The 172,622-nt window shown below is 71.5% G+C and carries 154 protein-coding genes, 2 tRNA genes and 2 pseudogenes (1 of these 158 only partly in view); 62 read left to right on the plus strand and 96 right to left on the minus strand.

The window, feature by feature from the left end:
* Positions 1–168, minus strand: partial view of a TetR/AcrR family transcriptional regulator gene (locus tag ACZ7HQ_RS22890; RefSeq protein ID WP_470992831.1) — the 5' end (the start) only. Its footprint begins 432 nt before the window's first position; only the first 168 of its 600 coding nucleotides appear in the window; its start codon is at positions 166–168; its stop codon lies off the left edge, out of view.
* Between the two features lie 167 nt (positions 169–335).
* Between ACZ7HQ_RS22890 and hisN the strand changes: the two genes are divergently transcribed.
* Both hisN and ACZ7HQ_RS22900 read left to right on the plus strand, forming a co-directional pair.
* A complete protein-coding gene (gene hisN, locus ACZ7HQ_RS22895; protein ID WP_470992834.1) occupies positions 336–1,136 on the plus strand; it encodes a histidinol-phosphatase in 801 nt (266 codons plus the stop codon).
* 149 nt (positions 1,137–1,285) lie between these two features.
* Positions 1,286–1,681, plus strand: coding sequence for a CBS domain-containing protein (locus ACZ7HQ_RS22900; RefSeq protein ID WP_470992837.1), 396 nt, complete (start codon positions 1,286–1,288; stop codon positions 1,679–1,681).
* 77 nt (positions 1,682–1,758) lie between these two features.
* Here the strand turns inward: ACZ7HQ_RS22900 and ACZ7HQ_RS22905 are convergent, their stop codons facing one another.
* Positions 1,759–3,210: a catalase gene (locus ACZ7HQ_RS22905; protein ID WP_470992840.1), complete on the minus strand. Its 1,452-nt coding sequence runs from the start codon at positions 3,208–3,210 to the stop codon at positions 1,759–1,761.
* 156 nt (positions 3,211–3,366) lie between these two features.
* Between ACZ7HQ_RS22905 and ACZ7HQ_RS22910 the strand changes: the two genes are divergently transcribed.
* Complete coding sequence (locus tag ACZ7HQ_RS22910) at positions 3,367–3,783, plus strand: Fur family transcriptional regulator (protein ID WP_470992843.1); 417 nt, start codon at positions 3,367–3,369, stop codon at positions 3,781–3,783.
* A gap of 104 nt (positions 3,784–3,887) precedes the next feature.
* Here ACZ7HQ_RS22910 and ACZ7HQ_RS22915 read toward each other — a convergent pair.
* From ACZ7HQ_RS22915 to ACZ7HQ_RS22930, 4 genes are all read right to left on the minus strand, one after another.
* A tRNA-Met gene (locus ACZ7HQ_RS22915) sits at positions 3,888–3,961 on the minus strand.
* A gap of 68 nt (positions 3,962–4,029) precedes the next feature.
* A complete protein-coding gene (locus tag ACZ7HQ_RS22920) occupies positions 4,030–5,841 on the minus strand; it encodes a tetratricopeptide repeat protein (RefSeq protein ID WP_470992846.1) in 1,812 nt (603 codons plus the stop codon).
* Between the two features lie 204 nt (positions 5,842–6,045).
* A tRNA-Met gene (locus ACZ7HQ_RS22925) sits at positions 6,046–6,119 on the minus strand.
* Positions 6,120–6,160: 41 nt separating this feature from the next.
* Complete coding sequence (locus ACZ7HQ_RS22930; RefSeq protein WP_470993572.1) at positions 6,161–9,076, minus strand: UPF0182 family membrane protein; 2,916 nt, start codon at positions 9,074–9,076, stop codon at positions 6,161–6,163.
* A 164-nt stretch (positions 9,077–9,240) separates the two neighbouring features.
* On the opposite strand from ACZ7HQ_RS22930, the gene ACZ7HQ_RS22935 reads away from it, so the two are divergent.
* On the plus strand, positions 9,241–9,783 hold the full coding sequence (locus ACZ7HQ_RS22935) for a PPA1309 family protein (RefSeq protein WP_470992849.1): 543 nt from the start codon (positions 9,241–9,243) through the stop codon (positions 9,781–9,783).
* Positions 9,784–9,866: 83 nt separating this feature from the next.
* On the opposite strand, the gene ACZ7HQ_RS22940 is transcribed toward ACZ7HQ_RS22935, so the two are convergent.
* From ACZ7HQ_RS22940 to ACZ7HQ_RS22955, 4 genes are all read right to left on the minus strand, one after another.
* Positions 9,867–10,964, minus strand: coding sequence for a YlbL family protein (locus ACZ7HQ_RS22940; protein ID WP_470992852.1), 1,098 nt, complete (start codon positions 10,962–10,964; stop codon positions 9,867–9,869).
* Between the two features lie 50 nt (positions 10,965–11,014).
* Positions 11,015–11,188, minus strand: a complete 174-nt coding sequence (locus ACZ7HQ_RS22945) for a hypothetical protein (RefSeq protein WP_470992855.1) — start codon at positions 11,186–11,188, stop codon at positions 11,015–11,017.
* Between the two features lie 128 nt (positions 11,189–11,316).
* Positions 11,317–11,778, minus strand: a complete 462-nt coding sequence (locus ACZ7HQ_RS22950) for a molybdenum cofactor biosynthesis protein MoaE (protein ID WP_470992858.1) — start codon at positions 11,776–11,778, stop codon at positions 11,317–11,319.
* Positions 11,779–11,895: 117 nt separating this feature from the next.
* Positions 11,896–13,008: an SDR family oxidoreductase gene (locus ACZ7HQ_RS22955; protein WP_470992861.1), complete on the minus strand. Its 1,113-nt coding sequence runs from the start codon at positions 13,006–13,008 to the stop codon at positions 11,896–11,898.
* A 192-nt stretch (positions 13,009–13,200) separates the two neighbouring features.
* Between ACZ7HQ_RS22955 and ACZ7HQ_RS22960 the strand changes: the two genes are divergently transcribed.
* Together ACZ7HQ_RS22960 and ACZ7HQ_RS22965 are read left to right on the plus strand one after the other, a co-directional pair.
* On the plus strand, positions 13,201–14,619 hold the full coding sequence (locus ACZ7HQ_RS22960) for a zinc-dependent metalloprotease (protein WP_470992864.1): 1,419 nt from the start codon (positions 13,201–13,203) through the stop codon (positions 14,617–14,619).
* Positions 14,616–15,131 carry an NUDIX hydrolase gene (locus ACZ7HQ_RS22965; protein ID WP_470992867.1) on the plus strand — a complete coding sequence of 172 codons (516 nt, stop codon included), beginning with the start codon at positions 14,616–14,618 and terminating at the stop codon, positions 15,129–15,131. The genes ACZ7HQ_RS22960 and ACZ7HQ_RS22965 overlap by 4 nt, the downstream gene beginning before the upstream one ends.
* A 55-nt stretch (positions 15,132–15,186) precedes the next feature.
* Here the strand turns inward: ACZ7HQ_RS22965 and ACZ7HQ_RS22970 are convergent, their stop codons facing one another.
* From ACZ7HQ_RS22970 to ACZ7HQ_RS22985, 4 genes are all read right to left on the minus strand, one after another.
* Complete coding sequence (locus ACZ7HQ_RS22970) at positions 15,187–15,942, minus strand: AIM24 family protein (RefSeq protein ID WP_470992870.1); 756 nt, start codon at positions 15,940–15,942, stop codon at positions 15,187–15,189.
* A 17-nt stretch (positions 15,943–15,959) separates the two neighbouring features.
* A complete protein-coding gene (locus ACZ7HQ_RS22975; protein ID WP_451351858.1) occupies positions 15,960–16,640 on the minus strand; it encodes an AIM24 family protein in 681 nt (226 codons plus the stop codon).
* Positions 16,641–16,651: 11 nt separating this feature from the next.
* The gene (locus tag ACZ7HQ_RS22980) at positions 16,652–18,352 is read right to left on the minus strand and encodes a TerD family protein (RefSeq protein WP_470992873.1); all 1,701 of its coding nucleotides are present in this window, start codon (positions 18,350–18,352) and stop codon (positions 16,652–16,654) included.
* A 129-nt stretch (positions 18,353–18,481) separates the two neighbouring features.
* Positions 18,482–19,078 carry a M48 metallopeptidase family protein gene (locus ACZ7HQ_RS22985; protein WP_470992876.1) on the minus strand — a complete coding sequence of 199 codons (597 nt, stop codon included), beginning with the start codon at positions 19,076–19,078 and terminating at the stop codon, positions 18,482–18,484.
* Between the two features lie 384 nt (positions 19,079–19,462).
* Here ACZ7HQ_RS22985 and ACZ7HQ_RS22990 point away from each other — a divergent pair, with 384 nt between their 5' ends.
* Together ACZ7HQ_RS22990 and ACZ7HQ_RS22995 are read left to right on the plus strand one after the other, a co-directional pair.
* The gene (locus tag ACZ7HQ_RS22990; protein ID WP_470992879.1) at positions 19,463–20,680 is read left to right on the plus strand and encodes a ThiF family adenylyltransferase; all 1,218 of its coding nucleotides are present in this window, start codon (positions 19,463–19,465) and stop codon (positions 20,678–20,680) included.
* The gene (locus ACZ7HQ_RS22995; RefSeq protein WP_470992882.1) at positions 20,673–22,043 is read left to right on the plus strand and encodes an ABC1 kinase family protein; all 1,371 of its coding nucleotides are present in this window, start codon (positions 20,673–20,675) and stop codon (positions 22,041–22,043) included. Before ACZ7HQ_RS22990 ends, ACZ7HQ_RS22995 begins: the two co-directional genes overlap by 8 nt.
* A 79-nt stretch (positions 22,044–22,122) precedes the next feature.
* On the opposite strand, the gene ACZ7HQ_RS23000 is transcribed toward ACZ7HQ_RS22995, so the two are convergent.
* The 5 genes from ACZ7HQ_RS23000 to ACZ7HQ_RS23020 form a co-directional block, all read right to left on the minus strand.
* Positions 22,123–22,335, minus strand: coding sequence for a hypothetical protein (locus ACZ7HQ_RS23000; protein ID WP_470992885.1), 213 nt, complete (start codon positions 22,333–22,335; stop codon positions 22,123–22,125).
* A gap of 143 nt (positions 22,336–22,478) precedes the next feature.
* Positions 22,479–22,802 (minus strand): hypothetical protein, encoded by a 324-nt coding sequence (locus tag ACZ7HQ_RS23005; RefSeq protein ID WP_470992888.1) that lies wholly within the window; start codon positions 22,800–22,802, stop codon positions 22,479–22,481.
* Complete coding sequence (locus tag ACZ7HQ_RS23010; protein WP_023546912.1) at positions 22,799–23,167, minus strand: WhiB family transcriptional regulator; 369 nt, start codon at positions 23,165–23,167, stop codon at positions 22,799–22,801. The genes ACZ7HQ_RS23005 and ACZ7HQ_RS23010 overlap by 4 nt, the downstream gene beginning before the upstream one ends.
* A gap of 173 nt (positions 23,168–23,340) precedes the next feature.
* Entirely contained in the window at positions 23,341–23,661 is a 321-nt protein-coding gene (locus ACZ7HQ_RS23015; RefSeq protein WP_470992891.1) for a hypothetical protein, read from the minus strand.
* A 164-nt stretch (positions 23,662–23,825) separates the two neighbouring features.
* The gene (locus ACZ7HQ_RS23020; RefSeq protein ID WP_470992894.1) at positions 23,826–26,021 is read right to left on the minus strand and encodes an ATP-dependent DNA helicase UvrD2; all 2,196 of its coding nucleotides are present in this window, start codon (positions 26,019–26,021) and stop codon (positions 23,826–23,828) included.
* Positions 26,022–26,201: 180 nt separating this feature from the next.
* On the opposite strand from ACZ7HQ_RS23020, the gene ACZ7HQ_RS23025 reads away from it, so the two are divergent.
* Positions 26,202–26,459, plus strand: coding sequence for a mycoredoxin (locus tag ACZ7HQ_RS23025; protein WP_470992897.1), 258 nt, complete (start codon positions 26,202–26,204; stop codon positions 26,457–26,459).
* A gap of 167 nt (positions 26,460–26,626) precedes the next feature.
* Here ACZ7HQ_RS23025 and nudC read toward each other — a convergent pair whose 3' ends face one another.
* The 5 genes from nudC to ACZ7HQ_RS23050 all read right to left on the minus strand — a co-directional run bounded on the left by nudC (position 26,627) and on the right by ACZ7HQ_RS23050 (position 37,187).
* A complete protein-coding gene (gene nudC, locus ACZ7HQ_RS23030) occupies positions 26,627–27,586 on the minus strand; it encodes an NAD(+) diphosphatase (RefSeq protein ID WP_470992900.1) in 960 nt (319 codons plus the stop codon).
* 139 nt (positions 27,587–27,725) lie between these two features.
* Complete coding sequence (locus tag ACZ7HQ_RS23035) at positions 27,726–29,129, minus strand: dipeptidase (protein WP_470992903.1); 1,404 nt, start codon at positions 29,127–29,129, stop codon at positions 27,726–27,728.
* A 53-nt stretch (positions 29,130–29,182) separates the two neighbouring features.
* Entirely contained in the window at positions 29,183–32,857 is a 3,675-nt protein-coding gene (locus ACZ7HQ_RS23040) for a UvrD-helicase domain-containing protein (protein ID WP_470992906.1), read from the minus strand.
* Positions 32,858–32,973: 116 nt separating this feature from the next.
* Positions 32,974–36,543, minus strand: coding sequence for an ATP-dependent helicase (locus tag ACZ7HQ_RS23045; protein ID WP_470992909.1), 3,570 nt, complete (start codon positions 36,541–36,543; stop codon positions 32,974–32,976).
* 257 nt (positions 36,544–36,800) lie between these two features.
* Positions 36,801–37,187: an MGMT family protein gene (locus tag ACZ7HQ_RS23050; RefSeq protein WP_470992914.1), complete on the minus strand. Its 387-nt coding sequence runs from the start codon at positions 37,185–37,187 to the stop codon at positions 36,801–36,803.
* A gap of 186 nt (positions 37,188–37,373) precedes the next feature.
* Between ACZ7HQ_RS23050 and ACZ7HQ_RS23055 the strand changes: the two genes are divergently transcribed.
* From ACZ7HQ_RS23055 to ACZ7HQ_RS23065, 3 genes are all read left to right on the plus strand, one after another.
* A complete protein-coding gene (locus tag ACZ7HQ_RS23055; RefSeq protein ID WP_470992917.1) occupies positions 37,374–40,376 on the plus strand; it encodes a lysylphosphatidylglycerol synthase domain-containing protein in 3,003 nt (1,000 codons plus the stop codon).
* Positions 40,377–40,553: 177 nt separating this feature from the next.
* Entirely contained in the window at positions 40,554–42,101 is a 1,548-nt protein-coding gene (locus ACZ7HQ_RS23060; protein WP_470992920.1) for an alpha/beta hydrolase, read from the plus strand.
* A 139-nt stretch (positions 42,102–42,240) separates the two neighbouring features.
* Positions 42,241–42,747 carry a hypothetical protein gene (locus tag ACZ7HQ_RS23065; protein ID WP_470992923.1) on the plus strand — a complete coding sequence of 169 codons (507 nt, stop codon included), beginning with the start codon at positions 42,241–42,243 and terminating at the stop codon, positions 42,745–42,747.
* A 113-nt stretch (positions 42,748–42,860) separates the two neighbouring features.
* Here ACZ7HQ_RS23065 and moeZ read toward each other — a convergent pair whose 3' ends face one another.
* The 12 genes from moeZ to ACZ7HQ_RS23125 form a co-directional block, all read right to left on the minus strand.
* Positions 42,861–44,039 (minus strand): adenylyltransferase/sulfurtransferase MoeZ, encoded by a 1,179-nt coding sequence (gene moeZ, locus ACZ7HQ_RS23070; protein ID WP_470992926.1) that lies wholly within the window; start codon positions 44,037–44,039, stop codon positions 42,861–42,863.
* Between the two features lie 63 nt (positions 44,040–44,102).
* Positions 44,103–44,852 (minus strand): spherulation-specific family 4 protein, encoded by a 750-nt coding sequence (locus ACZ7HQ_RS23075; protein WP_470992929.1) that lies wholly within the window; start codon positions 44,850–44,852, stop codon positions 44,103–44,105.
* The gene (locus ACZ7HQ_RS23080; RefSeq protein ID WP_470992932.1) at positions 44,840–45,799 is read right to left on the minus strand and encodes an NAD-dependent epimerase/dehydratase family protein; all 960 of its coding nucleotides are present in this window, start codon (positions 45,797–45,799) and stop codon (positions 44,840–44,842) included. The genes ACZ7HQ_RS23075 and ACZ7HQ_RS23080 overlap by 13 nt, the downstream gene beginning before the upstream one ends.
* Before the next feature lie 411 nt (positions 45,800–46,210).
* Positions 46,211–47,518, minus strand: a complete 1,308-nt coding sequence (locus ACZ7HQ_RS23085) for a hypothetical protein (RefSeq protein ID WP_470992935.1) — start codon at positions 47,516–47,518, stop codon at positions 46,211–46,213.
* Between the two features lie 32 nt (positions 47,519–47,550).
* On the minus strand, positions 47,551–49,251 hold the full coding sequence (locus tag ACZ7HQ_RS23090) for a DUF3492 domain-containing protein (protein ID WP_470992937.1): 1,701 nt from the start codon (positions 49,249–49,251) through the stop codon (positions 47,551–47,553).
* A 201-nt stretch (positions 49,252–49,452) separates the two neighbouring features.
* The gene (locus tag ACZ7HQ_RS23095) at positions 49,453–51,045 is read right to left on the minus strand and encodes a dipeptide ABC transporter ATP-binding protein (RefSeq protein ID WP_470992940.1); all 1,593 of its coding nucleotides are present in this window, start codon (positions 51,043–51,045) and stop codon (positions 49,453–49,455) included.
* On the minus strand, positions 51,042–52,040 hold the full coding sequence (locus tag ACZ7HQ_RS23100; RefSeq protein WP_470992943.1) for an ABC transporter permease: 999 nt from the start codon (positions 52,038–52,040) through the stop codon (positions 51,042–51,044). The genes ACZ7HQ_RS23095 and ACZ7HQ_RS23100 overlap by 4 nt, the downstream gene beginning before the upstream one ends.
* Complete coding sequence (locus tag ACZ7HQ_RS23105) at positions 52,037–53,056, minus strand: ABC transporter permease (protein WP_470992946.1); 1,020 nt, start codon at positions 53,054–53,056, stop codon at positions 52,037–52,039. The genes ACZ7HQ_RS23100 and ACZ7HQ_RS23105 overlap by 4 nt, the downstream gene beginning before the upstream one ends.
* A gap of 4 nt (positions 53,057–53,060) precedes the next feature.
* Positions 53,061–54,779, minus strand: a complete 1,719-nt coding sequence (locus tag ACZ7HQ_RS23110) for an ABC transporter substrate-binding protein (RefSeq protein WP_470992949.1) — start codon at positions 54,777–54,779, stop codon at positions 53,061–53,063.
* 191 nt (positions 54,780–54,970) lie between these two features.
* Positions 54,971–55,066, minus strand: a complete 96-nt coding sequence (locus tag ACZ7HQ_RS23115; protein ID WP_470992952.1) for an Ms4533A family Cys-rich leader peptide — start codon at positions 55,064–55,066, stop codon at positions 54,971–54,973.
* Between the two features lie 56 nt (positions 55,067–55,122).
* Positions 55,123–56,880, minus strand: a complete 1,758-nt coding sequence (locus tag ACZ7HQ_RS23120; protein ID WP_470992955.1) for a DUF3152 domain-containing protein — start codon at positions 56,878–56,880, stop codon at positions 55,123–55,125.
* 7 nt (positions 56,881–56,887) lie between these two features.
* On the minus strand, positions 56,888–57,880 hold the full coding sequence (locus ACZ7HQ_RS23125) for an alpha/beta fold hydrolase (protein WP_470992958.1): 993 nt from the start codon (positions 57,878–57,880) through the stop codon (positions 56,888–56,890).
* 258 nt (positions 57,881–58,138) lie between these two features.
* Between ACZ7HQ_RS23125 and ACZ7HQ_RS23130 the strand changes: the two genes are divergently transcribed.
* The 4 genes from ACZ7HQ_RS23130 to ACZ7HQ_RS23145 all read left to right on the plus strand — a co-directional run bounded on the left by ACZ7HQ_RS23130 (position 58,139) and on the right by ACZ7HQ_RS23145 (position 59,995).
* Positions 58,139–58,363: a hypothetical protein gene (locus tag ACZ7HQ_RS23130; protein ID WP_470992961.1), complete on the plus strand. Its 225-nt coding sequence runs from the start codon at positions 58,139–58,141 to the stop codon at positions 58,361–58,363.
* Positions 58,364–58,520: 157 nt separating this feature from the next.
* Complete coding sequence (locus ACZ7HQ_RS23135) at positions 58,521–59,162, plus strand: TetR/AcrR family transcriptional regulator (RefSeq protein ID WP_470992964.1); 642 nt, start codon at positions 58,521–58,523, stop codon at positions 59,160–59,162.
* Positions 59,163–59,314: 152 nt separating this feature from the next.
* Positions 59,315–59,542 carry a DUF3107 domain-containing protein gene (locus tag ACZ7HQ_RS23140; RefSeq protein ID WP_031163497.1) on the plus strand — a complete coding sequence of 76 codons (228 nt, stop codon included), beginning with the start codon at positions 59,315–59,317 and terminating at the stop codon, positions 59,540–59,542.
* A gap of 183 nt (positions 59,543–59,725) precedes the next feature.
* The gene (locus ACZ7HQ_RS23145) at positions 59,726–59,995 is read left to right on the plus strand and encodes a hypothetical protein (protein ID WP_470992967.1); all 270 of its coding nucleotides are present in this window, start codon (positions 59,726–59,728) and stop codon (positions 59,993–59,995) included.
* An 86-nt stretch (positions 59,996–60,081) separates the two neighbouring features.
* Here the strand turns inward: ACZ7HQ_RS23145 and ACZ7HQ_RS23150 are convergent, their stop codons facing one another.
* Positions 60,082–60,819 (minus strand): ferritin-like fold-containing protein, encoded by a 738-nt coding sequence (locus ACZ7HQ_RS23150; RefSeq protein WP_470992970.1) that lies wholly within the window; start codon positions 60,817–60,819, stop codon positions 60,082–60,084.
* Positions 60,820–61,321: 502 nt separating this feature from the next.
* Between ACZ7HQ_RS23150 and ACZ7HQ_RS23155 the strand changes: the two genes are divergently transcribed.
* Positions 61,322–63,943 carry a DEAD/DEAH box helicase gene (locus ACZ7HQ_RS23155; protein WP_470993575.1) on the plus strand — a complete coding sequence of 874 codons (2,622 nt, stop codon included), beginning with the start codon at positions 61,322–61,324 and terminating at the stop codon, positions 63,941–63,943.
* Positions 63,944–64,063: 120 nt separating this feature from the next.
* Positions 64,064–64,954, plus strand: a complete 891-nt coding sequence (locus tag ACZ7HQ_RS23160) for an alpha/beta fold hydrolase (protein WP_470992973.1) — start codon at positions 64,064–64,066, stop codon at positions 64,952–64,954.
* On the opposite strand, the gene ACZ7HQ_RS23165 is transcribed toward ACZ7HQ_RS23160, so the two are convergent.
* Complete coding sequence (locus tag ACZ7HQ_RS23165; RefSeq protein WP_470992976.1) at positions 64,951–65,847, minus strand: NYN domain-containing protein; 897 nt, start codon at positions 65,845–65,847, stop codon at positions 64,951–64,953. The genes ACZ7HQ_RS23160 and ACZ7HQ_RS23165 overlap by 4 nt on opposite strands.
* Positions 65,848–66,040: 193 nt before the next feature.
* Here ACZ7HQ_RS23165 and ACZ7HQ_RS23170 point away from each other — a divergent pair, with 193 nt between their 5' ends.
* Positions 66,041–66,217, plus strand: a complete 177-nt coding sequence (locus ACZ7HQ_RS23170) for a hypothetical protein (RefSeq protein ID WP_470993602.1) — start codon at positions 66,041–66,043, stop codon at positions 66,215–66,217.
* A 55-nt stretch (positions 66,218–66,272) separates the two neighbouring features.
* Here ACZ7HQ_RS23170 and ACZ7HQ_RS23175 read toward each other — a convergent pair whose 3' ends face one another.
* The 3 genes from ACZ7HQ_RS23175 to ACZ7HQ_RS23185 all read right to left on the minus strand — a co-directional run bounded on the left by ACZ7HQ_RS23175 (position 66,273) and on the right by ACZ7HQ_RS23185 (position 68,631).
* The gene (locus ACZ7HQ_RS23175; RefSeq protein ID WP_470992979.1) at positions 66,273–66,878 is read right to left on the minus strand and encodes a MarC family protein; all 606 of its coding nucleotides are present in this window, start codon (positions 66,876–66,878) and stop codon (positions 66,273–66,275) included.
* 63 nt (positions 66,879–66,941) lie between these two features.
* Positions 66,942–67,799, minus strand: coding sequence for a PHP domain-containing protein (locus ACZ7HQ_RS23180; RefSeq protein WP_470992982.1), 858 nt, complete (start codon positions 67,797–67,799; stop codon positions 66,942–66,944).
* A 190-nt stretch (positions 67,800–67,989) separates the two neighbouring features.
* Entirely contained in the window at positions 67,990–68,631 is a 642-nt protein-coding gene (locus tag ACZ7HQ_RS23185; protein WP_470992985.1) for a DUF6758 family protein, read from the minus strand.
* Positions 68,632–68,768: 137 nt separating this feature from the next.
* Here ACZ7HQ_RS23185 and ACZ7HQ_RS23190 point away from each other — a divergent pair, with 137 nt between their 5' ends.
* Positions 68,769–69,968, plus strand: coding sequence for an MFS transporter (locus ACZ7HQ_RS23190; protein ID WP_470992988.1), 1,200 nt, complete (start codon positions 68,769–68,771; stop codon positions 69,966–69,968).
* A gap of 30 nt (positions 69,969–69,998) precedes the next feature.
* On the opposite strand, the gene ACZ7HQ_RS23195 is transcribed toward ACZ7HQ_RS23190, so the two are convergent.
* Positions 69,999–70,583 (minus strand): suppressor of fused domain protein, encoded by a 585-nt coding sequence (locus tag ACZ7HQ_RS23195; protein WP_470992991.1) that lies wholly within the window; start codon positions 70,581–70,583, stop codon positions 69,999–70,001.
* A gap of 489 nt (positions 70,584–71,072) precedes the next feature.
* On the opposite strand from ACZ7HQ_RS23195, the gene ACZ7HQ_RS23200 reads away from it, so the two are divergent.
* Together ACZ7HQ_RS23200 and ACZ7HQ_RS23205 are read left to right on the plus strand one after the other, a co-directional pair.
* A complete protein-coding gene (locus ACZ7HQ_RS23200) occupies positions 71,073–72,203 on the plus strand; it encodes a magnesium and cobalt transport protein CorA (protein WP_470992994.1) in 1,131 nt (376 codons plus the stop codon).
* Between the two features lie 24 nt (positions 72,204–72,227).
* Positions 72,228–72,752 (plus strand): hypothetical protein, encoded by a 525-nt coding sequence (locus tag ACZ7HQ_RS23205; protein ID WP_470992997.1) that lies wholly within the window; start codon positions 72,228–72,230, stop codon positions 72,750–72,752.
* 72 nt (positions 72,753–72,824) lie between these two features.
* Here the strand turns inward: ACZ7HQ_RS23205 and ACZ7HQ_RS23210 are convergent, their stop codons facing one another.
* Positions 72,825–73,568 carry a hypothetical protein gene (locus ACZ7HQ_RS23210; RefSeq protein WP_470993000.1) on the minus strand — a complete coding sequence of 248 codons (744 nt, stop codon included), beginning with the start codon at positions 73,566–73,568 and terminating at the stop codon, positions 72,825–72,827.
* 226 nt (positions 73,569–73,794) lie between these two features.
* Here ACZ7HQ_RS23210 and ACZ7HQ_RS23215 point away from each other — a divergent pair, with 226 nt between their 5' ends.
* Genes ACZ7HQ_RS23215 through ACZ7HQ_RS23225 form a run of 3 tightly spaced genes read left to right on the plus strand, consistent with a single transcriptional unit; the run spans position 73,795 to position 76,865 of the window.
* On the plus strand, positions 73,795–75,084 hold the full coding sequence (locus tag ACZ7HQ_RS23215) for a magnesium transporter MgtE N-terminal domain-containing protein (protein WP_470993003.1): 1,290 nt from the start codon (positions 73,795–73,797) through the stop codon (positions 75,082–75,084).
* Positions 75,074–75,688 carry a DUF1003 domain-containing protein gene (locus ACZ7HQ_RS23220; RefSeq protein WP_470993006.1) on the plus strand — a complete coding sequence of 205 codons (615 nt, stop codon included), beginning with the start codon at positions 75,074–75,076 and terminating at the stop codon, positions 75,686–75,688. Before ACZ7HQ_RS23215 ends, ACZ7HQ_RS23220 begins: the two co-directional genes overlap by 11 nt.
* Positions 75,689–75,731: 43 nt before the next feature.
* On the plus strand, positions 75,732–76,865 hold the full coding sequence (locus ACZ7HQ_RS23225; RefSeq protein WP_470993008.1) for an Mrp/NBP35 family ATP-binding protein: 1,134 nt from the start codon (positions 75,732–75,734) through the stop codon (positions 76,863–76,865).
* Positions 76,866–76,922: 57 nt separating this feature from the next.
* On the opposite strand, the gene ACZ7HQ_RS23230 is transcribed toward ACZ7HQ_RS23225, so the two are convergent.
* The 5 genes from ACZ7HQ_RS23230 to sigE all read right to left on the minus strand — a co-directional run bounded on the left by ACZ7HQ_RS23230 (position 76,923) and on the right by sigE (position 82,026).
* Entirely contained in the window at positions 76,923–77,588 is a 666-nt protein-coding gene (locus ACZ7HQ_RS23230) for a hypothetical protein (protein ID WP_470993010.1), read from the minus strand.
* Positions 77,589–77,847: 259 nt separating this feature from the next.
* A complete protein-coding gene (locus ACZ7HQ_RS23235; RefSeq protein ID WP_470993013.1) occupies positions 77,848–78,285 on the minus strand; it encodes a sec-independent translocase in 438 nt (145 codons plus the stop codon).
* 104 nt (positions 78,286–78,389) lie between these two features.
* Positions 78,390–80,126 carry a S1C family serine protease gene (locus tag ACZ7HQ_RS23240; RefSeq protein ID WP_470993016.1) on the minus strand — a complete coding sequence of 579 codons (1,737 nt, stop codon included), beginning with the start codon at positions 80,124–80,126 and terminating at the stop codon, positions 78,390–78,392.
* A gap of 134 nt (positions 80,127–80,260) precedes the next feature.
* On the minus strand, positions 80,261–81,319 hold the full coding sequence (locus ACZ7HQ_RS23245) for a zf-HC2 domain-containing protein (protein WP_470993018.1): 1,059 nt from the start codon (positions 81,317–81,319) through the stop codon (positions 80,261–80,263).
* Positions 81,316–82,026 carry an RNA polymerase sigma factor SigE gene (sigE, locus tag ACZ7HQ_RS23250; RefSeq protein ID WP_470993020.1) on the minus strand — a complete coding sequence of 237 codons (711 nt, stop codon included), beginning with the start codon at positions 82,024–82,026 and terminating at the stop codon, positions 81,316–81,318. The genes ACZ7HQ_RS23245 and sigE overlap by 4 nt, the downstream gene beginning before the upstream one ends.
* Before the next feature lie 234 nt (positions 82,027–82,260).
* Between sigE and ACZ7HQ_RS23255 the strand changes: the two genes are divergently transcribed.
* Entirely contained in the window at positions 82,261–82,959 is a 699-nt protein-coding gene (locus tag ACZ7HQ_RS23255; RefSeq protein ID WP_470993577.1) for an O-methyltransferase, read from the plus strand.
* A gap of 87 nt (positions 82,960–83,046) precedes the next feature.
* Here the strand turns inward: ACZ7HQ_RS23255 and ACZ7HQ_RS23260 are convergent, their stop codons facing one another.
* Both ACZ7HQ_RS23260 and ACZ7HQ_RS23265 read right to left on the minus strand, forming a co-directional pair.
* Positions 83,047–83,214, minus strand: coding sequence for a DUF3117 domain-containing protein (locus ACZ7HQ_RS23260; protein WP_018544333.1), 168 nt, complete (start codon positions 83,212–83,214; stop codon positions 83,047–83,049).
* A gap of 144 nt (positions 83,215–83,358) precedes the next feature.
* On the minus strand, positions 83,359–83,523 hold the full coding sequence (locus tag ACZ7HQ_RS23265) for a hypothetical protein (RefSeq protein ID WP_470993023.1): 165 nt from the start codon (positions 83,521–83,523) through the stop codon (positions 83,359–83,361).
* A 63-nt stretch (positions 83,524–83,586) separates the two neighbouring features.
* Here ACZ7HQ_RS23265 and chcB point away from each other — a divergent pair, with 63 nt between their 5' ends.
* Positions 83,587–84,390, plus strand: coding sequence for a 2-cyclohexenylcarbonyl CoA isomerase (gene chcB, locus ACZ7HQ_RS23270; RefSeq protein ID WP_470993026.1), 804 nt, complete (start codon positions 83,587–83,589; stop codon positions 84,388–84,390).
* 91 nt (positions 84,391–84,481) lie between these two features.
* Here the strand turns inward: chcB and ACZ7HQ_RS23275 are convergent, their stop codons facing one another.
* Positions 84,482–85,072 (minus strand): DNA-3-methyladenine glycosylase I, encoded by a 591-nt coding sequence (locus tag ACZ7HQ_RS23275; protein WP_470993029.1) that lies wholly within the window; start codon positions 85,070–85,072, stop codon positions 84,482–84,484.
* Entirely contained in the window at positions 85,069–85,425 is a 357-nt protein-coding gene (locus ACZ7HQ_RS23280) for a DivIVA domain-containing protein (RefSeq protein ID WP_470993032.1), read from the minus strand. The genes ACZ7HQ_RS23275 and ACZ7HQ_RS23280 overlap by 4 nt, the downstream gene beginning before the upstream one ends.
* A 137-nt stretch (positions 85,426–85,562) precedes the next feature.
* On the opposite strand from ACZ7HQ_RS23280, the gene folP reads away from it, so the two are divergent.
* Positions 85,563–86,423 (plus strand): dihydropteroate synthase, encoded by an 861-nt coding sequence (folP, locus tag ACZ7HQ_RS23285; RefSeq protein WP_470993035.1) that lies wholly within the window; start codon positions 85,563–85,565, stop codon positions 86,421–86,423.
* 45 nt (positions 86,424–86,468) lie between these two features.
* Here folP and ACZ7HQ_RS23290 read toward each other — a convergent pair whose 3' ends face one another.
* Both ACZ7HQ_RS23290 and dapE read right to left on the minus strand, forming a co-directional pair.
* Complete coding sequence (locus tag ACZ7HQ_RS23290; protein WP_470993038.1) at positions 86,469–87,227, minus strand: LOG family protein; 759 nt, start codon at positions 87,225–87,227, stop codon at positions 86,469–86,471.
* Positions 87,228–87,332: 105 nt separating this feature from the next.
* Complete coding sequence (gene dapE / locus ACZ7HQ_RS23295; RefSeq protein ID WP_470993041.1) at positions 87,333–88,412, minus strand: succinyl-diaminopimelate desuccinylase; 1,080 nt, start codon at positions 88,410–88,412, stop codon at positions 87,333–87,335.
* A 96-nt stretch (positions 88,413–88,508) separates the two neighbouring features.
* On the opposite strand from dapE, the gene ACZ7HQ_RS23300 reads away from it, so the two are divergent.
* Complete coding sequence (locus tag ACZ7HQ_RS23300) at positions 88,509–89,501, plus strand: heavy metal transporter (RefSeq protein ID WP_470993044.1); 993 nt, start codon at positions 88,509–88,511, stop codon at positions 89,499–89,501.
* A gap of 286 nt (positions 89,502–89,787) precedes the next feature.
* Positions 89,788–90,189 carry an ATP-binding protein gene (locus ACZ7HQ_RS23305; protein ID WP_470993047.1) on the plus strand — a complete coding sequence of 134 codons (402 nt, stop codon included), beginning with the start codon at positions 89,788–89,790 and terminating at the stop codon, positions 90,187–90,189.
* 65 nt (positions 90,190–90,254) lie between these two features.
* Here the strand turns inward: ACZ7HQ_RS23305 and ACZ7HQ_RS23310 are convergent, their stop codons facing one another.
* A complete protein-coding gene (locus ACZ7HQ_RS23310) occupies positions 90,255–91,346 on the minus strand; it encodes a bifunctional succinyldiaminopimelate transaminase/glutamate-prephenate aminotransferase (protein WP_470993050.1) in 1,092 nt (363 codons plus the stop codon).
* Between the two features lie 126 nt (positions 91,347–91,472).
* The gene (fdxA, locus tag ACZ7HQ_RS23315) at positions 91,473–91,793 is read right to left on the minus strand and encodes a ferredoxin (RefSeq protein WP_023546973.1); all 321 of its coding nucleotides are present in this window, start codon (positions 91,791–91,793) and stop codon (positions 91,473–91,475) included.
* A gap of 140 nt (positions 91,794–91,933) precedes the next feature.
* Between fdxA and ACZ7HQ_RS23320 the strand changes: the two genes are divergently transcribed.
* Positions 91,934–93,010 (plus strand): GNAT family N-acetyltransferase, encoded by a 1,077-nt coding sequence (locus tag ACZ7HQ_RS23320; RefSeq protein WP_470993053.1) that lies wholly within the window; start codon positions 91,934–91,936, stop codon positions 93,008–93,010.
* 7 nt (positions 93,011–93,017) lie between these two features.
* On the plus strand, positions 93,018–93,884 hold the full coding sequence (locus tag ACZ7HQ_RS23325; protein WP_470993056.1) for a transglutaminase family protein: 867 nt from the start codon (positions 93,018–93,020) through the stop codon (positions 93,882–93,884).
* A 4-nt stretch (positions 93,885–93,888) separates the two neighbouring features.
* On the opposite strand, the gene ACZ7HQ_RS23330 is transcribed toward ACZ7HQ_RS23325, so the two are convergent.
* From ACZ7HQ_RS23330 to ACZ7HQ_RS23365, 8 genes are all read right to left on the minus strand, one after another.
* Positions 93,889–94,503 carry a response regulator gene (locus ACZ7HQ_RS23330; protein ID WP_470993059.1) on the minus strand — a complete coding sequence of 205 codons (615 nt, stop codon included), beginning with the start codon at positions 94,501–94,503 and terminating at the stop codon, positions 93,889–93,891.
* Positions 94,500–95,690, minus strand: a complete 1,191-nt coding sequence (locus ACZ7HQ_RS23335) for a sensor histidine kinase (RefSeq protein WP_470993578.1) — start codon at positions 95,688–95,690, stop codon at positions 94,500–94,502. Before ACZ7HQ_RS23335 ends, ACZ7HQ_RS23330 begins: the two co-directional genes overlap by 4 nt.
* A 5-nt stretch (positions 95,691–95,695) precedes the next feature.
* Positions 95,696–96,436 (minus strand): ABC transporter permease, encoded by a 741-nt coding sequence (locus ACZ7HQ_RS23340; RefSeq protein WP_470993062.1) that lies wholly within the window; start codon positions 96,434–96,436, stop codon positions 95,696–95,698.
* Positions 96,433–97,362 (minus strand): ABC transporter ATP-binding protein, encoded by a 930-nt coding sequence (locus tag ACZ7HQ_RS23345; protein WP_470993065.1) that lies wholly within the window; start codon positions 97,360–97,362, stop codon positions 96,433–96,435. The genes ACZ7HQ_RS23340 and ACZ7HQ_RS23345 overlap by 4 nt, the downstream gene beginning before the upstream one ends.
* Positions 97,363–97,499: 137 nt before the next feature.
* On the minus strand, positions 97,500–99,860 hold the full coding sequence (locus tag ACZ7HQ_RS23350) for a hypothetical protein (RefSeq protein WP_470993068.1): 2,361 nt from the start codon (positions 99,858–99,860) through the stop codon (positions 97,500–97,502).
* A gap of 155 nt (positions 99,861–100,015) precedes the next feature.
* Positions 100,016–100,432, minus strand: coding sequence for a DUF6113 family protein (locus ACZ7HQ_RS23355; protein ID WP_470993071.1), 417 nt, complete (start codon positions 100,430–100,432; stop codon positions 100,016–100,018).
* The gene (gene mshB, locus ACZ7HQ_RS23360) at positions 100,429–101,289 is read right to left on the minus strand and encodes an N-acetyl-1-D-myo-inositol-2-amino-2-deoxy-alpha-D-glucopyranoside deacetylase (protein ID WP_470993074.1); all 861 of its coding nucleotides are present in this window, start codon (positions 101,287–101,289) and stop codon (positions 100,429–100,431) included. The genes ACZ7HQ_RS23355 and mshB overlap by 4 nt, the downstream gene beginning before the upstream one ends.
* A 33-nt stretch (positions 101,290–101,322) precedes the next feature.
* Entirely contained in the window at positions 101,323–101,517 is a 195-nt protein-coding gene (locus ACZ7HQ_RS23365) for a hypothetical protein (RefSeq protein ID WP_030649813.1), read from the minus strand.
* A 201-nt stretch (positions 101,518–101,718) separates the two neighbouring features.
* Between ACZ7HQ_RS23365 and ACZ7HQ_RS23370 the strand changes: the two genes are divergently transcribed.
* Positions 101,719–103,857 (plus strand): S9 family peptidase, encoded by a 2,139-nt coding sequence (locus ACZ7HQ_RS23370; RefSeq protein ID WP_470993077.1) that lies wholly within the window; start codon positions 101,719–101,721, stop codon positions 103,855–103,857.
* 116 nt (positions 103,858–103,973) lie between these two features.
* Here ACZ7HQ_RS23370 and ACZ7HQ_RS23375 read toward each other — a convergent pair whose 3' ends face one another.
* Genes ACZ7HQ_RS23375 through ACZ7HQ_RS23395 form a run of 5 tightly spaced genes read right to left on the minus strand, consistent with a single transcriptional unit; the run spans position 103,974 to position 109,539 of the window.
* Positions 103,974–105,047: an ABC transporter ATP-binding protein gene (locus tag ACZ7HQ_RS23375; protein ID WP_470993080.1), complete on the minus strand. Its 1,074-nt coding sequence runs from the start codon at positions 105,045–105,047 to the stop codon at positions 103,974–103,976.
* On the minus strand, positions 105,031–106,014 hold the full coding sequence (locus ACZ7HQ_RS23380; protein WP_470993083.1) for an ABC transporter ATP-binding protein: 984 nt from the start codon (positions 106,012–106,014) through the stop codon (positions 105,031–105,033). Before ACZ7HQ_RS23380 ends, ACZ7HQ_RS23375 begins: the two co-directional genes overlap by 17 nt.
* A 6-nt stretch (positions 106,015–106,020) precedes the next feature.
* Complete coding sequence (locus ACZ7HQ_RS23385) at positions 106,021–107,001, minus strand: ABC transporter permease (protein ID WP_470993086.1); 981 nt, start codon at positions 106,999–107,001, stop codon at positions 106,021–106,023.
* Entirely contained in the window at positions 106,994–107,914 is a 921-nt protein-coding gene (locus tag ACZ7HQ_RS23390; RefSeq protein WP_470993089.1) for an ABC transporter permease, read from the minus strand. The genes ACZ7HQ_RS23385 and ACZ7HQ_RS23390 overlap by 8 nt, the downstream gene beginning before the upstream one ends.
* Positions 107,915–107,919: 5 nt before the next feature.
* Positions 107,920–109,539, minus strand: coding sequence for a peptide ABC transporter substrate-binding protein (locus ACZ7HQ_RS23395; protein WP_470993091.1), 1,620 nt, complete (start codon positions 109,537–109,539; stop codon positions 107,920–107,922).
* A gap of 187 nt (positions 109,540–109,726) precedes the next feature.
* On the opposite strand from ACZ7HQ_RS23395, the gene ACZ7HQ_RS23400 reads away from it, so the two are divergent.
* From ACZ7HQ_RS23400 to ACZ7HQ_RS23425, 6 genes are all read left to right on the plus strand, one after another.
* Positions 109,727–110,467: a class I SAM-dependent methyltransferase gene (locus ACZ7HQ_RS23400; protein WP_470993093.1), complete on the plus strand. Its 741-nt coding sequence runs from the start codon at positions 109,727–109,729 to the stop codon at positions 110,465–110,467.
* 231 nt (positions 110,468–110,698) lie between these two features.
* Entirely contained in the window at positions 110,699–112,573 is a 1,875-nt protein-coding gene (locus ACZ7HQ_RS23405) for an ABC transporter substrate-binding protein (RefSeq protein WP_470993095.1), read from the plus strand.
* Positions 112,574–112,597: 24 nt separating this feature from the next.
* On the plus strand, positions 112,598–113,623 hold the full coding sequence (locus tag ACZ7HQ_RS23410; protein ID WP_470993579.1) for an ABC transporter permease: 1,026 nt from the start codon (positions 112,598–112,600) through the stop codon (positions 113,621–113,623).
* Positions 113,620–114,534, plus strand: coding sequence for an ABC transporter permease (locus ACZ7HQ_RS23415; RefSeq protein WP_470993098.1), 915 nt, complete (start codon positions 113,620–113,622; stop codon positions 114,532–114,534). Before ACZ7HQ_RS23410 ends, ACZ7HQ_RS23415 begins: the two co-directional genes overlap by 4 nt.
* Positions 114,531–115,529, plus strand: coding sequence for an ABC transporter ATP-binding protein (locus tag ACZ7HQ_RS23420; protein WP_470993101.1), 999 nt, complete (start codon positions 114,531–114,533; stop codon positions 115,527–115,529). Before ACZ7HQ_RS23415 ends, ACZ7HQ_RS23420 begins: the two co-directional genes overlap by 4 nt.
* Positions 115,526–116,572 (plus strand): ABC transporter ATP-binding protein, encoded by a 1,047-nt coding sequence (locus tag ACZ7HQ_RS23425; protein WP_470993104.1) that lies wholly within the window; start codon positions 115,526–115,528, stop codon positions 116,570–116,572. The genes ACZ7HQ_RS23420 and ACZ7HQ_RS23425 overlap by 4 nt, the downstream gene beginning before the upstream one ends.
* Positions 116,573–116,641: 69 nt before the next feature.
* Here the strand turns inward: ACZ7HQ_RS23425 and ACZ7HQ_RS23430 are convergent, their stop codons facing one another.
* The 7 genes from ACZ7HQ_RS23430 to ACZ7HQ_RS23460 form a co-directional block, all read right to left on the minus strand.
* The gene (locus ACZ7HQ_RS23430; protein WP_470993106.1) at positions 116,642–117,784 is read right to left on the minus strand and encodes an ABC transporter ATP-binding protein; all 1,143 of its coding nucleotides are present in this window, start codon (positions 117,782–117,784) and stop codon (positions 116,642–116,644) included.
* The gene (locus ACZ7HQ_RS23435) at positions 117,777–118,829 is read right to left on the minus strand and encodes an ABC transporter ATP-binding protein (RefSeq protein ID WP_470993108.1); all 1,053 of its coding nucleotides are present in this window, start codon (positions 118,827–118,829) and stop codon (positions 117,777–117,779) included. The genes ACZ7HQ_RS23430 and ACZ7HQ_RS23435 overlap by 8 nt, the downstream gene beginning before the upstream one ends.
* A gap of 14 nt (positions 118,830–118,843) precedes the next feature.
* Positions 118,844–119,779 (minus strand): ABC transporter permease, encoded by a 936-nt coding sequence (locus ACZ7HQ_RS23440; RefSeq protein WP_470993111.1) that lies wholly within the window; start codon positions 119,777–119,779, stop codon positions 118,844–118,846.
* Positions 119,772–120,695, minus strand: coding sequence for an ABC transporter permease (locus tag ACZ7HQ_RS23445; protein WP_470993113.1), 924 nt, complete (start codon positions 120,693–120,695; stop codon positions 119,772–119,774). The genes ACZ7HQ_RS23440 and ACZ7HQ_RS23445 overlap by 8 nt, the downstream gene beginning before the upstream one ends.
* 167 nt (positions 120,696–120,862) lie before the next feature.
* A complete protein-coding gene (locus ACZ7HQ_RS23450; RefSeq protein ID WP_470993116.1) occupies positions 120,863–122,488 on the minus strand; it encodes a peptide ABC transporter substrate-binding protein in 1,626 nt (541 codons plus the stop codon).
* A 659-nt stretch (positions 122,489–123,147) separates the two neighbouring features.
* Positions 123,148–125,055 carry a translational GTPase TypA gene (typA, locus tag ACZ7HQ_RS23455; RefSeq protein ID WP_470993119.1) on the minus strand — a complete coding sequence of 636 codons (1,908 nt, stop codon included), beginning with the start codon at positions 125,053–125,055 and terminating at the stop codon, positions 123,148–123,150.
* Positions 125,056–125,209: 154 nt separating this feature from the next.
* Positions 125,210–127,405 (minus strand): ABC transporter family substrate-binding protein, encoded by a 2,196-nt coding sequence (locus ACZ7HQ_RS23460; RefSeq protein WP_470993122.1) that lies wholly within the window; start codon positions 127,403–127,405, stop codon positions 125,210–125,212.
* Positions 127,406–127,720: 315 nt separating this feature from the next.
* Between ACZ7HQ_RS23460 and ACZ7HQ_RS23465 the strand changes: the two genes are divergently transcribed.
* The 4 genes from ACZ7HQ_RS23465 to ACZ7HQ_RS23480 are packed head-to-tail and all read left to right on the plus strand — an operon-like array spanning position 127,721 to position 131,581.
* Entirely contained in the window at positions 127,721–128,011 is a 291-nt protein-coding gene (locus tag ACZ7HQ_RS23465) for a hypothetical protein (RefSeq protein ID WP_470993126.1), read from the plus strand.
* 27 nt (positions 128,012–128,038) lie between these two features.
* Positions 128,039–128,860 (plus strand): hypothetical protein, encoded by an 822-nt coding sequence (locus ACZ7HQ_RS23470; RefSeq protein ID WP_470993129.1) that lies wholly within the window; start codon positions 128,039–128,041, stop codon positions 128,858–128,860.
* A gap of 22 nt (positions 128,861–128,882) precedes the next feature.
* Positions 128,883–130,814: a fumarate reductase/succinate dehydrogenase flavoprotein subunit gene (locus ACZ7HQ_RS23475; RefSeq protein WP_470993131.1), complete on the plus strand. Its 1,932-nt coding sequence runs from the start codon at positions 128,883–128,885 to the stop codon at positions 130,812–130,814.
* Complete coding sequence (locus ACZ7HQ_RS23480) at positions 130,811–131,581, plus strand: succinate dehydrogenase/fumarate reductase iron-sulfur subunit (protein WP_470993134.1); 771 nt, start codon at positions 130,811–130,813, stop codon at positions 131,579–131,581. Before ACZ7HQ_RS23475 ends, ACZ7HQ_RS23480 begins: the two co-directional genes overlap by 4 nt.
* On the opposite strand, the gene ACZ7HQ_RS23485 is transcribed toward ACZ7HQ_RS23480, so the two are convergent.
* Both ACZ7HQ_RS23485 and ACZ7HQ_RS23490 read right to left on the minus strand, forming a co-directional pair.
* A complete protein-coding gene (locus tag ACZ7HQ_RS23485) occupies positions 131,562–131,876 on the minus strand; it encodes a hypothetical protein (protein WP_470993137.1) in 315 nt (104 codons plus the stop codon). The genes ACZ7HQ_RS23480 and ACZ7HQ_RS23485 overlap by 20 nt on opposite strands.
* 22 nt (positions 131,877–131,898) lie before the next feature.
* Complete coding sequence (locus ACZ7HQ_RS23490; RefSeq protein WP_470993140.1) at positions 131,899–133,041, minus strand: glycoside hydrolase family 18 protein; 1,143 nt, start codon at positions 133,039–133,041, stop codon at positions 131,899–131,901.
* Between the two features lie 95 nt (positions 133,042–133,136).
* On the opposite strand from ACZ7HQ_RS23490, the gene ACZ7HQ_RS23495 reads away from it, so the two are divergent.
* A complete protein-coding gene (locus ACZ7HQ_RS23495; protein WP_470993143.1) occupies positions 133,137–134,711 on the plus strand; it encodes a hypothetical protein in 1,575 nt (524 codons plus the stop codon).
* A gap of 240 nt (positions 134,712–134,951) precedes the next feature.
* Here ACZ7HQ_RS23495 and ACZ7HQ_RS23500 read toward each other — a convergent pair whose 3' ends face one another.
* The 5 genes from ACZ7HQ_RS23500 to ACZ7HQ_RS23520 form a co-directional block, all read right to left on the minus strand.
* A complete protein-coding gene (locus tag ACZ7HQ_RS23500; protein WP_470993146.1) occupies positions 134,952–137,540 on the minus strand; it encodes a SpoIIE family protein phosphatase in 2,589 nt (862 codons plus the stop codon).
* A gap of 271 nt (positions 137,541–137,811) precedes the next feature.
* Positions 137,812–138,240, minus strand: a complete 429-nt coding sequence (locus ACZ7HQ_RS23505; RefSeq protein WP_470993149.1) for an ATP-binding protein — start codon at positions 138,238–138,240, stop codon at positions 137,812–137,814.
* Positions 138,241–138,361: 121 nt separating this feature from the next.
* Positions 138,362–138,865, minus strand: coding sequence for a (deoxy)nucleoside triphosphate pyrophosphohydrolase (locus tag ACZ7HQ_RS23510; RefSeq protein ID WP_470993152.1), 504 nt, complete (start codon positions 138,863–138,865; stop codon positions 138,362–138,364).
* A 30-nt stretch (positions 138,866–138,895) separates the two neighbouring features.
* Positions 138,896–139,087 carry an SPOR domain-containing protein gene (locus ACZ7HQ_RS23515; protein ID WP_470993155.1) on the minus strand — a complete coding sequence of 64 codons (192 nt, stop codon included), beginning with the start codon at positions 139,085–139,087 and terminating at the stop codon, positions 138,896–138,898.
* A gap of 426 nt (positions 139,088–139,513) precedes the next feature.
* A complete protein-coding gene (locus ACZ7HQ_RS23520) occupies positions 139,514–140,266 on the minus strand; it encodes a GntR family transcriptional regulator (protein ID WP_470993158.1) in 753 nt (250 codons plus the stop codon).
* Positions 140,267–140,505: 239 nt separating this feature from the next.
* On the opposite strand from ACZ7HQ_RS23520, the gene ACZ7HQ_RS23525 reads away from it, so the two are divergent.
* Positions 140,506–141,747 carry a serpin family protein gene (locus tag ACZ7HQ_RS23525; protein WP_470993162.1) on the plus strand — a complete coding sequence of 414 codons (1,242 nt, stop codon included), beginning with the start codon at positions 140,506–140,508 and terminating at the stop codon, positions 141,745–141,747.
* On the opposite strand, the gene ACZ7HQ_RS23530 is transcribed toward ACZ7HQ_RS23525, so the two are convergent.
* Positions 141,710–142,150: a MarR family winged helix-turn-helix transcriptional regulator gene (locus tag ACZ7HQ_RS23530; protein ID WP_470993581.1), complete on the minus strand. Its 441-nt coding sequence runs from the start codon at positions 142,148–142,150 to the stop codon at positions 141,710–141,712. The genes ACZ7HQ_RS23525 and ACZ7HQ_RS23530 overlap by 38 nt on opposite strands.
* Before the next feature lie 117 nt (positions 142,151–142,267).
* Between ACZ7HQ_RS23530 and ACZ7HQ_RS23535 the strand changes: the two genes are divergently transcribed.
* Positions 142,268–143,254 carry an SMP-30/gluconolactonase/LRE family protein gene (locus ACZ7HQ_RS23535; RefSeq protein ID WP_470993165.1) on the plus strand — a complete coding sequence of 329 codons (987 nt, stop codon included), beginning with the start codon at positions 142,268–142,270 and terminating at the stop codon, positions 143,252–143,254.
* A gap of 22 nt (positions 143,255–143,276) precedes the next feature.
* Here the strand turns inward: ACZ7HQ_RS23535 and ACZ7HQ_RS23540 are convergent, their stop codons facing one another.
* The 3 genes from ACZ7HQ_RS23540 to ACZ7HQ_RS23550 form a co-directional block, all read right to left on the minus strand.
* A complete protein-coding gene (locus ACZ7HQ_RS23540; protein WP_470993168.1) occupies positions 143,277–144,674 on the minus strand; it encodes a DUF1266 domain-containing protein in 1,398 nt (465 codons plus the stop codon).
* 91 nt (positions 144,675–144,765) lie between these two features.
* On the minus strand, positions 144,766–146,010 hold the full coding sequence (locus tag ACZ7HQ_RS23545; RefSeq protein WP_470993170.1) for a hypothetical protein: 1,245 nt from the start codon (positions 146,008–146,010) through the stop codon (positions 144,766–144,768).
* Complete coding sequence (locus tag ACZ7HQ_RS23550; RefSeq protein ID WP_470993172.1) at positions 146,007–147,191, minus strand: HesA/MoeB/ThiF family protein; 1,185 nt, start codon at positions 147,189–147,191, stop codon at positions 146,007–146,009. The genes ACZ7HQ_RS23545 and ACZ7HQ_RS23550 overlap by 4 nt, the downstream gene beginning before the upstream one ends.
* A gap of 220 nt (positions 147,192–147,411) precedes the next feature.
* On the opposite strand from ACZ7HQ_RS23550, the gene ACZ7HQ_RS23555 reads away from it, so the two are divergent.
* The 4 genes from ACZ7HQ_RS23555 (at position 147,412) to ACZ7HQ_RS23570 (ending at position 151,801) form a co-directional block, all read left to right on the plus strand.
* Positions 147,412–148,722 carry a M14 family zinc carboxypeptidase gene (locus ACZ7HQ_RS23555; RefSeq protein WP_470993583.1) on the plus strand — a complete coding sequence of 437 codons (1,311 nt, stop codon included), beginning with the start codon at positions 147,412–147,414 and terminating at the stop codon, positions 148,720–148,722.
* A 124-nt stretch (positions 148,723–148,846) separates the two neighbouring features.
* Complete coding sequence (locus ACZ7HQ_RS23560; protein WP_470993174.1) at positions 148,847–150,016, plus strand: hypothetical protein; 1,170 nt, start codon at positions 148,847–148,849, stop codon at positions 150,014–150,016.
* Between the two features lie 168 nt (positions 150,017–150,184).
* Positions 150,185–150,565, plus strand: coding sequence for a CPCC family cysteine-rich protein (locus tag ACZ7HQ_RS23565; RefSeq protein WP_470993177.1), 381 nt, complete (start codon positions 150,185–150,187; stop codon positions 150,563–150,565).
* A gap of 654 nt (positions 150,566–151,219) precedes the next feature.
* Positions 151,220–151,801: a Uma2 family endonuclease gene (locus ACZ7HQ_RS23570; protein ID WP_470993180.1), complete on the plus strand. Its 582-nt coding sequence runs from the start codon at positions 151,220–151,222 to the stop codon at positions 151,799–151,801.
* 227 nt (positions 151,802–152,028) lie between these two features.
* Here the strand turns inward: ACZ7HQ_RS23570 and ACZ7HQ_RS23575 are convergent, their stop codons facing one another.
* Positions 152,029–152,733: a tyrosine-type recombinase/integrase gene (locus ACZ7HQ_RS23575; protein ID WP_470993585.1), complete on the minus strand. Its 705-nt coding sequence runs from the start codon at positions 152,731–152,733 to the stop codon at positions 152,029–152,031.
* A gap of 211 nt (positions 152,734–152,944) precedes the next feature.
* Positions 152,945–153,133: pseudogene (locus tag ACZ7HQ_RS23580) on the minus strand (tyrosine-type recombinase/integrase); the annotation flags it as partial.
* Positions 153,134–153,519: 386 nt separating this feature from the next.
* Between ACZ7HQ_RS23580 and ACZ7HQ_RS23585 the strand changes: the two are divergent.
* Positions 153,520–153,786 carry a hypothetical protein gene (locus tag ACZ7HQ_RS23585; RefSeq protein ID WP_093779986.1) on the plus strand — a complete coding sequence of 89 codons (267 nt, stop codon included), beginning with the start codon at positions 153,520–153,522 and terminating at the stop codon, positions 153,784–153,786.
* The gene (locus ACZ7HQ_RS23590; RefSeq protein ID WP_470993183.1) at positions 153,783–154,175 is read left to right on the plus strand and encodes a PIN domain-containing protein; all 393 of its coding nucleotides are present in this window, start codon (positions 153,783–153,785) and stop codon (positions 154,173–154,175) included. Before ACZ7HQ_RS23585 ends, ACZ7HQ_RS23590 begins: the two co-directional genes overlap by 4 nt.
* A 320-nt stretch (positions 154,176–154,495) precedes the next feature.
* Here the strand turns inward: ACZ7HQ_RS23590 and ACZ7HQ_RS23595 are convergent, their stop codons facing one another.
* Positions 154,496–154,993 carry a helix-turn-helix transcriptional regulator gene (locus ACZ7HQ_RS23595; RefSeq protein ID WP_470993185.1) on the minus strand — a complete coding sequence of 166 codons (498 nt, stop codon included), beginning with the start codon at positions 154,991–154,993 and terminating at the stop codon, positions 154,496–154,498.
* Between the two features lie 1,020 nt (positions 154,994–156,013).
* Positions 156,014–157,102: a redox-regulated ATPase YchF gene (gene ychF / locus ACZ7HQ_RS23600; protein ID WP_470993188.1), complete on the minus strand. Its 1,089-nt coding sequence runs from the start codon at positions 157,100–157,102 to the stop codon at positions 156,014–156,016.
* A 185-nt stretch (positions 157,103–157,287) separates the two neighbouring features.
* Here ychF and ACZ7HQ_RS23605 point away from each other — a divergent pair, with 185 nt between their 5' ends.
* Positions 157,288–157,854: a DUF6542 domain-containing protein gene (locus ACZ7HQ_RS23605; RefSeq protein WP_470993191.1), complete on the plus strand. Its 567-nt coding sequence runs from the start codon at positions 157,288–157,290 to the stop codon at positions 157,852–157,854.
* 47 nt (positions 157,855–157,901) lie between these two features.
* Here the strand turns inward: ACZ7HQ_RS23605 and ppgK are convergent, their stop codons facing one another.
* Positions 157,902–158,648: a polyphosphate--glucose phosphotransferase gene (ppgK, locus tag ACZ7HQ_RS23610; protein ID WP_470993194.1), complete on the minus strand. Its 747-nt coding sequence runs from the start codon at positions 158,646–158,648 to the stop codon at positions 157,902–157,904.
* 29 nt (positions 158,649–158,677) lie between these two features.
* Positions 158,678–159,694 carry a 4-hydroxy-3-methylbut-2-enyl diphosphate reductase gene (locus ACZ7HQ_RS23615; RefSeq protein ID WP_470993198.1) on the minus strand — a complete coding sequence of 339 codons (1,017 nt, stop codon included), beginning with the start codon at positions 159,692–159,694 and terminating at the stop codon, positions 158,678–158,680.
* Between ACZ7HQ_RS23615 and ACZ7HQ_RS23620 the strand changes: the two are divergent.
* From ACZ7HQ_RS23620 to ACZ7HQ_RS23635, 4 genes and pseudogenes are all read left to right on the plus strand, one after another.
* Positions 159,584–159,875, plus strand: a pseudogene (locus tag ACZ7HQ_RS23620) (hypothetical protein); the annotation flags it as partial. The gene ACZ7HQ_RS23615 and the pseudogene ACZ7HQ_RS23620 overlap by 111 nt on opposite strands.
* A gap of 265 nt (positions 159,876–160,140) precedes the next feature.
* Positions 160,141–161,349 carry an exodeoxyribonuclease VII large subunit gene (gene xseA, locus ACZ7HQ_RS23625; RefSeq protein WP_470993201.1) on the plus strand — a complete coding sequence of 403 codons (1,209 nt, stop codon included), beginning with the start codon at positions 160,141–160,143 and terminating at the stop codon, positions 161,347–161,349.
* Entirely contained in the window at positions 161,346–161,576 is a 231-nt protein-coding gene (locus tag ACZ7HQ_RS23630; RefSeq protein WP_470993204.1) for an exodeoxyribonuclease VII small subunit, read from the plus strand. Before xseA ends, ACZ7HQ_RS23630 begins: the two co-directional genes overlap by 4 nt.
* Before the next feature lie 171 nt (positions 161,577–161,747).
* Positions 161,748–162,338 carry a malonic semialdehyde reductase gene (locus ACZ7HQ_RS23635; RefSeq protein WP_470993207.1) on the plus strand — a complete coding sequence of 197 codons (591 nt, stop codon included), beginning with the start codon at positions 161,748–161,750 and terminating at the stop codon, positions 162,336–162,338.
* Between the two features lie 65 nt (positions 162,339–162,403).
* Here ACZ7HQ_RS23635 and ACZ7HQ_RS23640 read toward each other — a convergent pair whose 3' ends face one another.
* The gene (locus tag ACZ7HQ_RS23640; RefSeq protein WP_470993210.1) at positions 162,404–162,931 is read right to left on the minus strand and encodes a DUF4245 domain-containing protein; all 528 of its coding nucleotides are present in this window, start codon (positions 162,929–162,931) and stop codon (positions 162,404–162,406) included.
* Positions 162,932–163,058: 127 nt separating this feature from the next.
* Here ACZ7HQ_RS23640 and glpX point away from each other — a divergent pair, with 127 nt between their 5' ends.
* The gene (glpX, locus tag ACZ7HQ_RS23645) at positions 163,059–164,093 is read left to right on the plus strand and encodes a class II fructose-bisphosphatase (protein WP_470993212.1); all 1,035 of its coding nucleotides are present in this window, start codon (positions 163,059–163,061) and stop codon (positions 164,091–164,093) included.
* A gap of 81 nt (positions 164,094–164,174) precedes the next feature.
* Here glpX and ACZ7HQ_RS23650 read toward each other — a convergent pair whose 3' ends face one another.
* Both ACZ7HQ_RS23650 and ACZ7HQ_RS23655 read right to left on the minus strand, forming a co-directional pair.
* Positions 164,175–164,552, minus strand: coding sequence for a WhiB family transcriptional regulator (locus ACZ7HQ_RS23650; protein ID WP_470993215.1), 378 nt, complete (start codon positions 164,550–164,552; stop codon positions 164,175–164,177).
* A gap of 174 nt (positions 164,553–164,726) precedes the next feature.
* The gene (locus tag ACZ7HQ_RS23655; RefSeq protein ID WP_470993218.1) at positions 164,727–165,461 is read right to left on the minus strand and encodes a DUF1707 SHOCT-like domain-containing protein; all 735 of its coding nucleotides are present in this window, start codon (positions 165,459–165,461) and stop codon (positions 164,727–164,729) included.
* Positions 165,462–165,652: 191 nt separating this feature from the next.
* Between ACZ7HQ_RS23655 and ACZ7HQ_RS23660 the strand changes: the two genes are divergently transcribed.
* The 4 genes from ACZ7HQ_RS23660 (at position 165,653) to ACZ7HQ_RS23675 (ending at position 172,524) form a co-directional block, all read left to right on the plus strand.
* Positions 165,653–167,323 (plus strand): fumarate hydratase, encoded by a 1,671-nt coding sequence (locus tag ACZ7HQ_RS23660; protein ID WP_470993221.1) that lies wholly within the window; start codon positions 165,653–165,655, stop codon positions 167,321–167,323.
* 659 nt (positions 167,324–167,982) lie between these two features.
* Positions 167,983–169,368, plus strand: a complete 1,386-nt coding sequence (locus ACZ7HQ_RS23665) for a class II fumarate hydratase (protein WP_470993587.1) — start codon at positions 167,983–167,985, stop codon at positions 169,366–169,368.
* 95 nt (positions 169,369–169,463) lie between these two features.
* Complete coding sequence (gene fomD / locus ACZ7HQ_RS23670) at positions 169,464–170,153, plus strand: cytidylyl-2-hydroxypropylphosphonate hydrolase (protein ID WP_470993224.1); 690 nt, start codon at positions 169,464–169,466, stop codon at positions 170,151–170,153.
* Between the two features lie 283 nt (positions 170,154–170,436).
* Positions 170,437–172,524 (plus strand): SpoIIE family protein phosphatase, encoded by a 2,088-nt coding sequence (locus tag ACZ7HQ_RS23675; protein WP_470993228.1) that lies wholly within the window; start codon positions 170,437–170,439, stop codon positions 172,522–172,524.
* The last annotated feature ends 98 nt before the right edge of the window (positions 172,525–172,622 follow it).

Raw genomic sequence — 172,622 nt, forward strand, 5'->3', positions numbered from 1 at the left:
CACCAGCGCCCGGGCCAGCCCGTCCTTGCTGCCGAACTCGTTGTACAGGGTCTGCCGCGACACCCCGGCCGCCGCGGCCACGTCGACCATCCGCACCGCGGACCACGGCCGGCGCGCGAGCGCCGTGTACGCGGCGTCCAGCAGCGACTCCCGGGCTGCAGGCATCATCGCCTCCCTGGGCCGGACCAACCCTGCGCCCAGATTTGACGGACTTGTATGCACTGTCAAGGGTTCGCGGGGTTCGGGGGCCCTGTACGCCGAGCGAGCCGGACAGCGGCCCGACACCCCGGCCCCTTGGTAGCCCCGTACCAGCGACGGCGGATACCGTTCGTTCCATGCCGGACTACCACGACGACCTGCGCCTCGCCCTCGTTCTCGCGGACGCCGCCGACGCCGCCACCATGGACCGCTTCAAGGCCCTCGACCTGAAGGTGGAGACGAAGCCGGACATGACGCCGGTGAGCGAGGCGGACAAGGCTGCGGAAGAACTCATCCGCGGCCAGCTGCAGCGTGCCCGCCCGAGGGACGCGGTCCTCGGCGAGGAGTACGGCATCGAGGGCACCGGCCCCCGCCGCTGGGTGATCGACCCGATCGACGGCACCAAGAACTACGTACGCGGCGTCCCGGTCTGGGCCACCCTGATCGCCCTGATGGAAGCGGGCGAGGGCGGCTACCAGCCCGTCGTCGGCGTCGTCTCCGCCCCCGCCCTCGGCCGGCGCTGGTGGGCCGCGAAGGGCCACGGCGCCTTCACCGGCCGCAGCCTGACCTCCGCGACCCGCATCCACGTCTCCAGCGTCGGCAAGCTCGCGGACGCGTCCTTCGCGTACTCCTCCCTCTCCGGCTGGGAGGAGCGGGGCAGCCTGGACGGTTTCCTGGACCTGAGCCGCGAGGTGTGGCGCACGCGCGCGTACGGCGACTTCTGGCCCTACATGATGGTCGCCGAGGGTTCCGTGGACATCTGCGCGGAGCCGGAGCTGTCGCTGTGGGACATGGCCGCCACCGCGATCGTCGTCACCGAGGCCGGCGGCACCTTCACCGGCCTCGACGGCCGCCCGGGTCCGCACAGCGGGAACGCGGCCGCGTCCAACGGCCTGCTGCACGACGAGTTGCTGGGGTATCTCAACCAGCGCCAGTGAGGCCCAGGAGAAACCCGCGCACGCCCCCAACTGGCGTCGCGCGCCCTCTTGTTGACTCGCCCTTTACCTGGCACTCTGATCCCACCCCCACTTGTGAATTTGTGAATCCATGCACCGACTCCATGGATTCCGAGGAGGTGGCCCCATCCATGCTCGTTCGTGACGCCATGAGCACGGTGATCCTCACCGTCGGCCCCGCCCACACCCTGCGCCAAGCAGCCGCCCTGATGTCCGCCCGCCGTGTCGGCGCCGCCGTGGTCCTCGACCCGGACGCCGGCGGCATCGGCATCCTCACCGAACGCGACATCCTCAACTCCGTAGGCCTCGGACAGGACCCGGACACCGAACCCACCCACGCCCACACCACCACCGACGTCGTCTTCGCCGCCCCGACCTGGACCCTGGAGCAGGCGGCCCGCGCCATGGCGCACGGCGGCTTCCGGCACCTGGTCGTCCTGGACCGCGGCGAGGTCGCCGGCATCGTCTCGGTCCGCGACATCATCCGCTGCTGGGCCCCGGCCCTCGAACCCGCACCGGCGTACTGACCTCCCCCGGACATACGGAACGGGCCGGACCCGAGCACCGTGGGGTCCGGCCCGTCCAGCCGCGGAAGGCGGCCGGCTCAGCCGCGCAGCGCCTGCACCGCCGCCTCCAGCCGCTTGCCGAAGCCGGCGTCGGCGTTGCGGAAGTTGCCGATGGCGCGCTCGGCGATGTCCTCGCGCGAGACCTTGGCGATGAAGCCCGCCAGGTTCGCGATCAGCCGCTCCTTCTCCCCCTCCGACATCAGCCGGTAGAGGTTGCCCGCCTGCACGAAGTCGTCGTCCTCGGCGTGCACGGGCGTCGGGTGGTTGCCCGTGTGCCCGTCGACGGAGGTGGCCTGCCACAGCGGAAGGCCGGTCTGCTGCGGGCCGCCGAAGCTGTTCGGCTCGTAGTTCTTCGCCCCACCGTGCCGGCCGTCGTACAGGAAGCCGTCACGGGAGTTCGTACGGGCCTCGGTGGCGTGCGGACGGTTCACCGGCAGGTGGTCGGCGTTGATGCCGACGCGGTAGCGGTGCGCGTCGCCGTAGGCGAAGAGACGGCCCTGGAGCATCTTGTCGGGCGAGGGGCCGATGCCCGGCACGAAGTGGGCGGGGCTGAAGACCGACTGCTCGACCTCGGCGAAGATGTTCCGCGGGTTGCGGTTCAGCTCCAGCCTGCCGATCTCGATGACCGGGTAGTCCGCGTGCGGCCACACCTTGGTCAGGTCGAACGGGTTGAAGCGGTACGTCGCCGCGTCCGCCGCCGGCATGATCTGCACACCCACGGTCCAGCTCGGGAACTCGCCCCGCTCGATCGCCTCGCGCAGGTCGCGCTGGTGGGAGTCGGGGTCCTTGCCCGCGAGGACCTCGGCCTCCTCGGCGGTGAGGTTCTTGATCCCCTGGTCGGTCTTGAAGTGGTACTTGACCCAGAAGGCCTCGCCCGCCGCGTTGTTCCACTGGAAGGTGTGCGAGCCGAAGCCGTCCATGTGCCGGTACGACGCCGGGATGCCACGGTCACCGAACAGCCAGGTCACCTGGTGCGTCGACTCGGGGCTGAGCCCCCAGAAGTCCCACACGTTGTCGGCTTCCTGGCTGCCGGTGTACGGGTCGCGCTTCTGGGTGTGGATGAAGTCCGGGAACTTGATCGCGTCCCGGATGAAGAAGACCGGGGTGTTGTTGCCGACGAGGTCGTAGTTGCCGTCCTCGGTGTAGAACTTCACCGCGAAGCCCCGCGGATCACGGACGGCGTCCGCCGCGCCCAGGTTGCCGGCCACCGTCGAGAAGCGCAGGAAGACCTCGGTCTCCTTGCCGACCTCGGAGAGGAAGGCGGCCCGGGTGTACGGCGTGACGTCGGCGGTCACCGTGAAGGTGCCGTAGGCGCCCGCGCCCCGGGCGTGCACGACCCGCTCCGGGATCCGCTCCCGGTTGAAGCGGGCCAGCTTCTCCAGCAGCAGCTGGTCCTGGACGAGGACCGGCCCGCCGACGCCCGCCGTCTCGCTGTTCTGGTTGTCGGCTACCGGAGCACCGGCCTCGGTGGTGAGCGGTCCCTGCGTCACGTGCGCCTCCTGCGTCGTCACTGACTAGTCCTGTCCCAGTCCTGTCCTGTGGCCAAAGCCGTTCTCGATCCTACCTTGGACTAAATCCAAGTCAATCAGTGTTCCAAAGTCACACCTATTCCCGACCTGGTACGTCTTCCTGTTAGGCTGGTGGCCATGAGCGACCTTCTGGAACGGCTGCGTGGACGCGGATGGCGGATGACCGCGCAGCGGCGCGTCGTGGCCGAGGTCCTCGACGGCGAGCATGTGCACCTGACGGCCGACGAGGTCCACGCGCGGGCTGTCGCGAAGCTGCCCGAGATCTCCCGGGCCACCGTCTACAACACGCTGGGTGAGCTGGTCACCCTCGGCGAGGTGCTGGAAGTCTCGACGGACAGACGCGCCAAGCGCTACGACCCGAACGCGCACCGTCCGCACCACCACCTGGTCTGCGCCCGGTGCGGCGCGATCCGCGACGTCCACCCGACGGGCAACCCGCTCGCCGACCTCCCCGACACGGAGCGCTTCGGCTTCACGGTGTCGGACGTCGAGGTGACGTACCGGGGGCTGTGCCCGGACTGCACGAGGGCGTAACGCGGTCTCCCCCAGGCCCCGGCGTCCGCCGGGGCTTTCTTTGTGCACCCGCACAACGACCGAGGGCCGGAATCCATCTCTGGATTCCGGCCCTCGGCCTTCAGTAGCGGGGACAGGATTTGAACCTGCGACCTCTGGGTTATGAGCCCAGCGAGCTACCGAGCTGCTCCACCCCGCGTCGGTGAACACGACATTACGTGAGGGGGGTCGCCGGAAGCAAATCAGTTCCCGGTGACGTGGCAGGGCTCACGCCGACAGTTCCTCCCGCAGGGCGTCCCGCAGCCGCCCCGCCCGCTCCGAAACCTCCGCCGGCCCCAGCCGAACCGCCCGGTCCGCCCACTTCTGCCCCTCCGCGAGCTCGCCCCGACGCGCGTAGACCAGAGCCAGCCGCAGCGCCGCCCGGCCGTGCCCGGCGTCGGCGGCCCGCGTCCACCACACCGCCGCCTCCGGCTCGCTGCCCTCCCGCGCCAGCAGCAGTCCCAGGTTGAAGGCACCGTTGCGCGACCCGGCCTCCGCCGCCGCCCGGTACCACCGCGCCGCCTCGACCACGTCCCCGCGCGCGGCCGCGAGCATGCCGACCCGGACCTGCGCCCGCCGGTGCCCCTGGGTCGCCGCCCGTTGGTACCACTCCTCGCACTCGGTCTTCTCGTGCACGATCTCGCCCAGCTCGTGCGCCGGCTCCGGCGGCCGGCGCGCGTCGAGCAGCGTGGCCAGCCGGTACGCCGCCTCCGCGCTGCCCCCGCCCGCCGCGCACCGCAGATGCCGTTCGGCCTCCTGCTCGTCGCCGTCGCGCAGCCGGGCGATGCCGACCTGGAGCGCGGCCTCGGTGTGCCCGGCGGCCGCCGCCCGCTCGTACCAGCGCAGGGCCATCGTCTCCTCCCCGCGCCCGGCGTAGAGGATCCCGAGGTTGAACGCGGCGTCCACGCTCCCGGCCTCGGCGGCCTTGGAGAACCACGGCTCGGCCCCGGTCGCGTCGCTCCCCCGCAGCAGCAGGATGGCGAGCGCGTTGGCGGCCTCCCGGTGCCCGGCGTAGGCGGCCCGCCGGTACCACTGCTCGGCCTGCGCGGTGCGTCCCTGCTCGGCGCAGAGCAGTCCGAGGTTGTACGCGCCGTTGTCGTCACCGGCGTCCAGGGCGGCCCGGTACCAGCGCTCGGCGGTCTGCGTCTCGCCGCGCTCGGCGTGCAGTGCGCCGAGCGCGTTGGCCGCGTTGCCGTCGCCGTCCTGGGCGGCGCGCAGCCACCACACCGCCGCGCTCTCGGTGTCCCCGGCGTCGCGCAGCAGGAAGCCCAGCGCGCAGGCCGCCCGGGGTTCGCCGTCCTTGGCCGAGGTCAGGTACCAGCGTCCGGCCTCCTTCAGCTCTCCGCGCTTCTCCAGGATCGCGCCGAGGTGCAGCGCGGCGCGCCGGTGTCCGCGCGCGGCGGCCTGCCGGTACCACTGCTCGGCCTCGGCGACAGCGTTGTCAGCCCCGCTCTCGTCCTCGCGCCCGGCTCGCTGGTCGAGCGCGCGGGCGAGCCGGTAGGCGGCCTCCCGGTGTCCGCGCTCGGCCGCGGCCCGCATCCAGTGCTCGGCTCCGACGTCCCCGCGGTGCTCCAGCAGGTCGGCGAGCGCGTAGGCGCCGAGGGCGTGGCCCTGCTCGGCGGACTGGCGCAGCCAGTACTCGGCCGCCGGCTCGTCCCCGCGCTCGCGGTGGTGGCGGCCCAGGGCGTGCGCGGCGGCGGCGGAACCGGCGACGGCGGCGACGCGCCACCAGCCGGCGGCCTCCTCGGGGTAGCCGCGCTGGTGCAGCAGGACACCCAGGTTGTTGGCCGCGGCCCGGTCACCGGCAGCGGTGGCGGCCCGCAGATGGGCCTCGGCTCCGTCGAGGTCGCCGCGGCGCAGCAGCATGGCTCCGAGGACGCTCGCCGCCTCGGCGTCGCCGCTCTGCGCCGCCAGCCCGAGGCGTACCTCTTCCGCGGCGTCCCCCATGTCGCTCAACTCGTCCCGGGACGGCGCCTCATCGGAAGGCTGCACAAATCGCCCTGACTCGAACAGAGTTGCCTTGTCCCCCATAACGTCCATCGTCGCACCACCTGCAACCTTGGTACACCCGGTATACCGCAGCCCGTGAGGTCACTTCAGCGTTTTGTCGACATGCCCACAGGGAGACAAGTCAAACACACACCGCTCAACTCCCCATGGCGGCGCGGCCCTCCCTCCCCCCAGTACATGAGTTCGCACACCACGAAGGCCCGGATCCCTGGGGATCCGGGCCTTCGACTGCAGTAGCGGGGACAGGATTTGAACCTGCGACCTCTGGGTTATGAGCCCAGCGAGCTACCGAGCTGCTCCACCCCGCGCCGTTGCCTGGTAACCGTACCACGGCGCGGAACGGTGCTGATCACCCCTTTTTCCCGCTCCCGTTCTTGTCGCTGCCGTTCTTGTCGCTGCCGGACCGGCCGGCATTGGCCTGCGCGTCCTGGGCCCGCTTCAGCGCGTCCTTGAGGTCCTTCTGCGCCTTGTCGTACGCGGTCCAGTCCGGGCCGCCCTGCGCCTGCAGGGCCTTCTGCCCGGCGTCGAAGGCCTTCTGGGCGTCGCTCAGGGCCTGTTGGACGGTCGGGTTGGTGGACGTGGGCGGGCTGGTGGTGCCGGTGTTCGGTGGTGCGGTCGGACTCGCCACCCCGAACACGGCGTCGAGTGCCTCGTCCAGGGTGTCCTTGAAGGCGGTCTTGCCTCCGTAGGTGACCAGAACCTTCCTCAGCAACGGGTACTTCAGGGAGCCGCCACGGACGTAGACCGGCTCCACGTACAGCAGTCCGCCGTCGAGCGGCACCGTCAGCAGATTGCCGTACTCGACCTTCGAGTGCCCGCGGCTGAGCAGGCTGATGGTCTCGGCGATGTCCGACTCGGAGTTGAACTTGCTCTGTACCTGCTTGGGGCCGTCGACCGTCGTGCTCGTCGGCAGTTTCAGAACTCTGATCCTGCCGTAGTCACTGGTGCGCGGATCGGAGTCGACCGCCATGAACGCGCTGAGGTTGTCGCGGCCGTTCGGCGTGTACGTCGACGTCAGCGAGAACGCCTCCGTGCTCTGGTCCGGCATCTTCATGCTCAGGTAGTACGGCGGCACCGCGCTGCCCGAGTCGTTGGTCGGGTCGTCGGGCACCTGCCAGACCTCGCTGCCGGTGAGGAACGTCTGCGCGTCCGTCACGTGGTAGCGGGTGAGCAGCTCGCGCTGGACCTTGAACAGGTCCTGCGGATAGCGCAGATGGGCCATCAGGTTCTTGGAGATGGCCGTGCGCGGCTGCACCGTTCCGGGAAAGGCCTTCATCCAGGTCTTCAGCACCGGGTCCTTGGTGTCCCACTGGTAGAGCTTGACCTCGCCGGTGTACGCGTCGACGGTCGCCTTCACCGAGTTGCGGATGTAGTTGACCTGGTTCTGCTGGGCCACCACGGTGCGCGAGGTGTTGGTGGCGGTCAGCGAGTCGGCCGTCGTGTCGCCGAGGGTCGTACGGGAGGAGTACGGGTAGCCGTTGGACGTCGTGTACGCGTCGACGATCCACTGGATGTGGCCGTCCACGACCGCCGGGTAGGCGTCCCCGTCGATCGTCAGCCAGGGGGCGACCGCTTCGACGCGCTCCTTGGGCGTGCGGTTGTACAGGATCCGCGAACCCTTGCCGATCGCGCCCGAGTACAGGATCTGCGGTTCGTTGAACGCCACCGCGTAGGCGGCCCGGTTGATCGGGTTGTCGAGGTTGACCCCGCTCCTGCCGGTGTAACTGGTGGTCTTCTCACCCTTGTCGTCGGAGTAGTCGATCTCCTTCTGGGGACCGCCGACGATGGAGTAGGTGGTGGTCTTCTCGCCGTAGTAGATCTGCTGCTGGTACCTGGGCAGGTCGCCCTCGGACGGCAGGTCCTTCTCGGTGAAGACCGGCTGGCCGTCGGCGGCCTCGGTGCCCTTGGCGGCGACCACGCCGTAGCCGTGGGTGTAGCGGAAGTGGTCGTTGATCCAGTTGTTCTTCGGGACGCCGTCCAGGTTCAGCTCGCGCAGGCCGATGACCGTGTCCTGCTCCTTGCCGTCCTTGCCGGGGTACCGGTCGACGTCGAGGTTGGTCGGGAAGCCGTAGTAGTTGCGGATCTGCTGGAGCTGCTGGAACGTCGGCGAGACGACGTTCGGGTCCATGATGCGGATGCCGGCCGCGTCGCCGACCTGGTCGCGCAGCTTGGTCTTGTCCGCCGTGCCGGACGTGCCCGGGTACTCGGTGACCTTGGTGTCGTCGATGCCGTACGCCTCGCGGGTCGCCTTGAGGTTCTTCTGGACGTACGGGGCTTCCTTGGCCTGTTCGTTGGGCTGGACCTGGAACTTCTGCACGATCGCCGGGTACAGGCCGCCGATCAGGATCGCCGAGAGGACCATCAGGCCGAAGCCGATGACGGGCAGCTGCCAGGTGCGCCGCCACAGCGTGGCGAAGAACAGCAGCGCGCAGATGACGGCGATGCAGAACAGGATCGTCTTCGCCGGCAGATAGGCGTTGGCGTCGACGTAGCGCAGGCCGGCCCAGTTGTCCGTCGCCTTGAAGTCGCTGGACTTGACGGCGAGGCCGTACCGGTCGAGCCAGTAGGCGACGGCCTTCAGGGCGACGAAGATCCCGAGCAGCACCGACAGGTGCCCGGTCGCCGCGGCGGTGGCCCGGGCGCCGGGGCTGGTGACGCGCAGCCCGCCGTACAGGTAGTGCGTGAGCGCGGCGGCGATCAGGCACAGGATGGCGGCGGCGAATCCGAAGCCGAGCAGAAAGCGGTACCAGGGCAGATCGAAGGCGTAGAAGGACACGTCGAGGTGGAACTGGGGGTCCTTCTGGTGGAAGGGCACGCCGTTGACCCACATCAGCCAGGTCCGCCACTGGCCGGCCGCGGAGGCGCCGGCGATCAGCCCGACGAGCGCGGTGACGGCGAGCAGCAGCCACGTCTTGTACGGCGCGATGCCCATCCGGTAGCGGTCGAGGCTCTGCTGCTCCATGGACATGGCGCTCAGCGGGGGCCGCAACCGGTGCGCCAGCCAGATGTTGACCCCGACCGCGACCGCCATCAGCAGACCGAAGACGAAGAAGAGGCCGATCTTGGTCCAGAGGGTGATCGTGAACACCGACGAGTAGTGCACCGACCGGTACCACAGCCAGTCCGTCCAGAAGCCCGCGAACATGGTGAACGCCATGCCGAGGACGGCCAGCACGCCCAGTGTCATGAGCAGGGTCCTCGCCCGCCGGGACGGACGGCCCGCTCTGATCCGCGGCCCCGTCGGGCCTCCACCGCGGTCCGGCATCTGGAAAGCCAAGGTGCGCACCTCGAAGTTCGCTGTCGATCCGTCAGGCCCTCGTGTTCGCGGACCCTCGGTTGCCCCCCGTGATCGCGGGCCAACACCTATGCAACTTACTCAGGCACTGCTCGGTTCCCGATTCCGGCGGGGAACGAGGCAGGATTGTGACCATGTCCAACACTCCCATGGCAGCGAGCCCGCTCACCCGGGCCGTACTCGAGATCGACGAGTACGTCTCCGGCCTCGGCTGGGACCAGCCCGCTCGCCTCTTCGCCCTCGTCGACACCGCACGGCTGCGGGCCCAGGAACCCGCGCTCGCGGCCCAGCTGGGCCTTGAGGACGAGTCCGCCTCCGCCGGTCTCACCCCGATCGAGCAGGACGAGGTCCCGTCCGGCAAACCGCTGGACGAGTTCCTCGCCACCATCGCCTGGCCCGACGCGGTGGCCGGCTGCGCGCTCTCGGTGGAACGCCTCATGCTCCCGCCGTCCGCCGAGGCGCAGGTCCCGCAGAACCTGAGCGAGGCCAAGCTGGCCAGGTGGGTGGCCGAGCACCCCGAGCGCCAGGAGGTGCGCATGACGGTCGCGGTGCTGCGTGACGGTGGCCGTGAGTCGGCGCTGCGGCTGCGCGAGAAGGACTCCGCGACGGAGGTCCTGACGGGTCCGGAACTGGTGCCCGGCCTCGCGGAGGCCCTGGCGGCGACCTTCGAGGACTGATCCGGCCGCGTTCGGCACGGCGATGGGGGCGCCCCTGCCTCGGGGGCGCCCCCAGCCGTGTCACCGACGCGCGCGCGTGCCGCTCAGCCCTTGGTGGTGCACTTGGGCAGCGCCGCGGTGTTCCCGCTGCGGATGTCCTTCAGCGCGCCGAGGGCGTCCCCGATCGTCTTGACCTTCACCAGCCTGAGCCCGCCCGGGGTGTCCTTGGCGGCGGCCGCACAGTTGTCGGCGGGCGTCAGGAAGTACTGGGCGCCCTTCTCGCGTGCGCCGACGGTCTTCATCTCGATGCCGCCGATCGGCCCGACGGTGCCGTTGTCGTCGATGGTGCCGGTGCCGGCGACGAACTTTCCGCCGGTGAGGTTGCCCGGGGTGAGCTTGTCGTAAATGCCGAGGGCGAACATCAGGCCGGCGCTCGGCCCGCCCACGTCGGCGAGCTTGATGTCGATGCTGAACGGGAAGGTGTGGTCGGTCCCGGCGGAGATCCCGACGATGGCCCGCTTGGCCCCGCTGTCGTCGGAGGTGGTCGAGGTGATGGTGACGTCCTGGGTCTTCGTCGCCGTCCTGTGCACCTTCTCGGCGGCGGCCTGGTCCCTGGCGGGGACGACGGTGAAGACGACCTTCTGACCGGGCTTGTGCCTGGTGACGAGCTTGGCGACGTCGGAGGGCTGCTTCACGGCCGTACCGTCGACGGCCTTGATCACGTCGCCCGCGTGCAGCCTGCCCTCGGCCGGCGCGCCCTTGACCACGGTGGAGACGATCACCCAGGACTTCACCGAAATGCCCAGTTCCTTGAGGGCGGCCACCTTGGCGCTCTCCTGGGACTGGCTGAACTCCTCGGCGTTCTCCTGGGTGGACTGCTGCTCGGTCTTGCCGTCCGGGTAGAGCGTGTCGTGCGGCACGATCTTGCTGTCGTGCGCCAGCCAGCCGTAGACCGCCTCCACCAGGTTCATGCGGAAGTCCGCGCTGGTCACCCGGACGGTCGTCATGTTCAGGTTGCCGTCGGCCGGGTACGTCTTGTGTCCGGTGATCTGCAGCACCGGCTCGCCGTCGTGGTCGCCCAGCGTGTTCACGGTCGGGCCGGGGGACATCTCCGAGTACGGCACGGGGATGAGCACTCCCGCGCACAGGAGCGCGATCAGCATCAGGGTGGAGGCGAGCATCGTCGCGGTGCGGCGTGGCATGCCACGACAGTACGGGACGGCTCTGTCAGCGGACCGTCAGGGCACCCCGGTCAGGCGCCGCCGGTGCCTGTGTGTGACTTCTCCATGGCCTCACGGAACCGGGCGTAGCCGTCCAGTTCGGGGCCGTCGGCGCGCACCTTGCGGGTGCGGTTGGCCCAACTGCCCCACAGCCCGCCGCCGATCGCAGCCAAGAGCGGAATCAGCAGCCAGACAAGCGCCCCCATGCCGACCTCCCAACGCGACGAGCGTCCGCAACTGACTGATCAGCAGATTAACCATCCGTACTGACAACGCTCACGGGAGGGGGCCGGTTACGCAACTCGGATGGCGCAGATGCCACGAGTGACGGACGTCAGCAGGCGCCGACCCACTCCTCGGTGCCGTCCGAGAACGTCTGGTGCTTCCAGATGGGCACCTCGTGCTTGAGGTCGTCGATCAGCTTGCGGCAGGCGTCGAAGGCCTCGGCCCGGTGCGGACAGGCCACGCCGACGACCACGGCGAGATCACCGACCCGCAGGTCCCCCACGCGGTGCACCGCGGCCAGCGCCCGCACCGGGTACTCGGCCACGACCTTCTCGGCGATCCGCCGCATCTCGGCCTCGGCGCTGGGGTGGCTGGAGTACCCGAGGGCGTCCACGTCGGCGCCTCCGTCGTGGTTCCGCACCGTCCCCACGAACAGCGCGACGCCTCCGGCCGCGTCGTCCCCGACGGCCTGGAAGACCTCGTCCAGGGAGAGCGCGGTCTCCCGGACACCGATCAGCCTGATGGGGTCCTGCGCCGCCTGCTCACCGGGGTGCTCGTTCGCGTGTGCCATGCCATCCATCGTGCCGCACGCGTGTGACGCGCGGAAATACGAGATTCACCAGGCACGCGCGTGGGTCCCTTTGGATGCTCGTACGACGCGGCCGCCTCACCCGCCCAGGGGGCACCCTCACACGCGCCGACGAGCCTTCCGGGCCCGCCGGACCACAGCGGCGGCGCCCAGCAGGGCCACCGTCGCCCCCGCGGCCCCCGCGGCGGTGGCGTCCTTGCGCCCCAGCCGCCGCCCGGCGACCGTGTGCCGCCCGGAGACCTCCCCCAGCAGCTCCGCGAGCACCTCCTCGTTGGTCCACCCCGGCCGCCACCCGGCGTCGTGCAGCCGGCTCCCGCTGACCACCCAGGGGTACATCGTGTACGCCAGGTCCCCCGCCGGAGACGGGGTGAGCCCGATCCGGTGCAGCCGCGCGGCGGCGCCGAGCGCCACCGCCGACGGCAGCTCCATCCGCCGGATCCCGCTCAGCTCCTCGACCTCCTCCTGCTCCAGCCACCCGTCGCAGCCGACGGCCAGTTCCCCGTCGACCTTCTCCAGGACGGCGTACTCCAGAGCACTGCACAGGTCCTCGACGTGGCAGAACTGCCACGCGGGCCGCGACCCGGCGACGACGAGCAGCCGCGGCGACTCGAAGTACCGGGTCAGCGCGGTGTCCGTGCCGCCGACCAGCACCGCGGGCCGTACGACGGTGACGTTCAGCCCGGGATGCGCGCGCGGCGCGCGCCGCGCCAGCCGCTCGATCTCCAGCAGGTCCCCGACCCCGGTGGCCTCGGCGGTCGCGCGCAGCTCGGCGTCCTCCGAAAGGGGCAGCTCGTTGTCCGGCAGCGCGCCGTAGACCATCGCCGAGGTGCACAGCACGACCCGGTGCACGCCGGCCGCCGCGGCGGCGGTGAGGACGGTCTGTGTCCCCCGGACGTTGTAAGCGGTGCGAGCCGCCGGATCCGTTTCCAGGTCGAGGTCGAGCGCCAGGTGGACGACCACGTCGGCGCCCCGCAGCTTGTCCGCGATCGCGGGGTCGCGCACGTCGAGGATGTGCCACTGCGCGTCGGCGCACTCGCCGCGCCGCTCGTCGATGGCGACGACCTGCCTGATCTCCTCACAGGCGGCGAGCCGCTCGGTGAGCAGGGCACCGACCCCGGCCGCGGCGCCGGTGACCGCGACGACGGGTCCGCGCACGGTGGAGGGGCCTGAGGGGTTTCGCGCTGCGCGAACCTGTGGATCTGGGGAACTCACCGGGCGTCTCCAGTGGTTGTCTTCAGTACGGGCGCGAGTGACGCGTACGTACCAGGTGCATCCATCCTGCCGCAGGCCTTCCGTGGGCGAAGCACCGAGGCCCGATCGGGTCGGGGTGTCTACGCTGGGTGGTGTTGTCGGGCAGCCGCGCCGCCGGAGCGAAACCGGTGGCCTTACCAGCCGAGGAATCCCGTGAGTGACACCCCATTCGGTTTCGGCCTTCCGCCGGAGGAGCCGGAAGACGGCGACGAGGGCAAGAAGAAGGACCAGCAGAGCGGTGGTGGGCAGGGACCGGCCAACCCGTTCGGTTTCGGCGGCCTGCCCGGAGCCGGAGGCTTTGGCGGCCCCGGCGCCGACAATCCGCTCGCTGCCATGTTCGGGTCCCTGAACCCCACCGACCTGGGCGCAGCGTTCCAGCAGCTGGGCCAGATGCTGTCGTACGAGGGCGGCCCGGTGAACTGGGACATGGCCAAGCAGATCGCCCGCCAGACGGTCGCCCAGGGCACTTCGGACGGCACGAAGGACGCCAGCGTCGGTCCGGCCGAGCGCAGGGCGGTCGAGGAGGCCGTCCGCCTGGCCGACCTGTGGCTGGACGACGCCACGTCCCTGCCGTCGGGCTCCGCCTCGGCGGTGGCCTGGTCCCGCGCGGAGTGGGTCGAGGCGACCCTGCCCGCCTGGCAGGAGCTGGTCGACCCGGTCGCCGAGCGGGTCGGCGCGGCCATGGGTGACGTCCTGCCGGAGGAGATGCAGGCCATGGCGGGCCCGCTGATCGGCATGATGCGCTCGATGGGCGGCGCCATGTTCGGCACGCAGATCGGGCAGGCCGTCGGCGTGCTCGCGGGCGAGGTCGTCGGCTCCACCGACATCGGCCTGCCGCTCGGCCCGGCCGGCAGGGCGGCGCTCCTCCCGGCCAACGTGGAGGCCTTCGGCAAGGACCTCGGCGTGCCACAGGAGGAGGTGCGGCTGTACCTGGCGCTGCGCGAGGCGGCCCACCAGCGCCTGTTCGCGCACGTGCCGTGGCTGCGCTCGCACCTGTTCGGCGCGGTCGACGGGTACGCGCGCGGGATCAAGGTCGACACGGCCAAGCTGGAGGACGTGGTCGGCCAGTTCGACCCGCAGAACCCCGAGCAGCTGCAGGACGCGCTGCAGCAGGGCATGTTCCAGCCGGAGGACACCCCCGAACAGAAGGCCGCCCTGGCCCGTCTGGAGACCGCTCTGGCGCTCGTCGAGGGCTGGGTGGACGCGGTGGTCCACGCGGCCGCGAAGCCGCGCCTGGCGTCCGCGGACGCCCTGCGCGAGACCCTGCGCCGCCGCCGCGCCACGGGCGGCCCCGCGGAGCAGACGTTCGCCACGCTGATCGGTCTGGAGCTGCGCCCGCGCCGGCTGCGCGACGCCTCCCGCCTGTGGGCCTCGCTCACGGACGCGCGCGGGGTCGACGGCCGGGACGGCCTGTGGGCCCACCCGGACATGCTGCCGACGGCGAGCGACCTGGACGACCCGGACGGCTTCGTGCACCGCGAGCAGCTGGACTTCTCCGAGCTGGACAAGATGCTGGGCGAGGCGGCGGACGGCTCCGCCGGGAAGCCGGAAAAGGACGACGACTCCGAGTGACTCTGCACGGTGACGCGGTCCAGGTGCTGGAGAAGTACCAGGACCAGCAAGATCTTCGTCAGGTCTATCTGGACCACCTGGACGCTCATCCCGGCGGGATGTGGAAGGGCTGCAAGGACGGGCACATCACAGCCAGCGCTCTGGTGATCGACCCGGAGCGTGAGCGGGTCCTGCTCACGCTCCACCGGAAGCTGCGCATGTGGCTCCAGATGGGCGGGCACTGCGAGCAGAGCGACAGCACGCTCGCGGATGCCGCGCTCCGCGAGGCCACGGAGGAGTCCGGCATCTCCTCGCTGCGCCTGCTGCAGACCGCCCCGGTCCGTCTGGACCGGCACCTCACCCCCTGCGCCTGGCACCTGGACGTGCAGTATGCCGCCGTCGCCCCGCCCGGAGCCGTGGCGGCGATCAGCGACGAGTCACTGGACCTGCGCTGGTTCGCCTACGACGAGGTGGGGGACGTAGCCGACGAATCGGTTGTACGGCTGCTGGACGCGACACGCGCAATGCTCTGAACGTGTAAGGGGCGACCGCCCATACGGTCGCCCCTTACCTGTGCCTTCCGGACGGTCAGCTCCAGACGTTGCCCTGGTTCTGCCCGCGCGCCCCGTGCTGCCCCATGCCGAACTGGGCGGCGAGGCCCTGGCCGATCACCGCGTTCTGCGGCGGCAGCAGCTCGCTGGGCTGGACGAGCGCGAACCCGGAGCCCATGAAGCTCAGCTCCCAGCCCTCACCGGTGGTGCCGCGTCGGCGCCACACCCCGGAGGAGTGCGTCTGGGCCTGCATCTGCACACGCAGCCCGGTGGACCAGGCGACGATCGCGTCCGCGTCGCAGTTGACGTACCGGTCGGGCGTGACCTGCATCAGCAGCGGCGACCCGGAGGTCATCAGGGCGACCTTGCCACGCCCGGTGATGTTCAGCTGGTACTTCCCGGAGCCGGAGATGCCGTAGAGGCTGTCCACGGCGATGACCTCGTGGTGCAGCGAGGAGTCCATGGCGAGGACGTAGGAGCTGTCGACGGTCAGCCCGTCCTGCTCGACGTCCATGACGTGCACGTGCTGGCCGAGGTTGGCGAGGTACACCGTGCCCTGTCCGTGACAGCGCATCAGGTCCAGGCCCTCACCGGTGTACGCACGCGCGCGTGCCTGGCTGTTGCTGCGGTACTCGGCGTCGAACTCGACGAGTCCCTGGTAGGCGACCATGGTGCCCTTACGGGCCAGGATGTCGTCGTGGCCCTCCAGGGTGACGCGGAGCATCTGCTTGTTCTGCAGGCTCCAGCGCTCCTGCGTCTGGACGTCGTTGTGCGCGAAAAGCGGGCTCTGCATGACTTCCTGACTCCCCCTCAGCCCCGGATCCGGAGGCGGTCGGTGCTGTCCTCGCTGGGCTGGACGACGACGATGCCCTGGCCGGAGAAGGCCATCTGGTAGGCCTCGCCGCTGCCCCGGCCGATCAGCGACTGCGCCTTGAAGCTGCGCTTGCCCTTCACCTTCAGGTTCGGCGACCAGGCGACGAGCGCGTCCGGGTCGACGTAGGTCTCGTCCTCGCCGCCGCCGCAGTCGACGACGATCGGCTTGCCCCGGGAGGTCAGCGCCACCCAGCCCTGCCCGGAGATCTTCGTGTTCCACAGGCCCTGCCCGGCGAACTTCGCGAGGCCCTTGACCCGCTCCACGCCCCAGCTGAGATGGGCGTCGAAGGCGAGGAGGTTGGTGGCGTTGACGGAGATGCCGTCGCCGTTGAGATTGATCACCACCACGTTGGCGCCGTAGTCGGCAAGGTAGAGCAGGCCGTCGCCGGAGCACTTCATCAGGGGCGCGCCTTCGCCGGTGATCCAGTCACGGGCGATCTGGCGCACGGCGGGCGGGTTGGGCTCGTACGTGACGAACCCTTCGTAGGCGACCATCGAGCCCACGCGCGCGAGGAGGTCGTTTCCTGTCTGCATGGCGACCTTCAGCATGTGGTTGCCGTGGTTCTCCATGCGGGCGGTGACGGGTGCGGGGGCATAGCCCGCGAGCGGCTGGTTCATGACGGGCTCCCTCAGACCTCGTACGGCTGGACGACGATGAAGTTGCCGGGCGCGCCCCGGAACTGGAGGTTCACGCTCTCGCCGGTGTCGCCCGGGTAGGCGTTGCGGCGCATGCGGACCTGGCTGGAGACGATCACCTGGGAGGCGGCCGACCAGGCGACCACGGCGTTGCAGTCGGCGAAGGTGGTCGGCGTGACCGGCAGGACCACGGGCGTGCCGTGCGTCTTGACGACGATGGTTCCGGTGCCCTGGAACTGCATCGTGAACAGGGCGCCGCCGGGGATGCCGTGGCCCTCGATGCGGCGCACCTCGTACTGCAGGCTCTCGTCGAAGGCGAGGACGTTCTCGGCGGAGACGCAGATCGCGTCGCCCTGGAGCTCGACGGGGTGCAGGTGGGTGGAGTTCTCGGCGAGGAACACCTGCCCGTTGCCGGTGCAGCGCATCAGCTGCATCTCCTGGCCGGTGGCGTTGCCGACGATCCGTCCGGCGAAACCGGCGCCCTTGTAGCTGAAGTCGACCTTGCCCTGGTAGAGCACCATGCTGCCCTGCTTGGCCAGCACGGGCTGGCCGCCGATGCCGAGGTCGACGCGGATGAGTTTCTTGTTCTGCTGCGTCCAGCGCTGCCCGGTCGGCGTCTCCTTGAACGCCTGCAGCGCGGCCGTCACCCCGGCGCCGCCCTGCGGGGCGCCCTGCGGCACGCCGTAGCCGGCGGGCTGCTGGCCGGGGACCTGGCCGTAGCCCGGCGGCATGGGCGGGGTGGGCCCGCCGCCGTAGGAGGGCGGCTGCTGGCCGTAGCCCGGGGGCATCGACGCGGGCGGCTGACCGCCGTAGGACGGCTGCTGGGGCGGCTGGCCGTACGGCTGCTGCGGCGGCTGGCCGTAGGGCGCGGGGGCCGGGGCCGGTGGATGGACGGTGCCGCCGGCGGGCGGGGTCAGGGGGGCGATGACCGTGGGCGCGCCGTGCACGTCGGGCGCGGCGGGCGGCGGTGTGAAGGCCTGCGGCGGCGTGCCACCGGCGGGCGGGGCGAAGCCCTGTGCGGCGGGCTGCGGGGCGGGGGCCGGGGCGGGCGCCGGGGCCGGGGCGGGCGGGGCGGCGAACGTCGGCGGGGCCGTGGTCTGGGCGGGCGGGGCGAAACCGGGGGCGGCACCGGTCGAAGGCTGCGGCGGGGCGGCGGGCGCCTCCTCCTCCAGCACCTCGCCGCCGAAGTTCTTCAACAGCGCCTCCAGGCCGCCGTCGAAGCCCTGCCCGACCGCAGCGAACCGCCAGCCGTCCTTGAAGTACAAGTCACCGAGCATCACAGCCCGCTCGGTGGAGAACTCGGCGCCGGTGAAGGAATACCGCGCGACCTCCTCGCCACCCGCCACGATGCGCAGATAGCCGGGAGCGATCTGCGACATCTGCCCGGCGCCGTCGACGGTCGCCGTGAAGGACAGCTTGCGGATGTGCGACGGGATCCCGTCGAGCGTGACCCGGAACGACTCCGTGTCGCCCGCCTGGGCACCCAGCAGCTGGATGGACTCCTCGGGGGACTTCGGCTGGTTGAAGAAGATGAAATACCGGTCGTCCGAGAGGCGCTCGTCCGCGTCCAGACCGAAGCAGCTGATGTCGAAGGTGAGCCCGGGGGCGGTGATCTGCACACCTACGTACAGATCCGTGCCCGCCGTGAGGTCACTGATTCTGGCCTTGTGGCCGCGTTGGAATTCCCTGGCCATGCGTAACGACCGTCCCCCATCCCGAATGTGAGTGCGTCGCGCCAGGCTAACGGCAAAGTCCGACAGCGGACGCAGCCGGTACAGACCCGGTACACAACCGCGCCGAGAGGCGAGCGGACCGCGCTCGGCTCACTCCCCGCGCGCCCCCGGCACGTACGGCAGCCGCTCGGCGGCGACGACCCCCTCAAGGTAGCCCCGGGCCCGCTCGGTGCGCGGATACGCCTCCAGCAGCCGCCAGAAGTCTGGCCCGTGACCGGGGACCAGCAGATGGGCCAGCTCATGGCACAGGACGTAGTCGATGACGTACTCGGGCATGCCCTGCAGCCGGTGCGAGAGCCTGATGCTGCCCTCGGCCGGAGTGCACGAGCCCCAGCGGGTGTTCTGGTTGGTGACCCAGCGCACGGTGAGGGGACGCGCCCTGCCGTCGAAGTACTGCGCCGACAGCCGCTCGGCACGCTCGGCCAGCTCGGCGTCGCCGAGCACCCGCTTGCTCTCCTGGGCGGCGAGTTTGTCGAGCATCACGGTGATCCAGCGCTGCTCCTCCGCCTTCGACATCCGGGCGGGGATCAGTACGACGGTGCGATCGCCCTCGCGGTACGCGGAGACCGTCCGGCGGCGCCGGGAACTCCTGCGGACCTCGATCGCGCTCGCCCCCGAGCCGCCGGGCGGCTGGCTCGTCGTGCTGCGCTGTGGCTTTCCGGCGCGGTGCAGTGGGTCGGCGGGCACGCCCCGACGTTACCCGCTGGGCATGTCCAAAGTCCCGGCTCCGGAACGGTTCCGTGCCGATCCCCCACCATGCGTTTGATTCGTATGACTCCTACGACTGATCCGCACATCCGATTTGTGACTTTCCAGAAGAAATGAAGGACTTCGTCCAGCCGACTTGTATGACAAACATGCCCAGCCTGTGGATAACTCCCGGCACCCGATGGACGGACACGGCATGCTGACAGACGTCGGCGGAGCGTGACCGGCTTCACCGGCGGGGCGAGGTCCGTGGCGCTTTCCACGCACACGACGGATACAACCGAAAACGACGGATACGACGGATACGACGGATACAACGGACACGACAGGCACGACAGGCACAACGGATACGGGGGACAAGTCATGCATCCGGTGATGAAGCCCGCGCTGCGGCGCGGCTGGCGCGATCGCGAAACCGTGCAGTTCGGAATGACACCGGCACACGCCCTGACACTGGGACCGATGGACCCGGCAACGGCCGGCTTCCTGGACCTGCTCAACGGCACCCGCGGACTGCCGCTGCTGCGCGAGGAGGGCCACCGCATCGATCTGCCGGCCGACCGGGTCGACGCCCTGCTGGCACGGCTGACCCGCGCGGGCCTGGTCGACGACGCGCGCGGCGGCGGACCGGCCGCGGACGCCCTGCGCGCCAAGGAGAACGTCCTGCGGCGCCTGCGCCCCGACCTCGCCGCGCTGTCCCTGACCACGACCGAGCCGGGCGGCGCGCTCACCCGGCTCGCCGCCCGGCGCGCACTGCGCGTGCAGGTGCGAGGCGCGGGGCGGGTCGGCGCCGTCCTGGCGTCGGTGCTGTCGGGCGCCGGAGTCGGCGAGGTCGACGTGCGCGACGCGGGAAGCGTGGAACCGTGGGACATCGCCCCGGGCGGGCTGACCCCCGAGTCGCTCGGCGAGCGCCGCGACACGGCGGCGCGGGCCGCCGTACGCCGCGCGGCACCCGGCCGCCCACCCCGCCACCCCCACTCCCCCGGATCCGGCGCCCGGGACGCCGGACTCTCCCTGGTGATCCTCGCGCCCCGGGACGACGTGGCCGTGCACGCACCCGACCCGGCCGACGCCGAGCCGCTCATGGCCTCCGGAACGCCGCACCTGTACGCCGGCGTCGTCGAGGGCACCGGGGTCGTCGGACCGCTCGTCCTGCCCGGCGAGTCGGGCTGCGCCGGCTGCCTGCACCTCGACCGCGGCGACCGGGACCCGGCCTGGCCCCGGCTGACCGCCCAGTGGCGGTCCCCGAAGGCCCGCCGGGTCGGAGCCTGCGATCTGACACTGGCCACCGCGGTCGCCGGACTGGCCGCGGCGCACGCTCTGGCCTTCCTCGACGGGCAGTCACCGGGCAGCATGGGTACCCGCTGGGAAGCGTCCCTGCCCGGGCTGGACTGGTGCAGCCGACCGGTCCCGCCGCATCCGGCGTGCGGGTGTGGCGCGACGGAGAGAGGTAAGAAGGGGGAGCACTCCTCAACCGACGGCGCACCACGCGCGACAACGGCGGTGCAACGGCCGTCGGCGGAGCGACGACGCGAGCCAGGCGAGGCGCGGCCGACTGGGACTTGGAGGGCGCATGTCTGATCTTCCCCGGAAGGCGGTCACCCGGACCGCCAAGCTCGCCGCGCTCCCGCTCGGCTTCGCCGGCCGGGCGACCTGGGGGCTGGGCAAACGGATCGTGGGCGAGTCCGCGGAGATCGTCGGCCGGGAACTGCAACAGCGCACGGCGGAGCAGTTGTTCAAGGTGCTCGGCGAGCTGAAAGGCGGTGCGATGAAGTTCGGGCAGGCCCTGTCCGTCTTCGAGTCGGCACTGCCCGAGGAGATCGCCGGCCCCTACCGCACGGCCCTGACCAAGCTCCAGGAAGCGGCACCCCCCATGCCGACCCGCACGGTGCACGCGGTGCTCGATGAGCGGCTGGGCCCGGACTGGCGCGATCTGTTCGAGGAGTTCGAGGACAAACCGGCCGCGGCGGCCTCGATCGGACAGGTGCACCGGGCCGTGTGGCACGACGGCCGTGAGGTGGCGGTCAAGGTGCAGTACCCGGGCGCCGGCGAGGCACTCCTCTCCGACCTAGGACAACTGAGCCGCTTCGCCCGGCTGTTGGGGCCACTGATCCCCGGCATGGACATCAAGCCGCTCATCGCGGAGCTGAAGGACCGCGTCTCCGAGGAACTCGACTACGCCCTGGAGGCCCAGGCCCAGTCCGCCCACGCGGAGGAGTTCGCGGACGACCCGGACGTGGTGGTCCCGGCGGTGGTGCACCAGTGCGAGCAGGTCCTGGTGACCGAGTGGATCGACGGCATCCCGCTGTCGGAGGTGATCTCGGACGGCACCCAGGAGCAGCGCGACCGCGCCGGTCAGCTCCTGGCCCGCTTCCTCTTCTCGGGACCGGCTCGCACCGGCCTGCTCCACGCCGATCCGCATCCGGGCAACTTCCGGCTGCTGCCCGGCGGCCCGGCCGGCGAGGACGACTGGCGCCTGGGAGTCCTGGATTTCGGCACGGTCGACCGGCTGCCCGGAGGACTGCCTCTCCCGATCGGCACCTCCCTCCGCATGACGCTGGACGGCGAAGCCGAGTCGGTCTACGACATGCTCTGCACCGAAGGGTTCGTGAAGGAGTCCATAGAGCTGGACCCCGACGCGGTCCTCGACTACCTGCTGCCGATCATCGAACCGGCCCGGGTCGAGGCGTTCACCTTCACCCGCAGCTGGATGCGCAGCCAGGCGGCCCGCATCGCCGACCCCCGCTCCCCCGCCTACCAGCTGGGCAAGCGGCTCAACCTGCCGCCGGCCTATCTGCTGATCCACCGGGTGACCCTGAGCACGATCGGCGTCCTGTGCCAGCTGAGCGCCACGGTGCGCCTGCGGGAGGAACTGGAGGAGTGGCTGCCGGGGTTCACGCCTGACGAAGCCCTGGGCGAGGAGGAGCCGGCGGCGGAGGCTTGATCTGGGGTGCCTTGAGGTCGGGGGGGGGGTGGGGAGGGGGGAGGGGGGAGACCCCCAGGGAAAGCCCCCGAGGAAAGACTCACCACCACGCCGAATCCAGACGCCCCTCGATCGCCCGTAGGTTCTCCCTGGAGCAGGTGTCGCAGAAGTACTGGCGGATGCCGTTCTCCACGGAGCAGGTCCAGGTGGCCGGCGGGGCTCCGCCGGCGGGAGTGCCGCAGCGGGCGCACACGAGCACACGGCGCTCCGGAGTGGAGCCGCCCTGATCACTTCCTCCGGGAAGACTCGTCACCCGGCGACGATAACTCGGCCGGCGGCGGATCGCCGTGCACAACGCACCGCGGGGGCCGGTCCGTTCGGCCGGACCGGCCCCCGCGCAGAATGTTCCGCCTCCCGGACGGGCCGGGCGGCCACCGCTTCTGTCAGGTGTGATCGTTACTGCATGACCGCCATGGCGAGCGCGCGCCGGGCGCGCCGCGAGGCGCGCTCGGCCCGGCGCTGCATCCGCTGGGCGACCGCCAGGCGCACGGCCTGGCGTTGCCGCTCGGCCTCATGGAGTCGCTCGTGCATATGCGCACGAGCCAGGGCTTCTTGCATGAGTTGCATCTCTCGGGTCCTGTCCTGGCGCGCTTCGGTCGCGCCGGTGGTGGTGACGTCTTCGGTCGCGGAGCCTGCGGGCTCGCTGGTGGACGGCTTCATCGGGGCCTGCTTCTTGGGGTCGTGCGTGAGGGGGCGATCGATCGTTCCTGCGGTGTTCATGCCGTGACCGGGTTCTTCCGCGGGCGACCACGCGGCCGCTTCCGGGCGACGACGACACCCTGGACGAACAGCTCGCCGCCCCAGACGCCCCAGGGCTCGCGCCGCTCCTTGGCGCCGGCGAGGCAGGCCTCGATCAGCGGGCAGGTGCGGCAGAGGGACTTGGCGTACTCGACGTCCGCCGGCGACTCGGCGAAGAAGACCTCCGGGTCGTAGGAGCGGCAGGGGACGGGTACGCCGAGGTTCTCGATGGCGTCGTCGAGCGCGGTGAGCGCGGTGAGGGGGGTCAAGGTGGAGTCCTCCGTGAGGCCGGGCGGGGGGATCGTTTGCGAAGGCGGTACGGACGGGGCGTGCGCTTCGAGTTGCACGATTGGTCTTCCTCGTCTGGTCGTTCCGGCCGGTGGACCGGGTGTCGGCTTGGTACCGGGTTCTTTTCTTGTCCCGAGGCCCCTTCGCTCCGTCGTCCCCGTTTTGGGGAAAACAGAAGGGCCGCGGATCCCGGATGGGGTTCCGCGGCCCTGAAGGCGCCGGCCTGATCGGATCAGGCTGGATCACTCCAGGGTTTTGGCCCACGGAAGGCCCACATCAGGTGGTGCTGCGTCGTCTGCTTCCGGAATCCGGCACCGGCCACCGCAAAGGCATAGGCCTGCGCCTGTGCCTCTACCGCTTCCAGTGCCTTGGTCGGTCGCTCATTGCGCTCACGGACGGGAAGGCCCGCGGGAGCGAGGAAGGACGCCGGACGGTCGGCACGAATGCCGGACAGACCGGTGCCCTGGGAAGAGGCGCCGAGCATGCACAGGGAGACGGCCGAGCGATCGGTCAGTTTGGCCGTGCTGGTGGTGCTGGTGTTGATGCTGATCACTGGACTCGCCTCCTCTCGGCGTCTCAAGGACTGGGGTGAGCCAGTCCGTTCGGATATGCAAGTACAACACGGAATCGGGGCCTTCGAGAAGGCCGCTGCTTCCGTGCCTAGAACCTATGGGGATTGCTGGGGCATGCGCAAACTATTTTTTCGACGAGTTCGTATCAGTCGTCCTCGTCGGCTTCCCCAACGTCGTGACCTGCGCAGATGGCCAGGACGTCGGTGCCGTGGCTGCGCAGCTTGCGGTTGAGGACACCGGGGATGCGGGAGAGATCGGCCAGGCTCTCGGGGCGTGCCTCGGCGATGGCCATCAAGGTGCGGTCGGTGAAGACGCAGAAGTCCGGCTGTCCGCTGCGCTCGGCCTGGACGGCCCGCCACTGCCGCAGCCGTTCGTAGAGCCCTTCGTCCATGTCGGACGGGCAGTCCTCGCAGCGCATCAGCTTCATCTCGCCCGCCTCGGTGAGGGTGCGGCCGCAGACCCGGCAGCGGGCGGGGGTGCGCTGGGCGCGCCGGGGAACGGCGCCGCCGCCCCGGGTGGTCCCGCGCTCGACGCCTCCGGTGGTGCCGGTGCCGGTGTGGCCGACGGTGGCGGTGGTGCCGGGGCGCAGCCCGTCGAGGAAGCGGCTCGGTCTGCGGCTGGGGCGGCCGCCGGGTGAGCGGGACAGGGCCCAGGAGACATGGAGCCGTTCCCGCGCACGGGTGACGCCGACGTAGAGGAGCCGGCGTTCCTCCTCGATCTGCTCGTCGGTCCTGGCGTAGGTGATGGGCAGCATCCCTTCGGCGACGCCGACCAGGAAGACGACGTCCCACTCCAGGCCCTTGGCGGCGTGCAGGGAGGCGAGGGTGACGCCCTGGACGGTCGGGGCGTGCTGGGCGTTCGCGCGCTCGTCGAGTTCCGCCACGAAGTCGCCGAGGGTGGCGCCGGGCCGGGCGGCGGCGAGGTCATGGGCGAGGTTGACCAGGGCGGCGAGGGATTCCCAGCGTTCTCTGACGGCGCCGGAGCCGGCCGGGGGCTCGGTGGTCCAGCCTTCTCCGGACAGGACGGCTCGCACCTGGGAGGGCAGGTCCACCGCGTCGTCCAGCAGTGAGTCGTTGCCGCCAAAGCGGGCCGCGCCGCGCAGGGCGACGCCGGCCTTGCGCACCTCGGGCCGGTCGAAGAAGCGCTCGGCGCCGCGCAGCTGGTAGGGGACGCCGGCGTCGGCGAGGGCCCGCTCATAGGTCTCGGACTGGGCGTTCGTACGGAACAGGACGGCGATCTCGGCGGCCGGGACGCCCGCGTCGATCAGCTCGCGGATGCGGCGGGCGGCTCCTTCGGCCTCGGCGGGCTCGTCGGTGTACTCGGTGTGGACCGGCTCGGGGCCGGGGGCGCGCTGCGAGACGAGTTCCAGCCGGTGGTCGGCGGCGCGGCCACGGGCCTGGGCGAGCAGGCCGTTCGCGAGGCGGACCACCTGGGGGGTGGAGCGGTAGTCGCGGACGAGTTTGACGACGGTGGCGCCGGGGTGGCGGGTGCGGAAGTCGAGGAGATGGTCGGGCGTTGCGCCGGTGAACGAGTAGATGGTCTGGCTGGCGTCGCCGACGACGCACAGGTCGTCGCGGTCGCCGAGCCACAGGTCCAGCAGCCGCTGCTGCAGGGGGCTGACGTCCTGGTACTCGTCGACGACAAAGTGCTGGTACTGGGCGCGGACCTGTTCGGCGATGTCGTGCCGGTCCTGGAGGACGGCGACGGTCAGCAGCAGGACGTCTTCGAAGTCGATCACCGAGCGGTCGCGCTTGATGTCTTCGTAGGCGGCGTAGAGGTGGGCGATCTCGGCGGGGTCGCGTGGGGCCTCGCGGCCGGCCTTCGCGGCCGCGTACGCGTAGTCGGCGGGGACGGTCTGGGTGACCTTGGACCATTCGATCTCGGCGGTGACGTCCCGCAGCTCGCCCCGGTCGAGCCGGGTGCCGAGGCTCGCGGCCGCGTCGGCGACGAGCTGGATCTTGCGGTCGACCAGCCGGGGCATGCCGCCACCGATCGCTTTCGGCCAGAAGTACTGGAGCTGGCGCAGGGCGGCGGAGTGGAAGGTGCGGGCCTGGACGCCGTGGGCGCCGAGCTGGCGCAGCCGGCCGCGCATCTCTCCGGCGGCGCGGTTGGTGAAGGTGACGGCGAGCACGCTGGACGGCTGGAGGATGCCGGCCCGCACTCCGTAGGCGATGCGGTGGGTGATCGCCCGGGTCTTGCCCGTGCCCGCTCCGGCCAGGACGCACACCGGGCCGCGCAGGGCCGTGGCCACCGCGCGCTGCTCGGGGTCGAGCCCTTCGAGCACCGCGTCGGCCGAGTCCGGTGTCTGCGGGAAGAGGGTGGAGTGCGTTGCTGCTGTCACACCGCCATGCTGCCAGGTCGCCAGGGACTGCTGTGTCGGTTGTCCACAGGCGGACCCCTGCAGTCGTACTAATGCGGCAGGCGTCACAGCCGCCTGTGGATACCCGGGCGGGAATGACGTACGGCTCGCGTACGTTCTTCCCCCGGACGATTTTTCCACAGCCTGAGGAGCGCGAGAGACATGCAGGGGACTGTGACGATGTACAGCACGACTTGGTGCGGCTACTGCCGGCGGCTGAAGAGCCAGCTGGACCGGGAGGGCATCGCCTACACCGAGATCAACATCGAGCAGGACCCCGAGTCCGCCGCCTTCGTGGAGAAGGCGAATGGCGGAAACCAGACGGTTCCGACCGTCCGGGTGGTTCCCGCCGCTGGTGGCGGTGAAGTCGTGATGACGAACCCGAGCCTCGCCCAGGTGAAGCAGGCTCTCGCGGTCTGACGCTCCCCAGTGCTTCGGCCCTCTCTGGTCAAGGTCACCAGAGAGGGCCGCTCTGTATGGCGGGGTGGTGGGCAGCGGACCTCGCTGCCGTGCCGGCAGGCTTCGCCCTGCGGTCTCCCACAGCAGGGCGGTCCCTGATCGGATCAGGGGCCGCGCCCTGCTGTGGGTCAGACGAAGCTGCGCGTCGGCAGCGGCTTGCCGTACCACATCTCGATCAGGCGGGCCGCGATGGAGATGCCGTAGGGCGGCAGCACCGCACCGGACTCGAAGGCGTCGTGGAGTTCCTCGCGGGAGAACCAGCGGGCCTCGTGGATCTCGTCGCCGTCGACGTCGATCTCGGTCGAGGTGGCGTGGGCGATGAAGCCGAGCATCAGGCTGGACGGGAAGGGCCAGGGCTGGCTGGCCACGTACTCCACGGGGCCGACGGTCACGCCGACCTCCTCGGACACCTCGCGGCGCACGGCCTGCTCGATGGACTCCCCGGGTTCGACGAACCCGGCGAGCGTGGAGAAGCGGCCCTCGGGCCAGTGGACCTGGCGGCCGAGCAGGATGCGGTCGTCCTCGTCGGTGACGGCCATGATCACGGCCGGGTCGGTGCGCGGGTAGTGCTCGGCACCGCAGGCCGGGCAGCGGCGGATGTGGCCGGCGGCGGCGATGACCGTGCGCTCGCCGCAGCGGGAGCAGAAGCGGTGGGTGCGCTGCCAGTTCTCCAGGCCGACCGCGTGCACCATCAGTCCGGTGTCGCGCGGCGAGAGCAGCAGGCCCGCCTCCCGCAGCCCGGCGGGGCGCGCGGACTGGTCGATACGGCCGGGCAGCGAGTCCTTCTGGAGTGCGAAGTAGCTCACACCGTCCTCGTCGATACCGAGGAAGTAGCGGTGCGCCTCGGTGAGCGGGGCCTCGAAGGAGGGTGTCATGACGAGTTCGGTCCGGCCGTCGGGGGTCTCGTCGATGAGCACCTGGCCGCCGGAGACCACGAAGCAGCGGGTCGTGGGGTGGCTCCACGCCGCCGCGAGCCAGGCCTCGTCGAGGCGGTGGTGGGCGGCGCGGTCGATGCCGCTCGGCGCGGTCAGCGAGATGGGTCGATCGGCTGTTTCGTCGGTCCAGGTGGTGGTCACGGGTGCTTCCAACTCCCCCAGTGCAGCGGTTCGTTCGGCGGGCGGTTCGGCGGGACGTACGGCGGCGGGACACCGGGCGGGGTGCGGGCGGGGCGGCGGGCGGTCCTTCCAGTGTGCCCGCCCGCGGTGCCCTCCCTGCGGCGCCTGCCGGTCAGGGCGTGGGACGCCAGTGCTCGGCCAGGTCACCCCATAGGTAGGCGCTGGTCTCGACGCCCTTGAGGAGGAGGTCGAGCTCGACCTTTTCGTCGGGGGCGTGCCAGCCGTCGGAGGGTACGGAGATGCCCAGGAAGAGCACGGGGGCGCCGAGGACCTCCTGCAGGTCGGCGGCGGGTCCCGAGCCGCCCTCGCGGGTGAAGCGGACCGGCTTCTCGAAGGCGCGGCCCATGGCGCGGACCACGGACTGCAGTGCTGGGTGGTCGAGCGGGGTCAGGCACGGGCGCGTGGCGGCGCCGAAGTCGATCTCGCAGCGGATACCGGCGGGCACCTGCTCGGCGGCCCAGGCGCGGACGGCCTTCTCGACATGGTCGGGGTCCTGGCCCGCGACCAGCCGGAACGACAGCTTCACCATGGCCGAGGACGGGATGATGGTCTTGCTGCCGGGGCCCTGGTACCCGCCGCCGATGCCGTTGACCTCGGCGGTCGGGCGGGCCCAGATGCGTTCGAGGGTGCTGTGGCCGGCTTCGCCGTGGGTGGCGCGGGACTTGGCGGTGCCGAGCCAGCGCTCCTCGTCGAACGGCAGCTCGGCGAACAACTCGCGCTCGCGGTCGGTCAGTTCCACGATGCCGTCGTAGAAGCCGGGGACCGCCACGCGCGCGTGGTCGTCGTGCAGGGCGGCGACCAGGCGGGCGGCCGCGGTGGCCGGGTTGGGTACGGCACCGCCGAAGGAACCGGAGTGGATGTCCTGGTCGGGGCCGTACAGCCGGATCTCGCACTCGGCGAGGCCGCGCATGCCGGTGCAGACGGTCGGGGTGTCCTCGGACCACATGCCGGTGTCGGAGACGATCACGGCGTCGGCGGCGAGCCGCCCGGCGTGTTCCTCGACCAGGGCACGGAAGTGCGGGGAGCCGGACTCCTCCTCGCCCTCGATCAGCAGCTTCAGGTTGACCGCGGGGGCGGTGCGGCCGGTGGCGGCGAGGTGGGCGCGGACGCCGAGTGTGTGGAAGAACACCTGGCCCTTGTCGTCGGCCGCCCCGCGCGCGTAGAGCCGGTTTCCGCGGACGACCGGCTCGAACGGGTCGCTGTTCCAGCCGTCCTCGCGGGCGGCGGGCTGTACGTCGTGGTGGCCGTAGACGAGGACGGTGGGCGCCGAGGGGTCACCGGAGGGCCACTCGGCGAAGACGGCCGGGGCGCCGGGCGTCTGCCAGACCTCGGCGGTCGGGAAGCCGGTCTCCTTGAGCTTGGCGGCGAGCCAGTCGGCGCTGCGCCGTACGTCGGGCGCGTGATCGGGCCGGGCCGACACGGAGGGGATGCGCAGCCATGCGGCGAGGTCGTCGAGGAAGGCGGCGCGGTGCTGCTCGATGTACGTGCGGACGGCGCTGTCCGGGGTCTGGCTCATGCTCACGAGCCTATCGGCCCGCACCGACATCCTCGGCGGGCGGTTCGTCACACTCAGGTTGTCGGCTGTGCCACTTCGGAGTCTTCCGTGAGGAGCCGCTCCAGGGCGGCCCGGTCCGGCAGGTCCCGCGGTCGTACGACCTCGCCGCTGCGCACGTACAGGAAGGCCGCCGTGACGGACTGCAGCGGGACGCCCTGCTGCTCGGCCCAGGCCAGCCGGTACACGGCGAGCTGGAGCGGGTCGGCGGTGCGGGCGCGGCTGGTCTTCCAGTCGACGATCTCGTACGTCGTGCCCTCGCCGGCGCCGTCGCCGTTTCTGTAGACGGCGTCGATGCGGCCCCGTACGACGCGGCCGGCGAGGGTGAGCTGGAAGGGCGCCTCGATCCGGTAGGGGGTGCGCCGGGCGTACTCGCTGCGTTCGAAGGCTTCCTTCAGGGCTTCCAGATCGTGTTCGTCGGCGATCTCGGCGTCGCTGCCGGGCAGCTCGTCCGGCTCCAGCAGGGGCAGCGTCAGCTCCTCGAAGCGGGCTTCGACCCAGGCGTGGAACCGGGTGCCACGGCGCGCGGCCGGTTGCGGGGGGCGCGGCATGGGGCGCGCGAGCTCCTGCGCGAGCCCGTCCGGGTCCTCGGCCAGGCGCAGCAGCTGGGAGGCGGTGAGCGTGGCGGGCAGCGGGACGTCGGTGACCGCCTGCCGGGCCCGCAGCAGCTCTCCGCTGAGCGCGTCCAGGTCACGGTCCCAGGAGGCGATGGTGCGGGCCTCCTCCGGGGTGAGTCCGGGGTGGCGCAGCGGCTCGGCTGGACGGGGGCGGTGCGCAGGGGCGGGCGCCTGGTGCGGGACGGTCGGCCGGGCCGCGCTCGGGGCGTCCCGGCGGGCAGGGCCGTGAGGGACGGGAGCGTCCTCGTCGTACGGCGGCTCCTCGTCACCGAGCGCGTCCGCACCGTACGGCGGCTCCCCGTCACCAAGGGCGTCCGCACCGTACGGCGGCTCCTCGTCACCAAGGGCGTCCGCGCCGTACGGCGGCTCCTCGCTACCGAGCGCGTCCCCGTCGTACGGGAAGTCCTCGCCCTGTTCCTCGTAAGGAAAGCCGTCCCCGTCGTGAGGGAAGCCCCCACCGTGCTCGTCGTACGGCCCCTCGGCGTAAAGGTCGTCGTCCGGGGGCGGGGGCCAGTCCGGGTCGTCGAGGGCGGCGGGGTCGTGGGCGGCCGGCGGGTGGCCGGTGTCCTGGGCGGCGAGGGCGTCCAGGTGGGCGAGGACGGTGTCGGCGGCCGCCCGGCGGCGGGCCAGGGCGGCGTCGTCCAGCGGGAGCGGCCACACCTGGTCGGCGCCGGCCGTGTGCAGGGCGGGGTTCTCCTCGTCCTCGGCGGGCTCCTCGGCCCACGCCTCGATCTCGCCGTAGCCGGCGGCGCAGTGGTCGTACAGGGCCTGGAGGAAGTCGGAGGGACCGCGCGGTTTCTTCTGGCTGGGTCCCCACCAGTGCCCGGAGCCGAGCAGGAGGGAGCGGGGGCGCGTGAAGGTGACGTAGCCGAGGCGCAGCTCCTCGGTGTGCTGGTGCTCCTTCATGGCCTCGTGGAACGCCTTCATGCCGCGCGCGTCCCAGTCGGCGACGTCGGGCAGGGTGTCGGTGTCGCCGCGCAGCGCGTGCGGCACCACCTTGGCCTGTGCCGTCCACTTCTCACGGCCCTGTGCGCTGGGGAAGGTGCCCTTGACCAGGCCGGGAACGGCCACGACGTCCCACTCCAGGCCCTTGGACCTGTGGGCGGTGAGCACCTTGACGGTGTTCTCGCCGCCGGGCAGGGCGTTGTCGAGGCCCTTCCCGTACTGCGCGGCGGTGCGCAGGAAGCCGAGGAAGGCGAGCAGGGAGGCTTCCGCGTCGCTCGCCGCGAAGGAGGCGGCGATGTCCAGGAAGTTGGAGAGGGTCTCGCGGCGGCGGGCGGCCAGGGCGTGCGGGGACGCCGACAGCTCCACCTCCAGGCCGGTGACGGCGAGGACGCGGTGCAGGACGTCCATCAGCGGGTCGGACAGCGAGCGGCGCAGGTCGCGCAGTTCGGTTGCCAGGCGTGCGAAGCGCACGCGCGCGTCGGGCGAGAACGGCAGCCCGTCGTCGTCCCTGTCGTCCTCCAGGGGGCCTTCGAGGAAGGTGTCGAGGGCGTCGGCGAGCGATATCACCTCCGCCGGGTCGACCCCTTCGACGGCCGCGGCGAGCCGGCGGTCGGCGTCGTCGGGGTCGTCCACGCGCGCGTGCGCGACCAGGAGGCGGGCCCGGCGGCCCAGCAGGGCGAGGTCTCGGGGGCCGATGCGCCAGCGCGGGCCGGTCAGCAGGCGCACCAGGGAGGCGTTGGCGCCGGGGTCCTGCAGGACTTCGCAGACGGCGACGAGGTCGGCGACCTCGGGCAGGTGCAGCAGCCCGGACAGTCCGACCACCTCGACGGGGATGTCGCGGGCGACGAGGGCGCCCTGGATCTGAGCGAAGTCGGTCGCGGTGCGACACAGTACGGCGATCTCGCCGGGGGCCGTGCCGGTGTGCACGAGGTGGGCGATCGAGTCGGCGATCCAGTCGGTCTCCTCGGCGTGGGTGGGCAACAGGGCGCAGCGGACCGTGCCGTCGTGTTCGGCGCCGGGGGCCGGGCGCAGGGCCTCCACGCCCGCGTGCATGGCGCGCAGCGGCTCGGCGAGGCCGTTGGCGAGGGCGAGGAGACGGCCGCCGCTGCGGCGGTTCTCGCCGAGCGCCTGCCGGGTGGCGGGCCGGCCGTCGGGGTGCGCGAAGTGTGCCGGGAAGTCGTCCAGGTTGGCGACGGACGCGCCGCGCCAGCCGTAGATGGCCTGGCAGGGGTCGCCGACCGCGGTGACCGGATGGCCCGTACCGCCGCCGAAAAGGCCGGCGAGCAGGACGCGTTGGGCCACGGAGGTGTCCTGGTACTCGTCCAGGAGCACCACGCGGAACTCCTCGCGCAGGAGCCGGCCCACCTCGGGGATGCGGGCGAGGCGGGCGGACAGCGCGATCTGGTCGCCGAAGTCGAGCAGGTCGCGCTCGCGTTTGGCGGTCCGGTAGCGCCGGACGAGATCGGCCAGTTCTCGGCGGGCGGCGGCCGTCTCGGGGACCTTGCGCAGGTCGGCGTTGCTGAGCTTGGCGCTCTGGAGGGTCCGCAGCAGGTCCGCGTCCCAGGAGCGCAGTTCCTCGGGGTCGACGAGGTGCTCGGCGAGTTCGGAGTCGAGGGCGAGCAGGTCGCTGACGAGGTCGGCGAAGGAGCGGGTCAGCGCCGGGTAGGGGCCGGGGGCCTCGCGCAGCACGCGCGCGGCGAGCTGGTAGCGGGTGGCGTCGGCGAGCAGCCGGGAGGTGGGTTCCAGGCCGAGGCGAAGGCCGTGGTCGGTGAGGAGGCGGCCGGCGAAGGAGTGGTACGTCGAGATGAGCGGCTCGCCCGGCGGGTTGTCCGGGTCGATGACGTCGGGGTCGGTCACACCGGCCTTGATCAGCGCCTTGCGGACGCGTTCGGCCAGCTCACCGGCGGCCTTGTTGGTGAAGGTCAGGCCGAGGACCTGTTCGGGGGCGACCTGGCCGGTGCCGACCAGCCAGACCACGCGGGCGGCCATCACGGTGGTCTTGCCCGATCCGGCTCCGGCCACGATCACCTGCGGGGCGGGCGGCGCGGTGATGCAGGCCGTCTGCTCCGGGGTGAACGGGATGCCGAGGAGCTCTTTGAGCTGCTCGGGGTCGGTGATACGGGCGGGCATGTCGAAAGAGGCTAGCGGCGGGGACTGACAGTCGAGCACGGATCAGCCGCCCGGAGAGGAAGAAGCGCAGGTCAGCGCGTGTGGTGCTGTCCGTCACTCCCGCACCGGCGGTCGGCTCACTCGACCACGTGCCGTCCCTCCGGCCGGGCGCTGCACGAGGCGCGGAACGCGCAGTGGGTGCAGTGCTGGCCGGTGTTCGGTGCGAACCGCTCGTCGAGCACCTTGCCCGCGGCGGTGGCCAGCAGGTCGCCGACCCACTCCCCGGACAGCGGCTCCTGGTTCTGCACCTTGGGCAGGTCGTCGCCTCCGTCGCGCTTGGCGGCACCCTGCCTGAGGTGCACCAGTTCCGCGCCGCCGGGCTCGGGACGCGCGCCGTCGAAGGCCTCGTCGACGGCGCCTTCCCGGACGGCGAGCTGGTAGACGGCGAGCTGGGGGTGGCGGGCCACCTCGGCGGCGCTGGGCGCCTGTTTGCCGGTCTTGAAGTCGACCACGTAGGCGCGGCCCTCGGCGTCCGTCTCCACGCGGTCCATCTGGCCTCGGATGCGGACCTGGTAGTCGCCCGCTTCGAGGGTGACGTCGAAGTCCTGCTCGCTCGCCACCGGGGTGCGCCCGGCGCGGTCCAGCACATGCCAGTTCAGGAACCGTTCGAGCGCCACGCGCGCGTTGTCCTTCTCCTGCCGCGACTTCCAGGGCGCGTCGAAGGCGAGCGCGTTCCACACCGAGTCCAGGCGTTCCATCAGGACGTCGAGGTCGGCCGGACTGCGGCCGGAGGCGACCTCGTCGGCGAGGACGTGGACGACGTTGCCGAAGCCCTGCGCGGCGGTGGCCGGGGCGTCGGCCTTCACCTCGCGGCCCAGGAACCACTGGAGCGCACAGGTGTTGGCGAGCTGGTCGAGGGCGCTTCCGGACAGCACGACCGGCCGGTCGCGGTGGCGCAGCGGCACCTTGCTCTCGGTCGGGTCGTACATGCCCCACCAGCGGTAGGGGTGCGCGGACGGCACCAGCGGACGGCCGTCCTCGTCGGCGAGGGCGGCGAGCCGGGCCAGGCGGCGGGCGGCGGCCTCCCGCAGGGGCTCGGACGCGCGCAGGTCGACCGTGGTGGCGCGCAGCTCGGCGACGAGCGCGGCCACGGACAGCGGGCGCCGGGGACGGCCGGTGACGTCGCGGGGCTCCACCCCGAGCTCGGTCAGGAAGCGGGACGGCTGGTCGCCGTCGTCGGCCGGTGCCTTCACCGCGGTCACGACGAGGCGTTCACGCGCGCGCGTGGCGGCGACGTAGAAAAGGCGGCGCTCCTCGGCGAGCAGCGCTCCGGGGGTGAGCGGTTCGGCGAGGCCGTCCCGGCCGATACGGTCGGCCTCCAGGAGGGAGCCGCGACGGCGCAGGTCGGGCCACAGGCCCTCCTGGACGCCGGCGACGACGACCAGCCGCCACTCCAGTCCCTTGGACCGGTGCGCGGTCATCAGACGGACGGCGTCCGGGCGCACCGCGCGGCGGGTGAGCGTGTCGGCGGCGATGTCCTCGGCCTCGATCTCCTCCAGGAAGTTCAGCGCACCCCGGCCTCCCGTGCGCTCCTCCGCGCGCGCGGCGGTGGCGAACAGCCCGCACACGGCGTCCAGGTCCCGGTCGGCGTTGCGGCCGGCCGCGCCGCCGCGCCGGGCGGCCCGCTCCAGGCGCGCGGGCCACGGCGTGCCCTCCCACAGGTCCCACAGCGCCTCCTCGGCCGTACCACCGCCGGCCAGGCGTTCGCGGGCCTTGCGGAGCAGCGCGCCGAGTCGCTGTGCCCCGCGCGCGTACGCCGGGTCGTGCACGGCGAGGCGCTCGGGTTCGGCGAGCGCCCGCGCCAGCAGTACGTCGGAGGGGGGCGGCACCGGGTTGCCGGCCGCGCGCTCCTCCTCACGCAGGGCACGCCCGAGACGCCGCAGGTCCGCGGGGTCCATGCCGGCGAGCGGCGAGGCGAGCAGGGTGAGCGCGGTCTCGGTGTCGAGCCATGAGGGGACGTCCGGGGGCTGCTCGGCCACACCTTCAGCGGCGGCTTCGTCGGCTGCGGCCTCTTCGGCAGCGGCTGCGTCAACGGCGGCCTCTTCGACCACAGCCTCTTCGACCACAGCCTCTTCGCCGACGGCCTCTTCGGCTGCGGTTTGGTCAGCGACTGCTGCTCCGGCGGCCGCCGGTGCTTCAGCTGCTGCCGGTGCTTCGGCGGCCGTCGCTGCTCCGGCGGCTGCCTCTTCGGCCTCTTCACCGGCCTCGGCGGGCCGTTCGCTCTCCGCCGCGGGATGCTCCGCGTGGGCCCGGGCCTCCGCCGTGGCCACCGCGCGCAGGGCCGTCAGCAGCGGGGTCACCGCCGGCTCATGGCGCAGCGGCAGGTCGTCGCCGTCGATGTCCAGCGGGACGCCGGCCGCGGTGAGGGCGCGGCGCAGCGTCGGCAGGGTGCGGGATCCGGCCCGGACCAGGACGGCCATGTCGCTCCAGGCGACCCCGTCCTCCAGGTGCGCGCGGCGCAGGAGGTCCGCGACGTTGTCCAGTTCTGTACCTGCCGTCGGGTACGTGTAGACCTCCACGCGGCCCCCCTCCCGTACGGCGGCCGGCTCCCGGTGCGCGCGGACCTTCTCGGCGGGCAGCCGGGGCAGCGGCATGCGCCGGGTGATCAGGCGGGTGGCGGCCAGCAGGGCGGCACCGGAGCGGCGCGAGGTGCGCAGCACCTCGACGGGGGCGGGGCGGCCGTCCACGCGCGGGAAGGCCGCCGGGAAGTCGAGGATGCCGTTCACGTCGGCGCCCCGGAAGGCGTAGATCGACTGGTCCGGGTCGCCGAGGGCGACCAGGGTGCGTCCGCCGCCGGCCAGCGCGTGCAGGAGCCGCACCTGGGCGGGGTCGGTGTCCTGGTACTCGTCGACGTACACGGCGTCGTACTGCGCGGCGAGCCGTGCGGCGGTCTCGGGGCGGCGGGCGAGCAGGACCGCACGGTGGACCAGTTCCGCGTAGTCGATCACGCCCTGCAGGTCGAGCACGTCGAGGTACTCGGCGAGGAACCCGGCGGCCGCGCGCCAGTCGGGGCGGCCGATACGGCGGGCGAAGGCGTCCAGCGCGTGGGGACCGAGGCCCAGCTCGCGGCTGCGGGCGAGGACCGCGCGGACCTCGTCGGCGAAACCGCGCGTGGTCAGGCAGGCGCGCAGTTCGTCGGGCCAGCGCACGTGGGTGAGCCCGAGCCGCTCCAGCTCCGGCTGCCCGGCGAGCAGCTCGCGGACGGTGACGTCCTGCTCGGGGCCGGAGAGCAGGCGCAGCGGGTCGGCGAACAGGCCGCTGTCCTGGTGGGCGCGGACCAGGGCGTAGCAGTACGAGTGGAACGTGGTCGCCCGGGGCGCGCGGGCGGCGCCGATCCGCAGGGCCATGCGGTCGCGCAGGTCGACGGCGGCCTTGCGGCTGAACGTCAGCACGAGGATGCGCTCGGGGTCGGCGCCCTGGGCGATCCGCGCGGCCACGGACTCGACGAGGGTGGTGGTCTTGCCGGTGCCGGGTCCGGCGAGGACGAGCAGGGGTCCGCCGCGGTGATCAACCACGGCGCGCTGTGCCGCGTCCAGACGAGGGGGGTCGACGGTGGCCGGCGGGGTACGGACCAGTCGGTAAGCGCCACGGCCTCCCTGCCGCACCTGGAGGTGCGGCAGACGCCTGGTGGAGGAAGAGGAGCTCACGTGATCGGCCGGTCCTGGTGGTTGTGCTGGTGGGCGGGCGGTCACGCGTGCGAGGCGGTGGCCGCGGGGTGAGAGGGACGCGTGCAGCCGACGCTACGCCGCCGCACCGGACGGAATCAGGGCTTCGGCTCCTTCCCTCATGGCTCCGGCGTCACGGGCGTCCCTCACCTCACGAACGTACGTCATGCCACGGATGTCCCCGCTGTCACCCATACGAGCCACAGGCTCTCCCCCGGGGCATCCGATGGCGGAAGCTGTCAGGTGTGACCCCCCGCGTCCGCCCCGCCGTCCCAACGGGCCCGCCGCATGTCGAGTCGCGGCAGATGCCCCTCGGCGCTTCTGGCCGCCTCCTTCAGCGGCGTGCCCTCCGCGCGGTAGTGGGCGAGCGCGCGCAGTTCGTGGCCGGGCAGCAGCGTCCCGTCGGCACGGACGACCCGCCACCACGGCACGGCGCCGCCGTAGAGGGACATCACCCGGCCGACCTGGCGCGGGCCACCTTCCTCGAGCCACTCGGCGACATCGCCGTACGTCATGACCCGTCCCGGCGGAATCCGCTCGGCGACCTCGAGGACGCGCTCGGCGTACTCCGGCAGGGCGTCCGCGTACTCCCCGGGGAGGTCCTCGGCAGGGCTCTGCTCGCTCATTCGTCCCATCCTGCCGCACCCCACCGACATCGCGGCGCGGGCCGCGGGGAGCGGCCCCCTCGCCCCTGGACGCCGCTTCCGGCAGACTGTGCGCCCGCGCATCCGCACCCTGATGCCCGCGAGTGTCGGTGGGGCATGCCACCATCGTGCGGGCGGTGACTGGTGATACGAGACCAAGAAGAGACCATGAAGCAGCAGGGCGTGCACCCCGAGGGCGGGGCGGGCACCCCTGGCGCCACCGCACGCCCCGGCACCGCCGGCGAGGCGGGCAAGGGCAGCGGCGAGGGACTCCGGGACGACACCGGTCCGCGTGACCACGAGGGCACGACGGACGCCGGTCCGGCCAAGGACGACGGCGCCCGGGCGCGTGGCACGCACGCCGGGGCCGGCGAAGGCGAAGACGCCGTCACGCGCGCGCGTGACGGCGGCGAGCGCACACATGACGACGGCGACGACGCCGCCGACAAGGACACCGCTGACAAGGACGCCGCTGACAAGGAGACCGCGGCCTACGACACCGCGGACAACGACACCGAGGGGGCGCACGTCCCGGAGAACTCGCCCCGCGACCACGGACCGGACGCAGACGACGATCCGCACGCCGAAGCCGTGGAGGGCGACGAACCGCTGCTCCCCGCGCGCGTGCACCGCCCCTCCGACCTGATGCGGCTTCTGGTGGGCGTGCTCGCCATCGTCGTGCTGCTCGCGATCGCCGCTTTCGCGCACGGCACCACCTCGGGCCTCGAACAGGACATCAACAAGGGCACCGGGCAGGCCCCCGACCTGCTCATCAAGTTCGCGGGACTGGCGTCCAGCATCGCGATCCTCCTCGTACCGGTCGCCTTCGCGATCGAACGGCTGATCAAACGCGACGGGCTGCGCATCGCCGACGGCGTCCTCGCGGCCGTCCTCGCCCACGGAGTGACCCTCGCGACCGACCTGTGGGTCGCCCGGGCCGCCCCGGACTCGATCCAGGAGGCGCTCACCCAGCCCTCGCCGGGCGACATCCACGCCCTGACCGACCCGGTGCACGGCTATCTGGCACCCGTCATCGCCTACATGACGGCCGTCGGCATGTCCCGCAGACCCCGATGGCGCGCGGTGCTGTGGATCGTGCTGCTGCTCGACGCGTTCTCGATGCTGGTCACGGGCTACACGACCCCGTTCTCGATCATCCTGACCGTGCTGATCGGCTGGACCATCGCGTACGGCACCCTGTACGCGGTCGGCTCCCCCAACGTCCGCCCCACGGGGCAGACCCTCATGGCGGGCCTGCGGCACGTCGGCTTCCACCCCGTCAGCGCAGCTCGCGAGGAGGTCGTGGAGACGGAGAACGGCGACCGCGGCCGGCGCTACTTCGTCACCCTGGAGGACGGCCTGCCGCTGGACGTCACGGTCGTCGACCGCGAGCAGCAGGCGCAGGGCTTCTTCTACCGCGCGTGGCGCAACCTCACCCTGCGCGGCTTCGCCACCCGCTCCAGCCTGCAGTCGCTGCGGCAGGCGCTGGAGCAGGAGGCGCTGCTGGCGTACGCGGCGATCGCGGCCGGCGCCAACGCGCCCAAACTCATCGCCACCTCCGAACTCGGCCCGGACGCCGTCATGCTCGTCTACGAGCACAGCGGCGGGCGCACCCTGGACTCACTGGCCGACGCGGAGATCACGGACGAGCTGCTGCGCAACACCTGGCACCAGGTGCGGGCGCTGCAGTCGCGGCGCATCGCGCACCGCAGACTCGCGGGTGACGCGATCCTGGTGGATCGTTCCGGCAAGGTGATCCTCACCGAGCTGCGCGGCGGCGAGATCGCGGCCGGCGAGCTGTTGCTGCGCATGGACGTGGCCCAGTTGGTCACGACGCTCGGCCTGCGGGTGGGGGCGGAGCGTGCGGTGGCCTCGGCGGTCGGGGTGCTCGGACCCGACGCGGTCGCCGACTGCCTGCCGATGCTGCAGCCGATCGCGCTGACGCGCTCCACGCGCGCGACGCTGCGCCGACTGGCCCGGGAACGCGCCCAGCGCGAACGGGAAGCGGTCCTGGAGGCGTCCCGGCAGGCCAAGCAGGTCCGCCTGGAGGAGGAGTCCGAGACGGACCGGGTCGCCCTCGAAAAGCCCGACAAGAAGACGGTCCGCGCCGAGCAGCGCGCGGAACGGCGGGCGATCGACGAGGCACTCGAAGAGGCCCGCGAGGAGGACCTGCTCAGCCAGATCCGGCACGAGGTGCTGCGGATCAGGCCGCAGGCCCCTGTGGAGCCGGCCCGGCTCGAGCGCGTGCGGCCGCGCACGCTCATCAGCTTCATCGCGGGCGCGATCGGCGCGTACTACCTGCTGACGCAGCTCACCCACATCGAGTTCGGCACGCTGTTCGCGCAGGCCCAGTGGGGCTGGGTGATCGCCGCGGTGGCGTTCTCCGCGCTCAGCTATGTCGCCGCGGCGATGGCGCTGCTGGGCTTCGTGCCCGAGCGGGTGCCGTTCCTGAGGACGGTGGCGGCGCAGGTCGCCGGGTCCTTCGTGAAGATCGTGGCGCCGGCGGCGGTCGGCGGTGTCGCCCTCAACACGCGTTTCCTGCAGCGCGCCGGCGTACGCGCCGGTCTCGCGGTGGCGAGTGTCGGTGCCTCGCAGTTGTTCGGGCTCGGCTGCCACATCCTGATGCTGCTGTCCTTCGGCTATCTGACCGGTACCGAGAAGACGCCGTCGCTGTCGCCTTCCCGGACGGTCATCGCGGGTCTGCTGACCGTGGCGGTGCTGGTGCTCGTGGTGACCTCGGTGCCGTTCCTGCGGAAATTCGTCGTCACGCGCGTGCGGTCGCTGTTCGCCGGTGTCGTACCGCGCATGCTCGACGTGCTCCAGCGTCCGCAGAAGCTCGTCACCGGTATCGGCGGCATGCTCCTGCTGACGGCCTGTTTCGTGATGTGCCTGGACGCCTCCGTCCGGGCCTTCGGGGGCGGCTCGGCCTCCCTGAGCATCGCCAGCGTCGCCGTCGTCTTCCTCGCCGGCAACGCGCTCGGGTCCGCGGCTCCCACCCCGGGCGGCGTGGGAGCGGTGGAGGCGAGCCTCACCCTCGGCCTCATCGCCTTCGGCCTGCCCAAGGAGGTCGCCGCCCCGGCCGTCCTGCTGTACCGCCTGCTGACCCTGTGGCTGCCGGTGCTGCCGGGCTGGCTGGCCTTCAACCAGCTCACCCGCAAGGGGGCCCTGTAAGGGGGTGTTCTGGGGATGCTCTGAGGGGGCTCTGAGGGGGCGCTCTAAGGGGATGCTCCAAGAGGGCGAGCGCGGACAGGACGTGCGCGTGGGGCGTGTGAAGCGCGGGGCGAGTGCGTACCTCATACGGCCCGCGCCCCGCGCGCGCCTCCGGGTGTGCGCCCCCAGGATGGGTCCATGGCGAACCCCTCCCGGCTGCGCGCCGCCGCCCTGACCACGACGGCCGTGCTGCTGTCCGCCCTGCTGGCCGGATGCGGCGCCGGCACCCCCAAGGACGGCGACCTCACGGCGCAGAAGCTGGACTGGAAGGACTGCCCGGCTCCGTCCGAGGCGGAGGGCGGCGGCAGCGCTCCCTCTCCGCTGCCGAACGGCACCACCTGGCAGTGCGCCACCATGAAGGCGCCCCTCGACTGGGGCAAACCGAAGGGCGACACCATCGGCATCGCCCTGATCCGCGCCAAGGCCACCGGCCCCGCGAACAAGCGGATCGGCTCGCTCGTGTTCAACTTCGGCGGCCCCGGCGGCAGCGGCGTCAGCACACTGCCCGCGTTCGGCTCGGACTACGCCGTTCTGGGCACCCGCTACGACCTCGTCAGTTTCGATCCGCGCGGGGTCGGACGCAGCGCGCCGGTGGAATGCGAGAGCGACGCCCAGCTGGACGAGTACTTCCAGCAGGACGCGACCCCCGACAACAGCGCCGAGCGCACCGCGCTCCTGAACCGCACCAAGCAGTTCAACGCGGCCTGCGAGAAGAACTCCAAGAAGATCCTGCCGCACGTGGCGACCACGGACGCGGCCCGTGACATGGATCTGATGCGCCAGGTCCTCGGGGACGCCCAGCTGCACTACTTCGGCATCTCCTACGGCACCGAACTCGGCGGCGTGTACGCCCACCTGTTCCCGAGGAAGGTGGGCCGGGCCGTGCTCGACGCCGTCGTCGATCCCACGCAGGACCCCGAACAGAGCGCGCTCGGACAGGCCAAGGGCTTCCAGCTGGCGCTGGACAACTTCGCCGAGGACTGCACCTCGAAAACCACGGAATGCCCGATCGGCGACACCGCGCAGGACGTGAAGAACCGCATCGCGAAACTCCTGAACGACCTGGAGAAGAAGCCGCTCCCCGGCATCACGCCACGCCAGCTGACCCAGACCGCCGCGACGAACGGCATCGCGCAGGCCCTGTACTCCAAGGACTTCTGGGAGTACCTCACCGAGGGCCTCGAGCAGGCCTACGACGGCGACGGCAAGATCCTGATGCTGCTGTCCGACTCGCTGAACGGCCGCAGCGAGAACGGCGAGTACAGCAACATCACCGCGGCGAACATCGCCATCAACTGCGCGGACCAGAAACCCCGTTACACCGCCGACTTCGTCCAGCAGAAGCTGCCCGAGTTCCGCACCGCCTCCCCGTTGTTCGGGGACTACCTGGCCTGGGGGATGGTCAGCTGCACCGACTGGGCCGTGCCGGGCGCAGCCGACCATCCCGAGGTCAGCGCGCCCGGCTCCGCGCCCATCCTCGTCGTCGGCAACACGGGCGACCCGGCCACACCGTACGAGGGCGCGAAGAAGATGGTGGACGCGCTCGGCAAGGGCGTCGCCGTCGAGCTGACGTACAAGGGCCAGGGGCACGGGGCGTACGACAGCAAGAACAAGTGCGTGCAGAGCGCGGTGAACAGCTACCTGCTCGACGGCAAGGAACCGGCGGCCGGCACGGTCTGTTCCTGACACGGCCGGGGGCTCGGACCCGCCGCGCGGTCGACCCGGTGGTTCGGGCTCCCCTGCCTGTGGGGCCCTGCGGGCACAACGGGTGACCCGTTCGGCGTGGAACGCGATACGACCTGCCACAGCCCGTTCACTGGGAGGTGTGATCAGGCTCGATACGGTGCTCGCAGGCCTCGGCGGAACCCTTGGGGGTGGGCTTCTCGGAGCCACAGCCCACTACACGATCAGAACCCTGGGACAGCGCCGCAGGGACGAGCAATCGGGCCTACAAGCTCAGCGGCACGCCGTGCACAAGCAGTTCATGCAGGTGTGCGCGGCCAGGGACTGGGTGGCCGGGCTGCCGCAGTCGATCAGTGCCTCGGACTCACCTGAGCACCGGCAACGGATCCAGGACGAAGCGGTCAAGCAGAGCGCTGAGTGCCACACCACCTGGGACATTGCCCAGACGGACATCGACAGTGACGAGGTTCGCTCGGCCATGGCCAGGCTTGATCAGGAAGTCGCCACAGTCTTGAGCAAGGTGGCGAAGGGGGACGTCTCCCCGGACCTGAACCTGCTTCTGAAGCGTCTCGACGAGCTGACAGCGGCCGCGAAGCATCGCCTCACCACCCGCCTGAGCCCACGCTCCTCCCCCGTGACACGTCATTGAAGGAGCGGCGGGACCAGAGGCCGCCACGAACCACGGCAACGACCGAAGCCCACGGCATCCGAGCAGCTCAGAGCCGTGGGCTTCGTCAGGTCCGCTGGTCGGCGGGACCCGTGTCAGTAGACCGGCTTGTGCGGTTCGATCTGGTTGACCCAGCCGATGACGCCGCCGCCGACGTGGACGGCGTCGGAGAAGCCCGCGGACTTCAGGACGGCGAGGACTTCCGCACTGCGGACACCCGTCTTGCAGTGCAGGACGATCTTCTTGTCCTGCGGGAGGCCCTCCAGGGCGGTGCCCATGAGGAACTCGTTCTTCGGGATCAGCCTGGCGCCCGGGATGGAGACGATCTCGTACTCGTTCGGCTCGCGGACGTCGATGATCTCGATGTTCTCGCCCTCGTCGATCCACTCCTTGAGCTGCTTCGGAGTGATCGTGGAGTCGGCGGCCGCCGCCTGGGCCTCCTCGGAGACGACGCCGCAGAAGGCCTCGTAGTCGATGAGCTCGGTGACGGTCGGGTTCTCGCCGCAGACCGCGCAGTTCGGGTCCTTGCGGACCTTGACCTGGCGGTACGTCATCTCGAGGGCGTCGTAGATCATCAGGCGGCCGACCAGCGGCTCGCCGATGCCCGCGAGGAGCTTGATGGCCTCGTTGACCTGGATGGAGCCGATCGACGCGCACAGCACGCCCAGGACGCCGCCCTCGGCGCAGGAGGGGACCATGCCGGGGGGCGGGGGCTCCGGGTAGAGGCAGCGGTAGCAGGGGCCGTGCTCGGACCAGAAGACGGAGGCCTGGCCGTCGAAGCGGTAGATCGAACCCCAGACGTACGGCTTGTTCAGCAGCACGCACGCGTCGTTGACCAGGTAGCGGGTCGCGAAGTTGTCCGTGCCGTCGACGATCAGGTCGTACTGGCTGAAGATGTCCATCACGTTGTCGGCCTCGAGCCGCTCCTCGTGAAGGATCACGTTCACGTACGGGTTGATGCCCTTGACGGTGTCACGGGCGGACTCCGCCTTGGAGCGGCCGATGTCGGACTGGCTGTGGATGATCTGGCGCTGCAGGTTCGACTCGTCGACCTCGTCGAACTCCACGATGCCGAGGGTGCCCACGCCCGCGGCGGCCAGATACATCAGCGCCGGCGAGCCCAGGCCGCCGGCGCCCACACAGAGCACCTTGGCGTTCTTCAGCCGCTTCTGCCCGTCCATGCCCACGTCGGGGATGATCAGGTGGCGGGAGTACCTGCGGACCTCGTCTACGGTGAGCTCAGGAGCTGGCTCGACCAGGGGTGGCAGCGACACGGGGACTCCGTTGGTCGGTCAAACAGTACGGTTGTTCTTCCCGTAACACTGCCACGGCCTTTTTCATTCCGAGACACCTGTCCCGATACGCGAGACGATGTCGTCCCAGTAGCCGGGCATCGTCTCCCAGGGGTCGGCGCGGCCACCGTGGCCCGTGCGGTCGGTGAAGTAGATGGTCGCCGCTCCCTGCCAGCGGGCGATGCGCAGCGCCTCCTCCAGGTGGCCGCGGGGCACGCCGTGCACGAAGTGGCAGAAGCGGTCCGGCGGGTAGTCGGCGGTCCACTCGGCGACCTGCGACCAGCGGTAGTCGGACCAGGAGCCGGAGAAGGTCACGAGCTGGTCGGCGGCCTCCGCGTACCCGGGGTGCGGGTGGCTGCCGTGGCCCAGGACGATGTGGGCGGTGCCACTGATCGTCCGGAGTGCGGTGACCGCACGGCGGACCTCGGGGAGCGCCGTGCGGTCGGTGGGGCAGCGGTCCAGCAGGAAGCCGTCGACGCGGTACCAGTCGAGGTGGCGGCGGGCGTCGGAGAGCAGGTCGGTGAAGGCGCGGGAGCCGTGGGTGAGGTCCAGGTGACCGAGGACCCGTACGCCCGCGCCGCGCAGTCTCCCCGCCGCTTCCAGGCAGTGCGGGTCGGGGCGGCTGCCCGGCCCGGCGGCCACATTGAGGACCACCCAGTCCAGCGGGGTGCCGGGGCGGGCGAGTTCGGCCCACTGGGCGGGGGCGACCAGCGGGTGGGCGTAGCCGGGGATGCCGAGGGCGGTGCGCAGGCCGGTGCTCGTGGGGCCTGCTGTGGTGCTGGTCAGATGCGGCATGCCGCCTCCATCCAGATGTCTGCCAGGGACTCTTCGAGGTTGATGCGGGGCCGCCAGCCGAGCCGGTCGCGTGCGGTGCGCACGTCGGCCTGCTGCCAGGTGCCGCAGCCGTCCGGGTACGGGTAGGCGACCGGGGCCACGTGGTCGGAGTCGGGCCGGGGGTGGCCGATGGCGGCGCGCAGCGGTCCGGGCGGTGCGTCGAGTTCGTGCAGGGCGCCGCCGTATCCGGCCACGCGCGCGAGGACGGCTGCGGCGTCGCGGAGGCGCACGGCGCGGCCGGAGCCGATGTTGATGACGCCCTGCGCGGCGGAGAGCGAGGCGGCGTGCACGGCGCGGGCGACGTCGCGTACGTCGATGAAGTCGCGCTGGGCGCCGAGGCCGCCGAGCTTGAGTTCGCCGTCGCCGGACTGCATGGCGCGCCGCATGGCCTCGGCGAGCCGGCCCAGCGGGGAGCCGGCCGGGGTGCCGGGGCCGGCCGGCGAGAAGACCCGCAGGACGACGGCGTCCAGACCGGAGCCGAGGACCAGTTCGGTCGCGGCGAGCTTGCTGACGCCGTACGGGCCGCCGGGGCGCGGTACGGCGTCCTCGGCGGTGGAGGAACCGGGCTGGCTCGGCCCGTACTCGGCGCTGCAGCCGATCTGCACCAGACGGGCGCCGCAGCCGCTGCGGCGCAGGGCTTCGCAGACGGTGGCGACGGCGACGGTGTTGTGCCGGGTGAGTTCGCGGGCGCCGCCGCGGATGGCGCCGGCGCAGTTGATGACGACCCCGGGGTGCACCGCGTCGAGGAAGCGGGTGAGGGCGCCCGGGCTGCCGGTGGCCAGGTCGAAGCGGACGTCGGCGTCGTCGCCGCGGCCGAGCGCGGTGAGCTGGACGGCCGGGTCGGCGAGCAGGCGGTCGGCGACGAACCGGCCGAGGTATCCATTGGCTCCAATCAGCAGGACCCTCATCGCGCGGCCTCCGGGGTGTGCGCGCCGGCCTGAGCGGCGTGACCGACGGGACTCCTGTGACTCAGGGGGTCGGACGCGAGGCTGCCTGGTCCCCGGTGGCGGATGGGGCCAACCGTGGGCTCCCTGGTCCCAAAGGGCTCACTGGGTCCAATGGGCTCAGTGATTCCGATGGGCCCAATGAGCCAGGAACGGTTGGCGGGTCCGCTCGCTCTCACGGTGCCGGCGGATCCGGTGGTCCCCCGGACTCCGGCTCCGGCGGTCCCGGCGACTCCTGCGCCCGCGGCTGCGGCGGACACGCCGGCGGTTCCGGGGGCTCCGGACGCTCCGGGTCGGGAGGTGGTCATCTGGCGTTCTCCTTCAAAAGGGGTGGTGCGGTCGCCTCCGGCGGCGGTCCGGGCCGCGGCGGAAGGTTCACTCGGGGACTCCCGTCGGCGCGTGCGCCGAGGCCTGGGTGAGCGTGCGGCCCGCGTGGAACAGCAGGGCCAGCGCCGCGGTGCCGCAGGCGAGAGCCGGGACGGCGGCCTCGCCCCAGACGTGCACGAGGGTCCGGACGGGTGCCGCCAGGACCGCGCACCCCGGCAGCCTTCCGGCCAGCGGCAGGGCGAGGGCCACCGCCTCCGTGGCCGCCGCGGCCCCGAGCACCACGGCCGGGGCGTGCCGGCGGTGGTGCACGGTGAGCAGACGGGCGAGCAGGAGCAGCGCGCCGAGGGTGAGGGCCTGCGGGAAGGGCGCTGATGCGTGCAGGGCGGCCCCGCACAGCATGAGCAGCGCGGTGAGCGCGCCCAGGAACAGGGCGAACGTGCCGAACAGCAACGGCCTCGCGGCGGCTCTGAAGTCCTCCAGACCCCGGCTGCCGGCGAGCCTGCGGCGGGCGCCTGCGGTGAGCAGGTGGGCACACCAGGCGGCCGGGGCGCAGGCCAGGGTGAGGGCGAGGGCGGGCGCGGTGGCCGTGGGCCAGGGGGCGTCCGGGGCGCCGGTCGGCAGGGCGTCGGGGCCGCCCGTCAGGACGGCGTGGAGCAGGCCGTCGCCGAGGAGGGCGTAGGCGAGGAGCCAGAGCGTCCACGCGCGCGTGGCGTTCGCCGGGTGCCACGCGTGTGTGCCGGACGGGCCGGCGAGCGGGCCGCGGCGCAGTGCGGCCCGCGTGGCGAGGGCGACGGCGAGGATGCCGGCGACGGCGGCCATGAGGCGGCTGTGGCCGTGGGTGAGGCGCAGTCCCGCCACGGTGGCCGTGCCGAGGGCGCCGGGCAGGAGGGTGAGCAGGACCCAGTCGGCGCGGATCCGGGGGGCGGGCGGGGGCTCGGTCTCGGGGCCCTGCTCACCGGTACGCGGCACGCGCGCGTAGAGCTCCTCGGCGAGTGAGAAGACGTCACGGTGGCGGAAGCGGGCGGCGGTCCGGTCGGTGACGCCGTGCGCCTCCAGCCCGGCGGCGATCTCCAGCGGGTCCACGGCCCGCTCGCACAGCTCACGGTGCCGGTGCAGCAGGGTCTTCACGGGATCGGCGGCACCGCGCCGGGGCGCGGCGACGCGTCGCTCGCCCGGCTCGTGGCTGCCCGGATTGCCGTCACGGGCGGGCGGGTTGGTCCGGTCGGTCCGGTTGGTCTTGGTCTGGTCGGTCTGGTCGGTCCACTCTCCCGACCGCGCGTCCCAGGGCTCGGCACCACCGGGTGCCCCGGGCCGGTCCAGCCCGACCGGGGTACCCCCCTCGCTCGGCTCGTCCACCGCGCCTCTCCCGTCTCCGTCCCGTACGCCCATCACGCCCCCTCGGCCAGCGGTGTCGCGCGTACGGGAGGAGCCGTGGCCCATCCGGGGACGCTCCGGGGCAGGACGCGGGCGGTGGGACCGGTCCAGCGGCCGGGGACGTGCGACTCGGCGGGGGCGGCGAACGGCCGTGGCTCGCCGGCCTCGTCGAGGACGACCCGGCGGACCGGGCAGTGCGAGACGATCTGCAGGTAGATGCCGTGGAACGCCGCGATGTTCTGCTCGACGGTGAACAACTCGAGCGCGCGGGCGCGCGCGGCGGCGCCGAGGCGCTCGCGGCGCTCGGGGTCGCGCAGCAGTGCCACGCACGCCTCGGCGAGCGCACGCGGGTTGCGCGGGGGGACGACGAGTCCCGTGCCCCCGATGACCTCGACCACGGCGCCGACGTCGGTGGACACCGTGGCGCGTCCGCAGAACATGGCCTCGATGAGCCCGACCGGGAAGCCCTCGACCACGCTGGACAGCACGACGACCGCGCCGGCGGCGTACGCGTCGGGCAGCGTCGGGGCCTCCGGTCCGCCGATCTCCTCGAAGGAGACCGGGTTGTCGCCGACGGCGTGCACGCCCTCCGCCTCGTCCGGGAAGAGCTGCGCGGCGAGCGCGCGGCACTGGCCGAGGTAGGCCGTGCCCTCGGGCCCGCAGGGCGCGCCGACGATCCTGAGGCGGGCCTTGGGTTCCGCCTTGCGGACCTCGGCGAAGGCGTGCAGCAGCGAGATCAGGTCCTTGGCGGGTTCGACGCGTCCGACCCAGACCAGCGTGTCCGGGTCGGCGCGGTCCGGGGCCTCGCCGACCTCCGCGAAGCGGGCGGCGTCCATGCCCGGGTGGACCGTGCGGATCCTGGCCCGGTCGGCGCCGCAGCGTTGCTGCCAGCGGCGGGCGTGGGCGTTGCCGGGGGTGAGGATCTCGGCCCGCCGGTAGACCTCGGTGGCGAGCCGGCCGTGGAATGCGCCGAGCAGCGCGCGTACGGCGGGAGCGGCGGTGTCGGGGGCAAGGGTGAGGTAGTGCGAGCGGAGCGGGACGCCGTACTCGGTGACGAGCAGCGGTACGTCGCAGAAGTGCCGGGCGAGCAGCCCGGGAAGGGCGGTGGTGCCGCCGGCGGTGGCGTGGGTGAGGTCGGCCGCGCCCAGGCCGTCGTCGCCGTACCAGTCGAGGGTGAGGGGGAGCAGGGCGCGTTCGAGGTGCGCGGTGACGGCGAGCAGGTCGGGTACGCGCGCCTCGCGCGCGGTGCGCAGTGCGCCGGGGGCGCGACAGGCGCGTTCGAGGGTGCGTACGGCGGCGTCCGAGCGCAGGGCGCCGACCAGTCCGCCCTTGTCGCGGGCGAGTTCGGCGAGCCCGTACAGCGCGCTGCCGAAACGGTCCGCCAGAGAGGCGGCCTCGTCGTCGGAGCCGGCGTCGGCCCTGCTCCCGGTACACACCGCGGCGACCAGTTCGCCGTAGCACTCGATGAAGCGCCGGCGTGCGCGCCGTCCGTGGACGACACCGTCGTCCACGGCCGTCCACAGCGGGGCCGTACGCACCCCGCAGACGTGCGGCGGGAGCGCGACCCAGCCGTCGTCCTCCTGGCGTCTGCTGCGGCTGAGCGCGTAGATGTCGAACTCGTGCCGCTCGAGCCCGCGCACGAGGCGCTCGCACCAGGGTCCGGCGTCACCGCCCACAAACGGGTAGCCACCCTCCGTAAGCAGTCCGATGCGCACGTGTGCACCCCCGATCTCCCGTCCGGTGAGCCGCCGTGGTCCGGGCGGCTCGCAGCGGGACGAAGGTAAGGGGACAAGGCGGTGGCGCGACGGACGGTTGTCCATCACGCCACCAAAAGGGGTGAACGGTCGTAACTTTCGCGTGCGGGTCGCGTTCGCCCACGCTAGGGATTCACACCGCGATCAACCAAGCACGAAACGTTACGCCACGGCCGGTTCGCGGCGGGCCGCGCGCCGCTGGGCCGCCAGCTGCGGGTCGAGCGCCGGTACGGCCGCCAGGAGCTGCCTGGTGTAGGGCTCACGCGGGCTGTCGTACACCTCGTCCGCCGGCCCGTACTCGACGACCCGGCCCTGGCGCATCACCACGACGCGGTCGCTCACCTGCCGCACGACGGCGAGGTCGTGCGCGATGAAGACGAGCGCGAGGCCGAGTTCCCGCTGGAGTTCGCCGAGCAGCGCGACCACCTGCGCCTGCGTGGTGACGTCGAGCGCGGAGACGGGCTCGTCGCAGACGATGACGCGCGGCCCGGCGGCGAGCGCCCGGGCGATGCCGATGCGCTGGCGCTGGCCGCCGCTGAACTCGTGCGGGTAGCGGTCGTAGTGCGCCCGGTCGAGCCCCACGCGCTCCAGCAGGTCCCGCACGCGCCCCAGGACGCGCTCCTCGTCGCGCTCGCCACGCGCGCGGAGCGGATCGGCGATCGATTCGCCGACGCTGCGGCGGGGGTTGAGGGAGGAGGCGGGGTCCTGGAAGACCATCTGGACGGCCGGGTTCACGCCGGTGTGGGGGCGGTCCTCGTAGCGGATCGCGCCGGCGGTCGGCTCCAGCAGCCCCACGAGCATCCGGCCGAGCGTGGTCTTGCCGCTGCCGCTCTCGCCGACCACCCCGAGGGTCTCGCCACGCCGTACGGTCAGCGAGACGTCGTCCACGGCCGCGAAGGCCCGCTTGCCGCGCCCGAATTCGCGCCGCAGACCGGTGGCCTCCAGCACGGCTTCCTCGGTGGCCCGGGAGCCGGTGCGGCGGACGTCCAGGCGCGGGACGGCGTCGAGGAGTCCGCGGGTGTACGCCTCCGCGGGGGCTGCCAGGACCTCTGCGACGGGACCGTGCTCGACGGCCCTGCCGTGCCGCATGACCAGCACCTGATCGACGCTCTCGGCGGCCACCCCCACGTCGTGGGTGACGAGCAGCAGGCCCATGCCGGTCTCCTCGCGCAGCGTGTGCAGCAGGTCGAGGATCTGGGCCTGGACGGTGACGTCGAGGGCGGTGGTCGGCTCGTCGGCGATCAGCAGGTCCGGCTCGCAGGCGAGGGCCATGGCGATCAGCGCGCGCTGGCGCATGCCGCCGCTGAACTCGTGCGGACGGGACCGGGACCGGCGCCGTGCGTCCGGGATTCCGACCCGGTCCAGAACCTCCACGGCACGCGCGCGTGCGCTACGCCGCCCCGCGCGCGTGTGCACGCGGTAGACCTCGGCGATCTGGTCGCCGATCGCGTAGTACGGGTCCAGGGAGGACAGCGGGTCCTGGAAGACCATGGCGGCCTTGGCACCGCGCAGCCGCCGCAGCTCCTCGTCGGAGGCGTCCTGCACGTCGGTACCGGCGACGCGCACCGAGCCGCCGACCCGCGCCCCGGTGCCCCGGTGCAGGCCCAGCAGGGCGCCCGCCACCGTCGACTTGCCGGAGCCGGACTCGCCGACGAGGGCCAGCGCGGCGCCCTCGGCCAGGCTGAAGGAGAGGCCGTCCACGGCCCGCAGGGAGCCGAACTCGACGGTCAGGTCCGTCACTTCCACCAAGCTCATACGAGCACCACCCGTCGGTCGGCCACCGCGTACAGAACGTCCGCGACGGCGTTGGCGAGGACCACGAAGAAACCGATGACCAGGACCATGCCGACGACCACCGGCAGGTCGACGACCTGCACCGCGCGCACCAGCTCCTGGCCGATGCCGGGCAGGCCGAAGAGGGTCTCGGTGAGGACGGCGCCGCCGACCGAGGAACCCACGTGGTTGGCGTTCAGGGCGATGACGGGCGCCAGCGCGCCGCGCAGGGCGTGCCGTGACACGATCGCCCGCTCGCCGACGCCGTAGGCGCGGAAGGTGCGGATGTGGTCCTCGGCGAGGGTCTCCAGCATCGCGGCGCGGGTGAGGCGGGCGAAGGCGGCCGCCTCGATCACGGCCAGGGACAGCCAGGGCAGCAGCAGGTTCCACGCCCACTGTTCGGGGTCGTCGGTGAGGTTCACGTACTGCGGGAAGGGCAGCAGCTGCAGTTCACCGCAGACGACGATCAGCAGCACCAGGCCGATGACGAAGACGGGCGTGGCGGTGCCGGCGAGGGTGATCGCGGTCAGCACGCGCTCGGAGATGCGGCCGCGCCGCCACGCGGACAGCACTCCGGTGCCGACGCCGAGGACGAGCCACACGACCATGGCGCCGAGGACCAGCGACAGGCTGACGGGCAGCTTGTTCAGGATGATGTCCAGGACGGGCTGGTCGGACCGGTAGGACTGCCCCAGGCAGGGCGCCGCGCAGTGCGTGACCGAGGTGCCCGTGGAGTAGTCCTGGCCGGCGAAGAGGCCCTCCAGGAAGTGCCAGTAGCGCAGGTACAGCGGGTCCCCGAGCCTGAGCTGCTCGGCGACCTGGTGCACCTGTTCCGGCGAGCAGCGCGGGCCGCAGGTGATCTGGGCGACGTTGCCGGGGGTGACGTAGAAGACGACGTAGACGATCACCGAGATGGCGAGCAGGGTGACCAGGGTGCCGACGGCGCGGCGCAGCAGGAATCCGCCGAAGCCGTTCATGCGGAGGCCTCCTTGTCGCTGCCGGTTTCCTCGGCGGCCCTGCGGCCGGTGCCCACGCGCAGGCGGGAGGCCGCGCGCGGGTCGAGTGCCGTGCGCACGCCGTCGCCGAGGACGGTGAGGGCGAGGACCGTGACGAACAGGGCACCGGCCGGCAGCAGCAGGTACTGCGGCGCGGCCTGGTACCAGACGTCGGCGTCGGTCAGCATCTGTCCCCAGGACGGGGTGGGCGGCTGCACGCCGACGCCGAGGAAGGACAGTGCCGCCTCGACGGAGATGTTGGTGGGCACCAGCAGGGCGGCGTACGTGATGACGGGCGCCGCGAGGCCGGGCAGCAGTTCACGGCGGGCGACCCGCCAGACGCCCCAGCCGCTCAGCCGGGCGGCGGAGACGTAGTCGAGCCCCTTCAGGGTGAGCGTCTGGGCCCGCACGATCTTCGCGACGTTGCCCCAGGCGATCAGGCCGATGACGAGGGTGACGAGGACGGGCCGGGGGAAGCTGGACGGCACGATCGCCAGCAGCGCCAACGACATGATCATCAACGGCATCGCAACGATGACGTCCGTGGTCCGGCTCAACAGTTGATCAACCCATCGGTTGCCGAGCGCGGCGCCTACACCGACCGCGACCCCGATGGCGACCTGCACCACTGTGGCTGCCAGCGCCACGCCCAGCGACACCCGCGCCCCGTGGACCAGCCGGGCGAACAGGTCGCGGCCGGTCTGGGGTTCCACGCCCAGCCAGTGCTCGGCGCTCATGCCGCCGAAGGAGCCGACCGGCACGCCACCGCGCGCGGAGTCGATCAGGGACGGGTGGTACGTGGTGGGGTCCTGGCCCTCCAGCGCGGTGAGCAGCGGCGCGGCGAGCGCGACCAGGACGAGCAGCGCGACGACGGCCGCGGCGACCAGGGCGGCGCGCTGCGCGCGCAGCCGCCGCCAGAACTGACGGGCCCCCGAGGCCCCCGGGGCGGGCTCGATGCCCGCCCCGGGGGTGTCGGTGGCGACAAGTGCCTCGCTCACGGTGCTACTTCACCGCGACCTGGGAGATGTCGAGGACGCCGGTCCAGTCGCTGATGACGATGTTCCTGACGTCCTTGCCGTACAGGCGCTTGTAGACCGGGTGGAACAGCGGCACGACGAGGGCCTGCTCGCCGATCTTCTTGTCCAGTGCACCCCATCGCTTGGCGGCCGCGTCAAGGTCGGTCAACTTGTTGATCGAGTCAATCTCATCATTGACCGACGTGTCGTTGAGCAGGCCCGTGTTGAAGTTCGCACCGTCCTTGACGATCTGCCGGCCGTCGAAGATCGGGGCGAGGAAGGGACCGCCGGAGGGCCAGTCGGCACCCCAGTGCGCGAGGAAGAAGCCGGGCTCGGTCTTCACGCTGTGGATCTTGTCCCGGTAGTCGTTGTACTCCAAGCCCTGCAGCCTGACCGTGATGCCGGCCTTCTTGAGGGCGTCCTGGACGGCGGTCGCGATCTCCGGGCTGGTCTCGAAGTCCTTGGCGTTGGAATGGGTCAGCGTCACCGTGAGACCGTTCTTGTGACCGGCCTGCGCGAGCAGTTCCCTGGCCTTGGCCGGGTTGCCGGACGCGCCGGCCGGGAACGGGTCGTACGGCGTGTGGCCGAAGGACTTCTGGTCGGGCAGGAAGGTGGTCGCGGACTCGGCGAGCGCGCTGCCGCCGGCCGCGTTGACCACGGAGGACCGGTCGATCGCGTAGGCGATGGCCTGCCGCACCTTCGGGTTGTCGAACGGCTTCACGGACGGGTTGAACGCGAGGTAGTTCGTGTAGCCGAAGTGGCCGGTGCCCACGCGCGCGGCCAGTTCCCCGTCCCCGCCGACCTTGGCGAGTTCGGCGGGACCGAGGTTGGTGTCCGTGGTGACCGCGGCCGCGTCCGCACCCTGGGACGCGGACAGCCGCTGGTTGATCACGGAGGAGTCGAGGCCGGAGCGGACGTCGATGCTGTCCGGGTACGCCTTGCGCTCGTCATCGGTCGCCGCGGACCAGTACGTGTTGCGCGCAAGGACGAGGTGCTCGCCGTCGTTCTCGTTCTTGACGACCTTGTAGGGGCCGGACGAGACCGGGTGCTCCTCGTACTTGGTGCCGTCGTCCTTGCTCCTGGGCACCGGGGCGAACTGCGTCTGCGTGGCGAGGTACGGGAACTCGCCCTCGGGCTTGTTCAGGTGGAAGACGATGGTCCGCGCGTCCGGCGTCCCGATCGCCGGGAGCCCCTTCTTGTCCTTGTAGGGGCCCTGGTAGCCGGCCGCGCCGGCCAGCCAGTCCCGCAGGTAGGGCGCGCCGCCGGAGAGTTCGGGGGCGAAGGAGCGCTCGATGCCGTACTTGATGTCGCCGGAGGTGATCGGCGTGCCGTCCTCGTACTTCAGGCCCTTCTTCAGGGTGTACGTCCACACGGTCGCGTCCTTGCTGGGACGTCCGGTGTCGGTGGCGAGGTCGGGGACGACCTTGGCGCCGGCCGCGCCGTTCTCGCGGTTGCGCGTGGTGAGGGTGCGGAAGACCAGCGAAGGGACGTTTCCGCCGCCGGAGGTGTAGAGACGCGCGGGGTCGAAGTCGGTCTGCGGCTGGGAGTTCAGCACCGTCAGGGTGCCGCCCCTGTGCGGCGTGGAGTCGCCACCGGAGCCCTTGGCATCGTTGTCCTTCGGGCCGCAGGCGGCGGCGCCCGCTGCCACGACCAGGGCGAGCGAAACGGTCGCCACGCGGGCTCTGTTCACGGACGGTTGACGCATCGGAATGACGACCTCTCGGGGTGACGTGACGGGGTTGATCGAGGGTTTCTCGAAAAGTGAGACACGTGGACAAGGAGTGAGACGGCTGAGGACAGACGTCGGCCCCGGCGTCGGGTCGTCGAAAACGCCGTGACGCGGTCACGGACGAGGAGAAGGAGAAAGATCGCGACGCGAACGCCGGGGAGGCGGCGTCAGCGACAGCGGACGTCGGCCACGCAGAGTGCGGTCACACCGATGAGCGCCAGCTCGATGGCGGCGCTCTCGCAGGCGGCATGACTAGACCACATGCCCAGAAATATGAACGACCCTGTGGCTCATGTCAATGTGACATGAGCGGCGCGTGTCAACTCCTGGGGAACGGCCACGGGTTGGGCAGACAGTGGATTCCGTCATGGTCCAGGAACTTGGTCTGCTGCTGCATGACGGGGGCGAGTTCGCCGTTCTTCTGGCACGTCACATGGCCGTGACCGAGCCGGTGGCCGACCTCATGGTTGATCAGCATCTGCCGGTAGGCGTACATCTTGTCCCCGTATGTCTGGCTGCCCTGGGCCCATCTGTACGCATTGATCATCACGCGTTCGGTGGCGGCGGAGTCGCAGGAGACGTTGTCCTCCGTGGTGTCCAGCCCTGACTTGGCGCACCACTTGGCGGTCGTACCGGGGCTGGCCAGCGTGATCACGAAGTCGGGTTTGCCGGAGGAGATCCGCTCGAAGGTACGGGCACCGCCGTGGGCCCAACTGCGGTCGTCGTTCAGGGTCTTCTGCACGGCCTCGGCGAACAGCTCGCCGTCCAGCCCGAGACCCTGCTCGACGTCCACACGGTAGGTGTACTTCTGTCCCTCGCCGGGCGCCTTGGCGAAACCGGGCACCGCGTCGAACCTGCCCGGACCCTTCAGCGTGGCGCTGAGCGGGTACTTCCGGTCCATCTTCTGCTCGTACGACAGCGTGACCGTGCCGGGAGAGGCCGACGAGGTCCGTCCGTCAGGGGTACGGGCGTCACGGGCCTGGTCGGTGGCGGAGCGCGACTGTACGGCGCCGCTGTCCCGCGACCCGGTCACCTGCCCGGCGACGACCACCGCGAGCACCGTGGTGACGGCGGCCGCCGCGATGCCGGTGAAGGTCCGGCCGCGCGTCGCTCCGCCGGGAGTGGTGCCGTCGTCTCGCGACTGCGGGTGCGTGGTGGCTGCGCGCGCCCCCGCGGCGGTGACCGCATGCCGGACACCTCCTGGCGCTCCTTCCGGGGCGGCGGCGCCGGTGCGCTGCGCCGGCAGGCCGGTGGGGGGCGCGCCGCCGTCCGCCTCCGGCGCGTCGGCCGGGTGCTCGTCGGCGGGGCGGGGCTTTCCCCTGCGGGGTGCGAAGACGTCGGCATCCTCGTCGCCACGCCCGTCGGCAAAGGCGTCGAGATAGTCCTGCCGCGGCCCGGCGCCGGGCCCGCCTCCCGCCTGCCGCTGCCGCTGCCGCTGCCGCTGCCGCGGAAGCGTGCCACCGGTCCCGGCCGCCCCCACGAACTCCCCCCAGCCACCGCCGGCTTCCCGCTGCTCGGGGTGGGCACCCCGAGCAGCGGGAGCACCCTCGTGCAACCGGGGCACACCGTGCGCGGGCGTCCCGTCGGAGAAGCGGGGCACGCCGTCCGCGGGGGCGCCGCCGGGAGGCCCCGGCACACCGCGCGCAGGCGTCCCGTCGAGGAAGCGGGGGACGCCGTGCACCGGCGTGCCATCAGGAAGACGCGGCACGCCGCGCGTGGGCGTGCCGTCGGGAAGCCTCGGAATGCCGTGGACCGGAGTGCCGTCCGGAAGCCTCGGCACACCCCGGCCAGGCATGCCGTCGGTGAGCCATGGGGCCCCAGGAGGCGGTGCCCCGTGAGCGGGCGTGCCGTGCGGGAACGGCTGTGGTGCCTGCGGGCCGCGTGGCGGGTGCCCGGCGGCGGTGCCGGCCCCGTCGGTCGGCGCCTGTCGCTGTCCCGGCAGCAGCGGCTGGGCGCCGCCCCGGACCGGTGTGTCCCGGGCGTCGTCCGAGCGGGTGCCCCGCTGTTCCCGGCGGCTGGCGGTTATGTCCGCGGAGGCGTCCTTGGGGGCCGGACCGCGGCGGCTGTGACGTCCCACGCGGGCCTCAGCTCCCCGCGCCCGAAGCGGTGTCCGCGGTGTCCGACTCCCCCGTCTCCGCGAGGAGTTCCCGGAACGCGGTGGCCACCACGTCCGGGTACTCCATCATCGCCACGTGCCCGGCGTCCGGCATGGACAGCAGGCGGGAGTCACGGAAGGCGCGGGCGGCCCGGTGGGCCATGCGGAAGCCGACGAGCTGGTCGCGGCCGCCGTAGATGAGCAGGGTCGGCGCGAGCACCCGCTCGGCCTGGCGCCACAGCCCGTGCTGTCCGCCGAGCGTGTAGGCGTTGACGATCCCGCGCGCGGAACGGGCCATCGCGTCCCAGAAGTACGGCAGCTGCAGCCGCCGCTCCAGCTCCTCCACGGCGTGCCGGAACGCGTCCGGCGACACGCGCCCGGGGTCGCCGTAACAGAGCGCCAGGACCCCGCGCACCCGCTGTTCGGCGGTCCACGCCTTGGTGAGCCGGGTGAACAGGGCCGCGACACCGGGCACGCCGAGCAGGGCGGTCGGCGCCGCGGTGCGCTGGATGCGCAGCTCGGGCAGGGCGGGCGAGACGAGGGTGAGCGTACGGACGAGGTCGGGCCGTACGGCGGCCACGCGTGTGGTGACCGCGCCGCCGAGTGAGTTGCCGAACAGGTGGACCGGGCCGCGGCCGGCGGCGTCGAGGTAGCGGATCACCGCGCGCGCGTGCCCGGTGACGGAGTAGTTCCCGTCGTCGGGGGGCGGGGAGTCGCCGAAGCCCGGCAGGTCGACCGCCTCGCTGTCGACGACGCCGTCCAGCTCGGCCATCAGTGCCGACCAGTTCTGCGAGGAGCCGCCGAGCCCGTGGACGTACAGCGCGGGCGGCAGGCCCTCGCGCGTGGGACGGCGGGAACGGATCGACAGGGTGACGCCGGGCAGCCCGACAGACCGCAGCCGTTCGCCCTCACCGACCCGGACGGGCGCCACCCTCGGAAGCACACTGGCGGCCGGCACGGACGGCGACTCGGTCGAAGACATGCGGCAATGTTACGAGGTGATCACGCCGAGGTTCATGTGGTGGCCGTCACAGAGTGAACCGTGGGTGACGGGTGAACCGGATGGGGCGCGGACCGCACGCGGATCGTCCGCGACCGGTGAACACGACCGGTGGACGGAGGCCGACGAACGGCCGAGACGGCATGGCGTCCGGATCAGCTGTCTCCTAGGCTCGTACAGAGGGCACCCGCATGTGGCCCCCTGCTTCTTCCGGGGACGTTCGTAGGAAGGGAGCCCACCATGGCCTATGACCCGACCGAGCCCGACGCCATCGAGGACCTGGAGGCCGACACGGCCCCCGAGATCGACGTCGAGGCCCCCGAGGTGGACGCCGCCGAGCAGCACGCGGACGTCACGCCCGACCGTGACGACCCCCTGACGGGAGTGGATCCGGCCCGCGCGAACGAGGCCGATCTGGTCGAACAGGCGCGCGTGGTCTCACTCGACGAGGACGACTACCGCTGACGTCGGCGTCCGGCGGCGGCCGTACCCGGGGCCCGCTGCCGCTTTCGCCGCCGTCCGGTACGTGAAATTCTGCGCTCGCAGCGCGCACACCACGGTTACCGAAAAGTACGATGGCGGCGCGGCTGACACCGCGATATGGACGACTCTGGGAGGCGGCGTGACAGCCATCGAGCAAACTGAGGCAGCACGCCCACGTGGCACCCGTCTGCCGCGCCGAGCCCGACGGAACCAGCTGCTGGGCGCCGCCCAGGAGGTTTTCGTCGCGCAGGGCTATCACGCGGCGGCGATGGACGACATCGCCGAGCGCGCCGGCGTGAGCAAGCCGGTGCTCTACCAGCACTTCCCCGGCAAGCTCGACCTGTACCTCGCCCTGCTGGACCAGCACTGCGAGTCGTTGATCCAGTCCGTGCGCGGCGCGCTGGCGTCGACGACCGACAACAAGCAGCGCGTCCGGGCCACCATGGACGCCTACTTCGCGTACGTCGAGGACGACGGCGGCGCCTTCCGCCTGGTCTTCGAGTCGGACCTGACGAACGAGCCGGCCGTGCGCGAGCGCGTCGACAAGGTCACCAACGAGTGTGCCGAGGCGATCTGCGACGTCATCGCCGAGGACACCGGCCTCTCGCGCGCGGAGTCGATGCTGCTCGCCTCCGGCCTCGGCGGGCTCGCCCAGGTGGTGGCCCGCTCCTGGCTGCACAGCGACCGCAGTGTGCCGCGCGACCAGGCGGTGCAGCTGCTGACCTCGCTGGCCTGGCGGGGCATCGCCGGCTTCCCGCTGCACGGCAACGAGCACCACTGACAGCCCTGAGCGCCCCGGCGGCCGTGTGTTCCCGCACGCTGTTCGCTGTCGGCGTTCGGGCCCACAGCGTGTACGTCCCCTCACCGGACTAATGTGTGCTGGGTACGGCGCGGAAGATCGCGCACATCACTGGCCGTCGGAGGGACATAGCCGTGGAGGTCAAGATCGGCGTGCAGTACGCGCCCCGCGAGATCGTTCTGGAGAGCGGTCAGAGCGTCGAGGAGGTCGAGCGTCTGGTGAGCGACGCGCTGGCCGGCAAGACGCAGCTGCTGAGCCTCCAGGACGAGAAGGGCCGCAAGGTCCTGGTACCGACGGACCGCCTGGCGTACGTGGAGATCGGCGAGCCGACCGTGCGCAAGGTGGGCTTCGGCACGCTGTAGGCCGATGTCGTGAGAAGGGCCCGGCGGCCTGTGCCGCCGGGCCCTTCTCCATGGGTCCTTCTCCATGGTTCGCGCACACACTTGGCGCACAACTTCTCCACAGCGGAGGATTGTGCTCCGCAGGTCACGGGTATGACGGGCTACGACCGTTCAAGGCAGACCGGCCGTGGGAGGGACCCCGACATGATCCTGGAAGCACTCGGCTCCGCAGTGCTCGGTCTGGCCCTCGCCCTGATCGCCGCGTACCGCCTGTCCCACCGGCTGCCGGCCCGCCCGCTGGTCCTCTCGACGGGCATCGCCGGCGCGCTCTTCGGTGACTTCGTCACGCACACCGCCCTCGGCTCCGCCGCCACCTGGCCGAGCCTGCTGGGCGCCGCGATCATCTCGGCGGCGTCCTTGTCCCTTCTGCTGCGCCCGGCGGGCCGCCTGCGCCGACGATCATTGACGGCTTAGCCGAAGCCGAGCCGTCACGGGCGCGGGGAACCGCGCGAGCAGCCACCCCGCACCCGCCGGCGCCGGGAACCCGGCCCCCGTGGGCGTTACGCCGCCAAGCCCAGCGCAGCCATCCGCTTGGTGTGCGCCTCGGTGATCCGCGAGAACATCCTCCCGACCTCCGCGAGATCGAACCCGTCGGCCACCCCTCCGACGAGCATCGTCGACAGCGCGTCCCGGTCGGCGACCACCCGCTGGGACTGCGACAGCGCCTCGCCCATCAGCCGCCGCGCCCACAGCGCCAGCCGGCCGCCCACCCGCGGGTCGACGTCGATGGCGGCCCGCACCTTCTCCACCGCGAACCCGGCGTGCCCGGTGTCGTCGAGGACGGCGAGGACGAGCTCGCGGGTGTCGGAGTCGAGCCGCGCCGCGACCTCCCGGTAGAAGTCGCTCGCGATCGAGTCGCCGACGTACGCCTTGACCAGGCCCTCCAGCCAGTCCGAGGGCGCGGTCTGCTTGTGGAAGCCGTCCAGGGCCGCGACGAACGGGTCCATCGCGGCGGTCGGCTCCTCGCCGATCTCGGTGAGCCGGTCCCGCAGCCGCTCGAAGTGGTGGAACTCGGCCGAGGCCATCTTCGCCAGCTCGGCCTTGTCCGCGAGGGTCGGAGCGAGCTTCGCGTCCTCCGCGAGCCGCTCGAACGCCGCCAGCTCCCCGTACGCGAGCGCGCCGAGCAGGTCCACGACGGCGGCGCGGTACTGCGGGTCGGCGGAGGCCTGCGCCCAGTCCTGGGCAGCGACACCCGTGGGCGCCGCGGAGTCGTTCTCAGGCTTGTCAGAGCTAGTCATGAGCCGCACAATAGCCCGCTCGGCTCCGCTCGGAGCCCCTGGTCAACCACTGTGACGACCATGACGTGACCAAATCGGCCATCGCATGTGCGCGAATCCGGGGTATGGTGGTAATGCGCCTGCCCGAGTGCGTCGACGGTGTTCGACGTCTCCCGACAGGGCGCACGCATGAGGATGCCCGGTCGGTGGCCCGATCGGCTCCGACCCGACAGCCCTCCCTGGCCGACGTGAGAGTACGTACGACGACCGGAGGGACACCTCAGCGGTACGAGCGCTAGAGCGTCGGCAGAGGTCCCGTGTCATACGGCTTGCCCGAGTGGTTCGCCCGTACGGCAGCCGACGTCCCCGGCACGGTCAGACATGACCCCCCGCGCTCGCCTCGCACCGCGCACACAGAAGAGGCATGACCCTGACTACGACGTTTCGAGACCTCGGAATCCTTCCCGAGACGGCCGAGGCCCTGGAGGCCGTCGGCATCATCACCCCCTTCCCCATCCAGGAGATGACGCTCCCCGTCGCCCTTTCCGGCACGGACGTCATCGGCCAGGCCAAGACCGGCACCGGCAAGACGCTGGGCTTCGGTCTTCCGCTCCTCGAGCGCGTCACCGTCCCCGCCGACGTCGAGGCCGGACGCGCCGCCCCCGAGGACCTCACCGACGCCCCGCAGGCCCTCGTCGTCGTCCCCACGCGCGAGCTGTGCACCCAGGTCACCAACGACCTGCTGACGGCGGGCAAGGTCCGTAACGTCCGCGTGCTGGCGATCTACGGCGGCCGGGCGTACGAGCCGCAGGTCGAGGCCCTGAAGAAGGGCGTCGACGTGGTCGTCGGCACCCCCGGCCGGCTGCTGGACCTCGCGGGCCAGAAGAAGCTGAACCTGAAGCACGTCAAGTGCCTGGTCCTCGACGAGGCCGACGAGATGCTCGACCTGGGCTTCCTGCCCGACGTCGAGAAGATCATCGACATGCTGCCGGCCAAGCGCCAGACGATGCTGTTCTCGGCGACCATGCCGGGCGCGGTCATCGGCCTCGCCCGCCGGTACATGTCCCGGCCCACGCACATCCGCGCCACCGCGCCGGACGACGAGGGCGCGACGGTCGCGAACATCAAGCAGTTCGTGTACCGCGGTCACTCCATGGACAAGCCGGAGATGGTCGCCCGCATCCTGCAGGCCGAGGGCCGCGGACTGGCGATGATCTTCTGCCGTACCAAGCGCACGGCCGCCGACATCGCCGAGCAGCTCCAGCGCCGCGGGTTCGCCTCCGGCGCGGTCCACGGCGACCTCGGCCAGGGCGCCCGCGAGCAGGCGCTGCGGGCCTTCCGCAACGGCAAGGTCGACGTGCTGGTCTGCACCGACGTCGCCGCGCGCGGCATCGACGTCGAGGGCGTGACCCACGTCATCAACTACCAGTCCCCCGAGGACGAGAAGACGTACCTGCACCGCGTCGGCCGTACGGGCCGTGCGGGCGCCAAGGGTACGGCGATCACGTTCGTCGACTGGGACGACATCCCGCGCTGGCAGCTGATCAACAAGGCGCTGGAGCTGGACTTCAACGACCCGGTGGAGACGTACTCGACGTCCCCGCACCTGTACTCGGACCTCGGCATCCCCGCGGGCACCAAGGGCATCCTGCCGCGCTCGGAGCGGACCCGTGCCGGGCTCGACGCGGAGGAGCTGGAGGACCTGGGCGAGACCGGCGGACGTGGAGCCCGCGGCCGTGGTGGCCGGGGCGAGCGTGCCGGCCGTCCCGAGTCCGGCACCGCCGAGCGCGAGCGTACGGCCCGCACCCCGCGCAGCCGCCGCCGTACCCGCGGCGGAGCGCCGCTCGACGCGGCCACGACCGCCGCGGCGCCGGCCGCCGAGGCCGCCACCGCGGAGGCCACCGGTGTGGAGGAGCCCCGGGCTTCCCGCGCCCTGCGCCGCCGTCGCCGTACGCGCGCCGGTGCCCCGGCACAGCCGGCCGCGGCCGAGGCCGCCGTCGAGTCGGTGGACACGGCGGAGGGCGCACCGGCGCCGGCCGCGCCGGAGCAGGAGGCCGCGGCCAAGCCGCGCCGCCGCCGCACCCGCAGGAACGCGGACGCCCAGGCGCCGCAGACCACGGTGACGGCCGAGTCCGTGCTCACGGAGGCGCCGGCTCAGCCCGAGCCCGTGGTGGAGGACAGCCCTGCGGCGCCGGAGCCGACGGCCGAGACCATCGAGGCCACCGAGACCACGCCGCGCCGTCGCACCCGCAAGACGGCTGCTGCCGCCGAAGCGGCGACGGACACCGCTGAAGCCGCTGAGGCCAAGCCGCGTCGAACCCGGAAGACGGCCGCTGCCGCCGCCGAAGCGGCCGTGGACACGGCCGAGGGCACGGAGGCCAAGCCCCGCCGCACGCGGAAGACCGCCGCTGCCGCGCCGGAGACGACCGAGGCCCCCGAGGCCGAGGCCAAGCCGCGCCGGACCCGGAAGACCGCCGCAGCCGCCGAAGCCGCCGTGGACACGGCCGAGGCCGCCGAGGCCAAGCCGCGTCGCCGTACGCGCAAGGCCGCGGAGCCCACCGCCGAGGCCGCGTCCGTCGCGACCGAGGTCACGGCGGAGGAGCCCGCTCCGGCGACCAAGCCGCGCCGCACGCGGAAGACCGCCGCAGCCGCGCCGGAGACGACCGAGGCCCCCGAGGCCGAGGCCAAGCCGCGCCGGACCCGGAAGACGGCAGCTGCCGCCGCCGTGGACACGGCCGAGGGCACGGAGGCCAAGCCCCGCCGCACGCGGAAGACCGCCGCAGCCGCGCCGGAGACGACCGAGGCCCCCGAGGCCGAGGCCAAGCCGCGCCGGACCCGGAAGACGGCAGCTGCCGCCGCCGTGGACACGGCCGAGGGCACGGAGGCCAAGCCCCGCCGCACGCGGAAGACCGCTGCCGCTGCCGCCGACACCGCCGAAGGCACGGAGGCCAAGCCCCGCCGCACGCGGAAGACCGCCGCAGCCGCGCCGGAGACGACCGAGGCCCCCGAGGCCGAGGTCAAGCCGCGCCGTACGCGCAAGGCCGTCGTCGCGGAGATCCCGGCGCAGGCCACCGAGGAGCCGGAGGCCAAGCCGCGTCGCCGTACCCGTAAGGCCGCGGCGGCCGTCGAGGCCACCGAAGGCTGATCCGGCACCCGTTCACCGACGGCCAGGCCCTCCACCGCGAGGGCCTGGCCGTCGCATTTCCAGGCCCCGGCGCTTGTGGGTGCCCCGTCCCCCGCCGGCCCCGCCCGATAGCCTCTCCCCATGAGCAGGCCCGCCACCTTCGTCCCGCCGCCCGGTGCCCGTGCGTACGCCCTGCGGACCGCGCGGGGTGAGTTCGCCGTCGTCGACGCGCCCGTGGCCCGTGGGGTCGAGCCCCGCGGGGTCGCGCTGATGCTGCCGGGGTTCACCGGGAGCAAGGAGGACTTCAATCCGCTGCTCGTACCGCTGGCCGAGCGCGGGTACCGCACCGTGGCCGTGGACGGGCGCGGGCAGTACGAGTCGGACGGGCCCGAGAGCGATCAAACGGCCTACGCCCAGCAGGAGTTGGCGCGCGACGTGCTGGCCCAGGCCGAGGCACTCGGACAGCCGGTGCACCTGCTGGGGCACTCCCTCGGCGGGCAGATCTCACGTGCCGCCGTGCTGCTCGACCACTCCCCCTTCCGGTCGCTCACCCTCATGGCCTCCGGCCCGGCGCAGATCTCGGAGCCCCAGCAGCAGCGCGTGAAGCTGCTGCGGGACGCGCTCGCGGTGATGACGATGGCGCAGGTGTGGGAGGCGATGCGGGCGATGGAGACCCCCGAGGAGACCGAGACCGCGGCGCTCGACGGCGGTCTCGACGACCGGGACGACCTGCGGCGCCGCTGGCTGGCCACCAAGCCCGCCCAACTCCTCGCCACCGGACGCCAGTTGTGCACGGAACCTGACCGCATCGCGGAACTGGCCGCCGTACCGCTGCCGTTCCACGTCCTGTCCGGTTCACGGGACGACACCTGGCCCCTGCCGCTGCTGGACGACATGGCGGTGCGGCTGAACGCGCGGCGGACCGTGATCGAGGACGCCGAGCACTCCCCCAACACCGACCAGCCCCAGGCCACGGCGCACGCCCTCGCCGACTTCTGGGACACCGCGGACGGACAGGGCGGACAGCGTTAGTACTGCGCCTGCAGATGGTCCCAGAAGCCGTCCCTGAGGGCGCGCCGCAGGTCCGCCTGGCCGCGCAGGGAGTACTGGAGCAGGCTCTCGGCCTCGACCAGCAGGTCCTGGTCGACGGAGCCGGGAAGATAAGGGTGACCGGGGAGCAGCTCGACCAGGGCTTCGCGGCCCCGGGAGGCCAGCCATTTCGCCGCGATCTGGGCGCCGACGAAGCGGACGTCCTCGCGGGTGGGGCGGGTGCCCGAGGTGGCCTCGTAGGCGGCGGCCGTCCGGCGGGAGACGTACGGCTTGAAGAACTCGAGGTCGAGGGTGCGCTGGCTGTCCACCTCCCAGAGGAGGGGTTCGGCCTGGTTACGGCCCTCGGGGGCCTCGATGCCCCAGAGGTGGACCCGCGCGCCGTACCCCTGCGCCGCCTCGACGGCCGAGACCAGGTCCTCGTCGCCGCCGAGGAGCGCCGCGTCACTGATGGCGCGGTGGCGGGCGAGGGACTCCAGATCCGTGCGGATCAGTGAGTCGACGCCCTTCTGCTGGTTGTTGGCGTTGAGGTTGCCCAGGCGGACCTTGACGTCGGGCAGTTCCGCGATGGCCTGCTGCTCGCCGGTGTGGATGCGGCGGCGGGCGCCGTCGTACCAGTAGACGCGCAGCAGACGGCTGTCCGCGAAGACCGAGCGGGCGCGGTCGATGAGGGCCTCGATCAGACCCTCGGCGTCGAGGTCGAAGGCCCGGCGGTCCTCGGTCCCCGCGACCAGCCGGCCGGCGGCCGCGTACAGATACCCCGCGTCGACGAAGATCGCGTGGGTGGAGGGCGTCTTCGCCACCTCGGCGAGCATGCGTTCCAGCAGCTCGTTCGTGCGGTCGATGCGGGCGCCCAGGGCCGCCAGGTCGTCGTTCATCGCCTCCCATTGTCCCGGTGGTCACAGTGCGGACACAACCGGTCCCGGTCGGTCTCGGGCAGCCTGCTTACCCGTCGGTAATTAGCTGTTCGAAAAATTTCTTTAGCGTAGGGAATGTTTGTAACAAGCGGCGCGTTCACTACTACGAACGCCGGATACACATCCGGCGTATCGAGTAGTTCTCCTCAGGAGGATGACCAGACGAAGGGAGAAGCCCGTGCGCTTCGAGATCATGCGACTCGACGAGGTCGACGGCACCACCGTGGACAGCACCGTCGTGGACGCCGCCTCCGTCAACCGGATCGTTCAGCAGGCCGCCGCCATCGGACAGCGCCTGTGGATCCGCCCGGCCGAGACCAAGGCCTCGTAACGCTCACGCGTTCCGCGCCACTCAAGCTTTCCGGGGGAGCCGAGCCGACGAGGGCTCAGCTCCCCCGGATCACCTGAGTGACGCCGTTGATGATCTGCTGTACGGCGATCGCGGAGAGCATCATGCCCGCGAGCCGCGTCACCAGCACCACACCGCCGTCCTTGATCACCCGGATGATCAGCAGCGAGTAGCGCATCACCAGCCACAGCACGACATGGATCGCGAGGATCGCGGACCACACCGAGATCTGCGTGGCCACACTGCCGGCCTTCTGCACGGCCAGGATCACGGACACGATCGCACCGGGCCCCGCGAGCAGCGGCATGCCGAGCGGTACGAGCGCCACGTTCACGTCCTTGGTCTGCTTCGGCTCGTCGGTCTTGCCGGTGAGCAGGTCCAGCGCGATCAGCAGGAGCAGCAGACCGCCCGCGATCATCAGCGCGGGGACGGAGACGTGCAGGTAGTTCAGGATCTGGTGGCCCAGGACGCCGAAGGTGGCGATGACCCCGGCCGCCACGCACACCGCCTGGAAGGCCATGCGCTTCTGCACCTTGGCCGGACGGCCGGCGGTGAGGGCGAGGAAAATCGGGGTGATCCCGGGGGGATCCATGATGACAAAAAGGGTCAGGAACAGAGAGCCGAAGACGGCGATGTCGAACATGCGGAGGTACTGGCCTTGCTGGAAAAGGGATGAACTGGGGGCGCGTGAGGGCCGCTGACGGCCTCAGGCTCCGCCGGTGCCCGGCACCGGGAACGCGCCGGTAGCCCGCCGCGTGATCTCCCCGTACACCTCGGGGTCGGTCGTGTACGCGCCGAGCGTGACGGTCTTGCGGCTGCCGTGGTAGTCCGAGGAGCCGGTGACCAGCAGGTCCAGGTCCTTCGCCAGGCCCCGCAGCCGATCGCGCGCGTCGGCGTCGTGGTCCATGTGATCGACCTCGATGCCGTCCAGACCGGCCTCGGCCATCTCCGCGATCCGCGCCTCGGGGACCGTACGACCGCGCTTGGCGGCGGCCGGGTGCGCGAACACGCAGACCCCGCCCGCGTTCTTGACCAGCCGGATCGCCTCGAAGGGGTCGGTCTCGTGCTTCTCCACGAAGGCCCGGCCGCCGTCGGCCAGCCACTCCTCGGTGAACGCGTCGCTCACCGTCGGTACGACACCGAGCTCGACCAGCGCCGTCGCGACGTGCGGGCGCCCCACGGAACCGCCGGCGGCGATCCGCTCAACCTGCTCCCAGGTGACCGGCACGCCCAGAGCGTCGAGCTTGGCGACCATGCCCTTGGCCCGCGGCACCCGGTCGTCCCGCACCAGTTCGCGCTCGGCGAGCAGGGCGGGCTCCTTCGGGTCGAAGAGGTAGGCCAGCAGGTGCATGGAGATGCCGTCGACACGGCAGGACAGCTCGGCGCCGGTCACCAGGGTGAGCCCCTCGGGCAGCGCGGCGATCGCGTCGGCGTACCCACGGGTGGTGTCGTGATCGGTCAGTGCGACGACGTCCAGTCCGGCGGCAGCGGCATTCCGCACCAGCTCAGCCGGGGTGTCCGTACCGTCCGAGGCCGTGGAGTGACAGTGCAGATCGATACGCACGGTGGCTCCAGACGGGGGACGCTACGGAAGGGGACACCTAAGAATAGCGGCGTTTCGAAGCCCGCCTGTCACACCCACACCCTGGAAGCGCCCTTTACCGGACCAACCCAAAGGGGCGCGGGGAACTGCGCGAGCAACCACGACACACCCGCAGCCGCCGACGAAACAGAACCCGGCGCCCCCGTGGGCGTCACGGCCGGAGCAAGCGCGGCGACAACGCTCCGCAGGGCACCAGGTCCAGCTCCGCCCCCGCGTCCCGCAGATCAGTCAGCACCAGCTCGTCGTACATGAGCAGGGCCGCCTGCTCGGGCCACATCACCGCCCACAGCCACATGCCCAGGGCCTCACCGGCGAAGACGGCCCGGTCGTCGGGGGTGCGGTAGACGTGCCAGAGCGGGGTCGGGCGGCCGACGGCCAGCACCTTGGCCTGCGGCGGCTTCTCGACGTTCATGTACGACCCCGGGTCCGGGCCGTCGATGCCCGCGTAGCGCGCGCCGAGGCCGACACCGAGCTCCTCGGCCACGAGGATGAGTTCGGCCGGGCCGCCCAGCGGGCCGGGTCCGGAGCAGGCGACGGCGGTCGCGCGGCCGCCGCTGCGGTCGTCGCCGGCGTAGGCCGCGCCCGTGAACAGCCAGCCGACCGGCAGCGGCCAGGGCATCCACAGCGGAACGTGCGTGCGGTGCACCACCGCACCGAGGGCTTCGACGCTGGGCGGGATCACGGGCTGCAGCGGATACACCGTGCCGTGCACATCACACTGCCACGCATCGGCGAAGAGACCGGGAGCCCTGACCCGGCCACCACACCGCGGGCAACTGGGTTCGCCCCTCATAGGGCTCCACGGTCCTACCCCCGCCCGCCCACGTCAAGGACGATCACCCGTCCGGACGGAACACTCCTTCACACGAAAGTTGATGCATATTACATTCATTAGCCGGACTAACTTACCGACCTCAGCAGGGAGCACACATGGACCTCCTGCGACAGCCCAAGGCGGTCTGGGCCACGGCCGGCGCCTCCGTCGTCGCCTTCATGGGCATCGGCCTCGTCGACCCGATCCTGCCGTCCATCGCGCAGGGCCTGCACGCCACACCCGGCCAGGTGTCCCTGCTGTTCACGTCGTACTTCCTGATCACCGCGGTCGCGATGCTGCTGACCGGCTTCGTCTCCAGCCGCATCGGCGGCCGCAGGACCCTGCTGCTCGGCCTGGCCTTCGTGGTCGTCTTCGCGGGCCTCGCCGGCACGTCGGACTCGGTCGGCCAACTGGCCGGATTCCGGGCGGGCTGGGGCCTCGGCAACGCGCTCTTCGTCTCGACGGCCCTCGCGGTCATCGTGGGCGCGGCGGTCGGCGGCGGCGCGGCGGCGGTCCTGCTCTACGAGTCCGCGCTCGGCCTCGGCATGGCCTGCGGCCCGCTGCTCGGCGCGGTCCTCGGCAACGTCAGCTGGCGCTACCCCTTCTTCGGCACGGCCACGCTGATGGCGATCGGCTTCCTGTGCATCACGGCGTTCCTGAAGGAGCAGCCGAAGCCGGCCCGCAGGACCTCGGTCCTGGACCCGGTCAGGGCGCTCGGCCACGGCGGCCTCGCCTCGGCCGCGATCTCCGCCTTCTTCTACAACTACACGTTCTTCACGGTGCTGGCCTTCACGCCGTTCGTGCTGGACATGACGCCGTACCGTTCCGGGGCGGTGTTCTTCGCCTGGGGTGTGCTGCTCGCCGTCTTCTCGGTGATCGTGGCGCCGCGCCTGCAGGCACGGTTCGGCTCACCGGGGGTGCTCGGCGGCTCGCTGGTGCTGCTCGCGGTGGACGTGCTGGTCCTCGGCTACGGCAACCACACCACGGCCGTCGTCTGCACGATCCTGTCCGGCGCGTTCATCGGCGTGAACAACACCGTCTACACCGAGCTGCCCCTCGGCGTGTCGGACGCCCCGCGCCCGGTCGCCAGCGCGGGCTACAACTTCGTCCGCTGGTTCGCGGCCGCCGCCGCGCCCTACTTCGCCCCGAAGCTCGGGGAGTGGACCGACCTGCACGTCCCGTTCGTGGTGGCGGCGGTCACGGCGGTGCTGGGCGCGCTCGTGATCGCCGTACGACGCCGGGCCCTCGCGCACGAGGCGGAGGAAGCGGCGCCGCGACACGCGACGGAGGGCGGTGTCGGCGTCTTCGCCAACTGACCGCTCACGGCCGGGTTTTGGTGAGCTTCCTCACTCCAGCGGCACGGTCCCGCGGCCGGGGTCGCGCAGGTCCGTCCCGTGGGTGAGCCAGCGCTCCTGGAGGGCCTGGGCGCCGTGCACCCGCTTCCAGGCGGCCTCGTTCGGGGTCATCGGCAGCAGCGGCAGGAACCGTACGGGCTCTATCGGGTCGTCCAGCTCCAGGTCCTCCACCAGGCCGCCGGGCTCGCCCACCAGGACCGAGGTGAAGGGGGCGCCGGGCCACAGCGGGTCACCCACGTCCAGCGAGGCGCCCGGCGTCACGACCAACCCCTCCACCTGCGGGGACGCGGCCAGCACGGCGAGCGGGCGGAGCACCTTGTCGGTGTCGGCGAGGCCCGCGCGGACGGAGAGGACCAGCTCGGCGCGGGGGCCCTTGACCGGGTCGGCGAGCATCGCGGTGGGGTCGGTCATCGGGTGCGCGGACATGCCCAGCGTGGCGTACCGCACGACGTCCCCCTCCTGGAACCGGAGCACCTCGATGCGGTCCGTGCCGAGGAAGGTGACGGCGGCGCGCGCGTCCGGTTCGCCCAGCGCGGTGCTCAACCGCGCCTCGACCAGAGGAAGAACATCAACCATGCGGCGAGCATAGAACTCGTCAGCAGCGGGCAAAGCGGCACCTTGACAGTTCGGGCGGCTGCTACGCTGAGCCGGTGGTTCGGGACAGCACGCAGAAGCGTCGCTATCGAGTCCCGACGCCGAGGACACTCCCTTACGAGGGACCGGCCGGAGGAGGTGGGGCTGTCATGGATCGAAGTCGACCGTGCAGTACCACTCGCTCTTCCGCCTGTTGATGTAGTCACCGGCTGTTTTCTGGCTGGCTGCTGCCGCCTTTCCGTGCGCGTCACCCTTCGGAAGAGCACTTCGTTTCGCTTTGCCCTGATCGCCTGATCACCCGATCTGCCTGATCGAATCAGTTCTGCATCAGTAGCGAAGTCGCCACCGCGACGGTGCGGTGCTCCCCGCTTTGTGGACGTGCCAAACATCCCGCAGTCAGGACGTCCCCATTCCGGGTAGTTCCACCCGTCGCCGGCGGTCTTTCGTTGCCTGTCGCGAAGGAGCCTGCCCATGTCGATGATCCGCGACCTGCGCGCCGTGGTCCGTCCGTCCCGCGTCTCGCTGCGCAAGCCCCCGGGCGGGCCGAACGTCTCGTACGACACCACCCGCGACCCGGCCACCCCGTCCGCCGTCGTGGACTGCGCGGTCTACCGCGACGGCGCCCGCGTCCAGAGCACGGGGCCGCTCACCCCGCACGAGGCGATGCGGCTGGTGCGGCGCGACGGCGGTTTCGTGTGGATCGGGCTGCACGAGCCGACCGAGGCCGAATTCGCCGGTATCGCGAGCGAGTTCGGGCTGCACCCGCTGGCCGTCGAGGACGCGGTGCAGGCCCACCAGCGGCCCAAGCTGGAGCGCTACGACGACTCGCTCTTCACCGTCTTCAAGACCATCCACTACGTCGAGCACGACCGGCTCACCGCCAACAGCGAGGTCGTCGAGACCGGTGAGGTCATGTGCTTCACCGGCCGGGACTTCTTCATCACCGTCCGGCACGGCGGCCAGGGCTCGCTCAGGGCCCTTCGGCACCGTCTGCAGGACGACCCGGAGCTGCTCGCCAAGGGCCCCTCGGCCGTGCTGCACGCCATCGCCGACCACGTGGTGGACGGCTACATCGCGGTCGCCGACGCGGTGCAGGACGACATCGACGAGGTGGAGACCGAGGTCTTCTCGCCGGGCCGCAGGGGCGGTGTCTCGCGCGGTGTCGACTCGGCGCGGATCTACCAACTCAAGCGTGAGGTGCTGGAGTTCAAGCGCGCGGTGGCTCCCCTGCTGCGCCCGATGCAGCTGCTGAGCGAGCGGCCGATGCGGCTGGTCGACCCGGACATCCAGAAGTACTTCCGGGACGTCGCCGACCACCTCGCCCGCGTCCAGGAGCAGGTGCTGGGCTTCGACGAACTCCTCAACTCCATCCTCCAGGCCAACCTCGCGCAGGCGTCCGTCGCGCAGAACGAGGACATGCGCAAGATCACCGCCTGGGCGGCGATCATCGCCGTGCCGACGATGGTGTGCGGTGTGTACGGCATGAACTTCAGGTACATGCCGGAGCTGCACTGGAGGTACGGCTACCCGGTGATCATGGGCATCACCGTCGTCATCTGTCTCGGCATCCACCGCACGCTGAAGCGCAACGGCTGGCTCTGAGCGGACGCTGGATAGGCTGGGCACATGACAAGCGAGCTGCTCGACCGGGCCCTCATCGAGGAGGCCTCGAAGAAGTCCGGCCTCATCTGGGTCAGAGGCGCCGGCAGCCCCGCCGCGTGTGCGCTGTGGCACGTGTGGCACGAGGGCGCGGTGTGTCTGGTCGGCGACGGTCCCGGTGAGCAGCCGCTTCAGGGGCTGATCGACGGGGGCTCTGCCGAGGTGTCCGTGCGCAGCAAGGACAAGGGCGGCCGGCTGGTGACGTTCACGGCGACCGTGTCCGAGCTGGCGTCCGGCACGGACGCGTGGGAAGCGGCCGTCGCCGAGCTGAAGGGCAAGCGGCTCAACGCCCCCGACGGCGAGCAGATGCCGGCCCGCTGGGCCCGCGAGTGCCGGGTGCTGCGCCTGGCTCCGGCCGGGCCCCTGGCGCCGTTGCCCGACGGCAGCCTGGCCGAGCGGCCGGTTCCGACTCCGGCGACCACCCGGCGGCCGATTCCCGCGGCGTTGCCGCGGCTGCTGGCGAAACGGCGCAGGAAGGAACGGCGGGGCTGAGGAGGCTTCGGCACCGCCCGGACGCGCCGCGGTGTCCGAGCGCCGTCGCGGCGGGCCCACGGTGCCGAACGGCTACGACGTCGGCAGTTGCCTGCCGTAATCCACCGTCTCGGCCTTGACCGGCTCCGCGACGGCGAAGTCCTCACCCCAGTCGGAGAAGGTGAGCGTGCCCGCGCCGCCGGCGCGGACCAGGCGCAGGGGGTACGGCCGGCCCTGGAGGGAGACGTCCAGCGTGCCGCCGGAGCCCTTGTCGCCGGTGATGCGGATGGTGCGGGTACCCGCGTCGTCGTGGTGACCGTCCGTCGCCAGTGTGCCGTGCAGTGTCAGCAGCCCGTCGAGGAGGAGGTCCTTGTCCGTGAAGCCGCTGAACTTCCTGTACGCGGGGTCCCCCTGCGGCACCTTGACGTACTTGCCGTTCAGCGTGCCGGCCGCGCCGTCGCCCTTGGCGTCGGCCTGGTTCCAGAAGTCCGCGTCGGCCTTCAGGTACAGCTGCTTGCCGACCCGCAGCAGCTTGAAGGTCGCCCCCTTCGAGGTCACCGAGCCGGTACCGCCGTCGGCCTTCAGCCGCATGTCCAGCTGGTACGTCCGGCCGCTGGTGACCACGGTCCCGGACAGCCGTACCGCCGGTGCGCCCCCGGCGGCCGCCCGCGTCCTGGCCTGGATCTGTGCGGCGGGCAGCTTGCCCACGCCGTTCGTCCCCGCGTCCGGATCGCCGTCACCGCACCCGGTCAGCACCGCCGTCCCCGTCACGGCGAAGGCGAAGATCGCGGTCACCAGCGCGGCCCGGCGGGTACGGCCCTGGGGAATCGCAGTCACAGGGGGGATCGCCTTTCTGACGGTTCCTGAGCGGAGTACCGCAGCGTACCGGTGCCCGGGCCGCCCGGCGGAGCCAGTCCGTCCGGACTCCCCACCAGGGCGTATCCGAGCAGTACGGGCTAGCCTGAAGCGCACCCGAGCGGGCAAATCCGAGCAATTCACAAAGAAAGCGGAACACCCGAGAAAAGGGCGATTCCCAGGCCACGTCAGCAGAGGAAGCACAGCCATGGCAGCCGGCGCCCCCCGGATCTTCGTCTCGCACCTCGCCGGGGTCCCCGTCTTCGACCCGAGCGGCGACCAGGTGGGCCGCGTGCGCGATCTCGTCGTGATGCTGCGGGTGGGCCGCAGGCCCCCGCGGCTGCTCGGGCTGGTCGTCGAACTGGCCACCCGGCGCCGCATCTTCCTGCCCATGACCCGGATCACCGGGGTCGAGTCCGGGCAGGTGATCACCACCGGCGTGATGAACGTCCGGCGCTTCGAGCAGCGGCCCACCGAGCGGCTGGTCTTCGGCGAGCTGCTGGACCGCCGGGTGACGCTGGCGGAGACCGGCGAGCAGGTCACCGTCCTCGACCTGTCCGTGCAGCAACTGCCCGCCCGCCGTGACTGGGAGGTCGACCGCGTCTTCGTCCGCAAGGGCAAGAAGGGCGGCGCCTTCCGGCGGGCCAAGGGCGAGACCCTGACCGTCGAGTGGTCGGCCGTCACCGGGTTCTCGCTGGAGGAACACGGGCAGGGCGCCGAGAGCCTGCTCGCCACCTTCGAGCAGTTGCGCCCCGCCGACCTCGCGAACGTCCTGCACCACCTCTCCCCCAAGCGGCGCGCCGAGGTCGCCGCCGCGCTCGACGACGACCGCCTGGCCGACGTGCTGGAGGAGCTCCCGGAGGACGACCAGATCGAGATCCTCGGCAAGCTCAAGGAGGAGCGCGCGGCGGACGTCCTGGAGGCGATGGACCCCGATGACGCGGCCGACCTGCTCTCCGAACTGCCCGAGGACGACAAGGAGCGGCTGCTGAGCCTGATGCAGCCGTCCGACGCGGCCGACATGCGCCGCCTGATGTCGTACGAGGAGCACACGGCCGGCGGCCTCATGACCACCGAGCCGATCGTGCTGCGTCCGGACGCCACGGTCGCCGACGCGCTCGCCCGGGTCCGCAACCCCGACCTGTCCCCCGCCCTCGCCGCCCAGGTCTACGTCTGCCGCCCGCCCGACGAGACCCCGACCGGCAAGTACCTGGGCACCGTCCACTTCCAGCGGCTGCTGCGCGACCCCCCGTACACCCTGGTCAGCTCGCTCGTGGACGAGGACCTGCAAACCCTGGCCCCGGACGCCGCGCTGCCCGTCATCGCCGGGTTCTTCGCCACGTACGACATGGTGGCCGCACCCGTGGTGGACGAGTCCGGGTCCCTTCTGGGGGTGGTGACCGTGGACGACGTGCTGGACCACATGCTGCCCGAGGACTGGCGGGAGACCGAGTTCCACCTGGACGAGGGAGAGGAGGCGGCCGCACATGGCTCCTGAGCGTGAGAGCACCCGTGAGCGCACCACCCCGGCGGGCGCCACGGCCGCCACCCGGCCCCGTACGCCCCGCCTGGACCAGCCGCGGCCGCCGCGCCGCCGGATCGTGCCCGAGTGGGACCCGGAGGCCTTCGGCCGGCTGTCCGAGCGCATCGCCCGCTTCCTGGGCACGGGACGCTTCATCGTCTGGATGACGGTCGTCATCATCCTGTGGGTGGTGTGGAACATCGCGGCGCCGGCGAATCTGCGCTTCGACAACTACCCGTTCATCTTCCTGACCCTGATGCTGTCCCTGCAGGCCTCCTACGCGGCCCCGCTGATCCTGCTCGCGCAGAACAGGCAGGACGACCGCGACCGGGTCAACCTCGAGCAGGACCGCAAGCAGAACGAGCGGTCCATCGCCGACACCGAGTACCTGACCCGGGAGATCGCCGCGCTGCGCATGGGCCTGGGCGAGGTGGCCACCCGCGACTGGATCCGCTCGGAACTCCAGGACATGGTCAAGGAGCTGGAGGAGCGCCGCCGCCACGACGGGCACCCCGGCCATGTCGTATTCCCGGCGGAACGGGCAGACCGCCCGCCGGGACGTGACACAGACGACCGCTGAGGGGCATCCCTCAGGCCCCCGGGGGCGCCGTACCATCGTCCTTATGGCTACGGAAGACGCGGTGCGCGAGGCACTGGCGACGGTGAACGACCCCGAGATCAACCGACCCATCACCGAGCTCGGGATGGTCAAATCGGTGGAGATCGGCGCGGACGGAGCGGTCGCGGTCACCGTGTACCTGACGGTCTCCGGCTGCCCCATGCGCGACACCATCACCCAGCGCGTCACCGAGGCGGTCTCCCGGGTCGAGGGCGTCACCCGCGTCGACGTCACGCTCGACGTCATGAGCGACGAGCAGCGCAAGGAGCTGGCGGCGGCGCTGCGCGGCGGCCAGGCCGAGCGCGAGGTGCCCTTCGCCAAGCCCGGCAACCTCACCCGGGTCTACGCCGTCGCCTCCGGCAAGGGCGGCGTCGGCAAGTCCTCGGTGACGGTCAACCTGGCGGCCGCCATGGCCGCCGACGGCCTCAAGGTGGGCGTCGTCGACGCCGACATCTACGGCCACTCGGTGCCGCGCATGCTGGGCGCCGACGGCCGCCCCACCCAGGTCGAGAACATGATCATGCCGCCGTCCGCGAACGGCGTGAAGGTCATCTCCATCGGCATGTTCACCCCGGGCAACGCCCCGGTGGTCTGGCGCGGCCCGATGCTCCACCGCGCGCTGCAGCAGTTCCTGGCGGACGTCTACTGGGGCGACCTCGACGTCCTGCTCCTGGACCTGCCGCCCGGCACGGGTGACATCGCGATCTCCGTCGCCCAGCTGATCCCGAACGCCGAGATCCTGGTCGTGACGACCCCGCAGCAGGCGGCCGCCGAGGTGGCCGAGCGCGCCGGCTCCATCGCGGTCCAGACCCACCAGAAGATCGTCGGCGTGGTCGAGAACATGTCCGGCCTGCCCTGCCCGCACTGCGGCGAGATGGTCGACGTCTTCGGCACGGGCGGCGGCCAGCTGGTCGCCGACGGCCTGACCCGCACGACGGGTACGACCGTCCCGGTCCTCGGCTCCATCCCGATCGACGTCCGCCTGCGCGAGGGCGGCGACGAGGGCAAGCCGGTGGTCCTGACCGACCCGGACTCGCCGGCGGGCAGCGCCCTGAGGTCGATCGCCGGCAAGCTGGGCGGCAGGCAGCGGGGTCTGTCGGGCCTGTCCCTCGGCATCACGCCGAAGAACAAGTTCTGAGTCCTGCCCGCCAGGGCCTGCGGCGAAAGGGCGCCGGGACAACCCGGCGCCCCTCGGTCACGCGTAGGCGGACACGTCCTTGACCACGGCGAACCCAAGGCCGTACGCGCTCATCCCGCGCCCGTACGCCCCCAGATGCACCCCCGCCTCGGTGGTGCCTGCGAGCACCCACCCGAACTCGGACTCACGGTAGTAGAAAGAGGCCGCCGCCCCGTCCACCGGCAGGGAGAGTTTGGACCACTCCGGCCCCTCGAGATCGTCGGCGAGGGCCCACGCCGTCTCCGTCTGCTGGTCCAGCCAGTCGTCCCGCAGGGTGTGGTCCATCTGCCCCGGCCAGGTGAAGGACAGCAGCCCCACCCCGGCCAGCCACGCGGCCGAGGAGACCGACGTGGCCTCCAGCAGCCCCGTACCGTCGGCGCTCCTGCGCGAGGGCTGCGCGGCGACGGTGACGACCACCGCGAACTTCTCCCGCGGCTCACCGGCGGAGCAGGTCTCGCTGCGTACGGAGGGCTCGTCACCGTGCCCGATCGAACCGTGCTCGACGGCCCCGTCGGCCGCCATACCGACCTGCATCAGCCAGCGCGGCCCGGTGAACGCCTCGTCGAGGCCGTACCACGGGAAGGGCGCCAGCAGGTAACCGTCGACCGTGCGCCGGGCGGAGGGGAGCTGCTGCGCACCCTCCGCGTCCGGCGTCTGCGCGCCCACCCGACTCGTCGTCTCCATCTGCCCGGACGCCTCCTCGCTCTCGTCGGACCGGGGCGGCCCGCCCCCCTTCGGGCGTACTCCTCCGGTCCGCACAACAACTCGGCAGCATATCCACACCCGTGACAGCCGCACGGCAGGCGCTGGAGGCACGGGTCGCGCGAACGCCCTGCTCAGGCCGTGTGCGACGGGTTCGTGCTATGAAACGCATCACGTGCGCGGCATGTGCCCCCGCGCGCGTGTCGAAGTCGCTCCCCGCGGCGTGGCCCGCGCCCTGGGCCTACGTGGCGTCCGCGTCGAAGGGCGGCCGCTCGTCCCTGCCGGGCTCCTCGGGCTTCTTGGTCATGTCGATGCGCGCACCGGACGACGAGGACGAAGAAGGCGACGTCTCGCCGTCCCGGCCGTGGACGGAGTCCGTGACCTCGGCCATCTCCTTCTTCAGGTCGAACCCGTTACGGATCTCCTTCAGCCCCAGTTCGTCGTTGTCCAGCTGCTTGCGGATGAACGTCTTGGGGTTGAGGTCCTCGAACTCGAAGTCCTTGAACTCCGGACCCAGTTCGTTGCGGATGTCCTGCTTGGCGCTCTCCGAGAACTCGCGGATCTTCCGGATCGTGTGCATCACGTCCTGGATGACCTTCGGGAGCTTGTCCGGACCGAAGACGAGCACAGCGAGCACAATGATCGTCACCAGCTCCAGTGGCCCTATGTCATTGAACACCTGACGCTCCTTGCGATGTCCTCGGTCGCTCAACGGTACCCGTCCTTCCTGTCCGGCCGGTACCGTCCCGAGGTGAGACTTCTGTCAGTTCTGCCCCACGGCCGTCAGTTCTGCTCCGCCGTGCCCAGCCGCAGCGGGACCTGCCGGTCGGTGCCGTCGCGCCGGACCGTCAGCGCCAGCCGGTCGCCCGGGCGGTGGGCGCGGATCTTGACGATCAGCTCCTCGGCCGTGTGCACGCGTTGCCCGTCGACCTCGGTGATGACGTCGCCCGGCTTCAGACCGGCCCGGTCACCGGGGCCGCCCCGGGTCACGGCGGGACCGCCGCCCGCGCTCTTGCTGTCGATACGGGCGCCGTCGCCGGTGTAGGCCATGTCCAGGGTGACGCCGATCACGGGGTGGGTCGCGTGGCCGTCGTTGATCAGTTCCTCGGCGACGCGCCTGGCCTGGTTCACGGGGATGGCGAAGCCGAGACCGATGGAGCCGGCCTGGCCGCCGTCCGAGTCGGAGCCGCTGTCGGCGGAACGGATGGCGGAGTTGATGCCGATCACCTGGGCGCGGGAGTCGAGGAGCGGACCGCCGGAGTTGCCCGGATTGATGGGCGCGTCGGTCTGCAACGCGTCGACGTAGCTGACGTCGCTGCCGTCGCCCTTCTCCCCGCCCGCCGTGATGGGCCGCTCCTTGGCGCTGATGATGCCGGAGGTGACGGTGTTGGCGAGGTCGAAGGGGGCGCCGATGGCGACGACGGGGTCGCCGACCCGGACGTCGTCGGAGTTGCCGAGGGGCAGCGGGGTGAGCCCGTGCACGCCGTGCACCTGGACGACCGCGAGGTCGTAGCCGCTGTCGCGGCCGACCACCTTGGCCTTGACCGCGTCGCCGCTGCTGAAGGTCACGGTTATCGCGCCGCCCGATCCGGCGGGGGCGACGACGTGGTTGTTGGTGAGGATGTGGCCCTGGGTGTCGAGCACGAAGCCGGTGCCGGTGTCCGCCTGGTCGGTGCCGGTGACGTGCAGGGTGACGACACTGGGCAGTGCCCGGGCGGCTATGCCGGCCACGCTGTCCGGCGCCCGCCCGGCGGGCACGCGTCCGGCCTGCGGCAGGTGTACGCCACCGCCCAGCCCCTGGCGCTCGACATAGGCGCCGACGCCCCCGCCTATGCCGGCGGAGACGAAGGCGACCACGAGGCTCCACACGACCAGGAACCGCTTCGCCCGCCGCTTGCGCTGCTTGCCCGTCAGCACACCGGCACCGGTCTGCTGCAGCCCCCCGTGCCCGGGCAGCTGCTCCCCGGGCGGAGCGACGGCCCAGGGGTTGTAGCGCGGAGTCCCGTCCACCACCGGACCGGCGACAGGCGCCCCGGGGGGCGGCACGGGGGTGGCGAGCGCCGGGGTCCCCGGCACCGGCGTCGCGGATCCCTGCGGGGGTGCCGGCACCGGCGGAACCGCCGGTGGGGGTGCGGGTGTCCCCTGGGCCGGGGTGGCTGCCGGGTGCTGCACGGGCGGTGCGGGTGCCCAGGGGCCCGGCTCGCCGTACGGCGGGGTGCCGTAGGGGTCGGGGTCGTGCAACGGCTTCGGCCGCTCGGCGGGAGCCGGCCAGGCGGACTCCGGCTGCCCGGGTGACTCGCCCACCGCTGGCCTCCCGTCCGGGCCCGGCGCCGGCTTGGCCAGTTCGAAGTCCCCGGAGGCTGCCGGTCCTGAACGTGCCTGCCCACCATCCGCCGGCCCACCCTCAACCGGCCCGACGGCAGCCCCTGTTGCGGTCCGCGTGTCGGTGCGGTCGGCCGGTGTCGTCCCCGCCGCCCCCTCCGGTCCGTCCTCCGGCGGGACACGGTTCCCCTCGTTCATGCTCTCCCCACGGCTGGCCGTGGCCGCGCGCTTCGGCGGCGGCCACGGAACGTCGGCCACGCTCCCGGGTCATCGCCGCGGGAACGGCCCTCACAGGATTCAACCAGGTTCGCGGGCCGGGGCGCAGTGGCCGGTCAGGGCATCTTGTGGGGTGCGGACGGGGACGGGGAGGGAGTGAAGGCGGTGTCGGGGACGGGGGCGGACAGCAGGCCGGCGCCGGACACGCCGGGGACCTGGGACCAGGCGGTGAGCGGATAGACCACGGTGTCGTCGAGCGGGCGTATCAGGGGGGAGACGGCGGTCGCACCGGCCGTCACCGGCGCGGTCAGGTCCCCCAGGGCGGAGCCCAGGGTCTGGCCGGTGCCGGGGGACGGCAGGCCCGGCACCAGTGGCGCGGACATCGAGGTCGGGACCGCCGCTGTCTGTCCGAGCTGTGCACCGCCCTGGGCGAGCAGCGGTCCCACGACGCGACGGCGCTGGCTGTCGGGCGCGGCGGAGCCCGTGCCCGGCCCGGTGGAGCGGGCCGGGACCACGTTGCTGCCGGTGCCGGAGCCGCCGCGGGCGTCCGCGGTGGTGTCCGAGGGGATGGCGGTGGTCACGCCGCCGAGGGCGACCGCCGCCAGGGAGACCGCGCCGGCGGCCGCGAACGCGAACCGCAGTCCACGCGAGGCGGAGCGGCCGTCGTCCGGGCGGCCGACGGGATGGATGCGGAAGCCGCGGTCCTCGGGTGCGGGGACGGCGTGCCGCGAGCCGGCGGCCAGGGGGTCGTGCGGACGGGCGGGGACATAACCGAACGCGAAGCGCTCGCCGCGCCTCGCTCCGAAGACTCCGAGCGTGCCGAAGACGCCGGACGCTCCGGCGGGTCCGGAGCTCTCGTCGTCGGGATCGCGGCCGAACAGTCCGCCCCCGGGCGGCGACATGCCGTCACCGCCCGGCCCACCTCCCCCGGGGAGGCCCTGGAGGCGGGCCAGCAGGCTCGCCGAGGGGGGCGGCGGAGCCGCCTCCGCGAACACGTTCTTCAGTGCGCGCTGGGCGTCGGCCTCGGCCTTGCACCGGGCGCAGGTGGCCAGGTGCGCGAGGACCCGCTCACGCGTCTCGTGCCCGAGCTCTCCGTCCACCAGGGCGGAGAGCCGGTCTCCCAGGTGCTGTTCTGCGAGGTGCGCCTCGACAGGTTTCGGTCGTGATCCACTCACGCGGTCGCGCCCCCTCCCCCCAGAGCGGGGACACGGGCGAGGAAGGTGCGCCGCTCGGCGGCGCGGGCCTCCGGGGAGCGGTGCGCGAGGGCCTTGCGGAGCTGGGAGCGGCCACGGTGGATACGGGAGCGGACGGTGCCGAGCTTCACGCCCAGGGTCGCGGCGATCTCCTCGTAGGACAGTCCCTCGATGTCGCACAGGACGACGGCGGCGCGGAACTCGGGTGCGAGGGTGTCGAGGGCCTGCTGGACATCGGCGTCGAAGTGCGCGTCGTTCAGCAGCTGCTGCGGGGTGGGCTCGCGGCTGGCCAGGCGATCGGCCGCGTCCTCGCCGAGGGCGTCGAAGCGGATGCGCTGCTTGCGCCGGACCATGTCCAGGAAGAGGTTGGTGGTGATGCGGTGCAGCCAGCCCTCGAAGGTGCCCGGCGAGTACGTCGACAGGGAGCGGAAGACACGGACGAAGACCTCCTGGGTGAGGTCCTCGGCGTCGTGCTGATTGCCCGTCAGGCGGTAGGCCAGCCGGTAGACCCGGCCGCTGTGGGTGCTGACGATCTCCTCCCACGTGGGCGGAGTCCACGCCTGCCCGTCCGCGTCGGTGGAGAAGGTCGCGGTCTGGGCCTCGCCTGCGGCGAGACCGGCGTGGTGGTCAGCAGCGGTGTCGGTCACGGATTTCGGCCTGCCCGCCGACCCGAGGAAGCGCCGCAGCACTCCGCCCCGGTCTCCGGGCGCAGCCGCACCTCCCCTGTCGGCTCTGGTGGTGTCCAGTGGAGCCCCTACCATAGCCACCTCGCCCGTTAGCTCCGGATAAGCGGTTTTACGAGAATTTGATACTCGCTGATATGGCTCGTGCGACTGCGTCAGCAGTTGCTCGGTGTCCTGATCCACCTCTCGTCCCCCGTCGCGTCGCCGGCCACCGTCTCATCCCTATAAACGCCCGGTCCCATCTGCGGGTTCCCGACGCCAACGGATACAGTCACGCCCAGGCATCCACGGGGACAGGAGAGGGTCATTACCGGCAACCGGCAGACGAGCTGGGCGTTCGCCGACGCCTTTGTCGCCGAGGACGAAGCGCTGCGGTGGGCCCGCGACCGGGCCCGCGAGGCAGGGCTGCGCTCGGTGTCGCCCGGCACGGGCGCAGCCCTGCGTCTGCTCGCCGCCTCCGTGGACGCGAAGGCGGTCGCGGAGATCGGCACCGGTTGCGGGGTGTCCGGAATCCATCTGCTGCACGGCATGCGCCCCGACGGGGTGCTCACCACGGTCGACCAGGAGCCGGAACACCAGCAGTTCGCCCGGCAGGCCTTCCGCGCCTGCGGCTTCGCCAGCAACCGGGCCCGCTTCATCCCCGGCCGCGCCCTGGACGTACTGCCCCGGCTCGCGGACGCCGGGTACGACCTCGTCTTCTGCGACGGGGACCGGCTGGAGTACCTGGACTATCTCGCTGAATCGTTGCGCCTGCTCCGGCCCGGCGGCCTGGTGGTCTTCGAGGGCGTCTTCGCGGGCGGCCGCACGGTCGACTCGGGACCGCAGCCGACGGAAGTGCTCAAACTGCGCGAACTGCTGCGCACGGTGCGCGAGAGCCAGGAGCTGGTGCCGTCGCTGCTGCCGGTGGGCGACGGCCTGCTGTGCGCCGTCAAACGGTGACGGGCCCGCGGCGAGGGCCCGGACACGCGGCTGCCCCGGCACCGCGTACGATGCCGGGGCAGCCGGAAGGACACTGTCGCTGGGGCGTCAGACGACGACCTTCTTGAGGGCGTCGCCGAGCGCCTCGGCCTCGTCAGGGGTCAGCTCGACGACGAGTCGACCGCCGCCTTCGAGCGGAACGCGCATGACGATGCCCCGCCCCTCCTTGGTCACCTCGAGCGGGCCATCACCCGTCCGCGGCTTCATGGCCGCCATGCTCGTTCCCCTTCCTGAAACCAGCTCATCGTCTGCCGAGAGCCCCGGGAGGGCACCCGCGGTTCCGAAACGGACACGCGACACCGGCATCGAACACATTGCTTCCCAGCCATTATCCCGCATGGCAGGACCCGATGACCAACATCAGTCGGCATCGCTTGGGCAACGCGCGCGAGCAAAACCACCCAATTCGGCGATGTGGCTGCGATACTGCACCGCTGCACGGACATCCACGGGCCGGCTCCGCTCGGGCTTTCTTTGACGCAGGTCACATGTCCGGTCCGGCGCTTGGAGCGCGATCTCCGCCATGCTGTGCTTCGTACAGGGACGTACTGAGCGGTACGTCATCCGCGACACCGGAGGGGATGCGCCATGGCCGACACCGTGCTCTACGAGGTGAGCGACGGGCTCGCGACGATCACGCTGAACCGCCCCGAGGCGATGAACGCGCTGAACATCGCGACCAAGGCCGCGCTCCGTGAGGCGGCGGAATCCGCGGCCGGGGACACGGCCGTACGGGCGATCCTGCTGACCGCCGCCGGAGACCGGGCGTTCTGCGTCGGCCAGGACCTCAAGGAGCACATCGGGCTGCTCGCAGCGGACCGCGAGACCGGGTCCGGCCAGACGATGAGCACGGTCAAGGAGCACTACAACCCGATCGTGCGGGCCCTCGCCGGTGCCCCCAAGCCGGTGGTCGCTGCGGTGAACGGGGTCGCGGCCGGGGCGGGCTTCGGCTTCGCGCTCGCCGCGGACTACCGGGTGGTCGCCGACACCGCCGCGTTCAACACGTCGTTCGCCGGTGTGGCCCTGACCGCCGACTCCGGGATCTCCTGGACGCTGCCGCGGGTGATCGGCCCGGGCCGCGCCGCCGACCTGCTGCTCTTCCCGCGCAGCATCAGCGCCCAGGACGCGCTGGAGCTGGGCATCGCCAACCGCCTCGTACCCGCTGCCGAGCTGCGCGCCGAGGCCGAGAAGACGGCGCGGGCCCTGGCCGAGGGCCCGACGGTGGCGTACGCGGCACTCAAGGAGGCGGTGGCCTACGGCCTCACGCACTCCCTCGCCGAGACGCTGGAGAAGGAGGACGAGCTGCAGGCCCGGGCCGGCCGGTCCGAGGACCACGCGATCGCGGTGCAGGCGTTCGTGAACAAGGAGAAGCCGAAGTACCTGGGCCGCTGAGGCGGGAGCGGGCGGGGCCTCCCGCCCGCCGGGCGGGACGAGGTGCCGGGCGGCCGGGGCCGGAGCGTGGTCGCTCCTGCCCCGCGGGTCCTCAGGTGCCGGCGCGTCTCGCCACGCATGCCTCCAGATGGTCATTGACCAGGCCGCACGCCTGCATCAGGGCGTACGCGGTGGTCGGGCCGACGAATCGCAGGCCCCGTTTCTTCAGGGTCTTGGACAGCGCGGTCGACTCCGGAGTCACCGCCGGGACGTCGGCCAGGGTCCTCGGGGCCGGACGGGCGGCGGGGTCGGGGGCGTGGGACCAGATCAGCTCGTCCAGCTCGCCCTCGGCCCAGTCGGCGAGGGCGCGCGCGTTGGCGAGCGTGGCGTCGATCTTGGCGCGGTTGCGGATGATGCCCTCGTCCGCCAGCAGGCGCGCGCGGTCCTCGTCCGTGAACGCGGCGACCTCCTCGATCCGGAAGCCGGCGAAGGCCGCGCGGAAACCGGGGCGGCGGCGAAGAATCGTGATCCAGGACAGGCCCGACTGGAAGGCCTCCAGGCTGATCCGCTCGAAGAGGGCGTCGTCGCCGTGGACCGGGCGGCCCCACTCCTCGTCGTGGTAGGACACGTAGTCCTCGGTGGACAGGGCCCAGGGGCAGCGCAGGGCGCCGTCGGGCCCGGCGAGGGCGCCTGCGGCGGTCATCGCCGGTCCTGCGGACGGTCGCCCTTGTCCGGGTGGGCGTGTGCGGCCGCGGCTCTCGCACCGGCCAGCGCGGACTCCAGGTCGGCGATACGGGCGTCCCGCTCGGCGAGTTCGGCGGCGAGCCGGCCGAGGGCGTCGTCGACGTCCGCCATGCGGTAGCCGCGCGGGGTGACCGGGAAGCGCAGGCTCTCCACGTCCGCGCGCTCCACCGGACGGTCCGCGGGCAGCGGGTCCTGCAGCCGCTCCGGCGCCGCCTCGGGCAGCGGGCCGCTCCCGCCGCCGCCCACCACGGCGAGTGTCACCGCGGCGACCACGACGGCCAGCGCGACGACCAGGAACAAGAACATCACCATCGCCAGGGGTCCCCACGCTCCGTGCCGGACGTTGTGCCGGACGTTGAATCTGTCAGGGTCCGATCGTGCCATGCGAGTCTGACAGTTAGGGTCACAGGCGGCCGTACTGCGGGACGCACGAGGAGAGGTCACAGCGGATGCTCAGGCTGGGCAGGCGGGAATTCGGGCCCCACGAGCCGGTGATCATGGCGATCGTGAACCGGACTCCTGACTCCTTCTACGACCAGGGGGCCACCTTCCGTGACGAGCCGGCCCTCGCGCGCGTGGAGCAGGCCGTGGCCGAGGGCGCCGCGATCATCGACATCGGCGGGGTGAAGGCCGGGCCGGGCGAGGAGGTCACGGCCGAGGAGGAGGCGCGGCGCACGGTCGGCTTCGTGGCGGAGGTACGGCGCCGCTTCCCGGACGTGATCATCAGCGTGGACACCTGGCGGGCCGAGGTCGGCGAGGCGGTGTGCGCGGCGGGGGCGGATCTGCTGAACGACGCGTGGGGTGGCGTCGATCCGGGGCTCGCTCAGGTCGCGGCGCGGTACGGGGTGGGGCTGGTGTGCACGCATGCGGGGGGCGTGCAGCCGCGTACGCGTCCGCACCGGGTGACGTACGACGACGTGATGGCCGACATCCTCGAGGTGACCGTGGGGCTGGCCGAGCGGGCGGTCGCGCTCGGGGTGCCGCGTGCGTCGGTGCTGATCGATCCCGGGCACGACTTCGGCAAGAACACGCGGCACAGCCTGGAGGCGACGCGGCGGCTGCACGAGATGGTCGCGACGGGGTGGCCGGTGCTGGTGTCGTTGTCCAACAAGGACTTCGTGGGCGAGACGCTGGACCGGCCGGTGAAGGAGCGGTTGACCGGCACGCTGGCGACGACCGCGGTGTCGGCGTGGCTCGGGGCGCAGGTGTACCGGGTGCACGAGGTCGCCGAGACGCGTCAGGTGCTGGACATGGTCGCGTCCATCGCCGGGCACCGGCCCCCCGCGGTGGCGCGCCGGGGTCTGGCCTGACCGCCGCAGGAGGCCCCGCCCCGCGGAGCCCCCTGCGGCGGCCCGCTAGCGGGCCGCCTCCTTCGACACCAGGGCCACCGCCTCGTCCACCTCGTCCGTGACGTGGAAGAGGAGGAGGTCCTTCTTGGCCGCCTTGCCCTGGGCCACCACCGTGTTGCGCAGCCAGGACACCAGCCCGCCCCAGTACTCGCTGCCGAAGAGGACGATCGGGAAGCGGGTGACCTTCTGGGTCTGGACCAGGGTGAGCGCCTCGAAGAGTTCGTCGAGCGTGCCGAGGCCGCCGGGCAGGACCACGAAACCCTGCGCGTACTTCACGAACATCATCTTGCGCACGAAGAAGTACCGGAAGTTGAGGCCGATGTCGACGTAAGGGTTGAGCCCCTGCTCGAAGGGCAGCTCGATGCCCAGCCCCACCGACACGCCGCCCGCCTCGCAGGCGCCCTTGTTGGCCGCCTCCATGGCCCCGGGCCCACCGCCCGTGATCACCGCCCAGCCGGCTTCCACCAGGCCCCGGCCGAGCCGCACCCCCGCGTCGTACTCCGGCGAGTCCACCGGCGTACGGGCCGAGCCGAACACGCTGATGGCGGGCGGGAGTTCGGCCAGCGTGCCGAAGCCCTCGATGAACTCCGACTGGATGCGCAGCACGCGCCAGGGGTCGGTGTGGACCCAGTCGGTGGGTGCCCGCTCGTCCAGCAGCCGCTGGTCGGTCGTGCTGGGCATCACCTGGCCGCGACGCCGGAGGACCGGTCCGAGCCGCTGCTCGTCCGGCGGGACCTTCTTCCCCTCGGGGTCTCCGGTAGCCATGTGCGCTCCCTCCGCTTGCCGGTAGTTCGATCTCAGACTAGATCCAGGCGGCTCACGGAGGGGGGACGTACGCATGTCCGGCACGAAGCGCCGGGCGGCGGGGCCCTACGCGGTCAGCCAGGTCCGCAGGCGCTCCTCACCCGCGAGGATCTTCGCCGTCTCCACCCGCTCGTCGCGCTTGTGGGCCAAGTGCGGGTTGCCGGGGCCGTAGTTGACCGCGGGGACGCCCAGTGCGGAGAAACGGGACACGTCCGTCCAGCCGTACTTGGGCCGCGGGGTGCCGCCCACCGCCTCGATGAAGGCCACGGCGGCCGGGTGGGAGAGGCCGGGCAGCGCGCCGGGGCTGTGGTCGTCGACCACGAACTCCTCGACACCGCAGTCCGCGAACACCTCGCGGACGTGCGCGATCGCCTCCTCCTCGGTGCGGTCGGGGGCGTAGCGGAAGTTGACCGTCACCACACACGCGTCGGGGATGACGTTGCCGGCCACTCCCCCGCTGATGCCCACGGCGTTCAGGCCCTCGCGGTACTCCAGGCCGTCGATCAGCGGCCATCGCGGCTCGTAGGACGCCAGGCGGGCCAGGATGGGGGCCGCCGCGTGGATGGCGTTGGAGCCCATCCAGCCGCGCGCCGAGTGGGCCCGCTCGCCCTTCGTCCTCAGCAGCACCCGCAGGGTGCCCTGGCAGCCGCCCTCGACCTCGCCGTCGGAGGGCTCCAGCAGCACCGCGAAGTCACCCTGCAGCCACTCCGGGTGGGCCTCGGCGACGTGCCCCAGGCCGTTCAGGTCGGCGGCGACCTCTTCGTTGTCGTAGAAGATGAAGGTGATGTCCCGGTTGGGGGCGGGCACCGTGGCCGCGATCCGCAGCTGCACCGCGACGCCCGACTTCATGTCGCAGGTGCCGCAGCCCCACAGCACGCCGTCCTCGTCCAGGCGTGAGGGCACGTTGTCCGCGATCGGGACGGTGTCGATGTGGCCGGCCAGGATCACGCGCTCGGCGTGGCCCAGGTTCGTACGGGCGATCACGTTGTTGCCGTGGCGGTCGACCGTGAGGTGCGGCAGGGCGCGCAGGGCGGTCTCGATCGCGTCCGCCAGCGGCTTCTCGGTGCCGCTCTCGGAGGGGAAGTCCACGAGCTGCGCGGTGAGCGCGGCGGCGTCGAGCGTGAGGTCAAGCGAGGTGTCGGCCATGGCGTCGACCCTAGCGCGCCGCCCGGCGGGGCCGGTGGCAAGCGCTGTCCGACGACCCCAGGTGAGGGCCCGGCGGCCCTCCAGTACCTTGTACGCGTGCCAGAGCCGTCCCCCACCCGTCCCAAACGTCGCGGCCGCCTCCTGCGTTTCGCGGCGGCCCTGTTGGTCCTGTGCGGTGTCGCCGCGTACCTCGTGGTGCAGTACGTCACCGGAGGCGGCGCCGCGCGCGGCTGCAAGGTGGTCTCGGCCGACGGGGACGGGACGTCGTACGAGTTCACGCCGGAGCAGGCGGTGAACGCGGCGACGATCGCGGCCGTGGGCACCGGGCGCGGGATGCCCGAGCGGGCCGTGACGATCGCGCTGGCGACCTCCCTGCAGGAGTCGGGGCTGCGCAACATCGAGCACGGCGACCGGGACTCGCTCGGCCTGTTCCAGCAGCGGCCCTCGCAGGGCTGGGGAACCGAGCAGCAGATCATGGACCCGGCGTACGCGGCGGGCATCTTCTACGCGCACCTGGCCAAGGTGCCGAACTACGGTGATCTGCCGCTGACCGAGGCGGCCCAGGAGGTCCAGCGCAGCGGCTACCCGGAGGCGTACGCCAAGCACGAGCCGGACGCGAAGCTGCTGGCGGCGGCGCTGACCGGGCGCGCGGCGGCCACGCTGACCTGTGACGGGTCCCCGGAGCCCACGGCCTCGGCGACCGGCCCGGACGCGGTACGGACCGCGCTGGTACGGGACTTCGGGCGGGACGCGCTGCAGGAGACCGGCGCGGAGGTGGGCGGCACGCCCGTGCCCGCGCCGTCTCCCTCGCCGAGCGTGACCGCGACCGCGCAGGGGCGGACGGTGACCGTGCCGGTGCCCCAGGGCGCGAAGGTCGACGCGATCGGGCGTGGCGAGCGGGAGCGCGGCTGGCAGCTGGCGCAGTGGGCCGTGGCCAACTCCTCGGCGCTGCACATCCAGCGGGTGTCGTACGCGGGCCGGGAGTGGACGGCCGGGAGCGGCGGCGGGCGCTGGACGACGGCCGCTTCGAACGGGGCCGGCGGTGCGCAGCGGTCCGCGGCGGTCGTCCGGATCGTGGCCGGACAGTAGTACGGGAGATCACTCCGAGGGGTGGTGCGGCGCGGACCGGGCGCACGGTCCGGCCGGGGCGTGTGCCGTTTACGGAATCCCCTGGAAATCAAGGGCTGTAAGGATTCTGCGGGATTTCCGGCGGACGCTCTTTGCCCGTTTTTATCCACACCTGATAATGCGATGCGTTATCCATTCTTTACCCGGGGCGTCCGCAACCTTCGCGGGCTTCGAGCGGTAGTCACGGCGTCCGAGCCCGGAGCCGGGTCCGGACACAGACACCGTCTCTCCCGTCGAATGGAGCATCATGTCCCTCCCTCTGACCCGCCGGATCGCCCGTGCCGCGCTGCTCGTCGCAGCGGGAGCGGCAGCCGGGGTCGGTGCGGCCGGCTCCGCCGGTGCGGCCACGAACCAGCCGGTGGCGACCCCGAACCTGAGTGGTGTGGCCACCCCGGACACGGCGAACGTCGGCGGCACCGTCGGCAGCGCCGCGCAGAACGCCGCCTCCACCGCGGCCGCCACGGGCGGCACGGCGGTCGGGAAGGCCGTGGGCGCGGCCAAGACCGGCAGCACCACCCTGAAGAAGGCGACGCCGGTGGCGGAGAACACCGCGGGGGCGGCGGCCAAGGCGGCGGGAAGCGTCGTCCAGGACACCGCGAAGGGCGGGCTGCCGCTGCCGGTGCAGGGCGGGGAGCTGCCGCTCGGCTGAGCGCCCGGCTTCGGCCGGTGACGGGGCCCAGGGAATTCCCTGGGCCCCGTTGCCTTGACCGGCGGTTACAGCCGGCTGACCGCGGCCCGGACGCGTTCGTCCGTCGCCGTCAGGGCCACGCGTACGAACTTCTCGCCCGCCTCGCCGTAGAAGTCACCCGGGGCCACCAGGATGCCCCGCTCGGCCAGGTGGGCGACCGTCTGCCAGCAGGACTCGTCACGGGTGGCCCACAGGTAGAGGCTCGCCTCGCTGTGTTCGATGCGGAAGCCATGGCCCAGCAGGGCGGCCCGCAGGGCCTCGCGGCGGGCGGCGTAGCGCTCGCGCTGTTCGTGGACGTGGGCGTCGTCGCCCAGCGCCGCCACCACAGCCGCCTGGGTCGGGGCCGAGGTCATCATGCCGCCGTGCTTGCGGATCTCCAGCAGCGGGCCGAGGACGGCCGGGTCGCCGGCGACGAAGGCCGCGCGGTAGCCGGCCAGGTTGGAGCGCTTGGAGAGGGAGTGGACGGCGACGATGCCGTCGTAGGAGCCGCCGTTGACGTCCGGGTGCAGGACCGACACCGGGTCGGCCTCCCAGCCCAGCTCCAGGTAGCACTCGTCGGAGACCAGCAGGACGCCGTGCTCGCGGGCCCAGGCGACGATCTCGGTCAGGTCCTCCTTCGGGACGACCTTGCCGGTGGGGTTCGAGGGCGAGTTCAGCCAGAGCAGCTTCAGGCCCGTCGGGTCCAGCTCGCGCGGGTCGTCGTAGGCCTCGTACGCGGCGCGGGCGAGGCGGGCGCCGACCTCGTAGGTGGGGTAGGCCAGGCGCGGGTAGGCGACCTTGTCGCCGGGGCCGAGGCCCAGCTGGGTCGGCAGCCAGGCCACCAGTTCCTTGGAGCCGACGACCGGCAGGACGTGGCGGTGGGTGACCTCGCGGGCGCCCAGGCGGCGCTCCAGCCAGCCGGTGATCGCGTCGCGCAGCGCCGGGGTGCCCCAGACGGTCGGGTAGCCCGGGGAGTCGGCCGCGTCGATCAGGGCCTTCTGGATCAGCTCGGGCACCGGGTCGACGGGCGTGCCCACGGAGAGGTCGACGATCCCGTCGGGGTGGCCGGCGGCCGTCTTCTTGTACGGCTCCAGCTTGTCCCAGGGGAAGGCGGGGAGCCGGTCGGAGACTGCGGACACGGGAATCAGGCTCTCTTTCGTACGGTGCGGCAAACGCCTCGGTCCCGTACGGCGGTGATCGGGACGATCGGGCCGTACGGGACCGAGGCGGCGCGGCCGGCGGGCGGCCGCCTGGCGCTCAGACGGTCACTCGCCCTGCGGCGGCAGCGCGGCGACGAAGGGGTGGTCCCGCTCGATCAGGCCGAGCTTGCTGGCACCGCCGGGAGAGCCGAGCTCGTCGAAGAACTCGACGTTCGCCTTGTAGTAGTCCTTCCACTCCTCCGGGACGTCGTCCTCGTAGAAGATCGCCTCGACCGGGCAGACCGGCTCACAGGCACCACAGTCGACGCATTCGTCCGGGTGGATGTACAAGGACCGGGAGCCCTCGTAAATGCAGTCGACCGGACACTCCTCGATGCACGCCTTGTCCTTGACGTCGACACAAGGCTGCGCAATGACGTAGGTCACGCTGTCGTTCCTCCTCGATAGGGCGCTGGCGGGCCTCCTCAGGCTCCGCCGCCTGGCGCGCGGGAGCGCGGCGTCGTCGATGCCCGCCCCTAGTATCTCCGTTCCGGGACATGATCCGAACAGGAGGGGTGAACTGACCAGTGGAAATCTCGGCGGCAGGACGCCTGGAAGTCCGAATCACCCCCGCTGACGTGGGGAAACGAGTCTCGGTACGGCGCTTGAGCGAACCTGGGGCGGCACCGGAGAAGTTCACCGACACGGTCGGTGTTCTCACATCATGGGATCATGGCGTGCTCATGATCACACGACGGGACGGGCAAATTGTCCGGATCGCCGAGTCCGCCCTGGTCGCGGGCAAGGTGGTGCCGGCCGCCCCGGCGCGCCGCCGGGGCCCCGCAGCGACGTACGAGGAACTCGCGCGGATCGCCTCACGCGGATGGCGGCCGCTGGAGAGCGAACGGCTCGGCGACTGGGAGCTGCGGGCGGCAGTCGAGGAGGTGCCCCGCGAAGCGGGTCCGGCCGGAGTGGCGGCCGGGCGACGGGCGGGCTTCACGAGACGGGCCAACAGCGTGCTGCCGCTCGGTGATCCCGGCGTTCCGCTCGACGCGGCCCTCGCGGCCGTACGACGCTGGTACGGCGAGCGTGGTCTGCCCCCCTACGTCCAGACGGCCACCGGCGCCGAGGGCACGCAGGAGCTGCTGTGCGCGGAGCTGGAGCGGCGCGGCTGGGTGCGGGAGGTGACCGCCGAGGTGTGGACGGGTGCCCTGGCACCGGTCGCGGACCGGGCCGAGGGTGCCGGTGTGGTGCTGTCCCGGCAGGCGGACGAGGCGTGGCTCGCCCGGTACCAGCGCAAGGGAGTGAGCGAGGTGGCCCTGAGGGTGCTCGGCGCCGGCCCGTCGGTCTGGTTCGCGTCGATACCGGGGGCGGAAGGTGAGACCCCGGCGGCGATCGGGCGGTGTGTCGTGGACGGGCGGTGGGCCGGGTTCGCAGCGGTCGAGGTGGATCCCGGCCGGCGGCGGCAGGGGCTCGCCACCGAGGTGATGGCCGCGCTGGCCCGGCGCGCGCTGGACGAGGGCGCGTCGGCCGCCTGGCTGCAGGTCGAGGCGGACAACGAGGACGCACGCGCGCTCTACGCCGCGCTTGGCTTCGCACCGCACCACGCCTACCACCACTACCGGGCGCCGGAAGAGCAGAGCGACAGCCGTGGAAGGGCATGAGCCTGCCATGGGCCGCCCGCATCTGCCGCCGCCGTATCCGCCCCCGCCGGAGCGGTCCGCCGAGTTGCGCCGCAGGTTCGCCGAGGAGGCACGCTCCGAGCGGCCGGACCTGTCGGCCTTGTGCCTGCTGATCGGCGCCGAGGCGGACGGCTCGCTGGACGAGACCGGCATCGACGCGGCGCAGGCGGAGCTGGACCGGCTCGCGGGCGAGCTCCCGTACCGGCCGGGCGGGCCGCGGGCCTGGGCAGAGGCCGTACGACGGCTGCTCGGGACGCGCTACGCGTTCCACGGGACGCCCGGCGACTACCAGCGGCTGGAGTCCTCGCTGCTGCACGAGGTGCTGCGGCGGCGGCGCGGGCTGCCGATCCTGCTGTCGGCGGTGTGGCTGGAGGTCGCCCGGCGGGCGGGGGCGCCGGTGTACGGGGTCGCGCTGCCGGGGCACTTCGTGGTGGGGTTCGGCGCGGCGGAGGAACAGGTGCTGGCCGATCCGTTCGAGGGCGGGCGGGTGCTGACCGGGAGCGACGCGGAGATACTCGTCGTGGGGGCCACGGGGGCGCCGCTGGATGCCACCATGCTCGAGCCCGCGACACCGCTGGAGATCGTCCAGCGGATCCTGAACAACGTGCGCGCGTGGGCCGAGGCCCGGCCCGAGCGGTCGGATGTGGCGCTGTGGGCCGTGGAGCTGGCCCTGCTGGTGCCCGCGCATCCGGCGCGGCTGCGGTACGAGCGGGGTCAACTGCTGGTGCGGCGCGGGGAGTTCTTGTCAGGTGCCGAGGAGCTGGAGCACTACGCCGACCTGATCGAGGTGGTCGACGAACCGGCGGCGCGGAAGGTGAGGCAACAGGCGCACACCGCACGCGCGATGCTCAACTGAGCCGTCAGAGCCAGCCCTTCTCCCGTGCCGTGCGCACCGCCTCCGCCCGGTTGCGTACCGCGAGCTTCTGGATGGCCGTCGAGAGGTAGTTGCGGACCGTGCCCTGGGAGAGGTGGAGGGCCTTGGCCAGTTCGGCGTTGGTGGAGCCGTCGGCCGCCGCGCGCAGCACCTCGCGTTCGCGCTCGGTCAGCGGGTTCGCGCCCTCGGCGAGCGCGGCGGCGGCGAGCGTGGGGTCGATGACCCGCTCACCGGACAGCACCTTGCGGACGGCCTGAGCGAGCTGGGCGGCCGGGGCGTCCTTGACGAGGAAGGCGTCGGCGCCGGCCTCCATGGCGCTGCGCAGATAGCCGGGGCGCCCGAAGGTGGTCAGGACGACCAACTTGACCTGAGGGTACTCCCGGTGCACCCGGGCGGCCGCCTCGATGCCGGTGCAGCCGGGCATCTCGATGTCGAGCAGCGCCACGTCCACGCCGTGCGTGCCGACGGCCCCGAGCACCTCGTCCCCGCGCGCGACCTGAGCCACGACCTCGATGTCGTCCTCCAGGCCGAGCAGCGCGGCCAGGGCCTCGCGGACCATCGACTGGTCCTCGGCGAGGAGGACCTTGATCGTGCTCGTCATGCCCCGGATCCTACGTCCCCCGCCAGGGCCGAGGGGACGCGGGCGACCAGCCGGAACCCCTGCCTGGTGCGGCCCGCCTCCAGGGTGCCGCCGGCCTTCTCCAGCCGCTCGGTCAGACCGGTCAGGCCGTTGCCGGGGCCGTTGTTCGCACCCCCGGAGCCGTTGTCCTCGACGCAGAGTTCGAGCATCGGGCCGTCCAGGGTCTGGCGGCGCGTGAGCTGGACGAGGCACTTGTCGGCGCCGCTGTGCCGGACCACGTTGGTGACCGCCTCGCGCAGCGCCCAGGCGAGCGCGGACTCCGACTCCTCGGGGACACCGGTGAGGTCGGTCTCGGCGGGCACCTCGGCGGTGACGCCGGCGGCGGTCAGCGCGACCTGGGTACCGGCGAGTTCGGCGGCGAGCCTCGGCCGCCGGTAGCCCGTGACCGCCTCCCGCACGTCGACCAGGGCCTGCCGGCTGACCTGTTCGATGTCGGCGACCTGCTGGGCCGCCTTGTCGGGGTGGTCGGGCAGCATCCGGCCGGCCAGCTCGCTCTTCAGCGTGATCAGGGAGAGGGAGTGGCCCAGCAGGTCGTGCAGGTCACGGGCGAGGCGCAGACGCTCCTCGTTGGCGGCGAGATGGGCGACGGTGGCCCTCGCCTTGCGCAACTCGACCGTCGTGCGGACGAGTTGACCGACACCGACCATCGCGAACCCGATCAGCGGGACGAGGAGCAGGCTGTCGTCCGGCTTCTCGTCCCAGCGCAGTCCGACGAGGACCATGGCCACGGTCACCCCGGGGATCGCCCAGAACGCGGCGCGGACCGGCAGGGTCGCCCCGCAGGCGACCGACACGTAGACGAACAGGCCGAACCACGCGCTGCCGAGGGTGTACGTCAGCAGGGGGGCGAGGACGACGAGGACCGAGAGCAGTGAGACGACGACGCGTGGGGTGAAGACCCGGCCGATGTTACGGAAGACCAGCGTCAGGTAGGCGGTGACGAAGACGGCGAGGCCGGCCGCGCCCGCGACGGTGGCGCCCGTGGTGTGGTGGCCGGCGGCCAGGTCCTTGACCGGCGAGCTGAGGAAGATCAGCCAGATGCCGATCCACAGCGTCTTGATCGCCAGCTCGCGCCGGTTACGGGGCCCCTGCCCGATCCGCACCTGCTGCTCCGGCCGCTGTTCGGCGGCCCGCGGGTCTTCCGTCATCGTGCTCACGCCTTCAGCGTGTCCTTCCGGTACAGCCAGGCCGCGCCGCCCGCGAACAGGACGAAGTAGACGGCGAGGATGGCGACGTCGGTCGCGCTCGGGGTCCGGCTCTGCTCGATCGCCCGCCCCAGAGCAGCGTACGCGTGCGTGGGCAGCCACTTGGCGATGTCCTGGAGGACCTGCGGGAAGTTGGTCGAGGGCATCCACAGACCGCCGAGGATCGACATGCCGAAGTAGATGATCATCGTGATCGGGCGGACCGCGTCACCGGTGGCGAGGTAGCCGATGGCGACGCCGAGCGCGGCGAAGACGAGGCTGCCGGCCCAGATGACGCCGGTGAGGGCGAACCACTGCCAGGCGTCGAGGCGGACGTGCTTGATCGCGGCGGCGGCGATGAACACCACGACGATGGCCGGCAGGCTCGCCACGGCCGCGCTGGCGGTCTTGGCGAGGACATAGCCGCGCCCGGGCAGCGGGGTCAGCCGCAGCTGCCGTACCCAGCCGTTCTCGCGCTCCTTGGCGATGCGCTCGCTGTTGCCCATCAGGACGGCGGTCAGAGCGCCGAAGGAGGCCATGGAGACCATCAGGTAGGCGGCGACGGTCAGGCCGGTGCCGTCGATCTTCTGGTCGGAGCCGGAGCTGCTGGAGAAGATCAGGAAGATGGCCGCAGGGTAGAGGACCGAGAAGAACAGGAACTTCTTGTTGCGCAGGACGCGTGCGAGTTCGAGCTTGATCAGGGCGTTCATGACTGCTTGGCCTCCTCGGCCTCCGTGATGGCGACGAAGGCCTGCTCCAGACCGAGACCGGCGACTTCGAGGTTGCGGGGGTAGACGCCGAGGCCGTAGAGGGCGTGGACGGTGGCGTCGGCGTCGGACGACTGGATGCGGACGGTCTGCCCGGACACGTCGACGGACGTCAGGAACGGCAGGGCGCGCAGGGCGGCCTCGTCGATCTCACCCTCCAGGTCGAAGGCGACCCGGCGGGCGCCGGCCTTGGCCTTGATCTCGGCGGCGGTGCCGTCGGCGAGGAGCCGGCCGCGGTGCAGCACCAGGACCCGGTCGGCGATGGCGTCGGCCTCTTCGAGGTAGTGGGTGGCGAAGAGGACCGTGCGGCCCTGGTCGGCCTGCTCGCGCATGGTGGCCCAGAAGGCCTGGCGGGCGGAGACGTCCATGCCGGTGGTCGGCTCGTCCAGGATGATCAGGTCGCTGTCGCCGGCGGTGGCGAGGGCGAAGCGGACGCGCTGGGCCTGGCCGCCGGAGAGCTTGTTGACCTTGCGGTCGGCGATCTGCGTGATGCCCGCCCGGGCCATCACGTCCGCGGCCTTGTACGGCTTCGGGTGCAGCGAGCAGCCGAGCTTGACCAGTTCCTGGACGGTGACCTCGTCCATCAGACCGCCGCTCTGCAGCATCGCCCCGACCCGTCCGGCGACGATCGCCTCGCGCGGGGCACCGCCGAACAGGCTCACCGTGCCGCTGTCGGCGGACTTGAGGCCGAGGAGCAGGTCGAGGGTGGTGGACTTGCCGGCCCCGTTCGGGCCGAGGAGGGCGACGGTCTCGCCCGGGTACAGCCGGAGCGAGAGGCCGTCGACGGCCCGCACGTTCCCGTAGGTCTTGGTCACCTGGTCGAAGCCGACCACCGGGGTGGTGGTGGCCGGTGCCGCAGTTGTCGTCATGGCATCCATGCTGGCGGCGAGGACCGGGTGCCGGGCAGTGTCGCGGGTCCTGAGAGCCGGATGACAGATGTCATGCGGAACGAGTGACAGCCACGGCGAAGGGGGCGCCCCGGCGGGCGCCCCCGTGTACGGCCGGTCTAACTGGGGTTGGTGGAGATGACCGCGACCCGGTTCGTCCTGCTGATCAGGGCCTGGCGGAGAGCGGCGTAGACGTCCTGCGGGGTGACGGGCGTCTTGCTGCCGTTGCCGCGGGTGATCAGGACGCCGTCGAAGGTCTTGCCGTAGAGCCCCTTGAGCACGTTCAGGTCGGGGCTATCGACGAGCTTGCCGTCCACGGCCTTCACCTTGAGGAACTTCCACAGGGAGTTCTTCGGGCTGAACGCGATGAAGTGGGCGGCGTCCGTCTTCACGGTGACGTTGCCCGACATCGCCGGCTCGGCGAACTCCTTCATCTCGCGGTCGACCTCGCCCTTCGGCACCGTCGGCTGCCTGGTGGCCGTGGGGACGGTGACCGGGTTCGCCGTGTTCGTCTCGACCATGGTGCGGTAGGCCTGTTCGACCGCCTGGGTCGCCTGGGCCGCGTCGATGGCCTTGCCCGTCCTGCCGTAGACGGCGACGGCCGCGCCGGGCTTGAAGTCGATGCCGCCCTCGGTGACCGAGCCCGAGCCGCCGCCGGTCTGCTGGAGGGCAGCCTGCAGCTTCTCCTCGTCCACCGGCATGGCCGGGTCGATCACCCGGCTCTGCCCGAAGAGCGAGCCGATGACGTGGACCGGGTTGTAGTCGCTGGTCGCGGCCTTGCTCACGGTGGCCTGGAAGTCGAACTGGAGACCCGCGTTCTCCGGGGTCAGGGTGACCGTCGTGCCGCCGACGGAGAGCTTCAGCGGCTTGTTGACCCGGCTGCCGAAGGCGTCGTCGAGCTTCTTGACGGCGTCGTCACGGGTGCCGCCGCCGATGTCCACGCCCAGCACCGTGGTGCCCTTGGGGACGTCGGTGTGGTTCATCAGCAGTCCGGCGCCATAGGCGCCACCGGCGACGACCACCACGCCGGCGCCCAGCAGCACCAGCTTGCTGCGGCCCTTCTTCGCCGGCTTGGCCTGCGCCTTGGGCGCGGGGGCCGGCTCCGACGCGGACGGGGTCTGCGTGGCCGGGCCGTCGGACCGGGGGCCGAACGGGGAGGCGCCGGCGCCGGGGACGACCGGGATGCCGCTGGTGACGGTGTGTCCGGAGACGTTGTCGGCCGGGCGGTAGCCGGGCGTGCCCGGTTCGGGGGCCGGCTTCTGCGGGGTGAGGATCGCGGTGTCGTCGCTGAGGCCGCCGCCCGGACCGAGACCGGTGGGGCCGGCGGGCTGACCGCCGGGACCGGCTCCGGGGCCGGCGGGACCCTCCAGGTCGGCGAGGTCGGCGAGGGCGCTGCGCGGGACCTGGGTGCCCCGGCCGCCGTAGCCGCCCGTGCCGGGCGAACCGCTGGAGTGGGGACCGCCGTCGAAGGGTTCGCCGCCGTTCGGGCCGGGGCCGCCGGCCGACGGGACGAGGGGGCCGTCGCCGGTGACCGGGCCGCCGGTGGGCCCGGCCGGGCCCTGCGGGCCGCCGGGGCCGCCCTGGCCGCGCGGGCCGTTGAAGCCGCTGGGACCCCCGGGGCCGCCGTTCGCGTTCGCTGCGCCCGCGCCCGCCGCACCGCCGAAGCCGTCGTGACCGCCCGCACCGGCCGCGCCGGTAGCGCCGAAGCCGTCCTGGCCGTTCTCCGAGAAGTACGGCAGGTCGTCGCGGCTCGGTTCGCCGCCGGCCGCGCCGGGGCGGGAGCCGCCGCCCAGCGGGCCCGCGGCCAGCGCCTCGGTCACGTCGAAGGAGCCGGTGCCGCCGCCGTGGCCGGGCGCGACGGGGCCGCCGGTGGCGCCGGGCAGGCCCTTGCCGTTCGTGGTGCCGGAGCGGGAGGCGCCCGGGACGCTCATGGAGCCGACGACACCGCCGGGACGGCCGCCGCCCGGGCGTGCGCCGGTGCCCCCGGACGCTCCACCCGTACGGCCGCCCGACACGCCGGAGGCGGGGGTGGAACCGCCGGGAGTCCCGGTCCCGTTCGTGCCGCCGCCTGCCGGACCGCCCTTGCCGGCGGTGGACTTGCGGGGCGCGAACCAGTCGCTGGTCTTCTCCTCCGCCTGCGGCGCGGGCTCGCCGGCCGGCTCGGCGACGCCGGTGCCGGTGACGGTCCGGTCGGCGGCGGGCCGCGGGTCGGCGGGCGCCTCGTCCCCGGCGCCGTCGGCGTCCCCGACGGGCGTGCGCACGACGACCGGCGGGATGGGCCGGGATCCGGGGATGTTGATCCGGATCCGGGTCGTCAGCGTGGTCTCGGTCTTCTTCTCCTCCGGCCGCGTGCCCGAACGGACCGCGTCCGCACCGTCTTCGGAAGCCATGGGGGTCCCGTACGGCGGCGTGCCGGAGGGGTATGCGGCTCCGCCGCGCCCGTTGGGCCCGGAGGACGGAGTGTCAGTTTCACGACTCAAGGCAGGTTCTCCCAGTTGGCTCCACCGCCCGTTACGACCTCACTGGGCAGCTCGGCGGCGCGCACCACCATACTGGCCACTTCTGGCGCGCATCCCATGACCGCTGAGGAAACCCACACCGGACTCGCACGTGCGCCGCGCGGCGAAGTGGTACGTCACTTGCCAAGTCGGGCGGGACCGCGTCGGGGTTGCCGCCCGGCGCCGACGGTGGCGCAGATCACAGCCAGGGCCATGCCACCGAGCAGGAAGAGGTAGGAGCCGCCTCCGGCGCCGAACAGGAAGTCACCTTCGGGGCGTGAGGCCGTGAGCAGGATGACGGCGACGATCCAGCCCGCCACCGGTGCGACCGCTCCGCCACGGCTGCCGGTGGCGTACGCACCGCCGAGGAACAGCCCGGCCGCGCCCGCGAGGGCGAGCAGCAGCCCGCCGGGGAACCAGGCTGCCTGGACGAGGGTCCCGGCGAACCCGGTGACGGCGCCGAGCACGAAGAGCCCGAGGTGGGCGGCGGCCCGTCCGGCGGACGGCGGCCGCAGCGGCTGGGCCAGCGAGGAGCCCTGGCGCGGGTCGCTCATGGCGCCTCCTCCAAGCCGAGGCCCGCGAACAGGTCGGTCTCCCCGGGCCGGGCCGTGCCGCGCACCAGCTCGTAGTACTCGGTGGTGAACAGCGGCTGGGCCAGTTCGTTGGAGAGCGCGAAGCAGGGCTCGGCCACCTCGATCTGGGTGGCGTGGGCGCGCATCGCGGCGGCCTTCGCCGCGGCGTGCGCGGCGCCGTCGACGGCGGTGGTGATCCGCTCGTCGGCCACCACGCCGGGGACGTCGTCCACGGAGGCACTCTTGTCGAACGGAAGTGCGGACAGTTCGCCCTGCAGGCGGGTGAAGGCCTCTTCGGCGACGGAGCGCGGGACGCGGTTCCAGTAGACCTTGGCGATCCGGTGGCCGCGTTCGGCCGCGACGTCGACGGCGCGCATGGCGACGCGGTGGGCCTGGATGTGGTCCGGGTGGCCGTAGCCGCCGTTGTCGTCGTACGTCACGAGGACCTGGGGGCGGACCTCCAGGATCACCTCGGCCAGGTGTCCGGCGGCCTCGTCCACGTCGGCCTGCCAGAAGCTGCCCGGGTCGTCGTTGTCGGGGAGGCCCATCATCCCGGAGTCGCCGTAGCGGCCCGCCCCGCCGAGCAGCCGGGCGTCCGTCACGCCCAGCGCGCGCACGGCGGCGGCCAGCTCACCGCGCCGGTGCGCGCCCAGCGCCGGGCCCGTCAGATGCCGCAGCTCCGGCGGGATGACCTCGCCCCGCTCCCCGAGCGTGCAGGTGACCAGGGTCACATGGGCGCCCTCGGCCGCGTACCTGGCCATGGTCGCGCCGTTGTTGATCGACTCGTCGTCCGGGTGCGCGTGCACCAGCAGCAGACGCCGGGCTGGCAGTTCCGTCATGGACCCCACCCTACGAGGTCACCGCGCCGGCTCTCAGAACTTGATGCTCCCGATCATGCTGGCGACGTTGGTCGTCAGCTCGCTGATCGTCGGGGCGACGGTCGAGGAGGCGAGATAGAAGCCGAGCAGTATGCAGACGACCGCGTGGCCGCCCTTCAGTCCTGACTTCTTGATCAGCAGGAAGACGATGATCGCCAGCAGCACCACCGCCGAAATCGAGAGTGCCACGGCGGCTCACCTCCAAAGATCCCAAGGGCGCGGGGGGTTCGGACTATGGGGGTTGTGTCTCGGTCGTAGATCAGTAGAGCAAATCCATGCAGACGCCAGCAGGTTCATACCCACACAGCGGTAGTGATCATAACTATCCGTGCTCGCGCATCGCTCGGCGCACGGCCGCACAAGGGGGCGCATGGCCAATATGGTCGGGGTATGACGACCGAGCCTGACTCCTTCCCCCGTCGGCACGCCCGGACCCAGCGGTTCACGCTCGGCGCGCCGCGTGCGTTCACCGTGGCGCCCGACGGTTCGCGTGTCGCGTTCCTGCGCTCCGGCTCCGGCACCGACCGGGCCAACTCCCTCTGGGTCTTGGACCTTCCGGGGGGCGAGGAGCGCCTGGCCGCCGATCCCGGCGCCCTTCTCGGCGGGGCCTTCGAAGAGCTCTCGACCGAGGAGCGGGCGCGCCGGGAGCGGAGCCGGGAGGGGGGTGCCGGCATCGTCGGCTACGCCACCGACGCGGCCGTGGAGTTGGTGTCTTTCGCCTTGTCGGGGCGGCTTTTCACGGCCGAGCTGCGGGCCGGCACGACACGTGAACTCCGGGTGCCGGGACCGGTGATCGACCCGCGCCCCGCCCCCGACGGCCGGCACATCGCGTATGTCGCCCAGGGCGCGCTGCGGGTCGTGGGCGCCGAGGGGGAGGGCGACCGGGCGCTGGCACAACCGGAGCCCGCGCAAGGACCGGGGCAGGTCACCTACGGGCTCGCGGAGTTCGTCGCGGCGGAGGAGATGGGGCGTTCGCGGGGCTTCTGGTGGGCGCCGGACGGCCGCCGGCTGCTCGTGGCGCGCGTGGACGACACGCCGGTGCAGCGGTGGTGGATCGCGGACCCGGCCCACCCGGAGCGTGAGCCACTCAACATCGCCTACCCGGCCGCGGGCACACCGAACGCGGACGTACGACTGTTCGTGCTCGGGCTCGAAGGGGAGCGCACGGAGGTGGCGTGGGACCGGTCCCGCTACCCGTATCTGGCCCATGTGCACTGGTCAGCGGCGGGTGCGCCACTGTTGCTCGTGCAGGCGCGCAACCAGCGCAGCCAGCTGTTCCTGGCGGTGGACCCGGACACCGGGGCCACACGCATGGTGCACGCCGACGAAGATCCAAGTTGGCTTGAACTGTTCGCCGGAGTGCCCTGCTGGAGCCCCTCCGGGCAGCTGGTGCGGATCGCCGACGAGGGCGGCGCCCGGGTGCTCGCGGTCGGCGAACGGCCGTTGACCAGCGGCCAGTTGCACCTGCGCGCGGTGCTGGACGTGGGCGCCGACGACGTGCTGGTTTCCGCCTCGGCGGGCACAGAGGCACAGGAGCCGGAGACCGGCGAGGTCCATGTGTACCGGGTGAACGAACTGGGCGTGGAGCGCGTCTCGCAGGAGCCCGGCGTGCATTCGGCGGTGCGCGCCGGGGGCGTGACGGTGCTCGCGTCCGCGACGCCGGACAGGCCGGGCGCCCGTGTCCAGGTGCTGCGTGACGGAAAACCGGTGGCGACTGTCCGGTCATACGCCGAAGATCCCGGTTTGTCCCCGCGAGTGACCCTCACCCAGGGGGGCACACGCCGAATTCCGTGCGCCGTGCTTATGCCACGTGACTACCACGGTGACACTCCCCTGCCGGTCCTGATGGACCCCTACGGCGGCCCGCACGGCCAGCGGGTGCTCGCCGCGCACAACGCCCACCTCACCTCCCAGTGGTTCGCCGACCAGGGTTTCGCGGTGGTCGTGGCCGACGGGCGGGGCACCCCGGGCCACTCGCCGGCCTGGGAGAAGGCGATCCTGGACGACGTGGCGGCCACCGTGCTCGAGGACCAGGTGGACGCGCTGCACGCGCTCGCCGACCGGTTCCCGCTGGACCTCGGCCGGGTGGCGATCCGCGGCTGGTCCTTCGGCGGCTACCTGGCGGCGCTGGCGGTGCTGCGCCGCCCCGACGTCTTCCACGCGGCGGTCGTCGGCGCGCCGGTCACCGATCTGCGCCTGTACGACACCCACTACCAGGAGCGCTACCTCGGCCGCCCGGACGAACAGCCGGAGGTCTACCGCCGCAACTCGGTGATCGACGAGGCGGGTCTGGTCGACCCGGCCGAGCCGCACCGCCCGATGATGATCATCCACGGGCTGGCGGACGACAACGTCGTCGTCGCCCACTCGCTGCGGCTGACCTCCGCCCTGCTCGCCGCGGGCCGCCCGCACGAGGTCCTGCCGCTGTCCGGGGTGACGCACATGACCCCGCAGGAGACCGTCGCCGAGAACCTGCTGCGGCTGCAGCTGGACTTCCTCCGGCGCTCCCTGCCCCAACCGGGCAAATGACCGTCAACCACGTTAACAGGCAGGCAACTTCGCCGAAGCGGTACCGATATACGGACGCGGGAGGCTGATCAGCGTACGGCCGTGCGGGTGCCGTGAACGGGCCGGGGTGCGTCATGTCACCCCGGCCCGTTGCCGTCCTCGCCCTGCCCCTCCTCGCCGGCCGGAACCACCTGGCGCTCCTGAGCGAAGTGGCAGGCCGAGTCGTGGGCCGCCGGGCCGGCCGTGCCGCGGAAGGCGGCCGGTACCGCGAGGGCCGGGACCTCCCGGGCACAGCGCTCCTGGGCCTTCCAGCAGCGGGTGCGGAAGCGGCAGCCGGAGGGGATGTCCGTCGGGGACGGCACGTCTCCGGTGAGGATGATCCGCTCGCGGTGTTCACGGGCCTCGGGGTCCGGGACCGGGACCGCCGAGAGCAGCGCCTGGGTGTAGGGGTGCGTGGGGTGGTCGTAGATCTCGGCGTCCCGGCCGATCTCCACGATCCGCCCGAGGTACATCACCCCCACCCGGTCGGAGATGTGCCGGACGACGGACAGGTCGTGCGCGATGAAGACGTACGACAGCTCGAACTCCGCCTGCAGCCGGTCCAGCAGGTTGATCACCTGGGCCTGGACCGAGACATCGAGGGCGGACACCGGCTCGTCGGCGACGATCACCTCCGGGCGCAGGGCCAGCCCCCGAGCGATGCCGATGCGCTGGCGCTGGCCGCCGGAGAACTGGTGCGGATAGCGGTTGACGTACTCCGGGTTGAGGCCGACCACGTCCAGCAGCTCCTGGACCCGGCGGCGGCGGTCCCCCCGGGGCGCGGCCTCGGGGTGGATGTCGTACGGCTCCCCGACGATGTCGCCGACCGTCATACGGGGGTTGAGGGAGGTGTACGGGTCCTGGAAGACCATCTGGATGTTGCGGCGCACCGCCTTCAACGCGCGGCCGGACAGGCGGGTGATGTCCTCGCCCTTGAACCGGATGGAGCCGGCCGTCGGGCGTTCCAGGTTGCAGAGCATCCTGGCGACCGTCGACTTGCCGCAGCCCGACTCGCCGACGATGCCGAGGGTTTCGCCCCGGCCGAGCGTGAAGTCGACGCCGTCGACGGCCTTCACCGCGCCGACCTGCCTCCTGAAGAGGATGCCCCGGGTGAGGGGGTAGTGCTTGACCAGCCCGGACACTTCGAGGATCGGCTCAGCCGTCGACGTCATCGAGGCACTCCCTCCAGAAGTGGCAGGCGCTGCCGCGGGCGGCGGAGACCTCGTACAGCGGGGGTTCGTCGGTGCGGCAGACGTCCCTCGCCATCGGGCAGCGCGGGTGGAAGGAGCAGCCGGGCGGGATGTCCAGCAGGCTCGGCGGCAGGCCCTTGATGGCGTACAGCTCCTGGCCCTTGTGGTCCAGGCGCGGGATGGAGTCCAGCAGGCCACGGGTGTAGGGGTGGGCGGGTGCCTTGTAGATGTCGTGCACGGGTGCCGACTCGACGATCTTCCCGGCGTACATCACGGCGATGCGGTCGGCCACGTCCGCCACGACCCCGAGGTCATGGGTGATGAGGATGAGCCCCATGCGGTACTCGCGCTGCAGCTCGGCGAGCAGGTCCATGACCTGGGCCTGGACGGTGACGTCCAGGGCGGTGGTGGGCTCGTCGGCGATGACGAGGGCCGGCTCCAGGGCCAGCGCCATGGCGATCATGATGCGCTGGCGCATGCCGCCGGAGAACTGGTGGGGGTAGTCCCGCACCCGCTGGGCGGCGCCCGGGATGCGCACCCGCTCCATCAGCTCGACGGCCTTGCCGCGCGCGCCCTTCTTCGACATGCCCCGGTGCACGACGAACATCTCGCCGAGCTGGTCCCCGACCGAGAGGACGGGGTTGAGGGCCGACAGGGCGTCCTGGAAGATCATCGCCATCCCGGCGCCCCGGATCCTCCGCCGCTCCTCTTCTCTCAGCTTCAGCAGGTCCTGCCCCTGGAACAGGATCTCGCCGCCGGCGACCCTGCCCGGCGGCATGTCGAGGATCCCCATCACGGCCTGCGCGGTGACGGACTTGCCCGACCCGGACTCCCCGAGCACGGCCAGGGTCTCGCCCGCGTCGACCTCGTAGCTCACCCCGTTCACGGCATGCGCCACCCCGTCCCGCGTCCGGAACTCCACCCGCAGATCCCGCACTTCGAGCAGCACGCCACCTCACCTCAGCTTCGGATCGAGGGCGTCGCGGACCGCGTCGCCGAGCATGATGAAGGCCAGGACCGTGATGGCCAGGGCGCCCGAGGGCCACAGGAGGGCGTGGGGCGCGTTGCGGACGTACGGGGAGGCGTTGGAGATGTCGATGCCCCAGGAGACGCTGGGCGGTTTGAGACCGACGCCGAGGTAGGACAGGGTCGCCTCCAGGGCGATGTAGGTGCCGAGGGCGATGGTCGCGACGACGATCACCGGCGCCACGGCGTTCGGGGCGATGTGGCGCAGCAGGATGCGGGAGTCGGAGGCGCCGAGGGCGCGGGCGGCCTGGACGTAGTCGTTCTGCTTGGCGGTGATGACCGAGCCGCGGGCGATACGGCCGATCTGCGGCCAGCCCAGCAGGACCATGAAACCGATCACCGGCCAGACCGTGTTGCTGGTCACCACCGAGAGCAGGACGAGACCGCCGAGGACGACCGGGATGGCGAAGAAGATGTCGGTGATCCGGGACAGGACCGAGTCCCAGACACCGCCGAAGTATCCGGCGAGGGCACCCAGCACCGCCCCGACGGCGGACACCCCGAGCGTCGCCAGCACGCCCACCGTGACGGACGTACGGGCGCCGTACACCGTGCGCGTGTAGACGTTGCAGCCCTGGCCGTCGTAACCGAAGGGCGCGCCCGGTCCCGCTCCGTCCTGGGCCCGGGCGAGGTCGCACTTCAGGGGGCTGCCGGAGGCGATCGCCGAGGGCCACAGCGAGATGAGGACCAGGAAGACGATGACCAGGGCGGAGAGCAGGAAGACCGGGTTGCGGCGCAGGTCGTGCCAGGCGTCGGACCAGAGGGAACGCGGCCGGCCGGCCGGCCCGGTGCCCTCCGGGCCGGCCGGTGTCCGCTCCAGCGTGGCCGCCTCGCTCGCGCCCAGGTCCATCGCCCCGCCCATGCCGGTCCCGGCGATCGCGCCCTCGGGCTCGTACGGCTGCTCAGGCATAGCGGATCCTCGGGTCGAGTACGGCGTACAGGAGGTCGACGAGGAGGTTGGCGACCAGGAAGACGAGGACGAGCACGGTCACGAAACCGACGACCGTCTGCGTGTTCTGGCGCAGGATGCCCTGGTAGAGCTGGAAGCCGACGCCATGGATGTTGAAGATCCGCTCGGTGGCGATCGCTCCGCCCATCAGCGCGCCGATGTCGGCACCGATGAAGGTGACCACGGGGATCAGGGAGTTGCGCAGCAGGTGCCGGACGATCACCCGGCGCCGGGGCAGGCCCTTGGCGATGGCGGTACGGACGTAGTCGGACCGCCTGTTCTCCGCGATGGCGGTGCGGGTCAGCCGGGTGACGTAGGCGAGCGAGACGGAGGCGAGGACCAGGCCGGGCAGGATCAGCTCGCCGAAGCTTCCGTAGCGCACGGACGGGCTGATCCACTGCCACTTGATGCCGAGCAGCAGCTGGAGCAGCAGACCGGTGACGAAGGTGGGCACGGAGATCACCACCAGGGTGGCCAGCAGCACCCCGGTGTCGACGGGCCGGCCGCGCCGCATGCCCGTCAGCACGCCCAGTGACACGCCGACGACGATCTCGAAGAGGATCGCGACGATCGTGAGCCGGACGGTGACGGGGAACGCCGCTCCCATCAGCTCGGTGACCTTCTGGCCGTTGAAGGCGGTGCCGAAGTCGCCGGTGAAGACGTTGCCCATGTAGGTCGCGTACTGCTGCCAGAGCGGCTTGTCCAAGCCGAACTCCCGCTTCAGCTGGGCGGCCGTCGCCGGGTCGCAGGCCCGCTCGCCGCACAGGCCGGCGATGGGGTCGCCCATGACGTTCACCATCAGGAAGATCAGCAGCGTCGACCCGATGAACACGGGGATCATCTGGAGCAGCCGCCGCGCGACATAGCGCCCCATGCGGCTCAGCCGACCTTGATCTCGTTGTAGACCGGCACGCTGAAGGGGTTGAGCGCCACGTGGGAGAGCCGGGAGGCGTAGCCGGCGCTGCCGTTCTGGTACCAGAGCGGGATCGCCGTCATGTTGTCGCGGACGACCCCCTCGGCCTGCTGGAAGAGCCCGAGCGCGGTGGCCTGTGCGGTCTCGGCGTTGGCCCGGTCGACGAGCCGGTCGAACTGCTTGTCGGACCACTTGCCGTCGTTGGAGGAGGCGCCCGTGTAGTACAGCGGCTGCAGGAAGTTCTGGATCAACGGGTAGTCCATCTGCCAGCCGGCCCGGAAGGGACCGGACATCTTGTGCTGGGTGATCTGGTTGCGGAAGTCCGCGAAGGTGCCGACCGGGTTGCCCACACAGGCCGTGTCGTTGCCGAGGGCGTTGTTGATGGAGTTGCACACGGCGTCCACCCACTGCCGGTGCGAGCCGGTGTCCGCGTTGTAGGTGATCGTCAGCCGCCCGCCGGGGATCCCGCCGCCCTCCTGGATGAGCTTCCTGGCCTGCGCGGGGTCGTAGTCGCAGGCGTGGCCGCACAGCCCGGGCTTGTAGCCGCCCGCCGTGCCGAGGACCGGTGAGGTCCAGTCGGTGGCCGGGGTGCGGGTGTGGCGGAAGATGGTCCTGGTGATCTGCACGCGGTTGATCGCCATGGACAGGCCGGTGCGGACCTTCCGTGCCCCGTCGGTGTTCCACTTCGGGTCGTAGTACGGGAAGGCCAGGGTCTGCAGGATGCCGGCCGGGGTGTTGATGTACCGGCCGTTCAGGTCGGTGACGACGTTCTTGAGCTGGCTGGCCGGCACGTCGTCGACCAGGTCGAGGTTGCCGGCCAGCACGTCGGTGTACGCGGTGTTGTTGTCGGTGTACACCAGCAGGGTCACGCCGACATTGCGGGCCGGGTCGGGGCCGGGGTAGGCGTCCCACTTCTTCAGGTTCATCGCCGAGCCCTTGGTGTACGACTCGATCTGGTACGGCCCGTTGCCGACCGGCTTGCTCACCCAGGCCGCGTGGTCGGTGAAGAAGGCGCGCGGGAGCGGGGCGTAGGCGACGTATCCGAGGGTGTCGGGGAAGCTGGAGAACTTCTGGCCGAGGGTGACGGTGAAGGTCCTGGGGCCCGTGACCCTGAGCCCCGACAGGGTGTCGGCGGTCTGCGGGCCGCTGTCGGGGTGGACCTTGTCGTAGCCCTGGATGTAGCCGAAGAAGTACGCGTTCTTCTGGTTGTTCCTCAGGCTCGCCCCGTAGTTCCAGGCGTCCACGAAGGACCGGGCGGTGACCGGCTCGCCGTTGCTGAAGCTCCAGCCCTTTCTGACCGTGACGGTGAAGTGCCGCGAGTCCGAGGTGTCGATGCGCTCGGCGAGCATGTTCTGGGCCTTGCCGGTCCTCGGGTCGTACTTCTTCAGGCCGCGGAAGACCATGTCGAGGACCTTGCCGCCCTGCACCTCGTTGGTGTTCGCGGGCTCCAGCGGATTCTGCGGGTCGCCCCAGGAGGAGGTCAGCACGCCGGCGCCCCCGAATCCACCGCTGTCACCGCAGGCGGTGGCGGCCAGCCCCAGGGCGATCACACCGGCGGCCCATCGGGCGCACGTGACTCCCCGCATGGCCGCCTCCTCCGTGATCACCGAAGCACTACCGGCCAATATCCTCATAAAGGATGTAAAGCGCATCTCGTGGCGTCCGCGGCCGGAGCAGTCCACCCGTACGGACGCGGCCGAACGCCGCCCGGAGAAGGCAAGAAGACGGTTGTTCACCTCTCGCGCCTCAACACTGTGTGGCAAACTGCCGCGCGTGGCTGACCGTTCGTTCGCCGACCTGTCCCTCGCCTGCCTGTACGACGCGCTCAACCCCTGGGACGCGGGCGACGACTTCTACCTCGACCTGGTGATGTCCGCCCGCAATGTGCTCGACGTCGGATGCGGTACGGGCCGGCTGCTCACACGGGCCCACGAGGACGGCCATCCGGGGCGGCTCACGGGGCTCGAACCCGCCGCCGCGATGCTCGTCCAGGCCCGGTGGCGCGCACCCGCCGTCGAGTGGGTGCTGGGGGACCTGCGGTCGCGCGCGTGGCACGGCGAGTACGACCTGGTCCTGATGACCGGTCATGTCTTCCAAGTGCTGCTCAGTGACGAGGAGTTGCGGCAGGCACTGGCTGCGGTGCGGGCCGCGCTGGCGCCCGGCGGACGGTTCGCGTTCGAGACCCGCAATCCGGCGGGACGGCCCTGGACCACCTGGACGCCCGAGCGGGTACGGCAGGTCGCCGACCCCGAAGGGCGCCCCGTACGGGTGTGGCACGAGGTCGAGGAGCCCGTGGCCGGGAGCCGGGTGACCTTCACCGAGACCTTCGCGGGCGAACCCTGGGACGCGCCACGGGTCAGCCGGTCCACCCTGCGCTTCCTCGGTCCGGACGCGGTGTCGGCGTTCCTCGCGGAGGCGGGGCTGCGCGTGACGGAGCAGTACGGCGACTTCCGGCGCGGGCCGCTGACACGGGAGAGTCCCGAAATCCTCACCCTCGCCGAGCGGGCCCGCTGAAACCGGCGCCAGCGTTCCACCAGCACCGCTTCACCGGTCTGGACCAATAGCGCCCCGTCGGCCGGTCAACTCGCCGTTTCCGCAGGCCACGCAGGCTTCCACACGCCGTTGACGCGCGCAGACCGCCGCTGATAGACCACTCATCACCCAGCTGACGTCACCAGGAGAAACACCCGGTCCCGAAGTCGAACAAGCCGTCCCTGTGCGAGCGATGACGCGAGGTCACCCTTGATGAGCACACCAGATGAGCACGGCACGAGACACCCCCGCCCGACCAGCCCCCGACCCCGCGTCCGCCGGCTCGCCGGTGCGGCCGGAGCCCTCGCGCTGACGCTCTCCGCGGCCCTCGCGACCCCGCTCTCCCCCGCGCCCGCGCGGGCGGAGGCCGCCGCGGACGACAGGGTCCTCACCGTCGCGGTCGCCCAGAGCGTCGACTCGCTCAGCCCGTTCCTGGCCGTGCGCCTGGTCAGCACCAGCATCCTGCGCCTCAGCTACGAGTACCTGACGGACTACGACCCCGGGGACGGACACCCGGTGCCGGGACTGGCCACCCACTGGTCGTTCTCCCCCGACAAGCTGACCTGGACGTACACCATCCGCTCCGACGCGAAGTGGTCCGACGGGCAGAAGGTGACCGCCGAGGACGCGGCCTGGACCTTCAACAAGCTGATGACCGATCCGGCCGCCGCCACCGCCAACGGCAACTTCGTCACCAACTTCCGCAAGGTGACGGCTCCGAGCCCCACCCGGCTGGTCGTCCGGCTGAAGAAGCCGCAGGCCACGATGACCGCCCTGGACGTGCCGATCGTTCCCGAGCACGTCTGGAAGAACATCACGGACTTCGCCAAGTTCACCAACGACAAGAGCTTCCCGATCGTCGGTGACGGCCCGTTCGTCCTCACCGACTACAAGGCCGACAGCTACGTCCGGCTCAGGGCCAACAAGAGCTTCTGGCGCGGGGCGCCCAGGTTCGACCAGCTGGTCTTCAAGTACTACAAGGACCAGGACGCGGCGGTGGCCGCCCTGCGCAAGGGCGAGGTGTCCTTCGTCGCGGGCTCCCCGTCCCTCACCCCCGCCCAGGCGGCCTCCCTCAAGGGCGAGGCGGACATCAAGGTCAACGACGCCCCCGGCCGCCGCTTCTACGCCCTCGCCACCAACCCCGGCGCCCGGGCGAAGAACGGCCAGAAGTTCGGCGACGGCGACCCCTCCCTGCTGGACGAGCGGGTACGGCACGCCCTCTTCACGGCCGTCGACCGCAAGACCCTGGTGGACAAGGTGTTCCAGGGCCACGCCGCCGAGGGCCAGGGTTACATCCCGCCGCGCTTCTCGGCGTACTTCTGGAAGCCGTCCGCGAACCAGGAACTCGGCTACGACCCGGCGAAGGCGGGCCAGCTCCTCGACCAGGCCGGCTACCGCAAGAACGCCGACGGCCGGCGCGCCGGCAAGAACGGCAAGCCGCTGAACTACCGTGTCCTGTGCCACGCCACCGACCCCAACGACAAGGCGGTGGGCCAGTACCTGAAGGAGTGGTGGGGCAAGCTCGGCATCGGCGTGACCCTCGACTGCCTCGACAACGTCACCGACCCCTGGCTCGCCGGCACGTACGACCTCGCCTTCGACGGCTGGTCCGTCAACCCGGATCCGGACTTCGTCCTCTCCATCCACACGTGCGGGGCCCTGCCCGCCACCCCCAAGGACACCGGCGCCACCGACAACTTCATCTGCGACAAGACGTACGACGACCTGTACGCCAGGCAGCTCACCGAGTACGACACCGGCAAACGGGCCGCACTGGTCAAGCAGGCGGAGTCGAGACTGTACGACCTGGGGTACATGAACGTCATGGCGTACCCGAACGCCGTCGAGGCGTACCGCACCGATCAGATCAAGTCGATCGAGACCATGCCGAAGGCCGCCGGCAACATCTACGGCCAGGACGGCTACTGGAGCTGGTGGTCGGCGGTCCCGGCGGACTCCGGCGGCTCCTCCGGCGGCGGCTCGACGGGAGCGGTCATCGGGGTGGTCGCGGGGGCCGTGGTGGTCCTGGCCGGTGCCGCGGTGTTCGTGGCGCGACGCCGGCGCACGACCGCGGACGACCGCGAGTAGCCGGTGGACCCCACGGCCCAGGCGGTGCTCCCGGCCGCCGACCCAGCACCCGGGAGCAGGCACGGCGGCGGCGCCGCGTATCTGCGGTACGCGGCGGTGAAGGCGGGCGGCGCGGTCGTCTCGCTGCTCGCCGTGCTCGTCACCGGCTTCTTCCTGTTCCGGCTGATCCCCGGCGACCCGGTGAAGACGATGACCGGTGGCCGGCCGGTCTCCGCCCGGCAACTCGCCGAATACCGCAGGGAGTTCGGGCTCGACCTGCCGCTGTGGGAGCAGTTCACGGACTACTGCGGCAAGGTGCTCACCGGCGACCTGGGCACGTCCTACCAGTTCCGCACACCGGTCATCGACAAGATCACCGAGGCGCTGCCGAACACCCTGCTGCTCACCGGCACCGCCTTCGTCCTCTACACCACGCTCGGCCTGGTCCTCGGCACCCGTGCCGCCTGGCGCCGGGGCCGGTTCGCCGACCGGTTCCACACCGGGCTGGCCCTGACGCTGTACTCGGTGCCGTCGTTCTGGCTGGGGCTGCTGCTCATCATCGTGTTCGCGGTGGGGGCGGGCCCGGTCCCGGGGCTCTTCCCCACCGGCGGCATGGAGTCGGGCGGCGAACACGGCCTCGCGTACGCCGTGGACGTCGCCCACCACCTCGTACTGCCCGTGATCACGCTGGTCGCGGTCGAGTACGGACAGACCCTGCTGGTCACCCGCTCGGCACTGCTCGACGAGATGGACAGTGAGTATCTGACGACCGCGCGTGCCAAGGGACTCCGGGACGACCTGGTCCGGCGCCGGCACGCCGTGCCCAACGCGCTGCTGCCCACCGTCACGCTGCTCTTCGTCAACCTGGGCCGGACGGTGGCGGGCGTCATCCTGGTCGAGACCGTGTTCTCCTGGCCCGGTCTGGGCGGCCTGTTCTACCAGGCGCTCAGCGTGCCCGACCTGCCGCTGGTGCAGGGCCTGTTCCTCTTCTTCGCATCGGCGGTGATCGTCATGAACACCCTGGCCGACCTGGTCTATCCGCTGCTCGACCCGAGGGTGGGCCGGACATGACCACTCAGCTCACCGTGGGCCCGAGCGCCCGGGCCCTGGCCCGGCAGCGCAGACGCCGGGCCGCCGTACGGTTCTGGCGGCAGTACCGCACCCACCGGGCCGGCCTCGCCGGTCTGGCCGCCCTCGTCCTCTTCGCCCTGCTGGCGCTGACCGCGCCGCTCACGGTCGGCTCGGACGTGGCGAGCGTGACCGGTGCGCCCGGGCAGCCGCTGCAGGGCCCGAGCGGGGCGTTCCCGCTGGGCACGGACCGGTTCGGCCGGGACCTGCTGGGCCTGCTGGTGTGGGGGGCGCGGGTGTCGCTCCTCGTCGGGCTGCTGGCGGCGGTGCTGTCGGTGGCGATCGGCGCGGTCGTGGGCATCACCGCGGGCCACTTCAGGGGCGCCTGCGCGACCGTGCTGATGCGGGTCACCGACTGGTTCCTGGTGATGCCGACGCTGGTGCTGGCCATCGCGCTCGCCACCGTGATGTCCCGTTCGCTGGGCACGGTGGTCCTGGCGATCGGCGTGACGACCTGGCCGACCACGGCACGCCTGGTCCGGGCCCAGACGCTGGCGGTGGAGTCCCGGCCGTACATCGAACGCGCCAAGGCCCTCGGCGGCGGGCACTGGCACGTCATGACCCGGCATGTGCTGCCCAATGTGCTGCCGCTGATCCTCGCCCAGACGACCCTGATGGTCTCCTCCTCCATCCTGGCCGAGGCGACCCTCGCCTTCCTTGGGCTCGGTGATCCGACGGTGGTGTCCTGGGGCGGGCTGCTCCAGGACGCGCGGGAGACGGGGGCGGTCAGCTCCGGCGACTGGTGGTACCTGGCGCCGCCCGGCATCGCGATCGCGGGGGTGGCGCTGGCGTTCACCCTGTGCGGGCGGGCCGTGGAGTCCGTGCTCAATCCCAGGCTGGGGGTGGCCCGTTGACACTGCTGGAGGTCCGGGACCTGGAGGTCACCTATCCGGGCGAGGTGGCCGCCGTACGGGGGGTGGACCTGTCGCTCGCGGCCGGGCGGACGCTGGGCGTCGCCGGCGAGTCGGGCTGCGGCAAGTCCACGCTGGCGCTGGCCCTGCTCCGGCTGCTGCCGGCCGGCACCCGGGTCACCGGGGAGATCCTGCTGGACGGCGAGGACGTGCTGAGCATGCGCTGGGGACGGCTGCGGGCGGTCCGCTGGGCGGGGGCGTCGATCGTCTTCCAGGGGGCCATGCACTCGCTGAATCCGGTGCACCGGGTCGGCGACCAGATCGCCGAACCGATCCTGTTGCACGCTGGGGCGGGTACGGCCGCCGCCCGCACCCGGGCCGGGGAACTGCTGGAGCAGGTCGGGCTGCCGGCGGCCCGGGCGTCGGCGTACCCGCACGAGCTGTCCGGCGGCCAGCGGCAGCGGGTGATGATCGCCATGGCGCTGGCCTGCGCACCCCGGCTGATCATCGCGGACGAGCCGACCACCGCGCTGGATGTGATGGTGCAGGCGCAGATCCTGCGGCTGATCCGCCGGCTCGTCGCCGGCCAGGACCTGGCCCTGATCATGATCAGCCATGACCTGGCGGTGCTGGCCGACACCTGCGACCGGCTCGCGGTGATGTACGCGGGTCGCGTGGTGGAGCAGGGGCACGCGCGGGAGGTGTACGAGGACGCCCGGCATCCCTACGCACGGGCCCTGTCCGAGGCCTTCCCGCGCATCGGCGACCCCGCCTCCCGCTTCGCGCCCCGCGGGCTGCCCGGCGACCCGCCCGACCCCGCCGCCCTGCCGCCGGGCTGCACCTTCCATCCGCGCTGCCCGGTGGCGCTTCCGGTCTGTGCGACACAGGACCAGCCGCTGCGGGAGGCGGGCCCGGCGCGCCGGGCGGCATGCGTGCGGGTCGACGCGTCGGCGGCGGAACCGGCGGACACCGCCGAGAGCGCGGGGAGCACTCCATGACGTACTCGGGCACACCCTCCGGCCCGCCTTCCGCGACGACGGAGCGGCAGGCATCGCCCCTGCTCAGCGCCCGCGGGCTGCGGGTGGCCTTTCCCGGCAGGCACGGCGGCGCGCCGGCCCGCGCGGTCGACGGGGTGGACCTCGACATCCGGCCCGGTGAGATCGTGGCGCTGGTGGGAGAGTCGGGGTGCGGCAAGTCCACCCTCGCCCGGGCGCTGCTGGGGCTGGTCCGGCCGACGCAGGGAGAGGTGACCTTCGCCGGGCGCCCCCTGCGGTACTCGACACGGGCCCTGCGGTCCTACCGCCGACGGGCACAGCTGGTGCTGCAGGACCCCACCGGCTCCCTCAATCCCCGGCACACGGTGTACGACGCGGTGGCCGAGGGCCTGCGGATCCACGGGCACAGCGGGGACGAACGGGCGGCGGTCGCCGAGGCCCTGTCCCGGGCCGGGCTGCGCCCGCCGGAGCGGTTCTTCCTGCGGTACCCGCACGAGCTGTCCGGCGGGCAGCGGCAGCGGGTGGTGATCGCGGGCGCGCTGGTGCTCGAGCCCGAACTCCTCGTCGCCGACGAGCCGGTGGCCTCCCTGGACGCCTCGGTGCGCGGCGAGATCCTCGCCCTGCTGCTCCGGCTCCGCGCCGACCTGGGTCTGGCGGCGCTGGTCGTGACCCACGATCTGGGGCTGGCGTGGAACATCGCCGACCGGGTGGCGGTGATGTACCTGGGGCGGATCGTGGAGACGGGTTCGGTGGAGCAGGTGCTGACGGCCCCTCGGCACCCGTACACCCGGGCGCTGTTGTCCGTGCTGCCGGAGGCCGGGGGCGAACCGGTGGTGCTGACCGGTGAGCCGCCGGACCCCGCCCGTGTCCCCGCCGGCTGCCGCTTCCACGCCCGCTGTCCGGTCCTGGCGTCCGGCGAGGCGGAACGCACCGGCGTTGCCCGCTCCTGCCGCACCGAGGACCCGGCGATCCTCACCCCGGAACCGACGGCACAGGTGGCCTGCCACTGGGCACGGGTCCGGACGGCCGGCCGGGCACCTCTGTGAAAACGCCGGTTGCCGGTCTCCTCCTGGTGTGGAGGGGACCGGCAACCGGCGTCGACGACGGGAGGGGCGTCAGCCCGCGTGGACCACGTCCTTCTCCTCGGCGAAGTGGCAGGCCGACTCGTGGGCCGCCGGGGAGTCCACGCCGCGGAATCGCTCGGGAACGGCGAGCAGCGGGACCTCCTCGGCGCACTTGTCCTGGGCCTTCCAGCAGCGGGTGCGGAAGCGGCAGCCCGACGGCGGGTTGGCCGGGGACGGGACGTCACCGGTGAGGATGATCCGCTCGCGGTTCTCGCGGGCGTCCGGGTCCGGGACCGGGACGGCGGAGAGCAGCGCCTGGGTGTAGGGGTGCGTCGGGTGGTCGTAGATCTGCTCGTCCGTGCCGATCTCGGCCATCTTGCCGAGGTACATCACACCCACGCGGTCCGAGATGTGCCGGACGATCGACAGGTCGTGCGCGATGAAGATGTAGGACAGGTTGAACTCGTCCTGCAGTCGCTCCATCAGGTTGATGACCTGCGCCTGGACGGAGACGTCCAGAGCGGAGACCGGCTCGTCGCAGATGATGATCTCGGGGTTGAGCGCGAGGCCGCGGGCGATGCCGATGCGCTGGCGCTGACCGCCGGAGAACTGGTGCGGGTAGCGGTTGATGTGCTCGGGGTTGAGGCCGACGACCTCCAGCAGCTCCTGCACCTTGCGGCGCCGGTCGCCCTTCGGGGCCACCTCGGGGTGGATCGCGAAGGGCTCGCCGATGATGTCACCGACCGTCATCCGCGGGTTGAGGGAGGTGTACGGGTCCTGGAACACCATCTGGATGTTCCGGCGCACCGCCTTCAGGGCGCGGCCGGACAGCTTGGTGATGTCCTGTCCCTTGTAGAACACCTCGCCCGCGGTGGCCCGCTCGAGGTTCATCAGCAGCTTGGCGACCGTGGACTTGCCGCAGCCGGACTCGCCGACGATGCCCAGGGTCTCGCCCTGGTAGAGGTCGAAGGACACGCCGTCGACGGCCTTGACCGCACCGACCTGACGCTTGATCAGGATGCCCAGCGTGAGCGGGAAGTGCTTCACCAGGTTGCGCACCTGGAGGATCGGCTCCCCGCGCTCGACCGGGGCCTCGACGGCCGCGATGGCCGCCTCCTCGGTGGACGCCTCGACCTTGTCCACCGGCGCGGTGTTCGGGGTCTCAGCCGCGTCCCGAGCCGTGGGCTCAGCCATTGAGGGTCTCCTTCCAGAAGTGGCACGCGCTGCGGCGGCCGACCAGTTCCCGGCCCTCGTCACCGGTGATCTGGGCGAGCTTCGGGACGTCCGTGCGGCACACGTCCTGTGCCTTCGGGCAGCGCGGGTTGAAGGCGCAGCCGTCCGGGATCCGCAGCAGGTTGGGCGGCAGGCCCTTGATCGCGTACAGCTCCTGGCCCTTCTGGTCCAGGCGCGGGATCGAGTCGAGCAGACCCCGGGTGTACGGGTGGGCGGGGTTCTTGTAGAGCTCGTGCACGGGGGCGGTCTCGACGATCCGGCCCGCGTACATGACCGCGATCTTGTCCGCGACGTCGGCGACCACGCCGAGGTCGTGGGTGATCAGGATCAGGCCCATGTTGAACTCGTTCTTGAGCTCCGCGAGCAGGTCCATGACCTGCGCCTGGACCGTCACGTCGAGCGCGGTGGTCGGCTCGTCGGCGATGATCAGGTCGGGCTCCAGGGCGAGCGCCATGGCGATCATGATGCGCTGGCGCATACCGCCGGAGAACTGGTGCGGGTAGTCGTTGACCCGCGCCGCGGCGGCCGGGATCTTCACCCGGTCCATCAGCTCGATGGCCTTGGCCTTGGCCTCCTTGCGGGACATGCCCCGGTGCACCCGGAACATCTCGCCGAGCTGGTACCCGACGGTCAGCACCGGGTTGAGCGAGGAGAGCGCGTCCTGGAAGATCATGGCGATCTCGGCGCCGCGGATCTTCCGGCGCTCCTCGCCGGACATCTTCAGCATGTCCTGCCCGCGGAAGAGGATCTCTCCCTGCGGGATGCGGGCCGGCGGCATGTCCAGGATGCCCATGATCGCCTGTGCGGTGACCGACTTGCCGGACCCGGACTCGCCGAGCACGGCGAGCGTCTCGCCGGGGCGGACGGTGTAGTTGACGCCGTTGACCGCCTTGGCGACACCCTCTCGGGTGTGGAACTCGACGTGCAGGTCACGCACTTCGAGCAGCGGCGCCTGCTCGTCGCCGGTGCCGCGGGCGGCGGGGACGGCGTCCTCGATGATGGTCATGGGTTACGCCCTCCTCAGCGCAGCTTGGGGTCGAAGGCGTCGCGGACCACGTCGCCGAGCATGATGAACGCGAGCACCGTGAGGCTCAGCGCGCCGGCCGGGAACAGCAGGGCGTGCGGTGAGGTCAGCCAGCGGTCCTGGGCGTCACTGATCATCAGACCCCAGGAGATGTTCGGGGACTGCACGCCGATGCCCAGGTAGGACAGCGAGGCCTCGGCGGCGATGTAGACGCCCAGGTTCATCGTGGAGACGACCACGATCGGGGCGAGCGTGTTGGGCAGGATGTGCCGGAACGCGATCCGCATCGGCCCCGCGCCGAGCGCCCGGGCGGCGGCGACGTAGTCGTTGTACTTGTTGCCGATGACCTCACCGCGCATGATCCGGTAGACCTGCGGCCAGCCGAGGACCGACAGCACGACGGAGACGGTCCAGACGTTGCTGCTGCCGACCATCGACATGATCAGCAGACCGCCGATGAGGATCGGCAGCGCGTAGAAGATCTCCGAGAAGCGGGAGACCAGCGAGTCGATCCAGCCGCCCGTCAGGCCGGCCAGCATGCCGATGACGCCGCCGAGCAGCGTCGTCAGGACGGTGGAGACCACGCCGACGATGATCGAGTTGCGGGTGCCCCACACCGTACGGGTGTAGATGTCGCAGCCCTGGACGTCGTAGCCGAACCAGTGGCCGTGGCCCGGACCGGTCATCGAGTTCGACAGGTCGCAGAAACCGTCGCTGAACGGGGACCGCGCGGTGAACATGCCGGGCGCTACGGCCAGCACCAGCAGGCACAGGATGACGAAGGCCGAGATGAGGAACATCGGCCGCCTGCGCAGGTCGTGCCAGCCGTCGCGCCAGAGGCTGGCGACGCGCTCCGGCTTGCCGTCCGGCTCTGGCGCCTTGGCCGTGGGGCCGTCGGCGGGCACGGGCCGTTCGATGATCTGTTCACTCATAGCGGATCCTCGGGTCGAGCACGGCGTAGAGGACGTCGACGACGAGATTGGCCACCAGGTAGATCAGGATGAGCAGGGTGACCAGGCCCACGACGACGGGCCCCTCGCGCAGGGAGACGGACTGGGCCAACTGACCACCGATGCCGGGGAGGTTGAAGACCCGCTCCGTGATGATGGCGCCACCCATCAGCGAACCGAGGTCCATGCCGAGGAAGGTGACGACGGGGATGAGGGAGTTGCGCAGCGCGTGGACGCCAATGACCCGGCGGCGCGGCAGGCCCTTGGCGATGGCGGTGCGGACGTAGTCCGAGCGGACCGACTCGATCATGCTGGTCCGGGTCAGCCGGGCGATGTACGCCATCGACGTGGCGGCCAGCACCAGGCCGGGCAGCACATAGCTGGCGGGCCAGCCGTCCCCGATGCCCGCGACCGGCGTCAGCTTCCACTTGACGCCCAGTTCGAGCTGGAGGACGTTGCCGAGCACGAACACCGGGATCGAGATCAGGAACAGCGTGGCGACGAAGACCAGGTTGTCCGCGAACTTCCCGCGCTTCAGCGCCGAGAGGATACCGGCCAGGATGCCGATGACGGCCTCGAAGCCGAACGCCGTCAGCGACAGCTTCAGCGTCACCGGGAAGCGCTGGGCGACGATGTCACTGATCGACCGGCCGGTGTAGGTGGTGCCCAGGTCGCCTCGGAAGACGCCGGTGATGTAGTGCCAGTACTGCACCACCAGTGGGTCGTCGAGGTGGTACCGCGCGCGCAGCACCAAGGCCAGGTGGGGGTCCTGCTTCTCGCCCATCAGGGCCCTGATCGGGTCGCCTGGCAGCAGGAAGACCAGGCAGTAGATGAGGAACGTGACGCCTATGAGTACAGGGATCGCCTGCAGCACGCGGCGCACGACGAATCGGCCCATTGGTTCTCCAAGGAATGCTGGCCCGGTCCGGCGCCCCGGGGGAGGGCGCTCGCCGGTCGGACCCAACGGCGAAGAGGGTGGGCGGGGGAGCCGTCTTGCTCCGGCGGCTCCCCGTGCCCACCCCGTGGTCCGCTACTTCACGTCGCGGACGCTGTTTTCGGCCTCGCTCAGGCGGGCTTGACGCTCGTCCAGTCGATCTGGTGAGCGATGATGTTGATCGAGCTGATCTTGTTGCTGAAGCCCGTGTTCAGACGGTAGAAGTACACCGGGATGTACGGCAGGTCCTTGAGCAGGACGTCGTCCGCGGCCTGGTACTTCTTGATGGCGCCGGCCGGCGTGGTCGCCTGGTCGCCCTGGCTCAGCAGCTTCTCGAACTGCGGGTTGGTGTAGCCCGCGTAGTTCGAGCCGTTCAGGATGGCGTCCTTGGAGAAGATCGGACGGAGGAAGTCCTCCATGTTCGGGTAGTCCATCTGCCAGCCCATGCGGAACGCACCCTGGTACTTCTTGGCCTGCAGGTCGTTCAGGATGCTCTGGAACTGCTCGAACGGCTTGGCCGTCACCTTGACGCCGAGGGCCTTCTGGATCTGGTTGGCCACGGCCTCGACCCAGACCTTGTGGTCGCCGTCCGCGTTGTAGCCGATCTCCAGGGAGTTGCCGGGCAGACCGCCGGCCTCCTTGAAGAGCTGCTTCGCCTTGGTCGGGTTGTAGGTGCAGGCCTCACCACAGGCGCCCTTGCGGTAGCCGTCGATCAGCGGCGGCATGTAGTCGTCGGCCGCGGTACGGGCACCGAGAAACACCTTGGACGCGATGGTGTCCCGGTCGATGGACATGGAGATGGCTTCCCGGATCTTCGGGTTCTGGAAAGCCTTGTTGTACTTCAGCGGGAAGCCGATGTAACCGGTCGCGCCCTCGGGGACGTCGATGGTGTGGCCCGGCAGGTCCTTCTTGTACGTGGCCAGACCCGAGGTCGGGATGACCGGCAGGACGTCGAGGTTGCCCGCGACCAGGTCCTTGTAGGCGGTGTCCTGGTTCGAGTAGACCTTGAAGTCGATGCCCTTGACCTTGTACTGGGACGCGGTCGGGTACTTGGCGTACTTGGTCAGGCTGATGCCCTCGTTGTCGACGAAGGACGACTTCGCCTCGAAGGGGCCGTTGCCGATCGGCTTCTTGCCGAAGCCCTTCGGGTCCTTGAAGAACGCCTTCGGCAGCGGCACGAAGCCCGTGAAGGAGAGCTGGGTCGGGAACGCCGAGAACGGCGCCGTCAGCGTGACCTGCAGCGTGTTGGCGTCAACCGCCTTCAGGCCGGACATCTTGTGGACCTTGACGGTCTTCTTCGCGCCCGGGTTGAGGTCCGAGTAGCCCTGGATGTGGCTGAACAGGGAGGTGGTCTGCTGCGCGTTGGTCTGGTCGGCGCCGTAGTTCCAGGCGTCGACGTAGGACTGCGCGGTGACCTGCTCGCCGTTGTGGAAGGTGAAGCCCGGCTTCAGCTTGATCGTCCAGACCTTGTTGTCCTTCGTGGTGATGGACTGGGCCTCGTCGTTGACGATCTTGTTGTTCGGGTCGATCTTCGTGAGGCCGGTGAACAGGGCGTGGATGACCTGGCCGCCCTCGGTCTCGTACGTGTTCGTCGGGATCAGCGGGTTCTGCGGCTGACCGATCTCGACCGACACCACGCCGTCGTTCTTACCGCCGGCATTGCCGTTACCAGTGTCGCCACCGCCACCACAGGCGGTCGCTCCCATGGCCACGACTATCGCGACCGCGGCCCACCTGGCGCCCTTGGCACCACGCATGGGGCTCCTCCTCAATGAGTCCATTGGTTCACCACATGGAGGGGCACACGACGCATCACCGTCACCGGTGCTTGCGATCGTCAGGTGCCCCCGCGCTCGTAAGTCGGCGCCGCCAGCGGCGTGACCCTTTAGCTCCGAGCTCTACGCGCCTAACTATCTGCCATGCGAACCGGCGTGAACCACACCTTCAAGGTCTCGGTTCGATCACACCTGTCGAGAACTTCTTCCAAAATCCGGACAAACAGTTGGGCGAAAGATCCCTGCGAAACGGACTTGTTACACGTCTAACGGACTTCGCTGTCCGAATAGCGGACAGAGCGTGGTAGAAAACCGGTTGCGCGAAACGGCTGCGTGGGCATGCCAAGCACCGTCGGCACGACACGGGGCGTAGTGGAGCATGCCGGTCGTGTCAGGACGTGTCGGGAGATGACGCTCGGGACAGACCGGCGCGAGGGCCCAACAAGCCGAAGATTCCGGTCACTCTAACAACGTCACATGCCGGCCCGGCCCCCGATGAGGGATCTGACACCCTGTCGTAGGGAAAACCCTCTACGCCCCTGACCGGCGCCTCGGCGCCCCAAACGGCACGAGGGCCCGCCCGGCTACGGCCGGGCAGGCCCTCGGCGCGCGCTCGGGACCCCGAACGCGAACGGCGGTTATCAGCCGTGCTTGGCGCGGCTCGCGGCGCGGGCACGCTCACGCTGGTCGAGGTTGACCTTGCGGATGCGGACGGCCTCCGGGGTCACCTCGACGCACTCGTCGTCGCGGCAGAACTCCAGCGACTGCTCCAGCGACAGCTTGCGCGGCGGCACGATCGACTCGGCCACGTCGGCCGTCGAGGACCGCATGTTGGTGAGCTTCTTCTCCTTGGTGATGTTGACGTCCATGTCGTCGGAGCGGGAGTTCTCGCCGACGATCATGCCCTCGTACACCTCGGTGCCCGGCTCCACGAAGAGCACGCCGCGCTCCTGCAGGTTCGTCATCGCGAACGCGGTGACGGCACCGGAGCGGTCGGCGACCAGCGAGCCGTTGTTACGGGTCTGCAGCGTGCCGAACCAGGGCTCGTGGCCCTCGTGGATGGAGTGGCCGATGCCGGTGCCGCGGGTCTGGGTCAGGAACTCGGTACGGAATCCGATCAGACCACGGGAGGGCACCACGAACTCCATGCGCACCCAGCCGGAGCCGTGGTTGGACATGTTGTCCATGCGGCCCTTGCGGACGCCCATGAGCTGCGTGACGGCGCCCATGTGCTCCTCGGGCACGTCGATCGTCATGCGCTCGACCGGCTCGTAGACCTTGCCGTCGACCTCCTTGGTGACCACCTGGGGCTTGCCCACCGTCAGCTCGTAGCCCTCGCGGCGCATGGTCTCGACCAGGATGGCGAGCGCCAGCTCACCACGGCCCTGGACCTCCCAGGCGTCCGGACGCTCGGTCTCCAGCACGCGCAGCGAGACGTTACCGATCAGCTCGCGGTCCAGGCGGTCCTTGACCTGGCGGGCGGTGACCTTGCGGTCCTTCACGGCCGCCTTCGCGTCTGCGCCCTTGCCGGTGCCGCCCCGGCCGACCAGCGGCGAGGTGTTCGTACCGATGACCATGGAGATCGCCGGCTCGTCGACCGTGATCAGCGGCAGCGGGACCGGGTTCTCGGTGTCGGCCAGGGTCTCGCCGATCATGATGTCCGGGATACCGGCGACGGCGCAGATGTCACCGGGGCCGGCCTTCTCGGCGGGCTTGCGGGTCAGCGCCTCGGTCATCATCAGCTCGGTGATGCGCACGTTGCTGATGGACCCGTCGCGCTTGATCCAGGCGACCGTCTGGCCCTTGCGCAGTTCACCCTGCTCGACGCGGAGCAGCGCGATACGGCCGAGGAAGTTGTCGGCGTCGAGGTTGGTGACGTGGGCCTGGAGCGGGGCGTCCTCGTCGTAGGTGGGGGCGGGGATGTGCTCCAGGATCGTGGAGAAGAACGGCTCCAGGCTGTCGCTGTCCGCCGGGACCGTGCCGTCGTCCGGCTTGGTCAGCGAGGCGACGCCGTCACGGCCGCAGGCGTAGACGATCGGGAACTCGATCTGGTCCTCGTCCGCGTCCAGGTCGAGGAAGAGGTCGTAGGTCTCGTTGACGACCTCGTCGATGCGGGAGTCCGGGCGGTCCGTCTTGTTGATGCACAGGATGACGGGCAGACGCTGCTGGAGCGCCTTGCGCAGCACGAACCGGGTCTGCGGCAGCGGGCCCTCGGAGGCGTCCACCAGCAGCACGACACCGTCGACCATCGACAGACCGCGCTCGACCTCGCCGCCGAAGTCGGCGTGGCCGGGGGTGTCGATGATGTTGATGGTGATCGGGTCCCCGCCGTCCTTCGGGTGGTACTTGACCGCCGTGTTCTTGGCGAGGATCGTGATGCCCTTCTCACGCTCCAGGTCGTTCGAGTCCATCATGCGGTCGTCGACCGAGTCGAGCTGGTGGGCGGCGAACGCGCCGGCCTGCTTCAGCATGCCGTCGACGATGGTGGTCTTGCCGTGGTCGACGTGGGCGACGATGGCGACGTTGCGGATGTCGTGGCGCGTGGCCATAAGCTGCCGTACTCCCGGAGTGGTGAGGATCGCCCTGCGCGTATGTCTGTGCCGCACGGGCCCTGCCGGGCTGGACACGCCACGGCCTCACCCCATGGTACGTGGCCCCGCGGGAGTCGGCCTTCCCAGGGCCGCGCGGGGATCGCCGGGGAGGTCATTTCGTGGGGCTGGGGGAGATCTTCGCTCCCTTCTTCAGGAAGCCCATGTCCTCGTAGACCGGTGTCTGGAAGCCGAACGCCCCGGCGTTGACCAGGTTCTTCCGCGTGGCCACCAGCTGGGGCCGCTGGTACAGGGGAATCGAACCCGCGGTGGCCCAGATCCTGGAGTCCGCCTTGCGGATCAGGGAGACCTCCTCGTCCTCGTCCAGCGTCGCCATGGCCTCGTCGAAGAGCTGGTCGACCTGGTCGGTGCCCACCCGCGTGTAGTTCTGCTCGACGTTCACCGAGCCGTCCGCGGCCGGTACCGGCTTCGCGTAGACCGGCCGGTCGTCCGTCGCCGGGAACGCGGAGGACGGCCACGAGTACAGCGCGAGGTCGTAGTCGCCGGAGGCGATGTGGTCCTTGAAGTAGCTCTCGTCGGAGACCTTGGTGATCGTCGTCCGGATCCCGACCTGCTCCAGCATGGCCGAGATCCGCTCGGCGACCGCGGTCAGCGTCTCCGAGCCGGGACCGGACGGCAGCACGAAGCGGAGCGCGAGCGCCTTGCCGTCCTTGGCGAGCAGGCCCGCCGGCGCGGCGGCCGGAGCGGCCGTGCCCTTGGGGGCGTAGGCGCCGGGCACACCGCCGTGCTTGCCCTCCTGCGCGATGTGCCGGTCCCCGCCGTCGTCACGGCCCCCGGCCTTGCCGTCCCCGCTCCTGCCGTCCCCGTTCTTCTCGTTCCCGCTCTTGTCGTCCTCGCCGACGATGTACGCGCCGTCGTCACCGCCGTCGGACTTGTCCTCCTTCTCTTTCTTGCCCTTGCCGCCGTCGGGATCGCTCTGGGAGCCGGCGGCCTTCTCGCCCTTCTTCTCCTCCTTGACCGGGCCGCCCGGCACCCAGCCGGCGTCGGCGAGCAGCGCCTGGGCCTCCTTGGTGTCCTGGTCGCCGATCGCGCCGCTGTTGTCGGCGTAGGCGGCCTGCCCGGCGAGGGCGAGGTGGCTGCCGACCGGGACGGCGGGCAGGCCCAGCGGGGTGAGCACCAGCTTGGCCAGCTCCTTGCGGTCCAGGGCGCGGCCGACGGCCCGGCGGACGCGCTCGTCGGCGAGGGGACCCTCGGAGCCGTTGAGGGCGAGCTGGGTGTAGGCGGGCTCCAGCGACCTGCGGACCTCGACATCGCGCAGTGCCTGCTGCTCGTCCAGGTACCTGGCGATGGCCCGGTGCAGCGTCGCCTTCCCGGCCTTGGCCTGGTCGGAGTCGAAGCCGTGCGCGAGCGCCCAGGAGCGGAGCTTCGTCAGGGAGGTCTTGCCGGAGCCCTGCAGCGGGTTCACGGTGCCGCGGGCGGCGAGCCCGATCCGCTCGGCGTCGGCGGGGTCGACGTCGGCCACGTCCACACTGCCGTCGGCGAGGGTGACGGCCCGCTGGTCGTGGGCCACGGCGTGCAGCACGATCTCGTTCAGCTTGGCGGGCCGGCCCCACCAGCGCGGGTTGCGGGTGAGGACCACGTCCTTCGCGGCGGGGTCGACCTTCTCCACCCTGAAGGGGCCGGCGGTGACGGCCAGCTTGCGGCGGGCGCCGTCGTTGAAGGCGTCCGGGGTGCCCATGACGTCCTTCGGGTACAGCGGGGAGAACAGCGACCTCCAGTCGGCGTAGGGGCGGGAGAAGGTGACCCGGACCTGGAGGTCGTTGGCGCCGCGCTCGATCTTCTCGATGCGGTCGTAGCCGGCGTTGCGGGCGGTCCAGTAGGCGCTGTTCTTCCCGGACAGGGCGCGCCACTGGGCGACGAAGTCGGCGGCGCCGATCTCCCGGCCGTCGCTCCAGACGGCCTGCTGGTTCAGCTTGTACAGCACGACCTGCCGCGGCTCGGTCTCGATGACCTTGGCCGACTCCAGATAGGCGGGGTTGGCCACCGGCCGGCCGGTGGCGTCCAGCCGGAACATCGACGGCAGCACGGCCTGGGCGATGCGGTTGGTGCCGGCGTCGGCGTCCGCCTGGAAGGTGTTCAGGGTCTCGGGGACGGCGTCCACGGCCCATTTCAGGGTGCCGCCGTCGGCGACCAGATCCCGCGCGACCGGCGCGATGTCCTGCCCGGCGAGCGGCTTGCCGGCCTTGTCCTCGGAGTCGCAGCCGGCGAGGAACGGCACCACGAGGGCACCAGCCGCCAGGAAGGAGACCGAGCGCATCACCGCACGCAGTCCGACGCCGTCGTGGGACATCTCTGCTACCTCCGGGGAGCCGCGGGCTTTATGCTCACATTTGTCGGTATATGGAGCTGATCACCTTTGGCGGTATATGGAGCTGATCAGATCTATGCGGCCCACTGAAGAGGAAAGGATCCGGCAACCACGGGCGACACAGCGACGACGTGCGGGAACCTCACCCGCGCGGCGCAACACCACCCGAGATGCACCCATACGCCTCCGCCAATCGCTGCACATGCCTTCACACCGGCACGTGTGGCGCGCAACACTCCAAGGCGCATGAACGTTGCCGCCCAGGGCCCGCCGGACCCGCGGAAGTGAGGGCAAGTCATGTCCGTGCACGACGACATCACCTCGGTCCAGCGCTCCCTCGACGACCTGTACCGGTCGCTGGGACGCCTGGAGCACCAGCTCGGCAGCGGCGGCCTGGAGATGCGCCGGGTCCGACTGGACGCCGACCACCTGCGGGAAAGCGTCGCGCTGCTGCGTGACGCTGCCGACACCCCGGACGCCTCCCGCCGTCCCGACCTCGTCACCATCTCCGACGCGCCGTACGACTTCAGCCTGTGGACGGACTCGGACGACGAGGGCCTGGGCGCCCGCGACCGCCGCGCCCCCTGAACCGACCGAACCGACCGGAGTCATCCCTTGGCCACTGGTACGGAACCCCAACAGAACAGCGGCGGCGTACGAACCGGTACGCGCGCCGCGATCGCCGCCCCGCATCTGCGGACCGACCGCTGGTGGCTGGCGCCCGCCGTCACCGCGGCCGGTCTGCTGGCCTTCGTCGTCTACTCGACCTGGCGGGCCTTCGCCAACACGCACTACTACGCGGCGCCGTACGTCTCGCCGTTCTACTCGCCGTGCCTGGCGCAGAACTGCCGGACCATGCACGCGGGGCCGAACGCCGGCCTCTTCGGGAGCTGGTGGGGCATCTCCCCCGCCGTCATCATCCTGATCTTCCCGCTCGGCTTCCGGCTGACCTGCTACTACTACCGCAAGGCGTACTACCGCAGCTTCTGGGCCTCCCCGCCCGCCTGCGCGGTGGCCGAGCCGCACCGCACGTACACCGGCGAGACCCGCTTCCCGCTGATCCTGCAGAACGTCCACCGGTACTTCTTCTACGCCGCCCTGCTGGTCGCCGGCGTGCTGACCTACGACACCGTGCTGTCCTTCCGGGACGCGCACTACCGCTGGGGCCACATGGGGCTCGGCACCCTGGTGTTCCTGGTCAACATCGCGCTGATCTGGGCGTACACCCTGTCCTGCCACTCCTGCCGGCACATCGTCGGCGGCAAGCTCAAGCACTTCTCGAAGCACCCGGTGCGCTACAAGGCGTGGCAGTTCGTGGGGAGGCTCAACGCCCGCCACATGCAGCTGGCGTGGGCGTCGCTGCTCAGCGTGGCGCTCGCCGACTTCTACGTCTATCTCGTCGCGTCCGGCGTCTTCGCCGATCCCCGCTTCTTCTAGAGACCAGTGAGGTACTGAGCTGATGTCCGTGGTCGACCGCCAGGAGTGGGACGTCGTCGTGGTCGGTGCCGGCGGCGCCGGGCTGCGGGCCGCGATCGAGGCGCGCGAGCGGGGCGCCCGTACGGCGGTGATCTGCAAGTCGCTGTTCGGCAAGGCGCACACCGTGATGGCCGAGGGCGGCATCGCGGCGGCCATGGCCAACGCCAACGAGCACGACAACTGGCAGGTCCACTTCCGCGACACCATGCGCGGCGGCAAGTTCCTCAACCAGTGGCGGATGGCCGAGCTGCACGCCCAGGAGGCGCCGGACCGGGTGTGGGAGCTGGAGACCTGGGGCGCGCTCTTCGACCGTACGAAGGACGGCCGGATCTCCCAGCGCAACTTCGGCGGCCACGAGTACGCGCGCCTCGCCCACGTCGGCGACCGCACGGGCCTGGAGCTGATCCGCACGCTCCAGCAGAAGATCGTCGCGCTGCAGCAGGAGGACTTCAGGGAGACCGGGGACCACGAGTCGGGCCTGAAGGTCTTCCAGGAGTGCACGGTCACCCGGGTCCTGAAGGACGGGGAGCGCGTCTCCGGCGTCTTCGCCTACGACCGTGAGACCGGCCGCTTCTTCGTCCTCGAAGCCCCCGCCGTGGTGATCGCGACCGGTGGCATCGGCAAGTCGTTCAAGGTGACGTCGAACTCGTGGGAGTACACGGGCGACGGGCACGCCCTCGCGCTGCTCGCCGGAGCGCCCCTGCTGAACATGGAGTTCGTGCAGTTCCACCCGACGGGCATGGTCTGGCCGCCGTCGGTGAAGGGCATCCTCGTCACCGAGTCGGTGCGCGGCGACGGCGGGGTGCTCAGGAACTCCGAGGGCAAGCGGTTCATGTTCGACTACGTCCCGGACGTCTTCAAGGAGAAGTACGCCGAGTCGGAGGAGGAGGCCGACCGGTGGTACGAGGACCCGGAGAACAACCGGCGCCCACCGGAACTCCTCCCCCGCGACGAGGTGGCCCGCGCCATCAACGCCGAGGTCAAGGCCGGCCGGGGCTCGCCGCACGGCGGGGTCTTCCTGGACGTGTCCACGCGGATGCCCGCCGAGGTGATCCGGCGCCGGCTGCCGTCCATGTACCACCAGTTCAAGGAGCTGGCCGACGTCGACATCACGGCGGAGGCGATGGAGGTCGGGCCGACCTGTCACTACGTGATGGGCGGCATCGCGGTCGACTCGGACACGGCGGCGGCGCGCGGGGTGCCGGGCCTGTACGCGGCCGGTGAGGTGGCGGGCGGCATGCACGGCTCCAACAGGCTCGGCGGCAACTCCCTCTCCGACCTGCTGGTCTTCGGCCGGCGGGCGGGCTGGCACGCGGCCGAGTACGCGCAGGGGCTGGCGGGCCGGCGCCCGCCGGTGGACGACGCCCAGGTCAACACGGCCGCGGCAGAGGCCCTGCGCCCGTTCTCGGCGGAGACGGAGGGCGAGGCGGGCCCGCCGGAGAACCCGTACACCCTGCACCAGGAGCTCCAGCAGACCATGAACGACCTGGTCGGCATCATCCGCCGCGAGGGCGAGATGGAGCAGGCCCTGCACCAGCTGGCCGCGCTACGGGTCCGGGCCCGCCGGGCCGGTGTGGAAGGCCACCGCCAGTTCAACCCGGGCTGGCACCTGGCCCTCGACCTCAGGAACATGCTGCTGGTCAGCGAGTGCGTGGCCCGGGCCGCGCTGGAACGCACGGAGTCGCGCGGCGGGCACACCCGCGAGGACCACCCCGCGATGGACCGCGCCTGGCGCAACGTGAACCTCCTGTGCGCGCTCACCGACCCCACCGGCGGCCTCGCGGCGACCGACCCCGGCCGCGGCCAGATCCGCCTCACCCGTGAGACCACCGACCCCATCCGCCCGGACCTGCTCGCCCTCTTCGAGAAGGAGGAGCTGGTCAAGTACCTCGCCGAAGAGGAGCTGTACGAGTGAGCAGCTACGAGGCCCGCTTCAAGGTGTGGCGGGGTGACGAACAGGGCGGCGGCCTGACGGACTTCGCGGTCGAGGTCAACGACGGCGAGGTGGTGCTCGACATCATCCACCGCCTCCAGGCCACCCAGGCGCCCGACCTGGCCGTGCGCTGGAACTGCAAGGCCGGCAAGTGCGGTTCGTGCTCGGCGGAGATCAACGGCCGCCCGCGCCTGATGTGCATGACCCGCATGTCCGTGTTCGACCGCGCGGAGACGATCACCGTGACGCCCCTGCGCGCCTTCCCGGTGATCCGCGATCTGGTGACGGACGTCGGCTTCAACTACCAGAAGGCGCGGGAGGTCCCGGCGTTCGTGCCACCGGCCGGCGTGGGCCCCGGCGAGTACCGGATGATGCAGGAGGACGTGGACCGCTCGCAGGAGTTCCGCAAGTGCATCGAGTGCTTCCTGTGCCAGGACACCTGCCATGTGGTGCGGGACCACGAGGAGAACAAGACGGCGTTCGCGGGCCCGCGCTTCCTGATGCGGATCGCCGAACTGGACATGCACCCGCTGGACGCGGCCGCCGAGACGGGCCTGGACCGGGGGCGCACGGCCCAGGACGAACACGGCCTCGGCTACTGCAACATCACCAAGTGCTGCACGGAGGTCTGCCCCGAGGGCATCAAGATCACCGACAATGCCCTGATCCCGCTGAAGGAGCGCGCGGTCGACCGCAAGTACGACCCGCTGGTCTGGCTGGGGTCGAAGATCAGGAGGCGTTCTTCGTAGCAGGCGGTGCGGGTGTGCGGCCGGGGCGCTGGGCGAGCATCTGCAGGACCAGGGCCCCCATGAACAGCAGCCAGCCGAGGAGCGGAACCAGATCGAACCTGTGGGGGAACACCCCGAGGAACATCCACAGGGACAGTCCGACCGCACCGATCAGCTGGCTGTAGCCCCACAGTTTCGGTCGCAGGACCCGGTGCCGGCCGAGTGGGATCACCCAGCCGGTCGTGACGCCCGCGATGCCGAACCCCGCCATCAGCGCCACGGCCAGCGCCGCCGCGACCACGATGTACATGTGCATGACCGTAATCGTCGCACCGCCGTCAGGATCGCACCATGGTCCCGCCGCACCAGCCTTCCCGGTACGCCCGCCAGTCCGCCTCCGTGGCCGCGAAGTCGACGTACAGGGCGACGCCGAAACGGACACGGTCGGCGTCGGTGCGGGACAGTCCCAGGCGGACACCGCGCACGGCGGCCGGGACGGTCTCCGCGCGGGCCCAGTGGCCGAAGCGGTTCTCGTGGTAGAAGGGCAGGCCCATGAGGAGGTCGGTGGTGTCCGGGGTGACCTCCAGGGCGAGGCTCGTCTGCTGGGCCACATAGCCGCCGTAGAGGCTCTGCAACGGCTGCATGGTGTCGTACGACATGACGGCGATCTGGTCCACGCGGCGGGCCACCTGTCCGAAGTAGGCCTGCGACCACCACTTGGGGTGGCCGGTGGTCGCGCCCCAGAAGGAGTGGAAGGCCGGGAGCGGGTCGATCTGGTGGGCGGCGACCGAGAGCACCGCGTGGTGGGCGTGGGTGAGGGCGCGGAGGTCGTCGAGGAGGGCGAGGTAGTTCCCGTCGCCGGAGTGCAGGGGCTCCAGGTCGAAGTGGGCACCTTCGAAGCCGGCGGCGAGGATCCGACGGGTGGAGGCGAGGATCGCGGTGCGGGTGGCGGGGCGGTCCAGGTGCAGCCCGTCGGGGCTCTCACTGGCCAGCTTGTCGCCGAGCCACGCCTGGACGCGCACACCGGGCGCCGCGCGGTGCAGGGCCGTCGTCAGCCAACGCGCCCTGGAATAGACGGACGTGGGGAGGGTGCCGTCGTCCTCCAGGGGGCCCGCGTGGACGTACAGGTCCCGGATGCCGGTGGTGCTCAGGCGGCGGGCGAGGGTCTGGACGTCGCGGTCGGACTTGCGGCCGTCCACCCAGGCGTGACCGAGCCAGAGGGCGTCCTGGTGGCGGCTGGTGGTGCCGGGGCGCGGGGTGCCGCTGTAGTTGACGCGGAGGGCTGTTTCGGCGGTGGCGAGGGGGAGGAGGAGGGCCAGGAGGGTGGCGAGGGCGCAACGGCGGAGGAGGCGGCGGGTTCTCGTACGACGCGCCCCGGCCGACCGGGCCGCCCCTTCCGTGTCCGCTCCTCGTGTACCCGTCCCTCCCCCGCCCGTTCCTCCCCCGCCCGTTCCTCCCTCGACCGTTCCTTCCTCGCTCATTCCTCCGCCGTGCATTTCTGCCCCCTGTCCTTCTCTTCCCCCACCCGTATCCATCCCGCTCGCGAAGGCGTCTAGCTGCCCATACGCTCCAAAATGTGACGTCCTCCCTGATCCGCGGCCGGCCCCGGCACGCCAAGGCGCACATATCGGCGCGGGTGGCGCATGCCGTGCTGGGTGCCGTGGTCGGGGCCGGGTGGCTGGTGTTGCCCGTGATGACGGCCGGTGTGCAAGATCCGGTTCCCATGGCGCCCGCCGGAACGGTCGCGAGCGCCGCCGCGCCGCAGCAGGACGGGACGTCCACCGCCGATCTCGTCCTGCCCCTCGTCGCGGCGGTCGCGGCCGTGGGTCTGGCCGGATACGGCTATCTGCGCCGCACCCGCCGCGCCCGCACCCGCACGACCCCCGGGATCGTCTCCGTCGCCCCGCCCCTGCCCACGTCGGCCGACACCGAGCGCCAGGCCCGCGCCGCGCTGGTCCTGGCCGACGACTGCGTACGGACCAGCCGGGAGGAACTGTCCTTCGTGCAGGCCCGGTTCGGCGAGGCCGAGACCGATCCCTTCGTCCACGCCCTGCGGGCCGCCGAGACCGAGCTGGCGGCCGCGTGCGCGATCTGGCGGCGGTACGAGCAGGGGGTGCCGGAGGACGCCGTGGCGCAGCGGCAGGCGTTGGTCGGTGTGGTCGGCCGGTGCGCGGAGGCGGGCCGCCGGCTGGACGCGGAGGCGCCCGCGCTGGACCGGCTGCGGGAGCTGGACGGGCCGGGGCTGCCGGGGGCGCTGGAGGTGGCGGAGGGCCGGTTCCGGGAGCTGACGGGGCGTACCGTGGCCGCGCAGGAGACCCTGCCGGAGCTGCACGAGCGGTACACCGCCTCGGCCGTCGGACCGGTCACCGGCTGCCTCGAACAGGCCAAGGACCGGCTGGTGTTCGCCACCACCCGGCTCAACGAGGCCCGCCAGGCGGCCGACGCGGGCGACGGCGAGCGGGCCGCCGGGCAGCTGCGCGCGGCCGAGGGCGCGGTGGCCCAGGCCGAGGTCCTGGTGAGCGGGACGGAACGGCTCGCGACCCGGCTCCGGGCGGCGGCGGAGCTGGTGCCGGCCGCGCTGACCGGCGCCGAGTCGGAGATCGCGGCGGCCCGGCAGGGAGGGGTGAGCAAGCCGCTGACCAGCGGTGAGCTGCACGCACGACTGGCCCACGCGGACGGCGTGCTGGCCGCCGTCCGGGAGGAGCTGACGGCGGGCCCGTACGACCCGCTGGACGCCCTGCGCCGGATCGCTCGGGCCGTGGAGCGGCTGGAGACCGGCCACTCGGGCGCGCCGGCCGCCGCGGCGCTGCTCGTGGCGAGGAGTTCCTTCGCCGGGGCGGAGGAGTTCGTCGCGGTGCACCGGGGCGCGGTGGGCCCACAGGCGCGGGTCCGTCTGGCGGAGGCGGCACGGGAGCTGGGCGCGGGCCGCGCCGACCGGGCCGACTCCCTCGCCCGCGAGGCCCGGGAGCTGGCCGAACGGGACGTACGCACGCACGGCACGCCCCGTACGGGCGCCGACGGGGGCTCGCCGGGCCTGGCCGGTGCGGTCCTGGGCGGGATACTCCTGGCCGAGGACCGGACCGGGGGCCCGGCGACGAGCTACGGCGGGCCAAGAACGCGGACCCGCCACGGCTTGTGGCCCCGTGCGTAGCCGACGGGACTCGGCCCTCAGGAGGTCCTGGCGCGCTGGGTGACCACGATGCAGGTGAGCACGACGGTGGCCGAAAGGAAGATCCAATAGGTGGGACCGGCGGTCACGGCACGTACTCAGAGCTGGTCGGGGACCACCGGTGGGCCACGGAGAGTAAGGAGAGGGGGTGTTCATCGGCCAGGAGGCCACGGGCGAAGCCGCGGCCCCCTGGTGGCCGGGTCAGACCCCCTGGTGGCCGGGTCAGAAGAGACTGAGCAGGGCCTCCGCCGGGTCGGTGAGGCCGGTCTCCCCACCGGGCAACGGCAACTCGAACCACACCGTCTTGCCGCGGGGCGTCCGGCGCGAGCCCCACGCCGCACTGAGCAACCCCACGAGCTGCAGCCCCCGGCCCCCCTCGTCCGTGTCCCGGGCCCGTCGTCGCCGGGGCTGGACCAGACCGGAGTCCCACACCTCGCAGACCAGCGTGCGGTCCAGCAGCAGCCGTAGCCGGATCTCCCCCTCGCCGTAGCGCAGCGCGTTGGTGACCAGCTCGCTGACGAGCAGCTCCGCCGTGTCGACCAGCGGCTCCAGATCCCAGCTCTGCAGCTGCGCCCGGGCGTACTCCCGGGCCCGCCCCACACTCCGCGGCTCGCGCGGCAGCGTCCAGTCGCCGACGGAATCGGCCGGCAGCCCCTGCACCCTCGCCATCAGCAGCGCGATGTCGTCCTCGCCGTGATGGGTGTCCAGGGTGCTGAGCACGTGGTCGCAGACGTCCTCCAGCGGCCGGGAGGGGTCGGTGAGCGCGCCGACGAAAGCCTGCAGCCCCTCGTCCAGCGGATGGTCGCGGGACTCGACCAGACCGTCCGTGTAGAGGGCCAGCAACGCGCCCTCCGGCAGCTCGACCTCGACCTCCTCGAAGGGCTCCCCGCCCACGCCGAGCGGCATGCCGGGCGGCACGTCCAGCATCAGAGCCGACTCTCCGGGCTCGACCAGGACCGGCGGCAGATGGCCGGCGTTGGCGAACGTACAGCGTCTGGTGACGGAGTCGTACACCGCGTACACGCAGGTCGCGAGGTACACCTCGGACAGGTCGGCGTCCCGGGGCTGGCGGGCCGTACGCGTCGCCTGCTGCACCCCGCCCGGCGTGCCGAGCCCCCGCGCGATCTCGTCCAGCGCCGAGAGCACCTCGGCCGGTTCGAGGTCCAGCAGGGCCAAGGTCCGTACGGCGGTGCGCAGTTCACCCATGGCCACGGCCGCCCGCAGGCCCCGCCCCATCACGTCACCCACCACCAACGCCGTACGGTGGCCCGGCAGTTCGATCACGTCGAACCAGTCGCCGCCCACCTCCGTGGCCGCGTTGCCCGGCAGATAGCGGCAGGCGATGTCCAGCCCGGAGGCCTCGGGGTCACCCGGCGGCAGGAGCGAGCGCTGCAGTATCAGCGCCCGCTCGTGTTCCCGGCGGTACAGGCGCGCGTTGTCGATGCAGACCGCCGCCCGCGCGGCCAGCTCGACCGCCAGGTCCCGGTCGCGGTCGCCGAAGGGCTCGCTGCCCTTGGTGCGGGCGAACCGGGCGAGGCCGACGACCGTGTCGTGGGCGACCATCGGCACGGCCAGCGTGGACTGCACGAGGCTGCCCTCCTCGGCGGGCACGCGCTGCGGCCGGGCGGTGCGCAGGGCGTCCGCGCAGGGCGAGTTGAAGGGGAAGTGATGGACCGCGCCGACCGCGACGGGGTCCCCGGCGCCGCTGAACGGCACGTCCGCCACGGCGCTGGCGAAGGCGACGCGGCGCAGTTCGGCGCTGCCGTCGGCGAGGCCGGGCGGGGTCTCGTCGCCGGTGAGCAGACCCTGGTAGAGGTCGACGGTGGCGAGGTCGCAGAAGCCGGGGACGACGACGTCGAGGAGTTCCCGGGCCGTGGTCTCCAGGTCGAGCGAGTTCCCTATGCGGGCGCCGGCCTCGTTGAGCAGGGCGAGGTTGCGCCGGGCGGCGGCGGCCTCGCGGGCGGCGGCCCGGCGGGCGGTGATGTCGGTGCCGAGCCAGGCGATGCCGATGGGCCGGCCGCTGCCGCTGTGCACGCGGTAGAGGTTGACGGACCAGTGCCGGCGTTCCTCGGAGCCGGGGACGTACCCCGTGACGTGCATGTCGGTGATGGACTCCCCGGTCTGCAGCACCCGGCGCAGCGTGGCCGAAACCCGCTCGGCCTCACCGCGGGGCAGATAGTCGTGCACCCCCTTGCCCCGGTGGTCGTCCGGGGTTCCGCCGAAGACGGAGGCGAAGCGCTCGTTGGCCCGACGGACCCTCAGATCGACGTCGATCAGCAGGAATCCGAACGGAGACTGGCCGAAAATCGCCTGCGAGGCGGCGAGATCTGTCTCCATGCTGCGCAGGGTGCGCACGTCCACGACGATGCAGACGGCGGCCCTGTCGCCCTCGCCGGTCCGGGTGGGCATGACGTAGACCTCGGCGAGGCCGTCCGCACCGCGCGTGCCGTCCGCCTTGTCCGGCATCCGGAAGGGCACGACCCCCGTCCACTCCCGCCCGTCGAGGATTTCGGCCATCTTGTGCTGGCCGCGCTCGCGCAGATCGGGGTCGATGAAGGCCTCTATGGGGTCCATGCCGACGGCGCGTGCGGCGGGGATGCCGAAGAGCTGCTCGGCACGCAGGCTCCACTGGTCGACCAGCCCGCCGGGACTGATGGAGAAGGACGCGACCTTGATGTAGTCGTAGATCGAACCGGGCGGACTGCTCTGCCACATGGCGTCGCCGGGTGCCGCGGCAGCCTCCGCGGCCTGGTGCCTCGCGCCGCCCGACGGGTCCTCGGACTCCGTGGCCTTCGCTGGTATCTCGCTCACGCGAACCGTCCCCTCCAGCTCACCGCGCCCGGCACCGGTCACCGGGGGCGGCTGCCCGCAGTATCCAGCACTACGGTGCCGCACGACACGGTGTTCACGATCACAGCTCGGTCCAGATGTTTTTCGGACCGGTCCGTGACAACACTTCCACTCTTCTAACCAGGGAACACGTCCGCGAATCACGCACTGCGGGACCGGCCGCACGCCCGGAGCGCACGATGGGCGTACCCCCGCCCGCCGTACACCCCCGTGCCCCCCGAACGCCTCCGGCTCACCCCGGCACCGCCAGTTCGAACCAGACGGTCTTTCCGCTCACTCCGGGCCGGGTGCCCCAGCGGCGCGAGGAGCCGGCGACCAGTTGCAGACCGCGCCCGCTCTCGTCCTCGTCGCGGGCGACGCGCTCGCGCGGCGGGTCGGGCAGCGGGTCGGAGACCTCCACCCGCAGGGTGTCGGCCGGTCCCCCGGGGCGTACGAGCCGTACGCCGATGGGGCCGGCGGCGTGCCGCAGCGAGTTGGTGACCAGCTCACTGACCAGCAGTGCGGCGAGGTCGGCGAGACAGTCGAGGCCCCAGCCGTGCAACTGGCCGCGGACCGCCGCGCGTGCGCTGCGCACGGCGCCCGGCTCCGCGGGAAAGGTCCACTCGGCGCAGTCGCCATCGGTGTCGATCACGCCGATCACTTCCCAGGCCAGCGAGCCCACCCATGTCCGGTTTCATGGGGTTAATGGGCACATACCCGATATCGAGTGGGCAGTACCGTGCGGGAGGGCGCACTGTGGCACGAACGGCGTACGGGGCGCTCCGCTTGAGGGGGCCGTGCGCCTAAGAGCTCGGGTGGCGCGGTCCGGCGTGCGACCGCGGGTCCGTGGGCGGCTGCTCGCGCACTTCCCCGCACCCCTCGGCGGCCCAGCGGGCAGCCACCTCGCGGACCGCCGGGACGTCCTGGTCCAGCCAGTCGACCTCCCAGATCCGGTCCGGGGTGAGCCAGCGCAGATCGTCGTGGTCCTCGAGCGGCCGGGGGGCGGGTGAGCCCGGGCGCAGGCGGACCGTCCACACCTGCAGGACGTACGGCGCCCGCAGCGGCCATTCGCCGGGCACGCGCTCCAGCGGCTCGGCGTCGACGCCGAGTTCCTCGCGCAGTTCACGCACCAGGGCGTCCTCGGGCCGCTCACCCTTCTCGACCTTGCCGCCGGGCAGCTCCCAGCGTCCGGCCAGGTCGGCGGGTGCGCTGCGGCGCGCGGCGAGCAGCCGGCCGCCGTCCAGCAAGGCCGCTCCCACCACCACGATCCGGTCCGCCGTGGGTGCCTTGGGCGTCGTGGGCGTCATGGGGCGGAGCCTACGGGAGGGCGTGCGCGGTCAGTTCCGGGCGCCGTTCCCGTTCTGGCCGATGCGCTCGACCCAGTACAGCTGTTTGTGGCCCCGGTCGTCGAGGCTGTCGGCGATCTTCTGCGCCTCGGCGCGGGTCGCGTACCGGCCGACGCGATAGCGGTTGCCGTTGTCGTCCTGCCGTATCACGAGCCAGGGCAACGAGACCGTCCCCTCACTCATGGCCCCCACCACCCGCGCCGTTCCTTCTCGCACCGCCCCACCACCCGCTTCCCGTCCCGGGCCCCCGCAGCGCCCCGCCTAAGGAAACCGCAATCCGCATATGCCCGAGCGTACGCCCAACCTTCACGCAGCGAATACGCCTTTTCACAAAGAGGTACGCAACCAGCCAGACCAGTGGGGGCGCACAAGTACGAACGCGCCGTCGTGAGCACCGTCGCCGCGCATCGCGGGCATACCCGAGTGACCCCTGGTCACCTGGCAGAACGGCCGGATTCCAGCGACCGGCGGGGGCTCGCCGCGGCCGGGTCACCGGGACATCCGGGCATGGGGGCGCCCATGGTGTGCGCCACCTCACTCGGCGGGGCGCGGATCCCGCCCGGGGACCGGCCGGCGCTCTCGCCGGATCGCCCGGCGGAGGGCCGGCCGTCACTTCACGGGCAGGTGATAGGACGCCCGGTAGCGGTCGGCCGGGATCACCACGTCGGCGGTCTCCACGGGGCGGCCGGAGGCGAAGTACGTGCGGTGGACGACCAGGACCACATGGCCGGGGACGCCGCCGAGGACGTGCAGTTCCTCGGCGAGACCGGGGCGCGCGCCCACCTCCTCGGTGACGTTGTCCACGATGACGTCGATGGCGCGCATGCGCTCGACCACGCCCATGCCGCCGAGCGGGCCCTCCTCGGGCAGCATCACGGGGGTTCGGCCGGTGACGGCGAGGGGCTCCCAGGAGGTGGAGAGCATCATCGGCTCACCGGCCTCCCGGAAGAGGTACTTGGTGCGCATGACCCGCTCGCCGACCTGGATCGCGAGCCGCTCGGCGATGGCGGCGCCGGCCTCGGTCTGCTCGCTGCTGGACTCCCAGGTGCCGCGCACCGAGCCGTCGGCCTGCTCCTGCCGGAAGGGCGTGGCACCGGCGGCCGGGCGGTAACCCGAGCGCGAGATCCGCCGGGGCACGGGCCGCTCGCGCACATACGTCCCGGAGCCTGACCGGCCCTCGACCAGCCCCTCGGCCATCAGCACCTTGCGGGCCTCCAGCGCGACCGTGTCCGAGACGCCGTACTCCTCGCGGATGCGGGCCTGGGAGGGCAGGCGGGCGTGGGGCGGCAGTGAACCGTCGACGATCTTCTTGCGGAGATCACCCGCGACGCGCAGGTACGCCGGCTGCTCACCGAAAGTCACTGGCCACTCCCATCAAGTTGTACAGACAGCAACAGCCTGGCAACCGTGGGTTGTGCCATGCAAGCAAAGGCCAGAGAATCACTCGATGTGATGACAAGGGTGGTGCGAGGGCTTTACGCAGGCACTTTCTCCCTATAAATGCGCGCCTCCCGCCGTGCTCACACCTGGGGGCCGGGAGGACGGGGGTACGGACACCGGTACCGTGCTTCCTGCGACAACAGGGCACGAACGGGGGCGGAATGAGGGTGGCGACCCTGAGCGGGAGCCGGACGGGCAGCGAGGTCGTCGGGGCGGTGAACGGGCTCACCCGGCGGTGGGCGGCGACCACGCGGGAGGGCACGGCCTTCTCCGCGCCCGGGGTCTGGCCCCTGCTGGCCTTCCTGGCCGACGGCGCGACGGGGCCGGCCCGGACGGAGCTGAGCGAGGCCCTCGGGCTGCCGGCGGATCAGACGGCCCGTGCCGCACGGGAGTTACTGGAGGCGCTCTCCTCGGTGCCCGGCCTGGACGCCGCGCTCGGCCTGTGGACGCACCATGCGCTCCCCCTGCGCGAGGAGTGGCGGAGCCAACTGCCCGCCGGGTCGTACGCCGCGTTCGGGGACGACCTCGTCACCGCGCAGGAACGGCTGGACGCCTGGGCGGCGGAGCGGACCGGCGGTCTGGTCGAGCGCATGCCGGTGCCGCTGACCCGGGACACACGGCTGGTGCTGGCCGCCGCCCTCGCACTGCGCACGACCTGGCGGCAGCCCTTCACTGAGCTGCCGCTCCGGCCGGACTCCGGCCCCTGGCAGGGGCGCACCCTGCGCGGGCTGCACCGGCGCGGCGTACGGCCGGACCGGGTGGGCGTGACGGGCACGCCGGACGGCTTCGTCACCGCGCTGGCGGTGCCCGGCGACAACGGCGTCGACGTCCATCTGCTGCTCGGCGAGGAGCGCATGACGCCCGGTCAGGTGCTCGCGGCGGGCGTCGGGATCGTGGAGCGGGCGCTGCCGCTCACCGGCGGCGGCTCACTGCCGCACGGCCACGTGGGGCCGGGTCTGTACGTGGAGCAGCAGCCGTCCGCCGAGCCGGGACCGCCGGCGCTGGACGTGCGAACGGTGGTGTACGAGGTGCGCGCCGACCACGATCTGCTGGCGCTGCCCGGCCTCTTCGGGCTGACGGCCGCGACGGACACCCGGTCCGGGCACTTCCCGGGGATGAGCGCCCACCCGCTGGCCGTCGGGGAGGCCCGCCAGTCGGCCGTGGCCCAGTTCGGCGCGCTCGGCTTTCGCGCGGCGGCGGTGGCGGCGGCCGCGGAGACGTACGGCAGCGCGCCGCCGCGGCTCCGCTACGAGTCCACGGTCGTCCGGGCCGTCTACGACCGCCCCTTCGGCTTCCTCGCCGTCGACCGCGCCTCCCGGCTGGTGCTGGTGGCGGGCTGGGTGACGGATCCGGCGCCGGAGCCCGTCATGAGCTTCCCGGGCGCTGCTCCTCCAGCACTCTGACGCAGCGGGCGAGCAGCCCGGTCAGCGCGTCCCGCTCCGCGTCGGTGAACTCCGCGGCGAGGGCCCGCTCGACGCGTACGGCGGAGGTGTCGGCGTCGGCGAGCACGGCGCGGCCCTCGTCCGTGAGGCGGGTCTCCAGGACGTTCCTGTGCCACTCGTGCGGGCTGCGGGTGATCAGGTCCCGGTCCTGGAGGTTCTTCAGGACCGTGTTCATGGTCGGCGGGGTCACCCCGCACAGCCGGGCCAGGGCGGCCGCGGAGATGCCCGGGTTGCCGGAGAGGTTGAGGAGCGCGGCGTACTGGGCGACCGTCAGACCCGCGGGCTTCAGGACCGCCGTCTTGGTCGCGTTGAGGGCCTGCTCGGCCCGCTTGAGGTGGGAGCCGAGGCGCTCGGACGCGGGCATGGAGGTCACCGGGCCACATTAATGCCTTGGCGAGGATCAATACGCTGGCAATGATTAGAGCTCTAATATAGATTCGTAGTCATTCCAAAGCGAGTAGCCGAACCGAGAGGCACTGCCGTGTCCCGTTCGATCCACCGCCGTACCTTCCTGACCGGCGCCGCCGCCGCGGCCGTGGCCGTCGCCGCGCCCACGGCGAGCGCGGCCGGCCCGCGCATTTCCACCGCCTTCACCCTCCCCGACGAGCGCGCCTATCCCGAGGGCATCGCCCTCGATCCCCGCACGGGCGACGCGTACGTCGGCTCCTTCACCACCGGCGCGGTCTACCGCGCCGCCGCCGGCAGACGCACCGCCGAGGTCTTCCTGCCGGCCGGCGCCGACGGCCGGACCACCGCCAACGGCCTCAAGGCCGACCGGGCCGGCCGGCTGTGGGTCATCGACCACACCACCGGGATCGACGTCTACGACCTGCGCGACCGCTCCCTGCTGGCCCGCTTCGAGGTGCCCGAGGGCGACCCGCGCTTCCTGAACGACCTCGTGATCACGGCGGACGGCACGGTCTACGCGACCGACAGCGTGCGTCCGGTGCTCTACCGCGTCACCCCGGCCGACCTGGCCCGCGCCCGCGCCAGCGGCGGCCGCGCACCGCTCGCCGCGCAGTACGACCTCGGCGGCGCCGTACCCGCACACGCGCCGGACGCCTACGCCCTCAACGGCCTCGTCGCCGACCCCACCGGGCGGCTGCTGTTCGTCGTCGACATGACCGGCGGCGGGCTGTACCGGGTCGACGTGACCGACGGCTCGGCAAGCGAAGTCACCCTGGCCGGCGGTGACCTGGTGCACGGCGACGGCCTGGCGCTGTCCCACCGCACCCTGTGGGCCGCGCACAACGCGTCCCACACGCTCACCCGCTGGCGCCTCTCCCCCGACGGCACCGCGGCCCGCCTGACCCGCACCCTGACCGACCCGGACCTGCAGGTCCCGACCACCCTGGCCCACGACCACCACGGCCTCCTCGTGGTCCGCTCCCAGTTCGACAAGGGCGGGCCGATGGGACCGGGGGTGCCGCGGACGCCGTTCACGGTGGCGCGGGTGACGGGGATGTGACGTCAGGGCGCCCAGAAGTGCCCTAACCCCCGAGCCCCGCCCCCCGGGACACGTGGAACGGGACGGTGTTCCAGGGGCTGTCCGGGTGGGTCGTCAGGGCCCGGTGGGCGGCGAGCATCTCCTGGTACCAGCCGCCGAACTCCTCGTCGTCGAAGTGCAGGCAGCGGCCGAGGGCGTAACCGGCGGAGAAGTCCTGCCACGAGGTGTGGGCCGACTGTGCCGCCTCGCTCGCCTCGAGGACGGCCTCGCGCATCTCGGCGCGGGTGGCGAAGCGGGCGCCGTAACCCCAGCGGGCCATCATCGAGGCGCGCCCGATGTCCCAGGCGGCGACCGAGCGCACCGTCGCGTCCGCCGGGAGCAGGCCGTCGGCGCGGAACCTGGCCTCGTAGCGCAGCACCTTGCCGACCAGGGCCACGACGTGCGCGACGAACTCCTCCCAGTCCGGGCCGATTTCACCCTCCGGGGCCTGCGCGGCCTGCTCGCGCAGGGTCAGCTCGACGCACTCGCGCCATGCGGTGGCGTCGACGGCCTGCAGCCGGCCGTCCGTGTGCTGGTGGGCGAGTGCGTTGCGTGCGCCGAGGACGAACTCCCAGTACCACGGGGTGACGTCACGGGCGAGGAGCCGGCGCTGGATCTCCTGCCATTCGGCCCGGTCGGTGACGCCCCACCACTTGGCGAGCCGTTCGTGCTCCATGGACAGGCCCAGACCGTGGTAGTGCGGGTTGTTCCAGGCCTCGCCGTTGACGAAGCACATGTGGGCACCGAGGGCCAGACCGTGCAGCAGCGGGCCGCGGGGCGGTGCGCCGGTGCGCAGGGTGACCAGCCGCTCAGCGCGGCCGTCCTCGTCCCAGTGCTCGTTGTGCAGCGCGCGCCACACCTGACGCTCCTCCGCGTCGGCCGCCATGAGCATCGGGCACGGGGTCTGGTTGTTGACCGCGATGCCGTCGACGTCACCGGGGAGGTCGTCGGCCAGGTCGCGCAGCGTGTACGCCTCGAAGACCAGGTACGGGTGGGGGCGGGGCAGCAGACCGCGGGTGTAGGCGGCGACGAGCCGCCCGACGGGGGTGTCGTGGACGTGGAACGTGCGCTTGCCGGGATCGGGCGAGGTCTCCTCGCGGCGGAACGGCACGTACACGAGGTCGGCGGCCAGCGCCTCCAGGTAGGCGAGCTGCAGGTCGCCCCGGGCCTCCTCGGCGGCTTCCTCGTCCGCCCACTCCGTCGCGGCATGGCGGGTCAGCAGGTCGTACAGGTGCTGTTCGAGCGCGGCGGGCGCCTGCCAGGTGCCGGGCTCGGCGGGCCCCGGGACGTTCGGCAACGCCTCGTCGTGATCGTCCAGTTCACCGACCACGTACCGTTCGGCCGACTGCCCTTGTCCCGCGCCCTGTTGGCCCCGAGCCGCCCGCTTCCGTCCGCCGAACACCTGATCCCCCGTCCATGATCACAACTGCGGCCACACTCTACGACCCCTGCCGGGCACGACGGCACGCAGGGCTTCGCACGGGCGCGGAACCTCAGCCCTCTCCCGCGGACCTGCCCGAGCGGCGGTTGCGCCACCGGGTGACCAGCCACAGGACGTTGATCCCGCCCAGGGTGACCAGCACCGCCGCCGAGTCGGCGTTTCCCGCGAGGCCGTGCCCCGGCCCCAGCCCCCGCGCCGCGCGGACCAGCAGGGTGACGTCGACGGGAAGGGTGACGCAGGCCATGAACGCCAGGCAGGCCACCGTGCCGGCCACGAGGACGACGCTGTAGAGGCGAACCGCCCGGCGCTCGTGCGGGAGCAACCGGGTGCTCGGGTCACCGGCTCCGGTGGTCCCGCCAGGGCGCGGTGACCACACCACCCGGCGGAGCACGTACCGGGCGTAGGCGCGGCCGTCGCCGTACAGGTTCCGGCAGCCGGTGAGGTCCTGGAGGACGAAGTAGAGGTCCGTACGGGTGAACACCATGCACTGGAAGGGCAACGGCATCAGGGCCAGCAGCAGGGCCGCGGCCGTCAGCCGGTGGGCCGTCGTCCCGGTGTCCGTCAGGGCGAGGGCCAGGACCAGGGACGAGGCGACGGACAGGTTGAGGGCGATCCCGGCCAGGTAGGCCGTCAGCCGGTGGCGGCGGGGCGCGAGTTCGATGCCGCTGATGTCCGTCTGCAGGACGAGGAACTGCAGCCGGGTGCCCAGACCCATCCTCGCCGGCACGCCCGCGGCACGGGCGGTCACCAGGTGCGCCAGCTCATGGGCCAGCACCAGCGTCCATCCGGCTGCCGCCCCGGTGAGCAGGACCAGGCTGCCGTGCGGGCTCCAGAGCAGGTCCCGGTAGCCCGGAAGCAGGCCGGGGCGGTGGAAGAGGACGACGACGGCGGCCGTCAGCAGCATTGCGGCGAGCACGGGAAGCGCCGGGTGCAGGGCGAACCGCACCTGGTGAGGGCGCAGCCACGGCAGTGACGCGCGCGGCGCTTCGGCGTCCGGAACGGGGCGGTCCCCGATCCGCGCCACGAACCCGAGCGCCGCCAGATCCCGGACGAACTCCGTGATCTCGAACTCCTCACCGGTCTCGTCCCGCAGCGTCTGAGCCGTGCGGGCCACGCTCAGCCCCTCGCCCAGGAGTTCCACCGCACGCGCCCCGGCCGCCGGCAGTGCGACGAAGGTCCGGGTGTCCATACGGCCCACGATCCACTCGTCCCGGTCCCGGCGCACCGCCAGATCATGCAGCAGGACGCGGGTCGACGACTCGATCGGGGGCCGTCCCTGCGCTTCGGCGTCCGTCACGGGAGGGCTCCCGGCGCCGGGGCCGCCGGCGGCCCCGGGGGATGCTCCCCGCAGGCCGGGCAGTCAGGGCTGCGCTGCGAGCGTTGCATGACCGGATCGCCGGGCGTCATCAGGTTGAGGCCGAACCGGCAGCCGGGTTCGACCGGCGGGATTCCGCACAGCAGCATGAGGGCGGCATGGGCCAGCAGGCTGCCGGACAGGCCCGCGGTCACGGCGTTGACCGGATTCCACGGCATGCGGGGCGAGGCGACATCCTCGTCCTGGCCGGGCGCGAGCCGCAGATCGCGTCGCTCGATCCCGGCGCTGCGCAGGCACTCCCAGCACGCGCCCCGGCCGGGCGTGAAGACCCCGACGCTCACCAGAGGGCCGCGATAACCCGCTTCCGCCCACGACGTGCCCAGGGCCAGGCAGACCTGGTTGGCCCAGCGCCGGATCACGGCGGGGCGGTCGGCGGCCAGCAGCAGCACGTCGTACCCGGAACCGCCGCCGGAGCCGCCGGCCAGCAGGTCTTCGAGGTCCGCCGGCCCGCGTACCTCGCGGCGCTCGCCGGTGACCGTGGTGTCCGAGTTCAGAGCGCGCAACGCCGTCAGCGCCGCGTCGACCTTGGGCGTACCGATGTCGCACTCGCGAAAGAGGGTCTGCCGGTTGAGATTGGACAGTTCGACGACGTCGGGTTCGACGCAGTGCAACCGCCCCACCCCGGAGGCCACCAGATCCCGGGCGGCGGCCGAGCCGGTACCGCCGACGCCGACCAGCAGGACCCGGGCACGGCGCAGCCGCAGCTGCGGCTCCCAGGCGCTCTCCCTGGGCCGCAGGTCCATCCAGCGCAGCAGGGTCATGCCCCTGCTGTACCGCTCGCGTTCCCGCTCGGACAGCTCCGCCGGCGGCGCGGCACCGGCGTCCTCCACGTACCCGGCCATGGTCAGGTCCGTCATCGCCTGGACGATGTCCGCCTCGGGCAGCCGCAGTTGCGGGTGGCGACGGGACACGTCGGCGACGACGTCCGCGGCGCTCCGCGTGCCGTCCATGGCCTCGACGAGTGTCCACACCCAGCCGTCCGGATCCTTGACCTCGGCACCGATGCCGTGGACGACGCTCCCGATCCGCACATGGCCGTCCACCGTCCGGTAGGCCCGGTGTTCCGGCTTGATCCGAGGCCGCCGCATCACGGGCACCGTCATCTTCGCGCCATTCTCGTCAGCCCCAACTGCACGCATATCAACGGACATTGACAAGAGTCACCCGCTGGACGAACGCTGGCAAGAGCACACCAACCACAGCACGCCACCGTCACCACAGGAGGGCACGGCATGCCGAACAAGATCGAGATCCGTCCGCTGGACAAGAAGGAGACCACCAGCGACAGCGGTGGCAACGGCGGCGCCTGATCAGACGCGGATGATCAACCGCTACCCCACGGTCGCGGAAGTCCACCAGTCGGCACGTCAGTTGGTCTCCCGGTTTCCCGGGACCGGCCGCCTGCGCCGGATCGGAACGTCCCGCGCGGGCCGCCCGATCCGGATGCTGTCCGTGGGGCACGGGCCCCGCCACATCCTGGTGGTGGCCCGGCCGCATCCCGACGAGCCGGTCGGCGGCGCGACCGCTCTCGCCCTGGCGGAGCACGTGGCGCGCGGCGACCGGCTGTCCGCGGCGACCGACCCCTCCCTCGTCACCTGGGACATCGTCCTGTGCCTGGACCCGGACGGCGCCGCGCTGAGCCGGGGAATCGAGCAGGCCACGGCCGGCCCGGAGCACCGCCTGGACGCCTACTACCGCAGCGCCTACCGCCCGGTCGCGGCGGAACAGCCGGAGTGGGCCCCGATCGAATCGCGGCAGCTCCCGGAGAGCCGAGCGCTGTTCCGCGTGATCGACGAACTGCGGCCGGTGCTCCAGTGCTCCCTGCACGGCGTCGAAGCGGGCGGCAGCTGGGTCCAGCTGACCGGCGGCCTCCCCGGCCTCGCCGTACCTTTCCACACGTCCGCCGCGGAGCTCGGCATCCCGGTCCAGCACGGCACGTTCGACGCCCTGTACTGGGAAAACCCCGGCCCCGGCGTCTACGTCCTGCCTCCGCCGGACAGCACCGGCCGCCTGGCAGCCGGGTCCGAGAACATCGGGTCGTCCACCTGGTGCGCACCCCAGCGGTACGGCGGTGTCACGGCGATCGTCGAAGTGCCCATGTGGGCGACGGACACGGCCGACGACCTGTCCCCGCACCCGGAAGCCGTGCCGGCACTGCGCGACCTGGCAGGGCTGGTACGGGACGGCGGACGGCAGGTGACCGCCGTCCTCGACAAGGCGCGCGCCTTCCTGCCGCCGGCCCAGGACAACCCCCTCAGACGCGTGCTGGAGTGGATGGCCGACGGCCTCTACGACCTGGTCGCCGAGTCCTGGCAGCCGCTCGCCCGGCAGGCGGCCGAGGCGTCGCACACCGACGATCCGCGGCACTTGACGACAGCCCAGGTCGGCGCCCTGGACATCGTGGCCCGCCGGCAACCACTGCGCGCGGCGGGCCTTCTGCTACGACTCCTGAAGGCGGCGGACGCCCCCGCCGCCCCGGCGCTGCACCACGAGCTGGACGAACTCTTCACCACCTGGTGCACCGACTTCGAGAAGGCCCTGCGACTGCGCTGGGTGCCGGTGCACCAACAGGTCGAACACCAGGCCCGCACGGTCAGGGCGGCCGCGGAGAGCGCGCTGACGGCTCTCCGCTGACACGGCGCCGGCCCACCCGGCTCCCCAGAGCAGTCGGAGTGCCCCCTCGGCTTCAAGGAAGGTGGCGGCACCACCGTCCGGGCAGCCACGGCGGACTGTCAGTGGCGGGTGCTTCCGTGGCGCCATGAGCACTGTGCACGAAACCGCGAGTCTTCTCCCCGACCCCGCCCGACTCCGCGCCCATCTGCAGGCACTGGCCGTCCTGGACGCGACGATCGGCGACGACCCGCGATTCTGCCAGTACACCTTCGACACCGCCTGGGGCCCCGGTGAGGAGGCAGCCCTGATGGAGAACGGCTCCGGGGACGACTTCTGCGTCCTCTTCACCCCGGCCGGCGTGCTCATCCGCGGCTTCGACCACGAGTCGGAGATGAGTCCGTACGGGACGGACGACGAACAGGTCTGGCCCGGCGTCATCGACGACGTGCCCGCCACGCTGCGCCCCCTGCTGGACGAGCCCGCGTTCTGCGACGAGGGTATCGGCACACCTCGGGTCACCGCCTGCCTGTGGCGGGAGAACGGGGACACGGCCTGGCGCACCGGCTCGGCCATCACCTTCCCCGCGGGCGGCGAGGACCCGGACGGTTCCGGGTCCCTCTTCCGTCTCCTCACCGACCGCTCCCCCGAGGCCGTCCAGGCCCACTTCGAGGACTACTACGAGCGCCCCGTCCCCCTCGACGCCATCCGCCACGTCCTCGCCGGACGCCCCCTCACCCCCGCGATCGCCAGGGCCCTCAACCCGGCCGTCCTCTCCGACGACGCGCTGCTCCGACGGATCGCCGCGCACCCCGAGGTCGCCTCCTACCTGGCCCGCGACGGCGAGTTCGACCTCGCCCGCACCGACCCGATCGAGCCGATCGCCCTGCCCAACGGCTTCGTGGTGGAGCCGGTCGCCGGCTGCAACGCGGGCGGCACCCACTACCTCTGCGGCCCGGCCGTCCCAGACGACCCCCGCCCCGTCCTCTACACCGACTCCGAGGGCAGGGCCTCCCTGATCGCCGAGTCCCTCGCCGAGGCCCTGACCCTCGCCATCGTCCTGCCGTCCTGGCACGACGCCCTGGCCGGCTTCCGGCCCCCGGCCCTCAACGCCGACTACCTCGACGACCACCCGGACCACCCCACCGTCCGCGACCGCCTCCTCGCCGCGCTTCGGCTTCCCCCGGCCACCGGCCAGGAGGTCCTGGACCGCCTGCTCACCACCGCCGCCCGCACCGTCCCCGACGGCTTCCTCCCGCACATTCCCGACGAGGAGGAGTCCGCCTTCGAGCCGATGCTCGAACCGTCCGCCGAGTAGAGCGGGACCGACCGTCCCTGACGGTATGCCGCAATGTCGAGCACGTTGGCATGCGCTGGCTCTCGACGGCCGTTTACGAGTGTCCCGCGGACTGGCTGCGGACTGCCGGGCGGGCGGAGGCCGAGAAATCGATGGCGCACCGGCGGGACCGGCAAGGAGACTGCCCAGGTGAGCGACCGCTACCCCTGTCCCTGCTGCGGGCACCGCGTGCTGGACGCGATGCCCGGCTCGTACGAGATCTGCCCCGTCTGCTTCTGGGAGGACGACGGGGTCCAGTTCCGCTGGCCGGCCATAGCAGGCGGGGCGAACAAGGTCTCCCTGATCGAGGCCCAGCGCAACTACCAGGACTTCGGCGCCTGCGACCAGCACGGCCGACAGTACGTCCGCCCACCGGCAGAGGACGAGCCGCTCGACCCCGCCTGGCGCCCCATCGACCTGACGCGCGACTCCTTCGAGGACTGGGACGCCGAGGACCGCGCCCCGTGGCCCGACGACCGCTCGGTGCTCTGCTGGTGGCTCCCCAGCTTCTGGCGCCGGGACCACCCATGACCACCCGCATCGAGAGACTCATCCAGCAGCTCGACGACTCGACCGGCCCGTCGTACGACGCCCGCGCAGAACTGATCGGCATCGGCTCCGAAACCATCCCCGCCGTCATCGACGGACTGCCCCCGACGGCTTCGGGCAGCCGACCGCCATCGAGGTCTTCGAAGAGGTGGCGGACCACGCTGCGGCCCCGCCCTGATCGCCCTCCTGCCGAACTCGGCGTCCGCACCCCGTCGTTCCACCGCTCACCATCACGTACGGCGTCTCCGGCGCCGGCCTGGACTGGGAACTCGACTGGAGTGCGCCCTGGGCGCACCTGGTCGAAGAGTCCCGCACCTGGTCCCGCCCTCACGTGGATCGAACGTACCGACCTGTACCCGGAGAGGTAACCGATGCCGTTCCAGCACCCCGAAGAGATCGGCTACGGCTACGTGATCGAGCGCTACGGAACGAGGAAGGACTCGGGCCACCGCGCTACCTCGACCTGAAAGCCGTCGTGTCCTGCGGCCCGGGTGCACCCGACTCCCCTCTGTAGCATCATCTGACCAGAGGAAAGGCCAGATCCGAAGATCAAACGGGCTTCTGGAGATCCAAGTCAGCCAGCCGCCCGGCGACGATCTCGTGGCCCACGCCTCGCCGAATAGCTACGGTTGAGCCATGACCGCACTGCCCGACTGGATGCGCCCGCCGCGCGAGGAAGGCTGGTTCGCGGAGGACCTGGACCGCCTTCCCGAGGCACCCCGCCACACCGAGCTGATCGACGGAGCGCTTGTCTTCATGATGTCGCCGCAGAGGTGGTGGCACGGCCACCTCGTCACCATGCTCACCGTCGCTCTCATGGAGCAGGCGCCCGGCGATGTCAGGGTCGGCCGCGAGATGACCGTAAAGCTCGACGAGCGAAACCGGCCCGAGCCGGATCTGCTGTTGACGACGGCCGACTACGACGGAGACCGCACCTGGTTCGCGCCGGACGAGGTGCGACTGGTCATCGAGGTCGTCTCACCTGAGTCCGCGCACCGGGACCGCACGGTCAAGCTGCGCAAGTACGCGGAGGCCGGCATCCCGCACTACTGGTGCATCGAGGACGAAGACGGCGCCCCTGTCGTCCACGTCTACGAACTCGACGAACCCACTGGCGTCTACGCACCCGCCGGCATCTTCCGAGGCACCCTGAAGCGCCCTGTGCCTTTCGAGATCAGCCTGGATCTCGACAGGCTCACGGCGCCGACGAGCAACTAGGAGTCAGCACCAAGTCAGCACGGAACGCAGAAGGGGTTGAGTTCACCAGAACTCAACCCCTTCTGATCTGCGCACTTGACGAACGAGTTAGCGCAGGGTAGCGAATCGGTTACACGTTGAAGCGGAACGTTTCAACGCGGCGCTCCCACCTGCGGAAGCGCTCCTTTAGATGATCGCATCCAGCACCCATCCAGCACCGTCGGGACTCATCCAGCACATCCAGCACGTCAAGCCGCGGAGACAACCTCCTCCGAGTCCTCGACCGCCGGGCGCATGGCGTTCTGCATGACGTCTCGACAACGATCCCACGCCTCGGGAACAAGGTGACCATAGATGTCCACGGTGGTCTTGATCGACTTATGGCCGAGCCAGCGCGAGACCTCGCGGATCGGCACGCCGTTCGCCAACGCGGTCGAGGCGAAGAAGTGCCGCAGACTGCCGGGCGTGTACTTGGCCTTGCCGTCCACATCGACCAGGCCGACCGACACGCACGCCTTCCTGAAGTGGTAGCCGTAGGTGGAGGCGGTGGGCATCACGCCCTTGCCACGCTGGCGCGGGGCGAAGAAGACCTCCAGACGCCGTCGCCTGCCCCGCAGCCCGGTGAAGACCACGGGCACCGGCTCCCACCGCGACAGGTGGTCGTCGATCTCCTGCTCGACAAACGGGGCTACCGGGACGTCCCGGTACTCACCCTCCACCCGGTGCTTGAGCGGCACGAAGACCGTGCGGCAGTCATCGCGGCGAGCCGTGGCGCTGACCTGCCAACGGATCCTGACGAAACCAGACCGTCGGCACTCGGTGGAGAAGGCCAGCGACTCGCTGGGGCGCTGGCCGGTACCCGATTGAAGGTAGACCGCGAGCCGGTACTGCGGGGCGATGTGCTCCGCGATCAGATCGACCTCGCCCAGCGTGGGAATCTCGTCCTCGTCCACCGCGCACGGGGCCGCCCGAGATATCCGGACGCCGCGCGGGATTGTCCGGGATGCGTTTGTCAACGACGGCCGCTTCCAGCATGGCGGCCACCATCACCATCCGGTCATTGACCGTGGTGACCGCCAAGCCCGCACCGGAGGCATGCACGTCCTTGACGAACTCCTCGAAGTCGCGCCGCGCCAACCCGGCCAGCACCTTCCGCCCCAGGCGCGGCACGAGATGGTTACGGATGAACCCCTCGTAGTTGCGACGCGTCGACTCACCGATGACCCGTCGCTCCAGCCACTCCTGAGCCCAGGCCCGCAACGGCACAAGCCCTCGCGCAGGATCGAAGCGAATGCCGGCCTTCTTGTCGTTCTCGACCTTGTCGGCGAAAGCGTCCGCACCATCCGAGCCCATCCGACGAGGAAACGACCTCTCCCGCTGTCGCCCGCGCCTACCGCCCGGTTCCCGGTACCGCACCGTCCACGCATGCCCACACCGCGGACGATCACAGGGAAAGTTCCGGTCCCGGGCATCCCTCTTGCACCTCTGAGAAACACTCGCCACCCAAGCCCCGATCCTTCGCCTGGCCCGTGCCCGAAACCGTGCACCGCCACCTCACAAGCCGAGCAAGACATACATAATCAATCCGCTCTTTTCAGCGAATGTGGACCCGGCCTCCCCCAGCCCCGCGAGCCATCGAGTCAGCGAGGCCCTCCTCGCTGGATGCGCTGCCGCTCCGCGCTCGTCGGCACGTGATCCGTGCATCAGCATCGAAGGCCATACCGCGATATGGTTGATGTATGGCTACCAAGAAGGTGACTATCACTCTCGACGAATCCCTGGTCGAAGCCCTGGCCGGAGCCGCCGAGGAAGAAGGCATCCCGCTCTCCCGTCTCGTCGCCGGAGCAGCCGAACGCGAGCTGCGCCTGCGGGCCGGCCGGGCCGTCATCCAGGAGTGGCAGGCAGAACATGGCGCCTTCACCCCGGAAGAGCTCGCCGCCGCCCGCGCGGACCTGGCCGCCGCCGACGCCGAGTACCTCAGCAGCTCGGGAGCCTCGGCCGCGTGAACATCCCCTACCTATACGACGCCGGGGTGCTCATCGCCATCGACAACGACGACCGACGCATGTGGGCCCGCCACAGCCTGGCCTTGGAAGACGGACGAGACATCCACGTCCCGTCCGTCGTCGTCAGCCAGGCATGGCGGGACTCCCGCCGCCAGGTCAGACTCGGCAAGTTCCTCGCCGGCTGCCACGTCGTACCCGTCGGCCTCGAAACCGCCAAAACCGCAGGCATCCTCTGCGGCAAGGCCGGCACCTCCGACATCGTCGACGCCACCGTCGTAGCCATGGCAGCCAGCCTCGGCGCCATCATCTGGACCTCGGACCCGAACGACATCCGCACCCTCATCGACGCCCAGGACACCAAACCCGCCCCCGTCATCCGCACCGTCTGACCACCAATGATCTCTGACGACCAGCCTCTGCGTGCCCAGATATGGCGGGGATGGAGACAGGTGTGGCTACCTGATCGCATAGGGGTGGACGGCCAGCGTCAGGACCTCCCGACATCGGGCTCACGCGCTGGGCAACAGCATCCTGACGGAGTGATGACCCAGCCAGCGCGAGACCTCGCAAGCGGAACGCCGCTGTCACGGACCTCGCCAGGCAAATAGGTGAACTCGTCCGGCGATCCCGTTCTGAGCTGACCTTCATGAATGTGCGGAAGAAGGCCACCAACTGTTCGTGACTGGCGTCATGACATGAAGGCTCGAGGTCAGCCTCCGCCGACGTGAGCCGCCCCGTTTTCCACGTCATCAAGGTGAACGATGACATCCGCAATGGACAGTGAGTGCGTCAAGGCTATCGTAGGTACCTGGATACTACTACCCATGCGTGTGGTCAGACATGGAAAAGACCCTGCTCTCACCATTTGGTAAGCGGTGGATTTGGCGATTCCCAACGCTTCGGCAGCAGCCGGAAGCGCAACGAATTTAGGATAGAAGTCGGAGATGTAGTAATAGTAATTGCAGCCCGTAACCCACGTACGGGCCAACATCGTTTCTGTCGCGAGGATGCCCCGTAGGCCCGGGCGACGCCCCGCCCGAAGGTCCGCATGGTAGCGGTTGACCACTTCAATGATGCCGCATCTCTGCCATAGCGCCCCGGTGCGCTCACCCCTAATTTGCTCGGCAACAGCAGGATCCCTCGGGTTGACTTCGTGAATGATCGAAGATGCCTTAAGCGCGGAATCCATAACGGCTTCTTCGAACATGCATTGATGGCTGCCTAGACCATCAACGTCGGAACCTCCCGAGGGGGGACGCCCTTAACTGTATCTTCCCAAACATTGAGGGCGGCTTCGAACATATCCGATCGCACGTCCCTTAAATCACAATAAAATTCTCGAGAGATCGACCAAGAGCGTGTGCGAAGGAAAGGGATAAGGCAGTCCACGACGATCATCCTCCACTTGTTATCGCCGCGCATGTCAGACATGCGCCCCATGGCCACCATGGCTTCCCATAGTTGAGACGGTTTCCGCGCCGCTCGGGCGACTACAGCCTGGGAGCGGAATCTCGCATAGTCCGGGTGCCGCTTGATCTGACATTCTCGCGCGTCGTCCACGTGGACACAGACCGGCTCTTCACCGCAAACATCACGAACATACGCTGCTACACAGTCGAAGACGTCAGGCGCCATCTTCCCTCCGAAGTTCCCTCTGAAGGATCAACAGGGTATGACGCGCCGAGCGGTCGTTCGACCCAAGAACAGATGAATTCCAGATCCGCCCACTATTGCCACTTTCTAGTGATGATTGCGGCAGGAATTGCCGAAACTTCGTTCTGGTTGGATAGAGCTTCGTGGCTCATCACCGCCCCGCAGCTTGAGCCGCAGGCGTAGAGCCGAGGAGTACGCGCAACCAATACATCAGTGGGCATCAGCCGGAGCAAGGACGCTCTCATAGTCCGGTCTTCTTGAAGCGTCTCAAGCCGCTGGGACTGCGAGCCAACGGGCCGGAAGGAGTTCTGAAGTTCGCTACGTCATGTTTCAAGATTCTCAGTAAGGGCGATTTGCCGCCAGCTTGCAATGCCGTCCTGGAGATCCAGCACGGTACGGAATCTCAGAGGTGACAACAGGTGCCAATGGGTGGCCTCGAGCGCCCTCCCAAGTCAGCGCTCGACGCTTCATCTCACATAAGCACCCTCGGACCATCAAAAAAGGGGTCCGCCTTAAAGGCGAACCCCTTCTGACCTGCACTTTCCAAAACCTCAGAAAGTGGCTTAACTTTTAATTAAACATTGAATCGGAACTCCACCACATCCCCGTCCTGCATGACGTACTCCTTGCCCTCCATGCGCGCCTTGCCCTTGGCGCGGGCCTCGGCGACCGAGCCCGTTTCGACCAGGTCGTCGAAGGAGATGACCTCGGCCTTGATGAAGCCCTTCTGGAAGTCGGTGTGGATCACGCCGGCCGCCTCGGGAGCCGTGGCGCCCTTCTTGATCGTCCAGGCGCGGGACTCCTTGGGGCCGGCCGTCAGGTAGGTCTGCAGGCCGAGGGTGTTGAAGCCGACACGGGCGAGGGTGGCCAGGCCGGGCTCGTGCTGGCCGACGGACTCCAGCAGCTCCAGGGCCTCCTCCTCGTCCAGCTCGGCGAGGTCCGCCTCCAGCTTGGCGTTGAGGAAGATCGCCTCGGCGGGGGCGACGAGGGCGCGCTGCTCGTTCTTGAAGTCCTCGTCGATCAGTTCGTCCTCGTCGACGTTGAAGACGTAGAGGAAGGGCTTGGTGGTGAGCAGGTGCAGGTCGTGCAGGAGCTCGTTGCGCTCGGTGCCCTGGACGATGCCGTGCGCGAAGAGGGTGTCGCCCTTCTCCAGGATCTCCTTGGCCTCCTCGACCGCCTTGACCTTGGGGGCGACGTCCTTCTTGATGCGCGACTCCTTCTGGAGGCGCGGCAGGACCTTTTCGATGGTCTGGAGGTCGGCGAGGATCAGCTCGGTGTTGATCGTCTCGATGTCGTCCTTCGGCGAGACCTTGCCGTCGACGTGGACGACGTTCTCGTCCTTGAAGGCGCGGATGACCTGGCAGATCGCGTCGGACTCACGGATGTTCGCGAGGAACTTGTTGCCGAGGCCCTCGCCCTCGGAGGCGCCGCGCACGATACCGGCGATGTCGACGAAGTCGACCGTGGCCGGAAGGATGCGCTCGGAGGAGAAGATCGAGGCCAGCTTGGCGAGGCGGGCGTCGGGGACGCCGACCACGCCGACGTTCGGCTCGATCGTGGCGAACGGGTAGTTGGCCGCCAGCACGTCGTTCTTGGTCAGGGCGTTGAACAGGGTCGACTTGCCGACGTTGGGCAGGCCGACGATTCCGATCGTGAGCGACACGTTGCGACTTCCCGTAGATGAGTGGGCCAGGGGGCTGTCAGGGGCCAGAGACCGACACTGGCCGATCCACCAGTTTACGGCGTCCGCGCCGACCGGCTCGCGGGAGCTTCGAACGCCTGGCCAACCTCTTCCCCCCGGCGTGTCTGATGGGTGATTCGGCACATAAACAGACCTAAGTTGGTCCAGTGGAGCAACGCAGAACGCGACCCCCGAACGACGGAGCGCGACGCGGCTCGCCGAAGCCCTCGCACCTGCCGCCGCAGGCGCGGCGCAGGCCCGGCGGCGACCGCAGGCCGGGCCCGGGGGAGCGGCGGCCGGGGCGGACGGGGCGCGTCGCCCGGCCGGTGCCGCCGGGGCCGCTGCTTCGCGGCCCCCGGCTCACCGGACTCGGCAGCGGACTGCTGTGTGCCGTCGTGATGCTTCTGCTCGGCTGCCTGGACGAGCTGCTGTTCGGCGGGGTCCTCACGGTGTACGGCGTGCTGTTCCTGCCGGTGTGCGTCCTGACCGCGCTGTGGGTGCGGCCCGGGGACGTGCTGACCGCTCCCGTCGTCGTACCGATCGCGTTCGCCGTGGGGCTGGTGCCCGTCGCCGACGGCAGCGGGGGGCTGCTCGGCCAGCTGATGGGGCTGTTCACCGGACTCGCCACACAGGCGGGCTGGCTGTACGGAGGGACGCTGGCCGCCGGAGTGATCGTGCTCGTGCGCCGGGTGCGGTGGGTGCGATGGGTGCGGCGACGCCGGCAACGGGTCTGAACCGGCGCGGGGCGCCACGCCTGCCGCCGCCGCTGAGCCGGCGGCGGCTACACCTGCTGGGCCGCTCTCATCGCCGCTCCCACGATCCCGGCGTCGTTCTGCAGCTGGGCGGGGACGATCTCGGCCCTGATGCCCTCGATGAAGTGCAGGAACTTGTCGGCCTTGCGGCTGACCCCGCCGCCGATGACGAACAGCTCCGGCGAGAACAGCATCTCCACGTGCGCCAGGTACTTCTGGACGCGGTGGGCCCACTGCTGCCAGCTCAGGCCGTGGTCGTCCTTGGCCTTGCTGGAGGCCTTCTTCTCGGCGTCGTGGCCGCTCAGCTCGAGGTGGCCCAGCTCCGTGTTCGGGACGAGGACGCCGTCGGCGAAGACGGCGCTGCCGATGCCGGTGCCGAAGGTGAGCAGGATGACCGTGCCCCCGCGGCCCCGGCCGGCGCCGAACTGCATCTCGGCGACGCCCGCCGCGTCCGCGTCGTTGACGACGGTCACCGGGAGCCCGCCCAGTGTGCCGCTGAACAACGCGCGCGCGTCGGTGTCGATCCAGCTCCTGTCGACGTTCGCCGCCGTACGGACCGTGGCGCCGCCGGTGACCACCCCGGGGAAGGTCAGGCCGACCGGGCCGGTCCAGCCGAAGTGGTCGATGACCTGCTTGACCCCCTCGGCCACGCCGTCGGGCGTCGCCGGGTGCGGGGTGAGCACCTTGCAGCGCTCCTGGGCCAGGTCGCCCCTGTCCAGGTCCACAGGGGCGCCCTTGATCCCGGATCCGCCGATGTCCACGCCGAAGATCTGCATGGCACCACGTTACGACGGGCGACTGACAGTCACGCCTCGGCCGTACCCGACCCGCCACGCTCGGCGACCAGGGCGGCGGCCTCCTCGCGCAGGTCGCGACGGAGTTCCTTGGGCAGCGAGAAGGTGATGGACTCCTCGGCGGCCTTGACCAGCTCCACGTCGCCGTAGCCCCGTTCGGCGAGCCACTCAAGCACCTGCTCGACCAGGACCTCGGGGACGGAGGCGCCGGAGGTGACGCCGACCGTCGTCACGCCCTCGAGCCAGGCCTCGTCGATCTCGTCGGCGAAGTCCACCAGGTACGCCTCGCGGGCGCCGGCGAGCTTGGCGACCTCGACCAGCCGCTTGGAGTTGGAGGAGTTGCGCGAGCCGACGACGATGACCAGCTCGGCCTCGGCGCCCATCTGCTTCACGGCGAGCTGACGGTTCTGCGTGGCGTAGCAGATGTCGTCGCTGGGCGGGGAGACGAGCCCCGGGAACTTCGTCTTCAGGGCGTCGACGGTCTCCATGGTCTCGTCCACGGAGAGGGTGGTCTGGGACAGCCAGACGACCTTGGACGGGTCGCGGACCTCGACCTTGGCGACGTCGCCGGGACCGTCGACGAGCTGGATGTGGTCGGGGGCCTCGCCGGAGGTGCCGATGACCTCCTCGTGGCCCTCGTGGCCGATCAGGAGGATGTCGTAGTCCTCGCCGGCGTAGCGGACGGCTTCCTTGTGGACCTTGGTGACCAGGGGGCAGGTGGCGTCGATGGTGGCGAGGCGGCCCCGCTCGGCCTCCTCGTGGACGACGGGCGCGACGCCGTGTGCCGAGAACATGACGATGTTGCCCGGGGGCACCTCGTCCGTCCGCTCGACGAAGACGGCGCCCTTCTTCTCCAGGGTCTGCACGACGTACTTGTTGTGGACGATCTCGTGCCGGACGTAGATCGGGGCCCCGTACTGTTCGAGGGCCTTCTCGACGGCGATCACGGCGCGGTCCACACCGGCGCAGTAGCCACGGGGGGCGGCGAGCAGGACACGGCGGCCAGGCGAAGCGGTCATGCGTCCCATCGTAAGGCCGCGTTCGGCGGCGCCGGGATCGCGTGCCCGGGACCGTGCGGGCTGCCCTTCATCGCCCCCATGGCGCCGGTCGGCGTCTTCGGCACGCTGGACGCGGCGTCGCACGGACCGGTGGCGCTGGTGTACGTGGTGGCGACGGTCGCCATGGGGTTCACCGCTTTCAGTGGTGCCGTGGCGGCAGCGGTGATCACGCTGACGGTGGTCGTGGCGGCGAGCGGGACGGCGCAGCTGGTGGGGGCGGTGTGGGTCGTTGCGGGTCTGCTGGTGTGGGCGGGGCAGCGGCTCGGAGTCCGGTCTCTCGGGTAGCTGAGCGGTGTGCGCCCTGAAGGGGCGCGGGGAGCCGCGCGTGCGGCCATCACGCACCCGCACCCGGCGCGCGGCCCCAGGGCGAACGGCGCTGGACCGGACTGTCGGTACCCCCCGTTACGCTCGACCACATGCCTGCGAACTCCACCCCCGAAGCCCCCCTCCCCGTCGGCGAGGTCTCCCGGCTGATCGGGGGATGGATCGACCGGCTCGGTGCGGTGTGGGTCGAGGGGCAGATCACGCAGTTGTCGCGGCGGCCCGGCGCCGGGGTCGTCTTCCTGACGCTGCGCGACCCGTCGTACGACATCTCGGTCAGCGTGACCTGCTACCGGCAGGTGTTCGATGCCGTCGCCGATGTCGTCGGGGAGGGCGCGAGGGTGGTCGTCCTGGCCAAACCCGAGTGGTACGCCCCGCGTGGCCAGCTCTCCCTGCGCGCCGCCGAGATCAGACCCGTCGGCGTGGGCGAGCTGCTGGCCCGGCTGGAGCGGCTGAAGAAGGCGCTCGCGGCCGAGGGTCTGTTCGCGCCGGAGCGGAAGAAGCCGCTGCCGTTCCTGCCGCAGCTGATCGGGCTGGTCTGCGGGCGCGCCTCCGCCGCGGAGCGGGACGTGCTGGAGAACGCCCGGCACCGCTGGCCCGCCGTCCGCTTCGAGGTGCGCAACGTCCCGGTGCAGGGCGTGCACGCCGTCCCGCAGGTCGTGCAGGCGGTGAAGGAGCTGGACGCGATCGACGACGTGGACGTGATCATCGTCGCCCGTGGCGGTGGCAGCGTCGAGGACCTGCTGCCGTTCTCCGACGAGCAGTTGGTGCGGGCCGTGGCCGAGTGCCGTACGCCCGTCGTGTCCGCCATCGGGCACGAGCCCGACAACCCCCTGCTGGACCACGTCGCCGACCTGCGCGCCTCCACCCCCACCGACGCGGCCAAGAAGGTCGTACCGGACGTGGGCGAGGAGTTCGAGCGGGTGCGGATGCTGCGGGACCGGGCGCGGCGGTGCATGAACGCGTTTCTGGAGCGGGAGGAGCGCGGGCTGGCGCACACGCTGGCCCGCCCCTCGATAGAGGATCCGCACCGGATGATCGACGAACGCGCCGACCACGTGGCCTCCCTGGCCGAGCGGAGCCGGCGCACCCTCGGCCATCTCCTGGACCGCGCGGACTCGGAGCTGACGCACACGCACGCGCGCGTGGTGGCCCTCTCCCCCGCGGCCACGCTCAACCGGGGCTACGCGGTCCTGCAGAAGTCCGACGGGCACGTGGTGCGCGGCCCGGACGAGGTGACGGAGGGCGAGGCGTTGCGTGCGCGCGTCGCCGACGGTGAATTCACGGTGAAGGTGGGCGAATGACCAGCAAGGTGGACGAGGCGCTCTCGTACGAGCAGGCGCGCGACGAGTTGATCGAGGTCGTACGGCGCCTGGAGGCGGGCGGTACGACGCTGGAGGAGTCCCTGGCGCTGTGGGAGCGCGGCGAGGAGCTGGCCAAGGTGTGCCGGCGCTGGCTGGAGGGGGCACGGGCCCGGCTGGACGCGGCGCTCGCCGAGGAGGAGGGGAAAGAGGAAGAGGGCTCCGAGTAGACCGAGCGGCCGGGGCCGGGTGCGGCCCGCGCCGCGCATGGCTGTGAAGCGGGTCACCACGCCCTGACTATTGTTGAAGGTTGAACTTAACTGTCGTAGGGTCGGTGTCGTCAGCCGATCCGGACCGCGGTCCGGTACGCCGGAACACGACGCCACCTAGGAAGTCCACGCATGTCTCTCGTTCTTGACCCCGCCGCCCAGGACCTGCTGTTCCGCGAAGCCCGCACCGCGAACACCTTCACCGACGAGCCGGTGACCGAGGAGCACGTCCAGGCGATCTACGACCTGGTCAAGTACGGCCCCACCGCCTTCAACCAGAGCCCGCTGCGCATCACCCTGGTCCGCTCCCCCGAGGCCCGCGAGCGCCTGGTGAAGCACATGGCCGAGGGCAACCAGCCGAAGACGGCCGCCGCCCCGCTGGTCGCGATCCTCTCCGCGGACAACGAGTTCCACGAGGAGCTGCCGACCCTCTTCCCGCACTTCCCGCAGGCCAAGGACCTCTTCTTCAGCGAGCGCCCGGCCCGTGAGGGCGCCGCCGCGCTGAACGCCGCCCTGCAGGCCGCCTACTTCATCATCGGCGTCCGCGCCGCGGGCCTCGCCGCCGGCCCGATGACCGGTCTCGACTTCGAGGGCGTCCGCAAGGAGTTCCTCGACGACGACCACACCCCGCTGATGGTGGTCAACATCGGCAAGCCGGGCCCGGACGCCTGGTTCCCGCGCTCGCCGCGCCTGGCGTACGACGACGTCGTGACGACCGTCTGAGCCACCCCGCTACGACGAGAGGCCCCCGGCACTGCCGGGGGCCTCTTTCGCATGTCCTGCGCGGCTCACCGCGTCTTCAGCGCCGCCGCCACCTTGGTCAAGTCCGCGAAGGAAGCCGTTCCGGCCACCACCGTCGTGGAACCGGGCGCGCCCTTCAGGACGAGGGCGTCGTAGCGGCCGCCGGTGTAGCGGGTCCAGGTGCGGCCGTCGATCGTCGCGGTCTGCTGCGTCGCCGACGCGCCCTGGGTGGCGTCGGCGATGAAGTCGACCGCCTTCTGCGTGGACTGCTCGACCTGCACGTACTGGCTGTCCGGGGTCTGGAAGCCCAGGTGCCAGCGGTCGCCGTTCTCGCTCTGGAAGCGTACGGAGGTCGCCTTCCAGGTACTCGGCAGGCCCTCGGGTGCAGCCACCGGGTAGCTCGCCGCGCGACGGGCCGTGAGCAGCTCGACCCGGTAGTCCACCCGCTTGAGGTCGGGAGCGTGATCGTCGTGCGGGATGGCGAGGAAGTACACGACCAACGCCGCTATGCCGATCAGGGCCAGGGAGAGAACCATGTCCCGGGCCGTCTTCTGCTTGCCGTTCGAACCTGCCACGCCCTCTATCGTCGCAGGTGCCCCATGCGCTCATCCGTGGGGTCCCCTGCTCATTTTGTCTGCCCGGCGATAGAGTCGGGTCCAATACCCTCATCCGGCCGTCGTCGTATCAGAAAGGTGCGCTCCGATGACCGAAAATCATCACCTTCCGTCCGAGCTCGATGTTCCCTCCGAGGCTCCCGACCGCAACCTCGCCCTGGAACTCGTCCGGGTGACCGAAGCCGCCGCCATGGCCGCGGGCCGCTGGGTGGGGCGCGGCGACAAGAACGGCGCCGACGGCGCCGCGGTGCGCGCCATGCGGACCCTCGTCTCCACCGTGTCGATGAACGGCGTCGTCGTCATCGGCGAGGGCGAGAAGGACGAGGCGCCGATGCTCTTCAACGGGGAGCACGTCGGCGACGGCACCGGCCCCGAGGTCGACATCGCGGTCGACCCGATCGACGGCACCACGCTGACGGCCAAGGGCATGCCGAACGCGATCTCCGTCCTCGCCGCCGCCGAGCGGGGCGCCATGTTCGACCCGTCGGCCGTGTTCTACATGGACAAGCTGGTCACCGGGCCGGAGGCCGCCGACTTCGTCGACATCGACGCGCCCGTGTCCGTGAACATCAAGCGGATCGCCAAGGCCAAGAAGGCCACGCCGGAGGACGTCACCGTCGTCATCCTCGACCGGCCGCGGCACGAGGGCCTGATCAAGGAGGTCCGGGACGCCGGCGCGCGCATCAAGCTGATCTCCGACGGCGACGTCGCCGGTTCGGTGTACGCGCTGCGCGAGGGCACCGGCGTCGACCTGCTGCTCGGCATCGGCGGTACGCCCGAGGGCATCATCTCGGCCTGCGCCGTGAAGTGCCTGGGCGGGACCATCCAGGGCAAGCTGTGGCCGAAGGACGACGAGGAGCGCGCGCGGGCCATCGACGCCGGCCACGATCTGGACCGGGTGCTGACCACCGACGACCTGGTGTCGGGCGAGAACGTGTTCTTCGTCGCGACCGGTATCACCGACGGTGAGCTGCTGCGCGGTGTGCAGTACCGCTCGGAGACCGCGCTGACCGAGTCCATCGTGATGCGCTCGAAGTCCGGGACGGTGCGCAGGATTTATTCCGAGCACCGGCTGAGCAAGCTGCGGGCCTACAGCGCGGTCGACTTCGACCGGGCCAAGTAGAGCACCCGCAGGGAAGGGGCCGCCCCGGCCCCTGAAAGCAGAGAAGCGCCCCCTGTGCGGAGGGGGCGCCCTCTGTTCCGCTCATCCAGCTATGCGGTTCGCCGCCGTCGCTCGTGCCGCCTTCTTCAGTTCCATCTCCCGGCGGCGCCTCCTCGCCAGGACCACGCGGCGTTCCGCTGCCGTGAGGCCGCCCCAGACGCCGTACGGTTCGGGCTGGAGGAGGGCGTGTTCGCGGCACTCCACCATCACCGGACAGCGAGCGCAGACGCGCTTGGCCGCCTCCTCGCGGGAGAGCCGGGCGGCGGTCGGTTCCTTCGACGGGGCGAAGAACAGGCCGGCCTCGTCGCGCTGGCACACCGCCTCGGTGTGCCAGGGAGCGTCTTGGTCCCTGTCTCGCACTGGCACCCGCTGGGCCGGAACGGCAGCTACCTGCAGGGACGAATGCGGCGGTTGCAGCACGGTCTACTCCTGACGACGGCTTCGCGAGCGAGAGACGATGCAGCAAGGCCTACCCGCTGTGCGCGCGCCTATGCACAGCGTTCCCAACGGCAGGCGCGCGGCGGCTCGTTCACGCCCCCACCGCGAGGGCGCAAGAGGACCGGGACCCTCCGCTCACCGGCGCGTTCGCGACCGTCAACGGCCCAGGTGTTTGCGCAGTTTCCGATCAACCTTGTCCTGGACGCGATCCAGCTTCCGGTCGACCCTGTCCTGCACCCGCTCCAGGATGTCCGCGACACGCTTGCCGCGCTTGGGCCGCGCCTCCACGTTGCCGAGAACGGCCCAGCCGTCGACGTAGACGACCGGGGCGTCGGACTCGACCGAGTCCAGCGTGTCCACTTCGAAGTTGCCGAGGACGCCGCCGCCGGTGCCGCGCAGCGACACGTTCTCCGGGACGCGGATCTGGACGTCACCGAAGACCGAGACGGCCTTGATCACGACCTGCTGGTACTCGAAGATCGCCTCGCTGAGGTCGATCTCGACGCTGCCGAAGACCGAGTACGCGTGCAGCCGGCGCCCCGCGCGCCAGCGGCCCCGGCGCACCGCGCTGCTGAAGACGGCGACCACGTTGGCGTCGGCCTCGTCAGGGACCGCCCCCGCCGTGGGGCGGGGCGGGGCGGGGGTGTAGACGGGGGCGGCCGGGCGCTGGTGGGCTGCGGGCAGGTCGCGTATGAAGACCTCCAGCTCGCCCACGGTCTTGGCGTTCAGCACGCCGTCCACGCGCTCGGCGTGCTCGTCGGCGGTGAGCCGGCCCTCGGCGAGGGCCTCGCGGAGGATGTCGGCGACCCGGTCGCGGTCGGCGTCCGAGGCGCGCAGGTCGGTGACGCCCGGTGCGGCGTCCTGGGTACGGGCGGGCTTCTGAAGGTCCACGACAGCAGCGTACCGAAACGCGATAGATCGCGACTAGGGGGCGTGGAAAACCTCGGACGTGTCGCCACTGAGCCCTACTTCACAAACACTGAGCCTCACCTCACAGGTTCCGTGTCAGTGGCAGGTTCTAGGCTGGTGAGGCCCGCCAGCGTCGGCGGGCGGCCGTCCGTCAGAGTGAGGAATGGGCTGAGATGCCTGAGTTCGCGTACACCGATCTGCTCCCCCAGGGAGAGGACACCACCCCGTACCGGCTGGTGACGTCCGAGGGCGTCTCCACCGTCGAGGGCCCGGACGGGCGGACGTTCCTCAAGGTGGAGCCGGAGGCGCTGCGCAAGCTGGCCGAGGAGGCCATCCACGACATCCAGCACTACCTGCGCCCGGCCCACCTCGCCCAGCTGCGCCGCATCATCGACGACCCCGAGGCGTCCGGCAACGACAAGTTCGTCGCCCTGGACCTGCTGAAGAACGCCAACATCGCGGCGGCCGGCGTGCTGCCGATGTGCCAGGACACCGGCACGGCGATCGTGATGGGCAAGCGCGGCCAGAACGTCCTGACGGAGGGCGGTGACGAGGCGGCCCTCTCGCGCGGCATCTACGACGCGTACCTGAACCTCAACCTGCGCTATTCGCAGATGGCTCCGCTCACCATGTGGGAGGAGAAGAACACCGGCTCCAACCTGCCGGCCCAGATCGAGCTGTACGCCACCGACGGCGGCGCCTACAAGTTCCTGTTCATGGCCAAGGGCGGCGGCTCGGCCAACAAGTCCTTCCTCTACCAGGAGACCAAGGCCGTCCTGAACGAGGCCTCCATGATGAAGTTCCTGGAGGAGAAGATCCGCTCGCTCGGTACGGCCGCCTGCCCGCCGTACCACCTGGCGATCGTCGTCGGCGGCACGAGCGCCGAGTACGCGCTGAAGACCGCCAAGTACGCCTCCGCGCACTACCTGGACGAGATCCCCGCCGAGGGCTCGGAGCTCGGCCACGGCTTCCGCGACAAGGACCTCGAGCAGAAGGTCTTCGAGCTGACCCAGAAGATCGGCATCGGCGCGCAGTTCGGCGGCAAGTACTTCTGCCACGACGTCCGCGTCGTCCGCCTGCCCCGACACGGCGCGTCCTGCCCGGTCGCCATCGCCGTCTCCTGCTCGGCCGACCGCCAGGCCGTCGCGAAGATCACCGCCGAGGGCGTCTTCCTGGAGCAGCTGGAGACGGACCCGGCGCGCTTCCTGCCGGAGACGACGGACGAGCACCTCGACGAGTCGTCCGACGTGGTCAGGATCGACCTCAACCAGCCGATGGACACGATCCTCGCCGAGCTGACCAAGTACCCGGTCAAGACCCGCCTCTCCCTGACCGGCCCGCTGGTCGTGGCCCGTGACATCGCGCACGCGAAGATCAAGGAGCGGCTGGACGCGGGCGAGGAGATGCCGCAGTACCTGAAGGACCACCCGGTGTACTACGCGGGTCCGGCGAAGACCCCCGAGGGCTACGCCTCCGGTTCCTTCGGCCCGACGACGGCCGGCCGCATGGACTCCTACGTGGAGCAGTTCCAGGCGGCGGGCGGCTCGAAGGTGATGCTGGCGAAGGGCAACCGCAGCAAGCAGGTCACCGACGCGTGCGGCGCGCACGGCGGCTTCTACCTCGGTTCCATCGGCGGCCCCGCCGCGCGCCTCGCCCAGGACTGCATCAAGAAGGTCGAGGTCCTCGAGTACGAGGAGCTCGGCATGGAGGCCGTCTGGAAGATCGAGGTCGAGGACTTCCCGGCGTTCATCGTCGTGGACGACAAGGGCAACGACTTCTTCCAGGACCCGGCCCCGCAGCCGACGTTCACCAGCATCCCGGTCCGGGGGCCCGGCCTGGCCTGAGCCCCCAGGGGCTCATCAGGGGCGGCGGCGGTCGCGTGCCCGACGGCGCAGGCGGCTGCCGCCCGCTTCGCGGCCCCCTGCCACGGCCGCGTAAGCCCGAGGAGCCGGTGGGCCCACGCACCTTCGTGAACCATCGGGCCGTGTCGGTGGGCCTGGGGAGTCTGTGGACACGGGGTCCCAGGGCCAGTCCCGTCGTCGTCGTGGGGGGCCGGAACCTGACGGGCCGGCCGTGCCGGTCGGTGAACTCGATGACGGGCGTCGAACAGTCGTCCCCCGGCTCATGCTCCTGGTCCACCACCCCCTCGGCGTGCACCCCGTAGCGGCTCAGCCACACCTGCAGCCGCGCCTCCCGCGCACCGGCCGCCGGTCGTCCACCTGCCGACGGGTCGGTGCTGTACGGGGTGACGGACGACGCGACCGCCGAGAACACCGGCATCGCGGTGGACGCCCGGACGAAGAAGGTGCTGGCGAAGAACCTGCCCGAGGAGGACATCCCATCCGTCGACGCGGCCACCGGTTTCGGCTACGCCGGTACGGCGCAGGGCCTCTTCGTCTTCGCGCCCGCGTGGAGCGGCGCCCTGCGGCGGCTCCCTGCAACCGGTCACTCACTCAGGGTGACCGACGGGAACAACTCCGCACCCCCGATCGCTGTAACTCCCATGAGCGACTACCGCATCGAGCACGACTCCATGGGCGAGGTCCGCGTCCCCGCCACCGCCAAGTGGCGCGCCCAGACCCAGCGCGCCGTCGAGAACTTCCCCGTCTCCGGCCGGCGTCTGGAACGCGCCCACATCGAAGCGCTGGCCCGGATCAAGGGCGCCGCGGCAAAGGTGAACGCGGAACTCGGTGTGCTCGACAAGGACGTCGCCCAGGCGATCCAGGACGCGGCCGCGGAGGTCGCCACCGGTGCGTGGGACGAGCACTTTCCCGTCGACGTCTTCCAGACCGGCTCCGGCACCTCCTCCAACATGAACACCAACGAGGTCATCGCGACCCTGGCGACCGAGCGGCTCGGCCGCGACGTGCACCCGAACGACCACGTCAACGCGTCCCAGTCCTCCAACGACGTCTTCCCGTCCTCCATCCACATCGCCGCCACCGCCGCCGTCACCCACGACCTCGTCCCCGCCCTCGACCACCTCGCCGCCTCCCTGACCCGTAAGTCGGAGGAGTTCGCCGACGTCGTCAAGTCCGGGCGGACCCACCTCATGGACGCCACTCCCGTGACCCTCGGCCAGGAGTTCGGCGGATACGCCGCCCAGATCCGCTACGGCGTCGAGCGGCTGAACGCCTCCCTGCCCCGGCTCGCCGAACTCCCCCTCGGCGGCACCGCGGTCGGCACCGGCATCAACACCCCGCCCGGCTTCTCCGCCGCCGTCATCCAGGAGGTCGCCCGGACCACCGGGCTGCCGCTGACCGAGGCCCGGAACCACTTCGAGGCGCAGGGTGCCCGGGACGGGATCGTGGAGACCAGCGGGCAGCTCAGGACCATCGCGGTCGGACTGACGAAGATCGCGAACGATCTGCGCTGGATGTCCTCCGGGCCGCGCACCGGGCTCGCCGAGATCCGGCTCCCGGACCTCCAGCCGGGCTCGTCCATCATGCCGGGCAAGGTCAATCCGGTGATCCCCGAAGCGGTCCTCATGGTGGCCGCCCAGGTCATCGGCAACGACGCCACCATCGCCACCGCCGGCGCCGCCGGGAACTTCGAGCTGAACGTGATGCTCCCGGTCATCGCCAAGAACGTGCTCGAATCCATCCGGCTGCTCGCCAACGTCGCGCGGCTGCTGGCCGACCGGACGATCGACGGCATCACCGCCGACCGGGACCGGACCCGGGAGTACGCCGAGTCGTCTCCCTCCGTGGTGACCCCGCTCAACAAGTACATCGGGTACGAGGAGGCCGCGAAGGTCGCCAAGAAGTCCCTCGCCGAGCGGAAGACGATCCGGGAGGTCGTGCTGGAGAGCGGGTACGTCGACCGCGGCGAGCTGACGCTGGAACAGCTCGACGAGGCACTCGATGTCCTGCGGATGACGCACCCGTGACCGCGGGCGAACGTTTCCGGCCACCGGCCGGCCCGCGGTGCGGAACCGTGACGTGCACCGCAGCGTCGTATGCCTACGGCACCTAATATCTGTCCATGACGGACGACGGAGCGATGACACACGTGGACGCGGCAGCGGCGAGCTACTGGAGCCCCGGGGACCAGGTCCTGTGGCGGTACCGGGAGAACGCCGGCGAGCACTTCCACATCGCCCGGCCCGTCACCGTCGTCCGTGACGACGCCGAACTGTTCGCCGTGTGGCTGGCCCCCGGCACCGACTGCGTCAAACCGGCCCTGGCCGACGGCACGCCCGTCCACCTGGAGCCGCTGGAGTCCCGCTACACCAAGCCGCGCACGGTGCAGCGGGACCGGTGGTTCGGCACCGGCGTGCTGAAGCTGGCCCAGCCGGGCCGGCCGTGGTCGGTGTGGCTGTTCTGGGATCCGGGCTGGCGGTTCAGGAGCTGGTACGTCAACCTTGAGCAGCCACTGGCCCGTTGGGCGGGCGGGGTGGACTCCGAGGACTACTTCCTGGACATCTCCGTCCTCCCGGACCGCAGCTGGCACTGGCGCGACGAGGACGAGTTCGCGCAGGCCCAGCGGGACGGACTGATGGACGCGGCCACCGCCGAACGGGCCCGGGCGGCCGGGCGGGCCGCGGTCGAGGTGATCGAGGCCTGGGGGCCGCCGTTCTCGGACGGCTGGCAGCACTGGCGCCCGGATCCGGCGTGGGCGGTACCTTCTCTCCCCGAGGACTGGGACCGTACGCCCGCGCATGTGTCCTCATGAGACCCTTGATGCGCCCCCGGGCCGTAAACGTAGGATCGTCCTCCGCAAGGGCGCACATCAGCAACTCCCGGGGCATGTGCCGGGCTTGACCTATCGTCACCGAGGGGCGGCATGACGTGAGCGAGGGGTACGACGGCGTGACCACCGCGATCGGTGGCGGCACAGGAACCACCTCCGAGCACGCGGGAATTCCGTTCCTGGGGCACGTATTGCGGGTATCGGGACTTCTGCGGGAGCAACTGCGCGCCCGGCGCGCAGTGCCGTACGGATGGATGCGACACGCGTGACGGAGCAGCCCACCTCTTTCGAGCGCCCTCAGGGCGCCGACCCCGCGGAGGCCCGCGGGGCGCTCCGTCATACCCCGAAGCAGGTCGGCGGGCCCGCCGCCTTACCGGTTCAGGCCCGGACGGACGGCACGCCCTCCGGTCCGGGGACGACCACGCCCTGCGGCAAGGGGAACAAGGGGAAGGAGCCCCCAGTCAACGGCCCGGAGCACTCCCAGCCCGCCACCACCGAGCCCGGCGCACATCGCCCGCGCCCCGCGCCGGAGGCCATTCCCCCGCAGCCCGGCACCGAGCCGGAGCGGACCCCGGGCGGCCAGGAGCGCCGTACCGGACGCGGTCTGCCGCCGGGGCGGCCGATGCCGATGCGGCGCGACGGGGACCGGCTCAGGTTCGTGGGCGCGGCCACCCGGCGGATCGCCCGCGGTCTGGATCTGGACGAGATCGTGATGGGGCTGTGCCGGGCCACCGTGCCGACCTTCTCCGACGCGATCCTGGTCTATCTGCGCGACCCGCTGCCGGTCGGCGACGAGCGGCCCACCGGTCCGGTGGTGCTGCGGCTGCGCCGTACCGACCGGATCCCGGAGGAGCGGGACACCGACGGGGTGCTGCTGCCGCCCGCCTTCGAGGCGGAGCCGGAGCCGAGCGCGCTGGCCGAGCTGTCCGCGCTCACCACGGAGCTGTGTGAGGTGCGCCCCGGCGGCGCGCTGAACGAGGTGCTGCGCGGGGTGCGGCCGGTGTTCGCCGACGCGCCCGCCGCCCGGGCCGCGCTGCCCGAGCTGCTCGGCGAGGGCGGCGAGGCGGTCGTGCCGTCCGGGCAGCACGCGATCCTCGCGCCGCTGCGCGGCAGACGCCGGGTGATCGGCGCGGCGCTGTTCCTGCGCCGCCCGGAGCGGCTCGCGTTCGAGGCCGACGACCTGCTGGTGGCGGCGCAGCTGGCCACGCACAGCGCGCTCGGCATCGACAAGGCGGTGCTGTACGGCCGGGAGGCCTACATCGCCGACGAGCTGCAGCGCACCATGCTGCCCGAGACCCTGCCCCGCCCGACGGGTGTGCGGCTGGCCTCGCGGTACCTGCCGGCCGCGGAGACCGCGCGGGTGGGCGGTGACTGGTACGACGCCATCCCGCTGCCCGGCAGCCGGGTCGCCCTCGTCGTCGGCGATGTCATGGGCCACTCCATGACCTCGGCGGCGATCATGGGCCAGCTGCGCACGACGGCGCAGACCCTGGCCGGGCTCGATCTGCCGCCGCAGGAGGTGCTGCACCATCTGGACGAGCAGGCGCAGCGCCTCGGCACCGACCGCATGGCGACCTGTCTGTACGCCGTCTACGACCCGGTCACCCACCGCATCACCATCGCCAACGCCGGTCATCCGCCGCCCGTGCTGCTGCACCTGGGCGGCCGGGCCGAGGTGCTGCGGGTGCCGCCGGGCGCGCCGATCGGGGTCGGCGGCGTCGACTTCGAGGCGGTCGAGCTGGACGCGCCCGCCGGGGCCACGCTGCTCCTGTACACCGACGGTCTGGTGGAGTCGCGGCTGCGGGACGTGTGGACCGGCATAGAGCAGCTGCGGGAACGGCTCGCCGCGACGGCCCAGTTGACCGGTCCCGACCATCCGCCGCCGCTGGAAGCCCTGTGCGACGAGGTGCTGGACATGCTGGGCCCGGGCGACCGGGACGACGACATCGCGCTGCTCGCGGCCCGCTTCGACGGGATCGCGCCGAGCGATGTCGCGTACTGGCGGCTGGAGCCCGAGGACTCGGCGCCGGGACAGGCCCGACGGCTGGCCCGGCGCGCGCTCGCCCGCTGGGACCTGGAGGACCTGACGGACTCGGTCGAGCTGCTGGTCAGCGAGGTCGTGACGAACGCCGTACGGTACGCGTCGCGGCCGGTGACGCTGCGGCTGCTGCGCACGGACGTGCTGCGCTGCGAGGTCGGCGACGACGTGCCGCAGCTGCCGCGGCTGCGTCAGGCCCGGGCCACGGACGAGGGCGGACGCGGCCTGTACCTGGTCAACAGACTGGCCCGGCGCTGGGGCGCGACCCGGCTGAGCACCGGCAAGGTGGTCTGGTTCGAGCTGAACCGGGGCTGAGGGGCCCCGTGGGGAGGGGGGGCCGGGGGGGGGGGGGGGGCGTTTCGTTTGTTTTCTCCCTTCCCCCCCCCCTCCCCCGGGTCCTTTGGGGTGTTTTT

This window comes from Streptomyces sp. NPDC037290 (assembly GCF_055603245.1).

Excerpts from the sequence above, each read along its gene's own strand:
- hisN (WP_470992834.1), top strand. The coding sequence starts at position 336 with ATGCCGGACTACCACGACGACCTGCGCCTCGCCCTCGTTCTCGCGGAC.
- ACZ7HQ_RS22900 (WP_470992837.1), top strand. The coding sequence starts at position 1,286 with ATGCTCGTTCGTGACGCCATGAGCACGGTGATCCTCACCGTCGGCCCC.
- ACZ7HQ_RS22910 (WP_470992843.1), top strand. The coding sequence starts at position 3,367 with ATGAGCGACCTTCTGGAACGGCTGCGTGGACGCGGATGGCGGATGACC.
- ACZ7HQ_RS22920 (WP_470992846.1), bottom strand. The coding sequence starts at position 5,841 with ATGGACGTTATGGGGGACAAGGCAACTCTGTTCGAGTCAGGGCGATTT.
- ACZ7HQ_RS22930 (WP_470993572.1), bottom strand. The coding sequence starts at position 9,076 with ATGCCGGACCGCGGTGGAGGCCCGACGGGGCCGCGGATCAGAGCGGGC.
- ACZ7HQ_RS22935 (WP_470992849.1), top strand. The coding sequence starts at position 9,241 with ATGTCCAACACTCCCATGGCAGCGAGCCCGCTCACCCGGGCCGTACTC.
- ACZ7HQ_RS22940 (WP_470992852.1), bottom strand. The coding sequence starts at position 10,964 with ATGCCACGCCGCACCGCGACGATGCTCGCCTCCACCCTGATGCTGATC.
- ACZ7HQ_RS22945 (WP_470992855.1), bottom strand. The coding sequence starts at position 11,188 with ATGGGGGCGCTTGTCTGGCTGCTGATTCCGCTCTTGGCTGCGATCGGC.
- ACZ7HQ_RS22950 (WP_470992858.1), bottom strand. The coding sequence starts at position 11,778 with ATGGCACACGCGAACGAGCACCCCGGTGAGCAGGCGGCGCAGGACCCC.
- ACZ7HQ_RS22970 (WP_470992870.1), bottom strand. The coding sequence starts at position 15,942 with ATGCAGAGCCCGCTTTTCGCGCACAACGACGTCCAGACGCAGGAGCGC.
- ACZ7HQ_RS22975 (WP_451351858.1), bottom strand. The coding sequence starts at position 16,640 with ATGAACCAGCCGCTCGCGGGCTATGCCCCCGCACCCGTCACCGCCCGC.
- ACZ7HQ_RS22980 (WP_470992873.1), bottom strand. The coding sequence starts at position 18,352 with ATGGCCAGGGAATTCCAACGCGGCCACAAGGCCAGAATCAGTGACCTC.
- ACZ7HQ_RS22990 (WP_470992879.1), top strand. The coding sequence starts at position 19,463 with ATGCATCCGGTGATGAAGCCCGCGCTGCGGCGCGGCTGGCGCGATCGC.
- ACZ7HQ_RS22995 (WP_470992882.1), top strand. The coding sequence starts at position 20,673 with ATGTCTGATCTTCCCCGGAAGGCGGTCACCCGGACCGCCAAGCTCGCC.
- ACZ7HQ_RS23005 (WP_470992888.1), bottom strand. The coding sequence starts at position 22,802 with ATGAACACCGCAGGAACGATCGATCGCCCCCTCACGCACGACCCCAAG.
- ACZ7HQ_RS23025 (WP_470992897.1), top strand. The coding sequence starts at position 26,202 with ATGCAGGGGACTGTGACGATGTACAGCACGACTTGGTGCGGCTACTGC.
- ACZ7HQ_RS23035 (WP_470992903.1), bottom strand. The coding sequence starts at position 29,129 with ATGAGCCAGACCCCGGACAGCGCCGTCCGCACGTACATCGAGCAGCAC.
- ACZ7HQ_RS23040 (WP_470992906.1), bottom strand. The coding sequence starts at position 32,857 with ATGCCCGCCCGTATCACCGACCCCGAGCAGCTCAAAGAGCTCCTCGGC.
- ACZ7HQ_RS23050 (WP_470992914.1), bottom strand. The coding sequence starts at position 37,187 with ATGAGCGAGCAGAGCCCTGCCGAGGACCTCCCCGGGGAGTACGCGGAC.
- ACZ7HQ_RS23055 (WP_470992917.1), top strand. The coding sequence starts at position 37,374 with ATGAAGCAGCAGGGCGTGCACCCCGAGGGCGGGGCGGGCACCCCTGGC.
- ACZ7HQ_RS23060 (WP_470992920.1), top strand. The coding sequence starts at position 40,554 with ATGGCGAACCCCTCCCGGCTGCGCGCCGCCGCCCTGACCACGACGGCC.
- ACZ7HQ_RS23075 (WP_470992929.1), bottom strand. The coding sequence starts at position 44,852 with ATGCCGCATCTGACCAGCACCACAGCAGGCCCCACGAGCACCGGCCTG.
- ACZ7HQ_RS23080 (WP_470992932.1), bottom strand. The coding sequence starts at position 45,799 with ATGAGGGTCCTGCTGATTGGAGCCAATGGATACCTCGGCCGGTTCGTC.
- ACZ7HQ_RS23095 (WP_470992940.1), bottom strand. The coding sequence starts at position 51,045 with ATGAGCTTGGTGGAAGTGACGGACCTGACCGTCGAGTTCGGCTCCCTG.
- ACZ7HQ_RS23100 (WP_470992943.1), bottom strand. The coding sequence starts at position 52,040 with ATGAACGGCTTCGGCGGATTCCTGCTGCGCCGCGCCGTCGGCACCCTG.
- ACZ7HQ_RS23110 (WP_470992949.1), bottom strand. The coding sequence starts at position 54,779 with ATGCGTCAACCGTCCGTGAACAGAGCCCGCGTGGCGACCGTTTCGCTC.
- ACZ7HQ_RS23115 (WP_470992952.1), bottom strand. The coding sequence starts at position 55,066 with ATGTGGTCTAGTCATGCCGCCTGCGAGAGCGCCGCCATCGAGCTGGCG.
- ACZ7HQ_RS23125 (WP_470992958.1), bottom strand. The coding sequence starts at position 57,880 with ATGTCTTCGACCGAGTCGCCGTCCGTGCCGGCCGCCAGTGTGCTTCCG.
- ACZ7HQ_RS23130 (WP_470992961.1), top strand. The coding sequence starts at position 58,139 with ATGGCCTATGACCCGACCGAGCCCGACGCCATCGAGGACCTGGAGGCC.
- ACZ7HQ_RS23145 (WP_470992967.1), top strand. The coding sequence starts at position 59,726 with ATGATCCTGGAAGCACTCGGCTCCGCAGTGCTCGGTCTGGCCCTCGCC.
- ACZ7HQ_RS23150 (WP_470992970.1), bottom strand. The coding sequence starts at position 60,819 with ATGACTAGCTCTGACAAGCCTGAGAACGACTCCGCGGCGCCCACGGGT.
- ACZ7HQ_RS23155 (WP_470993575.1), top strand. The coding sequence starts at position 61,322 with ATGACGCTCCCCGTCGCCCTTTCCGGCACGGACGTCATCGGCCAGGCC.
- ACZ7HQ_RS23160 (WP_470992973.1), top strand. The coding sequence starts at position 64,064 with ATGAGCAGGCCCGCCACCTTCGTCCCGCCGCCCGGTGCCCGTGCGTAC.
- ACZ7HQ_RS23165 (WP_470992976.1), bottom strand. The coding sequence starts at position 65,847 with ATGAACGACGACCTGGCGGCCCTGGGCGCCCGCATCGACCGCACGAAC.
- ACZ7HQ_RS23170 (WP_470993602.1), top strand. The coding sequence starts at position 66,041 with ATGACCAGACGAAGGGAGAAGCCCGTGCGCTTCGAGATCATGCGACTC.
- ACZ7HQ_RS23175 (WP_470992979.1), bottom strand. The coding sequence starts at position 66,878 with ATGTTCGACATCGCCGTCTTCGGCTCTCTGTTCCTGACCCTTTTTGTC.
- ACZ7HQ_RS23185 (WP_470992985.1), bottom strand. The coding sequence starts at position 68,631 with ATGAGGGGCGAACCCAGTTGCCCGCGGTGTGGTGGCCGGGTCAGGGCT.
- ACZ7HQ_RS23190 (WP_470992988.1), top strand. The coding sequence starts at position 68,769 with ATGGACCTCCTGCGACAGCCCAAGGCGGTCTGGGCCACGGCCGGCGCC.
- ACZ7HQ_RS23195 (WP_470992991.1), bottom strand. The coding sequence starts at position 70,583 with ATGGTTGATGTTCTTCCTCTGGTCGAGGCGCGGTTGAGCACCGCGCTG.
- ACZ7HQ_RS23200 (WP_470992994.1), top strand. The coding sequence starts at position 71,073 with ATGTCGATGATCCGCGACCTGCGCGCCGTGGTCCGTCCGTCCCGCGTC.
- ACZ7HQ_RS23205 (WP_470992997.1), top strand. The coding sequence starts at position 72,228 with ATGACAAGCGAGCTGCTCGACCGGGCCCTCATCGAGGAGGCCTCGAAG.
- ACZ7HQ_RS23215 (WP_470993003.1), top strand. The coding sequence starts at position 73,795 with ATGGCAGCCGGCGCCCCCCGGATCTTCGTCTCGCACCTCGCCGGGGTC.
- ACZ7HQ_RS23220 (WP_470993006.1), top strand. The coding sequence starts at position 75,074 with ATGGCTCCTGAGCGTGAGAGCACCCGTGAGCGCACCACCCCGGCGGGC.
- ACZ7HQ_RS23225 (WP_470993008.1), top strand. The coding sequence starts at position 75,732 with ATGGCTACGGAAGACGCGGTGCGCGAGGCACTGGCGACGGTGAACGAC.
- ACZ7HQ_RS23230 (WP_470993010.1), bottom strand. The coding sequence starts at position 77,588 with ATGGAGACGACGAGTCGGGTGGGCGCGCAGACGCCGGACGCGGAGGGT.
- ACZ7HQ_RS23240 (WP_470993016.1), bottom strand. The coding sequence starts at position 80,126 with ATGAACGAGGGGAACCGTGTCCCGCCGGAGGACGGACCGGAGGGGGCG.
- ACZ7HQ_RS23260 (WP_018544333.1), bottom strand. The coding sequence starts at position 83,214 with ATGGCGGCCATGAAGCCGCGGACGGGTGATGGCCCGCTCGAGGTGACC.
- ACZ7HQ_RS23265 (WP_470993023.1), bottom strand. The coding sequence starts at position 83,523 with ATGGCGGAGATCGCGCTCCAAGCGCCGGACCGGACATGTGACCTGCGT.
- chcB (WP_470993026.1), top strand. The coding sequence starts at position 83,587 with ATGGCCGACACCGTGCTCTACGAGGTGAGCGACGGGCTCGCGACGATC.
- ACZ7HQ_RS23275 (WP_470993029.1), bottom strand. The coding sequence starts at position 85,072 with ATGACCGCCGCAGGCGCCCTCGCCGGGCCCGACGGCGCCCTGCGCTGC.
- ACZ7HQ_RS23280 (WP_470993032.1), bottom strand. The coding sequence starts at position 85,425 with ATGGTGATGTTCTTGTTCCTGGTCGTCGCGCTGGCCGTCGTGGTCGCC.
- folP (WP_470993035.1), top strand. The coding sequence starts at position 85,563 with ATGCTCAGGCTGGGCAGGCGGGAATTCGGGCCCCACGAGCCGGTGATC.
- ACZ7HQ_RS23290 (WP_470993038.1), bottom strand. The coding sequence starts at position 87,227 with ATGGCTACCGGAGACCCCGAGGGGAAGAAGGTCCCGCCGGACGAGCAG.
- dapE (WP_470993041.1), bottom strand. The coding sequence starts at position 88,412 with ATGGCCGACACCTCGCTTGACCTCACGCTCGACGCCGCCGCGCTCACC.
- ACZ7HQ_RS23305 (WP_470993047.1), top strand. The coding sequence starts at position 89,788 with ATGTCCCTCCCTCTGACCCGCCGGATCGCCCGTGCCGCGCTGCTCGTC.
- ACZ7HQ_RS23325 (WP_470993056.1), top strand. The coding sequence starts at position 93,018 with ATGGGCCGCCCGCATCTGCCGCCGCCGTATCCGCCCCCGCCGGAGCGG.
- ACZ7HQ_RS23330 (WP_470993059.1), bottom strand. The coding sequence starts at position 94,503 with ATGACGAGCACGATCAAGGTCCTCCTCGCCGAGGACCAGTCGATGGTC.
- ACZ7HQ_RS23335 (WP_470993578.1), bottom strand. The coding sequence starts at position 95,690 with ATGACGGAAGACCCGCGGGCCGCCGAACAGCGGCCGGAGCAGCAGGTG.
- ACZ7HQ_RS23340 (WP_470993062.1), bottom strand. The coding sequence starts at position 96,436 with ATGAACGCCCTGATCAAGCTCGAACTCGCACGCGTCCTGCGCAACAAG.
- ACZ7HQ_RS23345 (WP_470993065.1), bottom strand. The coding sequence starts at position 97,362 with ATGACGACAACTGCGGCACCGGCCACCACCACCCCGGTGGTCGGCTTC.
- ACZ7HQ_RS23355 (WP_470993071.1), bottom strand. The coding sequence starts at position 100,432 with ATGAGCGACCCGCGCCAGGGCTCCTCGCTGGCCCAGCCGCTGCGGCCG.
- mshB (WP_470993074.1), bottom strand. The coding sequence starts at position 101,289 with ATGACGGAACTGCCAGCCCGGCGTCTGCTGCTGGTGCACGCGCACCCG.
- ACZ7HQ_RS23370 (WP_470993077.1), top strand. The coding sequence starts at position 101,719 with ATGACGACCGAGCCTGACTCCTTCCCCCGTCGGCACGCCCGGACCCAG.
- ACZ7HQ_RS23375 (WP_470993080.1), bottom strand. The coding sequence starts at position 105,047 with ATGACGTCGACGGCTGAGCCGATCCTCGAAGTGTCCGGGCTGGTCAAG.
- ACZ7HQ_RS23385 (WP_470993086.1), bottom strand. The coding sequence starts at position 107,001 with ATGCCTGAGCAGCCGTACGAGCCCGAGGGCGCGATCGCCGGGACCGGC.
- ACZ7HQ_RS23390 (WP_470993089.1), bottom strand. The coding sequence starts at position 107,914 with ATGGGGCGCTATGTCGCGCGGCGGCTGCTCCAGATGATCCCCGTGTTC.
- ACZ7HQ_RS23395 (WP_470993091.1), bottom strand. The coding sequence starts at position 109,539 with ATGCGGGGAGTCACGTGCGCCCGATGGGCCGCCGGTGTGATCGCCCTG.
- ACZ7HQ_RS23405 (WP_470993095.1), top strand. The coding sequence starts at position 110,699 with ATGAGCACACCAGATGAGCACGGCACGAGACACCCCCGCCCGACCAGC.
- ACZ7HQ_RS23415 (WP_470993098.1), top strand. The coding sequence starts at position 113,620 with ATGACCACTCAGCTCACCGTGGGCCCGAGCGCCCGGGCCCTGGCCCGG.
- ACZ7HQ_RS23425 (WP_470993104.1), top strand. The coding sequence starts at position 115,526 with ATGACGTACTCGGGCACACCCTCCGGCCCGCCTTCCGCGACGACGGAG.
- ACZ7HQ_RS23430 (WP_470993106.1), bottom strand. The coding sequence starts at position 117,784 with ATGGCTGAGCCCACGGCTCGGGACGCGGCTGAGACCCCGAACACCGCG.
- ACZ7HQ_RS23435 (WP_470993108.1), bottom strand. The coding sequence starts at position 118,829 with ATGACCATCATCGAGGACGCCGTCCCCGCCGCCCGCGGCACCGGCGAC.
- ACZ7HQ_RS23440 (WP_470993111.1), bottom strand. The coding sequence starts at position 119,779 with ATGAGTGAACAGATCATCGAACGGCCCGTGCCCGCCGACGGCCCCACG.
- ACZ7HQ_RS23445 (WP_470993113.1), bottom strand. The coding sequence starts at position 120,695 with ATGGGCCGATTCGTCGTGCGCCGCGTGCTGCAGGCGATCCCTGTACTC.
- ACZ7HQ_RS23450 (WP_470993116.1), bottom strand. The coding sequence starts at position 122,488 with ATGCGTGGTGCCAAGGGCGCCAGGTGGGCCGCGGTCGCGATAGTCGTG.
- typA (WP_470993119.1), bottom strand. The coding sequence starts at position 125,055 with ATGGCCACGCGCCACGACATCCGCAACGTCGCCATCGTCGCCCACGTC.
- ACZ7HQ_RS23460 (WP_470993122.1), bottom strand. The coding sequence starts at position 127,405 with ATGTCCCACGACGGCGTCGGACTGCGTGCGGTGATGCGCTCGGTCTCC.
- ACZ7HQ_RS23465 (WP_470993126.1), top strand. The coding sequence starts at position 127,721 with ATGTCCGTGCACGACGACATCACCTCGGTCCAGCGCTCCCTCGACGAC.
- ACZ7HQ_RS23475 (WP_470993131.1), top strand. The coding sequence starts at position 128,883 with ATGTCCGTGGTCGACCGCCAGGAGTGGGACGTCGTCGTGGTCGGTGCC.
- ACZ7HQ_RS23485 (WP_470993137.1), bottom strand. The coding sequence starts at position 131,876 with ATGCACATGTACATCGTGGTCGCGGCGGCGCTGGCCGTGGCGCTGATG.
- ACZ7HQ_RS23490 (WP_470993140.1), bottom strand. The coding sequence starts at position 133,041 with ATGAGCGAGGAAGGAACGGTCGAGGGAGGAACGGGCGGGGGAGGAACG.
- ACZ7HQ_RS23510 (WP_470993152.1), bottom strand. The coding sequence starts at position 138,865 with ATGACGCCCACGACGCCCAAGGCACCCACGGCGGACCGGATCGTGGTG.
- ACZ7HQ_RS23515 (WP_470993155.1), bottom strand. The coding sequence starts at position 139,087 with ATGAGTGAGGGGACGGTCTCGTTGCCCTGGCTCGTGATACGGCAGGAC.
- ACZ7HQ_RS23525 (WP_470993162.1), top strand. The coding sequence starts at position 140,506 with ATGAGGGTGGCGACCCTGAGCGGGAGCCGGACGGGCAGCGAGGTCGTC.
- ACZ7HQ_RS23530 (WP_470993581.1), bottom strand. The coding sequence starts at position 142,150 with ATGCCCGCGTCCGAGCGCCTCGGCTCCCACCTCAAGCGGGCCGAGCAG.
- ACZ7HQ_RS23550 (WP_470993172.1), bottom strand. The coding sequence starts at position 147,191 with ATGACGGTGCCCGTGATGCGGCGGCCTCGGATCAAGCCGGAACACCGG.
- ACZ7HQ_RS23560 (WP_470993174.1), top strand. The coding sequence starts at position 148,847 with ATGAGCACTGTGCACGAAACCGCGAGTCTTCTCCCCGACCCCGCCCGA.
- ACZ7HQ_RS23570 (WP_470993180.1), top strand. The coding sequence starts at position 151,220 with ATGACCGCACTGCCCGACTGGATGCGCCCGCCGCGCGAGGAAGGCTGG.
- ACZ7HQ_RS23585 (WP_093779986.1), top strand. The coding sequence starts at position 153,520 with ATGGCTACCAAGAAGGTGACTATCACTCTCGACGAATCCCTGGTCGAA.
- ACZ7HQ_RS23595 (WP_470993185.1), bottom strand. The coding sequence starts at position 154,993 with ATGTTCGAAGAAGCCGTTATGGATTCCGCGCTTAAGGCATCTTCGATC.
- ppgK (WP_470993194.1), bottom strand. The coding sequence starts at position 158,648 with ATGCAGATCTTCGGCGTGGACATCGGCGGATCCGGGATCAAGGGCGCC.
- ACZ7HQ_RS23615 (WP_470993198.1), bottom strand. The coding sequence starts at position 159,694 with ATGGGACGCATGACCGCTTCGCCTGGCCGCCGTGTCCTGCTCGCCGCC.
- xseA (WP_470993201.1), top strand. The coding sequence starts at position 160,141 with ATGCCTGCGAACTCCACCCCCGAAGCCCCCCTCCCCGTCGGCGAGGTC.
- ACZ7HQ_RS23630 (WP_470993204.1), top strand. The coding sequence starts at position 161,346 with ATGACCAGCAAGGTGGACGAGGCGCTCTCGTACGAGCAGGCGCGCGAC.
- ACZ7HQ_RS23635 (WP_470993207.1), top strand. The coding sequence starts at position 161,748 with ATGTCTCTCGTTCTTGACCCCGCCGCCCAGGACCTGCTGTTCCGCGAA.
- glpX (WP_470993212.1), top strand. The coding sequence starts at position 163,059 with ATGACCGAAAATCATCACCTTCCGTCCGAGCTCGATGTTCCCTCCGAG.
- ACZ7HQ_RS23660 (WP_470993221.1), top strand. The coding sequence starts at position 165,653 with ATGCCTGAGTTCGCGTACACCGATCTGCTCCCCCAGGGAGAGGACACC.
- ACZ7HQ_RS23665 (WP_470993587.1), top strand. The coding sequence starts at position 167,983 with ATGAGCGACTACCGCATCGAGCACGACTCCATGGGCGAGGTCCGCGTC.
- fomD (WP_470993224.1), top strand. The coding sequence starts at position 169,464 with ATGACGGACGACGGAGCGATGACACACGTGGACGCGGCAGCGGCGAGC.